The sequence below is a fragment of the Shouchella rhizosphaerae genome, assembly GCF_900142675.1.
GTDB classification, from domain to species: Bacteria; Bacillota; Bacilli; order Bacillales; family Bacillaceae_D; genus Shouchella; species Shouchella rhizosphaerae.
Genome location: NZ_FRBS01000003.1, coordinates 229612 through 460297 on the forward strand (window position 1 = coordinate 229612; position 230686 = coordinate 460297).

The 230686-nt window shown below is 45.0% G+C and carries 240 protein-coding genes, 1 tRNA gene, 1 other RNA gene, 2 pseudogenes, 3 riboswitches and 2 other annotated features (2 of these 249 running past the window's edge); of the genes and pseudogenes, 54 read left to right on the top strand and 190 right to left on the bottom strand.

The window, feature by feature from the left end:
* The 3 genes from BUC05_RS10185 to BUC05_RS10195 all read right to left on the bottom strand — a co-directional run.
* A protein-coding gene (locus BUC05_RS10185; protein WP_035201901.1) for a FadR/GntR family transcriptional regulator crosses the window boundary here: on the bottom strand, positions 1 to 623 show its 5' portion. The gene continues 43 nt to the left of window position 1, outside the view; only the first 623 of its 666 coding nucleotides appear in the window; the start codon lies at positions 621 to 623; its stop codon lies off the left edge, out of view.
* 15 nt (positions 624 to 638) lie between these two features.
* The gene (locus BUC05_RS10190; protein WP_161797028.1) at positions 639 to 1841 is read right to left on the bottom strand and encodes an NADP-dependent malic enzyme; all 1203 of its coding nucleotides are present in this window, start codon (positions 1839 to 1841) and stop codon (positions 639 to 641) included.
* Positions 1842 to 2006: 165 nt separating this feature from the next.
* A complete protein-coding gene (locus BUC05_RS10195) occupies positions 2007 to 5294 on the bottom strand; it encodes a DNA polymerase III subunit alpha (protein WP_035201903.1) in 3288 nt (1095 codons plus the stop codon).
* A gap of 166 nt (positions 5295 to 5460) precedes the next feature.
* Between BUC05_RS10195 and BUC05_RS10200 the strand changes: the two genes are divergently transcribed.
* On the top strand, positions 5461 to 5796 hold the full coding sequence (locus tag BUC05_RS10200; protein ID WP_011247568.1) for a YtrH family sporulation protein: 336 nt from the start codon (positions 5461 to 5463) through the stop codon (positions 5794 to 5796).
* Positions 5796 to 6308: a sporulation membrane protein YtrI gene (gene ytrI / locus BUC05_RS10205; RefSeq protein WP_011247569.1), complete on the top strand. Its 513-nt coding sequence runs from the start codon at positions 5796 to 5798 to the stop codon at positions 6306 to 6308. Before BUC05_RS10200 ends, ytrI begins: the two co-directional genes overlap by 1 nt.
* Positions 6309 to 6359: 51 nt before the next feature.
* Here ytrI and BUC05_RS10210 read toward each other — a convergent pair whose 3' ends face one another.
* The gene (locus tag BUC05_RS10210) at positions 6360 to 7289 is read right to left on the bottom strand and encodes a DHH family phosphoesterase (RefSeq protein WP_011247570.1); all 930 of its coding nucleotides are present in this window, start codon (positions 7287 to 7289) and stop codon (positions 6360 to 6362) included.
* Between the two features lie 99 nt (positions 7290 to 7388).
* Between BUC05_RS10210 and BUC05_RS10215 the strand changes: the two genes are divergently transcribed.
* Positions 7389 to 7673 (top strand): YtpI family protein, encoded by a 285-nt coding sequence (locus BUC05_RS10215; protein ID WP_011247571.1) that lies wholly within the window; start codon positions 7389 to 7391, stop codon positions 7671 to 7673.
* Between the two features lie 102 nt (positions 7674 to 7775).
* On the opposite strand, the gene BUC05_RS10220 is transcribed toward BUC05_RS10215, so the two are convergent.
* The 3 genes from BUC05_RS10220 to BUC05_RS10230 all read right to left on the bottom strand — a co-directional run bounded on the left by BUC05_RS10220 (position 7776) and on the right by BUC05_RS10230 (position 10182).
* Positions 7776 to 9083, bottom strand: a complete 1308-nt coding sequence (locus BUC05_RS10220) for a DRTGG domain-containing protein (RefSeq protein ID WP_011247572.1) — start codon at positions 9081 to 9083, stop codon at positions 7776 to 7778.
* 71 nt (positions 9084 to 9154) lie between these two features.
* The gene (locus BUC05_RS10225) at positions 9155 to 9394 is read right to left on the bottom strand and encodes a hypothetical protein (RefSeq protein WP_011247573.1); all 240 of its coding nucleotides are present in this window, start codon (positions 9392 to 9394) and stop codon (positions 9155 to 9157) included.
* A gap of 101 nt (positions 9395 to 9495) precedes the next feature.
* Entirely contained in the window at positions 9496 to 10182 is a 687-nt protein-coding gene (locus BUC05_RS10230; RefSeq protein ID WP_011247574.1) for a metal-dependent hydrolase, read from the bottom strand.
* A 104-nt stretch (positions 10183 to 10286) separates the two neighbouring features.
* Here BUC05_RS10230 and BUC05_RS10235 point away from each other — a divergent pair, with 104 nt between their 5' ends.
* Entirely contained in the window at positions 10287 to 11396 is a 1110-nt protein-coding gene (locus tag BUC05_RS10235) for a M24 family metallopeptidase (protein WP_011247575.1), read from the top strand.
* A 76-nt stretch (positions 11397 to 11472) separates the two neighbouring features.
* On the opposite strand, the gene BUC05_RS10240 is transcribed toward BUC05_RS10235, so the two are convergent.
* The 10 genes from BUC05_RS10240 to tpx form a co-directional block, all read right to left on the bottom strand.
* Positions 11473 to 11853 carry a hypothetical protein gene (locus tag BUC05_RS10240; RefSeq protein ID WP_011247576.1) on the bottom strand — a complete coding sequence of 127 codons (381 nt, stop codon included), beginning with the start codon at positions 11851 to 11853 and terminating at the stop codon, positions 11473 to 11475.
* Positions 11854 to 11910: 57 nt separating this feature from the next.
* Positions 11911 to 12663, bottom strand: a complete 753-nt coding sequence (locus BUC05_RS10245; protein ID WP_011247577.1) for an SDR family oxidoreductase — start codon at positions 12661 to 12663, stop codon at positions 11911 to 11913.
* A 139-nt stretch (positions 12664 to 12802) separates the two neighbouring features.
* Positions 12803 to 12925, bottom strand: a complete 123-nt coding sequence (locus tag BUC05_RS21925; RefSeq protein WP_011247578.1) for a hypothetical protein — start codon at positions 12923 to 12925, stop codon at positions 12803 to 12805.
* 157 nt (positions 12926 to 13082) lie between these two features.
* Positions 13083 to 14471, bottom strand: a complete 1389-nt coding sequence (gene argH / locus BUC05_RS10250) for an argininosuccinate lyase (protein ID WP_035201905.1) — start codon at positions 14469 to 14471, stop codon at positions 13083 to 13085.
* Positions 14468 to 15679: an argininosuccinate synthase gene (locus tag BUC05_RS10255; RefSeq protein WP_011247580.1), complete on the bottom strand. Its 1212-nt coding sequence runs from the start codon at positions 15677 to 15679 to the stop codon at positions 14468 to 14470. The genes argH and BUC05_RS10255 overlap by 4 nt, the downstream gene beginning before the upstream one ends.
* A 198-nt stretch (positions 15680 to 15877) precedes the next feature.
* Positions 15878 to 16669 (bottom strand): EcsC family protein, encoded by a 792-nt coding sequence (locus BUC05_RS10260; protein ID WP_011247581.1) that lies wholly within the window; start codon positions 16667 to 16669, stop codon positions 15878 to 15880.
* Positions 16666 to 17601, bottom strand: a complete 936-nt coding sequence (locus BUC05_RS10265) for a 3'-5' exoribonuclease YhaM family protein (RefSeq protein WP_011247582.1) — start codon at positions 17599 to 17601, stop codon at positions 16666 to 16668. Before BUC05_RS10265 ends, BUC05_RS10260 begins: the two co-directional genes overlap by 4 nt.
* A 126-nt stretch (positions 17602 to 17727) precedes the next feature.
* Positions 17728 to 18915: an acetate kinase gene (locus BUC05_RS10270; RefSeq protein ID WP_011247583.1), complete on the bottom strand. Its 1188-nt coding sequence runs from the start codon at positions 18913 to 18915 to the stop codon at positions 17728 to 17730.
* 153 nt (positions 18916 to 19068) lie between these two features.
* The gene (locus BUC05_RS10275; RefSeq protein WP_011247584.1) at positions 19069 to 20055 is read right to left on the bottom strand and encodes a class I SAM-dependent methyltransferase; all 987 of its coding nucleotides are present in this window, start codon (positions 20053 to 20055) and stop codon (positions 19069 to 19071) included.
* Between the two features lie 111 nt (positions 20056 to 20166).
* Positions 20167 to 20661: a thiol peroxidase gene (tpx, locus tag BUC05_RS10280; protein ID WP_011247585.1), complete on the bottom strand. Its 495-nt coding sequence runs from the start codon at positions 20659 to 20661 to the stop codon at positions 20167 to 20169.
* 201 nt (positions 20662 to 20862) lie between these two features.
* On the opposite strand from tpx, the gene BUC05_RS10285 reads away from it, so the two are divergent.
* On the top strand, positions 20863 to 22059 hold the full coding sequence (locus BUC05_RS10285; protein ID WP_011247586.1) for an MFS transporter: 1197 nt from the start codon (positions 20863 to 20865) through the stop codon (positions 22057 to 22059).
* 64 nt (positions 22060 to 22123) lie between these two features.
* Here BUC05_RS10285 and ytfJ read toward each other — a convergent pair whose 3' ends face one another.
* From ytfJ to ezrA, 8 genes are all read right to left on the bottom strand, one after another.
* Positions 22124 to 22546: a GerW family sporulation protein gene (ytfJ, locus tag BUC05_RS10290; protein WP_011247587.1), complete on the bottom strand. Its 423-nt coding sequence runs from the start codon at positions 22544 to 22546 to the stop codon at positions 22124 to 22126.
* Between the two features lie 17 nt (positions 22547 to 22563).
* The gene (locus BUC05_RS10295) at positions 22564 to 23247 is read right to left on the bottom strand and encodes a DUF2953 domain-containing protein (RefSeq protein WP_011247588.1); all 684 of its coding nucleotides are present in this window, start codon (positions 23245 to 23247) and stop codon (positions 22564 to 22566) included.
* Between the two features lie 229 nt (positions 23248 to 23476).
* Positions 23477 to 24025: an RDD family protein gene (locus BUC05_RS10300; protein WP_011247589.1), complete on the bottom strand. Its 549-nt coding sequence runs from the start codon at positions 24023 to 24025 to the stop codon at positions 23477 to 23479.
* A gap of 13 nt (positions 24026 to 24038) precedes the next feature.
* Complete coding sequence (sppA, locus tag BUC05_RS10305; RefSeq protein ID WP_011247590.1) at positions 24039 to 25025, bottom strand: signal peptide peptidase SppA; 987 nt, start codon at positions 25023 to 25025, stop codon at positions 24039 to 24041.
* 270 nt (positions 25026 to 25295) lie between these two features.
* On the bottom strand, positions 25296 to 25496 hold the full coding sequence (locus BUC05_RS10310; protein WP_011247591.1) for an alpha/beta-type small acid-soluble spore protein: 201 nt from the start codon (positions 25494 to 25496) through the stop codon (positions 25296 to 25298).
* A 130-nt stretch (positions 25497 to 25626) separates the two neighbouring features.
* Positions 25627 to 26829 carry a tRNA uracil 4-sulfurtransferase ThiI gene (thiI, locus tag BUC05_RS10315; RefSeq protein ID WP_011247592.1) on the bottom strand — a complete coding sequence of 401 codons (1203 nt, stop codon included), beginning with the start codon at positions 26827 to 26829 and terminating at the stop codon, positions 25627 to 25629.
* Positions 26826 to 27965 carry a cysteine desulfurase family protein gene (locus BUC05_RS10320; RefSeq protein ID WP_011247593.1) on the bottom strand — a complete coding sequence of 380 codons (1140 nt, stop codon included), beginning with the start codon at positions 27963 to 27965 and terminating at the stop codon, positions 26826 to 26828. Before BUC05_RS10320 ends, thiI begins: the two co-directional genes overlap by 4 nt.
* A gap of 272 nt (positions 27966 to 28237) precedes the next feature.
* Positions 28238 to 29935, bottom strand: coding sequence for a septation ring formation regulator EzrA (gene ezrA / locus BUC05_RS10325; RefSeq protein ID WP_011247594.1), 1698 nt, complete (start codon positions 29933 to 29935; stop codon positions 28238 to 28240).
* Positions 29936 to 30153: 218 nt separating this feature from the next.
* Between ezrA and hisJ the strand changes: the two genes are divergently transcribed.
* The gene (hisJ, locus tag BUC05_RS10330; RefSeq protein WP_011247595.1) at positions 30154 to 30930 is read left to right on the top strand and encodes a histidinol-phosphatase HisJ; all 777 of its coding nucleotides are present in this window, start codon (positions 30154 to 30156) and stop codon (positions 30928 to 30930) included.
* 3 nt (positions 30931 to 30933) lie between these two features.
* Here hisJ and refZ read toward each other — a convergent pair whose 3' ends face one another.
* Together refZ and BUC05_RS21135 are read right to left on the bottom strand one after the other, a co-directional pair.
* Positions 30934 to 31569 carry a forespore capture DNA-binding protein RefZ gene (gene refZ, locus BUC05_RS10335; RefSeq protein WP_011247596.1) on the bottom strand — a complete coding sequence of 212 codons (636 nt, stop codon included), beginning with the start codon at positions 31567 to 31569 and terminating at the stop codon, positions 30934 to 30936.
* A gap of 159 nt (positions 31570 to 31728) precedes the next feature.
* Positions 31729 to 32223 (bottom strand): annotated as a pseudogene (locus BUC05_RS21135) (RNA-guided endonuclease InsQ/TnpB family protein); the annotation flags it as partial.
* Positions 32224 to 32463: 240 nt separating this feature from the next.
* Here BUC05_RS21135 and BUC05_RS10350 point away from each other — a divergent pair.
* Positions 32464 to 32952, top strand: coding sequence for a GAF domain-containing protein (locus BUC05_RS10350; RefSeq protein ID WP_011247598.1), 489 nt, complete (start codon positions 32464 to 32466; stop codon positions 32950 to 32952).
* 218 nt (positions 32953 to 33170) lie between these two features.
* On the top strand, positions 33171 to 33773 hold the full coding sequence (rpsD, locus tag BUC05_RS10355) for a 30S ribosomal protein S4 (RefSeq protein WP_011247599.1): 603 nt from the start codon (positions 33171 to 33173) through the stop codon (positions 33771 to 33773).
* 41 nt (positions 33774 to 33814) lie between these two features.
* Here the strand turns inward: rpsD and tyrS are convergent, their stop codons facing one another.
* Entirely contained in the window at positions 33815 to 35059 is a 1245-nt protein-coding gene (gene tyrS, locus BUC05_RS10360; protein WP_011247600.1) for a tyrosine--tRNA ligase, read from the bottom strand.
* Between the two features lie 43 nt (positions 35060 to 35102).
* Positions 35103 to 35306, bottom strand: a binding site (T-box leader).
* 116 nt (positions 35307 to 35422) lie between these two features.
* On the opposite strand from tyrS, the gene BUC05_RS10365 reads away from it, so the two are divergent.
* Positions 35423 to 37744: a transglycosylase domain-containing protein gene (locus BUC05_RS10365; RefSeq protein ID WP_011247601.1), complete on the top strand. Its 2322-nt coding sequence runs from the start codon at positions 35423 to 35425 to the stop codon at positions 37742 to 37744.
* Between the two features lie 39 nt (positions 37745 to 37783).
* Here the strand turns inward: BUC05_RS10365 and acsA are convergent, their stop codons facing one another.
* A complete protein-coding gene (gene acsA, locus BUC05_RS10370; protein WP_011247602.1) occupies positions 37784 to 39493 on the bottom strand; it encodes an acetate--CoA ligase in 1710 nt (569 codons plus the stop codon).
* 185 nt (positions 39494 to 39678) lie between these two features.
* Here acsA and BUC05_RS10375 point away from each other — a divergent pair, with 185 nt between their 5' ends.
* From BUC05_RS10375 to BUC05_RS10385, 3 genes are read left to right on the top strand one after another with little or no spacing between them, the layout of a single operon-like run.
* Positions 39679 to 40311 carry a GNAT family N-acetyltransferase gene (locus BUC05_RS10375; RefSeq protein ID WP_011247603.1) on the top strand — a complete coding sequence of 211 codons (633 nt, stop codon included), beginning with the start codon at positions 39679 to 39681 and terminating at the stop codon, positions 40309 to 40311.
* Between the two features lie 15 nt (positions 40312 to 40326).
* A complete protein-coding gene (locus BUC05_RS10380) occupies positions 40327 to 40980 on the top strand; it encodes an acetoin utilization AcuB family protein (RefSeq protein WP_011247604.1) in 654 nt (217 codons plus the stop codon).
* Positions 40973 to 42163 carry an acetoin utilization protein AcuC gene (locus BUC05_RS10385; RefSeq protein WP_011247605.1) on the top strand — a complete coding sequence of 397 codons (1191 nt, stop codon included), beginning with the start codon at positions 40973 to 40975 and terminating at the stop codon, positions 42161 to 42163. The genes BUC05_RS10380 and BUC05_RS10385 overlap by 8 nt, the downstream gene beginning before the upstream one ends.
* Before the next feature lie 90 nt (positions 42164 to 42253).
* On the opposite strand, the gene ccpA is transcribed toward BUC05_RS10385, so the two are convergent.
* The 10 genes from ccpA to BUC05_RS10435 all read right to left on the bottom strand — a co-directional run bounded on the left by ccpA (position 42254) and on the right by BUC05_RS10435 (position 53259).
* Positions 42254 to 43252: a catabolite control protein A gene (gene ccpA / locus BUC05_RS10390; RefSeq protein WP_011247606.1), complete on the bottom strand. Its 999-nt coding sequence runs from the start codon at positions 43250 to 43252 to the stop codon at positions 42254 to 42256.
* 285 nt (positions 43253 to 43537) lie between these two features.
* Entirely contained in the window at positions 43538 to 44629 is a 1092-nt protein-coding gene (locus BUC05_RS10395; protein ID WP_011247607.1) for a bifunctional 3-deoxy-7-phosphoheptulonate synthase/chorismate mutase, read from the bottom strand.
* Between the two features lie 179 nt (positions 44630 to 44808).
* Positions 44809 to 45225 (bottom strand): YtxH domain-containing protein, encoded by a 417-nt coding sequence (locus BUC05_RS10400; protein WP_035201953.1) that lies wholly within the window; start codon positions 45223 to 45225, stop codon positions 44809 to 44811.
* A gap of 19 nt (positions 45226 to 45244) precedes the next feature.
* Complete coding sequence (locus BUC05_RS10405) at positions 45245 to 45670, bottom strand: DUF948 domain-containing protein (protein ID WP_011247609.1); 426 nt, start codon at positions 45668 to 45670, stop codon at positions 45245 to 45247.
* A 189-nt stretch (positions 45671 to 45859) separates the two neighbouring features.
* Positions 45860 to 47167, bottom strand: a complete 1308-nt coding sequence (gene murC, locus BUC05_RS10410) for a UDP-N-acetylmuramate--L-alanine ligase (RefSeq protein WP_011247610.1) — start codon at positions 47165 to 47167, stop codon at positions 45860 to 45862.
* A gap of 177 nt (positions 47168 to 47344) precedes the next feature.
* Positions 47345 to 50236 carry a DNA translocase FtsK gene (locus tag BUC05_RS10415; protein WP_011247611.1) on the bottom strand — a complete coding sequence of 964 codons (2892 nt, stop codon included), beginning with the start codon at positions 50234 to 50236 and terminating at the stop codon, positions 47345 to 47347.
* Between the two features lie 87 nt (positions 50237 to 50323).
* Entirely contained in the window at positions 50324 to 50929 is a 606-nt protein-coding gene (gene ytpR, locus BUC05_RS10420) for a YtpR family tRNA-binding protein (RefSeq protein ID WP_011247612.1), read from the bottom strand.
* A gap of 84 nt (positions 50930 to 51013) precedes the next feature.
* Positions 51014 to 51811, bottom strand: a complete 798-nt coding sequence (locus tag BUC05_RS10425) for a DUF1444 domain-containing protein (RefSeq protein ID WP_011247613.1) — start codon at positions 51809 to 51811, stop codon at positions 51014 to 51016.
* A 96-nt stretch (positions 51812 to 51907) separates the two neighbouring features.
* Complete coding sequence (locus BUC05_RS10430) at positions 51908 to 52234, bottom strand: thioredoxin family protein (protein ID WP_011247614.1); 327 nt, start codon at positions 52232 to 52234, stop codon at positions 51908 to 51910.
* 14 nt (positions 52235 to 52248) lie between these two features.
* Positions 52249 to 53259 (bottom strand): PTS sugar transporter subunit IIC, encoded by a 1011-nt coding sequence (locus BUC05_RS10435; protein ID WP_011247615.1) that lies wholly within the window; start codon positions 53257 to 53259, stop codon positions 52249 to 52251.
* Between the two features lie 373 nt (positions 53260 to 53632).
* Between BUC05_RS10435 and BUC05_RS10440 the strand changes: the two genes are divergently transcribed.
* Positions 53633 to 54079, top strand: coding sequence for a YtoQ family protein (locus BUC05_RS10440; RefSeq protein ID WP_011247616.1), 447 nt, complete (start codon positions 53633 to 53635; stop codon positions 54077 to 54079).
* Positions 54080 to 54159: 80 nt separating this feature from the next.
* Here the strand turns inward: BUC05_RS10440 and BUC05_RS10445 are convergent, their stop codons facing one another.
* Together BUC05_RS10445 and BUC05_RS10450 are read right to left on the bottom strand one after the other, a co-directional pair.
* Positions 54160 to 54681 carry a DUF84 family protein gene (locus BUC05_RS10445; RefSeq protein WP_035201994.1) on the bottom strand — a complete coding sequence of 174 codons (522 nt, stop codon included), beginning with the start codon at positions 54679 to 54681 and terminating at the stop codon, positions 54160 to 54162.
* A 4-nt stretch (positions 54682 to 54685) separates the two neighbouring features.
* Positions 54686 to 55759 carry a M42 family metallopeptidase gene (locus BUC05_RS10450; RefSeq protein ID WP_011247618.1) on the bottom strand — a complete coding sequence of 358 codons (1074 nt, stop codon included), beginning with the start codon at positions 55757 to 55759 and terminating at the stop codon, positions 54686 to 54688.
* Positions 55760 to 55984: 225 nt separating this feature from the next.
* On the opposite strand from BUC05_RS10450, the gene BUC05_RS10455 reads away from it, so the two are divergent.
* Complete coding sequence (locus BUC05_RS10455) at positions 55985 to 56287, top strand: hypothetical protein (RefSeq protein WP_011247619.1); 303 nt, start codon at positions 55985 to 55987, stop codon at positions 56285 to 56287.
* Between the two features lie 32 nt (positions 56288 to 56319).
* Here the strand turns inward: BUC05_RS10455 and trmB are convergent, their stop codons facing one another.
* Complete coding sequence (trmB, locus tag BUC05_RS10460; protein ID WP_011247620.1) at positions 56320 to 56961, bottom strand: tRNA (guanosine(46)-N7)-methyltransferase TrmB; 642 nt, start codon at positions 56959 to 56961, stop codon at positions 56320 to 56322.
* 95 nt (positions 56962 to 57056) lie between these two features.
* Between trmB and BUC05_RS10465 the strand changes: the two genes are divergently transcribed.
* Positions 57057 to 57305, top strand: a complete 249-nt coding sequence (locus BUC05_RS10465; protein ID WP_011247621.1) for a YtzH-like family protein — start codon at positions 57057 to 57059, stop codon at positions 57303 to 57305.
* Positions 57306 to 57363: 58 nt separating this feature from the next.
* Here the strand turns inward: BUC05_RS10465 and BUC05_RS10470 are convergent, their stop codons facing one another.
* Complete coding sequence (locus tag BUC05_RS10470; RefSeq protein WP_011247622.1) at positions 57364 to 58158, bottom strand: phosphotransferase family protein; 795 nt, start codon at positions 58156 to 58158, stop codon at positions 57364 to 57366.
* A 196-nt stretch (positions 58159 to 58354) separates the two neighbouring features.
* Positions 58355 to 58528, bottom strand: a complete 174-nt coding sequence (locus tag BUC05_RS21620; RefSeq protein ID WP_156323125.1) for a hypothetical protein — start codon at positions 58526 to 58528, stop codon at positions 58355 to 58357.
* Between the two features lie 92 nt (positions 58529 to 58620).
* Between BUC05_RS21620 and purU the strand changes: the two genes are divergently transcribed.
* Complete coding sequence (purU, locus tag BUC05_RS10475) at positions 58621 to 59484, top strand: formyltetrahydrofolate deformylase (RefSeq protein ID WP_011247623.1); 864 nt, start codon at positions 58621 to 58623, stop codon at positions 59482 to 59484.
* 40 nt (positions 59485 to 59524) lie between these two features.
* On the opposite strand, the gene BUC05_RS10480 is transcribed toward purU, so the two are convergent.
* The 10 genes from BUC05_RS10480 to thpR form a co-directional block, all read right to left on the bottom strand.
* A complete protein-coding gene (locus BUC05_RS10480) occupies positions 59525 to 60253 on the bottom strand; it encodes an SDR family NAD(P)-dependent oxidoreductase (protein ID WP_011247624.1) in 729 nt (242 codons plus the stop codon).
* 56 nt (positions 60254 to 60309) lie between these two features.
* Entirely contained in the window at positions 60310 to 60624 is a 315-nt protein-coding gene (locus BUC05_RS10485; protein ID WP_011247625.1) for a hypothetical protein, read from the bottom strand.
* Positions 60625 to 61007: 383 nt separating this feature from the next.
* Entirely contained in the window at positions 61008 to 62240 is a 1233-nt protein-coding gene (locus BUC05_RS10490) for a dihydrolipoamide acetyltransferase family protein (protein ID WP_011247626.1), read from the bottom strand.
* Positions 62241 to 62269: 29 nt separating this feature from the next.
* On the bottom strand, positions 62270 to 63313 hold the full coding sequence (locus BUC05_RS10495) for an alpha-ketoacid dehydrogenase subunit beta (protein WP_011247627.1): 1044 nt from the start codon (positions 63311 to 63313) through the stop codon (positions 62270 to 62272).
* Positions 63314 to 63330: 17 nt separating this feature from the next.
* Positions 63331 to 64278 carry a thiamine pyrophosphate-dependent dehydrogenase E1 component subunit alpha gene (locus BUC05_RS10500; protein WP_011247628.1) on the bottom strand — a complete coding sequence of 316 codons (948 nt, stop codon included), beginning with the start codon at positions 64276 to 64278 and terminating at the stop codon, positions 63331 to 63333.
* 27 nt (positions 64279 to 64305) lie between these two features.
* Complete coding sequence (gene lpdA / locus BUC05_RS10505; protein ID WP_041823927.1) at positions 64306 to 65658, bottom strand: dihydrolipoyl dehydrogenase; 1353 nt, start codon at positions 65656 to 65658, stop codon at positions 64306 to 64308.
* Between the two features lie 267 nt (positions 65659 to 65925).
* Positions 65926 to 67869, bottom strand: coding sequence for a sigma-54-dependent Fis family transcriptional regulator (locus BUC05_RS10510; RefSeq protein ID WP_011247630.1), 1944 nt, complete (start codon positions 67867 to 67869; stop codon positions 65926 to 65928).
* 222 nt (positions 67870 to 68091) lie between these two features.
* The gene (locus tag BUC05_RS10515; RefSeq protein ID WP_011247631.1) at positions 68092 to 68796 is read right to left on the bottom strand and encodes an LrgB family protein; all 705 of its coding nucleotides are present in this window, start codon (positions 68794 to 68796) and stop codon (positions 68092 to 68094) included.
* On the bottom strand, positions 68762 to 69166 hold the full coding sequence (locus BUC05_RS10520; RefSeq protein WP_011247632.1) for a CidA/LrgA family holin-like protein: 405 nt from the start codon (positions 69164 to 69166) through the stop codon (positions 68762 to 68764). The genes BUC05_RS10515 and BUC05_RS10520 overlap by 35 nt, the downstream gene beginning before the upstream one ends.
* The gene (thpR, locus tag BUC05_RS10525) at positions 69163 to 69723 is read right to left on the bottom strand and encodes an RNA 2',3'-cyclic phosphodiesterase (protein ID WP_011247633.1); all 561 of its coding nucleotides are present in this window, start codon (positions 69721 to 69723) and stop codon (positions 69163 to 69165) included. Before thpR ends, BUC05_RS10520 begins: the two co-directional genes overlap by 4 nt.
* Positions 69724 to 69806: 83 nt before the next feature.
* Between thpR and cysK the strand changes: the two genes are divergently transcribed.
* On the top strand, positions 69807 to 70739 hold the full coding sequence (gene cysK / locus BUC05_RS10530) for a cysteine synthase A (protein WP_011247634.1): 933 nt from the start codon (positions 69807 to 69809) through the stop codon (positions 70737 to 70739).
* A 167-nt stretch (positions 70740 to 70906) separates the two neighbouring features.
* Here the strand turns inward: cysK and BUC05_RS10535 are convergent, their stop codons facing one another.
* The 4 genes from BUC05_RS10535 to fosB all read right to left on the bottom strand — a co-directional run bounded on the left by BUC05_RS10535 (position 70907) and on the right by fosB (position 73863).
* On the bottom strand, positions 70907 to 71785 hold the full coding sequence (locus tag BUC05_RS10535) for an AraC family transcriptional regulator (protein WP_011247635.1): 879 nt from the start codon (positions 71783 to 71785) through the stop codon (positions 70907 to 70909).
* A gap of 153 nt (positions 71786 to 71938) precedes the next feature.
* Positions 71939 to 72295, bottom strand: a complete 357-nt coding sequence (locus BUC05_RS10540) for a MerR family transcriptional regulator (RefSeq protein WP_035201960.1) — start codon at positions 72293 to 72295, stop codon at positions 71939 to 71941.
* A 13-nt stretch (positions 72296 to 72308) separates the two neighbouring features.
* Positions 72309 to 73133: an SDR family oxidoreductase gene (locus tag BUC05_RS10545; protein WP_011247637.1), complete on the bottom strand. Its 825-nt coding sequence runs from the start codon at positions 73131 to 73133 to the stop codon at positions 72309 to 72311.
* Between the two features lie 289 nt (positions 73134 to 73422).
* A complete protein-coding gene (fosB, locus tag BUC05_RS10550) occupies positions 73423 to 73863 on the bottom strand; it encodes a metallothiol transferase FosB (protein WP_011247638.1) in 441 nt (146 codons plus the stop codon).
* Positions 73864 to 74155: 292 nt separating this feature from the next.
* Between fosB and BUC05_RS10555 the strand changes: the two genes are divergently transcribed.
* Entirely contained in the window at positions 74156 to 74374 is a 219-nt protein-coding gene (locus tag BUC05_RS10555) for a DeoR family transcriptional regulator (protein ID WP_011247639.1), read from the top strand.
* Positions 74375 to 74405: 31 nt separating this feature from the next.
* On the opposite strand, the gene BUC05_RS10560 is transcribed toward BUC05_RS10555, so the two are convergent.
* The 7 genes from BUC05_RS10560 to BUC05_RS10590 all read right to left on the bottom strand — a co-directional run bounded on the left by BUC05_RS10560 (position 74406) and on the right by BUC05_RS10590 (position 82331).
* Complete coding sequence (locus tag BUC05_RS10560) at positions 74406 to 75137, bottom strand: pseudouridine synthase (RefSeq protein ID WP_011247640.1); 732 nt, start codon at positions 75135 to 75137, stop codon at positions 74406 to 74408.
* Positions 75138 to 75182: 45 nt separating this feature from the next.
* Positions 75183 to 76343 carry a rod shape-determining protein RodA gene (gene rodA / locus BUC05_RS10565; RefSeq protein WP_011247641.1) on the bottom strand — a complete coding sequence of 387 codons (1161 nt, stop codon included), beginning with the start codon at positions 76341 to 76343 and terminating at the stop codon, positions 75183 to 75185.
* 13 nt (positions 76344 to 76356) lie between these two features.
* On the bottom strand, positions 76357 to 77499 hold the full coding sequence (gene ftsW, locus BUC05_RS10570) for a putative lipid II flippase FtsW (RefSeq protein WP_011247642.1): 1143 nt from the start codon (positions 77497 to 77499) through the stop codon (positions 76357 to 76359).
* A gap of 336 nt (positions 77500 to 77835) precedes the next feature.
* Positions 77836 to 79437, bottom strand: coding sequence for a putative polysaccharide biosynthesis protein (locus BUC05_RS10575; protein ID WP_035201967.1), 1602 nt, complete (start codon positions 79435 to 79437; stop codon positions 77836 to 77838).
* Between the two features lie 195 nt (positions 79438 to 79632).
* Positions 79633 to 80490 (bottom strand): SMP-30/gluconolactonase/LRE family protein, encoded by an 858-nt coding sequence (locus BUC05_RS10580; RefSeq protein ID WP_035201970.1) that lies wholly within the window; start codon positions 80488 to 80490, stop codon positions 79633 to 79635.
* Complete coding sequence (locus tag BUC05_RS10585; protein WP_035201973.1) at positions 80487 to 80894, bottom strand: secondary thiamine-phosphate synthase enzyme YjbQ; 408 nt, start codon at positions 80892 to 80894, stop codon at positions 80487 to 80489. The genes BUC05_RS10580 and BUC05_RS10585 overlap by 4 nt, the downstream gene beginning before the upstream one ends.
* 255 nt (positions 80895 to 81149) lie before the next feature.
* Entirely contained in the window at positions 81150 to 82331 is a 1182-nt protein-coding gene (locus BUC05_RS10590) for a M20 metallopeptidase family protein (protein ID WP_035201976.1), read from the bottom strand.
* Positions 82332 to 82466: 135 nt separating this feature from the next.
* Between BUC05_RS10590 and BUC05_RS10595 the strand changes: the two genes are divergently transcribed.
* Positions 82467 to 83735, top strand: a complete 1269-nt coding sequence (locus BUC05_RS10595; protein ID WP_073304677.1) for a BaiN/RdsA family NAD(P)/FAD-dependent oxidoreductase — start codon at positions 82467 to 82469, stop codon at positions 83733 to 83735.
* A 63-nt stretch (positions 83736 to 83798) separates the two neighbouring features.
* Here BUC05_RS10595 and BUC05_RS10600 read toward each other — a convergent pair whose 3' ends face one another.
* The 7 genes from BUC05_RS10600 to BUC05_RS10630 all read right to left on the bottom strand — a co-directional run bounded on the left by BUC05_RS10600 (position 83799) and on the right by BUC05_RS10630 (position 92687).
* Positions 83799 to 84530 (bottom strand): hypothetical protein, encoded by a 732-nt coding sequence (locus tag BUC05_RS10600; protein ID WP_035201981.1) that lies wholly within the window; start codon positions 84528 to 84530, stop codon positions 83799 to 83801.
* 251 nt (positions 84531 to 84781) lie between these two features.
* Positions 84782 to 85270: a hypothetical protein gene (locus BUC05_RS10605; protein ID WP_035201982.1), complete on the bottom strand. Its 489-nt coding sequence runs from the start codon at positions 85268 to 85270 to the stop codon at positions 84782 to 84784.
* A complete protein-coding gene (locus BUC05_RS10610) occupies positions 85270 to 86061 on the bottom strand; it encodes a DUF3100 domain-containing protein (RefSeq protein ID WP_011247711.1) in 792 nt (263 codons plus the stop codon). The genes BUC05_RS10605 and BUC05_RS10610 overlap by 1 nt, the downstream gene beginning before the upstream one ends.
* Positions 86062 to 86078: 17 nt before the next feature.
* Positions 86079 to 87350: a M20/M25/M40 family metallo-hydrolase gene (locus BUC05_RS10615; protein WP_035201985.1), complete on the bottom strand. Its 1272-nt coding sequence runs from the start codon at positions 87348 to 87350 to the stop codon at positions 86079 to 86081.
* 197 nt (positions 87351 to 87547) lie between these two features.
* Positions 87548 to 89962, bottom strand: a complete 2415-nt coding sequence (leuS, locus tag BUC05_RS10620) for a leucine--tRNA ligase (RefSeq protein ID WP_035202000.1) — start codon at positions 89960 to 89962, stop codon at positions 87548 to 87550.
* Between the two features lie 44 nt (positions 89963 to 90006).
* Positions 90007 to 90230: a binding site (T-box leader), on the bottom strand.
* Between the two features lie 97 nt (positions 90231 to 90327).
* A complete protein-coding gene (locus tag BUC05_RS10625) occupies positions 90328 to 91305 on the bottom strand; it encodes an L-lactate dehydrogenase (RefSeq protein ID WP_011247714.1) in 978 nt (325 codons plus the stop codon).
* Positions 91306 to 91490: 185 nt separating this feature from the next.
* Positions 91491 to 92687: an MDR family MFS transporter gene (locus tag BUC05_RS10630; protein ID WP_035201986.1), complete on the bottom strand. Its 1197-nt coding sequence runs from the start codon at positions 92685 to 92687 to the stop codon at positions 91491 to 91493.
* A 195-nt stretch (positions 92688 to 92882) separates the two neighbouring features.
* Here BUC05_RS10630 and BUC05_RS21480 point away from each other — a divergent pair, with 195 nt between their 5' ends.
* The 3 genes from BUC05_RS21480 (at position 92883) to BUC05_RS10640 (ending at position 94269) form a co-directional block, all read left to right on the top strand.
* Positions 92883 to 93032, top strand: coding sequence for a hypothetical protein (locus BUC05_RS21480; RefSeq protein WP_156323124.1), 150 nt, complete (start codon positions 92883 to 92885; stop codon positions 93030 to 93032).
* The gene (locus BUC05_RS10635; RefSeq protein ID WP_011247716.1) at positions 93029 to 93613 is read left to right on the top strand and encodes a tRNA 5-(aminomethyl)-2-thiouridylate-methyltransferase MnmM; all 585 of its coding nucleotides are present in this window, start codon (positions 93029 to 93031) and stop codon (positions 93611 to 93613) included. Before BUC05_RS21480 ends, BUC05_RS10635 begins: the two co-directional genes overlap by 4 nt.
* A 62-nt stretch (positions 93614 to 93675) precedes the next feature.
* Positions 93676 to 94269 (top strand): beta-class carbonic anhydrase, encoded by a 594-nt coding sequence (locus BUC05_RS10640; RefSeq protein ID WP_035201987.1) that lies wholly within the window; start codon positions 93676 to 93678, stop codon positions 94267 to 94269.
* A 72-nt stretch (positions 94270 to 94341) separates the two neighbouring features.
* On the opposite strand, the gene BUC05_RS10645 is transcribed toward BUC05_RS10640, so the two are convergent.
* On the bottom strand, positions 94342 to 95124 hold the full coding sequence (locus tag BUC05_RS10645; RefSeq protein ID WP_011247718.1) for an alpha/beta hydrolase: 783 nt from the start codon (positions 95122 to 95124) through the stop codon (positions 94342 to 94344).
* A 93-nt stretch (positions 95125 to 95217) separates the two neighbouring features.
* On the opposite strand from BUC05_RS10645, the gene BUC05_RS10650 reads away from it, so the two are divergent.
* Positions 95218 to 95760, top strand: a complete 543-nt coding sequence (locus BUC05_RS10650; RefSeq protein WP_011247719.1) for a gamma carbonic anhydrase — start codon at positions 95218 to 95220, stop codon at positions 95758 to 95760.
* A 92-nt stretch (positions 95761 to 95852) separates the two neighbouring features.
* On the opposite strand, the gene metK is transcribed toward BUC05_RS10650, so the two are convergent.
* Positions 95853 to 97070: a methionine adenosyltransferase gene (gene metK / locus BUC05_RS10655; protein ID WP_011247720.1), complete on the bottom strand. Its 1218-nt coding sequence runs from the start codon at positions 97068 to 97070 to the stop codon at positions 95853 to 95855.
* Between the two features lie 175 nt (positions 97071 to 97245).
* A riboswitch (SAM riboswitch) is annotated at positions 97246 to 97353 on the bottom strand.
* Positions 97354 to 97606: 253 nt separating this feature from the next.
* Between metK and pckA the strand changes: the two genes are divergently transcribed.
* The gene (gene pckA, locus BUC05_RS10660) at positions 97607 to 99190 is read left to right on the top strand and encodes a phosphoenolpyruvate carboxykinase (ATP) (RefSeq protein WP_011247721.1); all 1584 of its coding nucleotides are present in this window, start codon (positions 97607 to 97609) and stop codon (positions 99188 to 99190) included.
* 243 nt (positions 99191 to 99433) lie between these two features.
* On the opposite strand, the gene BUC05_RS10665 is transcribed toward pckA, so the two are convergent.
* A complete protein-coding gene (locus BUC05_RS10665; RefSeq protein ID WP_011247722.1) occupies positions 99434 to 100216 on the bottom strand; it encodes an alpha/beta hydrolase family protein in 783 nt (260 codons plus the stop codon).
* A 96-nt stretch (positions 100217 to 100312) separates the two neighbouring features.
* Between BUC05_RS10665 and BUC05_RS10670 the strand changes: the two genes are divergently transcribed.
* The 3 genes from BUC05_RS10670 to BUC05_RS10680 are packed head-to-tail and all read left to right on the top strand — an operon-like array spanning position 100313 to position 102854.
* Complete coding sequence (locus BUC05_RS10670; protein WP_011247723.1) at positions 100313 to 101299, top strand: ABC transporter substrate-binding protein; 987 nt, start codon at positions 100313 to 100315, stop codon at positions 101297 to 101299.
* Between the two features lie 12 nt (positions 101300 to 101311).
* Entirely contained in the window at positions 101312 to 102070 is a 759-nt protein-coding gene (locus tag BUC05_RS10675; RefSeq protein WP_011247724.1) for an ABC transporter ATP-binding protein, read from the top strand.
* 16 nt (positions 102071 to 102086) lie between these two features.
* Positions 102087 to 102854 (top strand): ABC transporter permease, encoded by a 768-nt coding sequence (locus BUC05_RS10680; protein WP_050749056.1) that lies wholly within the window; start codon positions 102087 to 102089, stop codon positions 102852 to 102854.
* A gap of 25 nt (positions 102855 to 102879) precedes the next feature.
* On the opposite strand, the gene ytkD is transcribed toward BUC05_RS10680, so the two are convergent.
* From ytkD to BUC05_RS10700, 5 genes are all read right to left on the bottom strand, one after another.
* The gene (gene ytkD, locus BUC05_RS10685) at positions 102880 to 103362 is read right to left on the bottom strand and encodes an RNA deprotection pyrophosphohydrolase (RefSeq protein WP_011247726.1); all 483 of its coding nucleotides are present in this window, start codon (positions 103360 to 103362) and stop codon (positions 102880 to 102882) included.
* 65 nt (positions 103363 to 103427) lie between these two features.
* Entirely contained in the window at positions 103428 to 104642 is a 1215-nt protein-coding gene (locus BUC05_RS10690; RefSeq protein ID WP_306204237.1) for an MFS transporter, read from the bottom strand.
* A 124-nt stretch (positions 104643 to 104766) separates the two neighbouring features.
* Positions 104767 to 105258 carry a YwpF-like family protein gene (locus tag BUC05_RS10695; protein WP_011247728.1) on the bottom strand — a complete coding sequence of 164 codons (492 nt, stop codon included), beginning with the start codon at positions 105256 to 105258 and terminating at the stop codon, positions 104767 to 104769.
* 39 nt (positions 105259 to 105297) lie between these two features.
* Positions 105298 to 105450, bottom strand: coding sequence for a hypothetical protein (locus BUC05_RS21485; protein ID WP_156323123.1), 153 nt, complete (start codon positions 105448 to 105450; stop codon positions 105298 to 105300).
* 86 nt (positions 105451 to 105536) lie between these two features.
* The gene (locus tag BUC05_RS10700) at positions 105537 to 106769 is read right to left on the bottom strand and encodes a MalY/PatB family protein (RefSeq protein ID WP_244153294.1); all 1233 of its coding nucleotides are present in this window, start codon (positions 106767 to 106769) and stop codon (positions 105537 to 105539) included.
* A 98-nt stretch (positions 106770 to 106867) separates the two neighbouring features.
* Between BUC05_RS10700 and BUC05_RS10705 the strand changes: the two genes are divergently transcribed.
* Both BUC05_RS10705 and BUC05_RS10710 read left to right on the top strand, forming a co-directional pair.
* A complete protein-coding gene (locus BUC05_RS10705; RefSeq protein ID WP_011247731.1) occupies positions 106868 to 107491 on the top strand; it encodes a deoxynucleoside kinase in 624 nt (207 codons plus the stop codon).
* Positions 107492 to 107502: 11 nt separating this feature from the next.
* Positions 107503 to 108132: a deoxynucleoside kinase gene (locus BUC05_RS10710; RefSeq protein ID WP_011247732.1), complete on the top strand. Its 630-nt coding sequence runs from the start codon at positions 107503 to 107505 to the stop codon at positions 108130 to 108132.
* 38 nt (positions 108133 to 108170) lie between these two features.
* On the opposite strand, the gene BUC05_RS10715 is transcribed toward BUC05_RS10710, so the two are convergent.
* The 6 genes from BUC05_RS10715 to BUC05_RS10740 form a co-directional block, all read right to left on the bottom strand.
* Positions 108171 to 108779 carry a restriction endonuclease gene (locus BUC05_RS10715; protein WP_011247733.1) on the bottom strand — a complete coding sequence of 203 codons (609 nt, stop codon included), beginning with the start codon at positions 108777 to 108779 and terminating at the stop codon, positions 108171 to 108173.
* 174 nt (positions 108780 to 108953) lie between these two features.
* The gene (locus tag BUC05_RS10720; RefSeq protein ID WP_011247734.1) at positions 108954 to 109925 is read right to left on the bottom strand and encodes a siderophore ABC transporter substrate-binding protein; all 972 of its coding nucleotides are present in this window, start codon (positions 109923 to 109925) and stop codon (positions 108954 to 108956) included.
* Between the two features lie 116 nt (positions 109926 to 110041).
* A complete protein-coding gene (locus BUC05_RS10725; RefSeq protein WP_208610215.1) occupies positions 110042 to 110863 on the bottom strand; it encodes an iron ABC transporter ATP-binding protein in 822 nt (273 codons plus the stop codon).
* Positions 110860 to 111813 carry an iron chelate uptake ABC transporter family permease subunit gene (locus BUC05_RS10730; protein ID WP_051881152.1) on the bottom strand — a complete coding sequence of 318 codons (954 nt, stop codon included), beginning with the start codon at positions 111811 to 111813 and terminating at the stop codon, positions 110860 to 110862. The genes BUC05_RS10725 and BUC05_RS10730 overlap by 4 nt, the downstream gene beginning before the upstream one ends.
* A complete protein-coding gene (locus BUC05_RS10735; protein ID WP_011247737.1) occupies positions 111803 to 112756 on the bottom strand; it encodes an ABC transporter permease in 954 nt (317 codons plus the stop codon). Before BUC05_RS10735 ends, BUC05_RS10730 begins: the two co-directional genes overlap by 11 nt.
* 149 nt (positions 112757 to 112905) lie before the next feature.
* Positions 112906 to 113532, bottom strand: a complete 627-nt coding sequence (locus BUC05_RS10740; protein WP_035202684.1) for a phosphatase PAP2 family protein — start codon at positions 113530 to 113532, stop codon at positions 112906 to 112908.
* Between the two features lie 242 nt (positions 113533 to 113774).
* Between BUC05_RS10740 and BUC05_RS10745 the strand changes: the two genes are divergently transcribed.
* The gene (locus BUC05_RS10745; protein WP_035202683.1) at positions 113775 to 115172 is read left to right on the top strand and encodes an L-cystine transporter; all 1398 of its coding nucleotides are present in this window, start codon (positions 113775 to 113777) and stop codon (positions 115170 to 115172) included.
* A 44-nt stretch (positions 115173 to 115216) separates the two neighbouring features.
* On the opposite strand, the gene BUC05_RS10750 is transcribed toward BUC05_RS10745, so the two are convergent.
* Positions 115217 to 115690, bottom strand: coding sequence for a small multi-drug export protein (locus BUC05_RS10750; protein WP_011247740.1), 474 nt, complete (start codon positions 115688 to 115690; stop codon positions 115217 to 115219).
* Positions 115691 to 115778: 88 nt separating this feature from the next.
* Here BUC05_RS10750 and BUC05_RS10755 point away from each other — a divergent pair, with 88 nt between their 5' ends.
* Complete coding sequence (locus BUC05_RS10755) at positions 115779 to 116237, top strand: DinB family protein (RefSeq protein ID WP_011247741.1); 459 nt, start codon at positions 115779 to 115781, stop codon at positions 116235 to 116237.
* 28 nt (positions 116238 to 116265) lie between these two features.
* Here BUC05_RS10755 and BUC05_RS10760 read toward each other — a convergent pair whose 3' ends face one another.
* The 3 genes from BUC05_RS10760 to cyoE form a co-directional block, all read right to left on the bottom strand.
* Positions 116266 to 116646 (bottom strand): YisL family protein, encoded by a 381-nt coding sequence (locus BUC05_RS10760; RefSeq protein ID WP_011247742.1) that lies wholly within the window; start codon positions 116644 to 116646, stop codon positions 116266 to 116268.
* Positions 116647 to 116720: 74 nt separating this feature from the next.
* Positions 116721 to 117218 (bottom strand): CcdC family protein, encoded by a 498-nt coding sequence (locus BUC05_RS10765; RefSeq protein ID WP_035202680.1) that lies wholly within the window; start codon positions 117216 to 117218, stop codon positions 116721 to 116723.
* Between the two features lie 72 nt (positions 117219 to 117290).
* Positions 117291 to 118226: a heme o synthase gene (gene cyoE / locus BUC05_RS10770; RefSeq protein WP_011247744.1), complete on the bottom strand. Its 936-nt coding sequence runs from the start codon at positions 118224 to 118226 to the stop codon at positions 117291 to 117293.
* Between the two features lie 339 nt (positions 118227 to 118565).
* On the opposite strand from cyoE, the gene BUC05_RS10775 reads away from it, so the two are divergent.
* Entirely contained in the window at positions 118566 to 119501 is a 936-nt protein-coding gene (locus tag BUC05_RS10775) for a manganese-dependent inorganic pyrophosphatase (protein ID WP_035202678.1), read from the top strand.
* A 276-nt stretch (positions 119502 to 119777) separates the two neighbouring features.
* Complete coding sequence (locus BUC05_RS21725; protein WP_244153295.1) at positions 119778 to 119948, top strand: hypothetical protein; 171 nt, start codon at positions 119778 to 119780, stop codon at positions 119946 to 119948.
* A gap of 52 nt (positions 119949 to 120000) precedes the next feature.
* On the opposite strand, the gene BUC05_RS10785 is transcribed toward BUC05_RS21725, so the two are convergent.
* From BUC05_RS10785 to BUC05_RS10805, 6 genes are all read right to left on the bottom strand, one after another.
* Positions 120001 to 120073, bottom strand: a tRNA-Ala gene (locus BUC05_RS10785).
* Positions 120074 to 120195: 122 nt separating this feature from the next.
* Positions 120196 to 120360 carry a hypothetical protein gene (locus BUC05_RS21490; protein WP_167369567.1) on the bottom strand — a complete coding sequence of 55 codons (165 nt, stop codon included), beginning with the start codon at positions 120358 to 120360 and terminating at the stop codon, positions 120196 to 120198.
* A gap of 57 nt (positions 120361 to 120417) precedes the next feature.
* Complete coding sequence (locus tag BUC05_RS10790) at positions 120418 to 120831, bottom strand: YugN-like family protein (protein WP_011247747.1); 414 nt, start codon at positions 120829 to 120831, stop codon at positions 120418 to 120420.
* Positions 120832 to 120954: 123 nt separating this feature from the next.
* Positions 120955 to 122310 (bottom strand): glucose-6-phosphate isomerase, encoded by a 1356-nt coding sequence (locus tag BUC05_RS10795; RefSeq protein WP_011247748.1) that lies wholly within the window; start codon positions 122308 to 122310, stop codon positions 120955 to 120957.
* 65 nt (positions 122311 to 122375) lie between these two features.
* A complete protein-coding gene (ddlA, locus tag BUC05_RS10800; RefSeq protein WP_011247749.1) occupies positions 122376 to 123482 on the bottom strand; it encodes a D-alanine--D-alanine ligase in 1107 nt (368 codons plus the stop codon).
* A gap of 73 nt (positions 123483 to 123555) precedes the next feature.
* Positions 123556 to 124719, bottom strand: coding sequence for an iron-containing alcohol dehydrogenase (locus tag BUC05_RS10805; protein WP_011247750.1), 1164 nt, complete (start codon positions 124717 to 124719; stop codon positions 123556 to 123558).
* A gap of 191 nt (positions 124720 to 124910) precedes the next feature.
* On the opposite strand from BUC05_RS10805, the gene BUC05_RS10810 reads away from it, so the two are divergent.
* A complete protein-coding gene (locus BUC05_RS10810) occupies positions 124911 to 125144 on the top strand; it encodes a DUF378 domain-containing protein (RefSeq protein ID WP_011247751.1) in 234 nt (77 codons plus the stop codon).
* 41 nt (positions 125145 to 125185) lie between these two features.
* Here the strand turns inward: BUC05_RS10810 and yugI are convergent, their stop codons facing one another.
* From yugI to BUC05_RS10840, 6 genes are all read right to left on the bottom strand, one after another.
* On the bottom strand, positions 125186 to 125587 hold the full coding sequence (gene yugI / locus BUC05_RS10815; protein WP_011247752.1) for a S1 domain-containing post-transcriptional regulator GSP13: 402 nt from the start codon (positions 125585 to 125587) through the stop codon (positions 125186 to 125188).
* A gap of 84 nt (positions 125588 to 125671) precedes the next feature.
* Positions 125672 to 126808, bottom strand: a complete 1137-nt coding sequence (locus BUC05_RS10820; RefSeq protein WP_011247753.1) for a DEAD/DEAH box helicase — start codon at positions 126806 to 126808, stop codon at positions 125672 to 125674.
* A gap of 79 nt (positions 126809 to 126887) precedes the next feature.
* Positions 126888 to 127670 carry a hydroxyethylthiazole kinase gene (gene thiM, locus BUC05_RS10825; RefSeq protein ID WP_011247754.1) on the bottom strand — a complete coding sequence of 261 codons (783 nt, stop codon included), beginning with the start codon at positions 127668 to 127670 and terminating at the stop codon, positions 126888 to 126890.
* Positions 127671 to 127773: 103 nt separating this feature from the next.
* Positions 127774 to 128961, bottom strand: a complete 1188-nt coding sequence (locus BUC05_RS10830) for an aminotransferase (RefSeq protein WP_372513837.1) — start codon at positions 128959 to 128961, stop codon at positions 127774 to 127776.
* Positions 128961 to 129458, bottom strand: coding sequence for an Lrp/AsnC family transcriptional regulator (locus BUC05_RS10835; RefSeq protein ID WP_011247756.1), 498 nt, complete (start codon positions 129456 to 129458; stop codon positions 128961 to 128963). Before BUC05_RS10835 ends, BUC05_RS10830 begins: the two co-directional genes overlap by 1 nt.
* Before the next feature lie 162 nt (positions 129459 to 129620).
* Positions 129621 to 130091, bottom strand: coding sequence for an S-ribosylhomocysteine lyase (locus tag BUC05_RS10840; protein WP_011247757.1), 471 nt, complete (start codon positions 130089 to 130091; stop codon positions 129621 to 129623).
* A gap of 126 nt (positions 130092 to 130217) precedes the next feature.
* Between BUC05_RS10840 and BUC05_RS10845 the strand changes: the two genes are divergently transcribed.
* Together BUC05_RS10845 and BUC05_RS10850 are read left to right on the top strand one after the other, a co-directional pair.
* Entirely contained in the window at positions 130218 to 131048 is an 831-nt protein-coding gene (locus BUC05_RS10845; protein ID WP_011247758.1) for a YihY/virulence factor BrkB family protein, read from the top strand.
* Positions 131049 to 131120: 72 nt separating this feature from the next.
* Entirely contained in the window at positions 131121 to 131393 is a 273-nt protein-coding gene (locus BUC05_RS10850) for an HU family DNA-binding protein (protein WP_011247759.1), read from the top strand.
* 54 nt (positions 131394 to 131447) lie between these two features.
* On the opposite strand, the gene BUC05_RS10855 is transcribed toward BUC05_RS10850, so the two are convergent.
* The 3 genes from BUC05_RS10855 to BUC05_RS10865 form a co-directional block, all read right to left on the bottom strand.
* Positions 131448 to 132776, bottom strand: a complete 1329-nt coding sequence (locus BUC05_RS10855; RefSeq protein ID WP_011247760.1) for a Na+/H+ antiporter family protein — start codon at positions 132774 to 132776, stop codon at positions 131448 to 131450.
* Positions 132777 to 132957: 181 nt separating this feature from the next.
* Complete coding sequence (locus tag BUC05_RS10860) at positions 132958 to 133239, bottom strand: hypothetical protein (RefSeq protein ID WP_011247761.1); 282 nt, start codon at positions 133237 to 133239, stop codon at positions 132958 to 132960.
* 110 nt (positions 133240 to 133349) lie between these two features.
* Positions 133350 to 134840 carry a leucyl aminopeptidase gene (locus BUC05_RS10865; protein WP_035202692.1) on the bottom strand — a complete coding sequence of 497 codons (1491 nt, stop codon included), beginning with the start codon at positions 134838 to 134840 and terminating at the stop codon, positions 133350 to 133352.
* A gap of 137 nt (positions 134841 to 134977) precedes the next feature.
* Here BUC05_RS10865 and BUC05_RS10870 point away from each other — a divergent pair, with 137 nt between their 5' ends.
* The gene (locus tag BUC05_RS10870) at positions 134978 to 135448 is read left to right on the top strand and encodes a divergent PAP2 family protein (RefSeq protein WP_011247763.1); all 471 of its coding nucleotides are present in this window, start codon (positions 134978 to 134980) and stop codon (positions 135446 to 135448) included.
* Positions 135449 to 135487: 39 nt separating this feature from the next.
* Here the strand turns inward: BUC05_RS10870 and BUC05_RS10875 are convergent, their stop codons facing one another.
* From BUC05_RS10875 to BUC05_RS10885, 3 genes are all read right to left on the bottom strand, one after another.
* Complete coding sequence (locus BUC05_RS10875; RefSeq protein ID WP_011247764.1) at positions 135488 to 136108, bottom strand: 3D domain-containing protein; 621 nt, start codon at positions 136106 to 136108, stop codon at positions 135488 to 135490.
* Positions 136109 to 136190: 82 nt separating this feature from the next.
* Positions 136191 to 136517, bottom strand: coding sequence for a YuiB family protein (locus tag BUC05_RS10880; RefSeq protein WP_011247765.1), 327 nt, complete (start codon positions 136515 to 136517; stop codon positions 136191 to 136193).
* A 208-nt stretch (positions 136518 to 136725) separates the two neighbouring features.
* Positions 136726 to 137934: an NAD(P)/FAD-dependent oxidoreductase gene (locus BUC05_RS10885; protein ID WP_035202694.1), complete on the bottom strand. Its 1209-nt coding sequence runs from the start codon at positions 137932 to 137934 to the stop codon at positions 136726 to 136728.
* 241 nt (positions 137935 to 138175) lie between these two features.
* On the opposite strand from BUC05_RS10885, the gene BUC05_RS10890 reads away from it, so the two are divergent.
* Complete coding sequence (locus tag BUC05_RS10890; protein ID WP_170969634.1) at positions 138176 to 139213, top strand: NAD(P)/FAD-dependent oxidoreductase; 1038 nt, start codon at positions 138176 to 138178, stop codon at positions 139211 to 139213.
* An 87-nt stretch (positions 139214 to 139300) separates the two neighbouring features.
* On the opposite strand, the gene BUC05_RS10895 is transcribed toward BUC05_RS10890, so the two are convergent.
* The 4 genes from BUC05_RS10895 to BUC05_RS10910 are packed head-to-tail and all read right to left on the bottom strand — an operon-like array spanning position 139301 to position 144686.
* A complete protein-coding gene (locus tag BUC05_RS10895) occupies positions 139301 to 140425 on the bottom strand; it encodes a mannitol-1-phosphate 5-dehydrogenase (protein WP_011247768.1) in 1125 nt (374 codons plus the stop codon).
* Positions 140425 to 140856, bottom strand: coding sequence for a PTS mannitol transporter subunit IIA (locus BUC05_RS10900; RefSeq protein WP_035202695.1), 432 nt, complete (start codon positions 140854 to 140856; stop codon positions 140425 to 140427). The genes BUC05_RS10895 and BUC05_RS10900 overlap by 1 nt, the downstream gene beginning before the upstream one ends.
* The gene (locus tag BUC05_RS10905) at positions 140853 to 142925 is read right to left on the bottom strand and encodes a BglG family transcription antiterminator (protein ID WP_082111905.1); all 2073 of its coding nucleotides are present in this window, start codon (positions 142923 to 142925) and stop codon (positions 140853 to 140855) included. The genes BUC05_RS10900 and BUC05_RS10905 overlap by 4 nt, the downstream gene beginning before the upstream one ends.
* 54 nt (positions 142926 to 142979) lie before the next feature.
* The gene (locus tag BUC05_RS10910; RefSeq protein ID WP_073304679.1) at positions 142980 to 144686 is read right to left on the bottom strand and encodes a PTS mannitol transporter subunit IIBC; all 1707 of its coding nucleotides are present in this window, start codon (positions 144684 to 144686) and stop codon (positions 142980 to 142982) included.
* 235 nt (positions 144687 to 144921) lie between these two features.
* Between BUC05_RS10910 and BUC05_RS10915 the strand changes: the two genes are divergently transcribed.
* Both BUC05_RS10915 and BUC05_RS10920 read left to right on the top strand, forming a co-directional pair.
* On the top strand, positions 144922 to 145764 hold the full coding sequence (locus tag BUC05_RS10915) for a transporter substrate-binding domain-containing protein (protein ID WP_073304681.1): 843 nt from the start codon (positions 144922 to 144924) through the stop codon (positions 145762 to 145764).
* 11 nt (positions 145765 to 145775) lie between these two features.
* Entirely contained in the window at positions 145776 to 146441 is a 666-nt protein-coding gene (locus tag BUC05_RS10920) for an amino acid ABC transporter permease (protein ID WP_073304683.1), read from the top strand.
* Between the two features lie 127 nt (positions 146442 to 146568).
* Here the strand turns inward: BUC05_RS10920 and BUC05_RS10925 are convergent, their stop codons facing one another.
* Complete coding sequence (locus BUC05_RS10925) at positions 146569 to 146922, bottom strand: HesB/IscA family protein (RefSeq protein WP_011247774.1); 354 nt, start codon at positions 146920 to 146922, stop codon at positions 146569 to 146571.
* Between the two features lie 53 nt (positions 146923 to 146975).
* Positions 146976 to 147185, bottom strand: a complete 210-nt coding sequence (locus BUC05_RS21930) for a Spo0E family sporulation regulatory protein-aspartic acid phosphatase (RefSeq protein ID WP_306344753.1) — start codon at positions 147183 to 147185, stop codon at positions 146976 to 146978.
* 208 nt (positions 147186 to 147393) lie between these two features.
* On the opposite strand from BUC05_RS21930, the gene mqnE reads away from it, so the two are divergent.
* Positions 147394 to 148488 carry an aminofutalosine synthase MqnE gene (mqnE, locus tag BUC05_RS10935; RefSeq protein WP_011247775.1) on the top strand — a complete coding sequence of 365 codons (1095 nt, stop codon included), beginning with the start codon at positions 147394 to 147396 and terminating at the stop codon, positions 148486 to 148488.
* Between the two features lie 52 nt (positions 148489 to 148540).
* Here mqnE and dapF read toward each other — a convergent pair whose 3' ends face one another.
* The 3 genes from dapF to BUC05_RS10950 all read right to left on the bottom strand — a co-directional run bounded on the left by dapF (position 148541) and on the right by BUC05_RS10950 (position 149941).
* On the bottom strand, positions 148541 to 149395 hold the full coding sequence (gene dapF, locus BUC05_RS10940; RefSeq protein WP_437183794.1) for a diaminopimelate epimerase: 855 nt from the start codon (positions 149393 to 149395) through the stop codon (positions 148541 to 148543).
* Between the two features lie 2 nt (positions 149396 to 149397).
* A complete protein-coding gene (locus BUC05_RS10945) occupies positions 149398 to 149637 on the bottom strand; it encodes a hypothetical protein (protein WP_011247777.1) in 240 nt (79 codons plus the stop codon).
* Positions 149638 to 149704: 67 nt separating this feature from the next.
* On the bottom strand, positions 149705 to 149941 hold the full coding sequence (locus BUC05_RS10950; RefSeq protein ID WP_011247778.1) for a YuzB family protein: 237 nt from the start codon (positions 149939 to 149941) through the stop codon (positions 149705 to 149707).
* A 222-nt stretch (positions 149942 to 150163) separates the two neighbouring features.
* Between BUC05_RS10950 and BUC05_RS22140 the strand changes: the two are divergent.
* Together BUC05_RS22140 and BUC05_RS10955 are read left to right on the top strand one after the other, a co-directional pair.
* A pseudogene (locus tag BUC05_RS22140) lies at positions 150164 to 150331 on the top strand (TetR/AcrR family transcriptional regulator); the annotation flags it as partial.
* A 399-nt stretch (positions 150332 to 150730) separates the two neighbouring features.
* The gene (locus BUC05_RS10955; protein WP_041824716.1) at positions 150731 to 151798 is read left to right on the top strand and encodes an NAD(P)/FAD-dependent oxidoreductase; all 1068 of its coding nucleotides are present in this window, start codon (positions 150731 to 150733) and stop codon (positions 151796 to 151798) included.
* A gap of 42 nt (positions 151799 to 151840) precedes the next feature.
* Here the strand turns inward: BUC05_RS10955 and BUC05_RS10960 are convergent, their stop codons facing one another.
* A complete protein-coding gene (locus tag BUC05_RS10960) occupies positions 151841 to 152155 on the bottom strand; it encodes a YuzD family protein (RefSeq protein ID WP_011247780.1) in 315 nt (104 codons plus the stop codon).
* A gap of 152 nt (positions 152156 to 152307) precedes the next feature.
* On the opposite strand from BUC05_RS10960, the gene BUC05_RS10965 reads away from it, so the two are divergent.
* A complete protein-coding gene (locus BUC05_RS10965) occupies positions 152308 to 152547 on the top strand; it encodes a NifU family protein (protein ID WP_011247781.1) in 240 nt (79 codons plus the stop codon).
* A gap of 128 nt (positions 152548 to 152675) precedes the next feature.
* On the opposite strand, the gene thrB is transcribed toward BUC05_RS10965, so the two are convergent.
* The 4 genes from thrB to yutH form a co-directional block, all read right to left on the bottom strand.
* Positions 152676 to 153569 carry a homoserine kinase gene (thrB, locus tag BUC05_RS10970; protein WP_073304687.1) on the bottom strand — a complete coding sequence of 298 codons (894 nt, stop codon included), beginning with the start codon at positions 153567 to 153569 and terminating at the stop codon, positions 152676 to 152678.
* Positions 153570 to 154640, bottom strand: coding sequence for a threonine synthase (gene thrC, locus BUC05_RS10975; protein WP_011247783.1), 1071 nt, complete (start codon positions 154638 to 154640; stop codon positions 153570 to 153572).
* Entirely contained in the window at positions 154640 to 155941 is a 1302-nt protein-coding gene (locus BUC05_RS10980; RefSeq protein ID WP_073304689.1) for a homoserine dehydrogenase, read from the bottom strand. Before BUC05_RS10980 ends, thrC begins: the two co-directional genes overlap by 1 nt.
* Positions 155942 to 156044: 103 nt before the next feature.
* A complete protein-coding gene (gene yutH / locus BUC05_RS10985; RefSeq protein ID WP_035202699.1) occupies positions 156045 to 157085 on the bottom strand; it encodes a spore coat putative kinase YutH in 1041 nt (346 codons plus the stop codon).
* 101 nt (positions 157086 to 157186) lie between these two features.
* Between yutH and BUC05_RS10990 the strand changes: the two genes are divergently transcribed.
* A complete protein-coding gene (locus BUC05_RS10990) occupies positions 157187 to 157675 on the top strand; it encodes a phosphatidylglycerophosphatase A family protein (protein WP_011247786.1) in 489 nt (162 codons plus the stop codon).
* A gap of 105 nt (positions 157676 to 157780) precedes the next feature.
* Here BUC05_RS10990 and BUC05_RS10995 read toward each other — a convergent pair whose 3' ends face one another.
* Together BUC05_RS10995 and BUC05_RS11000 are read right to left on the bottom strand one after the other, a co-directional pair.
* The gene (locus tag BUC05_RS10995; protein ID WP_073304691.1) at positions 157781 to 158533 is read right to left on the bottom strand and encodes a TIGR01457 family HAD-type hydrolase; all 753 of its coding nucleotides are present in this window, start codon (positions 158531 to 158533) and stop codon (positions 157781 to 157783) included.
* 16 nt (positions 158534 to 158549) lie between these two features.
* A complete protein-coding gene (locus BUC05_RS11000) occupies positions 158550 to 159002 on the bottom strand; it encodes a DUF86 domain-containing protein (RefSeq protein WP_063609003.1) in 453 nt (150 codons plus the stop codon).
* A 68-nt stretch (positions 159003 to 159070) separates the two neighbouring features.
* Between BUC05_RS11000 and BUC05_RS11005 the strand changes: the two genes are divergently transcribed.
* The gene (locus BUC05_RS11005) at positions 159071 to 159325 is read left to right on the top strand and encodes a hypothetical protein (protein WP_011247789.1); all 255 of its coding nucleotides are present in this window, start codon (positions 159071 to 159073) and stop codon (positions 159323 to 159325) included.
* Positions 159326 to 159469: 144 nt separating this feature from the next.
* On the opposite strand, the gene BUC05_RS11010 is transcribed toward BUC05_RS11005, so the two are convergent.
* On the bottom strand, positions 159470 to 159754 hold the full coding sequence (locus BUC05_RS11010; protein WP_011247790.1) for a YutD family protein: 285 nt from the start codon (positions 159752 to 159754) through the stop codon (positions 159470 to 159472).
* Between the two features lie 136 nt (positions 159755 to 159890).
* Between BUC05_RS11010 and BUC05_RS11015 the strand changes: the two genes are divergently transcribed.
* On the top strand, positions 159891 to 160433 hold the full coding sequence (locus tag BUC05_RS11015) for a YhcN/YlaJ family sporulation lipoprotein (RefSeq protein WP_073304693.1): 543 nt from the start codon (positions 159891 to 159893) through the stop codon (positions 160431 to 160433).
* Positions 160434 to 160498: 65 nt separating this feature from the next.
* On the opposite strand, the gene lipA is transcribed toward BUC05_RS11015, so the two are convergent.
* Positions 160499 to 161428, bottom strand: coding sequence for a lipoyl synthase (gene lipA / locus BUC05_RS11020; RefSeq protein ID WP_073304751.1), 930 nt, complete (start codon positions 161426 to 161428; stop codon positions 160499 to 160501).
* A 199-nt stretch (positions 161429 to 161627) separates the two neighbouring features.
* Between lipA and BUC05_RS11025 the strand changes: the two genes are divergently transcribed.
* Entirely contained in the window at positions 161628 to 162638 is a 1011-nt protein-coding gene (locus BUC05_RS11025) for a M23 family metallopeptidase (RefSeq protein ID WP_035203580.1), read from the top strand.
* A 55-nt stretch (positions 162639 to 162693) separates the two neighbouring features.
* Here BUC05_RS11025 and BUC05_RS11030 read toward each other — a convergent pair whose 3' ends face one another.
* The 18 genes from BUC05_RS11030 to BUC05_RS11120 all read right to left on the bottom strand — a co-directional run bounded on the left by BUC05_RS11030 (position 162694) and on the right by BUC05_RS11120 (position 176788).
* Positions 162694 to 164331, bottom strand: coding sequence for a Na+/H+ antiporter NhaC family protein (locus BUC05_RS11030; protein ID WP_011247794.1), 1638 nt, complete (start codon positions 164329 to 164331; stop codon positions 162694 to 162696).
* A gap of 89 nt (positions 164332 to 164420) precedes the next feature.
* Positions 164421 to 164594: riboswitch (Lysine riboswitch) on the bottom strand.
* A gap of 77 nt (positions 164595 to 164671) precedes the next feature.
* Positions 164672 to 165439: a sporulation protein YunB gene (yunB, locus tag BUC05_RS11035; RefSeq protein WP_011247795.1), complete on the bottom strand. Its 768-nt coding sequence runs from the start codon at positions 165437 to 165439 to the stop codon at positions 164672 to 164674.
* 55 nt (positions 165440 to 165494) lie between these two features.
* Positions 165495 to 165983: a dihydrofolate reductase gene (locus tag BUC05_RS11040; protein WP_011247796.1), complete on the bottom strand. Its 489-nt coding sequence runs from the start codon at positions 165981 to 165983 to the stop codon at positions 165495 to 165497.
* Complete coding sequence (locus BUC05_RS11045; RefSeq protein WP_011247797.1) at positions 165980 to 166774, bottom strand: thymidylate synthase; 795 nt, start codon at positions 166772 to 166774, stop codon at positions 165980 to 165982. The genes BUC05_RS11040 and BUC05_RS11045 overlap by 4 nt, the downstream gene beginning before the upstream one ends.
* A gap of 29 nt (positions 166775 to 166803) precedes the next feature.
* A complete protein-coding gene (locus BUC05_RS11050; protein ID WP_011247798.1) occupies positions 166804 to 167115 on the bottom strand; it encodes a YunC family protein in 312 nt (103 codons plus the stop codon).
* Between the two features lie 54 nt (positions 167116 to 167169).
* A complete protein-coding gene (locus BUC05_RS11055; protein ID WP_011247799.1) occupies positions 167170 to 168516 on the bottom strand; it encodes a bifunctional metallophosphatase/5'-nucleotidase in 1347 nt (448 codons plus the stop codon).
* Between the two features lie 44 nt (positions 168517 to 168560).
* The gene (locus BUC05_RS11060; protein WP_244153296.1) at positions 168561 to 169406 is read right to left on the bottom strand and encodes a sulfite exporter TauE/SafE family protein; all 846 of its coding nucleotides are present in this window, start codon (positions 169404 to 169406) and stop codon (positions 168561 to 168563) included.
* A gap of 77 nt (positions 169407 to 169483) precedes the next feature.
* Positions 169484 to 170335: a DUF72 domain-containing protein gene (locus tag BUC05_RS11065; RefSeq protein ID WP_035202702.1), complete on the bottom strand. Its 852-nt coding sequence runs from the start codon at positions 170333 to 170335 to the stop codon at positions 169484 to 169486.
* 442 nt (positions 170336 to 170777) lie between these two features.
* Complete coding sequence (locus tag BUC05_RS11070; protein WP_011247802.1) at positions 170778 to 171161, bottom strand: YwqH-like family protein; 384 nt, start codon at positions 171159 to 171161, stop codon at positions 170778 to 170780.
* Between the two features lie 11 nt (positions 171162 to 171172).
* A complete protein-coding gene (locus BUC05_RS11075) occupies positions 171173 to 171625 on the bottom strand; it encodes a PH domain-containing protein (RefSeq protein ID WP_035202703.1) in 453 nt (150 codons plus the stop codon).
* Between the two features lie 13 nt (positions 171626 to 171638).
* Positions 171639 to 172457: a hypothetical protein gene (locus BUC05_RS11080; protein WP_073304695.1), complete on the bottom strand. Its 819-nt coding sequence runs from the start codon at positions 172455 to 172457 to the stop codon at positions 171639 to 171641.
* A 30-nt stretch (positions 172458 to 172487) separates the two neighbouring features.
* Positions 172488 to 172811 (bottom strand): hypothetical protein, encoded by a 324-nt coding sequence (locus BUC05_RS11085; protein WP_063608995.1) that lies wholly within the window; start codon positions 172809 to 172811, stop codon positions 172488 to 172490.
* 178 nt (positions 172812 to 172989) lie between these two features.
* A complete protein-coding gene (locus BUC05_RS11090; protein ID WP_073304697.1) occupies positions 172990 to 173328 on the bottom strand; it encodes a hypothetical protein in 339 nt (112 codons plus the stop codon).
* Positions 173329 to 173347: 19 nt separating this feature from the next.
* Positions 173348 to 173662, bottom strand: a complete 315-nt coding sequence (locus tag BUC05_RS11095; RefSeq protein WP_073304699.1) for a hypothetical protein — start codon at positions 173660 to 173662, stop codon at positions 173348 to 173350.
* A 62-nt stretch (positions 173663 to 173724) separates the two neighbouring features.
* Positions 173725 to 174057: a hypothetical protein gene (locus BUC05_RS11100; protein WP_073304701.1), complete on the bottom strand. Its 333-nt coding sequence runs from the start codon at positions 174055 to 174057 to the stop codon at positions 173725 to 173727.
* Between the two features lie 77 nt (positions 174058 to 174134).
* A complete protein-coding gene (locus tag BUC05_RS11105; RefSeq protein ID WP_073304703.1) occupies positions 174135 to 174473 on the bottom strand; it encodes a hypothetical protein in 339 nt (112 codons plus the stop codon).
* A gap of 547 nt (positions 174474 to 175020) precedes the next feature.
* Positions 175021 to 176505, bottom strand: coding sequence for an LXG domain-containing protein (locus BUC05_RS11115; protein ID WP_073304707.1), 1485 nt, complete (start codon positions 176503 to 176505; stop codon positions 175021 to 175023).
* Positions 176506 to 176509: 4 nt separating this feature from the next.
* On the bottom strand, positions 176510 to 176788 hold the full coding sequence (locus BUC05_RS11120; protein WP_011247807.1) for a YwqI/YxiC family protein: 279 nt from the start codon (positions 176786 to 176788) through the stop codon (positions 176510 to 176512).
* Between the two features lie 279 nt (positions 176789 to 177067).
* Here BUC05_RS11120 and BUC05_RS22055 point away from each other — a divergent pair, with 279 nt between their 5' ends.
* Positions 177068 to 177172 carry a hypothetical protein gene (locus BUC05_RS22055; protein ID WP_350006345.1) on the top strand — a complete coding sequence of 35 codons (105 nt, stop codon included), beginning with the start codon at positions 177068 to 177070 and terminating at the stop codon, positions 177170 to 177172.
* Positions 177173 to 177362: 190 nt separating this feature from the next.
* Here the strand turns inward: BUC05_RS22055 and BUC05_RS11130 are convergent, their stop codons facing one another.
* The 9 genes from BUC05_RS11130 to licT all read right to left on the bottom strand — a co-directional run bounded on the left by BUC05_RS11130 (position 177363) and on the right by licT (position 188434).
* The gene (locus BUC05_RS11130) at positions 177363 to 178217 is read right to left on the bottom strand and encodes an aminoglycoside phosphotransferase family protein (RefSeq protein WP_011247808.1); all 855 of its coding nucleotides are present in this window, start codon (positions 178215 to 178217) and stop codon (positions 177363 to 177365) included.
* Between the two features lie 248 nt (positions 178218 to 178465).
* Positions 178466 to 179449, bottom strand: coding sequence for an ABC transporter substrate-binding protein (locus BUC05_RS11135; RefSeq protein ID WP_073304709.1), 984 nt, complete (start codon positions 179447 to 179449; stop codon positions 178466 to 178468).
* Between the two features lie 111 nt (positions 179450 to 179560).
* Positions 179561 to 180382 carry a helix-turn-helix domain-containing protein gene (locus BUC05_RS11140; protein WP_073304711.1) on the bottom strand — a complete coding sequence of 274 codons (822 nt, stop codon included), beginning with the start codon at positions 180380 to 180382 and terminating at the stop codon, positions 179561 to 179563.
* 169 nt (positions 180383 to 180551) lie between these two features.
* Entirely contained in the window at positions 180552 to 181541 is a 990-nt protein-coding gene (locus BUC05_RS11145; protein WP_073304713.1) for an aldo/keto reductase, read from the bottom strand.
* 113 nt (positions 181542 to 181654) lie between these two features.
* Entirely contained in the window at positions 181655 to 182389 is a 735-nt protein-coding gene (locus tag BUC05_RS11150; RefSeq protein WP_073304715.1) for a class I SAM-dependent methyltransferase, read from the bottom strand.
* 147 nt (positions 182390 to 182536) lie between these two features.
* Positions 182537 to 183943 (bottom strand): aryl-phospho-beta-d-glucosidase, encoded by a 1407-nt coding sequence (locus BUC05_RS11155; protein WP_073304717.1) that lies wholly within the window; start codon positions 183941 to 183943, stop codon positions 182537 to 182539.
* Between the two features lie 43 nt (positions 183944 to 183986).
* Positions 183987 to 185423, bottom strand: coding sequence for a 6-phospho-beta-glucosidase (gene ascB, locus BUC05_RS11160; RefSeq protein ID WP_073304719.1), 1437 nt, complete (start codon positions 185421 to 185423; stop codon positions 183987 to 183989).
* An 84-nt stretch (positions 185424 to 185507) separates the two neighbouring features.
* Positions 185508 to 187445 (bottom strand): beta-glucoside-specific PTS transporter subunit IIABC, encoded by a 1938-nt coding sequence (locus BUC05_RS11165; protein WP_073304721.1) that lies wholly within the window; start codon positions 187443 to 187445, stop codon positions 185508 to 185510.
* A gap of 131 nt (positions 187446 to 187576) precedes the next feature.
* Positions 187577 to 188434 (bottom strand): BglG family transcription antiterminator LicT, encoded by an 858-nt coding sequence (licT, locus tag BUC05_RS11170; RefSeq protein WP_073304723.1) that lies wholly within the window; start codon positions 188432 to 188434, stop codon positions 187577 to 187579.
* A 497-nt stretch (positions 188435 to 188931) separates the two neighbouring features.
* Between licT and yhfH the strand changes: the two genes are divergently transcribed.
* Both yhfH and aceA read left to right on the top strand, forming a co-directional pair.
* Positions 188932 to 189069, top strand: a complete 138-nt coding sequence (gene yhfH, locus BUC05_RS11175) for a protein YhfH (RefSeq protein ID WP_073304726.1) — start codon at positions 188932 to 188934, stop codon at positions 189067 to 189069.
* A gap of 203 nt (positions 189070 to 189272) precedes the next feature.
* Positions 189273 to 190544, top strand: a complete 1272-nt coding sequence (gene aceA / locus BUC05_RS11180; protein WP_073304727.1) for an isocitrate lyase — start codon at positions 189273 to 189275, stop codon at positions 190542 to 190544.
* 195 nt (positions 190545 to 190739) lie between these two features.
* Here the strand turns inward: aceA and sufB are convergent, their stop codons facing one another.
* The 18 genes from sufB to BUC05_RS11265 all read right to left on the bottom strand — a co-directional run bounded on the left by sufB (position 190740) and on the right by BUC05_RS11265 (position 209506).
* Complete coding sequence (gene sufB, locus BUC05_RS11185) at positions 190740 to 192137, bottom strand: Fe-S cluster assembly protein SufB (RefSeq protein WP_063609515.1); 1398 nt, start codon at positions 192135 to 192137, stop codon at positions 190740 to 190742.
* Between the two features lie 16 nt (positions 192138 to 192153).
* On the bottom strand, positions 192154 to 192597 hold the full coding sequence (gene sufU / locus BUC05_RS11190) for a Fe-S cluster assembly sulfur transfer protein SufU (protein WP_011247817.1): 444 nt from the start codon (positions 192595 to 192597) through the stop codon (positions 192154 to 192156).
* Positions 192584 to 193807, bottom strand: coding sequence for a cysteine desulfurase (locus tag BUC05_RS11195; protein ID WP_011247818.1), 1224 nt, complete (start codon positions 193805 to 193807; stop codon positions 192584 to 192586). Before BUC05_RS11195 ends, sufU begins: the two co-directional genes overlap by 14 nt.
* Entirely contained in the window at positions 193804 to 195114 is a 1311-nt protein-coding gene (gene sufD / locus BUC05_RS11200; protein WP_011247819.1) for a Fe-S cluster assembly protein SufD, read from the bottom strand. The genes BUC05_RS11195 and sufD overlap by 4 nt, the downstream gene beginning before the upstream one ends.
* A 50-nt stretch (positions 195115 to 195164) precedes the next feature.
* On the bottom strand, positions 195165 to 195956 hold the full coding sequence (gene sufC, locus BUC05_RS11205) for a Fe-S cluster assembly ATPase SufC (RefSeq protein WP_011247820.1): 792 nt from the start codon (positions 195954 to 195956) through the stop codon (positions 195165 to 195167).
* A gap of 198 nt (positions 195957 to 196154) precedes the next feature.
* A complete protein-coding gene (locus tag BUC05_RS21495; RefSeq protein WP_011247821.1) occupies positions 196155 to 196319 on the bottom strand; it encodes a YuzK family famiily protein in 165 nt (54 codons plus the stop codon).
* A gap of 181 nt (positions 196320 to 196500) precedes the next feature.
* Entirely contained in the window at positions 196501 to 196866 is a 366-nt protein-coding gene (locus BUC05_RS11210) for a carboxymuconolactone decarboxylase family protein (protein ID WP_011247822.1), read from the bottom strand.
* 64 nt (positions 196867 to 196930) lie between these two features.
* Positions 196931 to 197854 (bottom strand): ABC transporter substrate-binding protein, encoded by a 924-nt coding sequence (locus BUC05_RS11215; protein WP_035202716.1) that lies wholly within the window; start codon positions 197852 to 197854, stop codon positions 196931 to 196933.
* Positions 197855 to 198400, bottom strand: a complete 546-nt coding sequence (locus BUC05_RS11220) for a hypothetical protein (protein WP_011247824.1) — start codon at positions 198398 to 198400, stop codon at positions 197855 to 197857. It lies immediately after the preceding gene.
* A 69-nt stretch (positions 198401 to 198469) separates the two neighbouring features.
* Positions 198470 to 199327, bottom strand: coding sequence for a MetQ/NlpA family ABC transporter substrate-binding protein (locus BUC05_RS11225; RefSeq protein ID WP_011247825.1), 858 nt, complete (start codon positions 199325 to 199327; stop codon positions 198470 to 198472).
* A gap of 21 nt (positions 199328 to 199348) precedes the next feature.
* Positions 199349 to 200017 (bottom strand): methionine ABC transporter permease, encoded by a 669-nt coding sequence (locus BUC05_RS11230; protein WP_011247826.1) that lies wholly within the window; start codon positions 200015 to 200017, stop codon positions 199349 to 199351.
* Positions 200007 to 201035: a methionine ABC transporter ATP-binding protein gene (locus tag BUC05_RS11235; protein WP_035202719.1), complete on the bottom strand. Its 1029-nt coding sequence runs from the start codon at positions 201033 to 201035 to the stop codon at positions 200007 to 200009. The genes BUC05_RS11230 and BUC05_RS11235 overlap by 11 nt, the downstream gene beginning before the upstream one ends.
* A 63-nt stretch (positions 201036 to 201098) precedes the next feature.
* Positions 201099 to 201204: riboswitch (SAM riboswitch) on the bottom strand.
* Positions 201205 to 201646: 442 nt separating this feature from the next.
* Entirely contained in the window at positions 201647 to 202033 is a 387-nt protein-coding gene (gcvH, locus tag BUC05_RS11240; RefSeq protein ID WP_011247828.1) for a glycine cleavage system protein GcvH, read from the bottom strand.
* Positions 202034 to 202116: 83 nt separating this feature from the next.
* Positions 202117 to 202479, bottom strand: coding sequence for an arsenate reductase family protein (locus tag BUC05_RS11245; protein WP_011247829.1), 363 nt, complete (start codon positions 202477 to 202479; stop codon positions 202117 to 202119).
* A 183-nt stretch (positions 202480 to 202662) separates the two neighbouring features.
* Positions 202663 to 204447, bottom strand: coding sequence for an acyl-CoA dehydrogenase family protein (locus tag BUC05_RS11250; protein WP_035202721.1), 1785 nt, complete (start codon positions 204445 to 204447; stop codon positions 202663 to 202665).
* Positions 204448 to 204470: 23 nt separating this feature from the next.
* On the bottom strand, positions 204471 to 205649 hold the full coding sequence (locus BUC05_RS11255; protein WP_035202723.1) for an acetyl-CoA C-acetyltransferase: 1179 nt from the start codon (positions 205647 to 205649) through the stop codon (positions 204471 to 204473).
* A 23-nt stretch (positions 205650 to 205672) separates the two neighbouring features.
* The gene (locus BUC05_RS11260) at positions 205673 to 208036 is read right to left on the bottom strand and encodes a 3-hydroxyacyl-CoA dehydrogenase/enoyl-CoA hydratase family protein (protein WP_035202724.1); all 2364 of its coding nucleotides are present in this window, start codon (positions 208034 to 208036) and stop codon (positions 205673 to 205675) included.
* A 219-nt stretch (positions 208037 to 208255) separates the two neighbouring features.
* Complete coding sequence (locus BUC05_RS11265) at positions 208256 to 209506, bottom strand: MFS transporter (protein ID WP_011247833.1); 1251 nt, start codon at positions 209504 to 209506, stop codon at positions 208256 to 208258.
* A 113-nt stretch (positions 209507 to 209619) separates the two neighbouring features.
* Here BUC05_RS11265 and BUC05_RS11270 point away from each other — a divergent pair, with 113 nt between their 5' ends.
* On the top strand, positions 209620 to 211377 hold the full coding sequence (locus BUC05_RS11270; RefSeq protein WP_073304729.1) for an SgrR family transcriptional regulator: 1758 nt from the start codon (positions 209620 to 209622) through the stop codon (positions 211375 to 211377).
* A gap of 16 nt (positions 211378 to 211393) precedes the next feature.
* Here BUC05_RS11270 and BUC05_RS11275 read toward each other — a convergent pair whose 3' ends face one another.
* Positions 211394 to 212062, bottom strand: coding sequence for a glycosyltransferase family protein (locus BUC05_RS11275; protein WP_035202726.1), 669 nt, complete (start codon positions 212060 to 212062; stop codon positions 211394 to 211396).
* Positions 212063 to 212200: 138 nt separating this feature from the next.
* On the opposite strand from BUC05_RS11275, the gene BUC05_RS11280 reads away from it, so the two are divergent.
* Positions 212201 to 213061: a polysaccharide deacetylase family protein gene (locus BUC05_RS11280; RefSeq protein ID WP_244153297.1), complete on the top strand. Its 861-nt coding sequence runs from the start codon at positions 212201 to 212203 to the stop codon at positions 213059 to 213061.
* Here the strand turns inward: BUC05_RS11280 and BUC05_RS22145 are convergent.
* From BUC05_RS22145 to BUC05_RS11295, 4 genes are all read right to left on the bottom strand, one after another.
* Complete coding sequence (locus tag BUC05_RS22145) at positions 212976 to 213161, bottom strand: hypothetical protein (protein ID WP_374757916.1); 186 nt, start codon at positions 213159 to 213161, stop codon at positions 212976 to 212978. The genes BUC05_RS11280 and BUC05_RS22145 overlap by 86 nt on opposite strands.
* A gap of 368 nt (positions 213162 to 213529) precedes the next feature.
* Positions 213530 to 214144 (bottom strand): esterase/lipase family protein, encoded by a 615-nt coding sequence (locus BUC05_RS11285; protein WP_051881155.1) that lies wholly within the window; start codon positions 214142 to 214144, stop codon positions 213530 to 213532.
* A gap of 273 nt (positions 214145 to 214417) precedes the next feature.
* Complete coding sequence (locus tag BUC05_RS11290; RefSeq protein WP_035202730.1) at positions 214418 to 215698, bottom strand: aspartate aminotransferase family protein; 1281 nt, start codon at positions 215696 to 215698, stop codon at positions 214418 to 214420.
* Positions 215699 to 215711: 13 nt separating this feature from the next.
* Complete coding sequence (locus BUC05_RS11295; RefSeq protein WP_082369213.1) at positions 215712 to 217091, bottom strand: YjiH family protein; 1380 nt, start codon at positions 217089 to 217091, stop codon at positions 215712 to 215714.
* 238 nt (positions 217092 to 217329) lie between these two features.
* On the opposite strand from BUC05_RS11295, the gene BUC05_RS11300 reads away from it, so the two are divergent.
* The gene (locus tag BUC05_RS11300) at positions 217330 to 217686 is read left to right on the top strand and encodes a VOC family protein (protein ID WP_011247841.1); all 357 of its coding nucleotides are present in this window, start codon (positions 217330 to 217332) and stop codon (positions 217684 to 217686) included.
* Between the two features lie 175 nt (positions 217687 to 217861).
* Here BUC05_RS11300 and ssrA read toward each other — a convergent pair.
* From ssrA to gucD, 14 genes are all read right to left on the bottom strand, one after another.
* Positions 217862 to 218216: a transfer-messenger RNA gene (ssrA, locus tag BUC05_RS11305) on the bottom strand.
* Positions 218217 to 218304: 88 nt separating this feature from the next.
* Complete coding sequence (gene smpB / locus BUC05_RS11310) at positions 218305 to 218775, bottom strand: SsrA-binding protein SmpB (protein WP_035202732.1); 471 nt, start codon at positions 218773 to 218775, stop codon at positions 218305 to 218307.
* Positions 218776 to 218861: 86 nt separating this feature from the next.
* Complete coding sequence (locus BUC05_RS11315; protein ID WP_011247845.1) at positions 218862 to 219257, bottom strand: DoxX family protein; 396 nt, start codon at positions 219255 to 219257, stop codon at positions 218862 to 218864.
* 118 nt (positions 219258 to 219375) lie between these two features.
* Positions 219376 to 221709, bottom strand: coding sequence for a ribonuclease R (rnr, locus tag BUC05_RS11320; protein ID WP_011247846.1), 2334 nt, complete (start codon positions 221707 to 221709; stop codon positions 219376 to 219378).
* Positions 221710 to 221735: 26 nt separating this feature from the next.
* Positions 221736 to 222482: an alpha/beta hydrolase gene (locus BUC05_RS11325; protein ID WP_011247847.1), complete on the bottom strand. Its 747-nt coding sequence runs from the start codon at positions 222480 to 222482 to the stop codon at positions 221736 to 221738.
* Positions 222463 to 223197, bottom strand: coding sequence for an alpha/beta hydrolase (locus BUC05_RS11330; RefSeq protein WP_011247848.1), 735 nt, complete (start codon positions 223195 to 223197; stop codon positions 222463 to 222465). Before BUC05_RS11330 ends, BUC05_RS11325 begins: the two co-directional genes overlap by 20 nt.
* 171 nt (positions 223198 to 223368) lie before the next feature.
* On the bottom strand, positions 223369 to 224343 hold the full coding sequence (locus BUC05_RS11335; protein ID WP_011247849.1) for an LLM class flavin-dependent oxidoreductase: 975 nt from the start codon (positions 224341 to 224343) through the stop codon (positions 223369 to 223371).
* Between the two features lie 93 nt (positions 224344 to 224436).
* Positions 224437 to 224667, bottom strand: a complete 231-nt coding sequence (secG, locus tag BUC05_RS11340; RefSeq protein WP_011247850.1) for a preprotein translocase subunit SecG — start codon at positions 224665 to 224667, stop codon at positions 224437 to 224439.
* Between the two features lie 69 nt (positions 224668 to 224736).
* Complete coding sequence (locus BUC05_RS11345; RefSeq protein ID WP_011247851.1) at positions 224737 to 225189, bottom strand: hypothetical protein; 453 nt, start codon at positions 225187 to 225189, stop codon at positions 224737 to 224739.
* Between the two features lie 115 nt (positions 225190 to 225304).
* The gene (locus BUC05_RS11350; RefSeq protein ID WP_011247852.1) at positions 225305 to 226798 is read right to left on the bottom strand and encodes a tripartite tricarboxylate transporter permease; all 1494 of its coding nucleotides are present in this window, start codon (positions 226796 to 226798) and stop codon (positions 225305 to 225307) included.
* A gap of 15 nt (positions 226799 to 226813) precedes the next feature.
* A complete protein-coding gene (locus BUC05_RS11355) occupies positions 226814 to 227287 on the bottom strand; it encodes a tripartite tricarboxylate transporter TctB family protein (RefSeq protein WP_011247853.1) in 474 nt (157 codons plus the stop codon).
* An 18-nt stretch (positions 227288 to 227305) separates the two neighbouring features.
* Entirely contained in the window at positions 227306 to 228280 is a 975-nt protein-coding gene (locus BUC05_RS11360; protein ID WP_073304733.1) for a tripartite tricarboxylate transporter substrate binding protein, read from the bottom strand.
* A gap of 20 nt (positions 228281 to 228300) precedes the next feature.
* Positions 228301 to 229470 carry a mandelate racemase/muconate lactonizing enzyme family protein gene (locus BUC05_RS11365; RefSeq protein WP_011247855.1) on the bottom strand — a complete coding sequence of 390 codons (1170 nt, stop codon included), beginning with the start codon at positions 229468 to 229470 and terminating at the stop codon, positions 228301 to 228303.
* A gap of 2 nt (positions 229471 to 229472) precedes the next feature.
* Positions 229473 to 230686: the 3' portion of an alpha-ketoglutaric semialdehyde dehydrogenase GucD gene (gene gucD, locus BUC05_RS11370; RefSeq protein WP_073304735.1), read on the bottom strand. It continues 250 nt past the right edge of the window; 1214 of the gene's 1464 nt are visible here — the last part of the coding sequence; its start codon lies beyond the right edge, outside the window; its stop codon occupies positions 229473 to 229475.

Below are 230686 nucleotides of genomic sequence, written 5' to 3' on the forward strand. Positions count from 1 at the left end.
GCCTGCTCACTATCACGCTTCTTTAACGCCTCCACAATTTGCTCGTGTTCTTTTATCGATATAGGAGGACGGCCGCTCCGTTCAAGGGATTCTTTGATCGCTTCTTTATTAAAAGCAACGAGTGATTTCCAAATGTGGAATAGCAGGACGTTTTGGCATGATTTCACAATCGTTTTATGAAAACGATAGTCTTCTTCAACAGGAAAGTCTCCTTGATTCCACTCTTTTTTGGAACGTAAAATCAACGTGTCAAGCTTCCTGATTTGCTCGTCTGTTATTCGCTCACAAGCAAGTTTTAATGCTTCCAACTCTATAATTCGCCTTGTCTCAGTCAAATCCTTCCTCGCCTGCTCGTCTTTTAGGACAAAAGACAGCAAGAGGTCGACCAATTTATAGCTTGACGTCGCCTTCATAAACGTGCCTTCGCCTCTTCTTGTTTCAATAAGGTCGAGGAGCTCAAGGCCACGCAAAGCCTCGCGAATAGAGGAGCGACCGACATCAAGCCGGTCGCTGAGTTCCCGTTCAGAAGGAAGCTTATCGCCACTTTTCAAGCCATCGTTTTGAATCATCTCACTTACGGCCCGAATGATCTCTATATACCTTTTTGGCTGGTCAGCTGCCATTTTTCACTCGCCCAATCAATCAATAATCGCTAATTTCCGTGTTTTTTCAGCTACTTCTTCCGGGTCTACTTTTACGCGGGCAACGCCCGTTTCCATCGCTTTTTTAGCTACTGCCGCCGCGACTGCTGGGGCAACACGAGAGTCAAATGGTGCTGGGATCACATAATCAACAGACAATTCTTCTTCAGAAACTAAATTGGCAATTGCATAAACAGCCGCCACTTTCATCTCTTCGTTAATATGGGTAGCACGGGCATCTAGCGCTCCGCGGAAAATTCCTGGAAAAGCCAAAACATTATTCACTTGGTTCGGGAAATCAGAACGGCCAGTACCAATAACAGAAGCGCCTGCTGCTTTCGCATCTTCTGGCATAATTTCTGGAACAGGGTTAGCCATGGCAAAAATAATCGGGTTGTCATTCATGCTTTCAACCATTTCTTTTGTGACTGCCCCTTCAACGGATACACCAATAAACACGTCGGCCCCTTTAATGACATCTTCAAGCTTGCCTTCTTCTTTATTCATGTTTGTCCGTTTTGCAACCGCTTCTTTGACTGCGTTCATTCCATATGGGCGTCCTTCATAGATTGCGCCTTTCGTATCGCACATAATAATGTTGCGCACACCCATGCGGAGCATCAATTTAATGATGGCGATCCCAGCAGCTCCTGCGCCATTGGCGACTACTTTGATTTCTGACAGTTTTTTGCCGCTAATTTTTAGAGCGTTGATCAAGCCTGCAAGGGTAACAATCGCTGTGCCATGCTGGTCATCGTGGAAAATCGGAATATTTGTCTCCTTTTTTAGCCGCTCTTCAATCACAAAGCAGTCTGGTGCCGCAATATCTTCTAAGTTGACACCGCCGAACGTCGGCTCAAGCAACTTCACCGTATTGACAATTTCATCGACATCGTTTGAACGGAGGCATATTGGAAAAGCATCTACACCGGCAAACGACTTAAATAAAACCGCTTTTCCTTCCATAACAGGGAGGGAAGCTTCTGGGCCTATGTTACCGAGGCCAAGCACGGCTGTGCCATTGCTGACGACAGCAACCATATTCCCTTTCATCGTGTACTCATACACCGTTTCAACATCTTCAAAAATTTCTTTGCACGGTTCTGCTACACCTGGGGAATAGGCTAAGCTTAAGTCTCGGGCATCCTTCACTGGGACTTTCGCTTTTGATTCTAGTTTTCCTTGGTTTATCCGGTGCATGTGAAGCGCTTCTTCTCTCGTCGTTGGCACGTATCTCTCTCCTTTTCGTTTTGCTCACTGGTCAGACCACTCAATTCTACGCTCCCTATTATAAACAACTCCTGTCCATACGCCAATAGGTAGCGCAAGGTTTCCCGTAAAAATCTTGATTTAAATGGGCTCTCTTTACTCTTCGTCGCTTTTTAGCACAATATTCTCTTCGCCAAACATTTGTTTTAATAACTGAAGCGTCTTCCTTGTTGGCGCGACACTGTATTCATCTGCAAGGCGCGTTCGCGCCTGTTCTTTTTCTCTGTAAAGAATCACTTGTGTTGAACCGACATCTTGGCTTAGCACATATTTTAAGTCGCTCAGGCGTGTAGGCTGATCTTTGTCCGCCGTTAGACGAATATAGAGCGTTTGTTTTTTCTTGTTTTTGTTTAGTTGCAAAACATCAGCTGCTTTATGGATAATAAACTGCGTTTTTCCTTGCCGTTCTTCTAATACGCCTTCTAAAAACACAAGGGCGTGGGGGGCGAACAGCCCTTCATATACTTTCCACGCTTGGGGGAAGGCCACGCAACTACACTCGCCCGATTCGTCGCTCAGAGTCAAAAAGGCCATCGCTTCGCCTTTTTTCGTTACTATTTTTTTTACATCGATGACCATTCCCGCAATTCGTACTGGCTTTCTTGAAGGGATACATTCAGCTAAAGGGATACGACCGAATGGTGCTAGCCGCTCTAGTTCATTTTCAATTGGGTGGCCCGATAAATAAAAGCCAAGCACTTCACGCTCCCCTTCTAAATCTTCCATTTTCGTAGACGGCGTCACATCCAAGTAAGCTGGAACGGCAGGCTTGATTGTAAACAGCCCTCCTGAAGATGCTTTAAACGAACGGACTTGCTCAACAAAAGCTTCTGCTTTATCCAAGTTGCCGAGCAGCGTCGCTCGCGATTGGCCAAACTCATCCAATGCCCCAGCTTTAATAAGAGCTTCCATTACCCGTTTGTTGACAGCCGTTGAGGCAACATGGGCGTAAAACATAAACAAGTTGCTGTCGCTGTTTTTTCGCCGCTTGCTGATGATTTCATTGACCGCTTGGACGTTAACACCAGAAATTGGCAAAAGACCAAAGCGAATTTGGCCATTTTCAAGTTCAAATAGCAGGCCGCTTTTGCAAACAGACGGAGGCAGCACACGAATGCCTTCTTTTTTCGCCTCGTTTATATACGAATACAATTTTTCGTGATTTTGCCAAACTGAGGAAAAAAGCGCAGCAAAAAAGGCAGCTGGAAAATGGACACGCAAATAAGCAAGCCAGTAGCTAATGAAACTGTAAGCTGTGGCATGACTTTTAGGAAAGCCATAATTGGCAAACCGCTCAATTAATGAAAATATAGCCTCTGCCTCTTCAGGTAAAAACCCGTTTTCGACAGCCCGGTGAATAAATTGGTGTCTTTCTTGAATGATGACATCATGTTGCTTTTTGCTAATGGCCCTACGGAACAAATCCGCTTCAGCTAAACTATAATTGGCCGTCGCCTGCACGACTTGCATAATTTGCTCTTGGTAAACGAGAACGCCAAAAGTAGGCTCGACAATTGGACGCAGCGATTCATGGGGAACAATAGCTTGCGTGTGTCCATGTTTGCCACGGATGTATTCTGGAATAAATGCCATTGGTCCTGGCCGATAAAGAGCACTTGTAGCAACAATGTCTTCAAACTGGCTTGGCTGCAACTGTTTCAGCACTTGCCTCATGCCTGCCGACTCAAGTTGGAAAATTCCCGTTGATTTCCCTTGTTGAAGCAGCTGGAAAGTGGCTTTATCATTGAGTGGGATATGCTGCAAATTTAATGCGACACCCTCTTCTTGTTCAATTACTTTGAGCATCCGTTCAAGCAACGTCAAATTGCGCAGCCCCAAAAAGTCAAATTTCACAAGACCTAGACGCGCCAAACTATCCATATCCGCTTGCGTCACCGCATGGCCGTCGATCCCTAACTGCAACGCTGTTTTATTGTTAAGTGGCTTGTCGCTAATAATTACTCCTGCAGCATGGGTCGATGCATGCCTTGGCAACCCTTCAATTTGCTTAGCGAAAAAAAGCAACTCGTCCAGTTCAGGCGATTCAAGGCCTTTAAAGACGCCTTTTTCCTGCGCTTCATTAAGGCTGAGAGAAGCAGGGGTTAACGACTTCGCAACGCGATCGACAAAAGTATGGCGGATCGACAGCGCCTTTCCAACGTCGCGAATCGCAGCGCGTGCTGCAAATGTGCCAAACGTTAACACTTGGGCAACTCGATCATGGCCAAACCGCTCTCTAACATAAGCAATCACTTCATCACGGCGATAGTCTGGAAAATCGACATCGATATCGGGCAAACTTGCACGCTCAGGGTTTAAAAAGCGTTCAAATAAAAGATCATGGGCTAGCGGGTCAACGTCGGTAATGAACAACGTATAAGCGACGATGGAACTAGCCGACGAGCCCCTGCCTGGGCCTGTTAAAATGCCTGATTTTTTGGCATAGCCGACAAAGTCAGCGACAATTAAAAAATACGAGGAAAAACCCCGTTCTGCAATAATCGCTAACTCATGTTCCAACCGCCTTTCAGCCTCTACTGACACTGCCTTGTATCGTGCTTTCAAACCTTGCCGGCATAACGTTTCTAAGCGTTTATCTGCTTGTTCAACCGTAAGCCCATCGTAAGCAGGTATTCGCGGCTTTTCTTCAGGCAAATACGGTTCAACTTTTTCCGCAAGCGCCCTTGCCTGCAAAAGCGCTTTTTCGGGAAAACGTTCTTTCAGCGAGTTTGCGGTCGGCAAATGCCACCGTTGCCAGCCCTCTTCTAATTCAAGGTGAGTCGTCGTCGTCCCAGCCCCTATCGCACGCACAAGTTGGTAAACAGGCGCATCCTCTTTGCGCAAAAACCGGGTTGGCGGAGCAGCCACACACGGGATTTGGTGGGCATTCGCAAACTGTATGAGCTCGTGGTCGCTTTCGCCGCCTGCAAGCTCGATAAACGCCTCAAGCCCACCAGCTAGGCGCTCCCAAAAGCGCAGCCAATTGCCTTTTGCCGCAACAAAGGCTTCTTTCGGGATAAAAACAAAACACGCGGTGCTGTTTGCTTTCCATGTTTCTAGCTCAATCGCTGCCTGTTTAGTTTGAAAGCCAAGCGATGTACTATGGGCAACAAGTTGGCGATAACCTTCTTCATTTTTGGCGACCATCCGTACCGGTATTATCTCTTCATCGAGTCGGACAGTCACTTCGAGGCCAAGCAACGGTTTGAGTCCAGCTTTACGACAGCTTTGAAAAAAAGGCACAGCCCCATATAATACATGTCTATCTGTAAGGGAAAGCGCTGTGTAGCCAGCTTCCTTAGCAGCTTGTACAAGCTCATCCACCCGGTTCGTTGACTGGAGTAAGCTGTATTCGCTGTAAACATTCGTAATCAGGGCATCCACGAAACCACTTCCTCTTATTTTTCGCTACAATCCTTAATAAAAATGACTTTAATGGAAAAGGGCGCCCTATGCAACTTTCCAGACTTGTCCACAATTGACCTGCATAATTCCCCGCCCTCGGCCTTATATATGAAAGTAAAGCTTTCTTGGACGAGGTGAGCAACCTATGCTTTTGACAAAGGAAATGCTAGCGCATTTAGTCATGAACTTTTTTATTGCCTTCGGCGTGATGATCGGCGGAGCGCTAATTGGCGGCATTGGCGCTTTTTTAATCGGCAAACCGGTGTTAATTGAAATTTACAGCCTTTCCAACAGTTTGAAAATATGGGCAATTGTCGCAGCGATTGGCGGCTCTTTTGAAGCAATCACCAAAATTGAAACAGGCTTGTTCAGCGGCGTCCACGAAGACATTTACCGAACGCTAGCGATGCTGCTTGTTGCTTTTTGCGGCGCCCAATCAGGAACCATTCTACTTCGGTGGATTGTTGGAGACCCCGTCTAATGTATATACCAAACTACAGAAAACACCGAGGCTGGCTTCGCTTTTTTTCAGGTATTCTTATTGGCACATTGATTGGTTGGGGCTTTTTTCTGGCTGAGTACGGCGAACGGTATGATCACTTGTATAATGAGATGGGCAAACAGAGCATTATCATCAATGAATTACGGGCAAAAAATGACCAGCTCATTAACGACATTACGTTGCATAACGAGGAAAACTTAAAGAACCTAATTGTCCAAAGCGTGACTGTCAACTTGACGAATAGCGACAAGTACCACCTTAGCCAATTGAATGTGTATGAATTAAAACAGCAAATTTTAAAGGAACTGCGCCATTTGCAAGGAACCAACATCGAAACCATCGCAAGCATAAAAGAAGTGATCTTAAGCGCAGTCGAAAATAAAACATACACGCTCAACAACAACGAATACCGCGTCAAAACGATTAGCTTCTTTGCCATGACTGAAATGGAGCTCAATGTTGAAATTATTGAAGAAAAAAGCATTCGCTAACCGCTTATACAGCAAAAAACAGGCACGTGCCTGTTTTTTGCCACTTGCCTCTTACGTGCAAGCTTCAACAAGTTCAGTCGTAATTACGTCTGTTTCTTCCCACGAGTAGGCTGTCGCTCCAGCGGCAACTGGATGGCCTCCACCAGCATGCCGTTTAGCGATTTCATTTATCGATACTGATTTTGACCGTAAGCGGCAGCGGATTTTCGTCTCTGATTCTTCGACAAAGAAAGCCCAAGCTTCCAATCCTTCCACATCAGCAAAACAATTGACAAGCAACGAAGACTCATTGGCTGTGACGCCAAATCGGTGTAATTGTTCTGCCGTCAGCTTAATCACGCCAACCTTTTCTTGGATCACTTCAAAGTTTTGCAGTACGTATCCTTCAAGGCGAACCATGTTCAATGAACGCTTGTACAAGTTCCGATAAAATGCATTGCTGTCAAATCCTGTTTCAAGTAGCGTTGCTGTTCTCCGGAGCGTGTCGGCAGTCGTGTTGCGAAAGCGGAAACGGCCTGTATCGCCGACAATGCCGCCATAGAGCAAGAAAGCGACCTCTTCTGTAAGCTTGAATACACGTGCTACTTCTGTAAAGGCAATGACCAACTCGCTTGTGGAACTAACGGTCGTGTCAACATAAACGAGATCGCCATATGGCTCTTCATTTGGATGATGGTCAAACTTGATCACGACTTCCCCTAATTTATAGCGTTGGTCGCTAATGCGCTCTGTATTGGCCGTATCACAGACAATGACAAGCGCCCCTTTGTATACATCATCTTCAATCGTATCCATTTTTCCGAAAAAAGCCAGCGATGGCTCCTCTTCACCGACAGCATAGACCTTTTTCTCAGGAAACGCCTGTTTGATCAGAGCTTTAAACCCGAGCTGTGAGCCGAGGGCATCAGGATCGGGCCGCACATGACGGTGTATAATAATCGTCTCATATTGTTGAATGTGTTCACTGATGATCGAAAACATGGTTCCTCCTTATTTGTGCGGCTGGTCAAACCTTCCCATTCGCGATACAATAAAAGAAATCGCTTTATTTACTCATGCAAGTCGTAACAGGAGGTTTATATGGGCCGTATTTTGATCATTATTGCGATTGCCGCATTTATGTTTTATGTAATTACCCGTGTCCGTGCCTTTCGTTTGCAGGATTCCTTGGAAAAACGGATTCTCGAATCACGGGCCCGCTTGGCTCTAGGCGCCACGATGACTGCCCTTGGCGTTAACTTAGCCTTTTTTTCGTTTTATACCGCCATTCAACTCATTGTCGGAGCCGTCTTCCTTATATTCGGCCTCGCGAACGCCATTTACGGATTTCGCGCTCATAAACATTATGCAGCACAACTGGATTAGACAACATCACTCAAACTGACTGTAACGCTTGTCAGTCGAGGTGAGCCACGAAGATGCGAGCGTGTGTCTACAGTCTGGAGCTTGCCCTACTGGCAAGCTTCACTATTCAATCAACTGGGCAGTAAGCATTGCTTTTCCGACAAGTTCACCTTCGTGGTAGAGGGCGACATCAAACTTGCCATGTTTTCGGCCAATTTCCAATATAGATGGCATGATGGAAATATGGCTGTCAATTTGCACAGGTTTTAAAAAATACAACGTGACGTTTTCAAGCACCAAATCCCCGCGCTTGTGTTTCCGCATCGTTCGCCTTGCCGCCTCAACCATCAACGTCATGACAACACCGTAAGAAACGGTTCCAACATGGTCGGTCATTTGCGGTGTAATGTCACAAGTGAAAAGCAACTCATTTCCACTTCGTTTTTCTTCCATCCGGCTTGTCACGATCTCTTCGATCGTCTCTCCGACATGAGGTTGCCTTTGTGTTGTTTGTAAGGCCTTCAATACATCTTGGCGGCTAACCACACCAATCAATTTTCGCTGTTGGTCGACAACAGGGAGCAACTCAATGCCTTGCCAAACCATCAAATGGGCAACCGCGGCTATGGAAGTACGTTCATTGACCGTAATCGGGTCGCCAGTCATCACTTTTTCAATCAGCCAATGCTTCGGCTTATCAAATACATCCTTTGCTGTAATCATTCCTTGTACCCTCATTGCCTCATCGACAACGGGGTAACGGCTATGCCCAGTCCGCTCGTTGAACTCTTGCCATTTGCCAATCGTATTCGTCACTGTCAAATAGTACGTATCCTGCAATGGGATTAAAATGTCATCTACTAAGACAATTTCTTTTTTTATCAATTGGTCGTAGATGGCGCGGTTGATCATCGCTGCTACTGTGAAAGTGTCATAGGATGTAGAAATAATAGGGAGGTTAAGTTCATCAGCCAGACGGACTGCATCGGCGCTCGTGCTAAATCCGCCAGTTATGAGGACAGCTGCCCCTGTTTCTAAAGCAATCTTATGCACTTGGTAGCGGTTGCCGACAATGAGCAAGTTCCCCGCTGTCACATAGCGCATCATTGCCTCCGTTTTCATGGCACCAATCACAAAACGGTTTAGTGTTTTATGAAGGCCTGTCCGACCGCCAAGTACTTGTCCATCAACGATATTAACGACCTCTGCGAAAGTGAGCTTTTCTATATTTTCTTTTTTCTTTTTTTCGATCCGGATTGTGCCAACCCGTTCAATCGTCGAAACGAGCCCTTGCGTTTCCGCTTCCTTAATGGCGCGATATGCGGTTCCTTCACTAACACTTAAAGCTTTAGCAATAGACCGGACCGATATTTTTTCCCCTATTTGCAATTGTGTTATGTATTCAAGTATTTGTTCATGCTTTGTCGTCACCTTGGCACCACGCTTTCACCGTATCACTCTTTTATCTAGTATACGACTTGACGCGGCGCCATAGCAACTTCTTAACCAAATTCTCGTCTTTTTTCCGGTTCGGCGTTTTCCTGTTGCCTGTCTTTCTGCGCTTTTTGCCGGTATCCGCCTAGCACAGCGACCCCATTTCCAGCAATGACAAGCGCGGCGAATGCAAGCCAAGAATAGGCAAACATTTGCCCGATTCCTTCTTCATGTATCGGCAAATAATCGAATGCATAAACGACTAAAACGATGGCTGCAAGCAAACAAATGAACGAACGTTGCTTCATAGGCTCCCCCCTTGTCCTATGCCTATGCATTGCCGCTCTTAAAAAGAACAAACGTCCACATCGGTGATGTGAACGTCAAATTGTTGAAATAAGCCGTATTTTTACAGTTCTATCGTTTCGCCAACTTCCAAGACACGCCCTTCGCCGCTTTGAAGGCTGGTAACAAAAGCATGAGGATCCTGTTTAATCGGCGGAAAAGTGTTGTAATGAATTGGAACAGTTAAGCTGGCGCCAATCCATTCTGTTGCTGTTTTTGCATCTTCTGGCCCCATTGTAAAGTTGTCGCCAATTGGAAGAAAGGCCAAGTCGATAGGATGGCGCTCGCCAATAAGCTTCATGTCGCTGAACAAAGCTGTGTCGCCTGCATGGTAGATGGTCTTGCCTTCAGCAGTGAACAGAATGCCGCCTGGCATGCCTGTATAGACAATTTTTTGGCTATCTTCCTCTGTGAACGAAGAACCGTGGAAGGCTTGTGTAAACTTAACACGGCCAAAGTCAAACTGGTATGCGCCGCCAATGGACATCGGATGAACGTTTTCAACTCCTTGAAAGCCCATGTATGTTGCTAATTCGGCTACAGCGACAACCAGTGCCCCTGTGCGCTTGGCAATCGCGACTGTATCGCCGACATGGTCATTATGGCCATGTGTTAACAGAATGACATCGGCTTCCACATGGTCTGCGTTTAAATCAGTCAATTCATTTCCTGTAATAAACGGATCAATTAAAATCGTTTTTCCACCTGTTTCAATCTGGACAACGGAATGGCCATGGTAACTTACTTTCACTCGCAAGCGCTCCTTTCGAATGTTTGTCTCTTTTTGATTTATAGCCGAATTTCTTTCGACTAAAACTATTTTACCGTATACTTAAAGAAAGGAGGAGGATTCATTTGAAATTGGAACGGCTGCAAACATTGCAAAGGCAAATGGGAGAAAAGCAAGCTTGGTTTGCGTTTATAACAAGCAAAGAAAATGTCTTTTATTTAACCGGTTACCGTACGGACCCCCATGAACGCCTCATTGCCTTTTTTGTTTTTCCAAATAGCCATTTTCTTGTTGTTCCTAAAATGGAAGAAAGCATGGTCAGAAAAGCTGGATACGAAGGCGATATTCTTTCATATAGTGATAATGAAAATGTTTGGGAAAACATCTATGCCCGCATTCCCGAGCACGAGCCCCGTAACTTGCCACTTATATGTGTGGAAGAACGGCTTGTCTCTTTTGAACGGATTCGCGCTTTACAAGCCCTTGATAAACAGGTTTCGTTTACTGACTGTGAAGGACTTTTAATGGAGCAGCGCCTTCAGAAAACGAATGAAGAACTGCAAACATTGCGTGCTGCCGCTGCTTTTGCTGATAGAGGGGTAGAGTTAGGCGTAGCCGCATTAAAAACAGGCGTAACCGAAATGGAAGTCGTCGCGGCGATTGAATATGGCCTGAAACAACAAGGCATCCGGGAAATGTCATTCCAGACAACCGTCCTCTTTGGCGACCATGCGAGCGCACCACATGGAAAGCCAGGCAATCGCCAATTGCAAGAAGGCGAGTTTGTCCTTTTTGACCTTGGCGTCGTTTTAGAGGGCTACTGCTCCGACATTACTAGGACCGTTGCCTACGGAAACGTTTCCGAACAGGAGGCCACTATTTACCATACAGTCCTTAAAGCGCAAGAAGCGGCGCTCGCTGCTGCGAAGCCAGGTGCAGTCATTGGCGCTGTTGACCAAGCTGCACGCCATGTGATCACAGAAGCTGGCTATGGCGCGTTTTTTCCACACCGACTTGGACACGGGTTAGGCATTGATGTACATGAGTCTCCCTCCATGCACCAAGACAACCAAAACCATTTAAAAGAACGGATGACCTTTACAGTAGAACCTGGCATCTACATACCAGATCGTTGCGGTGTACGAATTGAAGACGATGTTGTTATTACAGCCGCTGGGTGCGAGGTAATGACAAGCTACCCGAAAACGCTGGACCCTGTGCCTGTTCGCTTATAACCGCTCTGTCCAGCTCGTAAAAACGCAAAGTGGCCTTCTCCTCGCAGGCCACTTTGCTTTACCCTTTTTTATTCGCTTACTTTGTCCATAACCATGTAAAACGTTCGCTGTCCCTATTCATCCAACGAATTTCTAAGCGTTCCATCGTGGGGAATTTAGCAGAAAGCCGATCAGCGTATTCTGCTTCTGTCGTTTCCTCATTGATTTGGAGCAAATCGACGATTTCTTCTACATGGGACCGGGCTTCCTCCCCTTTTATAACGTAATTGCCTTTTTCATACTCATAATGGTTTGGGTTATCGTATTCCCATTGATGTTCGACTCCCTCTGCAATGACCGTCACCCGTAGTGAAAAAGATTCCATAAGCTCCGTCCCCGATACAGCAGACACAGGCAATGGGCAAATCGCCGCCAATAATAGAGCAAACAGCGTCGTATACATAAGTGTGTGTTTCATTTGGACGAGCCCACCTTTTTATTACTAAGGTAGGCAAAAACATGTGTGATTATGCATTTACCGATAACGGTGAATGACGTCGACTCCACCAGTTACTTCAACGACCGTTCCTGTTACCATATCAGCATCATCTTCACATAAAAACAACACCGTTCTGGCAATATCTTCCCCTGTCCCAGAGCGGCCAATCGGCGTATCACTGTCGTTTCGCTCTCGTGCCTCTTGAATCGTCGATTCTTTCATTTCACCCATAATATTGCCAGGGCACACCATATTGGCAGTAATGCCATGCCCTGCCTCTTCGATCGAAACCGTTTTCATAAGCGAAACAAGTCCGACTTTCGCAGCTGCATAAGCGGATCGGTAAATCCATCCAGGCGCGCTATTGGCGCCTTGAAAACCGTAAAAAACAATGCGTCCAAATGATTGTTTCCGCATGACGGGGATGACTTGCTGGAGCAGGTAAAACGCTGAATTCAAGTTGCCATCGATCATATATGCCCATTCGGCTTCGCTGTAATCCATAAGCTTCTTTTTTTCAAACACGTAAGGGCCGGCATTATGGATACACAAATCGATTCTGCCAGCGAAGGAAAGGGCTTGTGCTGCTGCCGTTTGCAAGTCCTCTTTCTTCGTGACATCCGCTTGGACAAGCTGCAATTTTTTATGGGCCCACTTTTGTTGGAGCGTTTCAGCCTTTTCCTTGTCACTGAAATAAGTAACCGTTGCACTGTACCCCGCTTCCAGCAATCCTTCCACTACTTGTAAGCCCAGCCCTTTCGTCCCGGCCGTAATCAATGCATGCCTCATTGCTGTTCACCTCTTGACTAGACGCTTTTATCCCAAAGATACATGAGTCCCATTGGAAACGCAAAACAAAACCCAGTGCTAACTACTAATCAGCCTGGGTTTTGTTTTGCGTTTGTGTCATCCGATCGAGATCAGGACGTCATTTGCTGCGACGCTTTTCGTCCTCTGCTGTCCCTTGGTAATAGGAATCCATAATTTGTTCATTTACCATCTGCTCGCCAGACTCAATGTGTTCGCCATTGGTTTCTTGCTTTTTTTCCATTGTCCCACTCCTCCTTTTTCATTGCTCCTTAGTTTGCCTCCTGTATTTATTTTCTACCCCCTTTTCACAAAAAAATAAAAAAGAGGAAGCATCAATGCTCCCTCTTACATCTTTACTCGGCTTCGGATCTTGCTTAGCTGACTTTAGCCTGCACATACTATCCTTTTATAGACTGAGACAAAAGATCGTTTGCTTTTCCAAGGGCGAGCTTGACTTGCTCGAAACCGGTGCCCCCTGCGCTATTCCGTCGGCCAACAACGGTTTTGGGCTGGAGAACTTCGTAGATGTCATCGGCAAACAGGCTGCTCGCCTCTTTGTAAACTTCGATAGGCAAATCAAGCAAATACACACCTTTTTCAATTGCTGTGAGCACAAGTTTGCCTACTACTTCATGAGCTTCTCTAAAAGGCATTCCTTTTGTCGCCAAATAGTCTGCCAACTCAGTCGCATTTGAAAAGTCACTTGTGACGGCTTTTGCCATCGCATCCGTATTTACAGTCATCGTTTCAATCATTCCTGCGAAAATCCGCAAGCTGCCTTTGACTGTTTTTACAGTGTCAAACATGCCTTCTTTGTCTTCTTGCATGTCTTTGTTGTAAGCTAGCGGCAAACCTTTCAACGTTGTCAGCAAGCTGAACAGACTGCCGTACACGCGTCCGGTTTTGCCGCGGATCAATTCAGCCATATCCGGGTTTTTCTTTTGTGGCATAATGCTTGATCCAGTTGCAAAGGCATCGTCGATTTCAATAAATTGAAATTCCTGTGCAGACCATAGGATCAACTCTTCACATAACCGAGACAAATGCATCATTAGCGTCGCCGAAGCAGCGAGAAATTCAACAATAAAATCGCGGTCGCTGACGGCATCAAGGCTATTTTCGTAAATGCCCTCAAAATGAAGGAGTTCCGCAGTGTAAGCACGGTCGATCGGAAATGTCGTCCCCGCCAAAGCACCAGCCCCTAATGGAGAAATGTTCACCCGTTTTAAGCTGTCTTGCAATCGGCCGTAATCACGTTCCAGCATCCAAAAGTAGGCAAGCAAATGATGGGCAAACGAAACCGGCTGTGCCCGCTGTAAATGGGTATAGCCAGGAATCAGCGTTTCGACATGCCCTTCCGCCTGCTTAACCAATGCGGCCTGCAATGTGCGGATTGCTTCCATGATTTCTTCGGTTTGCGTCCGCAAATAGAGGTGCATATCAGTCGCAACTTGGTCGTTCCGGCTTCTTCCTGTATGCAGTTTACCGCCAACAGGGCCAATTTCATCAATGAGCAGCTTTTCTAAATTTAAATGGATATCCTCTTGAGCAGCAGAAAAGACAAGCTCTCCTGCTGCTGCTTTTTTTTGCAGCGTCTTTAGCCCATTTTTGATCTGGGCCGCTTCTTCCTCAGAAAGAATGTGTTGTTTGGCAAGCATCGTGACATGGGCAATGCTTCCTGTAATGTCTTCCTCAACAAGCTGTTGGTCAAAACCGATCGATGCGCCAAATTCATCGACCCATTGTTCTGCTGTTTTTGTAAACCTTCCACCCCACAGCTTGCTCACAGCGTGACCTCCTTTTTCTCCTTTGTCACCATGCTGTGTACTTTTGTAGGCAAGCCCCATAGGGAAATAAACCCAACTGCAGCTGAATGGTCAAATTCATCATCTGGCGTGTACGTGGCTAGTTTTTCATTGTACAAAGAGTAAGCAGATTTGCGCCCTTCGATGATCGCATGGCCTTTAAAAAGTTTGACACGGACAACACCAGTTACATGCGTTTGAGATTCTTTTAAGAAAGCAAGAAGTGCTGGTTGCAAGCTTGAAAACCAAAGCCCTTCATAAATGAGTTCAGTCAGTTTCTTTTCGATAACCGGTTTAAAGTGGGCCAATTCTTTCGGTAGCGTCAAATCTTCCAACTCTTTGTGAGCTTTGATTAGCGTCATCGCTCCTGGGCATTCATAAACTTCACGAGATTTGATGCCAACTAGGCGGTTCTCAACATGGTCAATCCGGCCTACGCCATGTTTGCCAGCGATCTCATTTAACGTCAAAATCAGCTGATCAAGAGGGTATGCCTCTCCGTTAATCGCAACGGGCACCCCTTTTTCAAAAGACAGTTCAATAATGTCTGGTGTATCAGGCGTTTTCTCAAGCGGCGCTGTCAGCGCATAGGCTCCTTCTGGCGGAGTCGCCCAAGGATCTTCAAGAACGCCACACTCATTGCTACGTCCCCACAAGTTCTGGTCAACCGAATATGGGTTGTCAAGATCAATCGGAATCGGGATATTGTGCGCTTTTGCATACTCGATTTCTTCATCACGTGACCATGCCCATTCCCTTACAGGTGCTAATACTTTTAAGTTCGGATTTAACGCTTGAATGGAAACTTCAAAGCGCACTTGATCGTTGCCTTTTCCTGTGCAGCCATGGGCTACTGCTGTTGCTCCCGTCTGTTCGGCAATCTCTACGAGCTTTTTGGAAATGAGCGGGCGTGATAACGCCGAAACAAGAGGATACTTTTGCTCATAAAGGGCATGTGCTTGCAACGCAGGCAAGACAAATGATTCAGCATACTCTTTTTTTGCGTCAATTGTATAAGATTGAATGGCCCCAACTTGAAGGGCTTTTTGTTTTACAAACTCCAAATCTTTTCCTTCGCCAACATCGAGGCCGACAGCTATAACGTCATACCCTTTGTCAGTTAGCCATTTAACGGCAACAGACGTATCCAATCCCCCAGAGTAAGCTAAAACTACTTTTTCTTTCGCCATGTGAATCCCTCCGCTATGAATAATCATTCTCTTTTCGTTATTTTTATACATAAATGTTCAAAAAACAGTCGGGAACCTCTTCCCGATTTGCAAGAAAATAAGCCTCTATTAATGAATATACATAACTTTAACAGGCTTCCTCTCTTTTGACAAGGGGTTTCGCCAAATATTCTATATAAATAACCAGGCCTGATTGAGTCATCGCCTGGTTTTTGTATAGTATATGCGCTCCCTAGAATTTAGCCACCTTTTTTGGTAAAAAACACGTGCAGCAGCGAGGGTTGTCTGTATTTGCTTGTAAAAACTATAAGCGCCGACCGCAGATGTCGCCAAGCTTTTGCCAGCAATCTGCTTATTGCTTACTGAACGAATAAGCCCCCATTTCATCGATTGCAAAGCCAAAGACACAAGCAATTCATCACTGAATAAATCTTCCCTTGATTGATAGAAAGGTTGGCCTTTTTCATGCTCAGCCAGCTCCTTTTGCAGGAGTTCCCATTCAGCGAGGCGCGCATAGCGCGGCAAAAAGGATAAGTGGAGTAGGCGAATCGCATACAGCGACTCAAGCGCTGTGTCTCCTTTATATCCATAAGCATGGCCGATTAGAGCAATCGCGCGTCCACACGCATACAGTTGCGCTGGCAAAGTCAATGCCATTCTTTTGCCTTTCGCTAAATAGGCTCCTTTGCCTGCAGACAAAAGTCGTATTTTGGCTTCCTCGCGATTTAGCTTTTGTTCATGAATAGTGATCTGTTGTTCACTTGCGCTAACGGGAAGTGGTGTAAACGTTTCCTTTGCACGCTGATTAAACCATTCATCTTTTGTGATAAAGGGATGCAATTGGAGAACAAACGGTTCTAACTGAGCTAATGTCCGCATCCCTGCCTTTTGCAAAGGGACAGGCGTCGTCATTGGGCTTTGCGCTTGTTCGTATAACTGTTTTTCATACTTACGTACTCGATCATGCATTAAGGCAATCTCCGTCTTCACTCAGCTTCCTCCTCTTGATGAAAAGCCTTTCCGACAGCCATCTTTCGCTTAAACAAATCGAGATAGGCAAAGTCGTGTTCTCCGCCCTCAGCTTGCTGCAACGCCCGTAATTCTGTATTCATCCGCTTGATATAGTAATAAAAAAGCGCCTCTTTTGTTTTTGCTTGAACGGTACTGGACAACCCTGACTCCGTTTCGCCATATTGGGCCAATATCGCGTGTTTGACTGCTACTAATTTCTGGTCGTTTACGTCCAACCCCTGTTCATTAGCCGCTTGGCTGATCATTTCTGAACTTAATGCCAAATGGCCGATTAACTCACCAGAACGGGTGTATTCAGGGGCAAACGGATCTTCCAATGCTTTTACTTTGCCAATGTCGCCGAGCAAACAAGTGGCAAGGGCTACGTCTTTGTCCAAGTCAGCGTACAAAGGAAGAAGTTGCAAACAAGCAGCGGCCAACTCTACCGTCTGCTCAAGCAAGCCTGCGTAATAAGCATGATGCAATTTTTTAGCAGCAGGGATGGTTGTAAAGCGTTCGCGAATTGATCGATCGCCATAAAGCTTTTTTATAACAAGTTGAAGAACTGGCGATTGGATTTCTTCCATGATCATCCGCAGCTCATGCCACAAATCCTCTCTGGAAATCCCTTTTTTCGATACCAATTCGGTGCGGTTGATGCCGTCTTCTTCAGTAGCCAAGCGAATCTTTTGGATCGTCACTTGTTGTTTAGAGCGAAATGTTTCTAGCTTCCCTTCAATTTTTACAATTGCTTTTGGCACAAATTTATCTTGTTGGTCGTCTGTTATATCCCATAGCCTCGCAGACAGAATCGTATGTTGTTTTAGCAGTGTGAAATTGGCGTAGAGCGAGCCATTAGCTGCCTGTTTAATTTCACGGTCACGAATTAAATAAAAGCCATTGACTGTCATTGCCAGACACCTCCGCTTCTATCTTATCTACTTCTTTCCAGAAAGGCAAAACTTCTATGGGAAACACTAGATAAAAAAAACAGCCTCCCCCCTCTGGTTTAACCGAGGGGGCAAGGCGAACTTATCTTATGATGTTAACCGAACCGTGTCACGAGCAATCATGACTTCTTCGTTGGTTGGGATGACAATGATTTTAACTGGAGCGCCCGCTTTTTCAATAAACGCTTCTTTGCCGCGGACATTATTTTTTTCCAAATCAACATCAACGCCCATAAAGCTGAGCCCTTTTAGAACACGTTCCCGAATGGTGGCGCTATTTTCGCCAATGCCAGCAGTAAAGACAATCGCATCGAGTCCGCCCATCCGTGCCGCATATGAACCGACATACTTATGAATCCGAGACGCAAACACATCAAGAGCTACCTGTGCTCGTTCGTCCCCTTCTTTCGCAGCCGCTTCAATATCACGCAAATCACTTGAAAAGCCAGTTATCCCTAACAAGCCGCTCTTTTTATTAAGCGTAGCCACGACTTCTTCTACAGATTGGCCGGTTTTTTCCATAATGTAAGGAATCAGGGCAGGGTCAATGTTTCCTGAACGGGTCCCCATTGTCACACCTGCCAGTGGCGTGAAGCCCATCGATGTATCAATCGACTTGCCGCCTTTAACCGCAGCAATGCTTGCGCCGTTGCCTAAATGACAAGAAAGAATACGCAATTCTTCAATTGGCGTCTCCATTAATTCGGCTGCACGATGTGTGACATATTTATGGGAAGTGCCGTGGAATCCATATTTACGAATGCCATATTTCTCATAGTATTCATAGGGCAAACTATATAAAAATGCGCTCTCTGGCATCGTTTGGTGGAAAGCAGTATCGAACACTGCTACAGCAGGTACATTTGGAAGGACTTCTTTAAAGGCTTTAATACCTGTAATGTTGGCAGGGTTATGGAGGGGAGCCAATTCTGATACTTCCTCAATGCCTTGAAGGACTTCATCTGTAATTACAACGGAATCATTGAATTTCTCGCCGCCATGAACAACACGGTGGCCAATGCCTTCAATTTCTTCTAGGGATGCAATGATGCCGCGGCCCGTTAAGTCCTTTAGCAAAAGCTTTACTGCTGCAGCATGGTCAGGAATATCTTCGGTCAATTCATGCTGTTGGCCGTTTGCTTCGATTGTAAAAATACTTTTTTTTAAGCCAATCCGCTCAACCAGCCCTTTTGCAATGACTGTCTCTTCTGGCATTGCCAACAGTTGAAATTTGAGAGATGAACTTCCTGCATTAATTGCAATAATTTTAGCCATGGTTCTTTCGACTCCTTTTTTCTGTCTAACACGCATGTTCCTCTACCATTTAAGCATTCACCAGCCTTGATTTCAAGCACGGTTCGACAAAAAAGCGCATACATTTGAATTAATTAAAAAGAGCGGCAATTTCAACAAAAAAAGAGCGCTCATTTAGCGCCCTAACTGTTCTGAAAACCATTTATTGATTTGCCTCATCATATCGTGCATCGCTTCAGCGTTTGAAAAAGACGGCAGCTCCGCAAGCAATGCTTGTTGAGGGGTTTTGACGTTGTCTGCCTTTTTTTGCAACAACAGTATACTTTTGCCGTGTTGACTGTTGGAAAACAGCGAACTTGGAAGCTGGAGAAGCCCTAACACAATTGCTTCTTTTTTCAAGTAAACATTTAATGCTTCTGCTTGATCGCTTGAGAATAAAAAATTTGGGACAAGCAACACTGCATACCCGCCGGGATGAAGGGAGCGAATTGCTTGTTCGATCATTAAATGATGAATATAGCTATGCCCTTCTCCTGCTTTTAACTCAAACCCTTTTGCGACATCATCTTTTGGATAATAGCCAACAGGCAAGTCGCTCGCCACGATGTCTGCGTGAGGCAATGTAACTTGGACGCTGTCTTGGTGGTATAAAGCGACTTCACGTTGCTGCAAATTGGCACTTGCGAACGCGACTTTCAGCAATGTTTCATCCGCTTCAAATCCAATTGCCTCTGGCTCATTGTTTACATGGTTGCAAATCGAAAACAACAAATTCCCTGAACCAACAGCCAAATCAAGCAGTTTAAAGCGCTCTTTTTTAGGGTCTATTAGTTTTTGAACCAGATAGCCGATAAACAAACTTACCGCGTCAGGCGTCAGCATGTGGTTTGCTTGTACGGTCCCTTTCATTCCTTTTATGATGGCAAGCTGAAATGCTTTGCGCATATCTTCCCGTTCCCATTTTTCGTCTTTCACTTCGTTTAGCTTTTTTTCGAGCATTGCCTCGGTTTCGCCACGCACTTCCTGCAAAATCTGTTGTTCAAATAAATTGTCGCCTGCTGCAGCCAAAGCGTCTAAATACGTTCCCTCGATCTGGTTAAGTAAAATGTCAGCGCTTTGGTCCAAATAATCAAACAGACGTACTACTTGAGTTGATTCCATTTTTACACCTTCTTTTTTCCGTCCATCTTGTCTGTCCTGTATTGTACAAAAGCACAAAGAAAAAGTCCACTGTCACAGCAGTGGACATAAACTGATTATGCCGTTCGGCTATTAAGCATTTTTAGCTGCTTCCAACGCAGCCTCATAATTTGGGTGCTCCGTCACTTCGTTCACGTACTCCACATAAACAATCTCATCATCCGCATTAACGACAAAGACAGAACGGGCCAACAAGCGCAATTCTTTAATTACTACACCGTATGCTTCGCCAAATGACAAGTCGCGGTGGTCGGAAAGCGTTTGGACATTATCAATGCCAGCGGAAGCGCACCAACGTTTTTGGGCAAATGGCAAATCGACGCTGATCGTAAGAACCGCCGTATTATCCAATTTTGCTGCCTCTTCATTAAAACGCCTTGTCTGCTGGTCGCATACACCTGTGTCCAAGGATGGCACAACACTGATCAAGCGAACTTTTCCTTTTGAATCTGCGAGCGTTACTTCAGATAAATCGTTGGCCAACACCGTAAAATCCGGCGCTTTTTCCCCTACTTGGACTTGTGTTCCAGCTAATGTGACTGGTTTTTGCTTGAATGTAATTTGCATGCTTCCCTTCCCCCCATCATATTGGTTCTTTCTTTATAAATTGTACAGGCTAAGCAGTCGTTAGGCAACTGCGACGTTTTAATCGTGAACATTGATTGGCACAAAAAGGATGCCTTTCCCATTGACTGTTTCTGCCATTCGCTCTACACTATAAACGTATATAATTATTTCGTGTGCCAAACAATTAAAGGATGTGACTCCATGGCTAAGCAGCGGCTTTGGTCGCCTACGTTTTTGTATTTATGCTTTAGCGCATTTACTTTATTTTCGATTTTCAACTTATTCATTCCTACATTGCCGTTATTTGCGATGGACGTGCTTCATGCGTCAGAACAACAAGTCGGCATTATCGTTGGAGTGTTCATCGCTGCCTCAGTCATTGCCCGCCTTTTCGCAGGGCTATTGCTTGATCGTTTCGGAGAGAAGAACATGTTGCTCGTTTCCTTTCTCGTCGTAGTGATCACCGCCATTTTGCACATTTGGTCATTTTCATTCGGATGGCTTCTTTTTTTGCGTTTTTTACAAGGTTTGGGCTTTGGAGTAGCGACAACAGCAGCAGGTGCGCTAGCGATCATGATTGCCCCTAAAACACGGCAAGGAGAAGCAGTCGGATACTACAGCATGTTTATGAGCCTGGCTATGGTCATCGGCCCTGTCGTTGGATTGCAAGTCGTCCAACACATTTCCTACACAGCACTTTTTCTAACGACCGTATTTTTATCCGTTATAGGGCTATTGCTTGCATTGTTTATCGTGTATAAGCCTGTAAGAAAAGCACCAGAACCTCTTTCTGTAGATCGGTTTATTGCCATAAAAGCGGTGCCTGTCAGCCTTTGCTCATCCCTTGCCTCCTTTGCTTACGGTGGGATATTAAGTTTTATTACGTTGTACGCTGTCAGCCTCGGCATGGAATCCGCAGCAAGTGCTTTTTTTCTTGTGTATGCCCTTGTCCTCCTAGGTTCCCGTATGATTACGGGCAGGATTTTTGACCGCTTTGGTGAAAATGTCGTTGTCTACCCAACACTTGTTTTATTTGCGATCGGCCTCTTTACCCTTTCGCAAGCAGGCAGCTTATCGATTTTTTTAATCGCCGCTGTCTTAATGGGTGCCGGTTTCGGCTCTGTGCTGCCAAGTTTCCAAACGCTTGCCGTTCAATCTGTTCCCCCAAAACAAGCAGTGCAAGCGACAAGCACTTTTTATATTTTTTATGACCTTGGTATCGGCCTCGGCTCTTACGTGCTTGGCCTCATTGTCACAGGCTCTACCTATTCGTTTATGTACATCATCTCAGCCTCAATTGTGATTCTGGCCATCGTAGCCTATCGCGTGTTGCATCATCGCAAATTAAACAACTTAGGGGTAAAATGCATGGCCGATGCCGAATTGGAAGCATCATAAAATCTGCACATCGCCGAAAAGCCAGTTGAGAAGATCTCAACTGGCTTAGAGCTTGTTGAACCAATTATGCAAGGGGATCGTCATAATGATAGCTAGTTTTGTCACCATGCTCGTTCTGCTTTAGCATGTGTTGTACTTTTTCAAAAGCTTGCGGCGCCAAGTCGAGCAGTCGTTCATAAAGATGAGTCGAACTGTCTAAATGAACCATATTGACACCTTTGCTATTTACGACCAAAAAGGCAATTGGCGTAATCGACACACCGCCGCCGCTTCCACCGCCAAATGGATGGCCAATTTCATCGTGAGCTTGCTCGATGTGGAATTCACTTCCCCCTGCAGCAAACCCGAAGCCTACCTTTGAAATCGGCATAATGACACTGCCATCAGGTGTTTCGACAGGGTCACCGACAATGGTATTGACGTCAGCCATGGCCTTGATGTTTTCCATTGCTGTCTTCATCAAGCCCTGAATTGGATGTTCTGACATGACTTTACTCCTTTCACTCAATCACTTGCTACAGCACCTTGTGCAGGCGCCTGTACCTTCTGTGAAGAGTTCTTCTTGTAATTGAGAACAAGCGCAAGACCTGTACGTATAGCGTGTCCCACGCGAAAGGAGACTATGCATGAAAACGAAAGGGCGAACGTTTCAGACTGGAAATGGGGAACGACGTCCAATTGTTGGGCAGCACGCCATTTCACTTTATGGGAAGCCCATCCGCAAAAAAACGACTTTAGCCCCCATACGACCCCCGCCACTTTGGCAGCGCTGGCGGCTTCTCCTGTGCCAATTTCAGTGGACCATTTGAACTCTTCAACAGTCAAGCCTTTAAAAAAACGAACAGCGATCCGTTTATAGCTGGGAAAGTGTGCAATCCACTCTTTGCTTTTCTTAATAAAGCGCTTGATTGTTTCAATCGACCATTTCTTTTTTTGTTTGTTTTCTTTTACAGGGCTTTTATTTTTTTCCCTGATCGACACCGTGCCTTCGTTTTCATTCCATTCAATTAAAGGCGCTTCCAATTGATAAAGAGTAAAGCCTAACATGCGGACATCCAGTTGCAGCAAATCTTCCTTTTGTCGATGTTTGTAAGTACACCGAATGCGAATTGTTGCCATTAAAAGGCATATGCCTAGTAGCAGCAGACTAGCTGTGGACGCTATTAACCACCATACCCAGCTTTGCACACCGTTGCCCTCCTTTCTCTTTACTATACGCAATTGCCGAAAAAATAAACAAACGGTCGTTATCTAAAAAAGACAAAGTCGATAATCGTACTCTGACAGTTAAAAAACGCTTGGCAGACGAGGGAAAATCGAATGGAACGGGGGTTGGAGCGCTGCGGTTTCCTTGTCCATAAACCTAAAGCCTGTCGTCAAAATTAGACGACAGGCTCCGTTTTCACCATTGTTCTTGCTACTCACAATGGATGACATATGTCTCGGCAAACAAATCATGGATGCCTTGTTTTTTAGGCGTGCATGCAACAACAATATAAGCAAGCAGCGGGAAACGAAGTGGTAAGGGTGCTTGCTGGATAAAGCGGCCGACGCCTTCTCGAAAGAACAATGTTCGCCATGTGAGCGGCGAGCCGTCTGCAGCAACCACTTTTAAACCAAACACCATTTTTCCAAGCGTTTGCGAGAAAGCTTTTGTCATTCCTGCAAAATAAGCGAAAAACAACAGTGCGTAAAGAATAGCTGGGGCAATCACCGTTGTAACCGCAAACCCAAAGAAATGGTCGTTTGTTTGTACAAACGGCAGCCACGAATGAACTAATGCCGCGTTTATAGCTGAAACGATCAATAAATCAAATAAAAACGCCCATAATCGCATCCAAAACCCAGCATAACGAATCGCGCTTGCCCCTTTTTCTTGAGCCGCCTCCCTTGTTGCAGGAACCATCACCGGCGGCTGTTTTCGTAAATAACGCTTGAATCCGGCAGAGGGGAATCGCCTTTCCATTTGTTCAGCCCCCTTATTCATAATCATACAGATACATGGCTCTAGGTTGGTTGTACTCGGTCAGTTCCATGAGTCCTTGTTTTTGTTCAGCTTTGCCAAATATTTTTTCAGCAGCAAGGCCAAACATACTCGTTAATCCTTGTTTCGGCTCAATCGCAATGACTTGGTAGTTGCTGCCCAAATCACGCTGCATGGCGGCAATGACATCATTGATCGACCCAAGCTCATCAATTAAGCCTGCTTCGAGCGCTTGCCTGCCTGTATAAATTCTGCCGTCCCCTAATTCACGAACGCGCTCTTCATCCATTCCCCGGCCATTGGCAATGACTTCGACAAATTCATCGTAGTATTCATCGACAATCGATTGTAAAATCTCATCTTCTTCTTCAGTAGGCGGACGAGTGCCGCTCATCATGTCTTTGTAAGGACCGCTTTTGTAAACCGTTTCCTCGACACCGATTTTATCAAGCAATTCGGTAATGTTTAACGAACTCATAATCACGCCAATTGACCCCGTTAACGTTTGCGGATATGCAAAAATTTGCTCAGCAGGAGCGGCCAAGTAATACCCACCAGAAGCAGCCATCGAACCCATTGAAATGTAAACGGGTTTCCCATAATTTTCTTGTGCTTCAATGACCGCATCATGAATTTCCGCACTTTCTAATACGCCGCCACCAGGAGAATCAACCGCAATAATAATCCCTTCCACATTTGGGGAACTCATTGTTTGGTAAAATAAATCCATAAAGTTTGAATGATTGTACCCTTCAGCAGAAAACAGAGAATCGCTTGTTGTATTAATGATCGCCCCGTTTACTTCTAAAAGGGCAATTGAACCGGAAGGATCTCCTTCCTGAATCACTACGCTTTCGTCATAAGCTCCTGCTAGCCAATTGGCTTGGGAATATGTATTCATCGCTAGTGATAGCGATGTAATGACTGAAAACACCAAAATAAAAGCCCCAATTCCTAATGCAATCCACCTTCTCGCTTTCATCCTCTCGCTCCTTTGTAATTTTGTCTTAAAATCAAATGCTCCGCCATCTCCTACAAATGTTCGTAGCTCCCCCATTGCCCATTATCATCTTTATGTATCGTTGTTTCTCCGTTCGCCACGCAGCCTAGAGTCCTTTCTTGCTTCCGTATACAACGTGCGGTTACCACAAAAGCCCCTTTCTGCCTCTTTCTAGTATATCATCTTCCCATATCGTTGAAAAACACAGAAACGGAGCAGGGGTGTCCCTGCTCCTAGCCATTTTGTATGAACTTATCTTTGAAATCCGCCTAATTGTTGTTCAGCTTGAGCAACCAAACGTTTCGTGATTTCGCCACCTACAGAACCGTTTGCACGAGAAGTCGTGTCAGCTCCAAGGTTTACGCCAAATTCAGAAGCGATTTCGTATTTCATTTGATCAAGTGCTTGTTGTACGCCAGGTACTACCAAGTTATTTGAGTTTGAGTTAGCCATATGTCTCACCTCCTCCGGTACTTCTAGATTGCTCGAAAGAGGAAAGAACATACATGCTTGATAACTGGTAAATATATGAACTTCCCCTACTTCCATTTCGCAAGAAGTAGGGGATTCCCATCATTTCCTTTTAAAATAACTGGTCCAATGTTGGCGATGTGTGCGCGCCTGTTACTTCAAGGGATTCAATTCCCGCAATCGCCTCTCTGCATTTTTCCTCCACTTGCACGTATTGTTCAAAATGAGCAGAACGATCCCGTTTTGGCTTTGTTTTAGAATCTGTCGGCAAAAAGATCGTACAACAGTCTTCATAAGGGAGAATCGATGTTTCATACGTGCCAATCCGTTTCGCATAAGCGATTGTCGTCTCTTTATCCATTGCTAAAAGCGGACGCAATACAGGTAAATTGGTCATTTCATTAATCGTATTCATGCTGGCCAGTGTTTGCGAGGCGACTTGGCCTAAACTTTCACCATTTGAAATCGCTAAGATGCCTCGTTCCCTGGCGATCCGATCCGCAATCCGCAACATCATCCGTCTCATAATCGTCATTTCATAACTGGACGGCACTTCTTTATGGATATGCGTTTGAATATCGGTGAAGGGGACAAAATGAAGCGTGATCGTACGACCAAATTTTGTCAACTCTCTTGTCAAATCAATCACTTTTTGTTTGGCCCGTTCATTTGTATAAGGAGGACTGTGGAAATGAAGCATTTCTACTTCTGCTCCTCTGCCCATTAGCATATGGGCGGCAACAGGCGAATCGATTCCGCCTGACAGCAAATGAAGAACTTTTCCACTGCTTCCTACCGGCAATCCTTTTGCTCCTGCATACACACCAGCTGTTATATACGTTCCTGACTCTCGCACATCGACTACAACGTTGACATCGGGATGATGGACATCAACAGCTAACTCGCCAGTGAATGCCTTTAGCACGTATGAGCCTATTTTGTGGTTAAGGGACTGGGAATCAATCGGAAAAAGCTTGTATGCCCGCCTAGCAGAGACTTTAAACGTTTTAGCATCTGGATGTTGAGTAAGCATAAAGAGTGCGCCTTTTTGCATGGCTTCTAACTCATTCTCCACTCTTAAGGCGAGGCTGTATGATTGAATGCCAAATACATTGGCTAGTGCTGCTGCAACGGGCTCATGGTCGGTGCTGTTTAGTTCGACGACAATCCGCCCAAACGTCCGCTTCGCTTGTACCTTTGGAAAAGGTTTTAATACATGGCGAATATTGGCGAGCAGTAGTTTTTCAAAATGGCCTCTGTTTTTTCCTTTTAAGGCCAATTCGCCATAACGAACAAGAATATGGTCCATTTTCATTTCCCTACAACCTCCTGAAGCTCTGGAATGATCTGTTTTAAGGCGTCTGCACATGCTTCCACTTCTTCATGTGTCGTTGCAAACGAGAAGCTCATGCGAATGGCGCTCTCAGCCACTGTTCTCGGTTTCATTGCCCCTAAAAGGACACGGCTCGGTTTGCCCGTTTTCGTCGAGCAGGCTGACTGTGTCGAAACGTAAATTTGGCGTTGACCGAGTGCCTGCACAAGTACTTCGGCCTTAATGCCTGGAATCGATACATTCAGTATATGAGGTGCATAGCCCGATGTTGGCGTGTTAACGACTAGCCCCTCTATTTGTTCCAGCTTGGCGCGCAACATGTCATTTAAGGCAAGCAGCCGTTGTTGCTGTTCCTGTTCCTGACTTTCCATTAACCCGAGCGCCTTGGCAAATGCAGCGACACCTGCTGTATTTTCTGTGCCAGGACGCAATCGTTGTTCTTGTCCGCCTCCGTAAAGGAGACTTTCCAGAGTAGCAGGATTGTTGACAAATAACAACCCTGTCCCTTTCAAACCATGGATTTTATGGGCGGATAAAGACAGCATATCAATGTTTGCTTCTTTCAGCGAAAATGGGACTTTTGCCAAACTTTGCACGGCATCGACATGAAATTTGATTTGTGGGTAGCGTTGAAGCAAAGCGCCAATTTCAGCGATCGGTTGGATAGTCCCTAGTTCGCCTTGGACATGCCCAAGCGTAACCAAAACGGTATTTGGACGAATGGCAGATTCAATCGCTTTGCTTGTCACACGTCCATCCTCGTCCGCTTGCACATACGTCACTTCAAACCCTTGCGCTTCAAGAGCGCGAGCATTCTCATAAATAGATGCATGTTCAACAGTGGTGGTAATTAAGTGGCCGTTTGCATGCTTTTTCGCTGTTCCTTGAATGGCCACCGCATTTGCTTCTGTGCCCCCTGAGGTAAAAATAAGCTGATTCGGCATGCAGTTAAGATAAGCAGCAAAACGTTTACGGGCATGATCAAGTACTTGCTCCGCTTCCATGCCAAGAGTATGCAACGACGAAGCATTGCCAAAATAATCTGCAGCCATCTTCGTATATAAAACAAGCACGTCGGGATGGGGCCGAGTGGTTGCGCTATTGTCCAAATAAATCATCCGGTGTAACTCCTTTCCTCTCTTCCAGGCTTTTAACTTAGCAAGCCTCGTTCGCTATTGCAAGCATATCTTTCAACAATCTGCACCGCAACTCAAAAACGCAGTTTCACAAAGGAAACTGCGTTCACATACGTCGTCGGTTCGTGGTTATCGTCGTTTTTATACGTCCAGAAACCATGCACTTATTTGACGTTCCCCATCTTCCTCGCCTAGCATCTGGTAACTCTGGATAAATAGTACGTGTTGGGCGTTCGCCTTGCACGGCAAAGGCACTATGCACTTATATGCCTTTCGACTTTTTCCAACAAGTTTGGTTCATATGGCTCAACAGCATGTTGGACTCGCTCAAGTGCTTCCTCATAATGAAAACTGCGAAACGCGTCTTCTGCTTGGTCAAGTGCTTGCCGCACTTCTTCACCACGGTTTCGATATCGGTTGCTAAACTGGATAGCCAGTTCGGCGAGTCTAGCTTTTTCAACCATTTCTTCTATTGCGTCTGAACCTTTTTCAACTTGCTCAATCGCCTCGTGTACCAATTGCTCGACTCGTTCCATTTCAAGGGGGATTTCATTTAGCGCATCGGCAGCTTGCTTTACTTTCGTTTCGGCAAAGTCAAGGGCTTCCAGTTGCTTTACTGGCACCCCTGGCAAGTTGCTTTTTTTCAACGTCCGTTTCGTTTCGTACATGACACTACGAAGCCGTGAGACGGTTTCTTGCGCTTTTAACTCGTCTTTTCGAAGGCGACGAAGCCGTTCAATGCTGTTATCAATATTGGCTTTGAACGTGTCCATCTCTTTTGACCATTTCTCAGCCATTTCGTAAATGGAAGAGTACGTTTGTTTTTGGTTTTCGGTTACATCGACAATGACATGCAATTGGTTCCGCAAGTTGGCAAGGTCTTTTTGCAACGCATTTTGCAAATGGGTTTCTTCTTCAGCAATTAAATAGCTTTTTTGTACATGAGTCGTTTCACGCAACAACGTTTGCAATCGTTCTGTTGCTGCCTGCACCTGTTCCTTTAGTGTTGGAATTTTCTCCATTAGCTTATTTTTGGTAGTCACTTCTGCTTCAAGCGTTTCGTACATTTGCTCCTTCTCGTCGTTAATCGTTTGCAACAATTCGCTTGCTTCTTTGACGTGAAGGTTGAGAAGTTGCTCGTACGCCTTATCAATGTCTTTTTTAAATTGTGTAAGGCGCACATCAAAAGCGAATGTTTTTAAATGGAAGCCGCTTTCCTCCATTTGGGCAATGCCCATCTCCAAGTTGCGTACATCAGCTGGAACGGTTGATTTTACTTGGATGAGCAACTGCGGAATCTCATTCATTGTTTCCCTTAAGTCATGCAAACGATCTTTCATCATTAAAAGCTGTTTCCGCGCTTGGAGATAGCTGCCATTTTCAGTCGCTTCATCGTAGGATGCAAGCGTCTGCTTTATATCGGCCATTGCTTCATCAAGGGCTCTCACGGCCTCGCCAAAGGATCCCCGTTTTGTTAACAGCTCATTTGACAGCTCTTGGTATTTGCCACGGACTTCGCTAATTTCTTGGCGGTTTTTCGCTTCAGCGGAAACCAAGTGATCGATTTCTTCCACCATCGTATCCAACTGCTGTTCCACTGTCGTAATTCGATTTCCTACCCAGCCAATCGCATCTTTTGCTTTTTTAAATCGGTATTTTGCGGCCCATTCTTCAATTTCAATTAATTGGTTCTCAATGCTAGGCAAAATCGATTCGACAATCTCATCCCAGTCTTTGCGCCACATTTCAAATTTCTGTTCCGTTTCACCTGACATGCGGAGCTTCTTTACTTTGGCAATTTCCTCTGGAATGTCGCGATTCAATAAATTGATTTTCCTGGCATCGAGCTCGTCCACTGCTTTATGTATATGCCGTCTGAGAAAAATCCCAGCTGCCGTCCCTGCTATAAAAAGGACGAGCACTATAATGATGACTGTTACAAAAATATCCACATGGAACTCCCCTCTACTGCGCTTTTCTTTTACCTGTTTTTTAATCGGTTTATCCAAACTAATCGTAAACGTTGCCGTTAAGTTATAAAAACATTGCTTTATCCCTATTCTGATACGTAATATAATACCATGAATGCGACAATTTGTGTGCAGATTCCCGACACTGCCGTTCGACAAATATCTTCAAACACGACCTTATTTATAAAGGAGCTGTTTCCATGATTATCCGAGACGGGCATATCCACACACCCTTTTGCCCCCATGGTTCAGCGGATACGCTGGCATCTTACTGTGAACAAGCGATTTCACTTGGCCTAAAGACGATTACATTTGCTGAACACGCCCCTCTTCCCGCCGGTTTTAGCGATCCTACACCGAACCAAGACAGCGCCATGGCAGCTTCAGACTTAAATGCCTATTTGCAGGAAACGCGTGCAATAAAAAAAGAGTACGCCCACGCACTGGACGTCCTCATTGGTTTAGAGGTTGATTATATATTCGGCTACGAAGCAGAAACAAAAGCGCTGTTAAACGAGGTTGGCCCTTCCCTTGATGACAGCATTCTATCTGTCCATTTTTTGAAAGTAGGCGGCCATTACCGCTGCATCGATTACAGCCCAGAAGAGTTTGCGGCAATCGCAGCGGATCTTGGCAGCACGAACGCCTTATATGCCCTTTATTACGACACGGTTTTAGCTTCGATTTGTGCTGATCTCGGCCCCTATAAACCAAAGCGGATCGGCCATATAACGCTATGCAAAAAATTTCAAAAGCTCTATCAGGCTGAGCAATCGTTTGGACAAGAGATCAGCGCCATCCTTGCCGCCATCCATGAAAACGGGCTTCAGCTTGATTATAACTATGCAGGTCTAACCAAGCCTTATTGTGGAGAGTCCTATCCACCAAAAGAAATTGCACTGCAAGCAAAAACGATGGGCATCCCCCTTGTTTATGGTTCAGACGCCCATTCTGCCGCAGGTCTCCGCATGTTTTAAGCTTTACGATGTCAGGCGAACCACCATTGTTTTCCTCTGCTCCAATGAGCTAAGCAAAGAGCGAATCCATTCATCGGCATGCCGTCCATACCGCTCGATGAACTGCTCATCTGCCGGAGTAAGCAAAAAGAGTTCACGCAAGTATTGCGGTGAAGAAAAAGGCAATGTCATCATATTGCGAAGCTGGACAACAATTAAATCAGCAGCTAATGGCTCCCCTTGCCTGCGTAAGCACCGGGCGACTGCTTGTTCAAGCAAATGTTGCTCCTTCCGCAAATAGGTGCTCATCACTTCCCGTACAAGGGTCGAGTCTAGCGTCATTTCCCGGTGTGCCATACGCGCTAGCCAATGACACGATTGCTGGTAAAGCAGCACTTTTTTAAACAGCTCTACTAAAGAATCGATGGGATCGCCGTTTGGTTCCCGTGCGGCTGTTTCCATCGTTTTTACATACCCTTCAAAAAAATCAATTAATAGCGATTCAAACAAAGCCTGCTTTCCGCCAAAATAATAGGAGATCAGTGCTGGATTCACACCAGCTTTTCTGGCAATGTCGCGAACGGATGTACCGTGGAAGCCTTTTGCGTAGAACAAGGAAATAGCTGCATCTTTAATCGTCGTTTTCGTCTGTTCGCTCATTCGTATCCCTCCAAGTTGGTTGTGAACTACCCACCACTTATCACCCTTGCAGGTCGCTTGAAGTGGGGGCTTCTTGGGTAATCGCCCCTTTTGGTAGCTGACGAAATGGACCAAGCTAACCCTCTTGTTCCAAGAGTTGATTGATTCATGAGGCAGTGGCTATAAGCGAATTCCTTCTTTTTTGATGTTCAGCGCAGAGTTGTAGTCTCTATCAAGAGTTAGTCCACAAGTACATTGATACGTACATGCGGATAATGGTATTTCTTTTATGGAGCCACATTGCGAACAAGTCTTTGTGGATGGAAACCATTTATCGATTTTGATCAGTTTTTTTCCTTGCTCGTTAGTTTGTACTGTAAGAAAGAAGTGACCATTCCCCATCTATTATCAGCGACACTTTTGCCAAACTTCAAGGGTTGTGCCAATTCGAAGAACCTTTTTTCTTGCGGGATAGTTTGCGTTGTTCTTTTGCTAATCGATCCAGCATTTGTCGATAAAACTTAGGTAATTGGCTTTCTTCCCGTCGCTATCAACAAACAGCCCATCCATCGCAAAGTCTAATCCTACAACGTTTTGAATGTCTTTGTCTTTAATTTCTTTTTCATACTCTGTAAGAATCGAAATAGAATATTTTCCGGATGAAGTTATTGAAACCAACCGATAGTCATCTCCCCTTACCGCCCGGCTACGCCCTACACGCTTAAAGAAGGAGACTTCTTTCGGAAATATGTTAAAGCAAGCAGCCGCAAATCGTGTTATCTTATAAACAGTATTCGTTTTTTATTACCCGCTTCCTGTCTGATTAAGCGGCTTTTACGCAAAAACTTTTTGACAAATCCCGCATGCTTTTGTTGAATCGCTGCGGTTTTTGACAAATGGAAGGAGCATGACCCGATGTTTAGTAAACTTGATTATCCTACCGAACAAGAAGCAGCCTATCGCCTTTTGGAACAGCAAGCTGTTGCCTTACTTGAAGATGAGCCGGATGCGCTAGCCAATTACGCCAATTTATGTGCATTGTTGGGCCAGTTTTTAGATGACATTAACTGGGTCGGCTTTTATTTTCTTAAAGAAAACGAACTTGTGCTCGGCCCATTCCAAGGACTGCCCGCCTGTACACGGATTGCAATTGGCAAAGGTGTCTGCGGAACCGCCGTGGCCGAAAACAAAACGATGCGCATTGATGATGTTCATGCATTCCCTGGGCATATCGCCTGCGACGCCGCTTCAAACGCCGAACTCGTTATTCCGATCCGCCACGAACAGAACGTGATAGCAGTTCTTGATATTGACAGCCCGAGCAAAGGCCGCTTCCACGAAAAAGAAGCGGAAGCGCTTGAACGTTTACTGAAGCGAGTGGAACCTTTTTTAATCAAACATTGACAAGTAGGCGCTTTTCCGCTATGATAGATCGGTGTGAGTGACAGCCAAGACAAACGAACTTTTGACCAATCCATTCCTCAAGCGGCTGCAATGATTGAGGTGCATCGCGTAACTTTTAGCTGTCGAAGCGAAGGTGCATGAAAATGGAATGGCTGGAGTTTAGAGATTGTCATTTAGGTTGTTATTTTGCAACACCAAAATAACAAGGAGGAGACACAATGTCTCGTTATACAGGTCCATCTTGGAAACTATCCCGCCGCCTTGGCGTTTCTCTAAGCGGAACAGGGAAAGAGCTTGCGAAGCGTCCTTACGCTCCAGGCCAACACGGTCCAAACCAACGTAAAAAGCTTTCAGAATACGCGCTTCAACTTCATGAAAAGCAAAAACTTCGTCACATGTATGGTGTAAACGAGCGCCAATTCTTGCGCACGTTCAACGATGCTGGCAAAATGAACGGCATCCACGGCGAAAACTTCATGATTTTGCTTGAGTCACGCTTAGACAACCTTGTCTACCGTATGGGTCTTGCCCGTACACGCCGTGCTGCGCGCCAACTAGTAAACCATGGCCACGTGCTTGTTGACGGTTCACGCGTTGACATCCCATCTTATCGCGTAAAGCCAGGGCAAACAATTGGCCTTCGTGAGCGTTCACGGAATTTGACTGTTGTTAAAGAAGCACTTGATGTAAATGATTTCACGCCAGGATACGTATCATTTGACGAAGAAAAGCTTGAAGGTACGTACACACGTTACCCAGAGCGTTCTGAGCTTCCAGCAGAAATTACTGAAGCGCTTATCGTTGAGTGGTATTCTCGTTAAGAATAAAAAAACCAGCCTTAAATGGCTGGTTTTTTTATTCCTTATGTTAAGCTCAGCTTGGCAAACTTGCGCTTTCCGACTTGAACGATCATATTATCTTCAACCGATACGACCGTATGAATATCGGTGATTTTCTGTTCGTTAATTTTCACGCCGCCACCTTGAATCATCCGGCGTGCTTCGCCTTTTGAAGACTGCATGTTTAACGTAACAAGCAAATCAATTAACGGCACTTCTTTGTCGCCTTCCCAGGAAAAGACCGGAATGTCTTCTGGCAGCGCCCGTTTTTGGAAAACCGTTTTAAAATATTGCTCTGCCTCATCAGCCGCTTCCTTGCCATGGTACATTTCTACAAATTTATGGCCAAGTCGCATTTTTGCATCGCGAGGGTGGACACTGCCATCTGCAAGCCCTTTTTCTAAAGCTTCGATTTCATCCATCGGCACATCCGTCGCCAATTTGTAGTATTTTACCATCAATTCATCAGGTATCGACATCGCCTTCCCAAAAATCTCGTTTGGTGCTTCGTCAATGCCAATGTAGTTATTAAGCGACTTTGACATTTTGCGGACGCCGTCGAGCCCTTCAATTAACGGCAGCGTCAGCATCACTTGCTTTTCTTTTCCGTACGCTTCTTGGAGTTGGCGTCCCATTAACAAATTAAACGTTTGGTCCGTCCCCCCTACTTCGATGTCGGTTTCCATTGCGACCGAATCGTAGCCTTGCATAAGCGGGTAAAAGAATTCATGAACCGAAATCGGTTGCCCGGTTTTATAGCGTTTGCTAAAGTCTTCCCGTTCAAGCATACGGGCCACTGTCATCTGACCAGCAAGCTTTAAAACATCATCAAATTTCAGCTCGCTTAGCCATCGAGAGTTGTAAAGAATTTCTGTTTTTTCAATGTCCAAAATTTTTCCGTATTGTTCTACGTATGTTTGTGCATTCTGCTTGACTTGTTCATCAGTCAACACTTTCCTCGTCTCTGACTTTCCAGTCGGATCACCGATTTTTCCAGTAAAATCACCAATTAGCAGTTGAATATGGTGGCCGTACTCTTGAAATTGACGCAGTTTTTGCAGTACAACTGTATGGCCGATATGGACATCAGGTGCTGACGGGTCCATGCCAAGCTTAATGTTTAACGGCTTTCCTGTTCGAACGCTTTTCTCAATTTTTTCCCGAAATGCCTCTTTCGGGACGACTTCTACAACTCCTCGCATAAGCGCTTCCACTTGCTCATCAACGAGCTTTTGCTGCTCAGGGGTTAACGGTTGTTTTTCATCCATCTATCGTTCCTCCTTCAATTCAACGCAAAAAAAGCCCCTCCCCATAAGGGACGAACTTGTCGCGGTACCACCCTTGTTGAAGGCATTCGTGCCTCCCACTCATTCGATAACGGCTTCTCCGTTCTTTGCCGAAACAAAGAATAGCTCCAGGCTGTAATTCTGGCTAACGTACGTGTACCGGTTCGCACCAACCACCGGCTCTCTTCGAGCAGCGTACGCCCATACTTCGGCCTTTCCTCGCTTTTTTACGTTTTCAATTCACTTTCTAGTTTTACCATACGGTGTGTACACTGTCAACATAGCGAACACACGTATGCGCATCACGCAATTTATGATATACTAAGACGACTAAGGGGGGAGTCGATGAAGCACTTTCTTTCGAAGTGGAAGAACAACTGGGATGCCTTTATAGCAAAGCTAGATGACATTCAGTTCTTCCGGAAAGTCGGCATTACATACCAAGTATTATGGAATTTATTCCTTATTGTATTCATTATTGGCTTTTTAGGATTTATGTTCGCTAGCGGAACCGCCGCAGGTTACTTTGCTTCCCTCGTAGTCGATGAAAAAACATATTCAGAAGAAGACATGCGCACATTCGTAGGCTCGCTCTCAAAAACAAGCGACATTTACCTTGCTGGCGGCGTTTACTTAGGAAAAATCCGCAGTGAAGTAGACCGGGAAATTGTCTCCCTTGATGACGTGGCCGATGAAGTAAAATGGGCGATCATTGCTACAGAAGACGAACATTTTTACGAGCATAATGGCATCGTCCCAAAAGCGTTGCTACGGGCAACGATGCAAGAGCTGACTAGTTCGTCTGTTCAGACAGGCGGCAGCACATTGACACAACAATTAATAAAGCAACAAATTTTATCCGATGAAGTATCGTTCGACCGCAAAGCAACAGAAATTATGCTCGCGCTTAGGCTCGAACAGTTTATGACAAAAGATGAAATATTGGAAGCCTACTTAAACGTCGTTCCGTTTGGCCGGAATGCCTCGGGCCGAAATGTTGCTGGCATTGAAGCGGCAGCACAAGGGGTCTTTGGTGTTTCGGCAAGCGAGTTAAACTTGCCACAAGCAGCTTACTTAGCTGGCTTGCCGCAAAGCCCGTATGGCTACACGCCTTTTACAAACGACCAACAGCTTAAAGATCAAGACGGTTTGCAGCCTGGGTTGAACCGTTACCAAACGGTTTTAAGCCGCATGTACGAAAAAGAGTACATCACAAAAGAGCAATACGAGGATGCAAAAGACTACGACCTTACTGCTGATTTTACAACAAGCGCGCCTGACCCAATGGAAGAACGGCCGCGGCTTACTGAAGAAATTATGAACCGGGCAACGGCAGTGCTCGTACAACAAAAAATCGATAACCGCGATGGTTGGGAGAAATTAAGCGACACTGCTAAACAAGTTGAACGCAATCAGTTTAAAGCGGAAGTCGAAAACGCGATTATCAATGGTGGTTACAACATCATTACGACCATTGATAAAGATTTGTATGATGCCATGAACGAGGCAGCTCAACAATCTGACGCGTATTTTGGTGCCGACAAACAAGGGCAACGGGAAGAAGTCGGCTCTGTTTTAATCGAAAATAAAACTGGAAAAATCCTTAGCTTTGTCGGTGGTCGTGAAGAAAGCTTAGATCATCTGTATAACCACGCTACACGTGCTTATCGCCAAGCAGGCTCGACGAGCAAACCTGTTCTTGCTTATGCGGGCGCGATTGAAGCAGGAGTAACCCAACCAGGGCTTGTCATTCCTGATGAACAAGCGTTTTACAAAGCTGGTGGGAGGGAAATTAGAAACTTTGACCACGCTCACAAAGGCAATCTCACTGTGCGGGAATCACTGGCACAATCACGCAACGTGCCCGCTGTAGAGGCGTGGTGGCATGTCCCTGATGACTTAAAAGTAAAACTCCGCGACGCAGCCGGCTTTAATCCAGACATGCACGGCGTGAATGAAGCAGTCGCTATCGGTGGCGGCAATGTTACCGTTGAACAAAATGTCAGCGCCTTTAGCGCTTTCGGCAACAATGGCGTCCGGATGGAACCCTATATGATCGAACGGATCGAAACGGATTCCGGCGAAGTCATTTATGAGCATCCTGCTAGTAAGCATACAATGTTTAGCCCACAAACAAACTATTTGGTCGCCGATATGATGCGTGATGTGATGTACAGCGCAAATGGCACTGGCCGCACAGCAGCCAACAAGTTGCAGTTTCAAGCCGACTGGGCTGGAAAAACAGGCACGACCAACAGAGACTATGATTCATGGTTTATTGCCGTCAACCCTGAGGTGACATTAGGCGTATGGAATGGTTATAGCGGTGACAAAACAATTAGTTTACGCAAACGCGTTGGCGGGCTCGGCACAGGGGCGCGGACACAGTCCATTTGGGCCAATCTTGCTAATGCTGCTTATGGTGTTGACCCGGATCTAATGACAGCAGAAGGCAAACGCTTTGAGCAGCCTGATGGCATTGTCGAAAAACGAGTCTGTGGCTTAACAGGCGGCCCACCAACAAAAGCATGCGAAGAACAAGGCTTAGTCACTACCGACCTATACAGAAGCGACATGATCGATCATATCGAGGGGCTAGCCCCGTTTCAAGCGAACTTTAAACCGAATGCTCAACCATCTAATGAAAAAGAAGATGATGACGATTAAAGAAGCGTGCCTCTAAAGGTAGAGGCACGCTTCTTTGCGTTAATCTTCCATTGTCGATAAGTCGCCTGTCGGCAAATCCAATTCCCACGCTTTTAATACGCGGCGCATAATTTTTCCGCTGCGCGTTTTTGGCAATGACTTGCGGAATTCCATTTCCCGCGGTGCTGCATGAGCTGCGAGTCCTGTCTTTACAAATTGGCGAATCTCTTCTTTTAATTCGTCAGTGACTTCATAGCCTTGGCGCAGTGCAATAAATGCTTTGATAATTTCTCCACGGACAGGGTCAGGTTTGCCAATGACCCCTGCTTCCGCAACGGCTGGGTGTTCAACCAGTTTGCTTTCCACCTCAAATGGACCAACACGCTCACCTGCGGTCATAATGACATCGTCAATCCGACCTTGGAACCAAAAGTAACCATCTTCATCCATATAAGCAGAATCGCCAGACACATACCAGCCGTCAAGCTCAAAATAGCTTTGGTATTTGGCTTCATTGTTCCAAATGGCACGCATCATCGCTGGCCAGCCTTTTTTAATGGCAAGATTGCCCATTCGGTTCGGTGGCAGTTCATTGCCTCTATCATCAATGATGGCGGCCTCGACGCCTGGAATCGGTTTGCCCATTGATCCTGGTCGAATTTCCATTGCCGGGTAGTTACAGATCATTTGCGCTCCTGTTTCCGTCATCCACCACGTGTCATGAATGCGTTTGTCAAAGACTTTCACTCCCCAGCGCACCACTTCAGGATTGAGCGGTTCGCCAACGCTTAAGACATGACGCAGTGACGAGAGATCATATTGTTTAACAAGTTCGTCGCCTGCGCTCATCAACATACGAAATGCGGTTGGCGCGCTGTACCAAACTGTTACTTTGTAGCGCTGAATCGTCTCATACCAATCAGTCGGTGAGAAGCGGCCGCCGCGCACCACATTGGTTACCCCTGCAAGCCAAGGCGCAAAAATACCGTAAGACGTTCCCGTTACCCAGCCAGGGTCGGCCGTGCACCAGTAAATGTCATCTGGCTGCAAGTCGAGGACGACTTTGGCCGTGTGGTAATGTTGGACCATCGCCTCATGAACATGAAGAACCCCTTTTGGCTTGCCCGTTGAGCCAGACGTATAATGGAGAATGAGCCCGTCTTCCCGATCTACCCATTCAATTGCAACATCACTTGGTGCTGCCTGAAGCCGCTTGTTTAACTGTAAAAAAGGGCCATTGTCTTCATACGTTTCATCAGCGACTAGCACCGTTTCTAAATCAGGCAAATCATCAAACGGCACCCGTTCTAGTAATGTCGGTGTTGTGATAAGCACTTTTGCGCCACTGTCTTCAAGACGGTCACGCACAGCCCCTTCCATAAAAGCTTCAAACAACGGGCCAACAATCGCCCCTATTTTTATGGCGCCAAGAAGCGTAAAATACAGCTCAGGTGTGCGTGGCATAAAAATAAAGACACGGTCGCCTTTTTTAACGTTGGCTTCTTTTAGCACATTCGCTGCTTTGTTTGAGAACGTCTTCATTTCCGCAAATGTATAGGATTCATCACGGCGCGCATCGCTATAATAAAGAGCAACCTGTTCGCCTTTGCCGTTCTCGGCATGATAATCAATCGCTTCATAGGCAAGGTTGACTTTGCCTGTTTTATGCCAGGAAAACGTTTTTCTGACATCCTCCCAGTCAAAGTTTTGTACAGCTTCTTCATAATTTTTCAGGTTATGGTTTCCTTCAATAGCAGGAAGCGCTTTCATAACAGGTTCACACCTCTCACTCTCAAATTAAGTTCATTATAGTATAAACAAGGTAACGTTTTCAAACAAAATTCACTCTTTGTTCCATTTATTTTCATAAATTCGTCGATTTTCGTTCGCAACCTTCTTGTTTTCGTTTCTACAATGTATAATGAAAGCATAGATTGTCTAACCGAGGTGAAGCAATGGAGCATCCAAAAACACTGATCCGCGAACCATATTCGATTGCAGGCAAGGAATTGGTTTTAGAGGGCCCTCTTCCAGCTAACGAACTTGCCGGTTATGATTTTCATGAAGGTTTAACTTCCTTCAGGCCAGCGACTGAACAAAAAAAAGCGCTTTTAGAAATTGCCGAATTGCCAGAAGGGCGTATTAACGTCGTCCGCGATGGCTCAATGATCGTTGGCTATGTGACATTTGTTTATCCTGACCCTCTGGAACGATGGTCAGAAGGCAATATGGAAAACTTGCTCGAACTCGGTGCGATTGAAATTGCGCCTCCATACCGGGCGCTTGGGATCGGCAAACAGCTGTTGCGCTTATCAATGAAAGATGAAGCCATGGAAAACTATATTATTATTACAACAGAGTATTACTGGCATTGGGATTTAAAAGGAAGCGGACTCGACGTCTGGGAATACCGAAAAGTGATGGAAAAAATGATGAACGCTGGTGGGCTCATTTGGTATGCAACCGACGATCCAGAAATTAGTTCCCATCCGGCAAACTGCTTAATGGCGCGAATTGGAAAGAATGTTGACCAGAACTCGATTGAAAAATTCGACCAGCTCCGCTTTGTAAACCGCTTTATGTACTAGAAAGGAGGTTTGCCAATGAAAATCAAAACAATTATGCGCACGAATGTGCCAACACTAACAAACACTGACACAATTGAAGATGCGATTGCCCTAATGGAAAGCGCTTCCATTCGTCATATTCCTATTACGAACGGTCACACAGCTGTCGTTGGCATTGTGTCTGACCGGGATATTCGTGATATACGGCCTTCTACCCTTTCCGTAACCAAAGAAGCAACTGATTTTTTGCAACCGGTTACGAAAATAATGAGTACTCCTGTGTTAACCGCTCATCCTGATGATGACGTCCAAGAAGTTGCACGCCTGTTTTTCCAGAATCGCGTCGGCTGTCTCCCAGTTGTGGACAATGATCGATTGGTAGGACTGATCACAGAGTCTGATATGCTTTATAGTTTAACCAAACTCCTCGGCGCAGATCAGCCGAGCTCCATTATCGAAGTGTGTGTACACAACCGCCCTGGGCAGTTGGCAGATGTCGCCGCCGTTTTTAAAAAAGAGCGTATTAATATTGTTAGCGCTGTCGCTTATCCGAGCAAAAAAGCAGAAAAATATATGCTCTCATTTCGTGTCCAAACGATTGATCCACGGCGTATTATTGCGGCACTGCAATTGGCAGGATATGAAGTCTATAATCCGCTGTTTCCCGCACTGGGAGGTTCCAATGAATAACAAAGAAGCTGTCCTTGTATATGGACCAAGTCAATATCCGTATAAATTTAACGAAACACACCCATTTCATCCCCTTCGTCTCGAGTTGACATACTCTCTCTTGGAAGAGTTGGGGGCGGTGCAAAACCAGCCACTCATTCAACCTAGCGCAGCTACAAAAACAGAATTGGAGCTGATTCATGATCCGCGTTTTATTGAAGCAGTCATTGCAGGCGGCGAAGGACGGTTACCAGATAGCGCAGCAGAAGCATACGGGCTAAAAACGGAAGACACGCCCCTTTTTCCCCATATGCACGAAGCGGCTGCCCATTTAGTTGGCGGAACACTCCGGGCTTGTGACGCAGTTTTAGCCGATGGCTACTTGCATGCCTTCCACTTAGGCGGTGGCCTTCACCATGGCTTTCGCGGACGAGCGTCCGGTTTTTGCATTTACAATGATTCTTCGATTGCGATCGAGTACATGCGGCGAAAATATGGTGTGCGGATCCTTTATGTCGATACGGATGCTCACCACGGGGACGGCGTCCAATGGGCCTTTTACGACGACCCAGATGTATGTACGCTAAGTTTGCACGAGACAGGGCGCTATTTGTTTCCAGGAACTGGCCACGTGACAGAAAAAGGGTCAGGCAAAGGCTATGGCTTTTCCATCAATGTCCCACTTGATGCGTTTACAGAAGATGAATCTTTTTTAGACGTCTACCAGTCGGCTTTTACAGAAGTCGCCGACTTTTTCAAACCTGACATTATCGTTACACAAAACGGGGCCGACGCCCATTATCTCGACCCTTTATCGCATTTGCATGTATCAATGAACGTGTACCGCGAAATTCCACGGCTCGCCCACCAGCTAGCTCATACGTATTGCGGCGGAAAATGGGTTGCTGTCGGCGGCGGAGGCTATGACAAATGGCGAGTTGTCCCACGGGCATGGGCATTGATTTGGTTGGAAATGAGCGGGCAAACCGCATTCGCAAACGACCATGTGCCTCAAGCTTGGATAGACAAGTGGAAGGACAAGGCGGAAGAAACACTGCCGACGACATGGACAGACGCTACTATCCCAGAAATACCGAGAAGAAAAGAAATTACCGCCAAGAACAATTTGACGTTGGAAAAAGCATTGTACCATATTCGTACAGAGAAACAAGCAGCACAGAAACAGGGGGAAAAGCATGAATAAAGCCGGATCTGTTTAAGATCCGGCTTCAGCTTGTAAACAAACGCCCGTGGCATCGTCGATCACCGAACGTTTTTTATCAGTCTTGCAAGGTTATTTCGTTGAGCCACGGCTTTCAATGCGATGTGGCAATGTTACTGTGTAGTTGTCTACTTCTTCTTTATTCATTAGTTTGGTCAGCAAACGCATGGAAACAGCGCCAATGTCATAAAGGGGCTGGACAACGGTCGTTAAGGTTGGACGTACCATTGTAGCCAAACGTGTATTGTCAAAACCAAGTACTTCAATATCACCAGGCACATCATAACCACGATCTTGGATGCCATGGATGACGCCTAACGCCATTTCATCGTTTGAAGCAAATAGCGCTGTCGGTTTTTCGTCAAGGGCAAGAAATGCATCCATTGCTTCCATACCTGAATCATACGTGTAATCGCCAATGACAATCAGGTTTTCATCAAATTCAATATTGTTTTTCTGAAGCGCTTGGCGATAACCAGCAAACTTCTGGTAGCCATTGATTGGGTCTTCCAGCGAACCGCTCAACATGCCGATTCGTTTATGGCCTTTTTCAATTAAAAATTGGATCGCGTCTTCAGCCGCTTGTGTGTAATCAATATTAACTGACGGAAATGATTTCTCATCATCTAATGTGGCAGCAAGAACAATCGGTACAGGTGCCCGTTTAAATTGCTCCGCATGCTCCTCTGTAATTTCGCCGCCCATAAACACAATACCGTCCACTTGCTTTTCCAATAACGTATTAATCAAGTGAATTTCTTTGTCTTTGTTTTGGTCAGAGTTACAAAGAATGATATTGTACTTATACATAGTGGCAATGTCTTCGATTCCCCGCGCCAGCTCTGAGAAGAAAATGCTTGAAATATCCGGGATAATGACGCCAACTGTTGTAGTACGTTTGCTAGCTAGCCCCCTGGCTACTGCATTTGGACGGTAATTTAAGCGTTCAATTGCTTCCAGAACTTTTTTCCTTGTTGTCGGTTTTACATTTGGGTTTCCGTTGACTACTCGGGAAACAGTAGCCATTGAGACGCCAGCTTCTCTAGCTACATCATAAATGGTCGTATTCATCTTATTTTGCTGCCCGCGCAGCTTATACGCAGCAGCTTCCTCCTCACTATGACGATATTCATGATTGTGTATCATATACGATAGCAATAACTGTTTTTCATTGTAATGTTTCTTCTATCATACGATACACTAAGATTTCCTGCAATGATTAAAGACTATCTTTCATACTTTTTCACCATTTGAAAAACAGTTTTCTTTTTTCATTATAACAGTATTACTAAAATGCCCCTTTTTAGATGCTTTTAAACAGAAAAGCAGCTCAAAATTTCTTTGAGCTGCTTTTGATTACGCTTGTTTAATTGGAGCTTTGTAAAGGCCTGATTCGATTAAGCCATCTAAAAATTGATTGAATTGCTCAAAATTCATTTGCTGCGCTGAATCAGACAAAGCGACAGCAGGGTCTGGATGGACTTCCGCCATCACCGCATCTGCCCCGATCGCTAGAGCTGCTTTTGCGGCTGGCAGAAGCAAATCACGGCGTCCAGTAGAATGTGTGACATCAACCATTACTGGCAAATGTGTCTCTTGTTTTAAAATCGGCACGGCGGAAATATCGAGCGTGTTGCGTGTTGCTTTCTCGTAAGTACGAATGCCACGTTCGCAAAGCATCAACTGACTGTTTCCTTTTGAGACGATGTATTCAGCAGCGTGGATAAATTCTTCAATCGTTGCGGATAAGCCACGCTTTAACAATACAGGCGTTTTAACAGAGCCAGCAGCTTTGAGCAGTTCAAAGTTTTGCATGTTACGAGCGCCAATTTGGATGACATCGACATATTCTGTTGCCACTTCAACGTCAGCTGGAGTGACAATTTCACTAATAACCGCCATATCAAGCTCATCAGCAACACGTTTCAATATTTTTAAGCCTTCTAAACCTAGGCCTTGGAAATCATAAGGAGACGTACGTGGCTTAAAAGCACCGCCTCGGAGAAGGCGCTGCCCCCTCTTTTTCATCTCTTTCGCCACAGCTAGCACTTGTTCATAACTTTCAACGGCACATGGGCCAAAAACAAACCGTTGCTGGCCATCGCCGATTTTTTCCCCTTTGACATCAACAGTCGTGTTTTCAGGCTGTTTTTTTCGGGATACTAAGAGCGCTTTGCTGTTGTCCTCTTCTTGCAACTCTAAGCTCGCTTTAAAAATTTGTTTAAATAAATGCTGAAGTGTCGCTGTTTCAAATGGCCCTTCATTGTGTTTGGCAATATGGTCTAGCATGCTCCGTTCTCGAACTGGATCAAAGCGGTTAATGCCTTGTTCTCTTTTAATATCGCCAATTTCCTTTACAAGCCTCGCACGCTCATTAATCTTTTCAAGAATAGCAAGGTTAACTTTGTCTAACTCATCTCTAAGGGAATCCAACTGTTCATTGCTCATATCGTCTCTCCGCACCTTTCTCTCTGTCAGAAATTTAACTTTTGTCTATTATAGCTGACTGGCGTTAAAAAGTCACGGACTTTTTCTTTATTACTTAGACGCTTTTACGTAATAAAGTGAGATTAAGAGGAAAAGCGCGATGAAAACTCGGTCTCATCGCGCTTTTTGTTTGCTTTCTTTTAGCTTTCCGTATTCGCATTGGCGCGAACTTCTTTTTCCGCTTCTTCAATTTCATTTTTGACTGTTTCTGAAATGGTTTCCGAAGCTTCTTTTGCATCCTGTTTTAAATCTTCAGCAAGACTCGCCGCTTCATTTACTTGGTCTTCTGCTTCTTTTTTGACAGAAGCGCTCAAATCTTTTACTTTTTCAACCACTTGCATAGACTGATCTGTTACACTTTTGGCGATATTGTTCGACTTTTCTCTAGCTATGTCCACCCATTCGTTGCCTTTTTCATAAGCGGCGCTCGCTTGATCGCTTATGTCGCTACGTAATTCTTTTCCTGATTTAGGTGCGAGAAACAATGCGGTTGTCGCGCCAACAATTCCACCGATTAACGTCCCAATCAAAAAGTCTTTTGTATTCATATCACCCATTCTAACTCCTCCTTGTTTGTCAACGATCAAGCTGTTGCTTTCGTTGTTTAAATTTTGTATAGAAATCCAAAACAGCCTGTCCCCATTGCACTGCTTGGGAGACTGTTTCAGCATTCCGACTTGTTTGGTCACTTATTTTGGTAGAAACTTGGTGAACAGATTGGTTGAGTGTTTTCATCGATTCACCCAACTCTTTAGCGGCGCCAAACACGGTATTGAGCGACTCCGATTTCTGTTGTAAGTCGTCTGCTAAAACATTGGTTTTTTTCAAAAGCAATTCGGATTCAGTCGTAATCCCTCGCAGTTGTTTTTCAAGCGCTTCCACCGTTGCCGATGTGTTTTCAAGCGTTTTGGTAGCTGATTTCAGTGTTTTGATTAAATAAATAACCAGTATCGCAAAAGCCAGTGCAACAATCAAGGCGCTTATGTATAAGATGGCTTCCACTTATCATCCCCTCCTTCCTACATACTTTACCCAAGTTTAATAAGATCAAACCTAAATTGCAATGTGCTAAAGAAACATTTTCGACAAATGCCTGCGTTTTCCCTTCAAAATAAAAAAAGCAGCTGAAAATCAGCTGCCTAATGTAACCACATGTTCATACCTGCTACTCACTTTGGCTTTTCTATTCAATTACGAACTTGATTCGATCAATGCTTCATAGGCTTTTTGGTATTTCTGGATGTCACCAGCGCCCATAAACAACAGAACAGACTCCCCGTGGCCTTTGAGCGTTTCAATTTCTGCTTCCGTCAACAGTTTTGCGCCATCAACAAGCGCTTGTAGCTGTTCGATCGAAAGAGAACCTTGTTCTTCCCTCGCCGAGCCAAAAATATCGCATAAATAAACGTGGTCGGCTTGGCTGAGCGCTTCCGCAAATTCATTTAAAAACGTTTTTGTCCGCGTAAATGTATGAGGCTGGAATATCGCTGTCACTTCTCGGTCATGGTATTTCTTTTTTGTCGCCTCAATTGTAGCTGCAATTTCTGTCGGATGGTGGGCATAGTCATCAATTAATATTTGCTTGCCTGAACGTTTTTCGCTAAAACGCCGTTTGACGCCAGCAAATGTTTTTAAGTGCTCAACAATGTCTTCATAGCCAATGCCTTCATAGTGGCATAAGGCAATGACAGACAAAGCGTTTTTGACATTGTGGTCGCCGAAGCCAGGGATTACAAACGACCCAAACAGATCGCCTCTAACCCAGGCATCAAACGCCGTCCCTTCTGGCGTGTTTTTAATCGATTTCGCTTGAAAATCATTGTGGTCGCCAAGGCCATAATAAACAATTGGCACATTCGCCTGCAATGTTTGCAAATGTTCATCGTCGCCGCAAGCAATAATCGCTTTATTGACTTGCTTCGCCATCGTTTGGAAAGCAGAAACGACATCTTCCACGCTCTTGAAATAATCAGGATGGTCAAAATCAATATTGGTCATAACGCAATAATCAGGCGAGTAATTTAAGAAATGGCGGCGGTACTCGCATGCTTCAAATACAAAATACGTTGAATTGGCCGCACCTTTCCCTGTCCCATCGCCAATCAAATAAGAGGTAGGCTCAACAGACCCTAACACATGAGCGAGCAACCCTGTTGTCGACGTTTTTCCATGTGAGCCTGAAACAGCAATGCTTGTAAACTGTTTAATAAAGGAGCCAAGAAATTCTGGATAGACATCCACTTTCAAACCGAGCTCCCGCGCCCGTTTGATTTCCTCATGTGTTTCCCCATAAGCAGCTGATACAATGACATGTTGCCCGTTTTTAATATTGTCGCGCGAAAAAGGCAATAACGTAATGCCTTTTCGTTCTAACGGCTTCTGAGTAAAAATTGTTTCTTCAATGTCCGATCCTTGTACATTCTCATTTAAATCATGCAGGATTTGCGCCAATGCGCTCATGCCTGAACCTTTGATTCCGGTAAAGTGATAGTTTGTCAATCGTGAAGCCTCCAATCAAAAAAAGCAAATCGTATTCGACGCCTTGCGAACATGGCCCTCGTTCCATTAATTATATAGTAGTATATGTCATTTTTAAGAAAAGGTCCTGCAATTTGCATACGCCTTCCTGTAGCACGATTTGTTCCTTCCATATCATATAGAAATTTTCTTTATTTCTCAAGTTCTTGCTGTTTCTGTCGTCCCAAACAGTTCTCTTACGTCTTCTTCACTTGCCAACACATGGCGTGGTTTGCTTCCCATAGCACCTGATACAATCTTTCTAGCTTCCATCATTTCCATTAAACGGGCAGCCCGGTTATAACCTACCCGAAAGCGTCGCTGTATGCTTGAAGCGGAAACGGTACCTTGTTCAACTGCATAAAAACATGCCTCTTCAAGTAGCTCATCCTCTTCTTCTTCCTGTAAGAGCGTCCGCTCAATTGTCTCCGTATCAAATAAGTATTCAGGCTTGCCGTATTGTTTTGCATAAGCGACAACATCCTCAATTTCCTCATCTGATACAAAAGTCCCTTGGACACGGATAGGCTTCGGTGATCCATTTTCATGGAATAGCATATCGCCTTTTCCAAGCAACCGTTCCGCACCGCCCATATCCAGAATCGTGCGAGAATCCGTTTGTGAAGCGACAGCAAAGGCAATCCGCGTCGGTATATTTGCTTTAATCAATCCTGTAATGACATCAACAGAAGGGCGCTGCGTTGCAAGCAGCAAATGAATCCCGCATGCCCGTGCTTTTTGAGCAATCCGGCAAATCGCATCTTCCACATCTTGTGGTGACACCATCATTAAGTCGGCGAGTTCATCAATAACGACTAATAGATACGGCAATGCTGGCTTGCCATTTTCAGAGAACCGCTGATTGTATTTACTAATATCGCGAACGCCACGCTGGCTAAACAATTCGTAGCGCCGTTCCATTTCCTGGACAACCCATTTTAAAGCAGCTGTCGCTTGCTTTGGATCAGTAATAACAGGAGCAACCAAATGAGGCACTTCTTGATAGGTAGCAAGCTCGACCATTTTGGGATCGACAAGCAACAGCTTTACTTCATCTGGGGATGCTTTATAGAGCAGACTAACTAAAATTGAGTTGATGCAAACACTTTTCCCTGAGCCTGTGGCGCCAGCAACGAGGCCATGGGGCATTTTCTTTAAATCAGTAACGATCGGCTGTCCAGAAATATCAAGCCCTAAGCCAACCGTTAAAGGCGAATCTGGCTGCCTAAATACATCACGCCGCAAAATTTCCCTGAGCATCACAGGGGCTGACGTTCGATTTGGCACTTCAATGCCGATTGCGTTTTTACCAGGAATTGGCGCTTCCATGCGGATGTCTTTAGCAGCTAGCGCCAGCTTAATATCATCTGTTAAATTTGTGACCTTATTCACTTTCACGCCGCGGGCAGGCTGAACTTCAAAACGCGTTACCGCCGGGCCTTTTGTCCGGTTAACGACCTTTGCATCAACGTGGAAACTTGATAGTGTTTCTTCAAGCAATTGCGCTTGCTCGTCAAGCCAAAGAGAATCATCTTGATCGATTTTTTCAGGAACTTTTAGCAAATGAAGCGGTGGCGCTTCGTAGCCATTTTTTGTGTGCTGCCCTTTTTTAATTGGCGCTTTTTTACGGTCCTTTGGCAACATCAGCACATTATAAGGAATGCCAGGCTGCGTATTGTCATTGCTCGTTCGGTTACTTAGCCTATCTTGCTTTTTCGTTTCACTGCTAAGGGAAACTTTTTTTTCACTAGACGGAGCTTGTGCTTCTTCGTTCTCTCTAGTTGATGTTGTCGGATCATCACTAATAGGCTGAATCGGCTTTGTCTCTATTCTTTCATTATCCGCGGCATTACGGTTGAAAGGAGCAGGAATTTCAGCAGTTGGGTCGATTTCCGTTCTATACGGTTCGTTCGCTTCTTCTTGGCCTGTTTCGCCTGGCAACGCGTCGGTTCCACTCGTTCCCTCCGCTTCTTCAATCTCTGGTTCCTCGCGTTCATACCGTTCGTTCGCTTCTTCTTGTTCCATTTCTCCCAGCAACGCCTCGGTGCCAGACATTACTTCTGCCTCTTCAATCTCCGGCTCCTCGCGTCCATACCGTTCGTTCGCTTCTTCTTGTTCCATTTCTCCCGGCAACGCCTCGGTTCCAGCGATTACTTCTGCCTCTTCAATCTCTGGTTTCCCGCGTCCATACCGTTCGTTCGCTTCTTCTTGGTCTGTTTCGCCTGGCAACGTGTCGGTTCCACTCGTTCCCTCTGCCTCTTCAATCTCTGGTTCCCCGCGTCCATACCGTTCGTTCGCTTCTTTTTGGCCTGTTTCGCCTGGCATAGCTTCGGTCGCAACGATGGCTTCTCCTTCATCCATATCTGCTTCCTCGTGTTTATATGTACGCTCGTTTTCGTCACCACTTGCCTCTTCTTGGGGACGGATTTCTTTGCTTTGTTGTTGCTGTGCTTCGGCAAGTGGAAGCGACTGTAGGGCATGTTCACGCACCCGCTTCAACACGTCCTCTTCAAGGGAGCGTGATTCTTTGCGCAAAAAAGCAGGCTTTCTATCAATTTGCGGAGGTCTTTGCCGGTGTAACAGGCGCTCTGCGTATTCAGCCTGCTTATCCTTCGTTGAAAAAATGAGCCAGTCGTAATCACTGTTTTCATGTGTTTTTTCCGGTTTCTGAATGCCGTGGACAGGAGAAGGGATTTCTGTCGACTTAAATGTCCCTTGAAACAGCTCTTTACCAGCGGCAGACCTTTTCTTTTGTACCACTTTTGGCAGCTCGTCCCGCTTCTCTTCTGGCCTTTCCTTTTTTTGAGTAGGCGGCTGTGTCGCTGCAACACGCCCTGCTTTCTTCTTGGAAATTGGCCATTCCCCATTTGAATTGGCGTATCGGTAAGTCATGCGCGCTTCTTCTAACTCAGGAAGCTCGTTGTTCTCACGTTCCAGTTTCTGTATTGACTTCTGTATGGGTTCCCCGTTTCGCCCATAATCGTTGTTTTCTTCTTCATCGTCTTCGTTCAATCCCTTAACCCAGTCAAGCCATTTTTTCCATATGTTCATTCTTTCACCACCTTATATCGCGATTATCCCTTAGCCTCATTCTACATAAAAAGCTGGCCTCATTCAGCCAGCCATTTCGTTTTTAGGCTACCGCAAAAAGGGTGTGCCGACCACTTCATCGTCACTCAAAACAAGAATGCCTTTTTCTGCCGGGGCATTTTCGAGCCCTAGTTCTTTGGCTGAACAAATCATACCGGAAGAGGCGACACCACGCAGCGTTGCTTCCTTGATGACAAGCCCGCTTGGCATAACAGCCCCAACGAGAGCAACAACTACTTTCTGTCCTTCTGCCACATTCGGGGCTCCGCAAACAATTTGCAATGTTTCCGTGCCGATGTTTACACGGCATACGGAAAGCTTGTCTGCATTAGGGTGCTTCTCTTTTTCTTCTACATAACCGACAACAAAAGAAGGTCTCTGCTCCCATTCCATTTCAAGAGCGACACCATTTTTGTCGCACGCTTCTTTTAGCAGCGCTTTTATGCCTTCATTGAGCTCAATCGCACCAACTCCGCTAATGGCTCCATAAGAAGAAGCGTGGAATACGTTTATTCCAGCAATTTCTTGATTGCTTTTATTCAAAATGACGACGACATCGCCGTTTTTCTCAACAACCTGTGCATCGCGGCTTATGTCTTGAACAGTAACCATAAGGACATCGCCAATGCCTTTTTCATTATAAAATACGTTCATGTTTTATTCTCCTTACTCGTTTTCAGCGTGTAGAAGCGAACGCCTAGACCAACTTAGTATAGCATAGGTTTTCGTTTCGCCCCATCAGCCTTTAGGCTTTTTTTGCGCCATAATAAAGACCGGTTCAAGTTGCCCATTTTCAACAATAAAAGGCAATGCAGTCACAGGAATACGCCCACCGCCAAAGAATTGCAAAGCCATTTGACCCAGTACATCATACCCAGTGTCGTTTTCGATATCAGCAAAAATGAGCGCATCTTGATGGGGAATTGCGGCTACAAGCTGCCCAACTGCCTTTTGTTCCATACGCTGCACAAGCGACTGGTCCAAAATCCGACTTGCGTCATACCCATCATTGGCCGAAAGAAAATAAAAACGATTCCCTGCAACTTCATCCTCTTTGAACGGCTGTGGCAAGGAACGCACATTGAATGTGGCCATTTCTGCTAATGCCTTTAACTCCCAGCCGCTCTCATTGAGAAGTTCATCCGTAATAAGCGTATATGTCTCCCCTAAATCAACGGCATAATAAATTCTCGTTTCTGCTGTATGTTTTTGGTAAACAAGTGTTTTTCCGTCCTTTGTCTTATCTGGGAATGAAGCTGCGCGAATGACTGGAAAAATGTTTTTTTCGTTTCCGTTAAGGTGAACGGCTTTTGCCATTGATTCAAGACCCACCGCGACGGTGCGGAGCGCCTCGTCGACAGCCGCATATTCCTCTCGCTCCCATTTGGCAAGCAAAGGCTTTAAAGCAAGTGTTGCCCCTTTTTTAGTCGCTTTGTCTTCGATACGCAATGTTGATTCTTTATGATCATAGCGGATTGTCCAACCGTCCCGCTGCAACTTTTTCTCAATTTGTTTCCGGAAAGTTTGCAAGTCCACGCTTCTTCCTCCTTTTTTCCTCCTCTAGTTTAACATGTTTGGCGATAAACGGAAAAGCGAATAAACAAAAGCTGAAGGATGCCCTCCAGCTTGTTATCAATCAATCGCTGCTTCAGCTTTTGTTAAGAAAGCGACGATTTCTTCTTCAGTTTTACGGTCTTTGGAAACGAAACGATCGACTTCTTTGCCGTTTGCATATACTAAAAAGCTCGGAATGCCAAAAATATCATGAGCTGCACAAACATCAATAAATTTATCGCGGTCCACATAATAAAATGTAAACGTTGGAAAATCAACTTCGATTCGCGGCAGAATCGGCTCAATAACCCGGCAATCAGGGCACCAGTCTGCAGAAAATAAAAAAACGGCTGTTTCGTTCGCTTTTATTTCGTTAAATTGCTGTTCAGATTGAATGTGTTCCATCGCTATTCGCTCCTTTAATTAAAAGAGATGTGCATATCATTCCATTTAATCCAGCCCTTGCGGCGCATCCATTCTGACACGATGAAAGCGCAAACCGCTGGAATAATAACATAGCACAGAATGACTTGAATGAAAAGCGATCCAGAATAGCCCATCTCCGTAAACGTCATGATCGGCCCAACAAGACCGCTTGTCCCCATGCCAGAACCGGCGGCATTGTTAATAAGCCCAAACCAAATCGTACCGATCGGGGCGCTAACGGCTCCAGCAATCGTTGGCGGAATAAGTATAAGAGGGTTTTTTAAAATATTTGGCATTTGCAACATCGATGTACCGATGCCAAGCGCAAGCAACCCGCCAAAACGGTTTTCACGGAAGCTCGCCACTGCAAAACCGACCATTTGCCCTGCACAGCCAATAGCAGCCGCACAAGCAACCGCTCCTTCCAATCCAAGCATGAGGCCGATCGCAGCACTTGAGATCGGCGCAGTCAATGCCCATCCCATTAGGATTGCCACCACTATACTCATCATCAAGGGCTGTTGGTCTGTCGCCCAGGCAATCGCCCCGCTAATCGATTCCATCACAAATGAAATAGCAGGCCCTAAAAGCCAGGCGACGGCAAAACCGCTCATGATCGTCACAATCGGCGTAACGAGAATATCTACTTTCGTCGACCCAAACACAAGCTTGCCTGTTTCGGCAGCAACAACGGCGGCTAAAAAACTACCTGCAGGACCGCCATACACCGCCCCGGCTGTACCGCAAACAATGGTCGCCAAAACGACAAACGAAGGAGCTCCTAGGGCAAGTGCGACCGCTGCTCCTATCGCTGCTCCATATAAATCCATTGCTAGTTCACCAATTTCCAAAAAAGCGGCTATGCCAAACTGTTCGCCTGCCGTTTTGATAATAAGCCCAATAATAAGAGTCGCAAACAACCCAAATGTCATTTGCCCCATTGCCTTAATGAAATATAAATGCCAAGAAGGGTTGACTCCCTTTTCACGTAAAAATTCCCGCAAGATGCCCTCTCCTTTTGTAAATGACTGTCCGCTCTTTAGCATATCCTATGACTATTCATGTGACAAGACACTTTTTTTATAGCCGAGAGAGATGGAAACAAAATCAATCATTATGTTGCTCCCTTTGCTTCTTCTTATGTTATACTAGCTAAAGAAAACGTATGTTCTAACTTCAAGTGGAACTGGATATGTACCAACAGACAGATCGAAAACGTCAGCCGAAGCACGTAACAAGCGCGAATATGCAAATTTGAACGTTGTTCATAGGTCGTTGTCGCGCACATGGAACGCTCGTTTTAAAGGATATAAACGAGACGAAACGAAGGCTGCAAGGTTTTGTTTATAGTCTGGGAAAATAAGGAGGCATTTTTGTATGGAACTTGTTGTTTATTTGGCTGGGGAAATCCACTCTGACTGGCGCGAAGAGATAAAACGCTTGGCAAGTGAAAAACAATTGCCTATCGTTTTTAAAGGCCCGATGGAAAATCACGGAAAAAGCGATGCGATCGGCGAAGACATTCTCGGCAAACAACCAAACGCTGTATTACGGGACGAAGCTGCCTCAAGCATTAATAATTTCCGTACGCGGATTTGGCTTCAGCGTGCAGACGCGGTCATTGCTCTTTTCGGCGAAGATTACAGACAATGGAATACAGCCATGGATGCCGCCACTGCCATTGAAGCGGGAAAACCGTTAATTTTGATTCGCCCTGAAAAGCTTCATCACGCTTTAAAAGAGCTGTCTAACAAAGCACAAGTAGTTGTCGAAACGCCGGCGCAAGCGATTGCCGCCCTATCTTATGTATTTGAAGAAGAGTAAAATTCCAAGCAAAAAGAAAACGCGAGCATTTGTTTACAGTCTGAATAGCCAGCCCCCTCCATCCACGGGGGCTGACTTCCTTAATGAAGTTTGTCTGTTGCGAGCCTATACTGTCCATAACAAGCACGAACCACTTCAGAAAACATCGTTTTCCGGGTAAGCAGACCGTTTGTTAAATGGCCGACGGCGCCTTGGCTAACATCAACATGAGGGACGGCTTGTTTTAGCGCCTTGCTTAGTTCGAGCCCATCGTAAAGGAGGGCGGCTATGTCAGTCGGCAAAGGCAAGCGCAAACCCGCTGCCGTATATAATTGTCCAGAACGGGTGGCAAGCGCGCCCCAGTTGCACAAGTAAAGCGTCCCTTGCCATTCTGAGACACCCCCCTCCAAACCAAAACCAAAGTCAGCTTCTGTAGCGTCAAGCGCTCCACGAGCGCGGTTTACAGCGCCCTCTTTCGTCTCATCATCCGAAAATGGCTGTGCCGCAACTTGAGACAAGGCAGCAACAGAGACAACTTCAATATATTCCTGGATCAAAACGTCTTGGACGGCATGGACTTTGGCACGGTTTTTCGAGCCGACTGCTGCTTTTTTATTCCTCATTACGCTATTCAAACGCAATCAAACTTTCATAAGTCGTTTTGTCAGTAGCAAGGACAAGCTTCGTCAACAATTCTTTTGCAGCGGCATAATCGTCAACATGAAGAATCGATCCCGATGTGTGGATATAACGTGCGCATACGCCAATGACTGCTGTAGGCACGCCGTTGCCAGAAGTGTGAATCCGGCCTCCATCCGTTCCCCCTGCCGCCACAAAGTACTGATAAGGAATGTTATGGCTTTCTGCTGTATCAAGAACAAAATCACGCATGCCTTTATGTGTAATCATCGTCCTATCAAAGATACGCAGCAATGCGCCTTTGCCAAGATGGCCAAAAGCGTCCTTCCCTCCAGTAGCGTCATTTGCAGGGCTGGCATCTAGGACATAGCTGACATCAGGCTGAATCATATTGCTTGCTGTTTGCGCTCCCCGCGTACCGACTTCCTCTTGCACAGTTGCGCCTGAATAAACAGTGTTCGGCAAAGCTTTCCCTTTTATAGCTTCAAGCAATTCGATTGACAAGCCGACTCCGTACCGATTATCCCATGCTTTCGCCAAAATTTTCTTTTCGTTCGCCATTGGTGTAAACGGGCATTCTGGCACAATCGGCTGACCAGGCTTTATACCTAACGCAAAGCAATCTTCTTTATCATCAGCGCCGACATCGATATACATTTCCGTGATCGGCATTGGCTTCTTGCGTTGTGAGTCCTTCAACAAATGCGGTGGTGTAGAGCCAACTACTCCGATAATTGGGCCTTGATCGGTTACAATTTTTACGCGTTGCGCTAGCAGGACTTGTGACCACCAGCCGCCAAGTGTTTGGAATTTGATTAAGCCATTGTCGGTAATGGATGTCACCATAAAGCCGACTTCGTCCATATGTCCACACACCATCACCTTAGGCCCTGACGCATCGCCTCGCAACACGCCAAACACACTGCCTAGTTTGTCTTGGACAATTTCATCTGTATGTTTTTGCAATTCGCTTTTTAGAAAGCGGCGTACTTCATGTTCAAACCCAGACGGTCCTGGAAGCTCCGTCAATGTTTGAAAAAGCGCTTTTGTTTTCTCGTTCATAAAAACCTCCTCCATCTGCTAAAAAAGGCATAAAATACAAGACCCCGGTAGCGGGATCTCTTATGTATTGCTGCATTTAACGGTTATCGGTAGCAACAAAAACGGCACATTCATTGTAGCTGATTTTGGTGGGTCGTGCCAGTTTCCACCATTCCCGATAGTCAATTTCACGCTCGTTCGTTATACTGGGTATAAAAGGTCTTGTACAACGAAAGGGTGTTAAAGATGAAACGATTGTCACTAGGCTTAGGTGTGGGCGTATTAATTGGTGTATTGGCAAGCAAAGCATGGAAACAAGAACAGCTTACTCCTGAAGCCGTGCTGAAACGTGTAAAAGCGATTGTCCAGCAAGAATATATGATTAGCGGTTCTTGGATTCATATGCAGCCTGAATCCATTACTCGCTTTGGCCTCCCATATGAAGCATACCGTGGAGGCATAACCAGTTCAACAACCGACGGGCCTGTCCAGTATGAATTTTTGGCTGATGTCAAAACAGGTGTTTTGCTTGATTTACAAGAGATTTAAAAAGAAGCCCAAAACCTAATTGGGCTTCTTTTTTATGGTCGGAATGTTGCTTCGAGCCGATAAATCGGCATACCTTTTGCCGAAAACTTCTCTTCGTATTCCGTCATCACATTCTCTTCCATCCCACTTTGATGAAGGTTTAAACTAACATTTTTAAAAGCCATCCCAAAAGTCGACATACTGTGCAAAGAGTATTCAAACAACCCTTGGTTATCGGTTTTAAAGTGGATTTCTCCATCTTGCTTTAACAACTGCTTATAAATTGTTAAAAACCTTTCATTCGTAAGGCGCCGTTTGGCATGCTTCTTTTTAGGCCATGGATCGGTAAAATTAATGAAAAAGCGATCCACTTCGTTTTCAGCAAAAACTTCCAGCAACTGAGCAACGTCTTTATGAAGCAACTTGACGTTCGGCAATTTTTCCGCTTCCACCCGTTCCATAGCTGTCAACAAGACGCTCTCATAGCGTTCGACGCCAATGAAATTAATGGACGGAAACTGTTTCGCCATACCCGTCAAAAACTTTCCTTTCCCTGTTCCCACTTCCACATATAATGGTTGGGCTGTACAAAAGCAGTTGTTCCAATTCCCTTTGTGCTGCTCCGGCTGTTGAATGACCAAATTCGGCCGCTTTGCCAATTCTTCACTAGCCCATGGTTTATGACGTAAACGCAAACTTCATCCCTCTTTCTCTCTTTCATCACTGCTATTGACTGTTAAATGGTATAAAAACCGCTATTGCGCAAAACATAAGGGCAGGAGGTGCCCTCATGCCAATTTCCATTCAACATAAATTAGGTTTGTTGCAAGACTTGCTGCAAAACCATGTCAGCGAAAAGTTCCTGACGACAAATGAATCTGAACAGTTGAAACAAATTTTGACGGCGCTTGCCCAAGATCCTGCTCTCGATCCAGCGCTGGCAAGCACCATTGACGAAATTTCGAGCGCTTCCCATACAGAGACAATGGATAGTGAAGCCGTCCAGCAATGGCTTAACACAATGTCATCCCTTACATAATGAGGGATGGCACACAAATAGATAGCTCATCTATGAAGATGAGCTACCAGACTTTCGATCAGTCTGAGTGATCATTTTTGGAAGCGACATACATCAGCGCTTTTTTGAGTTCCTCGACTTGGCTGAATTGGCCCCTGCTATGGTTCCATAAAATTTCTGAGATCGTATGGGCGACCACATACCAATGCATTCTCATTTTAAGGGAATGATCCAATTCAGCACCATATTGAGCCAGCCAAGTAGCCCAATGCTCCTCTGGAATGTACGTGTACAGCATCAAACCGAGATCAAGTGCGGGGTCGGCCACAGATGCACCGTCCCAATCAATTAGATAAAGGTTGTCCTGTTCGTCTCGCATCCAATTGTTATGATTAATATCGCCGTGGCAAACAGCATACTCGGCATCGCCAAGTTGATCTTTTGTTCGCTCTAAGTAGTCCATACAAGCGAGGACGAGCTCGTCCTCAATTCTGTATAGTTGGATTTGGACATACATGTTTTCAACCATATGCCGTGGATCTAACGGCTCATTGCCCATCCGCTTAAACAAATCAAGCAATTCATTCGAACGATGAATATTCGAAAGCATGGCTGCGGTACTGGCATTCATCATTTCCTTTGCCTTCAGTTCCCGCCCTTGAATCCACCGCTGTGCAGTAATCACGTCGCCGCTTTCCAACCTTTTGGTCCAGAGGAGTTTTGGCACAATCCCCTCGGCAGAAAGAACCGCAAGAAAAGGTGATGAATTTCGTTTTATGAATAATTGGTAGTCACCGTGTTTGGCTACATAGGCTTCGCCTGTTGCGCCACCAGCGGGCATGACATCCCATCCTTCTCCTAAAAACAATTCCACCCGGTTCACCCTCAATTTCCTTTTCTTTTCTTCCGCTTCCTTGCTGCATACTCGTTTTTTAGTATAACGCATGTTGTACTGGGAAAGCATTCATTAAAAGAAGCAGAGCGCAATGGACAGGCTCTGCCGTTACAATTTTGACAAATGCACTCGTTGACAGCGGCTGGCTTAATAGACACGTTGACCAATAGATGAATCAATGGTACCAAAGATGGAGATAAATCGTCAATGACATTCTTTTAAGCGGCAAAACCAGGCCAGTTCCTTGGAGTACTACGTTTTCAAGCAAATGACATGCCTCCTCTTTATCCAGCAAATGACGCAAGCGCTCCTTGAAGCGATTGACAAATTCTTTGCGATTCTGATTCAATAAATAAGTCAGCCTTTCCTTCTACTTTGCGCTTTTAAAAAACAAAGTAGACAGGAGGGGATGTGTAAGCTCAAAATTGGAGGAACAACAAAATGGCTATTGAACAACAACGAGCGCGTTTGCTCGTTTCCTGCCAAGACCGTCCAGGCGTGGTCGCCAACATATCATCTTTTCTATACAACCATGAGGCGAATATTGTCCAATCTGACCAATATTCGACTGACCCTGAGGGCGGCATGTTTTTCATGAGAATTGAATTTGCATGGCAGGAAGAAAAAACAGCGTTTTCCGAAATTAAACAAGCTTTTTCTGTCCTTGCAGACGCTGAACATTACCAATGGCGGATGGAGCAAGCTTCGCGAAAAAAGCGGATGGCGATTTTCGTCTCAAAAGAAAATCATTGCTTGTCAGAGCTGTTATGGAAGTGGCGAGCTGGCGAACTTTATGCGGAAATCCCACTTGTCATTAGCAATCATCCTGACAATAAAGAAGAAGTGGAAGCTTACGGCATTCCCTTTTTCCATATACCGTCTACAAAGGCTAATCGCCGAGAAGCAGAGGACAAAGCAATTGAACTTCTCCATGAACACAATATTGAACTTATCGTTCTTGCCCGTTACATGCAAATTTTATCGCCAACATTTGTTAGCACGTTCCCTCAACAAATCATTAACATCCATCATTCGTTTTTGCCTGCCTTTATCGGCGCCAACCCTTATGCAAAAGCATTTGAACGAGGCGTAAAACTGATTGGCGCTACCGCCCATTACGTTACAGACGATTTGGATGAGGGTCCGATTATTGAACAAGATGTGTTACGAGTGAACCACCGCCATACAACCGCCGACTTGCGAATCGCTGGCCGTCAAATCGAGCGGATTGCATTGGCCCGAGCTGTAAACTGGCATTTAAATGACCAATTGATTGTTTATAACAATAAAACAATTGTCTTTTAACGTTTATAAAAGCAGAGTGGCCATCATGCCAGCTCTGCTTTTACTGCTCATACATCATTTTTCTCGTCATACCACCATCAATAACAATCGTTTCGCCATTTATAAACCGATTGCGCTCATCCGCTAAAAACAGGCATGCGTTCGCAATGTCTTCAGGCGTTCCCACTCTTTTTGAAGGATGCTGCTCATGGTCGATCTCCCTTAAGGCGTCATTCGTTGTATGAATCCATCCAGGAGCAATGGCATTAACGGCAATGTTTTTTTCTGCAAGAGATAATGCCAATGCATGGGTCAACGCCTCAACCCCTCCTTTAGAGGCTGCATAAGCTTCAGAATTCGGCTCTGACATGCGCGCCCGTGTCGAGGAAATATTAATAATGCTAGCAGGCTTCCCTGTAGGTTGCATATGTAAAGCTGCTTCTTTTGAGGCAAGAAAAACGCTGCGCAAGTTCGTATTCAAGACATTGTCCCATTCTTCCACACTTAGTTCGAATAATGGCGTAAATGTTGAGACTCCTGCATTGTTGATTAATATGTCCACAGGTCCAGACTGGGAGGCAATGGTGGCAAAAGCAGCCTTGATATCGCGCTCTTCTTTGACATCCGTTTGAATGAACACAATGTTCTCCGCTTTTTCACTCCATTTTTGAAAAAGTGCCTCTTCCTTATCAAGGATAAAAACGAGCGCCCCTTTTTGCGCAAATGCAAGAGCAATCGCTTTCCCTATGCCGCTAGCTCCACCAGTAACGACAACTCGCTTTTCTTCCATTCGCCTGCCTCCTTTCAACTTTGACAAAAAGCACGTACATTTTTTGTACATGCCTGTTAGGATTGGTCTAATATAATCAACTCATGGTTAATGGCCGCGAATTCCTCTTCAGACATCTGCGCTTCTAATACAATAATTTGCGCACCTTGAATCGGCTCTGGCAGCGAATCCGCTCCGTGCTGGCGCACGCACAGCTTTATGCTTTCGTTTAAATTCTGTTTTGCTTCGGCAACCGTATCACCAAAGCCAATGCACTCTTCGCGGTTTAACAATTCAATCATAAACTCATGCCCACCAAGCCAATTAAATACTTTACGGACCCTTAAATGGAATTGGCTTACATCTGGCGTTTGAAAGCTGTCCTGAACCATCCAATACCTCCTTCATTTTTGAACAGCTCTAGGCAAAAGAAAGCAACCTTTTCAGTTAACTGGAAAGATTGCCCAAACGTTCTAAAAAACAACGGCTTTTTCATTATAACGGGTTCATCATCGAACTTCAATGTCTATATTGAACCTGTCATCATGGACGCTGTGAGAGTGCAATGCTTAAGGGTCGTGATAATTGGCGCTTATAATGAGATACAAAACGGATTAGGGGCATTTCCAAGCACGGACAGTGCTCATTATGAAGCAATAAAAAAGCACCTCTATTGTCAGTTGCATAGCGAACAATAAAGGTGCTGAGAAGACAGGTTTTTTTGTCAACTTTCATAGGAGCATAGGGCGTTTTCTACCCTAGCTCCTTTTCATTCTTAAAGGATAAGCAAATGTGGATTTTCGACATATTTAACAACCGCATCTAAAAATTGTGCCGCTAACACACCGTCAACAATTTGATGATCAAACGTCAAGCTGAATGGCATTTTTTGAACAGGCTCCACTTGTCCGTCTTCTGAAAGAGCGAGTTCCTGTTGCAAAGAGCCAACGCCTAAAATGCCCGTTTCTGCTGGGTTTAAAATCGGCGTAAAGTATTCGATGCTGCTCGCGCCTAGATTCGTGATTGTAAAAGTCGAGCCAGACAACTCATCTGGATTGCTTTGGCCGCTTCTGGCATTTGCAGCGATTTTCTCAATCTTCGTTGCGAGTTGGCCGATCGATAAATGGTCGGCATTTCGAATAACAGGGACGACAAGTCCATCGTCCAGCGACGTTGCAATTCCTAAATGGACATTTTCAAATTCTTTAAGCTGTCCATTCTCATAGCGGCTGTTCATGGCACCAACTTGCTGGAGAGCCAGTATCGTCGCCCGGGCAATAAGAACCGTCACGCTCAATTTCAACTGTAGCTGGTGAGACTCTGATTCTGTCTTCAATAAACGACGAAAGGCAAGCAGTGCATTTGCATGGGCCTTACGATGCAATGTAAGCTGGGCAGTATTGTGCAAGCTGGCGCGCATATTACGGGCGATCGTTTTGCGGATCGGAGACAGGCCTTCCCCTATGTCGTCTGAGTGCGCCACTTGCGCGTTTTCATTTGCTGCTTGTTTGACTGCTTGGGTTGATATTTGGTTTGATGCTTCTCGCAAGATATCACGCTTTGTAATGCGCCCGTTGCCACCTGTACCTTCAACTTCTTCGATGTTTACGTTATGTTCTTTTGCAAGCTTCCGTGCCAATGGCGTAATAAAAATACGTTCTTCGCCTTTCTTTTGCCCTTGTTTGGCAGGCGTTTTGCTTGCCGTGTCTGTTTCTGACGTGGATAATTGTGGCGCAGTGGAAGGAGTTGCAGCCGTTTCTGGTATTTCTTCTCCTTCTTGGCCAATATGCGCCAACACTTCACCGACTTTCATGACGGCATCTACATCACCGTATTTAGCTAATAATATACCGTCTTCTTGTGCTTCTAGCTCTTGTGTTAATTTTTCAGAGCTAATTTCCACAATGGCCTCGCCTTTTGTAACTGGCTCACCAACCTCTTTACACCAATTGACAATCGTCCCTTCAGACATGGTCATTCCTAACTTCGGCATTACGATTGTACCCATCCGTCATTCACCTCCTCCAAAATCCATATTTATTGTTTTAAATCGGCAATAATTTCATCTGCCACGCGTAATACTTTAGCAGCATCAGGAATATACGCCTGCTCCAAATTTGTCGCAAATGGAACAGGTGTATGCGGTGCACAGACCGTTTTAATCGGTCCATCTAAGTAATCAAATGCTTTATCGGCAACAACTGATGCGATGTCAGTCGCCGTGTTGTTATGAGGGTTGGATTCATCTATCACAATTAAACGCCCAGTTTTCTTAACCGAATCCATGACCGTCTCCTCATCCCAAGGCGCAACAGTCCGTAAGTCAATCACTTCTACTGAAATGTCGTCTTTTGCAAGCATTTGAGCCGTTTCCTCTGCTACTTGCACCATTTTCCCAATCGCTACGATCGTCATGTCCTTTCCTTCGCGAATGACGTTGGCCTTGCCTATTTCAACCGTATAATAATCCTCTGGTACGTGGCCCTTCATTCCATAAAGCAACTTATCCTCAGAAAACACAACGAGATTGTCTTCTTCAACCGCAGCCAACATCAGGCCTTTGGCATCATAAGGATTAGAAGGTACAACAACTTTTACGCCAGGAATCGCTCCAAACATGCCGTATAACGTTTGCGAATGCTGGGCAGCCGCGCCTGCGCCTGCACCGTGAACGGTTCGGACAGTAAGCGGCATTCTCGCTTTTCCGCCAAACATATAACGCATTTTCGCCCCTTGGTTTAAAATCGGGTCTAACGCAAAGCCGATAAAATCATTGAACATAAGCTCCGCAATCGGACGAAGCCCTGTCGCGGCTGCTCCCACCGCTGCACCAAAATAACCGTGTTCTGCAATCGGTGTATCAATAACCCGTTCCCTGCCAAACTCTGTAACAAGGCCTTTTGATAATCCGAAAACCCCTCCAAATGCGTCATCATACCGGCCATCATCCTGTACTAAATGGTCGACTTCCGCTCCGCCAGCAACGTCGGTACCAATTAATATGACGTTGTCGTCTTTCCGCATTGCTTGCGCCATCGCCTCATTAATGGCTGTCATAAATGTAACGATCCGTTCTGTCATTTTTGTTCCTCCCCTTCTTAAGCAAAAATATCTGTATATAACGATTCCACATCAGGAAGTGGACTTTTTTGAGCAAATTCGCTCGCTTTCTTAATCGTTTCCGCTGCCTCTTTTTCAATCTCATCCGCTTGTTTGTTCGTCATCCAGCCTTTTTCAACAGCGACCTTTCGAAATTCAGGAATGGGATCACGATCACGGTTTTGATCCGCTTCAGATTTATATTTTTGCTCGTCTCCTTCAAAATGCCCGTAATGCCGATAGGTGTCGCACTCAATTAACGTTGGGCCTTCACCTGCTTTTGCTCTCCGAATCGCTTCTTTTGTCGCGCTATAAACATCCTCTACTTTCATGCCATCTACCCGGACTCCAGGCATATTGTAAGCGGCTGCCCGTTCTGCGACCGTTTCAGAAGCACTGGCATAACGGAACGGCGTTCCCTCGCCAAATTGATTGTTCTCACAAACAAAGATGACCGGCAATTTTAAAATCGACGCTAAGTTAAGTCCTTCGTGAAATAAACCTTCGTTAGATGCTCCATCTCCAAAAAAACAAACAGCAACATGATTCTGCCGAAGTGTTTTAATCGTTAGAGCCGCACCCGCTGCAAGTCCAAAACCACCGCCGACAATGCCATTGGCGCCAAGCATTCCTTTTTCAACATCCGCCACGTGCATAGAGCCGCCCTTGCCGCCGCCAAGTCCATCTTTTTTTCCCATAATCTCGGCCATCATCCGGTTAATATCACAGCCTTTCGCAATTGCATGGCCGTGGCCGCGGTGCGTACTTGTGATATAATCCTCTTCATCCAATAGAACCGAAACACCTGTCGCCACAGCTTCTTCACCGGCGTACAAATGAACAAAACCTGGAATGATTCCTTCCCCAAACTTCCGGTGTACTTCTTCCTCAAACAAACGGATTTCATTCATTTTTTGGTAAATCCATAAGGCTTCTTTTTTCTTCATTTTTACTCCTCCTTCTAATGAAGTTTCTTACTGGTGAATGGCTCGTTTACTAAACGCCAGTGCACTTTCGCCAATGACTTCAGCAATGGTTGGGTGTGCATGAATCAGTTGCTGTAATTCTGAAATCGTCCCCTCTGATACTCGGGTGGCCAGCAACTCTCCTATTAGCTCAGTTGCATGTTTCCCAACAATCACTGCACCGAGCAGTTCACCGTATTTTTTCTCTGTAATCAGCTTTACAAAGCCAGATGTGTCCCCTTCTGCGAGCGCTTTCCCATTCGCGGCATTTGCTGAAAATGAGACTTTGACGTCGTAACCTCGTTCTTTCGCTTCTTTTTCACTCAAACCGAAGGAAGCGATTTCAGGATCGGTATAAACACAGCGGGGGATGCCAAGTTCGTCAATTGGCTGCTGCTTTATCCCTGCCATATGTTCGACGGCCGCAATGCCTTCCGCACTCGCTGCATGAGCCAATTCATATTTGCCAATCACATCACCAATCGCATAAATGCCCTTTTTACTCGTTTCATAATATGGATTTACTTCGATGAAACGATTGTTTGCGTCTTTTTGTAAATGCAGGGCATCCGCTAATTCCGTATTAGGACGCCTTCCCGCCGCCACTAGCAACCGTTCAAATGGGAAAGCAGCATTTGCCGTTCGGACAAGCCCTTGTCCCACATTTTCAATGACGACATTTGTCTCGATTTCCACGCCTCGCTGCTGCAACTGCTTTTTCACAACCGCCCGTGCCTGTTCATCTTCTGTTTGCAAAATATCCGACGCCACTTCTAAAATCGTCACTTTTGTGCCAAACGGAGAGACGGCGAATGCGAGCTCAACTGCAATCACACCCCCTCCAATGATGACGAGCGATTTTGGCAGCGATGTTTGCTGAAAAAACGTATCCGTCGTCATATAATCAATCGTTTCTAGTTGCGCAATCGGCGGAATAAACGGTTTTCCCCCTGTTGCCAGTAATAGATTTTCACTTTGAATGAGGTGACCATCGCAAACGAGCTGTTGCGATCCATCTATCGTTGCCTCTCCTTGGAAAAACGTAATGCGATTTTTCTTTAGCAATTGGGCAATGCCTGCCGATAATGATTGAATAATGGCGTTTTGTCGCCGAAACAGTTTAGAATCATCTACTTGGACTACAGATGTTTCAATCCCCCATTCTTGTGCTTGTCGAATGTCCTCAAGGCGTCCCCCGTGCTGCAGCATAATCTTGGAAGGAATACATCCGCTATGCAAACAAGTTCCTCCAGGTTTGCCCCGGTCAATGAGTGCTACAGTCATGCCTAGCTGAGCGGCTCGAATGGCCGCTACATAACCTCCGGGACCCGCACCGACAACGGTTAAATCAAATGATTTCAATCCCTTCTCCCTCCTCTTAGTTGATATTCAATCGATTGACAAGCCACACTCCTTTCCGCCCTAAAAGCAAGCGCTTACTTTTTCATCAATTAATCTTGCAATTTCCATGCCAACTATTTTGCTTATGTGGAGCCCGTGTTTACCGCATCTTCGCGGTTGCTGTCGAATATTGATATGTATCATCTGAAACAGGTTGTGTATCCATTGTCTCAGGAAACAAAAAAGCGTAGACAAAGTGTTTAACTGTCACTTTGTCTACGCTTATACTTAGTGGCGTTCAAGGCGATATTTTTTTAGTCTTCTGTAGATGGTAGCGCGGGACATATTTAAAGAAGCTGCTGCCTTTGTTACATTGCCTTCCTGCTGTTCAAGGGCACGCAACAGTTTTTGTTTTTCATATTCATCACTTTGTGTTTGTGAATAGAAGCTGTCCGGTAAATGATGGGGATGGATAACATCGCCGTCCATCACAAACATCGCTTGCTGAAGTACATTTTTCAATTCTCTTATGTTTCCCGGCCAATGATAACGTTCGAGGATGGTTAACGTTTCTCTCGTTAAGCTAATCATCTGTTTTCCAAATTCTTGACAAAGAGCAGGCAAGAAAGATTGAATGAGCACAGGTATATCTTCACTCCGCTCCCTTAATGGTGGAAGTTCCATTTGCAGGACACATAAACGATAATACAAATCTTCACGAAAGGTACCTTTTTGCACCGCTTCCTTTAAATCTTTATTCGTAGCAGATATGACTCGTACATCAACAGGTATCGGGACGCTGCCACCAATCCTCGTCACGACCCGTTCTTCTAAAATACGCAGCAAATGGACTTGTAAATCTAACGGCATATCGCCAATTTCATCTAAAAAGATGGTGCCGCCATTTGCTTGTTCAAATTTTCCTGCACTCCCCTTTGCTTTACTGCCAGTAAAAGCACCTGCTTCATAACCAGAAAGCTCACTTTCAAGCAAGCTCGGTGGGACCGCTCCGCAATTAATTGCTACAAATGGTTTTCCGCCACGGTTACTCGCCTGGTGGATCGCTTGCGCCAACACTTCCTTTCCTGTCCCCGTTTCGCCCGATATCAATATAGTAGATTGCAAGCTCGCAGCTTTTTCCGCTTGCTTTAATAGCGCCTGAAAGGTTGGGGACACACCGACCATATTGGAAAAACTGTAACGCGTTGTCGCTTTTCTAGGGGACGGCTTCTTTTTGTTCACTACTCTCTGATCTTGCTGAAGAAAAATGACAACGCCATAAATATGGTCTTGAAAACGGACAGGGTAAATGGAAACTTGATAGCGTTTATTTGTTGATCCGTCTTGAATTTGTTCATTTACGATTTGCTGGCCATTTGTCCGAACGTTAGCCACTAATGCTTTTAATTCAGGAAAGCTGGCTATGGACGTCTCGTTTTGAAACCGTTCGCTTCGATTCGCTCCCTCATTTCGAGTGAGAATTTGATCGCTTAAATCTACGGACAACACGATGTGATCCATCTTTTCCAGTGCTGTGTGTAAAAATAGGTGATGCCGTAAAGCATATTCAAAAAAATGGCGTTCAAGCGAAAGAGCCATATTTTTCGCTTCAGCCAGTGCATAACCAATTGAATGACGATGAACATCACTTGCATTACCTGCGAGATTCACAATGCCTAGTAATTCTTTCGTAAAAGGAGCTAAAACAGGAAACGCAACACAGTACCAATCGTGTACATTTTCACAAAAATGCTCAGAAAACAAGACTTGAGACGATTGCTTCGTTCTCAGAACCATCCCCACTGCATTTGTGCCTGCAGACTTCTCGGTCCAAGTGCCCCCTGCAAAAATATAGCGCTTCTCTGCTCTTTTTAAAACGTTTTTTTCCCCTACAGATTTCAGAATCGTCCCATCTTTATCAGCAATAGATAGGACCGTCTTCGAATCATCAAATAAATCGAGGAGCTGCTGAATGCGAGGGGATGCGTAAGACAACAACTGCTTATTATGTTTTAATCGAATCGCAAGCGTCTGATCGTTTATGATTTCGTTTATTTGGCTTTGAAACGGATTAACCCCTAAATCTTTAGATGTTTCCCATGAATGAGCAATCTCACTTCTCAATTCACTTTGCAAGATCTCCTCATTCCTTAAATAGCGACTCCAAGCAGCTTTAACAGAACCGTTATACCAATCGGAATTCAAAATTGCTCTGCTCATTTGTTGATTCACTGTTGTAGCCTCCTTTAATGGAAAAAATCATGTCCAGAACGTCAACTGGAGATACGGTTATCTAAAACGATCATACTAAATAGTCATACAAAGAAGGAAGCGTTTTCTTAAATTTTCTTTTCATCTACTCATCATCATTTGTTGGTTATCGTTATTTTTACTAGGCTCCCCTTTCAATATAAAAGAATCATCATCGAATATCTGCTAGTATACAAAGGTTAGTTACCACCCGATTGTCAATAAAACGGTACCTCCAACCGGGACGGCAATCGAAACGATAATCGCACAAACGATCATTGAAATGGAAGAAATGGCCCCTTCTGCTTCAGAATGCTCAAGCGCTTTTGCCGTTCCTATTGCATGGGCGCCAGCTCCAAAAGCTACACCTTTGCCAATAAAGTGTGAAATATGAGTCCATTTAAACAACGTGCCTGAAACAATCGCGCCTGTTAGCCCTGCGATTGTCACTAAAATTGCTGCTAGTGTTATATTTCCATTTAAAAGCGCCATTATATCCATCGCCACTGGGGCAGTGACGGACTTCGTCAACAACGGCTGAAGAAACGCCATTTTTAATCCAACTAATGCGCCAAGCATAAAGCCACTCGCGACGCCAAACAGCGCACCAGTTGTAATGCTAATGATCAGAGGGCGAAAATATTTCTTTATGAGCGGCAACTGCCTGTACAAAGGAATGGCTAAGGCAACTACAGCCGGTCCAAGGAAGGACGATATCCAGCTCACTGCCTCCTGATAATGTTGATACGTAATGCCGCTTAGCAATAAAAATAAAACCGATATAGCTGTTGTCACAAGCAAAGGCAAAAACAATAGCGTTTTTTTCCGTTTATAGAGAGCAACTGCAGCCAAAAAGACGATAAGCGTAGCCCCGCTAGCGGCCAAGGTGGTGGTCAGATTGTTCAGCACGGGCTGATTCCCCCTTTTCCTCTTTCGTTGCTAATAATTGACCAACATAACCAGTTACAACCATGACTGCACAAGTACTTACGATTGTCACACCAACCAACAACAAGCCTTGCATTGAAAACAAAGCAGGCTCAGCGACAACCCCGACAGTCGTCGGCACAAAGAAAAGCGGTAAAAATGCAAGCAAAGCCAACGCACCGTCTTCTAGCCACTTGCTTTTCACTACGCCAGTCACAAGGAGCACAAACAAGAGCATCATGCCTACTAGGCTTCCTGATAGTGGTAGATGGAGAACAGCAGCAAGCCAACCGCCAATGTGATTAAAGATGAATAGCCCAATAATTTGCAAAACAAAACGCAGCCACTTCACTGCTCTTCCCTACCTAAAAACGGAAACGAACAGACTTCTTCATATTTCGGAGTTTGTCCAGTAACGGTTTTGTACAAACACAAGCGCTCCACTTTTTCTGAGTAATGAAAACGAGATGGCGGCTGTACATAGGGCTTTCTATGAACCCATTTACGGGCGATCGTAACATGGGGAGAAAATGGACGGCTGTCGACTGGGTAACCAAGTTGCGCCAATAACGACACAACTTGGGCGTGTTGTTGCACTAGCGTATCTTCTATTGGGTCAGGTTTCATGTAAAAAATTCTCGGACTGTCTTCCTTGCCGAATGTCCCGTATTCGCCAAACTGCAACACAAACGGCGTGAACGTTGCAGTCAATCGGGCAAGCTCTTTTTCCGTTTCTGCCCACTTTTTTGCTTGTAAGGAACCAAAAAAATGATAGGTTAAATGATAATCAGCCGGATGGACCCACTTTTTAAATCGCTCTTCGTGGACAAAACGGCGAGTATGTGAACAAATGGCCGATTGAATATCGTCAGAAAGGGGCAAAGCTAAAAAATAGTGTAGTTCGTTCATGTTGTCCTCCTAAGCGTTCAATAAGCTGGCTTGCCTTATTTATGTTAAACTAAATAAATGGAACTTTAAAGAGGTGATTACTGATGCGAGTAGTAGACAATATCGCTGACTTAATTGGACAGACGCCTTTGGTCCGTTTAAACAAGCTGCCTGATAGTGAAGGCGCATCTGTCTATTTAAAATTAGAAATGAATAACCCGAGCGGCAGCGTGAAAGACCGTGCTGCCTTTTCCATGATTATTCAAGCAGAAAAGGATGGCCATTTGCAACCTGGTTCCACCATTATTGAGCCAACGAGTGGAAATACTGGGATTGGCTTGGCTATGAACGCTGCGGCCCGCGGCTATCGCGCTATTCTCGTCATGCCTGATACAATGAGCCAAGAACGGATTAATTTACTAAAGGCGTATGGCGCTGAAGTCGTGCTAACGGAAGGCGATAAAAAAATGCCTGGGGCCATCGAAAAAGCCAAGGAGCTTGCCGAAAGCATTCCTGGCTCTTTCATGCCAATGCAGTTTGAAAATGAAGCAAACCCTGATGCCCACCGCCGTACCACTGCCATAGAAATTAAACAAGACTTAGATGCAATTGGCGCCACACTTTCAGGGTTTGTCGCAGCCTCTGGTACGGGCGGCACGATCACCGGCACAGGAGAAGTGCTTAAAACCTATTACCCTGATGCCCTTATTCATGTGGTGGAGCCAGCTGGATCACCTGTTTTGTCAGGTGGCAAGCCTGGCCCGCATAAGCTTGTCGGTACAAGCCCTGGATTTGTACCGCCTATACTAAATACAGCTATCTATGACCAGATTAGGCGGATCGAAGATGAAGATGCATACAAGACAGCAAAAGACTTGGCACGGCTTGAAGGCATTCTTGTCGGCCCTTCTTCTGGAGCGGCTTGCTTTGCGGCACTGGAAATGGCCAAGACGCTTGACAAAGGCGATCACGTCGTTGCCATCGCCTGTGATACAGGCGAGCGCTATTTATCGACCGACCTGTATCAATCCGAATAGGTTCTTATCAACTAGAGTGTTCCCACTTTCCGGAGTTTAATCAGTTACGTACACTTCACTCATGTTGTTGCACCTGCTTAGGATAACTAAAAAGACTGCCCATAAGGTCATGTAATGGACCTTATGGGACAGCCCCTCTTCGTGAATCGCGTTTTTCACAGATTAGCTCAGACTTGTTTTTGAATGACAGGTATCCAAATTTCACTTCGAAACGTTGGCGAGGTTAACTCTTTGCTTTCATTCCATAGCATCTCTGGCCCTCTTGCCAACTCATAGCTGGAAGAAGGAAACCATTCCGAATAAATACGGCCCCAGACGTTCTGCAACGTATCTGGAAAAGGGCCGACCGCTTCGAATACAGCCCACGTACTTTTTGAAACCTCCAACTTCGTTAAGTGCTTAGGACACTCCTTGCTGGTTGCCACACCGATATAGTGATCAAGCAATCCCTTCTCCTCCATCCGCTCCTCCGAAAAATTCACCGAGGCTTGAACCAGTCCTTGCGGTTCGATATTCGAAAGGGCTTTGAGCTGCGCGATATCTTTTGATGTTAAACGGCTCCACATCGACTCGATTTCCGAATTGACGCCGTGAAATTGGATAGGTACCCTTTTCGTGATACCGACGATTCGGAATGCTTCCTTCTCTACGATACGATAATGCATGACGCTTCCTCCCTGAACGGTTAATTGGAAAGTCATACGTGGATAAGCCTTTAATAAATGACCATTGGACTTTGCCAGTGAGGGTGACATCCCATGCAATGCTTGAAAGGCTCTAGAAAAGGCGTCCGCTGAGCTGTAGCCATACTTGATCGCCACATCCATCACTCTTGAATCGCTAGTCTGAAGCTCGAATGCAGCTAGTGTCAGACGTCTACGGCGAATGTATTCAGATAACGGAATCCCAGCAAGAAATGAAAACATTCTCGAAAAATGGTAATCTGAACAACAAGCTTGCCTAGCGGCCTCCTTCAAATTCAGATCCTCAGTAAGATGATCTTCAATGTATTGCAAAGCCCTGTTCAAATTCGCTAGCCAATCCACATGAACAACCTCCCTTCAGGTAAGAATAGCAGGATTCTGAAGCGCCCTTCCGACTTCTATTGCACCGTTTTGTAGGGTTGTCCGAAAAACTTGCTGTTATATATGGTCTTTTTCTGCCGAATCCTAAAAAAAGCAAACTCTATAAGAGGTCCTTTAAAGCTTCTCCCTGTAAATTTCAAGCTTTTGCTCAATCATGGACATATTTTTCATTAGCTGCTTGACCTGATTCGCGACACGCTCCTTCTGCCGGTTCAAAAGCTTAACACGTTCCGGAATGGTTTTGTCTCCTTGAAGGGTTAATTGGGAAAATCCCTTCATTTCTTCAATGGTCATCCCCGTATCCCGCAAACAGCATGCGAACCTCAGCCATTCCATGGCTTCCTCATCAAAGACTCGTGCACCGAATTCATCTCGTTTAATAGGAGGGAGAATCCCCTCTTTTTCATAATAACGCAAAGTATGAATGGACAATCCCGTTTCTTCTGCTACCTGGCCGATTGAATACTTTATAAGAACCTCCTCCTTAGCCGAGAACTTGGTTTTTCATGTACGCCTTGAATTCCTCGTCACTCAATTGTGCCCGCTTCTTCAATATGATTTCAGCATCTTTGCCTGCAGGATATCTTAATTGATCGCTTTCGTCCATCGCAGCTTTATAAATCGTTTCGGCAACCGCTTCCGGTGTGGCCTGAAGATGGGCATTATGTTGAACGAATTTTTCAAATTGGTTATTAAACAAATCAGTAAAACGATTATAGTCTGACAATGCCTCATGATTCAAACGTACAGCTGCACTGTACCATGGAGTATTCACAATACCTGGCTCGATCAATTTAACACGGATATTCTGGGAAGCCAGCTCATAGGACAACGATTCGGAGAATCCCTCCACGGCAAATTTAGTTGCATGATATAAAGAGGTCAGAGGGAACGTGATTCTTCCGCCTTGAGAAGAAATATTTATAATCACTCCATTCCGGTTTGCCCTGAAATGCGGCAGCACCGCTTGTGTTACGCGCATAAGCCCGAAAACATTAACGTCAAACTGGTTATGAATCTGTTGTTCGGAAGCAGCCTCAAATACCCCCACAGCTCCATAGCCGGCATTGTTCATTAGTACATTCATTTGCCCAAAACGCTCTATGGCTTCATTTACCGCTCGATCGATTGTTTCAGGCTGTTGAACGTCCATACGGGTGATAAAAACATTGTTATAATTGATGAGCTCTGTTTCTTTTTCCGGGGAGCGCATCGTTGCTGCGACGTTCCACCCCCGCTCCGCAAAATACTTGGCCGTTGCTTTTCCGAGCCCTGTTGATGTCCCTGTAATCAAGATTGTTTTCATCATGTAATCCTCCCTTTCCCCTTGGATGTTTTTAGTATAGTGCCTAGAGTTTACTCTATAGCAAGGCATAAAATGTGAGAGGATAACAACCAGAATGGGAAAGCTTTTCTCGGGCTCTATCACGCTTGCAATGAATGGTTATACGTAGCTTGTTACCCCAAACGGTAAGGAGGGGACAGACATGTGTGATTTGTAGTAAGACAAAGCGGGCGGTTCATATATTGAATGGCTTCGCAAAGCTGAAACCAGTTATTTTTAGAGACATGTAAGTAACGTATGCAGTGAGAGCTCCCTACTTCTTATTTTGCTCGTCTATGTTTACGAGCATGTCAGGCGCAGTTTTTTCGTAGTGTGCCAACCGTTCGGCAAGTGTGCCCGTATGGACTTCCAACAAATGGCCATCAGGATCGCGGAAATAAATGGATTTCCCTTCAGTTTCCACTTGCCGTTTCCTTCCAGGGAGAATATCGGCTCCGGCTTCCAGCAAACGAGTATAAAAAGCGTCTAACTGCGACTCCTCAATCGAGAAAGCAATATGAGTATACGACTGCCTGATCTCCTTTCTATCAATGTCTGGTTGCAAATTAAGCGCAAGCCAAGTGCCGCCAATGGTAAAATAGGCTGTTTTTTCTCCTAAGACAAGAGGCGCTTCCATGAAGACATGTTTATAAAAAGAAACCGCTTTATCCATATTGCTTACTGAAAACGTCATATGGTTAATTCCGTTTACCATAAAATTTCCCCTTTTCACTTTGTAAATGTTCGGGTTTTACACTTTTTTCATTGTCTTTACAGTGTAAATGCCCAAGAATTTACATGATTTCTTCTTTGCGCTTTCGCTTGTTTTCGTGTACACTAGAAGTATCCCAAATTGCACCTCCATTTGCAAACGGGAAGATGCACGAAAACATAGGACCATCGCCTCACCTGACGCCCCTATGCGACGAATCTCGGTTCTGCCAGATGCGCTTATGCATAGGATAGCTATAAGGTATAGGAGACGAAGACGAAGAAGGAGTGGTTTTTTGCAAACTTCAACTGATCGTATGCTGACTCGAATTAAGTCCATCTACTTGTACATCAAACAGAAGGGAACTGTCACGACGAATGAATTAGTTGAAGAGTTCGGCATCACACAGCGCACTGTGCAGCGAGATTTAAATGTATTGGAGTACAATAATTTAGTCACAAGTTCTGCCAGGGGTAAATGGAAAGCAACTAGTAAAAAAACAAAAGTGTCCTAATATGAGGGAAAAAGCCTTTGAAACCATGGTTTCAAAGGCTTTTCTTTTTTATATACGGGGTTTTCGCCAGCTGTATTTCTGCTGGCGTTAGCTCACGATAACCACCTTTTGGCAAACTTGAGTCAAGCAACAAACTGCCAATCCGTATTCGCTCCAGTTTGATGACTTTTTTGCCAACTGCTGCAAACATGCGTTTCACTTGGTGGAATTTTCCTTCTGTCAGTTCTAACGATATCGCAGACAAAGGGCCAGATTCTTCAATTTCTAGTTGGGCTGGCTTTGTGCAGTAGCCGTCATCAAGAACGACACCGTTTTTGAATGCTTCCACGTCTGCTTGTGTCACTTTACCTTCAACTAAAGCACGGTACTCTTTAGCAATATGTTTTTTCGGAGCCATAAGCTCATGGGAAAAGGCACCGTCTGTTGTTAACAACAACAATCCGGTTGTATCTTTATCTAACCTTCCGACTGGAAACGGCTTCATATGTCCCCATTCATTTTTCATTAAATCAAGAACCGTTTTCTGCCTCGCATCTTCTGTCGCTGTCACAACGCCCGCTGGTTTGTTGAGCATTAAATAAAGTTCAGCTTTGTAACGGACAGGGGTGCCTGCATAGCAAACAGATTGTCGCTCTGGTTGCACGTGGAGCTTCCCGTCTTTCACAACAGCACCGTCGACTTCAACCACTCCTTGTTTGAGTGCTTTTTTCACTTCGTTCCTCGTGCCATACCCGGCATTGGCTAGCATTTTATCAAGCCTCATCGAAAAGGCCCCCTCACTTTAAGAAAAAGCTGAAACAACGTGGTTTCAGCTAAATGTGTCTTCACTTGTAAACATGTAATTTTTCGTACGATAATGGACATTTAGAACGATGCCAATCGCCATCATATTCGTTAGCAATGCGCTTCCGCCATAGCTAATGAATGGCAAAGCAAGTCCCGTAATCGGCATAAGGCCAATCGTCATGGCAATGTTTTGAAACACTTGAAAAACGAGCAGGCCAACAACGCCCGCTACTAAGTAAGAGCCATAGAGGTTGTTGCACGTCAGCGATATCATAATCATGCGGTAAAACAACAAAAAGTAAATAACGAGCAAAACCATTGCCCCTAAAAAGCCGAATTCCTCGCCAATTACCGTAAACACAAAGTCCGTATGAATCTCAGGGATCACATCGCTTTGCGTCTGCATGCCTTCCAGAAAACCAGCGCCAAACAATTGGCCTGAACCAATCCCGAGGATCGCCTGGTTTAATTGATAGCCAATCCCACTCGTGTCACTGTCTGGATCGAGCCAGCCATAAATCCGGTCAAGCTGGTGAGGCTCAATCAAATATTCGCTAAAAAACTCAAAATGAGCTTCATGCATGTACACGAGAAAGGCAATACCTAAAACCGCAATCCCAACAAGTGACAACAAAATCCGCCACCGTATGCCTGACATTAACAACATCGTTGCAATTACGGACCCAATTACAAGCGCTGTACCGAGGTCAGGTTGTTTTAGAATAAGGAAAAACGGCGGTAAGCTGACAAGCAATATTTTTCCAAGCACGACCATGTCTTCTTTGAAAGTCCGCTTTTGCTTATCCTTTGTCAGCTTGTATAATAAATGAGCGAGTGCCAATATGAGAAAAATCTTCATAAACTCGGATGGCTGAATACCAAAAACCCAGCGTTGGGCGCCATTCCGTTCTTCTCCAAAAAACTCGACGGCCAAAAGCAAAACCATCCCTATTGCATAAACAGGAATGGAGAAGTTTCGAAATAAGTCAAAGTCAACCAACATCACGGCGACAATAACGACCGCACCAATACCGTACCATATTAATTGTCTAACGACGAAATAAGTGGGGTCATCGGAAAAATACTGCCCCGCCCCGCTGTAAATTGCTACTAAGCTGACGCACATAAGCAAAAACAGCAGAAACAACAGCGTATAATCAATCCCCGTATGTTTTCGTTCCATTGATAGCCTCCATCTATGCTGATAGCGATTCGTCTGAAGCTTGTTTGCGTGCTTGTCTCATGTTGGTTTGATGGATGTTCGCCAAAATCGCGATCGCCACAAGAGTAATGAGCAGCGATGTCCCCCCGTATGATACAAGAGGCAATGTGATGCCTGTAATCGGAAGCATGCCGGAAACAGCTCCGACATTAAAGATGATTTGAATCGCAAGCTGAAACACAATCCCAAAGGCGAGCAAACTGCCAAACGGATTTTTGCATTTGGCGCCAATCGAAATCCCACGAAACAAGATGATCGCATAACAACCAAATATAAACACAAGGCCAAGAAGCCCCAACTCTTCAGAAATGACCGCTAAAATAAAATCGGTATGTCCTTCTGGAAGCATCCGCATTTTTTGCAGGCTTTGCCCTAGCCCAAGGCCAGCAACGCCTCCATTTGAAATAGCCAGATAGCCGTTAATAAGCTGAAAGCCGCTATCATCCGGGCTTGCAAACGGATTGACAAACGACGTAAGGCGCTCAAGACGATACGGTTCAAAAATCGCCAGTGCAGCAAATACCGTAGCGCCCACTAACCCAAGGCCAATTAAATGCTTCCATCTTGCCCCTGATACGAACACCATAAGAATGGCTGTCATCAATATCGACGTGCCTGTCCCAAGGTCAGGTTGGCGCATAATGAGGGCAAACGCAACGCCGACAATAATAAGCGGCGGCAAAATCCCCCTGACAAAGTCATTAATATAGGCTTGTTTTTGCGAATACACTTGGGCAAGATAAATCGCCATTCCGATTTTCACAAACTCCGAAGGCTGCAAATTCATCGGTCCAATGCGAATCCACCGTGTCGCACCGACTTCGCTGCCTCCGCCGATTACTAATACAAGCACAAGCAAACAGAGCGCTAGAACCACAATGGCAGGCGTTAATTTTTTATAATGTCGGTATTGAAAATGCATCACAAACAAAAACACTGCGATGGCAAGGACAAGCCAAACCGCTTGCCTCGTTACATAGTAATATGGATTCGGCGTTTCCAAAAAATAACCTTCCACATAACTAGCGCTGTATACCATTAATAAGCCAAACAATGTCAGTGCAACCGTTGCTCCAATCAATACCCAATCATTGTCTTTGCGAAAGGAATAGTTCACTTTAGTCCTCCTATGGGCCTTTTAAACGTGGCAGCGGCCCGCGCAAAAGCTTACGCTGAAGGCATGAGTCAAACCGCCCATTAAATCGGAATAAACTTGCTTCATTATATCAAAGCTTGTCCCCATGAAAAAGAGGGTTTTCTTATAAACAAATGTCGAAAATCATCTAGTTTATGGGAAAGTTGCGGAACAAGTCATTCTCCTTGCAGATAAACTAGTTTTGCCGCCGCTTTGGTCAGCCAAGACTAAATTGAAACAGGTCCATTTAATCTGTAAAAAAGCAGTCGTCTTTTCCTTGGCAACTGCTTTTTTATGATTGTGCACAAACGAGCTATGTTACAATTTAAACCGCTCTCCAAGCACTTTTCCAGCCAAATGGGAACGGATGGCCAAATAGAAGTAAACAATTAAACCAACGCCGATGCTAACAAGTAAGACAATAAACGTTGTCACACGGGACAACTCTGGAAATAAAGCTGCAAGCCCATTGGCAAATACCCATACTGCAACTCCCATAATGGCGGCAAATATAACGATCAGCACCGTTCTTCGATAAATAAACGTATAGTCAAACTTGGCAAATCGGCCGATGAAATAAACATTTAAGGCAATACCTATCCCGAAACCAATATAGGTTGTCCAAATCGCGCCATATGGCCCGAACCATTTTAAGAATACATAAGTAAGCCCTAGTTTTAATAGGAGCCCGACGACAAGGGATAAAACGGCATTCCTTTGCCGATCCATTCCTTGCAAAATCGAACCAGTTACGGCATAAATAGAAAAAAACACGGTTGCCGGCGCGTAAAAACCTAGCGTTTCCGCTCCTAGCTCCAAGTTCGTACTGCCAAATAGGGCAAAATAAGTTGGCTTTGCTAGAACAGACATACCAATTGCCGCCGGGATACCGATAAATAAAATCACTTGGTACGTTTGTGTAATATAGCTTTGCAAGAGCTTATTGTCTTGATTAACGTATGCTTTTGTAATCGTCGGCACCAACGTAATCGATAAGGCCGTTGCTAGCGCCATTGGGATAAGGACAATTTTATGGGCCACTCCTGTTAAAGCGCCGACAAACGCTTTCGCTTCGCTGGCATACGCGGTCCCAGAAAGCGCCCCCTCAATCGAATACAAATCGACAGCCTGGAAAAAAGGAATCGCCAAGCCGACAAAAGAAAGAGGCAGTGCATACGAAATCAGTTCCTTATACATGCTCGGAAGCGTTTGTCTTTCTTTGGCAGGGTGGCTTTGTACACGTGCCAAAATCGTAGGGCGCTGTTTGAAATAAAAATAAAGCAACGTAGCCATTCCGCCAATTCCGCCGACAAAAGCGCCAAACGTCGCAAAACCGACTGCACGTGGCAAATCGCCGCTGCCGATAGACATGACAGCAAACGAAGCTGCTAATATAAAGACAACGCGGACAATCTGCTCAACGACTTGCGAAACCGATGTCGGCACCATTTGTTGAAACCCTTGCAAATAGCCGCGGACAATCGCCATTATTGGAATAATAAGCAGCGCAAAACTAACCATGCGAATCACATAGACAACGTTGTCAAACGTATACTGATCTGTTTCACTCGGTTGATAACTAAGCGACGCAAGGGCAGGAGCGCCTAAAAACATGACTAAAAATGCAAGAAGGCCTGTAACGGCCATAAACCAGATCCCTGACTTGAACAGGCGGTGCGCTGTTTCATAATCGCCTAGGGCGTGGTATTTTGAAACATACTTAGACATGGCAACAGGCACGCCAAGCGTAGATAATGTAAGTAAAATCGAATACGGTGTATAGCCATTTTGGTAGAGGGCATTCCCTTGCAAACCAACAAGTGCCGTAAAAGGAATAACATAAACAAAACCAATCAATTTTGACGTTAGCGTCGCCACGGTCAATACTTTCGTTCCTTGCATGAGCTTTGAAGCAGCCATGACTTCCCCCGTTTCTAAATCCTTCACATTTCATTCATTCGTACGTTTTTTCGACACGCCTCAAGACGAGGCGACCTCTTTCGCATTTTAGCATAGATTAACAAGAATTGCTTCTCTTTATAAAAACGATCGAAAAAGTTCATATCAAGTGCATACAAAAACCAGCCACCCCAAGGGCGGCTGGTTTCTATTACGCTATTTCCGTGAGAGGTAGGCGTGTGCCGGCAAGCCTGCGCTTTCTACTCTGGCAGCAAATAGACTGCCTCCTTCATGCTCACCTTGCTTGTTCGCTGTCGTCACATACAATGTCCTGTAGTCTTCGCCACCAAATGCACAAGAAGTTACATTCGTTGCTGGCACAACGACTTCCTCAAGTACATTCCCGTTATCAGGGTCTACACAAATTACCTTACTAGCTCCATACAAAGCAATCCACAAATGCCCGTTTTCATCAATTGCCATACCGTCTGGACTCCCATTATAAGAGCGATATGGAATGTCAATTATACGTGGTTCAGACATTTCCCCTGTCTGTTCATCGAAACGGTAAGCAGTCGTGGACGCGCTCGCAGTTTCATTATGGTAGAGTAGTCCTTTCTCTTCGTCCCACGCAAGTCCGTTTGAAATGGCGAGTCCAGAAATCGCTTTGCTTATCTGGCCGTTATGGTCAAGGCAATAAAGGGCGCCAATCGGCGAATGGCAGTCAAAGGCCATCGTTCCTGCCCATAACCTTCCAGCAGGATCGCATTTTGCGTCATTAAAACGGAGCTGCTTTCCCCCTTGCGGCAAGAGGAAATAAGGTGTCAGCCGTTCTTCCTCATATAAGTATAGGCCATCCCCCATCGCAAGGACAAAACCGCCACCAGCCTTTTTGACAACCGCTGACACATGTTGAGCAAACGAAAACTGTTGATCGTCATTTGTTTTAGGGTTAAAGCGATGGAGCTTATAACCATCAATATCTACCCAGTAGAGAACTTGCTCTCCTTCATCCCATAAAGGGCCTTCCCCAAGAGCCGCCTTGCCCTTCCATACTGCTTCTGCCTGAATCATAATCCGCCCCCTATAACTTGGACAACAAACGACCGGTTTGCACGGGGGCCATCGAACTCACAAAAATAAATGCCTTGCCATGTGCCAAGCACAAGACGGCCATCGTCAATTATAACCGTTTGTGACGGCCCTACAGTCGATGTTTTCAAGTGAGCGGCCGTATTGCCTTCCATGTGGCGGTCCTGTGGGTGTTCCCACGGGAACACTTCATCAAGGCGGCGCAAAAAATCAACGACGACATCTGGATCAGCATTTTCATTGACAGTAATGCCAGCCGTTGTATGCAACGATTGGACAATAGCTATGCCTGAATGGACACCGCTTGCTTTGACAGCCGCTTCAACTTGGGCAGTAATGTCAATCATGTCACTATGTTTGCTAGTATCAATTGTATAACGTTTCATTTTACCCACCTCTCCTTTTCTCAGCTCATTCCCTTCTAGTTTGCTACTTAATCAGGAGAACTTCGATTGAAACAGAATTTTATACATCCGCTTACCCTTTAACGAGCAGCCGATCAGCGATTTGCAAACCATTTCCCAAAGGAGCACTAAAGCAAGCGAACCATAACGGTTGCGCTTGCTTAGACTGTAGCCAACAGGCTCATTCCGCTTCTTTCCTCAGCTAACGATTGTTTTCAAGAGGCTGAGTAATCTGCTTTAGTGACTACGCAAATACTGATTCGCAATGGCCAAAAACATTTCGCCAATATGGAAAAGCGCCCGTTCATCAAAATCAAAACGAGGATGGTGATGAGGAAATTGCGTGCGTTCTTCCTCCGTTCGGCCACCAACGTGGAAAAAGCACCCAGGCTTTTCTTCTAAGTAATAGGCAAAATCCTCGCCTCCAAGTGCAGCTGGCAACATTAATACATTTTCTTCCCCAAAAACCCCTTTTGCCAAGTCGCGAATGACTTCTGTTTCTTTTTCGGCATTTACAAGCGGCGGATAGCCATTTAAATAATCAATCGTGCAAGTGACATGCCCGCCATGCTCCTTCCCAGAAACAATCGCCCGAATTTCCTCTTCTATGAAAGCTCGCGTTTCTTCTTGAAAGGTGCGGACTGTTCCTTCAATTCGCGCCGTATCTGCAATTACGTTGAACGCTGTGCCTGCTTGGAAGACGCCAACTGTGACAACGGCCGTATCCATAGGGTTGATGCGGCGGCTAACAATGGTTTGCAAATCATTGACAAGCTGGCTACCAATCACAATTGAGTCAATTGTCGAATGAGGATGAGCGCCGTGCCCGCCTTTCCCTTGAATATGCACAGTAAATGCATCAACTGCAGCCATAACTGCTCCGGGGCTTGCATTTATTTGCCCAAGTGGAATTTGCGAGGATACATGGGCGCCAAATACAGCGTCCACCCCTTCTAAACAGCCGTCAGCAATCATTTCACGGGCGCCGCCAGGAGGTTTTTCCTCAGCGTGCTGGAACAAAAACACGATTGTCCCACGAAGCTCATCTACTTGGTCAAACAACGTTGCCGCAACACCTAACAAAGCAGCTGTGTGGCCATCATGCCCACAAGCGTGCATAACGCCCGGCTTCGTCGATGCATAAGAAACATCATTTTCTTCATGAATCGGCAATGCGTCAAAATCAGCACGAAAAGCGATTGTCGGTCCTGGCTTTTTGCCGTGGAGCTTTGCTACCACCCCGCGACCGCCTACATGTTCGCGTATATCTGTAAATCCAATTTCCTTTAATTTTTGTACGATAAAAGCAGGCGTTTCTACTTCCTCAAACGACAACTCTGGGTTTGCATGAAGATGCCTGCGCCATTCGATGACTTGTGCTTGTAACGTTTCTAATTTCTTCGTTGCGATTCCTTCCATTGCTTCCACTCCAATCTCCAAATCGGTCCATCTTTTATTTCGCTTTAAAAACCGTTACCTCCTGCTTGTTTTGTCCTTTTGTTTTCTATTTTTTTGTGTACAATGGTAAGAGTGAAAAAAGTGAGGATGAAATGAATGGACAACTACGATGTAATCATAGTCGGCGGCGGACCCTCTGGCCTGATGGCTTCTGTCGCCGCTGCGCAACAAGGGGCACACGTCCTCTTGCTCGATAAAGGCAACAAACTCGGCCGCAAACTTGCGATTTCAGGCGGGGGACGCTGCAATGTCACCAACCGGATGGAAAGGAAACAGTTGATTGAAAACATTCCAGGGAATGGCCGCTTTATGCATAGCCCATTCGCTGTATTTGACAATAAATCGATTATCGCTTTTTTTGAAGGCTTAGGAATTCGCTTAAAAGAAGAAGACAGAGGACGGATGTTTCCTGTTAACGATAAAGCACAAACTGTGGTCGACACATTGCTTGCGCAAATCCGTAAACTCGATGTCACCATCCGTACAAATGCCCGGGTCGCTGACATTATTGTAGAAGACGGGCAGGTAGTTGGAGTGGCACTAGAAGACGGGCAGCGCCTTGGCACAAAAGCGTTAATTATCGCTACTGGCGGCAAATCGGTGCCCCACACAGGTTCTACTGGCGACGGATACCCGTGGGCCAAAAAAGCAGGCCACACAATTACGGAGCTTTACCCGACAGAAGTGCCCATTACCCTTGCCGATCCCTTTATCGGCGATCAGTCTCTTCAAGGCCTGTCATTACGCGGAATTGAACTAGCGGTACTAAGACCAAATGGCAAAAAAATTATTCGCCATGAAGGCGACATGATTTTTACCCATTTCGGCATATCCGGTCCCGCGGCATTACGCTGTAGCCAGTTTGTTGTCAAGGCACTGAAAAAGTTCAAAACGCCTACGATTCCAATGACGATTAAGTTGTTCCCCGAACAATCGGCAGAGAGCCTTTTCCAAGCGCTCGTCAAACGGGCAAAGGCAGAGCCAAAAAAAACGTTAAAAACAGCATTAAAAGGGATGGCCCCTGAGCGATTGCTTTTGTACTTATATCAGTCATTAGAGATCGATTCCAGTGAAATGTGCGCCAATACCCCACATGATGCCTTTCGAAAATTAGCATCAGCATTAGACGCATTGCCATTGCATGCCAATGGCACATTGTCGATTGAAAAAGCATTTGTCACAGGTGGCGGCGTATCGATTAAAGAAATTGAGCCAAAAACGATGCACTCCAAAAAAACAACAGGCTTGTATTTTTGTGGGGAAGTGCTCGACATCCATGGCTATACAGGCGGTTTTAACATTACATGCGCTTTCTCGACTGGTTATACAGCCGGGCAGTCAGCAGCCCTTTTTGCAAACAAATAAGTCAGCTGTAAGCTGTAGCATCAGGCTCACATAAAGGCGAGCCTGATGTTTTATGCTAGGCAGCTATTTCCCTGACATTTCTTCAATATCACTTAACGTTTCTATTCCTTCTTCAGCAAGGAAATTAGGAAAAATGTCGAACTCTTCGACAATAGTAAGCGCTGTTTCATTCTGATATTCAGTCTTTAATATTCCATGTACGCTTCCGTCCCCTTCCTCGACTTCCAGGTTTTCAGCAAGTTGTCCTTCCATCCGTTTTGATAGAAAACGAATCGATTCGTCATTTTCAATTTCAATGATATACGCGCCAGATGCAGGGGTGTACAAACCTTCTTCAATAAACCCGCTATCTACTAAGAACAATATATAATTCTTGTTTAAATCAAGCTCTTCATAATCAAGGCTTTCAACCATTACTTCTTCAATCCTTTCTCCTTGATCATCAATGGCGGCTATTTGATCTGCGTAAGTGATCGCTGTTTTAATGGAACCCTCCACTTCTCCCTTATACGTTTTTTCAATCTGAAACGTATATATTTGCCCTTCCGTATAGAGTTCGTCTGATTCGACTGTAGGATCATTAGCTGAACGAATCATATTTGTTGGTTTTACAAATTCCGTAAACGATCCTTTTACAATAACGTCAGAGAACTCAATAATTTCATTTAAATGATTAGGAAGCTCTTCATCACTTGAATCCATTATTTGAATTTGTTCAGCTTCTTCCTTTACATGACATCCAGTTAAAATGATAAACATAGCAACAGCACTTATTAGCGTGAAGCATTTCTTCATAGCCTTAATCCTCCTTTATTTTTATCGATTATTCACATTCCTTATTCAGTACTTGTTGGCTGTTTTACAACGTTAACATAGCGAGTACGACAATTAGTTTCTTTTTGATCATAGAATTTGCCTCCTTAGTAATACTCTGATTTTAATCATATTGGAATTGAACTGGGCTAAAATCATTACGAAAAAAGAAAAAACAAAAAACCAAAAGGAAGCTGTTATGGCTTCCTTTTGGCTTTTTAAATTCTTTTCATTTATGACGCGATACGCAAACCGACCTCGGCTAGAACGGCACTTGCCAAATATGTGCCTGTAAAAACGAAGATCGCGACAATCGCAATTTTCCAGGACAGCTTCCGCAACTCGACTAGGCGGTCAGCAACAGAAATGCCTGCATATGTTAAAATCGGTGTCGTTATTGACAAGAAATCCACCGCTTGGATCGCTTGGACAAATCCATCAAACAACAAGCATAGAGTTAGAGACGTGATGCTAACCCAGCCAAGAACAGGAAAATTTGCAACAAAGCCGATTGGGAGTTTTTTAGCTAAATCGCCAATAAACAAGCCAATCAACGAAAAAAACCACAACGAGCCAAGGCCTGCTACTGTCATCAGGGAAATGCTTCCTACCGAGCCAGGATGAAATAGAAGCTTCATGCTATGGGTAAAAAGAATCAACATGATGCTGAGCAAAAGAATGAGGCTCATCTTCATATATTTATTTTTTATAATTAATTCCATCATTTAGCCTCCTTCCGTGTCAGCGTGCGATACATAAACCGTTGCAAAGGAGCCGCTAAAAACACCATCGTAAACGTGCCAATAAAGCTTGTGAGTAGTTGGCTTGCTGAAGCATAAGCAAGAATGAGGCTCTCCTTGTCTGGGTGGCTTGCTACAAGGGAGGAAGAGGCGGCTGTCATCATACTGCCTGAACCAACGCCCGCAGAAATGGCCAGCGACTCAACGCTAAATCCGAAATGCAACAAAACTGGCGGCAAAATGCTGAAAAAGATCGCACCAAATAGCGTACCGATAATGTACAGCGACAAGACCCCTCTCCCTTCATCAGAGTTTAACGTATATTTTTCAGAAATATAGGCGAGCTCGCCTTCGCGACCAATTCCAAGCGTGGCGCCAATCGCCTCACGCCGCAAACCTAGCAATAGTGCAGCAGGCAAGCCTAATAAAACTGTGCCTAAATTGCCAAATTCTTGAACAATGAAAATCCAGCCAATACTGAGGATTTCCCGGATTTGCGGGGCTACATCTGCCCCGTAGCGAGCCATAAGTGGCAGCATAATGATAATTAAATACGTGCCTGAAAAAGAAACATTGCTTTTACTGTAGACTTTTTTAAGGATTCCTTTGCGAAAAATTGAAAACGCAAACACCATTGTAATTAAAATTGCAAATAATAGCGGTAAGAGATTGATCGATAGGGGACCAATCGCGATGCTTTGAAAGCCAATCATTTCAGAGACGGCGATCACAATTAGAGAAAACAAAAGCAAATAAATAAATGTGCCTTTCATAGTGCACCCCTGTTCGTTTATAAATTGGTGTTGCTCGTCATCACTGTTTCAATTACGGCTAAATAGTCGTCATAACTCCGTTTATACAGACGGCTCCAGTCTATCGCCTCGTTTAACTCAGCAAATACTTGAGTGAGAAACCGCGGGAACACTGCAAACAGAAAATGTGGATCAACATCGACAAAATCATCGCCGTGGATGGTGCCTGCAAAACCGCTGTGGCCAATTTGAATACATGGCATCATGTACGACAAATCGCCAATATCACCTGCTGCACTAATCGCGTTGTTTTCGAGCAACTCTTCCACTTCCTCTGTTTTTGCAAACGCCTGTTTTACAAAGGTGGACAAGTAACGGTCTTGTACAAAGGGGAGGTAGCCCATTTGCGTATGAATGGCGACGTCGCCTTGAAGAGCGTGGGCACTTCCACGTGCAGCGGCGTCCATTTTTTTAGCGACTTCTCCCATATAGGCTAACGTTTTTGTGCGCAAGTCGGAGCCGATACGAATCGCGTTGGGAATCACATTGGTCGACATATCGCTAGCTGAGACAATCGGGTTCATTCGAACATTTTCACTGTCTTTTAGCTGCTGGCGTACAAGTCCTAAAGCAACATTAAACAACGTTGACATGCTGTAAGCATTTTTGGCAGCAAACGGATCGAAGCCTGCATGTGCTGCTTCGCCAATAAAGTCATAATATTTATACAAAAAACCTGCTAAATCACAATTGATTTCAACTGTCCGTTTTTCAAATGTTCCACCGATGGCATGGATGCAAATACTTGCATCGATGTTGTCAAACACTCCGAGTCTCATTGCTTCTGGCTTGCCTCCATAGTGGCCAATCGTGCCATTATTAAGCAATTCTTCCCGATAAGCAAGATCAAGGTATTCTTCTGCTGGAACAAATACAAAAGCTACATTAAAATCAAACTGAAGATGCTCGCCAGTTTGTACAAAATAATTGTACAACGCAAGGGCAATGGCTACTTGTGTATAATGGCCACAGTTATGGGCTGCGCCAGTCTTTTTGTCAGCCATATGGTGGCTAGGCGCATAAACCGCATCCAATTCGGCAATGAACGCGATTGTCTTATGCTTGTCCGTCGTTAATTGCGTTTTCAGCCCCGTTGTGCTAAAAGGTTCAATGAGAGCTGACGGGTTTTTCTGTTCAATAAATGTACGGACAGTTTCACTCGTGCGCGTTTCTTTATAGCCAAGTTCAGGATGGGCAAAAATATCACGAGCGATGGCAAGAATTTCTTCGTATTGCTGTTCAAAGATCACAGATTGTCATCCTCCCTTGTTTTACACTCGTCATCTTACACCTTTCGACATTATTCGTCAACACGAATTCTTTACATTCGCCTACTCATACGCTCTAATGTTCGGATTTCGCCTGTTTCCCACAAAAAAACCCCTATCCTCTTCTTGCTAAAGAGGATAGGGGACGAATCGCATTAATCGCCGTTTAGTCACAATGATTAACCAACAACAATATTGACAAGCTTTCCAGGAACAGCGATGACTTTGCGAATCGTTTTCTCGCCGATAGCTGCTTGCACTTTTTCATCAGCGAGTGCTGCTGCTTCCATTTCTTCTTTTGAGGCTCCTTTGTTTATAACGAGCTTTGTTTTAACTTTGCCGTTCATTTGCACGACGACCTCAACTTCGTTTTCAACGAGCAACGACTCATCATATGTCGGCCACGCTTCATACGTAATCGTATCTGTATGGCCAAGCTTTTCCCACAGCTCTTCGGCAATATGAGGAGCAACTGGCGACAAAAGCTTCACAAAGCCCTCTATTAGCGCTTTTGGCAATACCTCTTGCTTATTTCCCTCGTTTACAAACACCATTAATTGGGAAATCCCTGTATTAAAGCGCAGCTCGGCAAAGTCTTCGGTTACTTTTTTCACTGTTTGGTGGTAAGTGCGCACAAACGCTTCATTGCCTTCTACATCTTTGACGTTGCTGTTCAGCTTGCCTGTTTCTTCGTTAACAATCAGGCGCCAAACCCGTTCAAGAAAACGGCGCGAGCCATCAAGGCCGTTTGTTGACCAAGCTACAGATGCATCTAGAGGGCCCATAAACATTTCATACAGGCGCAGCGTGTCAGCCCCGTGGCTGGCAATAATCTCATCAGGGTTCACAACATTGCCTTTTGACTTGCTCATCTTTTCGTTATTTTCGCCAAGGATCATGCCTTGGTTAAACACTTTTTGGAATGGTTCTTTTGTCGGCACAACGCCAATATCATACAAAAACTTATGCCAAAAACGTGCATATAGCAAATGCAACACTGCATGTTCGGCACCGCCAATATACGTATCGACAGGCAGCCAATTTTTTAGTTTTTCAGGATCAGCCAACGCTTCGTCGTTTGTCGGGTCGATATAGCGCAAATAATACCAGCAGCTACCTGCCCATTGGGGCATCGTGTTCGTTTCACGGCGACCACGCATGCCTGTTTTAGGATCAACAACTTCCAGCCAATCTTTCGCATTAGCAAGCGGCGATTCGCCTGTACCCGAAGGTTTGATTTCCTCTAGATCAGGCAACACAAGCGGCAATTCGCTCTCATCCAGAGCTGACATAGAGCCATCTTCCCAGTGGATAATTGGAATCGGTTCGCCCCAATAACGCTGGCGGCTAAAGAGCCAATCACGCAGGCGGTATGTGACCTTTCTTTGCCCAGCGCCATTTTTCTCTAGCCAGACAATCATTTTCTCAACCGCTTCTTGCTTGTTTAACCCATTGAGAAAATCAGAATTAACATGTTCTCCGTCCCCTGTGTAAGCAGCTTTTGAGACATCTCCACCTGCGACCACTTCTTTTATTGGCAAGCCAAATGCATTAGCAAATTCGAAATCACGCTCATCATGGGCAGGAACAGCCATGACAGCTCCAGTGCCATAACTGATTAGTACATAATCAGCTATCCAAACTGGAATCTTTTCGCCATTTACAGGATTGATGGCATAAGCGCCAGTAAACGCGCCTGTTTTTTCTTTTGCCAAATCTGTCCGTTCAATGTCACTTTTGAGCGCGACTTGCTTTTGGTATGCTTCTACCGCTTCCTTTTGCTCATCGGTAGTGATCTCAGTCACGAGCTTATGCTCAGGGGCAAGCACCATATAAGTAGCGCCAAACAACGTGTCTGGCCGCGTCGTAAACACGTTAACGGAATGTTCATTGATCTTAAATGTCACTTCAGCGCCTTCCGATTTGCCGATCCAGTTCCGCTGCATATCTTTTAGGCTTTCCGGCCATTCCAGCTCTTCAAGGTCTTCGAGCAAGCGCTCAGCATAAGCCGTAATGCGCAACACCCATTGTTTCATTGGGCGCCTTTCAACTGGATGGCCTCCTCGTTCGCTGACACCGTCGACAATTTCCTCATTGGCTAGCACAGTCCCCAGTGCCGGGCACCAGTTCACGGCTACTTCGTCAATATAAGCAAGCCCTTTTTCATATAATTTCAGAAAAATCCATTGTGTCCATTTGTAATAGTGAGGATCAGTCGTACTAATTTCACGATCCCAATCGTAAGAAAAACCAAGTTCTTTAATTTGCCGTTTAAAGGTGTCAATGTTTTGTTTAGTAAATGTAGCCGGGTGTTTGCCTGTATCTAAAGCGTACTGCTCAGCTGGTAAGCCAAAAGCATCCCAACCCATAGGATGAAGAACATTGTAGCCTTGCATCCGCTTCATCCGCGCTAAAATATCCGTTGCCGTGTATCCCTCTGGATGGCCGACATGAAGACCAGCCCCTGATGGGTAGGGAAACATATCTAATGCATAAAAATGTGGCCCTTCTGCTTGTTCGTCTGTTTTAAACGTTTTGTTTTCTTCCCAAAATGCTTGCCATTTTTTTTCAATCTCCTGATGTGAAAACGACATTCCTTTTCCTCCTTCTGCTGCTTCCAACAAAAAAACTCTCTCCCAAAAGGGACGAGAGTTTGCATACATTCCCGCGGTGCCACCCACATTAACAGGCATCGCCTGTTCACTTACACATAACGGTGTGTCCCGTTAAGAGCTACTGGCAATGCGGTTCACTCTTACAACTAAAAGGCGAGTTCACATCTCTTCTCAGGCTGGCTTGCACCGTCCGCCAGCTCTCTTGCTTTCCGAAGTGACGCTACTACTCCTTTATCCTTGTATTTCCCTAGTTTACGATATGCTCATTGTATGAAAAGTCTTTTCCAAAGTCAAGCAAACATATACCTATTTTAGCTTTTCGATTCAACACGGATCCGTTTGTTCTAAAAAGAGTGCCCTGTTTGCATAATAGTCTTATAAGTGCCTTTTAGCATCTGAACGCTCTCAGTGAACTGTTGCCGCTCAATGTCGTTCAACTTCAGTTCAAGCACTTCACGAACACCATTACGGTTTACGATTGCCGGTACAGCAATGCATACTTCTTTCGCTCCGAACTCGCCATTAAGAAATGTGCTGACAGTCATGACAGCATGTTCATTTTTTAACAGTGCTTTTGTGATGCGGACTAAACTCATGGCAATCCCATAATAAGTGGCGCCTTTTTTATGAATTATTTCATAGGCGGCATCGCGGACATTGGTAAAAATGTCATCTAAATCAGCTTTTTTATACGCTCTGTTACGGAGCAAATACTGGGAAAGTGGGACATTTCCAATTGTTGCTGTGCTCCATAAAGGCAGTGCGCTATCGCCATGTTCGCCTACTACATAAGCGTGGACGTGTTTAGCAGAAATTTGGAAGTACTCGCCTAGCATAAACCGTAGCCTTGCTGTATCTAACGTTGTTCCGCTGCCGATGACTCGTTTTTTAGGCAGGCCGCTAAAAACTTGCGTCGCTTGTGTTAATAGATCAACAGGGTTTGTGGCGACTAGGAAAATACCGTTAAATCCACTTGCCATAACGGCATCCACGACTTCCTTAAAAATAATCACATTTTTTTCAAGCAGATCTAAACGCGTCTCCCCTGGCTTCTGATTTGCCCCAGCACTAATACAAACGACATCAGCCTCTTTGCAATCTTCGTAATTGCCGTGCCATATCGATGTGACGGAAGGAGCGAAAGCCTGGCCATGGTTTAAATCCATCACGTCGCCACTTGCTTTTTCTTGATCTATATCTATAATGACAAGCTCCTTTGCCACCCCTTGGTTCATCAGTGCGAATGCATAGCTGCTGCCTACATGCCCCGTTCCAATGACGACAACGCGATCCCTTTTCGCTTTACTCGGCGTTCTGACCATAAGCGCCCACATCCTTCTTAAGGATTTTGTGAAATTATTCACATTTATATTGTGCATTATTTCACAAAAATTTTCAAGTACACCACTTTGCCTATGTTTTTTTCGGTTAAAACGCGTGCGGTTGGCTAAACCCATACCGGCACTTAAACTAGTTAAAAATGCTTATCGATCACCTGAACAACGCTCTATTGAGCGTTGTTCAGGTGATCATTCTGATGCTCTTTTAATAGCGGGCGGTCATAAAGACGTACTAGCGGAATCGCCAGTAGCAGTAAAATACTAATGAGGACAAACAGCACTTGGATTGAAAACCTATCTACCACTATGCCGCCGAGCAACGGGCCAATCATGCGTCCGCCAGTGGCTACGCTATTGACAATGCCTTGATATGCCCCTTCCCGCCCAGATGGAGCAAGGGCGTTGGCAATTGTTGGCACTGCAGGCCAGACAAACATTTCGCCGATTGTCAAAATGAGCATGGCGACAAAAAAGCCACTGAACACTTGGGCTTGTGTCAATACAAGATAGGACAAAGCAAAAATGAACAACCCAAGGCCCATTTGCCCTTTAAGCGTTAGCCTCCCCTTTTGGATCACCCATCGGATCAAGGGCTGTGCAAGGACAATTAACAATCCGTTCATCGTCCATAATATACTGTAAGCATGTAATGGAATGCCGAGTGACTGAATGTAGACAGACACATTTGCCTGCCACTGCGTATAGCCAAGCCAAGAAATGAAGAAAGCTACTGACACAATCCATAGCGCTTGCAAACGGTATTTAGACGCTTTGTTGGCATGTTGAATTCCTGCTCCCGCCGTTCTTCCTTTGCTTCCTGACCAATGGCGAAAAAACACAGCAATGTAGACAAGTAGCAACACATGCATGGCTGCATTGGCGACAAAAACGTCTGTCAAACGTACGAGCGTAACAACGCCAATTAAAGCCGTTCCTAGTGATACACCTACATTTTGCGCTACATAAATCGCATTTGCTGACTTTCTCCCACCTTCTGGCCACAAACTTCCAGCAAGTGCATACATGGAAGGGGCCATCATTCCAGAACCAAACCCCATCCCCGCTAGAAAAACAGCGTACCATCCATATTCTCCATAATAGAAAGCGAGCAAAACAGCAGAGGCTGCAGAAAGAACACAACCGAGCAAAATGGTAGGATAGGCGCCAATCCGATCATACAATCTGCCGCCAATCAAGCTGCCAAGTACGCCTGCCCCTGCATTTAGCATAAGCACAGCTCCCGAAGCTGTTAAACTTTGCCCAAGCAGTTGCGTCATAATGATTGCATTGAGTGGCCATAAAAACGAAGCGCCGGTAATGTTAATGGCTGTTGCTACCATTAAAATCCAAATTGATTTCGGCAAAACACGCGCCTCCTCTTTTTTTCCTTTCTCACATTGTGCCTATGATAGTGTAGGAGAAATTTAGCAAATAAGCAACAAGCACATTCGCTGCAATTATGGTAAACTAAGAAAAAAATTCGCCAAAAGACAAGAGACGCACATGGCCTCTGTCTTGTATAACGGCGATAGCTATTAGATGAAAAGGGAGTCGTCTAAATGATGAATAACCAGCTCGGCACCGAAATCGCTCATCATCCCGTTGCCGTGTTCCCGTTCCCAGTCAGCTGCTTTTGGTATTTGCCTGACGTGTTTGCGTTAATTAAACAGCCTTTAATATGCCCCGCCTTTTGGGGGGAGGAGCCGTGAACCTTCTTGGCGTCCTGCCATTTGCCCATTCGTTGCTTACCAGCGCTGTCCAGCCAGGGGACACCGTCGTTGATGCGACAATTGGAAATGGACACGATACATTGGTTTTGGCTAAACTTGTTGGTGAAACAGGCGTTGTGATTGGCTGTGACATCCAAGCATCCGCACTAACCTCTACAGAAGCACGCCTTCAAAAGGCAGGTTTGGACAAGCAAGTATCCCTATTCCAAATCGGCCATGAAAAGTTGGCGACTTTGCCGTTGTTTGTCAACTCAACCATCGCCGCTGCCATCTTTAATTTAGGCTATTTGCCTGGCGGAGACAAAGGCGTTACAACAACAGGGAAAACGACAATTGCAGCGATTGAGCAACTATTTAACCGTTTAAAACAAGGCGGCCTGATTGTTCTCGTCGTCTACCATGGACACCCACAAGGCAAAAAGGAAAAAAACGAACTGTTGGCTTATGTCGAATCGCTTCCTCAAGAAAAGGCCCATGCAGCGACGTACCAATTTATTAACCAAAAAAATGATCCTCCTTTTGTGGTAGCCATTGAAAAACGAGCGAAATTTCATCTTTAAGCGTCCGAGCAAGAGAAAACACTGGGTTTTCTAAAGAAAAGATAGAAGGAGAAGTGATCCAAATGAGCAAACTTGAATCGATTCTAGCTTTTAATGAAGCATTTGTAGCTAATAAAGAATATGAGCGCTTTAAAGCAGACAAATTTCCGCAAAAGAAAATCGTTATTTTAACATGCATGGATACGCGGCTCGTTGAATTGCTCCATAATGCGATGAATTTAAAAAATGGCGACGCTAAAATTATCCGTAATGCTGGCGCTGTCATCTCCCATCCATTTGGCAGCATCATGCGCAGCATTCTAGTTGCCATTTATGAATTAGGCGCAGAAGAAGTGTTTGTTATTGGCCATTACGGCTGTGGAATGACAGGCCTTTCTGCAAATTCCGTTCTCCAAAAGGCTGAAGAACGGGGCATTGATATGGATGAAATCAATGCACTCCAATACGCAGGTGTAGATGTGAACAAGTTTTTAACTGGTTTTGAAAATGTAACGGAAAGCGTCAACCACAGTGTCGATATGGTTATTAACCACCCACTTTTGCCAAAGGATGTACGGGTTCACGGTCTAGTCATCGATCCTGAAACAGGAAAGCTTGATTTGCTACAACGTGATTTGCAAAAAGGGGCAAACGCCAAGGAGCCGCAAGACGCATAACAAAATGAAATAGACAGCAAAAAGATGGCCTTGGGTAACACCCGAGGCCATCTTTTTATCGATGACTGCCTGTTACGGAAACAGCATATTCACAAAGCCGATCGTAAAACGAAACACTTCTTCTTTTTCAGGTTCGTTAAAGAGCTCATGATAAAGGCCGTCCCATTCTTTGTACATTTTATGGTTGATCTGCAAATCATTAAACCAAGCCATGCCTGCTTGTTTATCGATCACATAGTCTTCTCCTGCAGCAAGCAATAATACGGGGATATTTGGCATTTTCTCCGGGTAGCGCCTCGTAAGGCGCATTGCTTTCTCCAATTCGTGGTACCAACGGGCAGATACTTTCGTTACTCGCAACGGGTCCCGCGCATATTCTTCACGGACTTGCTCGCTCCTCGTCGTTTGTTCAGGAGACAAACCAGCATTCATGCTAAACGCAGGCGCTACATGATTAAGCATTTTTGCTGCCGCCTTTTTCGGCGCAGGAATGTCCATAGCGAGTTGCAAACAAGGCGAAGAAAGCACGAGCGCTTCCACAAACGAATGGTCTTTTTCCATTAATGTACGAATAGAAATGAGGCCGCCCATGCTGTGCCCAACGAGCACAATTGGCAATTGCTTTGTCCTTGCATGCTTAAGCCAGACATCCACTGTTTTTATGTATTTCTGAAATGAGTCGATATGCCCGCGCTTTCCCCGCGACTCCCCTTGCCCGGGCAAATCCCCTAGCAGGCAATCAAACCCATGTTGATTCCATTTTTCCACAAGCCAACGGTACCGACCGCTATGCTCCCCGGCTCCATGAACAATAACAGCAACGCCTCTGGCATCTGGAACGTCAAAATAGCGCACAGCCACTCCTCCTTATACAAGCTGTTGCTTCGCTACATTATGCGTTACACTTAGTATAGCTGTTTTTTTATTAAACGAAAAGGATGTGACAACATGATCCTTCCATACAAGGGCGTTGTTCCAACTATTGACCCATCTGTATACGTAGCCGAGGGAGCGATCGTTACAGGCGATGTTACGATTGGTGCTCAATCAAGCGTATGGTTTCATACAGTCATTCGCGGTGACGTAGCGCCGACAATCATTGGAGAACGTGTTAATATTCAAGATCAATCAATGCTCCACCAAAGCCCCCATTCGCCTCTTATGATTGAAGATGATGTCACAATAGGTCATCAAGCAATGCTCCACAGCGCGATCATCCGTAAACAAGCACTGATTGGCATGGGCTCCACGATTCTAGACGGCGCCGAAATTGGCGAGGGCGCATTTATTGGCGCCGGCAGTCTTGTCCCTCCTGGTAAGGTGATCCCTCCTGGAACACTTGCTTTTGGCCGGCCTGCAAAAGTCGTCCGTCCTTTAAATGAAACAGACAAAAAAGAAATGGCACGGATTCGCCGGGAATACGTAGAAAAAGGCCAATACTACAAATCGTTGCAGCAACAGACAGCGACGAGAAACAAAGATCAACAATGAATAAAGCGTACAAAAATGATACACAAAAAGCCTGTCGGCAAAATGAACCGACAGGCTTTTACATTTTATTGTTTATTGCTTAATCCGCTTTCTTAGTTTGCTTCTAATTTTAAAACATCTTCTTTTAAAGCTGCTGCCTTGTCTGTGGCTTCCCATGGGAGTGGGACATCGGTGCGACCGAAATGGCCGTAAGCAGCGGTTTGCTTATAAATCGGGCGGCGCAAATCGAGCATGCGAATAATGCCAGCTGGACGGAGATCAAAATGCTTGCGAACCAACTCGACGAGGACATCTTCCGCTGCTTTGCCAGTCCCAAACGTATTAACAGCGATCGAAACAGGCTGGGCAACGCCAATTGCATAAGCGAGCTGTACTTCGCATTTATCAGCAAGGCCTGCTGCAACAATATTTTTGGCTACATAACGTGCGGCATAAGCGCCAGAACGGTCTACTTTCGTTGCATCCTTGCCAGAAAAAGCACCGCCGCCATGGCGAGCATACCCGCCATACGTATCAACAATAATTTTGCGCCCTGTTAAGCCCGCATCTCCCTGAGGCCCGCCAATGACAAAACGGCCAGTTGGGTTAATAAAGTATTTTGTTTCTTCATCGATTAACGCGCTTGGCACGACGGCTTCAATCACATGCTCTTTTAAGTCTGCTTGAATTTGCTCAAGTGTCACTTCAGGAGCATGCTGTGTTGAAAGAACAATCGTATCGACACGAACAGGCGTATCGTTTTCATCGTATTCAATTGTCACTTGCGTTTTCCCATCAGGACGCAAATATCCAAGTGTCCCATTTTTGCGGACTTCCGTTAGGCGACGGGAAAGTTTATGGCTAAGAGAGATAGGAAGAGGCATCAGTTCTTCCGTTTCATTGGTTGCAAATCCAAACATCAACCCTTGGTCACCAGCGCCAATTGCTTCGATTTCTGCATCGGTCATTTGACCTTCACGAGCTTCTAGCGCTTTGTCCACCCCTTGTGCAATATCCGCAGATTGTTCATCAATTGATGTCAATACAGCGCATGTTTCCGCATCAAACCCATACTTGGCCCGTGTATAGCCAATTCCCTTGATCGTTTGACGGACGACACTCGGTATATCCACATACGTATTTGTCGTAATTTCGCCTGCCACGAGCACCAAACCAGTGGTGACCGATGTTTCGCAAGCGACTCGTGCATTCGGGTCTTTCTTTAAGATTTCATCTAATATAGCGTCGGAAATTTGATCACAGATTTTATCGGGATGCCCTTCCGTAACAGATTCAGATGTAAATAAATGTCTACCTCTTTTTACAGACATTGTGCAGCTCCTCCTTTTAATACGGCCTGTTGCTTAGCCCAAATAGAACGAACAATACAGAGGGTTATTCGCCTCGTTTGTTTCTGTCTTACAAAGGCGTGTAGTTGGCGCAAAAGCCTTGGGCACAACAAAAGCCCTTTTCCATGAGGAAAAGGGCTGTCCATTTACCTTTCGCCTCTTATCTTCCAGAACGCCGAGCATTCTGCAGGTTAGCACCTTTACACGTTACGTGTTGGTTGCTGGGCTTCTTCGGGCCTGTCCCTCCGCCATCTCTGGATAAAAGCGTTATGTTAACTGCATCTCGATAACACCCAACGTTTCCTTTGTTATAGGATGCTGGCGCTTCGTTCGTTTCGCGACTAAGTTTAACATATTCCACCAGAGAAGAAAAGGCATTTCTAAAAGCTTTTCACCAGCCTACCTGCTTTGCCGCCTAATCTAAAAAAGAATGACCTATTTATTCACTTTAGTATGGACTATTAAATAAAATGTGTTATACTAAAGCCACTTAAAATTGCAAAAAGGAGCCATTAAACATGAAAATGCTTCACCGTTCAGCTTTACTAGAACAATTGCTTTCAAGCCCTAAAACGTTGCACCAATTGCCCGCTTCGACACTCGTCGAGCATGCACTCCAACGAAATGAAGGCATATTGACCGATTCTGGCGCACTTGCTGTCAAAACAGGCCTTTACACAGGCCGCTCGCCTCAAGACAAGTTTATTGTCGATGAACCAATGTCTAGAGATTCCATCCATTGGGGCGCAACGAATAAGCCCATTTCATCGGAAGTGTTCACCCGGCTAAAAGACAAAGTGCTACATTATTTGCAACAAAAAGAGGTCCGTTACGCATCCGTTGGCTTCGCTGGCGCTGATCCTTCTTTCCAACTGCCGATTACGTATTTAAATGAGTTTGCTTGGCATCACTTGTTTGCTAGACAGCTATTTATTCGTGAGCAAGCTCCTTCAAACAATGGTTTGGAACCATTTACGATCATTAGCGCACCGACGTTTAAAGCCGATCCATCCGTCGACGGCACTCGCTCAGAAGCGTTTGTCATCATCTCATTTGAGCAACGCATTATTTTAATTGGCGGTACGGAATATGCCGGTGAAATGAAAAAAGCGATCTTTTCCGTGATGAATTACTTGCTCCCTGAAGCAGGCGTGCTGCCAATGCACTGCTCAGCCAACACAACCGATGAAGGAGAAACGGCACTCTTTTTTGGCCTCTCAGGTACCGGCAAAACGACACTGTCGGCTTCCGAACATAGGCGCCTAATCGGCGATGACGAGCACGGCTGGTCAGAAAAAGGCATCTTTAACATTGAAGGAGGCTGCTACGCCAAATGCATCGGCCTTTCAAAAGAAAGCGAACCACAAATTTGGGACGCTATTGCTTTCGGGGCAGTCCTTGAAAATGTCGTCGTCGATCCAAACACGGGCAAACCTGACTTTAAAAGCGGTGAGTTGACGGAAAATACGCGGGCTGCCTACCCGCTTGAAGCGATTCCAAATGCTTTGCTGCCTAGTGTTGCCGGGCCTCCAAAAGCGATAATATTCTTGACTGCTGATGCATTTGGCGTATTGCCGCCCATTAGCAAGTTGACAAAAGAACAAGCAATGTACCATTTTCTATCTGGTTACACAAGCAAACTAGCAGGAACGGAACGAGGCATCACGCAACCTGAGGCGACATTTTCTACTTGCTTTGGCGCTCCGTTTTTGCCACGCAAACCAGAAGAGTACGCTACTATGCTTGGGGACAAATTGGAAAATGACGACGTCCAAGTGTTTCTTGTAAACACAGGCTGGACAGGGGGTAGCTATGGAACTGGCACACGCATTAAGCTTGCTTATACACGTGCCATGGTAGAAGCGGCTTTACAAGGAAAATTGGATGAGATTGAAACAGTGTGCGATCCCATTTTTGGCCTTTATGTCCCAACACACTGCCCAGGAGTCCCTGATGAGCTGTTGACCCCTCGACGTGTTTGGAAGGACGAAGCAGCTTACGAGGCAACCGCCTTACAGCTTGCTAAGCAATTCCACGAAAATTTTTCTGCCTTTCCGGCAGCAAAAGACAGCGTCCGTCTTGCTGGACCACGCCTTGCATAACCTTTAACAAGCAGGCAGCTTTTTAGCTGCCTGCTTGATGTTGTCGACAAAGTCGATAAACCGCATCATACTGATAGAAAATGCTTGTCAGACGAGGAGTGCAGTCGAGGGAAGAGGCGAAAGAACAGGGGTTCATGAGCAACGGTTTTCTTGCGGATAAAACGACAGTTTTAAAGCATATGACCGAGACAAACACTCCCATTGTCGTCGTTTCCGTGTTCGTACCGGGCTAACACGCTTGCCTCAGCCTGAGTGATGTTTTGCCTTCATCCATGACGCTGCCTTTCTCAATACTTTTTCTTGCTCGTCGGCTGGGAAGTGATGGGAAAAATCAGCGAAAAACCATGATTCGGCGTTTTGGCTACCCTTGGCTGCGCGAAGCCCTTTTTGAGCATGTACAATCGATACATGCTCATCTTTTTCGCCATGTATGAAAAGAAGCGGGGGACGAAAATCGCTTAAATGGCGAAGTGGTGTTCGTTTTTCATATAGTTCTGGTCGTTTCCACGGCGTTCCCCCAATTACGCGTTTCATCATTCTTCGCAAATCAACGCGCTCCTTATAGGTTAGCACCATATCGGTTACGCCACTCCAACAGACAACACTAGTCGCTTCAGGCCGCATAAGCCCTGTCCAAAGCGCCATGATGCCTCCTCTTGAAAATCCAACTACATGGACGCCCGCCTCTTTTTCAACAAGAGGATGGCTGCTTAGCAGATCAAAACCGCTGTATGCGTCAACACGGTCATCTCCACAAAAGTCCTCTCTGCCTTCGCCACCGCGATTGCCCCTGTAATAAGGAGCAAACACAACAAATCCCTCGTGAGCCCACTGGATGACACGCTGTGTCCTGACCATGCCGACTGATTTAATGCCTCCGCGCAAATACAACAACCCTGGTTGTTTGTCTCGACCCTTCGGTTCTGCTAATAAACCGTATACCGTTAACGCGCCACTTTTGTAAGCTGTCTCGTATAAATAAATATTCGGATGGGGTGACGGAACACGTTCTTTTGTGATGAGCATAAAAAAACTCCTTTTATTGAAATGGGCAAACACCCTTTTTTTTGTGCGTGCATAGTGTAAGCAAAGGCAAAGGCAATTGAAAGGAGTGAAAGACTCGTGAAAAAACGAAATATTGCTATTGGCACAGCGATTGCCTGCCTTCTTTTGGCGGCATGTGGTCAAAATACGGACAAAGAAACGGTGCGTGTTGCCGAAGTGACTCGGTCTGTCTTCTACGCCCCTTTTTATCTCGCAATCGCCGAAGGCTATTTTGCCGATAACGGGATTGACATCGAACTGACAACGACTTGGGGAGGCGATAAAACGATGACTTCCCTTTTATCTGACGGGGCCGATATCGCTCTAGTGGGTTCAGAAACATCCATTTATGTCGCTTCCCAGGAAGCTGCTGATCCGGCGATTAACTTTGCAGCATTGACGCAAACAGATGGAACATTCCTTGTTGCCAGAGAAGATACAGGCGATTTTCAGTGGGAAGATTTGAAGGGAAGTACGTTCTTAGGCCAACGCAAAGGCGGCATGCCGCAAATGGTTGGTGAATATGTGCTCAAACAGCATGATATCGACCCTCACGCAGACTTAACGCTTTTGCAGAATATCGAGTTCGCCAATATCTCCAGTTCTTTCGCTTCTGGCACAGGCGATTATGTCCAATTGTTTGAGCCACAAGCCTCGCTTTTTGAAGAAGAAGGAATCGGTACAGTTGTTGCCTCTTTTGGCACTGAAGCTAAACAAGTCCCCTACACTTCTTTTATGGCTAAACAAAGTGTACTGGATCAAAATGCCGACTTGTTCGTCCGATTTAGCGCAGCCCTTTATGAAGGACAAAAACAAATCCAATCACAGTCTCCTGAAGAAACGGCTAAAGCGATTGAGCCCTTTTTTGAAGACACCCCTATTGCCATTTTAGCAAGTTCAGTCGAACGCTATAAAGAGCAAGGCTCTTATGCAGAAGATCCTGTTTTAACAGAAGAAGCATGGGCACAGTTGCTTGAAATCATGGAAGAAGCAGGAGAGTTACCGGAACCGATTCCCTTTAGTGAACTTGTCAACGATGAAATTAGCAAACAAGGAATGGAATAAGGAGGCACGATCATGGCATCCTTACGCATTGACCGACTTTCTTTCACTTACGTCAACGAATCAGGTGCTTTTCAAGCATTAAAAGATGTTTCCCTTGAAGTAAAAGAAGGGGAATTTGTCTCTTTTATTGGCCCAAGTGGTTGCGGCAAAACAACGATCCTTTCGATCATTGCAGGATTGCTGGAACAGACCGAAGGATCGCTGTCTCTTGATACCGCCAATAATGGCCAAATTGGCTATATGCTGCAACACGATTATCTGTTTCCTTGGCTGACGATTGAAGACAACATTACGATTGGCCAACGGATACGAGGCAGCTATACAGAGTTGTCGGCAAAAAAAGCGCTACGTTGGCTGAACCGCTTTGGCCTTAGCGATAAACGGCATGAGCGTCCACAAGCGCTTTCAGGAGGAATGCGCCAACGTGTCGCCCTTGTCCGCATGTTGGCTACTGACCCGTCGCTACTATTGCTTGATGAACCTTTTTCCGCATTGGACCAACAAACAAAACTCAAGCTGGAGGAGCTTGTTTTTAAGACATTGAAGTCGGAACAGAAAACAGCCATTCTTGTAACGCATGATATTGGCGAAGCGATTGCAATGAGCGACCGGATCGTTTTGTTCACCCAAAAGCCCGGGCGTGTCGCACAAATTTTTTCGGTTCCACAAGCACTAAGACAACTTTCTCCTTTTGAGGCCCGAAACCATCCAGAATTTAACAACCAATTTCAGCTCATTTGGAAGGAGTTGGAACGACTTGACACCACATGATCTGCACCAACGCTACATGACTACCCGTCAAAAGGAAAAACGGTTCATTCGCCTCACACAGCTGGCGATTGTATTTGCTCTTGTCATTGGTTGGGAAACAGCCTCACGTTTAGCGTTAATCGACCCGCTGCTATTTAGCATGCCATCACGCATCGTTAGTTTGCTTTATGAGCATATCGTCGCTGGAACGCTTTGGCTCCATACCGGGGTAACCATGTTTGAAACGGTCCTTGGCTTTCTCTTAGGCACCGTGGCTGGGACGTTATTGGCAGCTTTGCTTTGGTGGTCAAAAAGGTTGGCCGAAATCCTTGATCCATTTTTAGTCATATTAAACTCAATGCCGAAAGTAGCGATCGGTCCGATTTTGATCGTTGGGCTTGGGCCAAACATGACTTCTGTCATTGCTATGGGCATGCTCGTTTCCGTCATCATTACAACAATGGTTGTTTACACAGCATTTAAAGAAGTAGATGGCAACTATTTGAAAGTGCTGCAAACATTTTCTGCATCCAAATGGCAACAATTCCGCCACGTCGTGTATCCAGCAACGATACCGGTAATTGTTTCCACGCTAAAAATGAATGTAGGGTTATCGTGGGTCGGCGTTATTGTCGGTGAATTCCTTGTTAGCAAGCAAGGGTTAGGCTACTTAATCATCTATGGATTCCAAGTATTTAACTTTAACTTAGTGTTCATGAGCTTGCTCGTCATCGCGATTTTGGCCACACTTATGTACATGGCAGTCGAGCGCTTAGAAAAACGGATAACCGAGCATCACCGTTAAGCATGCCCTTGTACTCTTTCTCACGCTACGAAAGAATCCCTTGTCCGATTGCATAGGCAGTCGCTTTGGGAACAACTTCGTCTTTCATAATAAAGCTAAAACGAGGGTCCTCTTTCAAGGCAGCCGGAAGCTCCTTTAGCAAAAGAGGCCCCTTTGTTTCCTTATAGCAATCTTTTTCTTCCATGTCAGTCACAATGCCTGCAAAAATATCTTTGCAAAAAGACGTTCCAGACTGCCCCTCTACCTGATATTGGCCAATATAAACGATGGTGCCAATATGCGCCCCTGTCTCTTCCCAAACTTCACGGATCGCCGCGTCTTTCGTCGTCTCGCCATTCTCCACTTTTCCGCCTGGGAATTCATAGCCACGGTCTCGGTGTTCAGTAAGCACCCATTGTTGTTGAAAACGGGGAAGTACAAGCACGTGCCCCGCCTCCTCTGTAAATCGCTCTTCCTTCCCGAGAACGAGTTTCACCTTTTGCCCTTGGGGATCGATAAATTGTTCCATACACAACCGCCTTTTTCGATTTCCTCTTTTGTTAAAAGTATAGCCAATTGCGGTTAATGCGTCTATTATTGCCAAGTCTGCGACACTTTTTTATGTGGCCGTACGCCCCAAAATACAAGCAAAACCGATAAAACGACAAGAAGGGCATTCCCTGCAAATGTCCAGAAATGGTTCCCTTTCATAAAAAGAGCAAACAATGGCGGGCCAATTGCCACACCAACAAAGCGCATGCTGTTATAGAATGATGTAACCGACCCTCGCTGTTCCATGGGAATCCCTTCTGTCACAAACGCATCCAGACTCGGTAGCGCCGCACCAATGCCTACCCCTGCTGCAAAAAGTGCTGTCAGCATTACATACAATTCCTTATTAAACGAAACGACAAATGTCGAAACAGCAAGCAGGCACAACCCTGCTACTGTCATCCATTTCATTTTGATTTGGTCTTGGCCAATGATTCGCCCTGTCCCATACGACGTCAAGCACAATGCCATTAACGGAAATGCTAGAATAACGCCTTTCCTAATTCCATCAATATGGTGCGCCTCTTCTAAAAACGATGACAAATAAAAAAGGACGCCGAATAAAATATACATGCACATCCCACCAACAAAAAACACCACATAAAGCCAGCGCCCTTCCCGTTTAAAGATCTTTTTCATCGACTTTAAAAAACGCGTTAAGTTTGTTGGCTTTTTTGCTAAAGGCGGGCTTTCTACTAAAAACAAGACAAGAAAAATCGAAACAAAACAAAAAATAGGAAATGAAAAAAACGGCAAATACCAAATAATAGAAGCAAGTACGGCCCCAAAAATTGGGCTCAGCACTTTGCCAAATGTATTAGCAGTTTCAATTATGCCTAATCCTTCACTGACATCTTGGTTGTTTTTAAATAAATCACCGACAAATGGCATCACGATTGGCGATGCCCCCGCCGCGCCGATTCCTTGCAACAGCCGGCCAATTAAAATAACCCAATATGCATTGTCCATTTTCCATGCGGCTAACCCGGCCATCAATCCGCCAATCCCGGCAATAATTAAACTTGGGACAATGACTGGCTTTCGCCCTACATGGTCAGAAATATAGCCCGCAATGGGAATAAATACGATTGCCACAACAGAATAAACAGTAATAAGAAGACTAACCATAAAAGAACTAATTTGCAATTGTTTTCCAATAGTCGGCAGCACTGGAATCAACATGGAGTTTCCAAGCGTCATGACTAGCGGCACGGAGGCAAGGGATAGCAACCCCCATGTTTTCTTTGTTTTTCCCACAATCACGGCGCTCCTTTTCCACTCATTTTCCTGTTATTATGGAGCAAAAGCAATAAAGCTATACAACACGCCCACCCACGAAAAAAACAACGGAAGAACGCGCCTCCCGTTGCCTTTGCCTCTGTTAAAGCAAATGGTAATTTTTATCTTTTTTCAAGTCTTGGTACACTTCTTGAATCGTTTTATCTGAATATGCCTCTAACTTTTCGACTCGCCGTTTAAACTCATCCACCACATCAGCCCGTTCAATTCCTTCAGCAAGAATGTCTTCAAACACATCCTCCAGCACGTCATCGCGGCCTGAAACAATTTTCCCTTTTAATACGACACTTTTTCCTTGATCCAATTCTGTAATGGCTTCAATGGAAGTAATCATGACCGCGGGGTGGTTGTTTTTGCTCGTAATGACGACACTAACGAGTATATGGCGCTCTGCTTCCTGTTCTCTTTCAAAAAAATGGGCATCCTCATTGGAAACAACGGCGTCAAGAAACCATGTCTTGTCTTCATTTTCCATATTGATAATGAGCCCGTCTTTAAAAGGAATGGGGTGTTGTTCCATTTTCCCCCCTTGCCCGTCAATCACTTGCAATGCATACAGTTTAAATGTCTTCAAGTACTTTCCTCCCCACGTCTTGCCTAGCCCTGGTGTCAGTTATGATGTCTTCATTTGCCCGTAAGTGAGATACAGCTGCCGCTGTTCAATCCATTTCAACAGTTCTTTTTCCGGTTTGGTTAATTCGCGGTTCAATGAGCGTGTAAATTCCTGCTCCAAAGTTTCCGACAATGATTTTAAAGGCCTGCTCATATAGGCAACGACTCCTTTAATCGGACGTATTAGGATGACAAGACACCTATATATTCTATTCGCCTTTAAAATACAACTTTCCTGCATCAAAAACCTCTATTTTCATAAGCGCGGCGGATGCGCTCCAACCCTTCCGTAAGCGTTTCTCGAGGAGTTGCCAAATTCAAACGCTCGAAATCACGGCCCTCTTCCCCGAAAATGGCACCATGGTTAAGTGCAACTTTCGCTTCTTGCAGCAACCATTTTTTCCGTTCATCAGGGTGAAGGCCAAGCTCTTGGCAATTTAGCCATAATAAGTACGTTCCTTGTGGTTGGATCGGCTTGATTTTTGGCATATAAGTGGCCAAATAGTCGGCAGCATACTGATAATTAGCTTGGATGTATGCCATTAATTCCTTTAACCAAGGCTTTCCGTGCTCGTATGCCGCTTTAGTAGCAATGTCAGAGAACATATTGCTTCCATTCATAAATGTCGCAGCCAGCTCTCTACGGAATTCCAGGCGAAGCTTCGGATCTTCAATAATTACGTAAGCTCCTTGAACGCCAGCGAGATTAAATGTTTTCGTTGGCGCAAGCGCTGTAAACGTACGGTTTGCAATTGTTTCTGTCACAGTTGCAAACGGTGTGTGTGTATAGCCTTCAAAAAGCAAATCGGCATGGATTTCATCAGAAATGACATAAAGGTTGTGACGCTCACATATCTCGGCCAGCGCTTGCAACTCTTCTTTGCTCCACACGCGTCCGCCTGGATTATGCGGGTGGCACAACAGAAGCATTTTTGTTTTGTCTGTGATCACCTGCTCTAACCCAGCTAAATCCATTTTATAGTGGTTTCCGTCAAATAGAAGCGGATTTTTCACAAGTTGCCGTTTGTTTTTTTCAATCACATCATAAAACGGGTAATATACAGGTGGTTGAATAATGATTCCGTCGCCTTCATTTGTAAAGGTTTTAATTAAATTGCTTAATGCCGGCACAACGCCTGTTACATGGACGATGGAGTCGGCTTCTATTTTCCAACCATACTGGGAGTCGACCCAATTCACAATCGCTTCGTCTGCCTCAATGGAAGGGGCCGCATAGCCATAAACGCCATGTTCCACTTTAGCCTTTAAAGCATCAATAACAGCGGTCGGCGCTTTAAAATCCATATCTGCTACCCACATTGGCAACAAATCATCTTCGCCAAACCGTGCTTTTGTTCCATCCCATTTCATTGAATTGGTTCCTCTGCGTTCGATTACTTTATCAAATTCGTTCATCGCATACTGCTTAACAGCAGTCTCCCTCCTCTTCTCATTTCCCTCATTTACTTTCATAAGTGTACCACATTTTTTGACGTTGGACTTTCACACTGCTTGACCACAAAACGTGGTACACTAGCACATGTAAACATGCAAAACGAGGAGGAAACGGATTGACGACCCCATTTATATGTGTAGAAGGAGTGATTGGCGTCGGAAAGACAACATTGGCCAAAGCGATTGCTACCCACTATGGGCGAGAGTGCTTGCTTGAAATCGTTGAAGAAAACCCTTTTCTTGAAAAATTTTATGACAATATGGAGGAATGGAGTTTTCAAACCGAAATGTTCTTTCTGTGCAACCGCGTCAAACAACTAGAAGATATCGGCCCTGTTCTTAACCACAAACTCGTCGTGTCGGATTACCATATTTGCAAAAACTTAATTTTTGCCCGCCAAACGCTGTCTGCTTTTAAATGGAGCCAATACCGACGTATTTTTCAAATTTTAAATGAACCATTGCCAAAGCCAACAGTCGTCATTTACTTAAAAGCAGGCTTGTCCACATTGACCAACCGTATTACCAAAAGGGGGCGTCCTTTTGAAAAAGAAATGGACCCCAATTATTTGCGAAAGCTTTCAGACGATTATGAGGCGACAATGGCAGAACTCGCTAAAGAGGAAAACACAACAGTTTTAACGATTGACACGGACGACCTTGACTTTGTCGCCAATCCGCATGATTTGGACTTTGTATTTGCCAAAATTGATGCATGCTTGACATCTGTTAACCAGTAAGGAGCTTACCAATGTTACATATTCCTAATAATGCGATCATAACTGTAGCTGGCACAGTCGGAGTTGGAAAAACGACTTTGACGCACGCACTTGCCGACGAGCTAAATTTTAAAACATCCTTTGAAAAAGTAGACAACAACCCATACTTAGACAAATTTTATCGCGATTTCGAACGGTGGAGCTTTCACTTGCAAATTTACTTTTTAGCGGAGCGCTTTAAAGAGCAGAAGCGAATGGTAGAAGAAGGTGGTGGCTATATTCAAGATCGTTCGATCTATGAAGACACAGGCATATTCGCGAAAATGCATGCCGATAAAGGCACGATGACGCAAACCGATTACCAAACTTATACAAGCTTATTTGAAGCAATGGTGATGACGCCTTACTTTCCCCGCCCGGATGTATTAATCTACTTGCATGGCGATTTTGACTCGATTTTAGACCGTATTCAAGCACGAGGGCGCGAAATGGAAAAACAAACGCCCCTTTCTTATTGGGAAGAAATGTACAACCGTTATGAAACATGGATTTCTTCCTTTTCCGCCTGTCCGGTTTTGCGCCTTGATATTCGCGAATACGATTTACTTGCTGACCAATCATGTATCAAACGAATTGTTCATGAGCTAAGCACTTATTTCTAACCTAAAAAAACAGCGAAGCTGCCTTCGCTGTTTTTTAATTATTTGTAGAAATAATCGCCGGCTGAAATGCGCTTTCGGCTCTGTTCGACTTCAATTAATGCTGGCTTTCCCTTGACCGGTTCAGGCACTTGCGGCGTTTTTACGACCCAACTTGCTTCTTCAAGTTTGCCTTTACGTATCAAACTAGCCAGTTCTTTGAGGTCTTCACGTAGTAAGAAATAGGTGTTTGTCGCTGCTGCCAGCCTCCAGCATGCTTCTGTCACTTTTTCGGCAGACGTGATGACCAATGACTTGTCAGCGTTATAAAAAACTTGCGCTCCATACACTTCTTGCACACAAGCTAAACCAAGATTGGCGCTATACCGTTTCGCTTGTATGACCCATTTATGCCCTTCTTCATCGACAACAACTAAATCAGCACCGAAGTCGCGCGCTTTCGCTGTTTGGTACGTTTCATAGCCAAGCGCTGCAAACACGACTGCCAGATAGTCTTCAAACTCGCCGCCTTCCATGCGGTCAATATCTTTTATTGTGATTTTGCTTATGTCTGTCCGCTTCTTTCTTCTAAGAGCGATACGGAGCGCCCAAACAGCCGCCAACAATACGGCTAAAGCGAGCAACCATAAGGGGAATGAAGTACTTTCCACATCAACCGTTCCTTTTAAAAAGCAAATTAAATTTCTACTAGTATCAGTTCCTGAGACGCTAGGAAAGTTTTAGTATACCATAGAGCATCCAATCAAAAAACTTGGTTCCATCACTAGAACCAAGTTTTTGAGTAAGGTTATCGACTTTGTTTTGATCCCTTAAGAAAGGTTGTCCTATTCTGTCTCAAACATGCTGTCAATTTCATCAACAATCAGCTTAACTGATTCAAGGCCGCTGCCGCTTAAGTACCAAACTTCGCCGTCTAATACATAAATGTCATCGTTTTGTGCTGCTTTGGTTCGGGCGACAAGCTCGTTGTCAATGACTTGTGATGCTGTGGCTTCGTTGCCAATAGAAGCGCCTCGGTCAATCATAAATATATAATCAGGGTCTACATCGGCAATGTATTCAAACGAAACCGTTTCTCCATGGTTTTCCGCTTCAATGTCATCTGCTGTTTTAATACCTAGTACATCATGGATAATGCCAAAACGTGAACCTGCGCCGAATGCGCTCGCAGACCCTTCGTCAGCAGACAGAATCAAGGCATTTTTATCTGTGTTGTCAGCCCGCTCTTTGACGTTGTCGATTGTTTCATGGATGCCTGCAAGCTGCTCTTCTACTTCGTCTTGCGCTTCAAAAATATCGCCCAACGTCCGCATATTGGTTTCAAACGATTCCATAAAGTTTTCGTTGTCAACGGCCATATAAACCGTTGGCGCAATTTCACTTAATTCTTCATAGTTGTCAGACGCACGGCCAGAAATGAAAATAACGTCTGGCTCCATGCTGTGAATCAACTCGAAGTTTGGTTCAAACAACGAACCGACATCCTCATAGTCGTCGCTTTCAAACTCAGACAAGTAGTCAGGGATGTTGTTCGCTTTTGGGATTCCAGATACTTCTCCGCCTAGGGCGCGAATCGAATCGGTAATGCCATGGTCAAACGATACGACTACTTCTGGATTAACCGGCACTTTGACAACCTCGCCGTTCATTGATTCCACTTCGATCGTTTCTTCAGTCGCTTCTGTGCTTGTTCCTTCGCCAGTACTTGTTTGCTCATTTTTATCTGAACTTGTACCGCAAGCGGCTAAACTTACTGTTGCAAAAGCGGTTAATGCCCACATAAATGGTTTTTTCATGTCTAATTGCCTCCTTTATTCTCTCTCTATAGGCCCCCTAATGCGATCGTCAATATTTCTCTATATTGAAGATTTTGCTTTTTCACCTCCATTTCAAAATGAACGACATCTACTATTTAGTTAAAATAGACGCAAATGCGGTTGCAATTCACTTCTTCAACTGCGATTTCCATGTCGTACACATTGCGGAGTGTGTCGGAGTTGATCATTTCATGGCAGCGACCTTCTTCCACAATCGCCCCGTCTTTCATCGCCACAATGTAGTCGGAGTAACAAGAGGCAAAATTAATGTCATGGACGACAATCATAATCGTTTTGCCTAGCTCATCAACAAGACGGCGCAGCGTTTTCATAATCGAGACAGAGTGCTTCATATCCAAGTTGTTTAACGGTTCATCTAAAATGATATAATCGGTATTTTGAGCAAGCACCATCGCAATATAAGCACGTTGCCGCTGCCCGCCGCTCAACTGGTCTAAGTATTTGTCTTGAATGTCGCGAAGCGCCATATAATCGATCGCCTCTTCGACATACGTCCAGTCCTTTTTCGTGAGCCGGTTTTGTGAATACGGAAAGCGGCCAAAGCTGACAAGTTCGCGAATGGTCAAACGGATGTTGATGTTGTTTGCCTGTTTTAAAATCGACACTTTTTTTGCCAGTTCCTTGCTGTGATACGATTCAAGCGAACGTCCTTCAATCAAAATAGTGCCTTCCTCTTTTTTCGACAAGCGGCTGATCATCGAGATCAACGTACTTTTTCCGGCACCATTAGGGCCAATAAACGATGTAATTGTTCCTTTTCGAACGTTAACCGATACATCGTTGACGACCCTTTTTCCGTCGTATTGTTTGCTGACATTTTTCACTTCTATGCCTATAGGCTGTGTATCAAGCTTTTGCAATGGGATGGCATTTCGGTCAATTAATGCGGTGGTCATGTCGATTTCGTCCCCCTTAAGAGCAAGTAAATGAAATAGATTCCGCCAACAAAGTTAATGATGACGCTCAGCGGAGCCGAGTAAGTGAACACGCGCTCAACGAGCAACGTCCCGCCAACCAAGGCAATGCTTGAAACTAGAACCGATGTAATCACTAAATGGGTGTGCTTATAGGTTGGCATAAGCTCTCTTGCAACGTTCGCGACAAGTAGGCCTAAAAACAACACCGGGCCGACAAGAGCTGTTGAAACAGAAACAAGCAAAGCAATGACGACTAAAAACTTTTTAATCGCTCTATCGTAAGGAACGCCTAAGTTAATCGCCTGGTCGCGTCCAAGAGAAATGGCATCCAAGTATTTCAAATACGGCCAAATGTAAAGAACAGTTGCTGCTAGAATCACGATAGAAATCCAAAGCAAATCAACATTGATGTTGCTAAAACTAGCAAACATCCGATTCTGGATCGTCAAAAATTCATTCGGGTCAATCATGACTTGCAGAAACGTCGAAAGGCTTGAAAACAATGTGCCAAATACAATGCCGACAAGCAGCAAAAAGTATAAATTTTGCCCTTCTTTTTTAAACATCAAGGCATATAACAAGACAGCGAACAACACCATAAAGACAATGGATAGACCAAAGTTCACATATTGGTTTATCAAGACAAGACCGATCGTCCCAAACAAAAATACAAGCAACGTTTGAATAAGCATGTATAAAGAATCAAGGCCGATAATGCTTGGCGTCAGGATTCGGTTGTTTGTGATTGTTTGGAAAAACAAGGTAGAGCTAGCAATTGCCCCGCCGACAATAACAATCGCCACAACGCTTCTTCCTCGTCGTGGCAACGCATAGTCCCACGCTCCAGGGGCGATGTCAATAAACAAGAAAGTACCAACCAATGCTGCTAACATAGCGCCGAGTAATAAATAGATCCATTTAGGCTGCATGAGATCGTCTCCTTAAGAGCAAGTACAAAAAGATCGCGCTCCCGACAACCCCAACGACCAGTCCAATCGGAATTTCATATGGATAAATGAGAACACGCCCTAAAATATCACAAGCGAGCAAGAAAATGGCGCCTAATAGCGCTGTATGAGGCAAACTGTTTTTTAAGTTGTCCCCTCTTATAATCGAAACGATGTTAGGAATGACTAGCCCTAAAAAAGGAATTGAGCCAATTGTGACGACAATCGTAGCCGTGATCATCGCGACAATGAAAAGGCCGATATTCATAATTTGGTTATAATTTAAGCCCAAGTTTGTCGAAAAATCCTTCCCCATTCCTGCTACCGTAAAGCGATTTGCGAATAAAAAGGCAATGACAACAAGGGGAATGCCTATGTATAAAATTTCATAGCGCCCTTTAAGAACGAGTGAAAAGCTCCCTTGCATCCAAGAAGATAAGCTTTGCACTAAATCATACCGGTAAGCTAGAAAAGTCGTGATTGAGTTGACCACACTGCCTAACATAAGCCCGACAAGCGGGACAAACACAACGTTTTTAAAGCGGATGCGCTCCAGTATTTTCATAAAAAGAAACGTTCCAAACAACGCAAAAAGAAAGGCAATAAACATCCTTTGCAACGTGGTCGCTTGTGTAAAAACAACCACGGCGACAAGAATGCCAAGCCGAGCCCAATCCATAGTTCCAGCTGTTGTCGGCGAAACAAATTTGTTTTGTGTAAGCTGCTGCATAATTAAACCGCAAACGCTTAAACTAACACCAACAATCAATACACTCAATAGACGGGGGATACGGCTAATGACAAGTGTTTGCACATCTTCATCGTCTAAACGAAATAAGTCAAGTGGCGATATATCCTGTACGCCAATAAATAAAGATGCAAACGATAAAATTAAAAGCAAAGGGAGTAAATATTTTATTTTCATAATGTTAACATGAATAAAACATGCTGCTTGCCTCCTTTGCCCTACAGCTAATGATACTCATTATCAATTACGTACTTATCTTATCATTTTTACAAAAAATATCAAGTCTAAATGAGAAAGAATCTCGCTCTCAATTAGAAATTGTCCTTTTATCCGTTCAATTTTCTTGGTTGGAACAGCCAAAACAAGAAAAACACAAGGCTGCCACTTAGGAAATATCCGCCAATGACATCGCTCAAATAATGAACACCCAGATATAGTCTAGAAAACCCCATAATGAGTATCATGAAGCTTGCAAACACCACAAACGCTATACGGTGCCTTCGTTTGTTCATTCGTTTCCAAATCAGAAAGGTAAGCACTGTGTAAAACGACATCGCTCCCATTGAATGGCCGCTTGGAAAACTGTACGAGGTCAATTCAACTAGCATATACTGTGCTGGCCGTTCTCGCTCTACCCATTCTTTTACGAGCATATTCACAAGACCTGTCGCCGCCATCGTAACAGCAGTAAATGCTAATTCTTTGTTCGAGGCACGGGCAACAAGCAAAATGATCAACACTGCTCCTGTCAAAACAAAAACCGTTTTGGTCGCCCCTAAAAAGGCAAAGCCATGCATAAGAGCCGTAACCGGTTCAGCACGAATCGACTCAGCCCATGTTAACGCCAACTGGTCGACTTTCTCTAAAAAAACGGTGTTTAAACTAAAAGCTACGATTAAAAAACAGGCTATGCAAACGATGCTTATCACAAGCGCATTTGTATTCATTTTCATTTCAAGCACCACCATTTAACATGAAATACAACAACCATGTACTGCTTTTTAACGTTCCCATTTTTCTTAGTAGAAAAACGCCAATCAGAGGCAAAAGCCTTCTTTTATCCGCGAGCGTTTTCCTTTTCCAGATGGCAAAATCTATGATACACTCACTTCACATATAATTCCCACTTGACTCATATGATTATACAGAATACTATAAAGAACGTTGTATATTTTAACCAAAGGAGTTTGAGCATATGGACTTGTTCTTAACTTTATTGATTATTGCGATCGTCCTCGCTGTAGCTGGACTGTTGTTTTACATGCAAAAAAAGCACGTCTCTTTCTCGATCCGCGTTTTGTTGGCGCTAGGAGCCGGTGTGGTATATGGCCTGTTGCTCCAGTTTTTCTTCGCCCCTGATTCATCTGTTATTCAACAATCAATGGATTGGGTCAATATTTTAGGGACCGGTTATGTCCGCTTTTTGCAAATGATTGTCATGCCGTTAATTTTCATTTCGATTCTGTCTGCATTTACACGTATGACGTTAACAAAGAATCTAGGGAAAATTAGCGCTTTGATTCTTGGCACATTGATTGCTACGACAGCCATTGCCGCTACTATTGGGATCACTGCTTCATCCGTCTTTCAACTTGAAGCGATTGACATTCCTGCAGGCGAAGCAGAACTTAGCCGCGGCGATGCCCTTGAAGAAAGTTACGCTGGCATGGAAGCAGCGACATTGCCGCAGCAAATTGTCGAGCTAATCCCTGCTAATCCATTTCTTGACCTAACTGGCGAACGACCGACTTCGGCAATTGGTGTTGTGATCTTTTCTGCCTTTCTCGGCGTAGCCTATTTAGGTGTACGCCGCAAACAGCCGGAAGCAGCCGACACGTTTAAAGGCATTGTCGATGCCCTTTACGCGATCATTATGCGCGTCGTTACATTAATTTTACGGTTGACTCCTTATGGTGTTTTGGCGATTATGACAAGAACAGTTGCAACAAGTGACCTACAGGCAATTTCGACACTTGGGACGTTTGTGCTTGCTTCTTATGCCGCACTGATTGTCATGTTTGTTATTCATTTAATCATTCTAGCTGCGACTGGCCTAAGCCCCATTACGTATGTGAAAAAGGCATTTCCGGTGCTCGCTTTTGCGTTTACGTCACGCACGAGTGCAGGGGCATTGCCAATGAACATCCAAACACAAAAGAAATTAGGCGTTCCAGAGGGCATTGCCAATTTTGCAGGTTCATTTGGCTTATCAATTGGCCAAAATGGATGTGCTGGGATTTATCCAGCCATGCTGGCCATTATGATTGCGCCAACGGTAGGCCAAAATCCTCTAGAACCAACGTTTATTTTGTTGTTAATTGTGGTCATTGCCATTAGTTCGTTTGGCGTAGCAGGCGTTGGCGGTGGGGCAACTTTCGCTGCCATTCTCGTCTTGTCCGCACTTGATTTTCCAATTGCCCTTGCCGGCCTCCTTATTTCGATTGAACCACTAATTGACATGGGCCGTACTGCTTTAAACGTTTCAGGCAGCATGGTGTCCGGCATCTTTACTTCAAAAGTGACAGGGAGCCTTGACAAAGAAGTATTTTCAGATCCGAACGAACAACTTGATACGCAAGACATGCAAGGTTAACAAGAAACGCGGCATCTGATTAGATTGCCGCGCTTTTCATATCTCTATTGGCCAAAAAATGGAAGAAGCCAATGGCTTGCATACACACAAATAATGCCAAAAATGATGGCCCAAAGGACAACACCGATAAGCGTCCACAAAATTGCATAACTGCGTGAAACGCCAAGTGCAACGGCGGTTACGGCGCCAATATGACTACTTAGCAAAATCGGTGCAAGAATCCCTACGCCTGGCATCCCATACTTTTCTAAAAAATGCTTTGTCTTCTCCTGCTGTTTGCTTGACTGTCGCCCGCTTTTCTGGCTGTTCTGTCTTTTCAGTGTCCAGTCGCGAATTTTTTCGCTAAGCAACACAAGCAGCACCACTCCGAGGCTATTGCCAAGAATCGATACCAATACGGTCAGCACAGGGGGTTGATTCACGAAAAGAATACCAACTGGTACGGCAAGCGTATACTCGATGAAGGGAATCATGCTCGCCACAAATAGCAAGCTGAGCCATAGACCGTCTGCTTCCATAATTACTCCCCCTTTCCTACTTAAAATCAATGCAATCTTCAGCTGTTTTCGTTATACTTTAACCATCCTACCGAAGGGAGCAAATACGATGACCTACGCCGCCTTTTCATATGCCCGTATGGCAAATGAACAGACCCTGCAGACCATCCCTGCAGAAAAACACGATATTATTCCCGCCGGTTTCAAAAACTCTGTCCATTGGAATTACGGGCACATCTTGGTCATCGCAGACCATGTTCTTGGGCATGCGCCAACTTTTGAAAAAACGATTCCAAAAGAGTATTACCACCCTTTTGCCAAAGGTTCGAGCCCTTTGCAATGGACCGACAAAGTTCCCTCTATTGAAACGCTTCAAGAAGCAGCAGCTAAACAACAACAAGCAGCACAGAAGTTAGCCACAGAGACGGGAGGAACCGAAAAAACGGCGCCTTTTACTTTGCGAGGCCAATCGTTTCAAACCGTAGACGAACTTCTCAGTATCGTCGCCTTCCATGAAGGCATGCATTACCGCACACTCCTCCATTACAGCAACCTATTCTCAAACTAAAACAAAGCATGCCGTGGCATGCTTTGTTTTAAAAACGGATGATCCCATACCCCATCAGCACGATGACAACAAGCACCACAAGAACAGCAAACAGCATGCCTAGGCTGTTTTCATTCCGTTTCGCCTTCCCAAGCGCTGCTTCCATAAAACCGATAAGCAATACGGCCAGGATTCCTTTGATAAAGAAAAAATAAGCAAATTGGTAGGCAATAAGCATGCTTGCGCCTGTTACGAGCATAATCACAAAGAATAGCCGGGCAATCATATGTATAATCGTACCAGCCTTGCTTTTACCTCCACGGAAAAGAAAATAAGCAACTAAGAACAATATCGCTAGAATGGCCCATGAACCTTCGTGGGAAGCTTGAAAAATGGAAAAGTTCTCTTGAATAAATCCGCCAGAATTCATTGAATATCCTCCTTTACGATTGTCTTTCTATTTCAGTATAGCGTGTCTGTTTTTCAAACGCTAACCATACACGATCACGGCTTATACGTTGCCACCTTGTCGCTATCGCGCTTGAGTTTTACATAACGGACGAGCATGGCTACCCGCCAAGGCAACAGCATTCCATAGGCAAGCAAAAAGAACATACCTGACAGTTCCTCGGGATTTAACTCCTGCCCCATGACAATTCGAAACGCCACTCTTAATACAAGCAAACCGATTAAAAGATAAGCAAACGCTTTCGAACGTTTTAAGTAAATAGCACCATCCCGCACTTCAAATTTCGATGTCCAAATGAGGACGATTGAAAAAAGCGCACCGACAATAAGCGCTTCGCCAACATGGAAGGCTGAAGGCCTTGTTGGCTCGTATAAAAACATCAAGAAGCCAGTTGACATCGCTAGCGGCGGCACCATAATCCGCTTCGCCGAAGTAGGGCGTTTCGATGCTTTCATGCGGATCACGAGCGCTGCGCTCCCCATAGCAACTGCCATGAGCGTTGGAACGGCAATTAGCAGCCAATTGTTCTCCATTGAAACATCCCCTTTCTAACCAAAAGCTAAACCCTAAAAAAAGGCGCCTTGCCTAGGCAAGACACCACTTTGTTAAAACAAGGGAGAAAGCAGTGAAAAACCGATGATCACCGTAAAAAGAATCGTAAGATAGTTAAGTGAAAAAACAAACATAAGGGTCGCCCATTTTTTAGGCTCCATTCGTTTATAGCCAGCTATGCTCAACGTCAGCCAAATCAATGACAACACAAGAGCTACAATGGTGATGAACCAACTTAACGAAACAAAGAAAAAGCTGGATGCCGCTAGGACAACCAAATAGACATTCGTTTGGATAAACGTCCGCTTGAACCCTTTGACAACCGGCAGCATTGGCACTTTAGCAGCCTTGTATTCGTCATAGCGACGAATCGCAATCGCATAAAAATGAGGCATTTGCCAAAGGACCGTAACAACAAACAAGCCAATAATTGCCGGGTGAACCAAGTCTCCAGAAATCGCAGCCCAGCCGATAAGCGGTGGGACTGCACCGCCAACACTGCCAATCTCGGTATTATAAATCGTACGCCGTTTCGACCACATTGTGTAAGGCACCACATATAAAAAGAGGCCGAGGAAACCAAACAATGCTGCACGTGGCGAAGCGACCCCGAGAAGCAACAACCCAAGCAATGATAAAGATATGCCAAGCACTAACGCATTGGCAGGCTGCATCCTGCCAGTTACCGTCGGCCGGTTTTTCGTCCGGTCCATAATGGCGTCAATGTCACGGTCGTAAATGTTGTTAAAGGCACCTGCTGCCCCAATGACAAAGGCTGAGCCAAAAATAGCAAAAAGAATTTCTGGAAGCTTTTCGCCAATCGGAATGCCCGTAACGTAAAGAGCTAGGCTCAATCCCGCCGCCATCGCAAGCAGATTGGATTTAATGATCCCTGTTTTTAATGTTTCTGAGAGGACTTGCGAAAAAGCTTGTTTAGGCGTAGCAAGAGAGGCATTGTGTATGCTCTTATCTATTTTTTCCGTTCTCATAAACCCCCTCTTCCTCCTGTCTCATTAAACTGTGTAATATAACCACTATTATTCCTATTGTATTATTTTAGCATAGACAGCTTATTGCGCAGCTACTTAAACAAACTGTCGAAGTCCTGTCAAGAAGTTGTGACCAATTTCCGAAAAAACGCTACAGCCTGTCCAGTCCGCACACACATATTCTATTATACGCTTTTTCCGGTCCAATGGAAAGTGTGAAATCGCTTACCGCTGATTTAAAGGAGGATTCACCGAATCGACCGACAAACGCTTCAAGTCTCCGGACGAAGATGATACTATAGTAATGTTGAACATACTATGTAAAAGGAGTTTTATTAGATGCCTAAAACACTTATTTTTGGCCACAAAAATCCTGACACGGATACAATTTGCTCAGCTATCGCTTACGCCGACTTAAAAGGACAGCTTGGTGTTGAAACAGAAGCCGTACGACTAGGTGAACCGAATGGGGAGACATTGTATGCACTTGAAGCATTCGGTGTAAGCACGCCACGCTTGATCGAAAAAGCAGCAAACGAAACAGACCGAGTCATTCTTGTTGATCACAATGAACGCCAACAAAGCGTCAGCGACATTGACGACGTCCAAGTTGTAGAAGTGATCGACCATCACCGCATTGCTAACTTTGAAACAGCTGACCCTGTTTATTATCGGGCCGAACCTGTCGGCTGCACGGCGACGATTATCAAAAAGCTCTACAAAGAACACGGCCTGGACATTCCTAAACCAATTGCAGGCTTGATGCTTTCCGCGATTATCTCTGATTCCCTTTTATTCAAGTCGCCAACATGCACAGAAGAGGACAAGCAAGCAGCCAAAGAATTAGCGGAAATTGCTGGCGTTAATGCCGAAGAATACGGATTAAACATGCTTAAAGCAGGCGCTGACATTTCTGATAAAACAGCTGGTGAGCTGTTGACAATGGATGCAAAAGCATTTGCAATGGGCGCTGCCACAGTGGAAATTGCTCAAGTGAATACCGTGGATATAAATGACGTACTCGCTCGCCAAAGCGAACTTGAAAAAGTGATTACAGCCAAAATCAATGACAATGGGCTTGACTTATTCGTCTTTATTATTACAGACATCCTTGAAAATGATTCAGTCGCCCTCGTTCTCGGCGACAAAACCGCTGCATTTGAACAAGCCTTCCAGACAACGTTGACAAACCATACAGCTGTTCTTAAAGGCGTTGTTTCCCGCAAAAAACAAGTTGTCCCGCCACTTACAGAAGCAATCGCCAACGTAAACTAAACATGATCCAAAACAAGCCAGTTGACATGTTCTCAACTGGCTTGTTTCTCCTTATCTTTTCAGGGCGAGAAAGTAACACCCAATGCAAGGCATCATTAATAAAAGGAGGATAGCTTTTACGGTGCTCGACCGCCCCAGTAAACAGCAGATGAACGAAGAGAACCGGATAACCATACATGTCAAACGAATTGAAGCGCCCTCTCCTCCTGAAGATGGGGGGCGAATTCTTGTCGACCGGAGCGATTTGCAACATTCGCCGCGAAATACGAGTCAGAATTGGCGCAGCACCCCATTCGCTACGAACGGGCGGTTCGAATATGTGAACTGGCGGTTCAAAAACACGTCACGCTTGTATACGCCGCAAAAGATCCCGCCCATAAACCATGCGAATGTTCTGCGGGATTGGCTTGTTCATTTTTGACCATCGTTTCTCTGTGTCCTTTGTAAAATAGTAAAACGCACATGCTCCTTTTTAGAGCATGTGCGTCCTAATTTTTAATGGAGCCTAGGGGGCTCGAACCCCTGACCTCAACGCTGCCAGCGTTGCGCTCTCCCAGCTGAGCTAAGGCCCCACACGGTTATGTATGTCCAATAACGTTACTGCAATAATATAACATAGCTCACCGCTGTTTGCAATACAAAAATAACAAAAAATCGCAGCCTTGCGCTTAAAATGGTTCAGTCTTAAACACTATCAAGTAGGCAAAAACAAACCAATAAGAAACCAGACAAACCCGCCGAGTAAACCGACGACTGCAGATTGGATGGCGGCTTCCATTGTGATTCGTTTCGCCTTTACAAAATCGAGTATTAGCCAACCGCAAAAAATAGCTAAAGCAATGATGAGCGCTTCACCCATTTTCACTCCCCCTCCCGCTATTACTTTAGCAACTTTTCCCCCATGTCGCAATGATGATCAAACAAGCGTTTGCTCAAGCTCTGCTACTAAGTTTTCCGCTAACGAGCGGTACTTGTCGGAGACTTCCCCGTCCTTGTCAACAGGCGCTTGAAACTGGTTTACAAGCCCCTCGGCCACCGCCGGCACAACGCCGCTTAACGACTCTTCATCGTTGTCTTGTTGATAAACATGGTTTAGCAAGTACAACGTTCCAACTTGGATGACAGCGTCTTTTGAGCCTAGCTCCCCTTCCACTGCTTGAACAGGAATACGCAAAAACGTATAACCATTGTCCGACGAGATTTTGTAATCGTAATAGCCATGGTCGTAGTCCCAGTTGCCACCGAGTGTGTAGCCTAATGATTCCAATACGCTTTGCAATTCTTTTGCTTTATATTGTTTGCCTTCAATTGTTGATTCAAGTGCGATCAAGCCAATCGCTCCCTTCGTTTTTCCATCGCCATTAGTGTGGGAAAGGAGCCTCGAACTTATACACCGTCAACACACAAAAAACAACGCAGCCCAATGGACTGCGTTGGCCAGTTTGCACAATGTTTAGTTGTCCGTTAAGCGACTTTCAAGTTTGTTTTTCTCTTCCTCGAAGCCTGGCTTTCCGAGCAAAGCAAACATGTTTTTCTTATAGGCTTCAACGCCTGGTTGGTCAAATGGATTCACGCCTAGCAAATAACCGCTCATAGCCACCGCTTTTTCGAAAAAGTAAACGAGATAACCAAATGAGTATTCATCCAATTTAGGAATGGAAACGACTAAGTTTGGCACATTCCCGTCAGTATGAGCAAGCATTGTTCCTTTAAACGCTTGTTTATTGACAAAATCCATTGTTTTTCCTGCTAAATAGTTTAACCCATCAAGATCGCTTTCTGCTTCTTCAATCGTAATATGTTTGTCGACCGCTTCGACATGAAGTACCGTTTCAAACAAATTACGGCGTCCATCTTGTACATATTGGCCCATTGAATGAAGATCAGTTGAAAAGTCGACGGATGCTGGGTAAATCCCTTTTTGGTCTTTCCCTTCGCTTTCGCCAAATAATTGTTTCCACCATTCAGACACATAATGAAGGTGCGGTTCATAATTCACCAACAATTCAATTGTTTTGCCTTTATTGTAAAGGATGTTGCGAATGGCCGCATATTGATAAGCTGCATTTTCGCTTAATTCACCTGTTGAAAAAGCTTCTCTTGCATCAGCCGCTCCCTTCATCATGTCTTCAATCGCTAAGCCGCTTACAGCGATTGGCAAGAGGCCTACAGCTGTCAATACAGAAAAGCGACCGCCAACATCATCTGGAATCACGAAAGATTCGTATCCCTCTTCGTTGGCCAATGTTTTCAGAGCTCCACGCTCTTTGTCAGTTGTTGCGTAAATGCGTTTGCGCGCCTCTTCCTTTCCGTATTTCTTTTCAAGGTAGTCGCGGAACACACGGAAAGCAATCGCCGGCTCTGTTGTCGTTCCTGATTTAGAGATCACATTGACCGATACATCCTTGCCATCAAGAAGATCAAGCACATCGCTTAAATACGTTGAGCTAATGTTCTGACCGACAAAAATGACTTGCGGTGCGTTGCGCTTTTCTTTCGGCAGTTGGTTAAAAAAAGAATGGTTCAACGCTTCAATCGCAGCGCGTGCCCCTAAGTACGAACCACCGATGCCGACAACAAGGAGCACATCGGAATCATGGCGGATTTTTTCTGCCGCTTTTTGAATGCGGGCAAATTCTTCTTTATCGTAATCAACAGGCAAGTCGATCCATCCTAAAAAGTCATTTCCTTGGCCCGTCTTTTCATGAAGCGCTTTATGTGCAGCGCGGACTGCCTCTCTCATATAGGCAACTTCATGCTCTCCGAAAAAGGAAAGAGCTTTGCTGTAGTCAAATTGAATATGTGCCATAAAAAAATAGCCTCCCTTAAGTTCGGTACCTTTTAAATGTACCGAACGGAGGCTAAAAACACAAGTCAATTGCGGTCAAAAACCGAGCTTTTCAGCTGTTTGTCCCGTTCATGGCGCTCAATGGCAAGCTCAATTAACGTTGTAATCAAGTCTTGATAAGACACACCGCTCGCTTCCCATAATTTCGGGTACATGCTGATTTTCGTAAAGCCAGGCAATGTATTCACTTCATTAATGATCACTTCGCCTGTTTCAGTTAAAAACACATCAACACGAGCCAAGCCTTCACAATTCAATGTTTTGTAAGCTTGAATGGCAATGTCTTGGATACGGCGATTGACGTCTTCCGGCAAATCTGCAGGGATCGCCAATTTGGCGCCGTCTTCATCAATATACTTCGCATCATACGAATAAAACCCATCTTGTGGCAAAATTTCCCCGCAAGTGCTTGCTTTCGGGTAGTCATTGCCGAGAACGGCACATTCGATTTCGCGCCCTTTAATGGCTGCTTCAATAAGCACTTTATGGTCATACGAAAATGCTTCTTCAATAGCAGCCGTAAATTCAGCTTCAGTTGTTGCTTTGTTGACACCAACAGAAGAGCCTTGGTTGGCAGGCTTTATAAATAGGGGCAGCCCTAATTGATCAGCAATGCTCTCAAAATCAATCGTTTCCTTAGCAGCACGGGTAAATGTCAACCCACTTGCAACGTGGAGGCCGGCCCCTTGAAGCAGCCGCTTCGCAATGTCTTTATCCATGCTCACTGCCGAGCCAAGCACATTTGACCCGACAAATGGCAAATTGGCAAGACGAAACATCCCTTGCAACGATCCATCTTCTCCAAGGGTACCATGTACAATTGGGAACACGACATCAAGCTGGTCAAGAACCGACTGGTTTGCCGTGCCCACCAGTTGCCTGTCTTCCTTCCCAGGAATAAGGGCTACGCCTTGATTCGATTTATTTAGCTCAATTAAAGCTGGATTATCTGCGTTAAGTAAAAAATTAGACGCTTCATTTATATGCCATTGGCCTTGTTTGTCAATGCCAATCAATGTCACGTCAAAACGATCTTTATCAATCGCCTCAACAATATTTTTTGCTGATTGCAGTGAAACTTCATGCTCAGCAGATTTTCCTCCAAAAATAATGCCTACTCGTTTCTTGGCCACTTTTTTCACTCTCCTTCCCGTACATTATACACGGAAAAAGCTTGGTGAAGAATGAAAAAATATGGCCTCCCCTTTAAAGTGCCGCTTTTAAAATTTCAAGTGTTTGAGGCTTTCCGAGTTTATGGTAATTGCCATAAATCCCGTTCTCACAAGCAATGTCAGCAATTTGCTCAAGTTTGCTTTCATCAATGCCGTAATCAGCCAAACGGCTTGGGGCCCCTAATTGTTTCCAAAAAGCAGCTAACTTGTCAATCCCTTCAAGGGCGACATCCTGTTTGTCTTTGCCTGTTGGATCAACGCCAAACACGTTTGTAGCGAGCATCGCACTTCGTTCTGGATTGACATCAATGCTGTGGCGGAGCCAATGAGGAAATAAAATCGCAAGCCCGCCAGCGTGTGGAATATCAAAAACAGCCGAAACCGCGTGTTCAAGATTATGTGTACCCCAATCGCCTCGCGCACCCATTTGCGTGATTCCGTTCAAGGCCATCGTTCCGCTATAAAGAATCGTTTCCCGCAAATCCACATTTTCGAGATCATCTAACAACGGCGGGGCTGCTTCAATGACTGTATGCAAAATGGATTCGCAAATCCGGTCTTGCAACGGCGTATTCTCCGCTGGGTGAAAATAGGCTTCAAGAACATGGCTCATCATGTCGACAATGCCATAAACGGTTTGGTCTTGTGGAACCGAAAGCGTATTTATTGGGTCGAGAATAGAAAAGTTAGGAAAACTAAAAATGCTGCCCCAACCCTTTTTTTGATGTGTTTCCCAATTGGTAATCACAGAACCAGAATTCATCTCGGATCCAGTTGCTGCAAGCGTCAAAATCGTTCCAAACGGCAATGCATCCATAGGCGTTTCTTTCTTAGTAATAATATCCCAAATGTCGCCATCATGGCGGGCACCTACAGCAATGGCTTTTGTCGCATCAATCACACTGCCGCCGCCAACTGCTAAAATAAAGCCAATTTGCTTTTCTTTGCACAAATCAATTCCTTTTTGCACAGTTGTCAGCCGTGGGTTTGGCTCTACTCCTGCCAATTCGGTGACCGTACATCCTGCTAATTCTAATTGTTTCGTGACTTTTTCATACAAGCCGTTCTTTTTGATGCTACCGCCTCCGTAAACAAGCAAGACATTGCGATCGTAAACAACAAGCTCTTCTGCCAAATGTTCGGTTTTTCCTTGGCCAAAAATTAATTTGGTCGGATTGTAAAAAGTAAAAGCATCCATTTGCTTATTTCCTCCTTTGCTTAAAAAGCATCCTTTTTTATCGTATCTTTTCTTGCACGCCGTTGCAAAACAATTGCTTATTGCAACCAACCGATTATTGCCAACTAGCATTGCGTATATTCTGGAAGGCTATTCCACACCATAAAGGTAGCCACATCACAGATGTGTGCACAGAACGGGAGGTGAAAAAGATGAGCGGTATTCAAAGAACTGCGCTGGTCCTTGCGATTATCGGCGCGATCAACTGGGGTCTAATCGGTTTTTTCCGTTTTGACCTTGTCGCTTTTATCTTTAACGGCCAGGCATCGATTATTTCCCGCCTCATTTACGCTCTTATCGGTTTATCCGGGTTGTATGCTATTTCAATCTTAATGAAGCCGAAAGAAGAACTTGGGCGTGACCACGAAGTTGAGCCACAACGATAAGAAAAAAGCAGCTAGACCGTCTAGCTGCTTTTACCTTATTCTTATTTTTTCGCGCGCTTGTTCAAATCAGCTTGAATTTCATTGGACTGTTTTAACCACTCTTTAAGCTTGTCTTCGAGGGTATTGAAGCCCTGTTGCTTTTGTTGAGCGCCTTGAGGTTTCCCTTTGCCAGCACGTGGTTTCCCTTGCGGGCGAGCAGGCGCTTCTTGGGTCGCGCGGATTGACAAAGAAATCTTTCCAGACTCCTCGTCTACAGACATAATTTTTACTTTTACCTCATCTCCTACTGCCAATACATCGGCGATGTCTTTTACATAACCGTGCGCTACTTCAGAAATGTGTACAAGCCCTTGTTTTTTTTCGTCAATTGCGACAAAAGCTCCGAACGGCTTTATACCGGTAACTTTCCCTTCAACGATGCTGCCTTCCTCATAATTCGCCATAAATCACAACTCCTAAACATGTTTTAACCTTTTGATTTTACCACAGGACCTTCCTTTTAGTAAAGGATGATCGAATTTTTCCTTCTAATCGGTTAAAACCAAGCGCCCCCGTACAAGGGAAGCCGCTTTTATGTCGATGCCGAGTTGCTTTTCGTACTTTTCTTTTTTATAGTGTTCTCGCTGTTCAAAAAGTGTTACGACTTTACCGCTGCGCTGCATTCTTCCTGTACGGCCTGCACGATGCAAATAACTGTCTGGATCGGACGGCGCTTCTAACTGGATAATATGCGTCACCCCTTCAAGGTCGAGGCCACGTGCAGCGACATCTGTCGCCACCAAAATATGAGCTTCATTTGCAGAAAACGAAGCAATCGCTTTTTCCCGCTCTTGTTTTCCACTTTCAGAAGAGAGTGCCACCGCCTTCACTTTGCGGAAGCGCAGTTTTTCCACCGTCTCATTTAGCCTCTGCAAATGGTTGACAAACACAATCCCTTTTTCAATGTTCTCAGCAGCAATTAGTTTTCTCGTTACATCAACACGATTCCTCGCTTCCACCCACAAGCATAAGTGCTCGACACTGGCAGGAACAAGGGAACCTTTCGCTTCAATCCGTTTAATCGCAGGCGCGAATAGCGCTAATTTTTCTTCGAGCTTATCTGGGACTGTCGCCGATACAAACAAATATTGGGCATCTCGGCCAATCCGTTTTCCCAGTTCTTCCGTTTCAGCCCACTGCTCATCTTCTACAAACCTGTCTACTTCATCAATCACACATGTGTGGACCATTGCCAATTTGATTTTTTTCAAGCGAACCAGTTCAAGCAGCCGCCCAGGCGTCCCTACGACTATATGGGGCTTGCCTTTTTTTAATTTCTCTATTTGCCGTTTTATATTGGCGCCTCCTATGAACGGCATGCTTGTAATCGTTGTATGGTCCGTTGTTTCTTTTAAAACTTGCACAATTTGCATCGCCAATTCTTGGGACGGAGCCACAATGACTGCTTGTGTCGCCTGCTTGGAAACATCAATTTTAGCAAGCAGTGGCATGAGATAAGCAAGTGTTTTCCCCGTTCCCGTTTGAGAACGGGCCACTATATTCCCACCAGCCAAAGCTGCCGGAATCACCGCAGCTTGAATGGCGGTTGGCTCTTTTATCCCTTTGGCAAGCAAATTGGCGCCAATAGCATCAGGCCAATTGGCCGATTGAAAATGATTAATCATTGGTTGCTCCTTTACATAAGCGATCAGGCCACACAGTCTCATTCGCTGCATGTGGCTCGATCCAAGTCTAGCTTCGTTCCTAACAAATCTGTTCTACTCGTTTCAAAGCAGCCGCTTTTTCGTCCGTCATATTGCCGAGCTCATTTAAAAATGTTTGCTGGAAAGAGCCGATTCCTTCTTTCTTAGTTTGCTCATATGCTTGTTCTGCGCAAACGCCATAAAAGGCAAGTGCTTCAACCGCAGCGTCGACAAGACTATTAGGCTGAACAGCAGCATAAGCAGCAATCACACCTCCGAGCAAACAGCCTGTACCCACGACTTTCGTGAGCCACTCGTGACCATTTGCAACGGCTACTAGTTGTTCGCCATTTGAAACAGCGTCCACCTCTCCTGTTACTACGACAACGGTCCGAAGCGCTTTAGCGGCCTGCAGGCATAGCTCTTTCACATCAGCATTGATCTTGCCATCAACACCTTTTACCGTACCTGCCTGTCCAAGGAGGGCAGCAATTTCCCCAGCATTTCCGCGAACGACGGCAACGTCGACTTCGTTTAAAATCCGCTTTGATATTTCGTTTCGAAACGGCGTAGCCCCTACTCCAACAGGGTCAAAAATAACAGGTTTGCCTGCTCTGTTTGCCGCTTTTCCCGCTAAAACCATCGAGTCGACCCCTTCGTTGGAGGGTGTGCCTATATTAAGGAGAAGCGCATCTGCCACAGAGGCCATGTCTTCCGTTTCTGCAGCGGAAAAAGCCATTACTGGCGAAGCGCCAATAGCAAGCAAGCCATTGGCGGTAAAATTCATCACCACGTCGTTTGTCATACAGTGGATTAACGGGTTGTTTTGCCTTACCAGTTCCAATTTGTCTCCCTCCAAACATACATAGCAAGCATAGCCTTATTTTGCAAAGCAACGCTAAATCTATGCGATCCTTTCGGTTTATTCAAGTGTTTCGCTCTGTTTATTAGCGCAATTCGAGCCTTCTTAAAAAGCGTCCAATCCGCTCAAGCGCTTCTTCTAAGTGGGTTAGCGAAGTTGCATAAGAGCAACGAATATGCCCTTCTCCGCCCTCACCAAACACAGAACCTGGCACAACAGCGACACGTTCTTCCTTTAATAAGGCTTCCGCAAATTCTTCTGACGTAAACCCTGTATGGGCAATCGATGGAAATGCATAAAGGGCGCCGTCTGGATGATGGCACGGCAAACCAATTTCTTTCGCTGTTTTCACAAAGAAGTTGCGTCTTTGTTGATAAGACAGCTTCATCCGTTCTACATCATCCATTCCGTGTTGCAACGCTTCAAGCGCTCCGTATTGGGCCATTGTTGGCGCACACATAAGGCTGTATTGGTGGATTTTCAACATCGCTCCTAAAAGATCAGGAGGGGCTAGGGCAAAACCGACGCGCCAGCCTGTCATCGCAAATGCTTTGGAAAACCCATTAATGACAATTGTTTGCTCTTTCATGCCAGGAAGGGTCGCAAAGCAAACATGCTCTTTGTCGTAGGCTAGTTCGGCATAAATTTCGTCAGAAAAAACAAACAGGTTGTGCTTGCGGACGATGGCGGCAATGTCCTCTAAACACTTTTTGCTAATCGAGGATCCGGTTGGGTTATTTGGGTAACAAATCATGATTGCTTTTGTTTTATCGGTAACAGCTGCTTCAATATCAGCAGGCCGCACTTCAAAATTTGTTTCAGCCGACGTCCCAACCGGCACAGGAACGCCACCTGCCATTGTGACAAGGGGCGCATAAGAAACAAAAGTCGGCTCAACGATAATCACTTCGTCTCCTTCATTTAAAATCGCCCGCATGCCAAGGTCAATCGCTTCGCTAGCTCCTACTGTGACCAAAATTTCTGTATCAGGATTGTATGAAACGGCAAATCTTGTTTCCATGTAATGCGAAATCGCCTCGCGCAACTCAATTAAACCGGCATTCGCTGAATATGCCGTATACCCTCGCTCAAGAGAGAAAATGCTTTCTTCTCTAATATTCCATGGCGTCACAAAATCCGGTTCACCGACACCTAATGAAATCACATTCTCCATTTGCGAAGCTAAATCGAAAAAGCGGCGGATGCCTGAAGGCTTGATTTCTGAAACACGGTCTGATAAGCGGGAATAGGAAGTCATCGCTACTTTCTCCATTATGGGCTCACCACGATTCGTTTGTCAGACTCTGGCTCTTTAAAAATTACGCCATCATGTTTATATGTTTTTAATTGAAAATGGGTCGTCGTTGATAAGACGGAATCAATCGTCGATAGGCGTTCTGACACAAAACGGGCTGTTTCTTGCATCGTCTTGCCTTCGATCACGACAGACAAGTCGTATGCGCCAGACATTAAATACAGTGCTTTCACTTCTGGAAAACGGTAAATTCGCTCGGCAACTTCATCAAAACCAACGCCCCTTTTTGGAGCGACTTTCACATCGATTGTCGCTGTAACGGTTTCTTTGGCAGGCAATTTCGTCCAGTCAACAACTGCCGAATAGCTAAGGATGACATTTTTATCTTCTAGCTCTTTTACATATTGATCAACTTCTTCGCTAGTCAAATCAACCATTTTTGCAATTTTGTTTGATTCCAGACGTCCATTCGCTTCAATAATCTGTAAAATTTCATAAGCTTTTTGGTCTAACATGGACGCTCTCCCCCCATCGTTTGTTCTTTCTTGCAGCATTTTTGTATTCCTAATGATACCACACAAGCAGCTAAATTGGTCTAATGAAAAATGAAGGAAAAACGCCTGCCTTCCTTGTATCTATAGAAAAAAGCCGCACATTGATATGCAGCTTTTTCTCATTTAAAATACTTGCTTTAATGAACCTTTGTCTTCAGATAGCCATTTGCGCATGACTTCTTTCGTTCCTTCCAAATCATGCAATGCCGCTTGCCCACATTCTTTTTCCGTAGCCGCAGGAACGGTTTCAATTGACAGCGAATACGTCATTGTCTTTTCAAGAACATCGATGATTTCTTCGACAGACGGGGTTCCGCTCATTATTAAGTAATAGCCGGTTTGGCACCCCATTGGCGAAATATCGATGACATCAAAATGGTCATATTCCTCTGAAAAACGGCGAATGTTAATAGCAAGCAAATGTTCTAACGTATGAATCACGCCAGGTTTTAGCGCTTCTTTATTAGGCTGGCAAAACCGAATGTCAAACTTGTTCACTTCGCCGTCACTGCCAATCTTGTGTTTCCCACAATGGCGGACATACGGGGCCTTTACAATCGTATGGTCAAGTTCAAAACTTTCTACTGAAGGCATCGTACCCACTCCTTTTGCATTTCCTTTTAGTATATAGGATAATGAGTCGTCCTGTCGAAGTGTTTGTTTATGATTTTAAAAGAGCGGGTATAAATCAATGGGTTGTTTCATGTCTGGAGGGAGAATATGGACTTGCGTTTTGCTCGTTTATTTACAAAGAAATTGATTGCCCAATTAAAAAGCGACCCTATTCCTGATTTAGCGGCTACGCTTGCTTTTTATTTTATTTTATCGATTTTTCCACTGATGATTTTTGTGCTCGCCGGTGTATCCTTTTTTGAAATTAACAATGACGAAGTGCAAAACTTAATTAATGCCTATTTTCCTGGTGAAATTGGTGACACGTTCAGCCGAATTGTCCTAAATACGATTGGCGAACCACAAGCGGGCTTGCTGTCAATTGGGATTTTAGGCACGCTCTGGTCTGCTTCAAACGGCATCAATGCTTTTATTCGTTCAGTGAATCGTGCTTACAACATTGAAGAGACGAGGCATTTTTTAAAGCTCCGCAGCATTGCAATTGGATTGACTGTTGGTATGGTGTTGCTTATTATCATCACACTCGCGCTTCCCGTATTCGGAAATCAAATTTTAAACCTTCTTGAGGCGTTTTTGCTCCTTCCGACCGAGGTTGTTGCTATGCTCGATAATTTCCGTTGGATTGCGGCATTTGCGATCATGATTGTCGCTCTTATGGCGTTATACTGGATTGCGCCTAACGCCAAGCAGCGTTTTCGCGATGGGCTAATAGGCGCTATTTTTGCCACAATTGGCTGGCAGTTAATTTCTTTTTTCTTTTCCCTATATGTCAGCAATTACGCCAATTACGAAAGCACATACGGCCCATTGGCAGGCGTCATCATTCTCATGTTTTGGTTTTTCCTGACTGGGATTATCCTCATTGTCGGCGCGGAAATAAACGCGACATTGCATCATTTGCGAAAAAAAAGCGCTTAAAACGTATAGAAACTCACTATGTGGGTATGATGGTAGCAGAACTTACCAATTAGTCATTTGAGGAGTGGTATGATGAATAAAACAGAATTGATTAATGCCCTTGCTGAACGCACCCAGCTTTCAAAAAAAGATGCATCGGCTGCCGTTAACAGCATGTTTGATTTAATTTCTGAGTCACTTGGCAAAGGTGAAAGTGTCCAGCTAATTGGCTTCGGCAACTTTGAGGTCCGCGAGCGGGCAGCAAGAAAAGGACGCAACCCGCAAACAGGCGAAGAAATCGATATTGCTGCTACAAAAACGCCTGCATTTAAAGCAGGCAAACAATTAAAAGACGCTGTAAAATAACAAAACGCAAGCGCTCCCTGCGAACGCTTGCGTTTTTTTCGTTCCGATTCTTTCCTATAAGATCATTGCTGCGATCCAACCGAAAATAAACAGCGGAACAGTAAAGTGAAGAAAAGTCGGGACACATGTATCCCAAATATGGTTGTGTTGGCCGTCGGCATTCAAGCCTGCCGTAGGGCCAAGCGTTGAATCAGATGCAGGCGCTCCTGCATCCCCAATTGCCCCTGCTGCACCAATGAGCGAAATAATCGCCATGGTCGATAAGCCTAGCTCCATTCCAAGGGGCACAAATAAAACGGCAATGATCGGGATGGTCGAAAACGATGAACCAATGCCTAAAGTAATGACTAGCCCAACAGCAAACATGGCCGCTACCGCAATTGCTTTATTGCCTCCAATCGTAGCAACGACGTCGGCCACGAGCGTTTCTACGTGTCCAGTTTCCCTGATTACATCAGCAAAACCAGCCGCGGCTAGCATGACAAAGCCGATAAAAGCCATCATTTTCATCCCATCGGTAATCATATCGTCCGCTATGCGAAATTGCACAGCTCTTGTGGCCAACAATACAAAAATGCCAGACAACGCAGCTGGTATCATCGAGTCGTTGTATGCCCACTGCACAGCAACTGTAACGACTACTGCTGCTCCAGCAGCAGTCAGTGTCCACTTTGTATAAGGTTGCTGTTCTTCAGCGTGCTCAAACCCAGCAAGTGGTTCGTTATGATACGCTCTGTTTTTGCGATAACTTACAAATACGGCAAGCACCAAACCAAGTACAGAACTTGCCGTCGGCAACAGCATCGCTTCAGGGATCATCGCCATATCAATGACAAGCCCACTTTGTGCCATATTGTCGGCAATGATCCGATGAAAAAGTTGGCCGAACCCATAAGGGAGAAGCATATACGGAGCAGTGAGGCCAAAAGTAAGAATACAAGCAATTAAACGCCTGTCTACTTGTAGCTGATTTAAGATGGTCAAAATCGGCGGAATTAAAATGGGAATAAAAGCAATGTGGATCGGTATAAGATTTTGTGACATACACGCAACAATAGTCAACATTAAAAAAAGCAACATTTTTGTCAACGTCTGCTGCCTGCTCTCTCCTTTTCGTTCCATCCATTGCTGGAGTTTGCTAATCAAAAAGTCTGGTAACCCTGTTTTAGCTAGCGCAATCGCAAATCCACCCAACAGAGCGTAACTAAAAGCAATTTCTGCATTGCCTCCTAATCCAGCCGTAAAAACTTCGATAGTTGTGTTAAAACTTAGCCCGCCGACAAGCCCGCCGACAATAGCCGAAATCGCTAAAGCCAACACGACATGCACACGTAGCAAACTCAAAAGCAGCATTAAGCCAACCGCCACGACAACAGCATTCATACATACCCATTCCTTTATCTTATTAAATCATTAAACAACGAAAACATTTACTACGTTACCACGGCTGTTTTTTTCTGTCAACCATTGCCGTGCTGCCAAAGATTAAAACGCCTCCCATTGATCAGCAAACATATAAATAGGCAAAATAAAAAACGCTAAAGGCATAACCTTTAGCGTTTCATTAAAAAGCAATAATTTTTGTAAACGATAATGATTTGTTGCGGCGCCCTTTTAATTGGTAAGAAATAGTGTCGCCTGCTTGAACAGACAATTTTACTGGTTCCGTAAAGGATGCATCATTTGTAGCAAAAAGCGTATGGGTGCCTGCTGGAACTTCAATCGTCATTTTTTGTTTTCGTTTTAATGCACCGACAAAATGGTCGTTAAGAAAAACACGGCATTTTCGCCCCATGGTGCCAAGTTCGCGCGTACGCTTTATTTCGACATAGGCCGTTTCAATCATTTTGTTCTCCTTCCTCGTCCAGAAACAATCTGCTCACACGAATCCTTACTCCGTATTATAATCTTATTTCCCCATGCGTACAAGAACAAAAAATGGGAAACGAAAGTAAGTTATGCTTCGCTTAACGACTCCACATAATGGGCTAATGTCCGCGCCATCACACCTGTGGCTCCTGCTGGACCAATGTTGGTTGCTTTGTTTAAATAACCCGTTCCAGCAATGTCGAGATGGACCCACGGCGTTTTTTCAGCAAAGGCACCGATAAACAACCCAGCTGTTATGCTTGCACCTGGGCGTCCAGGTGAATTGTTTAAGTCGGCGATATCGCTCGATTCTAACAGCTTTTTATACCCTTTTCCACTTGGAAACCGCCAAATTGGCTCTCCAGCTTTGTCGCCTGCTGCTTTCACCGCCTCCATGAGCGCATCATCGTTAGCGACTGCCCCAGTCGTTTCGTGGCCAAGAGCCACCACACAAGCGCCTGTTAACGTCGCTACATCGATAAGCCGTTTGGCGCCAAGCTGTTTCGCATACGTAATCCCATCTGCTAAAACCAAACGCCCTTCGGCGTCTGCATTGCGCATTTCGATTGTTTTGCCGCTTAGTGAACAGATGACATCACCCGGCTTCATTGCGGAGCCATTAATTAAATTTTCACTTGATGGGATGACGGCCAAGACATTGACTTTCGGTTTCATATCACCAATAATCGCCATCGCCCCAAGCACTGCTGCCGCTCCGCCCATATCGTTTTTCATTTCATGCATGCTGGCAGGAGGTTTTAACGAATAGCCACCAGAATCAAACGTAATTCCTTTTCCGACAAGCCCTGTTACATCGTCGCTTTCAGGATTGCCATCGTATCGGATAATGATCATTTTTGGCGGTTGATCGCTTCCATTAGCGACAGCTAATAGCGCCCCCATTCCAAAGCGTTCCATATCCTCTCGCTCAAGAACATTGAACGAAAAGCCGTATTTTTTAGCAAGCGCCTCAGATTCATTGGCCAAGTCGCTTGGCGTTAAGAGGTTGCCTGGCATGTTCACGAGCTTGCGCGCCAAATTTGTCCCCTTTCCATATGTATATCCTCGATCAGCATAAAAGGTGAGCCCTTCTCTGTTGCTATAAAGCGTCACTTTTGCAAGGCTTCTAATCGGTTCATTGCTCTTTTCTTTATACGTCTGTTTATCGTAGCTGCCAAGAGCAAGGCCTTCTCCAATTCCGAAGGCAGCGTCTTCCGGCGAAACAGCCTCTGTCACAAAGCCATCTAGCAACACGCCTGCAGTTTCTACACGTTCTTTTTTTAGTTGCTTTCCTACATGGCCGAGATATTCCCGCAACTCGTCTGCCCCGAATCCATCCTCTTCCCCTAAGTAGACCGCATAAATACGTTTAGCTGCAATCAAACTAAGTGTAGGAATGGTAAGAATACCGCCGCTTTGCTTTGGGAATATGGTTTGCTTTTTTAACTCTCCTAGCTGTCCTGCCAATGCCTCGTCTAGCGCCTTCACTATACCGCTAAAAGGCTTTTTCTTCCATATACCGACAACGAGCACTTCTTCAGACGAAGCCGTTGTCCATTGATCTGTTAGATAAAACATGCAATTCCCTCCTCACTGCCAGTATACCATAGCGACTAAAATCCCTTACAAAAAATCAATATCCCGTCAAGGAAATCGCTATGAACGTATGTTATACTATACGAATTAAAGAGGCTTATCAGCGAAAGGAAGAGAACATGGAAATTTTGGATAATTTCCCGCTTTGGGCGGCATTTATGGCAATTATTATTGCGCAAGCGATTAAGATTCCACTCGCCTTCTTTGCTACAAAAAAACTTGATTTTTCATTGTTCACAAGCACAGGTGGGATGCCTAGCTCTCATTCAGCGGCTGTTACCGCCTTGTCTACTGCCGTAGCGATAGAGCATGGGTTGGACTCTTCCCTTTTTGCCGTATCTGCTGTCCTCGGCATTATTGTTATGTTTGATGCTACAGGCGTTAGGCGCCACGCAGGCTACCATGCCACTGTGTTAAACCAGCTCGTGCAAGATTTCAACAAGCTTGTTGAAGAAATTAAAACGTGGCCTAAAAAAGAAAACGAACAAAAACTAAAAGAGTTACTTGGCCATCAGCCAATTGAAGTATTTTTCGGCGCGTTGCTGGGAATTATCCTCGCGTTGCTATTGCATACATGGTTCATAGGTTAAACGCAAACGGACAGGCTTTTGAACAGCCTGTCCGTGCCATTATGTGCGACTACGAAACACATGTATAGACGCATCGCTATTTAAATCATCAAGCTCTTTTTGCGTCAATTCGCCGCTTCCTTTTTTAATCATGTACACGTCAAGCTCTTGTTTCCCCCACTCGTTATAAACATCCGAAACGGTAGGATAATATAAATCAATGTGTTTCCCCTTTATAGCCGATCCTGTATCTGCCACTACCCCATACCCGTAACCTGGTACAAATAAAATAGAGCCAATCGGAAACACAGCAGGATCGGCAGCAATCGTGGAATACGTATTACGCTCCACCGGCAATCCAGAAAAAGTAATGCCATAAGCAGGATCGCCAGGCGCTTTCCCAGTTGACTCGACTCCTGCCGTATAGCCCGTGGCAGTTACTCTTGTCCGTTCATAAAGACTGGTATCCAATTCCTCTTCCACCATTTTGTAAACGGGTACTGTTACACCTGGAATTGTCTTTGCTTGGACAGCAGTGCGTTTTTCGACGTTCGGTAGAGAATGAAAATGAAAAACGGTTAAATTCGTAAAGATATGAACAGTTGTGAGCAAGGCAGCCATAAACAAAACGACCATTACCCCGCGAAACATCCATTTTCTTAAGTGGGTTGATTTAAGCATTCGTCACACTCCTCTTTCTACAGCATTGCCAGCAAAAGAGAGAATATGCACAAAAAAACAGGCTAAAATCACGCCTGTTTGCTTAAAACATTTGATAGCCCGCTTTGCGGAGCAGTTTCATAATAATCCCCGAAGCAACGGCACCTAAAAAGCCGCTAGTCAAAATAATCAAGTCTGCTAGATGAAGAGACACGACTTTTTCAAACAAAGCCGCAAATGCTTGTCCTGGAGCAGCGATATATTGGCGATAAGGTTCTTCATTAACAATCAGCAACACCACAATCGGATAAAGAAACGCCATAATCCATGTTAACCGCAGCACCATATTAAGCAAAAAACCGATACCCGCAAACAAAACAAAAAACAGCAAAATCGATACGATCAGTTGCAGTATATGGATTTCATTCATGTAAGCGCCCTCCTACAAAACTTAGTGTACTAAAAAAGCTTCCTGTTGTCGACAAAGTCGAAACGATTGAAAGCCTGTCAGACGAGCCGTAGCAAACGATCATACGAACGTCAGCCGCAAACACTATAACAAGTCGGCATCAATCTGAGCTTCTGAACATAGAAAAGGGACGAATTTTGGCTAAGCAAAATTCGTCCCGCTTCGCTTATTAAAAAGGAAATTTGCCTTTTTTCAACGTTAGGAGTGGGCCGCCAAGAATAAAGAGTGCCCGGTTATCAATCATTTTTTTCATAAAGTTTGCTGTGCCGCCGTAAATTTTGCGGGAGCCAACAACGCCAATTGCTTGCTTTCCGCCAAGAGAAGCGACAGTCCCTTTATTGTCAAACTTGAAGGTTTCAAGGTCCGTGCTCCCCTTGTTCAAGGCAATTAAGTTATTCGCGCACGTTTTCGCCATTTGCATCGCGATTTGCGCAGTTGGCGGATATGGCCTGTTAATTTCTTCATTAATGATAAGTGCACAGTCGCCAATAATGAAAACATCATCATGGCCTGGAGCACGCAAGTCAGGATTGACTTTGACACGGCCGCGCATTGCTTCAAATCCTGATTTCTCAATAACAGGGTTTCCGCGTACACCAGTCGCCCAAACAACCGTTTCCGCTTTAATTTCTTCCCCTTCGCCGACAATGACACCAGAAGCAGTGACTTCTTTAATCGGTGTGTTGATTTTAAACTCAACGCCGCGGCTTTCTAACAAGTTCATAGCGTATTCAACCAGTTCTGGATCGAAGCCAGGCAACGCAGTTGGTGCTGCTTCAACGACAAACAACCTTACTTTTTCACGAGGCACATCATATGTTTTGCAAAGCTCAGGCACACGCTCTGAAAGTTCGCCAATAAACTCGATTCCTGTAAATCCTGCACCTGCAACCACAAATGTGAGTAACCCTTCATGCTTGTCCTCTACATTGTTATAGTTAGCAAATTGGGCATCAATATGGTCTTTGACTTGGCGCGCTCCGTTAAGCGTCCATTTTGTGAAAGCATGCTCGTGTACGCCAGGAATGCCAAACGTCTCAGCTGTTGCTCCTAGCGCTAGCACTAAGTAGTCATATTCAAGCTCGCCCTCTTTTAACATGACTTTCTTTTCGTCGGTTTTTACTTCCAACACTTCATCTTGCACAAAATTGACCCGACTTGTGTTTAAAACATCGGCGATCTTGACCCGTGTCCGGTCAGGCTCAAGCGTTCCCGCAGCCGGTTCGTGGAGCCAAGTTGTTTGGTAGTGGTAATCATGTTTGTTTACAAGGGTAATGGATGCATCATTTGGCCCTAACTTCTTTGACAGCGTAACCGCTGTATTCATGCCGCCATATCCTGCCCCAGCGATTACAATTCTTGCCTTGTTCACTCTCATCACTTCCGCTTTCGTTAAATATTTTGGTGTTTGTGATTCATTTCACTTTCTCTTTCAGATAATGCCCATTTTCAATAATTCGCCACAATCTCTAACACTTTAATCATATTCGTTTTTTGTTCAAATTTCAACTCCCCTATAAAAAAAAGTAACCACTATTTCTATCATGTTTCTTTCCATCGACAAAAACGGATAGGTGCAAGGAAAAACAGACCTGTCCTTTGTATTTGCCTGAAAGTGCATGTATAATGAGAAAGGATTTCATTTTCACTTGGGGGTGGAGGTTTTGCAAGAACAGAAAGACATGTTTGATCTAACTATTATCGGTGGCGGTCCTGCTGGATTATTCGCTGCCTTTTATGCAGGAATGCGCAAAATGAAAGTAAAAGTGATCGAAAGCATGCCTCAACTTGGCGGACAGCTTTCGGCCCTTTATCCTGATAAATACATTTACGATGTTGCTGGATTTCCAAAAGTAAAAGCGCAGGACTTGGTTGATCAACTGACTGCCCAAGCGCAACAGTTTCAGCCAGAAATCGTTTTAGAAGAAGCGGTGCAAACGCTTGAAAAGCAAGAAGATGAAACGTTTGTGTTGACTACTGATGCCAATATCCATTATACAAAAGCGGTATTGATTACAGCCGGAGCTGGCGCATTCGCCCCGCGTAAACTCCAAGTCGAAAAAGCTGACTTCTACGAAGACAAAAACATCCATTATTTTATTCGCGACTTAAGTGCTTTTACAGGCAAACGTGTTGTCGTTATTGGCGGCGGCGATTCAGCTGTTGACTGGGCGCTCATGCTTGAGCCAATTGCCAAAGAAGTGACGCTCGTCCATCGCCGTGACGCCTTCCGCGCCCACGAGCACAGCGTCGATTTGCTTAAAAAATCGTCTGTACGAATTTTGACGCCCTATGAAACGGCAGAACTTCATGGCGACGAAAACGGCGTCACTGCGGTAACCTTTTCAGAAGTGAAAGGAGATCAGACAGAAACGATTGCTGTTGATGATGTGATCGTAAACTTTGGCTTCGTGTCCACGCTAGGACCAATTAAAGAGTGGGGGCTTGAAATCCGCAAAAATGCGATTCCAGTTAACACCAAAATGGAGACAAACATTCCTGGCGTTTATGCCGCTGGCGACGTCAGCACGTATGACGGCAAAATTAAATTAATTGCTACCGGTTTTGGCGAAGCGCCTACCGCTGTCAACAATGCGAAAGTATACATTGACCCGACGGCTCGCGCATTCCCGGGACATTCAACAAGCCTGTTTTAAAACATACAAGAAGCCAGTTTCAGCGGAAACGCCCAGACTGGCTTCTTTTCATTTTTACGTTTTCTGTTAGGCCCTCGCCAAAGCCATCTACTCTTTAGCGACGATTTCAACAAGCGGATGATCTTTTTCTAATTTAGAAATTTCACAGAACGCGTCCACATACCCTTTTTCATCGACAAGGGCTCGCAGCTCCTCGCTTTCTGGATCCCCTTCCGCATAAAAGTGAAGGGCATCAAAAATCGTTTCTGCCAAAGACTCAGGATGAAGCCCTTTTTCAGCTAAATACTTCGCAGGTTTAACGAGGCGATCTGCTGGTCCCAGCTTACGGATAGGGCCGCGGCCAACTCGTTCAACCAAGTCTTCAAGATGAGGGTTTTGAAAACGGAGAAGAATTTTGTCGATATAATCTTCATGGGCTTCGGCATCAAACTGGTATTCCTCTACAAGCATCGCTTTCGTTTCATTAAGAGCACCGCGGACACGGTGTTTAATATAATCATCCGCCAAAGCCTCTTTAATCGTTTTCTTTCCTTTGCGATAGCCAACATAAGCAGCAACCGCGTGCCCAGTGTTAACTGTGAATAACTTGCGCTCAATGTATGGAGCTAGATCCTCAACAAGCACTGCTTTGCCGAGCTGAACAGCATCTCCTTTCAGAGCAGGCTTTTCGACGACCCACTCAAAAAAAGGTTCTACTGTGACATGAAGAATATCATCTGATTGGACATTCGGCACAATCCGATCGACAGCAGCATCAGCGAAGCCAGCATCCTTCAACAAGGCTGTCGTTTCTTCTTCAGAAAGATGGGACAAAACGTCTTTTTTCAATTGAGAAGTCGCCCGGATTGCATTTTCACAGGCAATCATGTTGACTGGCTTACTTGCAGTCCGTTGTTTTAATCCTTGTGCAATCGTCTTAGCAATATAGGGCAAAACAGTCGGTCCTACAGCAGTTGTAACGATATCCGCTTCGGCAATTGCGTCAATCGCTTCTTTTTCATTTGTTTTGCTGTTAATTCCACGCACATTTGTAACCGTCTCAGTCTCTTTTCTTTCGCCCGCAACCGTTACTTTGTACTCATTCCGCTCGTTCAGGGCATCAATGATTTTCTCATTGACATCAACAAACGTTACTTCATAACCTGCATCGACCAGTAATGCGCCAATAAAACCACGGCCAATGTTGCCTGCGCCAAAATGAACAGCCTTCATCATTCTGTTACTCCTGAAAAAAAGTCAAGTACGTCTTCAGCTGTTTTCACTTGGAGAAGCGCTCTGACATTGTCCTCTTCCGAGCACGCAATCGCTATTTTGGAAAGGATCTCTAAATGCTCATCTCCTTTGCCAGCAATGCCGATGACAAGCTGCACAGGGTTGCCATTCCAGTCAATTTCATGGTCTAGCAATAAAATCGATAAGCCAGACTGTGTAACATCCTCTCGGGCATCCTCTGTCCCATGGGGAATAGCAAGCAAGTTCCCCATATAAGTAGACGTCAATTCTTCACGGGCAAACATTTTGTCAATGTACTGCTCATTCACATAGCCTTGGTCAGCCAGCACTTGTCCGGCAAGTTTGATCGCTTCTTCTTTCGAGCCCACGCTCGCACCAATTTTAATGTTCTCTGCTTTTAAAATGCTCATGATTGGTCCACTCCTTCATTTATATACGATATCATAAACTCGCGGCACTTTTGTTCAAGAAACTGTGTAATTTCGCGTTCTCTCCCTTGATAGAAAAGTGCCGTTTCGTCATCTGATCCAATCAGCAAAATGCTAACAAAACTCATAAACGCAAGCTCCTGTTCTGCTAAAGCTTCAGGGGCAAGCATAAGAATCGCTCGTTTAATGCGTTCATTGCCATCAGCCATTGAAGCAACTTGCGCTTCTGTTTTTAGATCCAAAAAGACAAACACAGGCCGCTTAATTTCGTTTAAACGAGTATGGAACAAGGCCAACCCTGTACCAGGAATGCCAATCCCACCTAGCCGCTCCCTCGCAAGCAGCGCATCATACACTTGTTTGGCCTCGGATAACGCCCCTTCTTCTTCAAGAATGTCGCAATAAACACGAATCCCTGCAAGAAGTTCATCCACAGCAACAAGACGAACAGACTGTAAAAAAGAGTCGATAAAGGATGCCATCCGTTTAATGTCTGCAAATGAGCGCTTTTCTTCCACGTTTGTGCGAATAGTCGGCGCCGCCGTGATCGTTTGCTCATTTAAAAGCTCATCGATATTTGCTTTAATTAAACTTGCCTCGTCAGCAGTTAACATCGGGCTGACACGGAGCGCTTGCCTGTTATTCGTCTCCACCTTGACGGTTGAAATGAACAAATCAAAGTTGGCAGGATCATATTTGTCCAAATCAAACAAAGAGGCGTTTGTAATAGAGGAAATTTCGGGAAATTCTTGTCTAATACGGCTCGCCAACATTTTGGCCGAACCAATTCCGCTTGAACATACAACCAATGCTGATAAAGACACGGATCGTTTGCGCCGCTCAAGGGCAGCCCCGAAATGCAACGTTAAAAAACCAATTTCTTCTTCAGGCAGCTTAAGGGGTGCGAACGCCTCACTTGCTTGTTTAGCTGTTACGGCAAACAGAGCAGCATAATCGGCTTTGACTTTTTCAAGCAGCGGGTTATGGATCTTCATTCCTTGCCTCACCCGGTAGAGAGCAGGTTTCAGATGAGCGAGCAACCCTTGGAATAAGGACGGTTCAGCTAAAGAGACAGACAAATCCTGTTCCATTCCGGCAATAAACTGCTTTAATCTGCCTGCCAATTCTGCATTGGACTGCTCAAACGGCTCGCCTTGTATATGCCCAATTCTCGCGCCACGCAAATGCATGACTAAATAGCCAATTTCTGCTTCAGGAATCGTTATTTGGAACGTTTGCGCAAGCGCTTCGGCTAACTCCTGTGCAACCGGCAGGCTATCTTCCTTATGCAATGCTTCAAGCTGGCCCGCGTCCATTCTAATTTGTTCGCCTTGCTTAATTCGTTCAATCGCTAAAGTGGCATGGACGACAAGAGCAATAAAAGATTGGTCAGCCATGTCATCAAAATGTTTTTCTTTCACACGTTGTATCGTCGACTGGACAAGGCGGATTGTTTCTAAGTCAACAAAATGCAAAAGACGGCTAGCGACTTCATTTTGCATTTGGCCTGAATAGACGGCTTCATAAAATGCTTCCTCCGTGAGGTTTTCCGATAAAATGGCCGACATCGCTTGGCGAATATTCGTTTCCGTGCCTTTTACAGCAATGCCGTAGCCCCGTTTACGGATCAATTTAATGCCAAACTGTTCCAGCCATTCGGCCGCCTTTGTCAAGTCACTGCCAACAGTGGCAGGCGTGACGTTCAACTCTTTAGCAAGAGCGAACAGCTTAACTGGTTCATTGGCATCTAGAAGCAGGGCCAATAGTAACCCTACACGTTCATCGCTCGTGAAATCACCGGCATTGATCGTTTGTAGCTTCTCCTTTAACGCTAGCTTATACGTAGACGCCCCTTCTAATACAAGAAAATGGCCTCTGTGTAATGAGAGCTGATGATTCGCGGCCACTTTCGCTAAACTTGGCAAATCTCGTTGTATCGTGCGTACACTAACAGAGGCCACATCAGCTAGCTCTTGCAATGTCAATCCTTGCTCGTTAGCAAGCAAAGCCTGCAGCAAGACGCGCTCTCTTGCCGTCATATGCACACTCATCCCCCCCTTCCCTATTAAATAAATAGACAACATCCCCTTAAAGGGGATGTCGTTTTATTTTAGACGCTCCACAAGCTCGTCATAGCGGGGACTGCTTAAGAAGTTCTCTACGGATAGATGTTCAGCATCAGGCTGTTTTTGTTTCGCTCGTTCTGTCAAGTCTTTATGGGTGATGACAAGATCCGCGTCTGCTGGAATGTTGCTAACGGCTGTATTCGATACATGGATACCCGTAATGCCCGCTTTTTTAAACTTGTCTTTTAAAAGTGAAGCGCCCATTGCGCTAGAACCCATACCTGCATCGCAAGCAAACACAATTTTTTCAATTGGCTTGTCTGTAGGCTGTTGTTCCTCTTGTGCGTGTGCTTCTTGCAGCTTCTCAATGATTTCTTGGTAGCGAGGGCTGTTCATAAAGTTGTCAACCGATACATGGAGCGCATTCGGTTGTTTTTGTTTGGCCCGCTCCGTTAAATCTTTGTGTGTAATGATTAGATCTGCGCTATCCGGTATGTTGCTGATGGCTGTATTGGCCACCGAGATGCCTTCAAGCCCTGCTTTTTTAACGCGGTCTTTCATAATCGAAGCGCCCATCGCACTTGATCCCATTCCTGCGTCACAAGCAAAAATAATCGATGATACCTTTCCATAGTCGACCTCAGCTGTCTTTTCCGGCTCAGCCGCAGCGGTCGTTTTCCCCTTCATTTCTTTGATTTTCCCTTGTGCTTCCTCTAAATTCTCTTCCTCGCCTTTGCGGTCAAACTTGAGGATCATGGATGCGACAACAAACGAAATCGCCGTTGCGACAAGAACGCTTAAAATGACGCCCACATAACTATCCGACGCTGTAAGCAATAAAATGGAGATAATGCTTCCAGGAGACGGAACGCTCACCAATCCAGCATTAAACAGCGACAAAGTGAAAATACCGCCTGCTCCGCCAAGAATAGCTGCTACGATCAACAATGGCTTCATCAGCACGTACGGAAAATAAATTTCGTGGATGCCGCCAAAGAAATGGATAATTCCTGCTCCATAAGACGAGGCACGGGACGCACCTTTCCCAAAAATCATATAAGCAAGAAGGATACCCATCCCTGGGCCAGGGTTAGCTTCAAGCAAGTAAAGGATCGACTTGCCGTACTCAGCGACTTGCCCAGCAGCAATTGGGCCGATGACGCCGTGGTTAATTGCATTATTTAAAAACAAAATTTTAGCTGGTTCGATAAAAATCGAAACGAGCGGCAAGACGCCCCAGCTAATCATAGCGTCAACGCCTGTTTCTAATACTTGTGTAAAGGCAGCGACCAGCGGTCCGATCGCTAAAGAGCCAAATAAAGCTAAAGCGGCACCAAGAATCCCGGCAGAAAAGTTATTGACAAGCATTTCAAAACCTTGCTTGATTTTCCCTTCCATTACTTGGTCAAACTTTTTAATGACATATCCACCAAGAGGCCCCATAATCATTGCCCCGATAAACATTGGCATATCCGCTGCAACGATGACACCCATCGCTGCGGTGGCGCCAACAACACCGCCCCTAAAATCATGGACGAGACGTCCGCCGGCAAAAGCGATTAACAGCGGCAACAAATAGGTGATCATCGGGCTAACAAAACTTTCGAACAACTCAATGCCAGACGGCACGGCAATTGCTGTGAGTAAGCCCCACGCGATGAAAGCCCCAATATTTGGCATGATCATGCTGCTTAAATTGCTGCCAAATTTTTGTACTCGAGAACGGATGCTCCCTTTTTCAGCCATTCTATTTCCTCCTTTAGAATGATAATCATAAAAATGGATGAGTGCTATCTCTCGAGCTTCATCTTAATCGCCTTTAGCATCTCCTTCAATAAAAGAAAAATGCAATTTCGTCGTTTTTGTCGCGACAAGATTATATTTGTTGGCCTTATTTATAATGGAAGAAACAAGTTTCTTGATTGTTCGTCCGTTTATCCCCATACTAACAAAGGACGTATACTTTCAGGAGGAATGATAGATGAAAAAGCAACTGTTTCCTTACATTGGGCTTGCTGCTGCTGCCTTGCTCAGCGCTTGCCAAGGAGGAGAGCCGGCTGAAGAAAACGCGAGCGACGAGAACCAAGCATGGGATGCAATCGAAGAAAAGGGAACGATCGTCGTTGCCACTGCAGGGACTTTATTCCCGACGTCCTACCATGATGACGATAATGGACTGACAGGGTTTGAAGTCGAACTTGTTAAAGAAGTAGCTGATCTCCTCGGCGTCGATGTGACATTTGAAGAAATAGGCGTCGAAACGATGACACAAGCGCTAAACAGCGGACGGGTGCACCTTGCTGCCAACAGTTTAGCCATTACCGAGGAACGGCAAAAGAACTTTGACTTCTCGTTGCCATATAAGTTTTCTTACGGAAGTGCGATTGTACGTGCCGATGATTTATCTGGCATTGAAACATTAGAAGACCTAGATGGCAAAATTGCCCTAGGAGCGCCAACAACGACGTATATGCAAAAAGCGGAATCGTATGGTGCAGAGCCTTTGTTCTTTGACAATGTCACCAATGACGTTTACTTACGTGCAGTTGAAACAGGGCAAGGGGATGTGATTTTAAATGACTTTTACTTGCAGTCTATTACAGTTGAGGCGATGCCAGACATAGACGTCGTTGTCCACCCAACGCTCTTTTACGACCCGAGTGAACAAGCATTTATGATGGCAAAAGGAGAGACCCGTCTGAAAGAGGCAGTCGACGAAGCGCTTGAACAGCTCCTTGCTGATGGCACTGCCAGTGAGTTGTCCAAACAGTTTTTTAACGGCCAGGATGTCACAACATTGCCTGATGATATTGAATTTCAATAGGATGTTGGCAGATGCGTTCATTTGATCTAAACCTTGCCATTGAATCCTTTCCGTTTATTTTAAAAGGCTTGCAATATACGCTTTTTGTGGCTGTAATTAGCATGGCCATTGCACTCGTGTTCGGGTTTATACTAGCGCTTGGACGTATGTCAAAACAAGCATATGTTCGCATACCGTGTATGCTGTTTATTTCTTTCAACCGTGGTGTGCCGATTTTGCTCTTATTGTTTTTACTATATGCCGCTTTGCCGGAATTTGGGTTTCAGCTAAGCGCAGTAGCTGCAGCTATTGTAGGCTTCAGCCTGAATACGTCGGCGTACGTCGCTGAAGTGAACCGCTCCGCCTTGGCTGCCGTTGACCGTGGACAACATGAAGCAGCCGCTTCCCTAGGGTTGTCAAAAGCAAAAGCCATGCAGCATATTATTTTGCCACAGGCGGTCCGTATTGCATTGCCGCCGCTTAGCAATATTTTTTTAAGCCTGGTTAAAATGACGTCAATCGCGTCCACGATTGCTTTGCCTGAGCTCATGTACCAAGCTCGGATCGTCGGCGGCAGGGAATTTAATTATTTTACCGTTCTAGTCGTTGCTGCCTTGATTTATTGGGGTATTTGTTCACTGTTGTCTCTGTTGCAACGCTACTTAGAAAAACGGTTTAATCGTTATATTGAAACTTAAAAAGCGGGCGGCAGAGAGATTCTGCCGCCCGTTTAGACTGTACATATCGTTCTATTCAATCTTCCCAAACGTATTTCAGTTTAAAGGAAGCCCCAGACAAACGCTCGTCTTTGCTGACAACGTTTTTTTAACAATCTTCCGGCGTTCCTGCATTGGCAGCTGTACGGAAAGATGCGCCGCAGCCGCAGTTGGCAATCGCATTTGGATTATCGAGTGTAAAGCCGCCGCCCATCATGTTTTGTTTATAGTCGATCACCAATCCTTTTACGATTGGCTCGCTTTCTTTGTCGATCAAGACGTCGATGCCATTGACATGGATTTTCGTATCTTCTTCGTCTTGCTCATTGTCGAAACCCATTGCGTAGGAAAGGCCCGAACAGCCGCCCCCTTTTACGCCAATCCGAAGCATGAGGGACGCATCGCCTTCCTCTTTTTTCATTGCTTCGATTTGGCTTGCAGCCGAATCCGTAAGAGTAATCATTCCACATGCCTCCCTTCTTTATTCTTACAGTATAGAGGGTTTTGTAAGAAGACTCAAGTTTTCGGAAACGAACGCTTCGATTCCATTTCTAACAAGTAATTATGAATTAAGTCAATTTCTTTGCTATATGTTAACACAATAGGATGTGACATGCCGTACTGCTTTGCTGCGATGAGCATTTTAGCCCTTAGGCTCTCTAGCCTTTCTAGACAAGCCTCATATGTTAAACGCAATACGACCACCCCACTATTATCACTATTCACCTTTTTGCATATTGCCTACATTTTACAGATTATCCCCTTGCCACGCAACGATAATCTTCCATTTGTTATTAGTTTGTAATGTTTTCTTTTGCGCTGGAGTTTGGTTCACGCTCCTTTCATTCTAAAAATGGTAGTAGTATAATAGGTTCGTACGGATTTGAAGGGAACACGATGTGAATGTGAATTGTTCCAAAAGGAGGAAATGAAGATGAGTGTACTACTTGCAGACACGAAGCTTCAAGAAGTGAAAGAGAAAGTGTTGCATGGCGAGCGCCTTTCGATAGAAGATGGCCTTGTTTTATATGAAACGCCTGATTTGCTCGGAGTTGCACAATTGGCTAATATCGTCAACGAGCGAAAAAACGGGCAAAACGTTTATTTCATCGAGAATCTTTATATCAACCCAACGAATGTGTGTGAAGCCAACTGCGGATTTTGTGGCTTTAAGCGCAAACCAGGCGAAGAAGGCGCTTATACAATGGATGAAGAAGCGCTATTAAAATATGTAGAAGATCGTTGGAACGACAACATCCGCGAATTTCATATCGTTGGCGGTCACAACAATGAAGTCGGTTTTGAGTATTATGTGAATACCGTAAAAACGTTGAAAAAGCACTACCCGCAAGTGACGATTAAAGCGTATACAGGGGCAGAGATTGAATTTTTCTCACGCCTTGCTGGCATTTCTATGAAAGAAGTAATCCAAACGCTCATGGATGCGGGGCTGGCCACTTTAACTGGAGGCGGTGCAGAAATTTTGACCGAGCGCTATCGTGCTATTATGAGCCCGGATAAAGCATCAACAGACCAATGGCTCGAAGCACACGAAACCGCTCACAACCTTGGCTTGCGCACTCATTCAACGATGCTTTACGGCTCAGTTGAAACGAAAGAAGAGCGCTTGATTCATATGCAACGCGTCCGCGACTTGCAAGACCGTACAAATGGTTTTATGGTTTTCATCCCTCTAGCGATGCAGCCGCGCAATGTAAAGGCAGGCTTAAACCGCCGTACGTCTGCATACGATGATATGCGTACGATTGCGGTCAGCCGCCTTATGCTCGACAATTTCCAGCATATAAAAGCGTACTGGATTAACATTGGCGTTCAATTGACGCAAATGGCGTTGACTTTTGGCTCCAGCGACATCCATGGCACATTAATAGAAGAACGAATTTCCCATTCTGTTGGCGCATTAACGTCTGCAGGCATCACGAGAAAAGAACTGATTCATATGATCAAAACAGCTGGCAAAACACCAATTGAACGCGACACTTTCTACAATGAAATAAAACGCTATTAACAGATTAAAAGCCTGTCCGCAAACGTGCGGAACAGGCTTTTTAAAGCATCCGTTAAAGAAAGACATTCCCTGTGCAAATATACTCTGCTGGCCCACGCATGAGCACATCGCCATTCTCTTGCCATACAATTGTCAGATCGCCGCCAAGCAAGTGGACCGTTACCGGTACCCCCTGTTTCGCATACCCATTTAACACACTGGCGACGACTGCGGCGCACGCCCCTGTGCCGCACGCTTGCGTAACGCCTGAACCTCGTTCCCATACACGAAAATGAAGTTCTGTTTCACTGACTACTTCTACCCACTCGGCGTTAACCCAATCTGGGAATGCAGAATGTTTTTCGATCACAGGGCCAAGCGACTCAACAGGCGCTTCTTCGATTTGCTCTACAAACATGACTGCATGAGGATTTCCCATCGAAACAGCCGTCACTTGAACTGTTTCGCCATTTGCCTCTAGCTTTTCGCCGACAACAGGCTTATCCCCTTCACCGATCATTGGAATGGCCTGCCTTGTTAAACGTGGCTGTCCCATATTGATGGCGACTGCTCCAACACGCCCTTCCTCGTCTACCTCCACAGTAGCAAAAACAGGCCCGCCCAGCGTCTCAATCGAAAAGGCCTTTTCGTGAACCAACCCATGTTCGTAGCTATATTTTGCGACGCAACGCAACCCATTCCCGCAATTTTTCGCTTCCGATCCATCATTATTAAAAATACGCATTTTTATCGCGCATGAAGTGGAAGGGCCAATCAATATCATCCCATCACTGCCAATCCCTCGGTTCGGATCAGCTAGCCAAACTGCTGTTTCAGCTAAGCGCTCTTCGGGTAAATGTTCCTTAAATAGATTGATGTAAATATAGCTGTTGCCGAGGCCGTGCATTTTTGTGAACTCCATTTTCATCCTCACTTTCTTAACGGTTCGTCTGCCCAAAAATAATCGTCATCCGCTTCAACAATGGTCATCACTTTATGGCAACATGGCATGACAAGGCGAACTTTAAATGACTCTTTTGCCTGTGCGACATCCTTTTCTTTCAGGGGAGTCAGCACGTGTTCCGTTTGGCAATAAGGGCATGTTTCAATATAAAAGTCTTTGCCTTGCTGCTCATAAGGCCATGTATGGCTAAATGGTAAAAAGGCCATTTTATCGCTCCTTTATCATCGAAAGGAGCTGCAACAAAGTAGGTGCAGCTTCCTTATCTAGCAGCACTTAAAACATAGGATTTTCTTCTAAATATTTATAAATATTGGAAACCAACTCTTCTGGGGTATCTCCAGCTATATACTCGCCGTTAACGAGAGCGAAATGGTCGAGCGCACATGTGCCGCAATGGTTGAGGCAACCGTATTCAATAATATCCAAATTCGGGTCTTTTTCTAGCTCTTCCATCGCATCATGTGATCCGCTTGCCAAGTTGCTCAAACAAAATTCGATAATCGGTCTCATGTGCGTCACCTCAACCGTTATGCTACTCTGTCTGTCCACTAAAGTCAATCATCCCTTTTTAAGACCCCCAGAACAGTGAAGCACTCATTCATTTTGTAACAAAACGTTCAAAAACGGTTGTCGGATCTCTCATCAATCGGTATAATCAAAACTGACCGAGGTCACTTTTTTCATATCCTTACAAATTGGGGGTGAACCCGCCACTGTTATTGGTGGACCATTATGGCCGTCCTCCAGAAAAAGAAAAAGACCCGTTTGGCCATTTTAAATGCGGCCGTGGCCCTTTTTCATCAAAAAGGGTTTCACTCTACAACGGTACAAGAAATTACCAATCATGCCCGTGTAGCAAAGGGGACATTTTTTAACCATTTTCCTACAAAAGAATCGATTTTGCATGCGCTTGCAGAAGAGCGGCTGCTCTTGCTGGCAAACAGTCAATCCATCGGTGCTGGCAGCCAGCCACTGCTAACAAATATTCGGGCAAGCCTGCTCTACTTATTGGAAGACTACGATATTCACCCTACATTAACGGTGCTCATTTGGAAACATGCTGCTGAGCACGAAGATAGCCTGCTCACCCATTGGAAGCAGCTGCTAGAAGAAACGAAAGAAGAGTGGGTTGCTGGCACCATTGACCACAGCTTACTCGCCCACATTATTAACAGCCATGTTGCTTATGGGTTGCATGCATTCCGCCATGAACCAACTTGCATCGGTCTTGTTGAAAAAATAATGACACTTGTAGAGACAAGTTTTGGCACCATTTCAAAAAGAAGGAGACCTTTTTCCATGAAGAAACTCGTCGTATTAGGAGCAGGATATGGTGGCATGCGCTTGTTACAGCGGTTATTGCCTAACGACTTGCCAAAGGACTGGGAAATCATCCTTGTCGATCAGCTCCCTTATCATTGTTTAAAAACCGAATACTACGCTCTTGCTGCCGGAACAGCGTCGGACCATCATTTGCGCGTCTCTTTTCCCGAAGATGAGCGCTTGCGCATCAAATACGCGACCGTTACGGCCATCCATTTGCACGATTCAACGATTGACCTTGACAATGGCGAGTCGATTCCGTTTGACAAACTCGTCATTGGTCTCGGTTGCACAGACAATTTCCACGGCGTGCCTGGAGCTGACCAGTATACGTACAGCATTCAAACAATGGGCGCCACAAGAAGAACATATGAAGCGCTCAACAACGTTCGTCCAGAGGGAGTCGTCTCCATTGTTGGCGGTGGTTTAAGCGGTGTTGAGCTTGCTAGTGAACTGCGGGAAAGTCGGCCCGATTTGACGATTCGCCTATTTGACCGGGGCGATTACATTTTGTCAATGTTTCCGAAAAAATTAAGCACGTATGTGCAAAACTGGTTTGTCGAACACGGAGTCGATGTCAGCAACAACTCCAACATTACGAAAGTCGAACCTGGGGCGATTTACAACCATGACGAGCGCATCGCAACCGATGCAGTTATTTGGACGGCTGGCGTTCAGCCTGTTGATGTTGTCCGCGCTCTTGACGTTGAAAAAGACCGCTCTGGTCGGATTGTCTTGACTCCCCAACACTTTATACCAGATCATCCTGATGTTTTTGTTGTCGGCGACTGTGCAAGCCTGCCTCATGCGCCAAGCGCCCAGCTTGCCGAATCACAAGCAGAGCAAATTGTAACGATTTTAAAACATCAATGGAAAGGCGAGGCATTGCCTGAGACGTTGCCACGCATTAAATTAAAAGGTGTACTCGGTTCACTTGGCAAAAAACATGGCTTTGGCATGATGGGTGAAAGACCCCTTACAGGCAGAGTGCCGCGGATTCTAAAAAGCGGCGTGCTGTGGATGTACAAATACCATTCCGGTTGATGACTTGTTAAGCACACTGTTTGACAACAGTGTGCTTGTTTATTAGGCGAGAATCGCTTCCACTTTTTCAGCAATCATTTTTAAATTCGGGTTGCCTTCTGCAACCACTTCCCCATTTAAAACGACGAGCGGATAAAAATACTCTTCATTTAAAATCGCTGCAGCTAAGCGCTGTTTTTCGTCCGATGACTGCGGTTCGTCAATATCGACATAATGAAACTCAAGCGGCGCCTGTGGGAATTTCCGTATTAAAGCCGCTTCAAGCCATTCCTTTGTATCTAATGCACTAGGCAAATGCACGCAAGAAGCACATTTTTGTTTAGCGCCATAAATGGTAAACATGATTGATTTAGCCATTTGTTCTCCCCCATTCTTTCCTTACAGCTTACATGAGCACCGGCAAATCTGGCAACGTCTGTATGATAAAAATCGAGAAAGATGGTAGCAATGCATGGATTTTTTTTAACGCGCCTATTATAATGGAGAATAAGCAGAAAGGAGTGGTTCGAATGGAAACAAGCACTGAGTTGATGGAGCAAGTCCAAGAAGTACTTGACAAGCTTCGTCCGTTTTTGCTTCGTGACGGCGGCGACGTTGAGCTGATTGACGTAGAAGATGGCGTCGTAAAAGTTCGCCTTCTAGGTGCATGCGGTTCATGCCCAAGTTCAACGATTACGTTGAAAGCTGGAATTGAACGTGCTCTTCTTGAAGAAGTACCAGGCATTACGGAGATTGAACAAGTTTTTTAATCGCTAAAAATCAACAGCAGCATCGTTTCCATGCTGCTGTTTTGCACACAAAAGCCGACCCAAAAGGTCGGCTTCTTTTACGTGTCCATATCGTTTGTCAAACGCTCCTGCTAGCCTTAAGTAAAAAACTATGCTTGGGCAATCGACACGGCTGATCCTTGAACAGCTGGGCGCATAACTTCTGCACGGCAGGCAGGAAATTGCTTATGAAGGCGGCTTGCAAACGCCTCGCCTTTCCCTTCTTTTACTAAGCAAAGAATAATAGGCCCTGCACCGCTAAGCGCTGCACCGTAGGCGTCCTCATCTGCCTGGGCATAAGCGCAAACGTCTGGCAAGTGAGGAATCAACTGCTGCCGGTAAGGCTGGTGGAAGCGGTCTGCTAACATCATTTTGCCTACAAGTTCCCAATCTTGCTTGACAAGTGCCGCTGCCAGTACATTGGCGACTGAACTTGCCTGAACAGCTTCCTTGTACGATAGCATATCTGGCAAAACCGCACGCGCTTTTTTCGTAGCCAATATCTTCGATGGGATAAGAGCAACAAGGTCGATGTTTGGCGCTTCAACATGAAGGATCTCCGTCGACTCTTCGCTATGTGTGCCAATCACTAAGCCTCCATAAATTGAAGCAGCAACATTATCTGGATGTCCCTCCCATAAGGAAGCAAGACGGGCCTTTTCCGCTTTTGAAGCAAACTGGCCACAAACTGAAGCAGCCAATTCAATGCCAGCGACAATTGCCGCGGCACTGCTGCCGAATCCTTTTGAAAGAGGAATATCGTTCTTCATGACGACTTGACACGGGGGCAAAACCTTGCCCCACTCTTTGCTCGCAAACGTAGCGGCTTTTGTCACTAAATTATCGGTACCTATATTCTCCAGGCCAGGCGAAGAACAAATAAACGACCACTTGCTTGCTTGTTCAACTTCCAAGTGCAAATAACGGTTTAAAGCAAGGCCAATGGAATCAAATCCTGGCCCTAAATTGGCTGTGCTGGCTGGAACAGTAATCGAAAAAGCCATTTACTTGACCGCCGGCTTTGTGGCCATTAAGTAATCGGCCAACGCTGTTTTTGAATCTTCAACCGTTGTCGTTTGCACATTGGAAAGATCTATAGCTGTTGTCGGGTCCTTCAAGCCATTGCCAGTTAGAACGGCGACAATTTTGGAGCCCTTTGCTACTTTCCCTGCTTGAATGTGTTTTTTTAAGCCAGCCAATGATGCACATGAACCTGGTTCAGCAAATATGCCTTCTTTTTTCGCTATTTCCCGGTACGCCTCGACAATTTCTTCGTCCGTCACTAAGTCGATTTCGCCTTTTGATTCATTCGCAGCTTGTACAGCCAATTTCCAACTCGCCGGATTGCCGATGCGGATGGCAGTGGCAATCGTCTCTGGGTGCTCAATGACATGTTGCTTCACAATCGCTGCCGCCCCTTCCGCTTCAAATCCATGCATACGCGGCCGGCCCGTTTGGTGCAACTCATCGTATTCTTTAAAGCCCATCCAATAAGCAGAGATGTTTCCGGCATTTCCGACAGGGATCGCCAATACATCTGGAGCAGCCCCTAGCGCATCACAAATTTCAAAAGCTGCTGTCTTTTGGCCGTGGAGCCTATATGGGTTGACCGAGTTGACAAGGGCAATTGGCTCCGTTTCACATAATTCTCTTACGAGCGCAAGAGCGCGGTCAAAGTTTCCTTCAATTTCAATGATTTCTGCTCCGTACATCGCCGCTTGGGCTACTTTCCCAAGTGCCGTTTTGCCTTTTGGAATGACGACAATTGAACGAAGCCCCGCGCGGGCCCCGTAGGCGGAAGCTGCCGCAGACGTATTGCCTGTTGAGGCGCAAATAAGTGCCTGCGCCCCTTCTTCTTTTGCTTTTGCGACAGCAACAACCATTCCTCTGTCTTTAAACGAGCCAGTCGGGTTTGCCCCTTCATACTTCACATAAAGCTCTACGCCCCACTCTTCTGATAAATGTTCGAGTTTAATTAAAGGCGTATTGCCCTCGCCAAGCGTCAATGCCGGCGTGTTTTCCGTAATCGGCAAATACGAGCCGTATTCTTTTAAAAGTCCTGCCCAGGCAGCCATTATCCTTTTCCTCCCTCAACTCGGTACGAGCTTGCTATCGTTTTAACCACATCTAGCTGCTCAAGCTCTTCCATTAATTCCTTATATACAGCACGATTGGTTACATGTGTAATGATGACAATTTCCGCCATTTGTTCCTCTTCCAGTGGAAGCTGCAAAAGCTTTTCAAAGCTGACGTCGTATCTAGCAAATAACGACGTAATGCTTGAAAACGTACCAGTTCGGTCTTCTACATGCAGGCGAATAAAAAACTGTGATTGCTTTTCCTGCTCTTCTTTAAACACTGCTTCGTACAATGGCTTCATGGCCGCGTAGCCATTGACGCGATGGCGCATATTTTTCATGACCGACACGAGGTCGCTTACGACTGCAGTTGCAGTCGGTAATGAGCCAGCTCCAGGCCCGTAAAACATTGTTTCGCCAACGGCTTCCCCGTGGACAAAGACAGCATTGTATTCATTTTGTACGCTGGCTAGTGGGTGATCAGATGGCAAAAGTGTTGGTTCAACACATACTTCCAACCGCCCCTCATCTCTTTTGGCGACGCCGATCAACTTCATCGTAAGCCCGAGTTGCTCGCAAAAATGCAAGTCTTTGCCCGATACATTGGTGATTCCTTTCACGGCGACATCACTAAGCTGGACAGGCGCTGAAAAGCCGAGCGTCGCTAAAATCGCCATTTTCCTAGCTGCATCCAGCCCTTCTACGTCAGCAGTTGGATCCGCTTCAGCAAACCCCAGCTCTTGCGCTTCCTTGAGTACATCTTCATAGGAGCGGTTTTCCTGGCTCATCTTCGTTAATATATAGTTGGTCGTGCCATTGACAATTCCCATCATTTTTGTAATCCGGTCAGCCGACAACCCTTCCGTGATCGTCCGCAAAATCGGGATGCCTCCAGCTACGCTCGCTTCATAATAAACGTCCACCCCTTGCTCGGCCGCAAGCGCGAGCAGCGAAGCACCCCATTCAGCCATGAGGTCTTTGTTGGCCGTAACAATATGCTTTTTCTGGCGAATGGCTTTTTCAAGCAGTTGCTTCGTCTCGTTTACTCCGCCCATGACTTCGATGACAACATCCAAATCTGGGTCGTCAAGAATATCTTCTGGATTTGTTGTCAATTCCACACCGTTTACTTCAGATCCTCGCACTTTATCTATTTGTTTGACGAGTGCTTTTTTTATCGCGACTGGCCTTCCGGCTTGGTGCGCCAATTCATTTTGATGCCGTTCCACAATCGACACTACGCCAGTGCCAACCGTCCCTAAGCCTAAAAGGCCAACTTGAATCGCTCGTTCCCCCACACTAACACTCCCCACTGTCCTTATATAAAATACATGTGTTTTCTTATAATGGACATTATAAAAGGAATTGCCTGCGAATTCAAGCATTACTTTAGGCAACGCTCTATAAAGTCTGGCCTTTTAACCAATCAAGCAATGGCATTTGTGGGTAACGGCTTAGTTTTGCCTCTTCTGCCAATTCTCCGAGGAAATCGGCATTGCTTGTTTCCCGATCAAGCAACTGTTGGAATTGCTTTCCATACTCACGTTGTTCATGGGGAAGCTGTGCTTGGTAATAGTTTTCAATCACTTCAAAATAATGCAGTGGGAAAATCAAGCGGGCATACATCATTTGCCACGTATAGGGAGTAAGCACTTGCCACTCTTCATACCCCCCAAAAAATGAAGCGATCCGCTCCCAGTTCTGCCTAGTTTCCCCCATTGGCCTGTTCTCACGGATCCATTCGGCTAAATCGCGTGCTGGGTGGTCATATAAAAAGGCAGTAGGCGGTTTGACAATGTGGCCCCGTTCAGACATATAAAGCCAACTTGTCTCTCCAAACCGACGATGGCAAATCGTCGGTTCATCATGTAGTTCCTTTTTAACATCTAATTGAGTATCAACAGCAAATTGAATCGCATTTTCTGTCATTCCCATAAAGTAAGGATATGTGCAGAGAAATGCTTCATCGGTTGTCGTCTGGGGCCCTTGGTTCACGAGCGCTTGGTACCAATCTTCAAGCTGTTCCAACCTGGTCGCCCATAGCTCTTGCCATGGTGGAAAACTAGCCTTTTTCCAATGTTGGCGCCCTTGTTGACCGCGCTTATGCCATGTAAAAAGCTGCTCCCCTAAATCCCACTCCGATTGAATCCGGACGCCGCGAAATTCGTTAAATTCGGGGACTTTGAACACGTAGGCCTCAACGCCATCAATTAAGGCGGAAGACTGGTTGAAGCGATTTGGTACAAGTTCAAGGACAGATTCATCGCCTGCTTGGCGCATGAAGTCGCAAAACGCCATCATCTCCACTTCCTCGGCCATGCATTCATCCTTTGGCAAAATGATATAGGCTTGGTTATTTGCTCTGAAACCTTCATACGGCCCAACAGTAAAACGCTCGTCACAGTAAAGCTTATACTGGTCATACAAATTCCGTTCCAGCAATGTAGTTCCCTCCTTGCTCCAATCCCTTTAGTCTATGAGCCCATCGCATAAAATGTGTGCTTGCACGTAGACTATAAAAAGAAGGTTAAGGGAGGAACATAATGGGAAAAGACGCGGTGGCAGAGAAGGCAAAAGAATGGTTGCAAGATCGCGGAGTCAGTTTGCATGACATCGCCGTTCTCGTGTACTTCCTGCAAGAAAAATACCATCCTGGCTTATCACTAGCGCTATGCTTAGAAAATGTTGAACGTGTTCTTTCCAAACGGGAAGTCCAAAATGCAGTGTTAACGGGGATTCAACTAGATTTGCTAACTGAAAAGAAATGCTTGGAATCACCTTTGCAAGAGATTTTAGCACGTGATGAAGGGCTTTATGGCGTAGATGAAATTATCGCATTGTCAATCGTCAACGTTTACGGCTCTATCGGGCTCACGAATTATGGTTATATTGATAAACAAAAACCAGGAATATTAAAGAAATTAAACGATAAATCGACAGGCGCTTGCCATACATTTCTCGATGATATTGTCGGCGCGATTGCTGCGGCCGCCTCAAGCAGGCTCGCCCATAGAAAAGCGAACACGGAATAAGCCAGCCACATTGATCGTGGCTGGCTTAGCTGAGAGGCAATTACCGGAAAACGGACGAAGGACACAGCACCCTTTCCAATAACGAAGGGACCGGCAAAGCTCCCTTTATATTGGCCAGTCGTCTAAAGAAGGGATGCTATATGTCGGTTGAATTTTATACGCAGATAAATCGGTTGTGATTCCTGTTTGTACATGGATCGTGTCGATGCCAGCATGAATGCCAGCAAGCAAGTCTGTATCATAATTGTCGCCGACAAAAACAGTGTGACGCGGGTCAAGCTTTAACTGTTTGATGGCAGCTTCAACAATCGCAGCTCCTGGCTTGCCAATGACAATCGGTTCTGTTTTTGTTGCGTACGCCACCGCTGCTACAAGGGCGCCGTTTCCGACAACAAGCCCTGACTCGGTTGTAATCATCGCATCTGGATTTGTCGCAATCAAGTCCGCTCCATTTGCCACAAAGCGGGCTGCCTTGCTCAGTTTTTCATGGGTAATCGCCCGATCTAGCCCAATGACAACAGCATCAGGCTTGTCTTCTGTCTGCGCAAAGGCTGCCAATGCTTCAAACAGCCCTTCTTCGCCAATAATATAAAGCGCGGAATGAGGCATTTTTGCTTGTAAATAAGAGGCTGTCGCTACGCTAGAAGTCATAATTTGCCAAGGCTCGGCTAAGATGCCCATTCCATTTAATCTTTTGGCAACTTGTTTGGGGCTTCTCGTTGAATTGTTCGTAACAAAGCCATAAGGAATATGGCTGTTGGCCAATTTAGTGATAAAATGGATTGCGCTTACGATTGGCTCATTGCCATGATATACGGTCCCATCTAAATCAAATAAGTAGCTTTTATAGGTCTTCATTGTCCACCTCTATGCGTTAACGAGTGTCTTTATCTGGAAGAAAAGCGGTAATGACGCCAAGTTCATTTTTTAAATATTGGCGGACAGCAGGCGGGAAAGCTTCCAAACTTGGCTGGCTTTCCTGGAGCCAGCTCCATACGTCGTTCGCTTCTAAGCTTGCATACTGATAGACAAGCGCTTTACGGCGGCGAATCAACTGTTTTAACCCTGCTGCCGTTTCGTCTGTAATGACTTTTTCATCGAGCAAGATGTCGATAATATCTTCATATCCCCCTGGATCACGCATAATGAAGGCATCAATCATCTGGTTGCCGACGTCAATGACTGCTTCAATGAGCACAGAAGCAGTTCGTTCTAATGCAAGGCGGTCCTTGTCGCTCGTACCAAACGCCTCCTCCTTCATCATTTTTAACAAATGTTCCATATAATTAAGCGTTTGTTCGATGCGCTTCCTGTCAACAAAATACATGGATACCTACTCCTTTTCCCAGCTATTGTTTGCCACTTTTCGGGCAGACTGAGGATGGAGGTGATCAGATGGCAAAAAGGAAAGCCCGACAAGCGTATGACGAGTTCACGAATGTCGAAGCAATGCACCTTTATATTATTCCAGAAGAATTGCCTGAAGGGCCTTACGGGGCACCAGTCGGAAAAGAGGAACCGGTCGTGAATAAAACAACCGAATGGAAAGAAGGCCAGCGCACTTATAGTGCTTTTAATTATGTAAACAAAGACCTTCATGCAGGCTTACCCCGGAAGTATCCGAATCACCATCCACCACACGACAAATAAAACGGAGCAAAGCTCCGTTTTATTTTCAGAATGGAGCCAAACGCTCGCATCCTTCGTTGTTCGCCTCGGCTGCCAAGCATTTTCTATTTAGTCTGAGTGATTTTGCCGACTTTGTCGACAACCTCAAACGGAGTGGCGCTCCGTTTACATAGCTTGTTTCCTTACTTTTCGCAAGACAAAATAAGCGCAACCAAAATTGCAATACTCGTAAAGATAGTCGGGTAACGTGCTTATTTTTTTATCGAATGTTGATTTTTTGTTTTTGTCATCAAAAAAGCCGCGCAACCGCAGTTGGTTGTAGCCCCAATCGCCGACGATGTAATCATATTTGTTCAGCACATCGCTGTACCGCGCTTTGAACGCCTCTTCATTCCAACCATTGCGCTCGTTTTCGAGGACTTCATATTCAATGCCTGAAATCGTCACCATCGTACGCACCTCAAATCGGATTGGTCTGCTGTTATTTTACCATAGGAACAAAAGACATGCTTGCCTTTAGCCATATTTTGTTACAGTTAGCTTTTCTTAAAAGTGCGCATGCTATGAATGAAAGGAGCTGGTTCTTATGAAGAATCGCTTTGTGCCTGCTGTGGCAAGCCTCCTATTGCTGTGCGCTTGCACAGGCAACAATGCTGGTCTCGATACTAATGGACAACGCATGCAAACATTGGACAATGATACACTTATGGCGGAAACAGGCAGAGATTTTGGTTATGGGTTTTCCCGCTATACCGAAAACGAAGTAGGACGGGCAAACAATACCGTTGGCGCCTTAACAGTTGATAGAGGGATGCTTGCCGATGTGGTCACCCGGTTAGTCCTTAGCCTTGAGCAAATTGAAGAAGCCGCAACGCTTGTCACTGACAAATATGCGCTCGTTGTGTATGAAGATCGAGCACAGCAAATGACAGAAGAAGAAGTGGCCGAACAAGTTAAACTGGCGGCATCGGCTTCACTGCCGCGTTTTTACGAGGTATACGTGGCAAACGACCGTGCTCGCATAAGAGATATTGAGCGTTTTGCTTCACTGCCATCTGGTAATGGCTATCAACATGTTTTACAAGATACGATCGAAACATTTAAACAATACCCACAGGGCAATCAGTAGAGAACGATTATGCATCTTGCATAATCGTTCCACACTGTTGCTTGTCTCTGCTATTAAGCATCGGTTTATACGCGCTGTTGCTCCCCTTGTGCTTTTCTTGCTTCCATGTTCACTTGCGCTTGGTTCACTTGTTCGTCTGCATGGTATGACGAACGGACAAGCGGTCCCGCCTCGCAATGGCTAAAGCCTTTTTGCATAGCGATTTCCTTTAACTCGGCAAATTCGTCTGGATGGTAATACTTAATGACTTTTAAATGTTTCTTTGTAGGTTGTAAATATTGGCCAATTGTCAAAATGTCAACATTATTAGCCCGCAAATCATCCATTGTTTCTAAAATTTCTTCCTTTGTTTCCCCTAGGCCTACCATTAGGCTCGATTTAGTCGGAATATCAGGATGCATTTCTTTGGCTCTCCGCAAAAACTCGAGTGTGCGGTCATATTTTGCTCGTGCTCTAACTTTTGGCGTCAGCCTTCTTACGGTTTCGATATTATGATTCATTATATTCGGGCGCGCATCCATTAATGTTTGCAAGCTTGATTCATTGCCAAGCATGTCAGAAGGCAAAACTTCAATTGTGCAAAATGGGTTTGCCCGGCGTACGGCTCGTACCGTTTCGGCAAACACTGCGGCGCCGCCGTCTTTTAAATCATCACGGGCAACAGCAGTAATAACGACATGTTTTAACCCCATGGTCTCCACGGATTCCGCCACGCGCTCTGGCTCTTGCAAGTCAAGCTCCGTTGGCAAGCCTGTCTTGACTGCACAAAAACGGCAACCTCGTGTACAAATATCGCCAAGGATCATAAAAGTAGCCGTTTTTCGAACCGCCCAACATTCATGGATGTTCGGGCAGCGTGCTTCTTCACATACGGTATGTAGTTTTTTCTCACGCATCATTTTTTTCAAGCCTGTATAAGACTCGTTTGTATTTAGCTTGATTTTTAGCCAGTCCGGTTTGCGCATATGCTGCTCTTTTTCATCTTTTTCTGGCATTGTCACTCCCACCCTTCTGCAAATGAACCGATCTCTTCTATTATCGTACCATGAATTCTACCTCGAACCAACAAGGGAAACGGAATTATTCCAACATTAGTACACGCTGCAACTGGTAAAGATTCTCTGTCATCATTTCGGCCAATTGGCCGAAAACTATACAAAACCCCATAGAAAGGAGCTAGCACAATTGTCTTATTTGCGACGCCGTGTATGGCTATGTTTGCTTGTTGTTCTTCTTAGTTTTTCTAGTTTTTGGCCAGACACAGCTGCAAGTGCGCAAAAGCAGACAGATCCAAACTTATATTCAGAAAGGCTTGCTTTGTATAAAAAAATGGAAGTTCTTACGAGCGTCCCTTGGCCCTATTTAGCAGCTGTCGACTCCTACGAACGGGGTTTACGGAAAGCGTTAAGGGACCGAGAACAAGCAAAAGGCCTTGTGTCTATTTACTATCCAAAAGAAGAATGGGTTGGCGCACTAAATCCAAACATAAACGACAATGATCCAACGACAATCAGCTTATTTGAAGGAATCGGCCTTGATGGAAATGGCGATGGGAAAGCGAACATTGAGGATGATGAAGACGTCCTTTATACATTTGCTCGCTATTTAGAGTCTCACGGTTACTCAGATGAGGATTTCCGTATTGCCCTCTGGCATTTTTACCAACGTGAACAAAGCGTTAACATTGTCAGTGGCCATGCCAAAGTATACGAAACGTTTCAAACGCTCGACTTACATCAACATGCTTTTGTCATGCCCCTTCACCATCATTATAGCTACCGTAGCACGTGGGGAGCCAAGCGAGGCTGGGGCGGTAGGCGCATTCATGAAGGGACCGACATTTTCGCCAATTACAATGTCCCGATCCAATCTTCTTCATACGGCATCGTTGAAACGATTGGTTGGAATCCTTACGGCGGCTGGCGTGTAGGCATACGCGACCTTGACAACATTTATCACTATTACGCCCACTTAAATGGCTATGAAAAAGGATTAGAGAAAGGGTCGATTGTAAAGGCAGGACAAGTCATCGGTTACTGTGGCAGCTCAGGCTACGGCAAACCAGGAACACAAGGTAAATTCCCGCCTCATCTTCATTACGGAATGTACAGGGATAACGGTATCAGCGAATGGTCATTTGACCCATTTCCTTCGTTAAAACAATGGGAGCGCGCGGACAAAAACGCGAAAAAAAACAATTCGTAAACAAATAAGCCTGCCAGTCGCTCGCATTAGTCGAGATCCTGGCAGGCTGTTAGGGTTATGATGATTGGGCTGCTTTCTTGCCTGAAGCTTGTTTATTAAACGCTTGAAGTGCCAACACCGTAACAGCGAGGAGGGCACCAGCAGCAATCCAAGCAAAAATCGGGCCGAAGAAGCCAAGGACGAGAAAAGCAACACCTGCGATTATGGCCGTTAACACCGCATAAGGCAACTGCGTCATCACATGATCCATGTGATGAGCGCCAGAACCAGCTGCCGACAAAACCGTTGTATCGGAAATCGGCGAGATGTGGTCGCCAAAAATCGAACCGGCTAAAACAGCTGCAAACATTGGGATCGCCATCGACGGCTCAATCAGTGCTGCCATTTGCCCGGCAATCGGCAGCAAAATACCAAATGTTCCCCACGACGTCCCTGTCGCAAGCCCAGAAAAACAAGCAATTAAGAACAGGATTACAGGCAAAAAGCCAGGATTGACAGAGTCACTCACTAATGATGCCAAAAACGCGCCTGTTCCTAAGCGATTAATCATTTCAATCGTCGTCCAGGCAAGCACTAAAATGTAAATAGCCGGCATCATTGCCGCCAAACCAGCTTTCAATGCTTTTCTGAAGTCTGGCAAATTTGGTTTAGACGCTAACGTTGTCGCAACAGCAACGATAAAACCAATGCAACTGCCGAGAAGGAGCGAAAAGCCGATATCCGTGTATTCGAGCATATTGAGCATTGTCGCCGGCAACCCTTCCGCAGCAGCTGCCGTTGCGCCAGTGTAAAACAAAAGGGAAGTGGTGGCAATGACAAGGGCAATGATCGGCAAAAATAGCTGATAAACGCGGCCATTAGTCATGACGAGTGCTTCATCTAAATCGCCAGGCACATCGCCTTTTGCCGGGTCCGTCAATTCACCAGTGGCTTTTGCCCGGTCTTCATGGCGTTTCATTAGGCCAATGTCGATGTTAAATAAAATGATAAGGACAATAAACAACAGCGCAATTAATGCGTAAAAATTAATCGGTACTGTGTATAAAAATGCTTGGAATGCGCCGAATTCTTCTAACTGGTTAGCAGTTAAAACAGTCGCCAACGTCCCGATAATGAAAGCACCCCAGCTAGATAAAGGCATGATGACACAAATGGGCGCTGACGTTGAATCAACAATGTAAGCAAGCTTCGCCCGAGACACACGGTATCGGTCTGTTAATGGTCGGCTCATATTGCCGACAGTAAGAGCGTTAAAATAATCATCAATAAAAATGACAAAGCCTAACACAAATGGCAAAAACAACGATGACTTTCTCGTCTTAATCCGTCTTGACGCCCAGCGGCTGAATGCTTGTCCCCCGCCGGAAAATGTAATTAAGCTCGCGACCATGCCAACCAGCATTAAGAATAAGACGATATACAATTCCCAATTATTTAATGCAAACCGTGCATCCGCAATGGCTTGCCCAACACCGGAAAATGTAGGCGAATCGACTGCTTCAAAGGAAAACAACAATCCGGCGATTGTTTGGAATATGCCAGCCAGTGCTTGCCCTATATGTTGGTCAAACACCATAAAGGCACCGACCAAAATTGCAATCCCGAGAGAGATTAACACTTTTCGTGTCAATATCACGAGCGTTAATGCCAGAATCGGCGGCAATAGCGACCACCATCCAAATGCATGTTCCAAAAAAACCTCTCCTTTAACGTGGCTGTTTGCTCTATTAAAAAAGACAATGATGGAGATTTCCATCATTGTCCCGTACAATAAACAGTCCCATCCATAGTAGTTCTCCACAGTTCCCTGTGACAGTCCGACACTTCTTCAATGCCAGCCCAGCTAAAAAGCAGCAGGCCCTGCTTTTTGCTTCGGCAAAAACCCCTTTCCCTTTTCTTCAAAGCGGGCCTTCGCTCAAAAAAGGTACTGATGGTGTTTGCGCCTCTACCCCATCTGGCAGATGAGGTGTTCCTATTCAATTCTGTATCAGTTTATCACATATTTTTATGCCAGACAACGACAAAATACGACTTTATTGACTGTCATTTTCTTCCTCAGGTTGTTGGTCTGTATTCGCCTCAAGAGCTGGATAATTGACGATAGGCAGTTGGCCTCCATAAAACTGCGGCACTTCCCCAGAAATAAAGGCAAAACCTGCTGGCAACTCAACCGATACTGTATCTGCCGTCTCAGAAAAGGGCAAAATCACATCCATGCCCACTTCGATCGTGACATAAAAAGACAGCCTCGTATTGTTAATGCCCAGCTGCTCGCTTTCGTCCTTCATGCCTACTTTTGCATCGCCAATCAATGCAAACCGCAGGGGAATGCCTGGCCCGACATCGTTTAATAACGAGTTGTTGAGCGCTCTTCCTAAAGGGATCGTCGCCACTGTGCCTTCGCTTGCGCCGTATGTATTGTCTTCATTGCGTTGGATTGCATTTATCGCCTCATGGACACGGTGCTGGACATTACCGAGGAGCTTGTTGTATTTTTGAGTGTCCAAAGTGACATACGTAATCTGACCGTCTCCGTTCGTTTCAGTAATGAGCATATCGTTCATGTCAGTTTGGCCTAGCTCATCAGTCAACGCTTGCTGAATCGTATACGTCGCAATCCGCTCCATTTCCCGATGGGCAATTTGCGAAATAATCGGGCGCAGCTGTTGGTCGACAAACCAAAGCCCTTGCAAGGACAAAAGCGCGAATAGCACGGACGAAATGAGCAGCACATAGCGAAAAGGAAGCGGCCCTCTTTCTTGTTTTTGGCCTTTAATCGGGCCTCCTTTAAACCGTTTCATGTGTCCCCCTCCCTTTCCTTACATCTCTATGCAAAAGAAAGGGGACACTTACCTGTTATTTTGCTTGTTTACGCACGTAAGTCCGATATTCGTGGGGATAGCGGTTTTTTTCATCAATTGGTCCAGGCACTGTCTCCACAAGCTCCCATTCTTGCTCAGAAAGAGGGGGGACAAACGTATCCGCTTCAAATTTTTCGTCAATGACCGTGACAATGTGTTTGTCACATATATCCCATAACAGCGCAAAAATCTCCGCTCCACCTATGACGTAAATCGCTTCCTGTTTGCTAAGTTGCAGGACATCGTCGAGTGAATGAATGACTTCCGCTCCTTCTGCTTGAAAGGAACGGCTTCTCGTGAGAACAACGTTTTTGCGGTTCGGCAATGGCCCACCCATTGAGTCAAATGTTTTTCGGCCCATGACAATCGTTTGACCTGTCGTTGTCCGCTTAAAATGGCGCAAATCAGCAGGCAAATGCCAAGGCAATCCGTTGTCTTTCCCGATGCCATAGTGGGCGTCTCGTGCATAAACAAACACAATCATACGGACACCTCTGCTTTAATATGCGGATAAGGATCATAATGTTTCAGTTCAAAATCATCGTAAGTAAACGCAAACAGGTCTGTTACCTCTGGATTGATATGCATCGTAGGTAGCTGTTTTGGTTTACGCGTTAATTGAAGCTTCGTCTGTTCAATATGGTTGTTGTACAAATGGGCATCGCCAAACGTATGGATAAATTCGCCAGGCTTTAATCCGCACACTTGGGCCATCATCATCGTTAACAGGGCATAAGACGATATATTAAAAGGAACGCCAAGAAAAATATCGGCACTGCGCTGGTACAATTGGCAAGAAAGTTTTCCGTCGTTTACGTAAAACTGAAACAAGCAATGGCATGGCGCAAGCGCCATTTCTTCAATCTCCGCGACATTCCACGCATTGACAATTAAGCGGCGAGAATTCGGATTCGTTTTTATTTGCTCAACCACTTCAGTAATTTGGTCGACTGTTTTGCCGTTTGCCCCTTCCCAGGAGCGCCATTGTTTTCCGTAAACAGGCCCAAGGTCGCCGTTTTCATCCGCCCATTCGTTCCAAATACGAACGCCATTTTCTTGCAAATAACGGATGTTCGTGTCGCCTTTTAGAAACCAAAGCAATTCATGGATGATCGAACGCATATGCAATTTTTTCGTTGTGACAATTGGAAAACCCTTTTCTAAATCAAAGCGCATTTGGTAACCAAATACACTAATGGTGCCAGTGCCTGTCCGATCTGATTTTGGCGAGCCGTTTTGCAAAACGTGCTCGCATAACTGCAAGTATTGTTCCATAAAAACGTCAACTCCTGTTTTCAATTCATTTACATCGATTGTTTCATTTTTATAAGCGCGTCTTTTCCTGTCATTCCTTTGTGAATGCCTAACTCCTCACACTTGAGTGTAACAGATTCCAGCGGCGCTTCAAGCAACTGTTCGATTGTGCGCACGCCAACCGCACGTCCTGCGATAATTCCTCGTTCTTTTAGCTTTTCGTTTAACAGCTTCACGTCAAGGGCCCCACACATAATGTATCCTGTGTCGCATGTCACGGCCATAAAGTTTGTTTTCGGCAATTTGACCGTAATGGCGACAAACGTTTCCTTCTCAATCGTAATTGGCTGAACATCAATCATTGGCCCCGCTCCTTTGTAAGTTGTTTCACCACAACATATGAGCAGGCAAAGAAATCAGTGCCATTTTTTCAACATGTCCAGCAGAATATCGCGCAAAAATTCAGGGAGCAAATACGTTTTCTTTTTCGCCTCGGCAATTTTCGGGAACAAAAACCCAAACGTATACATGTCCAATGTCGCCAGTCTGTAAATGTGTTCGGCAACAATCGGTTTGCCACAAACGAAGAGGCCTTCAGGCTTGACGTCAATTCCTGTATACACCATCGTCCCGAGCACTTTCCCTCGGAAACCAAATCCTTTTAACTGCAATTGTACAATATCATCGGTTTGCGCACGCTCAATCGTTTCGGTCAGTTCCCCACCGGTCAACTCAACAATGCACGGGTTAATCGGATGAGGGCAAATGCGATGAAGATCACCGTACGTGACTGGCCCTTCCGGCAAGCTTTCCAACAGCACGCCTGCATTTAGCATCCCAAGCTCAGCGCCGCACCAAGCACTCAGTTCGTCACACAGCGCTTGCGGCCCAGCCGAATGTTCGAACCATTTGACTTCCAGCTTTCGTGTAAGAACGGCCGCAGGCGCACTTAAAGCAGCTTGCGCCTTTGTTTGCAACGACTGTAGGAGCGTACGCGCACCCGGATCCTCATCAAAATTCCGGGGGTCAAGCAGTTCTTCTTCTGCGGAAAGAAATTTATGGCTTCCTTCTGCAAATTCAAGCGACAATTTCCCCAAGTATTGGCCATGTTTGCCCGCTTGAGCGATCAGTTTCCCACTAATGCGCTTTCCATATGGGAGGGCATGGTGTGTATGGGCACCGATAATGACATCAATTTCAGTAATTTCAGCAGCAATTTGTTCATCCCGTGGCAGCCCTAGATGAGAGAGAAGGACAAGTGCATCTGTCTTGGCAGCAACTTGTTGCGCCAACTGGCGAAGTCTTTCTATAGAAAAAGCGACATCCCAACCCAACTGCTCATAGAAATGGATCATGGAGGCAGTGTAGCCAATATAGCCGATCCGAATGCCACCTTCCATTTCATCGATCCAATAAGGTTTGATCCAGTGCGGATAAGTCCCTGTTTGTTGGTCAATTAAATTGGCGGCAAGCACTTGGAATGAAGCGTGCTCGTACATCTCGTAAAGCATTTGTTTGGAAAATGTCACACCTTCGTTGTTGCCAGGCACGGCAAAATCAACGCCTGCTTCATTTAATAGCTCAATGTTTCCTTTTCCGTAAGTCGCTTCTGTAAGCGGGTTTGCCCTGTCTGCATGGTCTCCTAAATCGACATAGCGCATAAGGGGATGGCGATGCCGCTTTATATATGAGACAATCCGCGGCCATGTGGCAAAACCGCTGTGGATGTCGTTTGTATGATAAATGGTAACCGTCTTGGTCACAAAGTCGCCTCCTCTTATTTCGATCTGTTCCTGATGTGTGGTGTTTATAGCAGGCCTTGGAGAATAAACTGCACCGCAAGCCCGATAAAGACAAGCTTCATCAACCACACGAGCAAGTTCGAGCGAATTCGTTGGTTGAGCCAAGCACCCGCCTTGCCACCAAACCACGCGCCAGGAATAAGCGCCAGTGCATAAAGCCAGTGGATGTGACCAGCCGCAAAATGGGCAGCTGAACCTGACACGGCCGAAAACAAAATAACAAGCATGGCAGTTGCAGCAGCTATTTTAGCAGGGAACCCAAACCAGACAATCATGACGGGAACCATTAACGCCCCTCCACCGACGCCGAAAAGGCTCGATAAAAAGCCCACGCCAATGCTGACTACAATGGCGGCAGTAGGCGAATAGCCATAAACATAACGATTTCCAGCTTCATCCGTGCTCTCACGGATCACCCCTTTAACAGGCGCATCTTTGCGTTTTAGCTTTCCCCGCAAAAATAAACTACCCGCAATAACGAGCATAAAAAGGCCAAAATAAACCATAAACGAATCCGTTGACAACACTTTGCTGGCGCTAGTCCCAAGAATCGCCCCTGGAACAATACCAATCAAAAAAAGAAGTGCGCTTTTCCAATCAATCGTTTTCTGTTTATGATAGGCCAGCACAGAAGAAATGCCAGTAAAAATCATAACAAATAAAGACGTGCCTGCAGCTGTTTGCGGAGAAATGACGTCGACAGCAGCAAACAAGCTACCGAGTCCAAGCAAAGCAGGCACGACGATTACACCGCCCCCAAGACCGAGCAAACTCCCAAACGCCGCTGCAGCAAAACCTACTAATACGAGCAGTACATATTCCATTAAAAAACCAGCTTTCTGTATAATCATATTTAAATATGGACACCCAAAAAGCTAGTGCCACCCTGAATCAGCACAACGCTTAGACGCTTGCTGTTCGTGTGCTGTTAAAATAAATCCAACTGTCTTGGCGCCAGGTCCGTATATTCGATGCCCATCATCTCGATCAACGCGCGAGCGTTTTGGGCGGCATGACCGCCAGAATTGTTGTTAAAAACCACATAAATGTGCTCACATTGTTGTCGCAGCGACTGAAGGCGCGTTTTCCATTCAGCAAGCTCCCGTTCGTTGTAATCATACAAATAACGAACATCACGCCATTCTTGCCCTTTGCTCGGCCCATTCCAACCATGGACATTGCGTCCATGCATACGAACCAATGTCTTTTGGCGGTCGGTTGGCTCGAGCACAGTTGGAATCGAGCGTGCCCCGGCTTGCGGTTCATCACAAATGCTGTGAATCCAATTTTCCTCGCGCATCAACGCGAGCGTTTTCTCACGGTAAGCAGGCAGAAACCACGATTCATGCCTGAATTCAAGCGCGACCGGAAAATCTTTCAACTGTTCGCGCACTACACGAAGCCAAGCAACGTGTTTTTTCTGAACATCAAACCAAGGGGGAAACTGGCATAAAACCATCGCTAGTTTGCCTGCTTCCGCCATCGGTTGGATTGATTCTATAAATGCAGAAAACATCTCTTGCTTCGATTGAAAAGGAGAAGGCGACTCTCCCCGCTGATGGCCTGTTATTTCCTGATACGCTTTGACAACAAATTGAAAGGACGCCGGCGTTTCGTCTACCCACTTTCGGATCGACGATTGGGGTGGAACGGCATAAAACGAGGCATCCAACTCCACAATCGGAAAATAGCCCGCATACGTTTGCAACTTCTCTGCTGGCTTTACGCCTTCGTATAAGCGATGATGGTCACCCCAGCCGCTTAAACCTATGTAAATCACTAAAAAACGCCTCCCGCACATTTCTCTCTATTTTAACATATTTCCAAAAGAAGTCTCCCCCTTCAAGCGTGTGAAGGGCGTAGCAGTGCGGTAAGGGGGAGATGAATATCGGTCGAGCGAAGAAGGGATTCGCTTATTAGCCACTGCCTAATGAATCGATAAACTCTTGGAACAAGAGGGTTAGCTTGGTCCATTTCGTCAGCTACCAAAAGTTGCGATTACCCAAGAAGCCCCCACTTCAAGCAGCCTGTAAGGGTGGTAAGTGGTGGGTAGTTCACCGCAATCTCTTGTAAAATGTTAGTTCCACATACACAAACTTACGAAACGCAGATTTGATACATTGCTGCAATCTTACCGAAAGGAAACCAAAAAACGCCCAGAGAACGATTCTCTGAGCGTTTGTATGCATAAATATGCTGGCGACCAAAAAACAGCGGCAATCCTACTCTTCCTTTTCCCTCTCGATCGCCCGTTCAAGACCGATTTGATAATTGCTTAGCAAACTACTTTGGAAGTTGATGACATCTTGTGTAGCACTGATTTCGTTCGTCGCCTTTTCAATTGTATTGCCGACTTCATTGAGGAGATCTTGATAAGGGCCCACCACTTCCGACTCACGCTCAGCATCAAATTCATCCGCATGCTTGCCATACCAATTCTCTTTCGTTAATTCCGGTTCTTTAAAAGTATGTTTTGTATCGCCCATGATAATTTCCTGTCCAATTAAGTGGGCCCTGCACGCTCTTAAGCGAGCAATTTTTTCATTGGCTGCTTGGATGGCATTTTCCGTCTCCCGTATTCGATTTCGATAAAATTCAACCGACATGTGTCTTCCTCCTATCGACTATCTGCTTTCACTTGCACATCTAAATGTGGCGCACGTTTGAGCAGCTCCTGTTTAAATTCTTCCATCCGCTCAGGCGAGATTTTCACCTCTCCCTTTGGCCCATTATGTTTGATATTAAATCCTTGAGAAGAGCCAACGATACGCTCTTTTCCAGAAAAAGGGCTGCCCATCGGTTCAAGCGCTGTCATGCTTTTATAAGAGTAAAAACGGCTAATTAAACCAGCTTGAACAAACAAACCCTCTTCTTTCAACTCATATGTAATAAACACCATCCCGCCAACAAAATAAATCATTCCAATCATAAATAAAAGGCCAAAAAACAATAAACGCCCCATGGAGTCTTCGACCATGAACACAATCGCCATAATAGCAGTCAACCCCACAACCAACGCACTGTAACCAAATACAACCTTCTTATCTCGTGATGTTTTGTATATGTTCATAAAACACCCTCCTTTATTTGGCAGCGTGGAAGATTGTCCGTTCAAGGAATTCGTTACACACTTCTTTCCATTTAGAAAAAGATGTTTTTTGAATAATGACATCTTCGTTTGAATGAACATCTTTGTATCTTACAAACCAAACTCCATCTCGTGCAGGCATATGGAACAATAGGTCATTCAAATCTGTTTCTGTCTGTTCTCCATCAAGTGAAACATGGATCACACTTGTATTAAAAAACTTCCAATCATTCGCTAAAAGCGCTTCTGCAAATTCATCAAACCACGCTTCATTTTGCCTAGTTGCTTCAAGCCAGTACATTTTTACTTCTTTTACATGCCGCTGGTCACTTAGCGCAGTAAAAGCGCCATTTGACATCGTGAATTCAATCTCGTTGCTCGGTTCTAAATCTTTATATTCAATGAACTGATGCATGTTCTTCTCTATACTCTTTGCATCAATAGGATGAAACTCTTGGATAATTTCTTGCTTTATGTAATGTTCAATCCATTGGCCGTCGCCGATACGCCTAAATAATAATGCTTCATTGGTCAGTGGGTTTGATAAACGGATCAATTGCTTTGCTTCAGCTACACTGCGAATAAAAGATTGCAGCCCATCCGCAAGCGGAACCTCATCCTTTGAAGCCTTCTCATCATCCCAAACCCCTTTAAGCATAAGTTGATGCGCCGCACATTCAAACAACGTTTCCCAGCTCTCTTCTGATTTTTCGCCAAACACTTCCTCTCCTAACGACTTGGCCAACACCTCATAGCCACACATCGTCAAAAGAAGCATCCATTCCTCCGTCGTACACCGCATAAAGGGCTTCATCTTTTTTCTCCTTTCGTAAAAATGCCATTTTTAGAACATGTGGGGGATGTTGGCTACAATAATAAAAAGAATTAAAATGACACACCCTATCCCCAGGTAAAAAAGCCTCCCTTTTAGACCTCCATGTTTTTCGATTAACTTTAGAAATGTGAGATGGGCAAAACGATGTGCATATAAATAAAACATATTTGTAAACCGGTCAAACCAACCTTTCGCGTTCTTCACATAATAATTAGACAAATAACTGCCTATTGGAGAAGCTATTCCAAATAAGAAAAACAACATACCCGTTAAAAATTGCAGGGTAATTGATAAACCTACAATAGTAAGGATAATTAAAGCAAACGTCTCCATATTTCACCTCTTTACAAAGATAGCTCCCCTTCAGAAGCATTATCTCTATCCATAAGCAGGAGTCGTAAGGGCATTGCCTGTTAAGTTTATCGATCAAGTCAACAAAGGCGTATTTTTCCTAGAATAAAAAGCAGCACAGTTCTCATTTATTTACAACCTAAACCGACCTCATCCTCTCCTAGCTCGTGAGGCGAACCTCAATAGCGTTAATAATATTACCAATGATAGCTAGAATAACTGTTGCGATAAAAACTAAGCTTGCATATCGGAGTTTCCCTTTTATTCCTCCGTGTTTTTCCATCACTTTTACATATCCTCGATGTGCTACTCCGTAATTCATAATGTAGAAAAAGTTCATAAACTTGTCATACCAATCTTTTGGCTGATGTTCATAAAATTTTTCCACAAAACGAGCATATGGGTTGTTTCTTCCGAACATGAGAAACATAAATGCTGTTACATATTGAAAGGTAAGACATATGGATAATAAAAACATAACGCTAGCGTAAAGGATCAATAAATTTCTCCTTTCGGTTTTAGAACATGTGAGGGATGTTGGCTAAAATAGCAAGTACCACAAGTATCCCTATCCCTTCTAATAGAAAAACAAACCTCCCCTTTATGCCTCCAAACTTTTCGATTGCAATCTGAAATAAAAGTACAGCAAACCCAAAGTAAGCATAATAAAATGCATTCATTATTTTGTCGTACATATCTCTTGGCGTTTCTTCATATAGCTTATTAACTAATATAACAAAAGGCGTATTTCTACCAAAAACGAGAAGCAACATAGCTGTAATCAACTGAAAAGCAAGGGCTAGACCTATTATGTAACCGATAACATTTGCCAACTTTATTCCTCCCACCTCAGTTTCTAATGGTCAAAACTGTAGGATTTATCTCTAAATAACATTTAGAAATAACTCTCCCTTATTTGTCTAGATAAAGAAAGAAGGATCAACGCTATCATGATAAATAAAAGCCATTGAAGAGCATAAAATACTTTTCCCTTCATTCCCTTATATTTTTTCATTGTTTTAATATAATGAGAATAGGCTAACCCATAATTTGCTATGTAGAAAACGTTCATACAACGATCATACCAGTCCTTAGGATGATCGACATAAAAATTACCCACAAATTTTGCATAAAATGATGAAAAGCCAAACAAGGTTAGGATAAAAGCGGTTATGACTTGAAAAGCGAAACATAACCCAATAATAGCTAAAATGATTCCGTATATCATCTTGCCACCCGCCTTAACTAGGCAAATGCTTGAATAAAAGCACATTATTTCCGACGTAAAACCGATCTTGCCCTCTCCTAGCTCGTGAGGCGAACCTCAATAGCGTTAATAATATTACCAATGATAGCTAGAATTACTGTTGCGATAAAAATAAGGCCTGCATATCGTAGTTTTCCTTTAATCCCTCCGTGCTTTTCCATCACTTTTACATATCCTCGGTGCGCCACTCCGTAATTCATAATGTAAAAAAAGTTCATAAACTTGTCATACCAATTTTTTGGCTGATGTTCATAAAAATTTTCCACAAAACGGGCATAAAAATTGTTTCTTCCAAACATGAGAAACATAAATGCTGTTACATATTGAAAGGCAATACATAAGCCTATTAAATATATAATAATCATATATATGATCATTCGTCTCTCTCCCTCTTTCAAGTCGATATGTCGGCACTTGTTCTCTAAATTATGCTTGAAGTACTTGGTTTTATATTGATTCTCAGAATCAATAGCCTTGATGTCATACAGAAACCAATTATAAAGAAGAAAAGTAACTCAAACATTTTTTATCTCCTTTTTTGGTTAACAAAACTTCACTTTTCCTAACTCATGAGTCTTATTTCAATAATGGTGAGAATATTGGCGACTATAATTAAGATTATAGTTACCAAAAAAACAAAGCCTGCATAACATAGCTTACCTTTAATTCCTCCGTGCTTTTCCATCACTTTTACATATCCTCGATGTGCTACTCCGTAATTCATAATGTAGAAAAAGTTCATAAATTTGTCATACCAATTTTTTGGCTGATGTTCATAAAAATTTCCCACAAAACGGGCATATGGATTGTTTCTTCCAAACATAAGAAACATAAATGCTGTTACATATTGAAAAGCAAGACATATGGATAATAAAAACAGAACACTAGCGTAAAGGATCAATAATTTCTCTCCGTTATCATTTTTTAACTAAACCACCCAAGCACACTATCCGCAGCCCCTTTAAATATACTGCCTACTGAATTAGTCACATCTTTTGTTACATCTACCACTTGATTAATTGTTTTCGTCCCTAACTCTTTTGCATCATCTATAATTTGGCCAGAAACTACATATTCTGCCGCATCTTTCACATCGTCCACGATTTCACTACCTGCTTTCCCACCGAGATAACCTCCAACAGCGGCACCTACAAATACTCCTCCTGGTACTAACGATAAGACAGCTCCTCCAATTACTGCACCTGCTACAGAAGTACCAATTTCGGTACCAGCACCAACAATAGCTCTAGTTCCCTTGACAAATCCTGACTTGTCTCTATTATCTGGATCGGTAAGCTCCCCCAAATGACTTATCCCAGTAAGAGCGTAGCCCACAGGTCCTAGCGCCCTTGTAAAGCCGTTATTTGTTATTGCATGAAGTTTCCCACCAGGCTTAAAAGCGTCATTTATTTTATTGCTGACATTTTGGGCTACGGGGTGCTGAGAAATGTGGGAGATAGCAGTTTCATATCCTTTTTGAACAATTGTTGTTGCTCCATTGAATGCAACAGAAAACTTTTTTATATGCTTTGAGTCTTTAATGTCTGCCATCACTGACTTTAATTTCGTTCTTCCTTCGAATAACACTGCTCCATGCCTAGCATAAAAGCCAACGCCCATAGCCAAGCCTGGAACAAACTCTGTTGTTGCCGAAAAAGCATCTTGAAATACGCCAAATGGCTTTCCTAAAAAAGAGTCTATATACCCGATGGTGTTATTGACATCTCGTTGCAACCACGCACTCTTCACATTCTTATACGCTTCTTCGTCCTTTATTTGGCCCCTTGAGAAGTTTTCAATGGAAACAGAACCATTTGAGATCATTGACCGAATTCTGTCAACGTATGTATGCATTAATGCAATGTCTTCGGCAATATACTCCATTGGCGTTTTCATTTTTGCATCCATTTCGTACAAGTAGGCGGTGGTTTCTTGGAGTTTTTCTTGCGATTTCGTCAGTCCTTGTTCGATTTTGGAGTCATCGAATGACGGCATTGCCAATACGTCGCTATACTCGTTTTTAATGTCTGCTAGCGCATCGCCAAAGTTACGAACTACGTTTTTCAATTGATCTAGTTCATCATAAAGTTGATCCATCATAAACGACTCTTTTAACACAGCTTCTCTCGTAAAAGCATCGGATATGGCGTTTTGTATTTGCTCAAGTTTGTTTGAAAAATCATCCATCACATCTCGAAGTAAATTTAAAAACGGTCCGTGTGCTTCACTCCAAAAGTTGGCTATTGCGGTTGCCGTCTTTCCTGAACTTAACCTGCCTCCTGATTGTAAATGTTGACTGATCATCCAACTACTGAATCCGGCAAACTGGCCATTTTGATCGGATGTTTCTGAAGCCATTGCTTGAAGCATGTCAATCGTCTGTGCCGCATCAAGTGATTTTTGGCCCATGCTCCTATCCTCCCTTTATTTGATTGGCTACTTGCTCTTCTGCAGCAACGAAGTCATTGATCATTTTTTCAATATGATCGGCATTATCAAGCACCAATGCCTGATAATCGGTAAGTAACTGTTGTAAATTCTCCATATTTTCTATTGCTAGTTCAATCGATTCGAGTATCGTTCCTTCATTGGTATAAGCTGACTGACTTGGTGTTACTTCATTAATATGGTCACGAAGCTTGCTCACTTGATCAAGGACAATCCTTGGATTTAACTTAATTTCACCACTCACCTGTTCACTACCTCCATTTCTCGACCTATCGCAGAATGTTAAATTTATGTATTTAAAAACCAATATCATTTTGTCAATATTGGAGATATAACCCTTGGAAAAAACATCCTTCTATTGTCGAGTTTACCATACAATAAGATCGTGTTAAAACAGTCCGATTTTCCTCCTTTTTGATTAGAATAAACGGGCAATGAATGACTTTTATCCTGTTAAATAAGGCTTATTATTTTAATCGAAAATATGGCCCTCTTTGCCAGTGCACACATTGCCCAAACCTTTATGAAACATGACTTAATTGATGAGTACCGCCTTATCGTCAATCCTGTTTTATTGGATAGGGACAACGGTTATTTAACAATACTACGAAAAGCTAACACTAGTTGAGGCAAAAGTGTTTCAATCGGGAACGTACTGTTGGTTTACCGATAAAGCGATTGGTTCGTTTCTGAGCCCGTCTATGGGCTAAAACCGTTGCCCCTAGACGCTTTAAGAAATGCAGTTGACCGCCGCCTAGCATAGCTGGAACATCCCGTAAAAAAGAGAGAGGCTATCCATCCCTCTCTCTTCCAACTCGCTAATCTTGTAAGATTTCTTTGATGGTGGAATGAGCATTTTGACGAACGTCATCGACTTCGGAATTGTACGTAATTAACGCTTTCCATAAAGCCCACCCTTTGCTGCGGTTCCACGTATCTGCGTCAAGACCGATTTTCTCTTTAAATACGTTTCGGCTATCTTTGTCAAAAAATGTCCATGCCATCACTAAATCGCATGCAGGGTCGCCTACACCTGAACTGCCGAAATCAATGACGCCAGCTAGTTTTCGGTTTTTAACTAGCAAATTCCCTGGAGCCACATCTCCATGTACCCATACTGACGGTTTGCTCCATTTTGAGCTTAATGCTTCTTTAAAAACGTGTGCACATGCATCGCCATCGATTTGCTCGCCTAACATTGCGATCGCCGTTTCTGTTTCATGTTTATAAACTGCTAAATCTCCGCCACGAAAAAAGTTATGTTTGCCGGCTATAGGGCCGCCTGTGCTATCAATCGAGTATAGCTTTTTTAAAAAGGCGGCTAAATCAACGGCTAATTGTTGTAAATCAGTGTTGCTTCTGTCCGGAGTTTGCCCTTCAATCCATCGATTGACGGACCAAGAATACGGGTACAAACGAGAAGGCTTCCCTTTCGCAATCGGTACTGTAATTGGCAAGTCAAAATGAGGGGCAAGCATAGGCAACCATTTTGCCTCTTTCTCAACTTGAGGCGCGTATGCCTCATGACTAGGCAAGCGTATACTCATCGTATCGCCAAGGCGAAAAGTCCGATTGTCATGACCGCTTTTTTGCACATGTTTAATCTCTAAGTTTGACCACTCTGGAAACTGTTCAACTATTAATTTTCTCGCTAATTCGATTGTTGGTTCCATAAGTCCTCCGTTTTTGAACAGATTTTATTTCAGACGACAAGATTACATTTGCATAACAGCTTTTATTTTTCATGCTACCACCCCTTATTTCATAAATGCATCGGCTTTTATCGTACACTGCTTTGCTAGCAATTTTACTCTCAATTCGAGTTACATCAGCGACATTCCTGCTTACCGACGTACTTGCTGTTCTACATGACAAGAAAAGCCTGCCAAGCGCTCTAAAGCGTTTAGCAGGCTCCGTACCATTATTCAAGTGCTTGCACCACTTGGTCGAGCCCGTACGATTGCCCGATTGGCCCGTAGCCAAGGGCAAGCTCGCCATTCATTTCATATACTTGGCCTTTTTCTACTGCTTGCAGGCTGTTCCACACATTCGTCACTTCCCATTCATGGATGATTGAAGAAGAAGAGTCGCTGTCTCCTTGAAAATAGCCAATGAAAAGGTGATCAGGGTTTAATTCGCTTATCCCTTCAAGAGATATTTCTGCCCCTTCTTCCATAATTGATGCATCTGGAACAGACAGCCCCAATTGGTCATAGTACAATGGCAAGTAGTTCGTACCTTGCAGCCAAGCAGTGGCTTCTCGTGCTTGTAAAAAGGCAACTTCGCCTTCTATATTCGCTACTTTTTCGCGCCCTTCCTCGACTTTTTGTTCAAAAGAACGAATAAATGATTCAGCAACATCTTCTTGGCCAAGAATGTCGCCAAACAAAGACACGAGTGCAGGCCAGTCTCCCCACACGTTGACTTCTTCCTCATCTACGACAAAAACAGGCGCAATTTGTTGCAGTTGGTCGATATCCTCATTTACTTGGTTTCCTGCAATAATTAAATCTGGTTCATAGGCAAGCAACGCTTCCAAATTCACTTGCTGGTTTTCGCCTACCACTTCTAGCTCGTCGAACGTTTCTACATAAGGCTCGTACACGTCTGTTTTTAAAACAGACTGTTCTGCTGAAAAAGGCAGCACAACCGCAGCTGAAGGCGTGTCAAAAAGCAAAAAAGAATCGACAAATCCCCAATGGGCAATTGCTACTTTTTGCGGCTCTTTTTCAAGAGTAAAGTCTCCGTTTGCATCTTCCAATGTCCGCGGAAACGCGCTTGAGACAGCGGGCTCACTGCTTTTTTCTGTATCGTCATGGGCATCGTTATCAACATTACCTGCACAAGCTCCTAGAAGCACTAGCAGCAAAAGGCTTGAAGCAAGTGATTTAAGTGAATCGTGCATAAAGTACGTTCCTTTCGTTCTTATCCATTAATAGTGATAATCATTATCATTTAAAATGATAACAAGGAATCGCCTTATGTAAAATAAACAGTTTCCTGTTTTACAGATGGATTATTTCTTCATTTCCAGGCGAACGTAGCTTGGAGCGACTCCAAACTGTTTTTTAAACAACCTGCTAAAATAATAGGGATCCTGATACCCGACGCTGCGGGCAACCGCACTGACAGTAAACGCCCCTGTCATTAGTAGTTGGCGGGCTCGCTTCATACGGCAATGGATCACATAGTCAATCGGACCAACTCCTGTGCATTTCCGAAAAGCGGCAGAAAAATATTTAGGCGCCATATCGTAACGAGCAGCCAATTGCCCTAATGTCAACGGTTCATGGTAATGGGCATGGATATAACGGATTGTCTCTTCCATCGCTTCACTATTTTTAGGTTTCTGCTGGAAGCGCGCTAATTGAAGGACATGTGCAAGCAATTGGTAGAACAGCGCTTTTTTTTGCAGTGCCGCCATCTCCCCTGGCGCCCCATCAGCTTGCAAAAGCTCATCAACCATTTGCAGCATACTCGGTTCAAATAGGTACTCCAGTTGATGGGCTTTTTGAAACAAAGTTGCCTCGGGCAGGCGCCGATCTTCTGGCAAGAAGTGAATAAGCGCGTATTCACAACCCGTTTCACCGACTTCTAACTCTAAGCGCATTTGATAGCCGCCGATGATTGCTTTCCCTTGGCTGACTTCGATTGAATGAGAACCATTAAAGGTAAAGCGCGCGCTGCCACGAAGCCCAAGAATAAGCCCGCCATAAGCCGTTGGCTGGTCAACATGGCCACGGTAAAGACGATTGGCTTCAAGGCTGCTTTTATAGACGCCATAAACATGGATAGGTGTGTACGCAAAAGCTTGTGCCAACTGGTTGTACCGTTCCATGCAAACACCTCTTTTCTTGCTTTATGCTCCTTAGCGTAATCGTTTGCTGCTGCTCTGTCCATAGCAATAACTGGATGATGGATTCCTTAAAAGTTGCCTCGATCGCTACATCCATTCAAGCCTAGCGGTCACAAAAAAAGGAGAGTACGCATCACTCTCCTCTTTTTCATCATTTATCGCTGCCTACAATTGAATCAATTGCATGTAATTCTTCGCGGCTAAAGGACAAATTGTTCAATGCAGCTACATTTTCTTCGATTTGTTCGATGGAACTCGCCCCGATTAAAGCAGACGTGACGCTGCCCTCCCTTAATACCCATGCTAAAGCAAACTGGGCCATTGTTTGCCCGCGGTTCTCGGCCATTTTATGAAGCTCTTTTACTTTCGCTACTTGCTCCTCGGTCACATTTGCTTTAAACCAATCGTTTTTAGCCGCCCTAGAGCCTTCTGGAATGGCGTGCAAGTATTTTGAAGTTAAAAGCCCCATCGCTAGCGGTGCAAAAGCGACAGTGCCAATTCCTTCTTCAGCGAGGACGTCTTGCAACCCTCCCTCAATCCAACGGTTCAACATCGAATACGAAGGCTGGTTAACGACACAAGGCGTGCCTAACTGTTTTAAAATTGTGGCCGCCTGTTTTGTTTCTTTAGGCCCGTAATTCGATAAGCCAATATAGAGCGCCTTTCCTTGGCGGACAATAGCGTCAAGTGCAGCCATTGTTTCTTCCAGCGGCGTGTTTGGATCATAGCGATGATGATAGAAAATATCGACATAATCAACTTTTAGCCGTTTTAGGCTTTGGTCAAGGCTAGCGATGAGATACTTTCTTGAACCGCCATCCCCGTATGGGCCAGGCCACATGTCGTAGCCTGCTTTCGTCGAAATAATGAGTTCATCCCGATAGCGATTTAGTTCGCCGTTTAGTATCGTGCCCATTGCTGCTTCGGCAGAACCAGGAGGAGGGCCATAATTGTTGGCCAAGTCAAAATGAGTAATCCCTAAATCAAACGCACGAAAAATTTTTTCTTTTACTTTAGCCTGGCTCGTGTCGGCGCCAAAGTTTTGCCACAATCCCAATGAAATAGCTGGAAGCTTCAAGCCGCTTTTTCCGCATTGGTTGTATATCATATCATCATAACGTGAAGGCGTTGCTGTATACATAGAGCAGGACACTCCTTTTTCTTATACTTTAGCATGGCTTGGGAACGGCGTATATGGCAATGTGACGCATTTATATCATTTTCGTAAGCGCTTTACTCATTCATCGTTTACAGTTATGGCTTTTGCGCAGAAATGATTAAAAACATTGGCCTTCTCCATTCATCTTTCATTTCCTGGCTAAGGGCAGACATGTCCTCAGAAGGAGTGGGTTCTTTTACAGCGTTGATCCGAAAACCAGCCTCTATCAAATCATTGATATAAGTCGAAAGTGTACGATGGTATTTAATCACATGCTCAGCCAAAAAAGACGTTTCCCTCATTCCTTCTGATTGGTAATGGTCAACAGGCCAATGCTGGCGATTCCCTAGGTGGTCGTAACACCAATCTTGTTGATGGCGAGAAGTAAAAATCGGGTGTTCTACTGAAAAGATGAATGTCCCCTCGGCTTTTAGACAATCGTAAACGTTCTTGCAAATTGGCCTAAAGGACTTGATATAGTGGAAAGCGAGTGAACTGATGACGACATCGAACTGTGCCCTTGGGAAATCGATGTCTTCGATCGCCATGTTTAAATAAGAAATGAACGGGTCATTTGTTGTTTCACGTGCTTTTTCCAGCATGTTTTCTGATAAATCAACGCCTACTACAGAGCGTGCCTGTTGTTCCCTGGCATAGCGGCAATGCCAGCCAAAACCGCAGCCTAAGTCAAGCACGGCTTTCCCCCGCATATCAGGTAATAGTGCCTTTAGCACATGCCATTCCCCTGCACCGGCAAGCCCTTTTACAGAGCGAGGCATTTTTTCATAAGCGGCAAAGAACGCCTTATCGTCATACTTATTCTGTTTCATTCGTCCGTCTCCTCTTTCCTTCCTAGCCAGCGCCATTGTTTGATTTCGCGCAACTGCACGCGCAACGCTTCCCTTTATTATAAAGCAACCTTTTCGTTTAGCACGGCAAAAACGACTTGAGCTTCAAACTCAAGTCGCTTGTAGTAGCTAAAGCTGTTCTCCATTAGTGGCAATAACATTTTGGTACCAGCTAAAGCTTTTCTTTTTATAACGTTTATTCGATCCCTTTCCATTGCTGTCGCGATCGACATAAATGAACCCATACCGCTTTTTTAGTTCCGCTGTTGAGGCGCTTACTAAATCAATTGGCCCCCAGGAAGTATAGCCGATCAAGTCCACGCCATCGGCAATAGCGAGCTTCATTTGTTCAATGTGTGCGCGCAAATAGTCAATCCGGTAGTCATCCTGAATTGAGCCGTCTTCCTCGATTTGATCAATGGCGCCAAGGCCGTTTTCGACAATAAATAGAGGCTTTTGGTAGCGATCATATAGTTGGTTGCACACTGTGCGCATCCCGATTGGATCAATTTGCCATCCCCATTCGGACGCTTCTAAGTATGGATTTTCCACACCGGCAAATAGGTTGCCAGCTGTTTGCAGCTTTAGATGCTCTGGATCCGTGCTTGCTACAAAGGACATATAGTAGCTAAAGCCAATATAATCGACCGTATGTTCACGGAGGAGGTCAAGATCGCCAGCTTCCATTTCAATTTCAATGCCTTTTTCCTTAAAATAGGCTTTTATATATGAAGGATAGTAGCCACGTGATTGGACATCTGAAAAGAACAACGTTTTACGATCTTGCTCTAGTGCAGCAAACATGTCTTCTGGCTTTGACGTATAGGGATACGTCACCATTGAAGCAATCATACAGCCAATTTGCAAAGATGGATCTAATGCATGGCCTGCTTTAACGGCGAGGCTGCTCGCCACAAACTGATGGTGTGCAGCTTGGTAAATCGCTTGCTCTTTGTTTTCGCCAGCTTCGAATAAAAGGCCTCCGCCTGTAAAAGGCGCATGAAGGAGCACATTGATTTCGTTGAATGTCATCCAATATTTTACTTTATGGTGGTACCGTTCTAATATCGTTTTCGCAAATCGTTCATAAAAATGGACAACTTGCCTATTTTTCCAGCCGCCATAGTCTTTCACAAGCCCGAGTGGCATTTCATAGTGTGAAATCGTTATGACAGGTTCAATATTGTACTTTAATAGCTCGTCAATGACTTGGTCGTAAAAGGCCAAGCCTTTTTCGTTCGGCGTTGTTTCATCCCCATTTGGAAAAATGCGGGTCCAAGCTATCGAGAAGCGGAACGCTTTAAATCCCATTTCCGCAAATAAAGCAATATCTTCTTTATACGTGTGATAAAAATCAATCGCTTCATGATAAAGATTAAATTCTTTCATCGAGAAATCAGGTTTGCTCATAATTCCATTTGGCGAAACATCCGCTGTAGACAACCCTTTTCCGTCTTCCTGGTAAGCACCTTCTAATTGGTTAGCTGCTACTGCGCCGCCCCATAAAAATCCTTCTGGAAATGTTGCTGCTTTCATCTGTAGTCACCTCGTATGATTAATTGATTTGGGAAAAAGGGTCTTAGTTGAGCTCTTGTCCGTTCGATTTGATGACCGTTTTATACCAATCGAAGCTTTTCTTTTTGACTCGTTTCAACGTTCCATTGCCTTCATTGTCACGATCAACATAAATATAGCCATAACGCTTTTTCATTTCTCCTGTGGAAGCACTAACGATGTCTATCGGCCCCCAGCTCGTGTAACCGATGATTTCCACTCCGTCTTCGATCGCTTCGCCCATTGCGGCAATATGCTGGCGCAAGTAATCAATCCGATAATCATCATTAATTTCTCCATCTGTGGATACTTCGTCTACGGCTCCTAAGCCATTTTCGACAACAAACAGAGGCTTTTGGTAGCGGTCATAAAGCTGATTGGCCGTTATGCGGAAGCCTTTTGGATCAATCGTCCAGCCCCACTCCGATTTTTCCAAATAAGGGTTTTCCACCGAACCGAATACGTTGCCGCTCGTTTGGTTTTTCAACACGTCAGGATCGGTGCTTGTCGCCCGGCTCGCATAATAACTAAAACCAATGTAATCGACGGTGTTTGCTTGCAGAAGTTCCAAGTCTCCTTCTTCCATTTCTACAGTAATGTTGTTTTCTTTAAAGAAACGCTTCGCATATCCCGGATAAGCCCCTCTTGATTGGACGTCGATAAAAAAGAACGATTCACGGTCTTTTTCCATCGCATCAAACACATCATCAGGATGGCATGTATAAGCGTAAGTCGCCCCTGCGGCAAGCATGCAGCCAATTTTTGCATCAGGGATCAGCTCATGGCAAGCTTTAACGGCTAGCGCGCTAGCGACGAGTTGGTGGTGGGCAGCCTGGTATTTAATTTGCGTTATATCGTCCCCTTCCTCAATCACAAGGCCAGCGCCAACATAAGGCAAATGGAGAAGCATATTGATTTCGTTAAACGTCATCCAGTATTTCACTTTATGTTGGTAGCGCTCTAAAATCGTTCTTGCATATCTTTCAAAAAAAGTGACGAGCTTGCGATTTCGCCAACTTTTGTACTTCTTGACCAAGTGGATCGGCACGTCAAAATGGGCCATTGTTACAACGGGCTCAATCCCGTGTTTACGTAATTCGTCAAATAGTCCATCGTAAAACGCTAAGCCAGCTTCATTTGGCGTTTCGTCATCCCCATTTGGAAAGATGCGCGACCAAGCGATTGACACGCGCAACGCCTTAAAACCCATCTCAGCAAACAAAGCAATATCTTCTTTATAACGATGATAAAAGTCAATTGCCTCGTGTGAAGGATAATAGAACTGTTCATCAGGTTCAAAACGGCTTAACTTTCCTAACATGATCTCCCAACGCTTTTCGCCAGTCGGCAATAAATCCACGGTTGTCAGCCCTTTTCCCCCTTCTAAAAAGGCCCCTTCTGCCTGGTTAGCGGCAATCGCGCCACCCCATAGAAACGATTCTGGAAATGGATAATTACTCATGTCAATTTTCTCCTTCCATTCTTTACGAGCTAGAAGGAAGGCAGTCTTTAAAACTCGACATCCTTCTAGCTCCCGCGCAAAATCTTATTTTTTTTCTAATGTGAGTAAATGGTCCCCTACTTGGACATTGGTCTCTTCAGTTGTTATGAGCGTGTAATGCTCGTGGTTTGTAACAACAATTGGCGTATCGAGCATAAATCCTGCTTGTTGAATGTTTTCCATATCAAATTCTATTAACAACTGGCCTTTCTCAACGTGCTCTCCTTGTTTCACATGGGATGAAAAGTACTTTCCTTGTAATTGCACCGTATCCATTCCAACATGGATTAATAGTTCAGCTCCGTTATCAGTCGTCATTCCAATCGCATGATTCGTTGGAAAGAGAGCAGTGATCGTTCCATCTGCCGGTGCAAATACTTTCCCTTCTGTCGGCAGAATGGCGATTCCTTTGCCAAGTGCAGCCGATGCGAATGCTTCATCTTTAATACGTTCTAGTGGTATAGCCTTTCCCTTTAATGGGCTAGCAAGGGTTTCCGCTTCTACTTCCTTGGCAACCGTTTTCTCTACAGTAGCATCTGGAGAGGCAGATTCAGTATTAGCGCCACGCTCAACTGGTGTTACCTCTTTATGAATGCCAGCAAATAAATACGTCAGGATAAAACCTATTCCGAATGCGACAGGCATAGAAATGATGGCTCCCCAAAAGCCAGTGTCAATCCCTTCTGGGCCAATGAAAGCGGGGATTTGGAAAATGCCTAGCCCGCCAATCATATAGCCAGCTCCGCCGAAGAAGCCAATAATCGCGCCGCCGATGCCAGCCCCTACTAAACTAAAGATAAAAGGCTTTTTCTTCGGTAGTGTGATCCCATAAATAGCAGGCTCTGTTACGCCAAAGATTCCCGAGATAAAGGCAGGAATACTTAATGATTTAAGTTTTTGGTTCTTCGTTCGAATCCAAACAGCAAGAACAGCGCCGATTTGCGCAAAAGAAGCAGCAAAGATCATCGCTAATATAGGGTCAGAGCCCGTTGATACGAGGTTATTAATCGCGATCGGAACAAGGCCCCAGTGCAATCCAAAAATGACGATCACTTGCCAGAAAGCGCCTAGCACCAATCCGGCGATGGTTGGACTTAATTCATAAACAAAAATGGTTCCTTGGCCTAATAGTTGGCTCGCCCAAGTCGCAATTGGCCCAATGATCATAAACGTCAATGGGACAACGACCAAAAGTGTAAAAAATGGAACTAAAAACGTCTTCACAACATCTGGAATCACTTTTCTAAAGAAGCGTTCTACTTTTGATGCAAAAAATGCAGCAAGGATGATCGGGACAACGGATGTCGCATAACTCATTAGAATAACAGGGATTCCTAAAAAGGTAATATAAACAGGAGACTCAAACACAGTTCCCGCAAATAATACATAAAGCGGCTCCCCTTCCATTAAGCTTTCTACGGCAGGATAAACGAGGGAAGCGCCAATCGCAATTCCGATAAAGGGGGTTCCGCCAAACTTTTTAATCGCCGTATAGCCAAGAAAAATAGGGAAGAAATGAAACAACGAATCGCCGACAATGTTTAATAGTTGATACGTACCGTCGGTTTCCTCTAACCATCCCACTGCCAGAAATAGCGCGTTAAACCCTTTGATCATCCCTGTAGCCGCTAAAACGCCAAGGATAGGTGTAAAGATGCTGGCAATAATATCTATAAAGCGATTAAACAAATTTCCTCGTTTTTCTTGCTCGTCGTCGTCTACTTGTCCGACGTTTGCGAAGCCGCCGACCTCTACGACAGCTTTATAAACATCAGGGACATGGTTGCCGATAACCACTTGGTATTGGCCGCCGCTTTTCATGACAGTCACAATGCCATCCATGTTTTTTAACGCTTCCGTTTGTGCTTTGCCCTCATCTTTTAACTTAAAGCGCAAGCGCGTAATACAATGAACGACATTGTTTACATTTTCTTTGCCGCCAACTTTTTCAATAATATCCTTTGCTAATTGCTCGTACTTCATATGAACCAGCTCTTTTCATGTTGTACTTGGTAAATAAAAAAACCTGACCTAATTTGCATCATAGTGTTTGCAAATTAGGTCAGGTTATGCCCACTGAAGGTAACATTCCATCCATTCATATTCTCATTGTTTCAATCCGCCTGGTCTTGCAAATGCCGTTTCGTCACCCTTTGTATGTGTAGGGTTAAATACATTTCTTCATCTTTAGAAATGGACCAATTATAGCTTTTAACTAAATAGATCTTGATTTTTTGACTGCATTGAAACGACTCAGGGTATTTACTCTTTAGTTGCTCGTATAAGAAATTGTCTTCACTGTCTGCCATTCTTTCTTTGCGAATAAAGCGAATCGCAAAAAAGCGAAGATGGGTTAAAAAACGCTCGTAATTAATCGACGTTTCATCTAATTCCATTTTAAAGTGATATTTCACGATGTTTAGCACATTATTGACTAATTCCGTCACTTGAACGGCTGTTGCCAAATTCCCTCCTGACAACTCGCTGTTGACAAGGTGGAGCGCAATCGAAGCCGCTTCATCCTCGGGAAACCGGACACCTGTTTGTTCTTCAATGATGTCTAGGCATTTTAGCGCAACTTGATACTCCTGTTTATAGTACTTACGAATTTCCCATACTAAAGGATTTTTCACATGCACGTTTTCTTTATGTCTTTTAATTGCAAAACTAATGTGATCCGTCAAGGCTACATACAAATAGTCATCCAGTTTATATGGCAATTGTGATTTCGCATAATCTAAAATCTTAGAGGCAATGTTTAAATATAGTTCTGACGTATCTCGTAATAATTTCGCTAACTTATCCGACACACCCCTTTTTTCCAAAACAAATGTTTTTTCGATTTTAGCTGTATCGATCGTTTCACCTGCCTTTTTTTGAAAAGCCAAGCCCCTGCCCATTACGACCATTTCTTGATCCCATTCATTCTTTGCTAGGACAACATTGTTATTAAATACTTTCTTAATTTGCATGATTCACTCGCCTTTATTTCTGACATAAAGAATTCTCTAGTAGGGAATGGTAAGATACGAAAACAAAAAAACCCAACTTTGCATATAGAATCCCCTTTAAAGGAACTCTCATACAAACTTAGGTTTTGCCTGCTAAACAGTAACAATCCATGTTATGAAATTAAATGAAATCGCTTACTATTACTTTTATCATGCTTATTTGGTTCTGTCAAGGAAAAAAAGAAAAAATCGGAGATACCATCAATTTCTTTACGTGTACCACTAATAGCTAGCTCGCTTTCGACTCTGTATTGACCCGACGTCTCCCCCCAACATCCTCGTATTCGTCGCCTGTTCCTTTTCATCGTCCTCCTCCCTTCTCTTTATGGCCCTCTTCATTGAATGGAAAACAGAAAAAATTTTTTTGAAAAAGGTGTGTACATTTTCATTTTTACATTGTATACTGTAATACAACAGAAATAAATAAAATAAACTGTTCTATAAAAAGGAGGAGACAAATGAGCTTGAAAAATCCGATTGACTTTTACAGAACGCTTCCGAGAAAAACGTGTCCTGAATGTGGTGAAGAGATGGAAGAGCAGGCTGAATCTTACTTTATGGAATGCGAACGCTGTCTTGCTAAAAAAGGTGAGTAAGTAAAACTGTTTTATAACAACATGTTTATGGAGAAGGTGAATGTGACAGAAGAGAAGGAAATTCACATGACGGTTTGATGGTAGAGGAAAAAATGCAGGAGAAGCCGGCTGGATCGTTCTAATGAACGGCTGGTTCGAAAAGGCACACAGTTAGTTGAGCAGCTGATTTTAGATGACACAAACTTATAATGGGGGAATGTGCGATGCTAAAAGAAAAACAACTCGCAGAAAGCTGGGAGCATGAAGAACGCTGGAAAGGGATCATAAGGCCGTATGAGGCTGCTGATGTTATGCGGCTAAGGGGCACGCTCGAGATTGAATACACAATTGCCAGGCGCGGTGCCGAAAAGCTGTGGAAACTTCTCCATACAGAGGATTTCGTCCCAGCGCTAGGCGCTTTAACTGGAAACCAAGCGATGCAGCAAGTAAAAGCCGGATTGAAAGCGATTTATTTAAGCGGTTGGCAAGTGGCTGCTGATGCCAATTTGGCAGGGAGTATGTATCCTGATCAAAGCCTTTATCCGGCAAACAGCGTACCCGAAGTCGTCAAAAAAATCAACCGTACGCTGCAACGCGCGGATCAAATTTCCCACATGGAAGGAAAAGAAGACATCGATTGGTATGCGCCAATTGTGGCCGATGCGGAGGCAGGCTTTGGTGGACAGCTAAATGTGTTCGAGTTAATGAAAAGCATGATTGAAGCAGGCGCCGCAGGAGTTCACTTTGAAGATCAGCTATCTTCTGAGAAAAAGTGCGGGCATTTAGGCGGAAAAGTGCTGCTTCCGACGCAAACAGCAGTACGTAATTTGATTGCCGCCCGTCTCGCAGCAGACGTGATGGGAGTCCCGACCATTCTTATTGCTCGTACAGATGCCAATGCCGCTGACCTAATCACAAGCGACGTCGATTCATATGATGCACCGTTTTTAACAGGAGAACGAACAGCGGAAGGGTTTTTCAAAACAAAGTCAGGTCTTGATCAAGCGATTGCGAGAGGATTGGCATATGCGCCATATGCCGATTTGATTTGGTGTGAAACGTCTGAGCCGAATATTGAAGAAGCACGCCGGTTCGCACAAGCGATCCATGAAAAATTCCCAGGCAAACTGCTCGCCTACAATTGCTCCCCTTCGTTTAACTGGAAAGCCAAACTGGATGATCACACCATCTTGAACTTCCAAAAACAACTTGGGGAAATGGGCTATAAATTTCAATTTGTCACACTGGCCGGCTTCCACGCTTTAAACCATGGCATGTTTGAATTATCCCGCCAATATAAGCACCGCGGAATGGCGGCGTACTCTGATCTTCAGCAGGCTGAATTTGCCAGCGAAGCCCACGGCTACACGGCAACAAGGCATCAGCGCGAAGTCGGAACGAGCTACTTTGATGAAGTCGCCCAAGTCGTAACAGGCGGGACTTCATCAACCACTGCCCTGAAGGGATCGACTGAAGCCGAACAGTTTCAATCTTAAAAACGTGAAAAAGCCACCCGTTAATGGGTGGCTTACTTGTTGTCTAGCAGAATAGCAATTGACATCTTGGCCAGGTCATCGTATTTTACCAAAGGAAATCAGCCATCAAGGACCAGCGTATACTACCGTGGAAAAATGCAAAATAACAAGTTAAACCCTTGCCACAAATGTTATGTGACAAGGGTTATTCTTGTATTATCCAATCGAACCTTCCATCTCGAACTTAATCAAGCGGTTCATTTCGACTGCGTATTCCATTGGCAGCTCTTTCGTGAATGGCTCGATGAAGCCCATGACGATCATTTCGGTTGCTTCTTCTTCAGAAACGCCGCGGCTCATCAAGTAGAAAAGCTGGTCTTCGGACACTTTGGAAACTGTCGCTTCGTGTTCAAGTGTGATGTTGTTGTTCAAAATTTCATTGTACGGGATTGTATCCGATGTGGACTGGTTATCCATGATGAGTGTGTCGCACTCAATTTTAGATTTCGAGCCGTCTGATTTGCGGCCAAAGTGGCAAATGCCGCGGTATGTGACTTTGCCGCCTTGTTTGGAAATCGATTTTGATACAATCGTTGATGAACAGTTTGGCGCAAGGTGCGTTACTTTCGCGCCTGCGTCTTGGTGCTGGCCTTTGCCGGCAATCGCAATCGAAAGAACGGTTCCTTTTGCGCCTTCGCCACGCATGATGACAGCAGGGTATTTCATTGTTAGTTTAGAGCCGATGTTGCCGTCGACCCATTCCATTGTCGCGCCCTTGTCAGCCACGGCCCGTTTTGTAACGAGGTTGTAGACGTTTGGCGCCCAGTTTTGGATCGTCGTGTAGCGGCAGTACGCATTGTCTTTAACAATGATTTCGACGACTGCGCTGTGCAACGAGTTCGTTGTATAAACGGGTGCAGTACAGCCTTCTACATAATGGACAGAGCTATCTTCATCAGCGATGATGAGTGTCCGCTCGAATTGGCCCATGTTTTCTGAGTTGATGCGGAAGTACGCTTGCAGCGGCGTGTCAACTTTGACTCCTTTAGGTACATAAATGAACGATCCGCCAGACCATACAGCTGAGTTGAGCGCTGCAAATTTGTTGTCTGCAGCAGGTATGACCGTAGCAAAGTACTCTTTAAAGATGTCTTCGTTCTCTTTTAGAGCCGAATCTGTGTCTTTAAAGACGACACCCATTGCTTCCAAGTCCTCTTTCATGTTGTGGTAAACCACTTCGGACTCGTACTGTGCGGAAACGCCGGCCAAGTATTTCTGTTCTGCTTCTGGAATGCCCAATTTGTCAAATGTGTTTTTGATCTCTTCCGGCACTTCATCCCATGAACGTTCCGTTTTGTCAGAAGCTTTCACGTAGTACGTGATGTCGTCAAAGTTTAGCTCAGAGAGGTCGCCGCCCCACTGTGGCATTGGCATTTTGTAAAATTGTTCGAGCGACTTCAAGCGGAAATCAAGCATCCACTGAGGCTCCTCTTTCATACGGGAAATTTCTTCAACAATCTCCTTCGTCAAGCCGCGGCCTGAACGGAAAATCGATACGTCACGATCTGAAAACCCGTATTTGTATTCTCCGATATCTGGCATATTTTTTGCCACGTATATCCCTCCTAAATTATGATGAATGCGTGTCGTTCAGCCCTTTTTCGAGCGCTTTCCAAGCAAGCGTCGCACATTTAATTCGTGCAGGGAATTTTGTTACACCAGTAAGCGCCTCAATGTCACCTAAGTCAAACTTGCCTTCATCATAGTCCTTTCCTTGCATCATATCTGAAAAAAGCTTAGACAGCGCCAGCGCTTCTTCGACGGTTAAGCCTTTGACAGCTTGCGTCATCATTGAAGCGGAGGCAAGGCTGATGGAACAGCCTTCCCCTGTAAATACAGCGCGGTCTACTTTTCCATCTTCTACTTTCATTTGTACTTGAACACGGTCCCCACATGTGGGATTGTTCAAATTTACCGTCAGTGTGTCCCCTTCAAGCTCACCGCGGTTGCGGGGATTCTTATAGTGGTCCATGATCACTTGCCGGTAAAGTGTATCGAGATCACGAGAAGACATCGCTAAAATACTCCTTTGCTTTGACTAATCCGTTTGCCAGAGCATCAATATCTTCTTTCGTATTGTACACATAATAGCTGGCACGAGCAGTGGCGACAACGTCAAGCCATTTCATTAACGGTTGTGCACAATGATGGCCTGCGCGAACAGCAATTCCTTCAGCATCAAGGACAGTCGCTACATCGTGGGGGTGCACGTCGCCAAGCTGGAATGTGATCACCCCTGCACGGTCTTTTGGCCCAAAGATCGTCAAATCTTTGAAATCGCCGAGACGCTCAAACGAATAGTCAACGAGTTCTTTTTCGTGCTGTTCAATTTCATTAAACCCTAAATCGGTGACAAAATCAATCGCAGCACCGAACCCGATTGCGCCAGCAATGATTGGCGTTCCCCCTTCAAACTTCCACGGGAGCTCTTTCCAAGTCGAATCTTGCAGACCGACAAAATCAATCATTTCCCCGCCAAATTCAATTGGCTCCATCGCTTCAAGCAGCGCTTTTTTGCCGTATAAGGCGCCAATGCCAGTGGGGCCACACATTTTGTGTGCCGAGAAAGCAAAAAAGTCACAGTCTAATTGTTGGACATCCACGTGGACATGGGGAGCGGCTTGGGCGCCATCGACAACCATGACCGCGCCATGTTTATGAGCGACTTTCGCCATTTCAGCAATTGGGTTAACTGTACCGAGCACATTTGAAACGTAGACAACGGAAACGATTTTTGTTCGTTCCGTTATCGTTTTTTCGACATCCGCTAATGCAATCGTCCCATCTTCTTGCAAAGGGATATACTTCAACACGGCCCCTTTCCGCTTGGCAAGCTGCTGCCATGGAATGATATTCGAATGGTGTTCCATTGGCGTAATGACAATTTCATCGCCTTCGCCGACATGGTCAGTTCCATAGCTTTGCGCCACTAAATTAATGGCCGTGGTTGTGCCGCGAGTAAAGACAATCTCCGCCGTGTCTTGCGCATTCAAGAAAGCGCGGACTTTTTCGCGTGCGCCTTCATATTCATCAGTAGCAAGCGTACCAAGCGTATGCACGCCACGATGGACATTAGAATTGTAACGGCGGTAATAGTCATCGAGCTTTTCAATGACTTGGATTGGCTTTTGCGAAGTGGCGGCGCTGTCGAGATAGACAAGAGGATTCCCGTTTACTTGTTGGTCGAGGATCGGGAACAGCTTCTTTATCTCCTTTGCGTTCATCGTTTTGCCTTTCTTTCAATGACCGTTTTCATTTGCTTGCGGACTGACGCAACTGGAAGCTGGGAAACAACAGGCTCCAAAAATCCGTGGATGACAAGGCGTTCTGCTTCAGCCCGTGAAATGCCGCGGCTCATTAAATAGAACATTTGCAGCGGGTCAATCCGGCCAACAGAAGCAGCGTGGCCAGCCGTTACGTCATCTTCGTCGATTAAAAGGATTGGATTGGCATCGCCCCGGGCACGTTCGCCGAGCATGAGAATCCGTTCGGTTTGTTCGCCGTGCGCCTTTGTTGCTGCTTTTTCGATTTTTGAAATGCCGTTAAAAATGCCAAGGGCACGTTCCGTCATAACGCCATGCTTTAAAATATAGCCTTCTGAATGTTTGCCGTAATGCTTAATGAGCGTCGTAAAGTTTTGTTTTTGTTCGCCTGTGCCGACTGATACGAGCTTTGCGTCTGCATAAGAGCCGTCGCCCACCAAGTACGTAATGTTTTCAGCGACCGTATCGCCGTCGTTCATTTGCCCAAGCGCCCAATCGATGCGGCCGTCGCGTTCAACATGGGCGCGGCGGACAACATAAGTGGTAGCATCTTCATTGAGCGTATCGACACCGCCAAAGGAAACGCGGGCACCAGCGCCGACATAGACTTCAGCGACTAAGTTGGCTACAGATGCACCAGAGCCATAGCCTGTGTAATTTTCTACATACGTGACTGAGCTGTTGTCTTCCGCTACGATCAATACGTGGTTAAACAAACCGGCTTTTTCATCGGAAACCGCATAAACAGCTTGCAATGGCACTTCAACATTGACGTTTTTCGGCACGTAAATAAAGGCGCCGCCTTCCATCAATGCGGCATGCATCGCCGTTAGCTTGTTTTCGTCGGCTGAAACAGCTTCTGTTAATAAATACTTTTTAACAAGATCGCCATGCTCTTTAACCGCAGTCGCAAAGTCACAAAACACAACGCCTTTTTCTGCTAATTCAGCAGCATTTGTTTGAAAGATCGTTTTGCCATTGTCTTGGATTAGCAAGCTGTTTCCAGTTGCTTCTTCATCAACAAATTGCTGAATGTCGCTGGAGAGCTCATCCAAGCTTGAAATTTCCTTTGGTTCTCTAAGTTCCTGAGTAAAGGACGTAAAATCCCAATTGTGGATTTTGGTTTTATCCGGCTTAGGAAGCTCGAGGCTTTCGACTTTATTCAATGCATCCAGACGCAAGTCCGTTAGCCATTTTGGTTCTTGTTTTCCTTCGGACCGTTCTTTTAACTTATCCGGACCGATCAGTGGGTTCGTCTCAACTGACATACATACCATCCTTTGCTGTTTTATCGTGAAAGCTTCCGACTGGTTCTCACTTACGCTTCTTGGTTGGCATCAACGCGTTCGTCTTCAATGCCCAATTCTTCTTTAATCCAGTCATATCCTTCTGCTTCAAGACGCTCAGCAAGTTCAGAGCCGCCGGATTTAACGATGCGGCCTTGCATCATTACATGGACTTTATCTGGTGTGATGTAGTCAAGAAGGCGTTGGTAGTGGGTAATGATCAAGCAGCCAAACTCTTCGCCGCGCATTTGGTTGACACCTTGGGCAACAACTTTTAGCGCATCGATGTCAAGCCCTGAGTCGATTTCGTCAAGAATGGCGATTTTCGGTTCAAGCATTAGCAATTGGAGAATTTCATTGCGCTTTTTCTCCCCGCCTGAAAAGCCTTCATTCAAATAACGCTGCGCAAAGGATTGGTCCATGTCGAGAACGTCCATTTTTTCGTCCATTTTGCGAATAAATTTCATTAAAGACAGCTCATTGCCTTCTTCACGGTTCGCATTAATGGCAGAGCGCAAAAAGTCGGCGTTTGTAATGCCGCTAATCTCGCTTGGGTATTGCATCGCAAGGAACATGCCTGCACGAGCACGCTCGTCTACTTCCATTTCAAGCACGTCTTCGCCGTCTAGCGTAACAGAACCGCTTGTGATTTCATATTTTGGATGACCCATGATGGCAGAAGCAAGCGTTGATTTCCCTGTTCCGTTTGGTCCCATGATCGCGTGGATTTCTCCGCCGTTGATCTCAAGGTTGAAATCTTTAAGAATTTCCTTATCGTCAATAGAGACATGTAAATTCTCAATCTTAAGGTTTGGTACAGACATGTGTATTCCCTCCATAAATTAAGCAGGTATGCTGTTTCCAGCAAACCTCGCTGACATTTTTTAATGATTATTAATCTATTCTCATTCTAATTTTATACTAAATGGACACACACTTCAAGGAGCCCGTCCCGATAAATTACCCAAAAAAAACAGAGCCTTCACTGTAGGGCAGGAGGCTCTGTTTTTGATCTACGTTGACTAGGAATGGAGTGATTCAACAAGACGGTTGCATGCATAATGCTCTTTTGTCCGCGCCTTCTCCACTTCCAGTCGTTTTTTTAAACTGTTCTCATACTCGGCATAGCTCATTCCATGCCGCTGCTGCAACCCTTTTTCCATCTCAGTGGTGTAGGATAGATCCATCTTATGAATGGTTCTTCATCCCCTCTCTCAATTTTGTTATGCCTGTTTTTGAACCACAAACGTTTACCAAAGCTACAATTTAAGCTCTAAGCAAACCGAGCAGCCTATTTGCGGTTCTGTTTTTCTCTACCCTAAACGAATAACATGCAAACAATAATGAGAGAGTGGCTGTTACCAATTGTTATTGCAGCTCTTTTGCGAATTCACCAAAGGCTTCCTGTACAAGTGTAGCTCCTTGACTAAAGGCGGCACCACTGCCAAAGGCGGTGGCAACCGCTATTGTTTCAAGCAATTCTTCTTCCGAAGCACCATGGTCAACGCATCCTTTTGTATGGTAAATGATGCAATATTCATCTTGGGCATAAACGCTCATGCCCAGCGCCATTAAATGCTTCTGTTTTTTTGACAAGGCCCCATCTTTAAAGCACTGGTCTGTAAACTCGTTGTATGTTCGGGAAAAAGCGGGCATTTTTTCTTCATAAGTACCGACGCCTTTTTTGTATCGTCCCAAGTGCTGCTCTGTTGTAGTATGACTTTCACGATTCATCAATTCTGCTCCCTTTCCGTCAAGTTACTGTTAGTATGCAGTACTTGTTCCAGGAGCATGCAATTTACTCGAATTTCTCTGGGTATGCAATTTGGGCCAAATGCTCGACCGCCTCTCCGATACGAGGACCAGGACGGTCCATGATGTCCGCTTCAAGCAAATAGATTTCCTCATTTTCGACAGCGGCAATGCCTCCCCAGCCCGCGCGGCCTTTAATCTCTCCGACTGGGTCTTCTGTATAGGTGACCGTTGTTGCGATCAAGTCGGGATTGCGGTCAATCACTTGCTCTTCGTCAATTTTAAGCCAGCCTTCTTCATCGGCAAACACATTGTTTAAGCCAGCGGCTTTAATGATTTCTTGCTGGAACGTATTGGCTCCTGTCGTATAAATGTCTGGAGATGGGCTAATTTCAAAATACACGTCCTTTTCTTCCGCTTCGGCGACTTTTGTGGCCACTTCCTCCATTTGCGCTTGGATGTTCGTTATGATTTCTTCGCCTCTTTCCGTTACGCCCATCACTTCTGCAATTTGTTCAATATCACTATAAACATCTTCAAAGTTGGCGGCTGAGTGAATCACAAACACGGGAATCCCTGCGTCTTCTAAAGGGTCGAGCGTATCAGGAGCCCCAATCGTATAGCCAATGACAACATCAGGATTCAATTCAATAATTCGTTCAGCATCAATTGTTTGTGAGTCAGATACTTTTTCGATTTCATTTGCTTCTTCAGGATAAAAATCAAATTCAGTCACACCGACCACCTTTTCTCCTACACCAAGTTCAAACAAAATTTCTGTATTGCTCGGAGCAAGAGAAACAACCGTTTCTGGGATTTTTTCAAACGTAATGTCTTCACCTCTGTCATCCGTTACTGTATACGATTGCCCCTCTGGCTGTTCTTCGTGGGCCTCTGTCTTGTCTTCGTCCGATTGGCAGCCAACCGCACAAATAAGCAATAATGATGATAACAAAAGCTTTTTTTTCATTTAATTAATCTCCTTTTTGCGTGTTTTTACGGGGTATGATTTGCTCACAAATGGGATTTCCTCGATTCCTTGCCGTTTGTTTGCATACACAGCCATGACAAACAGCACATTCGCCAACAGATGGGCGTAATCAAATAGCCTCTCTGGCACTTCTCGTTCCAAGCTGACGCGATGCAAAGCACGTACCGTTTTCTTGGCTTCACTGCGGCACACATGAAGAGCACAGGCAGCTGCCGATCCTTGCGGCAACACAAACTGCTTGATCGATTCCTCCGTCTCTTCAACATAGCGGTCATACAGATCGCTCAACTTATGTACATCAGCAGCGGATATCGCCATCTTTCCGCGTACCGATCCATTTAAATGGTACACCATTTCCACCAACTTGAGTAAATCACTATGTAATTCCTCTAACGGCACAACTAAGCTAGCCGCTTGTCCAATCCGAACTGCCAGCGCATCAGATTGTATTTCAAAATCGACAGTTGTTTGCGCCTCACGCATATAAGGATAGCAAAGATAGCGCATATCTTTCCCCTTGCCCATTGTTAGACCACTCCTGTCTTTTTACAAGCAAAAATGCCGTTAGCGCGTCGCTAACGGCAGCCTTTTTCCTTACTCGGCAGGGATGACCGCTCCGCCATAGTTTTCTTCAATAAATGTTTTGATTTCTTCAGATTGAAGCACCTCAACAAGTGTTTGAATCGCTTCATTGTTTTCATCTTCGCTGCGAACGACAATCAAATTAACGTATGGATTTTCGGCATCGCCTTCTTCAAGAATGACAGAGTCTTCTGTTGGCGATAGGCCAGCATCGATCGCATAGTTGGAATTAATCGCAATCAAGTCCGCTTCATTGTTCGTATATGCTTGCGGCAACAACTCAGCAGCAACGCCAGAATTGACAAACGTTAGATTTTTCGGGTTATCCACTATGTCTTGTTCGGTTGCATCAACTGAAACGCCCTCTTTAAGGGTAATTAAACCCGCTTCTTGAAGAAGGGAGTACACACGGCCGTGGTCAGCGACAGAATCGCTCATCATCACCGTTGCTCCGTCAGGAAGGTCGTCGACGCTGTCATATTCTTGTGAATAAAGGCCCATTGGCTCTAAATGGATGGCCCCAGCTTCAACAAAATCATAGTCCGGATTTTGCTCAAGCTGTTCTTCAAGATAAGGGCGGTGTTGAAAATAGTTGGCATCGACATCGCCATCGTTTAAAGCAATGTTTGGCAAAACATAGTCTTGGGCAATTTCGATTTCCAGCTCGACGCCTTGTTCTTTAAGCAATGGCTCTGCCTCTTCTAAAATTTCGGCATGGGGCACATTGGAGGCGCTAATTTTAATGGTCGTTGGCTCGTCTGCATTGCCTCCGTCTCCATTTGCCCCGCCTTGCTCGTTGCCGCCTTGCCCGCAAGCAACGAGTGCAATTGCTGCTGTTGTGACACCTAGTGTTTTCAAAAATGCTTTCATCTTCTCGTCCTCTCCTTTTTATTAGCGTTTATCTAATCGACTTGTGAAAAAGTCGCCAATCCACTGGAACACAAACACAATCGCTAAAATAACGACAGTCGCGACAACCATCACATCTGGATTGGTGCGCTGAAACCCTTGTTGGAACGCAAGTGTGCCAAGACCGCCAGCACCAATTGTTCCGGCCATTGCTGTATAACCGATCAAAGCAATGGTCGTTACAGTAATGCCAGAAACAAGCGCTGGCATTGATTCAGGAATAAGCACTTTAAAGATAATGTGGCGGTTTGTTGAGCCCATTGCCTGTGCAGCTTCGACGACGCCTTTATCCACTTCCCGCAAAGCAATTTCAACCATGCGGGCATAAAATGGCGCAGCTCCTATAATCAAAGCAGGCAATGCTGCACTTGGGCCAAAAATCGAACCAACGAGTGCCCGCGTAAATGGAATAAGCAATATGATTAAAATAATAAACGGAATCGAGCGAAATACATTTACAAAAGCGGCTACGATCTTATAAAAGAAGCGGTTTTGCCATGGATTGCCTTTGGCGGTCAAATATAAAAACAAGCCGAGGAGCAAGCCAATAAAAAAGGTTGCAACTGCTGAGGCGACTGTCATGTAAACCGTCTCTTGCGTAGCTGCCCACACATCTTCCCACACGACATTTGGAAACCATTTAGCGATCATGCTCAATCACCTCCACGTCTATTTCTTTGCCGCGGATGTATGCAAGCGCTGCTTCAATTTCGTTCGTTGCCCCTAATAGCCGTAAATACAGCTTTCCATAGGAGCCTTGTTGCAATTTTGAAATGTTCCCTTGCAAAATGCTAATGTCGATCGGAAAACGTCGGATTAATTCCGTTACAAGTTGTTCTTCAGCAGGGTTGCCAACAAACGTTAAAGAGACAATCGTGCCGTCGCTCTGTTCATCAAGAAGATGCCAAAGCGATTGTTCTTCTTCCCCCGTTTGCGCCAGCTGCTTAACAAACTCCTTTGTCATCTGCTCTTTCGGCTTACGGAACACATCAATGACTGGCCCTTGTTCGACAATCTTGCCGTTTTCCATCACTGCCACTTGATGGCAAATTTTTTGGATAACGTGCATTTCGTGAGTAATGAGCACGATCGTCAAGTTCAGTTTTTCATTAATGTCAAGGAGCAAATCCAAAATGGAATCCGTCGTCTTTGGGTCAAGCGCTGAAGTTGCTTCATCGCATAACAGCACTTTCGGATTGTTGGCAAGCGCCCTAGCAATTCCAACCCGTTGCTTTTGACCGCCGCTCAACTGAGACGGATAGCTGTCTCCTCGACCATGAAGCCCAACAAGTTCAATCAATTCCTCGACCCGTTTCTTCCGTTGCGCAGCTGGAACTCCTGCAACTTCCAACGGGAACGAAATGTTTTGCCTAACCGTCCGCGACCAAAGTAAATTAAAATGCTGAAAAATCATGCCAATTTCTTGGCGAGCTGCCCGCAATTTACTTGGCGTAAGCGACGACAGTGCCTTGCCATCTATTTTAACGGACCCTTCCGTTGGTTTCTCAAGCAAATTAAGCAACCGAATAAGCGTGCTCTTTCCAGCTCCGCTATAACCAATGATCCCAAAAATTTGCCCAGCTTCAATTTCAAGGTTGACGTTATCGACAGCTTGGACAGCGCCATTTTTCGTTTTAAACGTTTTGCTGATTCCTTTCAGAGAAATCATTGTCAATGTCCCTCCATAAAAAAACCTTTCTGCCGGACAGACAGAAAGGGTGCTGTTGCTTCCCTCTCATCTCCCAAAGCCCATATGCTTTGCAGGATTTAGCACCTTCAAGCGAACTTGCGGTTGCCGGGTTTCATTGGGCCAGTCCCTCCACCTCTCTCGATAAGAATGAATATGGTTGTTTTATCAAACTCTAATGTAGCCGTATCATAGCATGGCTTTATGGCGGCGTCAATTCTTTCTTAAATAAATTAAACTGCCTTGCGCGAATAAAGCAAAACCCTATCGGTATCAGAAAAAAAGACCCGCCCCTGCCAGGCAAGTCTTCGCTATTCGATCGATTCGCGTTCGATCAGCAATTATTTCCATCTCTCCAACTAGGCAACTCATATAGAAAACGTCCATCTTGCCATGAAGCCAACGCCGATGGGAGGGCCGCAGCTATTCACTACGGCACCTGAAGCGGCCAGCCTTCTCCGTTCGTTTGCGACAACCGTTTCTATACGTGCTTCTTCCTCCCGAGTCTCCTCTGGCTTAAACGCCTATATTTAGAGTGCACGCCAGGAAAATTTGTATCCGAGGGAAGATCAGCCAGAAGAAGAGCTAAAGCATTAATCTTCGCTAATCATCTCCGCATATTCTCCTGCTGACATCAGCTTGTCCACTTCACTTGCGTCAGCCGGCTCAACCACGATCATCCACGCTTTTTCGTACGGTGACTCATTGACAAGCTCTGGGGAATCATCAAGTTCTTCATTCACTTCAACGACTTTTCCGCTAATTGGCGCATACAATTCAGATACAGTCTTGACGGACTCAACGCTGCCAAATGGCTCGTCCGCTTCAATCTCATCGCCCACTTCAGGAAGTTCGACGAAGACAATATCGCCTAGTTCAGATTGGGCAAAATCAGTGATGCCGATACGGACTTTGCCGTCTTCCGTTTTTACCCACTCATGTTCTTCGGAATACTTTAGCTCTTCAGGTAAATTACTCATGTTAACCCCTCCAATGTGGTCTTTTCGAAGTTTATCATACAGGAAATCGCTCATAAGCGAAAGGAAATCTTCTTGTTACACCACTAAAAAGTTGACCACATATCTTGAAATTGATCTTCTTTAAAGCCAAGTGTCACTTTTGTGCCATCTGTTACAATCGGGCGTTTTATCAACATACCTGAACTAGCTAGTAGCTGATATTGCTCTTCATCGCTCATTTCGCCGAGTTTGTTTTTTAAATCAAGCTCCCGGTATTTTTTTCCGCTTGTGTTGAAAAACGCTTTTAATGGCAAACCGCTTTTTTGGTGAAGTTCCTTCAATGTTGTACTTGTCGGCGGTGCCTCGACAATATGGATCGCTTCATAAGAAACACCGTGTTCATCAAGCCATTTCAATGCGTTACGGCAAGTAGAACACTTTGGATATTGATAAACCGTTACACCCATTTCCAGCATCCTTTCTATCCAGTGGACTCGTGTCTATTATTACCGAAAACCATCGCATACACAACTTTTTGGCTCACATGAAAGAAGAAGCCCGTGATTAGGCTTCTTCAGTGAGAGGAGAATACCCCTTGCGAGAGGAGCATTGTATTTTTATTTGGGGCCAAAAGCCCCAAAATTGCTACCTTAAATGACGTATTTCTTTTCAGCAATAATCGCCTTGGCGATTTTCCGTTTTTTTGCCACGACATTAACAGGCTGATGACGCGTTAGCTTGCGCAACATCGAAAGCATCGTGCGCAGCGTATCTCCCTCTTCCATATAAGACAACGCCTTTTTTGCATTTGCTTCGATCCGGTTAATTGCCTCTTGTGTAAACACTTCTGTTAATAGAAGTTTTTGCTGCTCTTTCTCTGGTGATGACGCGTCAAGTGCTTTCTGCGTCCGCAAAATCGCTGACTCCATTGAATAAATATCGCTGACAATATCCGCTACCGCAGCAAGAACTTCTTGTTCTTGATCCAGTTGCGCTCCATATTTTTGCGCACCTGTTCCAGCGACCATCAAAAATACTTTTTTAGCCATCGCCAACAAATGGGTTTCCTGCGCCAACGGTGTATCATCAATTTCTTGAGGCATAAGCATCATTAATTCTTCTTGCAACGCTTGTGCTTTTTGCAAAAACGGCAAATCTCCTTTTAACGCTTTGCGCATAAGGGTGCCCGGGACAAGCAAACGATTGATTTCATTCGTGCCTTCAAAAATCCGGTTAATCCGGGAATCACGATAAATACGCTCTACTTCGTATTCAGCCATAAAGCCATAGCCGCCATGGATTTGCACGGCTTCGTCAGCTACAAAATCCAATGTTTCCGAACCAGCGAATTTGTTCAATGAACATTCAATTGCGTATTCCGCAATCGCGCTAGCAACGGCACGGCCATCATTTTTTTCTTCCTCGGTTAAGCTGGCAAAGCGGCTTTCAATCAGTCCGCCTGTTCGGTAAATGGCGCTTTCTGACGCGTAAATTTCGGTTGCCATGGAAGCGAGTTTTTCTTGAATTAAAGCGAATGAAGCGATCGTTGTTTTAAATTGCTTCCGCTCTGTCGCATACGTCGCTGCCAGTTCCAACGCCCGCTTAGCACCGCCAATACAGCCGACTCCAAGTTTATAACGGCCAATATTTAAAATATTAAAGGCAATGACATGGCCACGGCCGATCTCGCCAAGGACATTGTCCACAGGCACTACAACATCCTCTAATATTAGTGTACGCGTAGATGATCCTTTAATGCCCATTTTCTTTTCTTCTGGCCCGGTGCTGACACCATCAAACGTTCTTTCTACGATAAAAGCGGTAAACTTTTCGCCGTCTACCTTAGCGTAAACAATGAACACATCCGCAAAAGCAGAGTTGGTAATCCACTGCTTTTCACCATTCAAGACATAATGTGTACCTGCTTCGTTTAGAACTGCTGTCGTTTTGGCGCTCAGCGCATCTGAACCTGAGCCAGGCTCTGTTAAGGCATAAGCGGCAAATGTCTCGCCACTGGCCAAGCTAGGCAAGTATTTGCTCTTTTGTTCATTCGTGCCAAAAAAAACGATTGGCAACGTGCCGATGCCGACATGGGCACCGTGGCTTAGCCCAAACGCTCCGGCTTTTGAAAATTCTTCCGAAATGAGGGTAGAACTGATTTTATCAAGGCCAAGCCCGCCATATTCTTCTGGGACATCAGCGCCAAGCAGCCCCAATTCCCCAGCCTTTTTCAACAGCCTTGTCGTATGTTGAAATTGATGCTGTTCAATTTCATCGACATAAGGCAAAACTTCTTTTTCCACAAAATCCTTTGTCGTACGAGCAATCATTTGTTGTTCTTCGGTTAAGTCTTCCAATGTAAAGATGTGGGCAGGCTCCATATCTTCAAGCAAAAAGCCGCCACCTTTAAAAAGTTTTTCAGTCGTGTTGCTCATCCTCGGTTCGCCTCCCCAATTGTTTAATGTCGTTCAAACACAGCAGCAGCCCCCATGCCGCCACCAATGCACATCGTCACAACACCAAATCGTTCATCGCGCCGCCTCATTTCATGGATGAGCGACAACGTTAATTTTGTGCCTGTACAGCCAAGTGGATGCCCTAAGGCAATCGCTCCGCCATTGACATTGACTTTGTCGTAATCAAGCCCCAATTCACGTATGACGGCAAGCGCTTGGGAAGCAAAAGCCTCGTTTAACTCAAACAAACCAATCTCTTCTAGCTGTAATCCTGCCAGACGCACCGCCTTTGGAATTGCCTCAATTGGGCCAACCCCCATCACTTCAGGCGCTACCCCTGCAACAGCAAAGCTTTTAAACGTTACAAGTGGTTCTAACCCCCGAGCTTCCGCTTCTTCTTTGTCCATGAGCAGGACAGCCGCAGCGCCATCGCTCATTTGTGATGAATTCCCAGCTGTTACCGTCCCTTTAAGCTGGAATGCTGGCTTAAGCTTGCTAAGTGCAGCGATCGTAGTATCTGCGCGCACGCCTTCATCCATCTCAACAAGTCGTTCCGTTGTTTGAACCGTTCCGTCTGCCCCAAAGTGCTGTTCAACGACAGGAACAGGTACGATTTCATCGTTAAAGCGCTGATTGGCAAGTGCAGCCGCTGCTCGTTTATGGCTTTCTACCGCAAATGCGTCTTGGTCTTCCCTGCTAATGCCGTACTGGCGCGCCACTTCTTCCGCAGTATAGCCCATTGACATGTAATATTCCGGTGCTTCGTCGATCAACGTTGGGTTCGGTTTGACGACGTGACCTCCCATTGGAATCATGCTCATTGATTCTGCGCCACCTGCAATGATTGCTTTCGCATGCCCTAGCATAATCCGTTCGGCCCCATAAGCGATTGTTTGCAAGCCGGAAGCGCAATAGCGGTTAATTGTCACTGCTGGAACTGATTGGGGAATGCCCGCAAGCACGCTCACATTTCGGGCCATGTTCATCCCTTGTTCCGCTTCGGGCATGGCGCAGCCGATCAAGCAATCGTCAATTTCTTCCGGTTCGACTTGTTTGGCGCGGCGCAATGTTTCCTTCACGGCAATGGCGCCTAAGTCGTCGGAACGCACATGTTTAAAAGAGCCGCGGTTCGCTTTCCCAACTGGTGTCCTCGCACCTGCCACAATAACTGCTTCTTTCATAGATGCCGCCCTCCTTTATTAATTTAATTGCGCAACGGTTTTCCTTTCGTAAGCATATGCTGCATCCGCTGCTGCGTTTTCGGTTCTGCGATCAAACTTAAAAACGCTTCCCTTTCCAAATCAAGCAAATAAGATTCATCAACTAGCGTACCTTCTGGCACCTGGCCTCCAGAAAGGACGAATGCTAGCTTTTTGGCGATTTTCAAATCATGCTCTGATGCATAACCGCCCCATTCCATCATTTTCGCGCCAAGCATCAACGTCGCATAACCTGCTCTTCCTGTCACAGGGATCTTTGTTTTTGCAGGCGGCCGATATCCCTCTGCTAGAGACAGAACACGCTGCTTAGCATCGTTATTAACGAAAAAGTCGTTCATTGTAATGCCGTCCCGTTCAGACAAAAAGCCTTTTTCCTTCGCGTCTGCCGCTGATGTGGATACGTTGGCGGTAGCAATCGTTTCAAACGTTTTTCGCGCAGCCTTTTGCAAATCAGCAAGATTGTCGCTGCCATAACGGGCTATATTGCGCAGGTACAGTTCTTTATTGCCTCCTCCGCCTGGAATGAGGCCTACGCCTGTTTCCACTAAGCCCATATACGTTTCGTGGGCTGCTTGGATGCTTGCAGCTGGCAAGCTGATCTCAGTACCGCCGCCAAGCGTCATTCCAAAAGGAGCGGTTACAACAGGGACATTTGCATACCGGATACGCGCTGTTGCTTTTTGGAACTGCCTGATAACGAGATCAAGCTCAAAAAAGTTGTCGTCTTGCGCTTCCATTAGCATCATCATTAAGTTAGCGCCAACGCAGAAATTTTTCCCTTGATTGCCGATTACAAGGCCGCGGTAATTTGCTTCTGCCTCGTCAATTGCTTTGTGGATCATTTGGATTACATCAAGGCCAATCGTATTGTTAGGCGAAGTAAACTGCAGCAAGGCGACATCGTCGCCGATATCGATTAAAGACGCACCTGTGTTTTTTGTAATCGTCTTATCTTTTTTCAGCGCGTTTAAAGGCAGCTGCTTTTTATGGGTGCGGACAGGAAGATAGTCGCCGTCGTGGTAGAAAGCGCCATCTTTGTAGAACGACGTATGGCCTTGTTCAAGCATAGCCGTCACCCATGTCGGCACAAATTCGCCCTCAAGTTGCATTTTTTCCACTGTTTCTTTTACACCGAGTGCATCCCAAAGCTCATATGGGCCCATTTCCCAGCCAAAGCCCCAGCGCATCGCTTCATCGACCGCCAACAAATCATGGGCTATTTCCGCTGTTTTCTCGGCTGTATAAAGCAATACCGGTTTTAAAATCGACCAGAGCAGCTTGCCTGCTGGATCATCTGCCCATACAACCGCACGTAACTTGGCAGATTTCGATTTCATTAACTTTGCTTGCTCCATAGAAGGCGCTTTCATTTTTTTGCGCGGTTCATATTCAAATGTGTGGGGATTTAGTTCGTAAATCGCCCCGTTTTCTTTCAAGTAGAAACCTTGGCCGCTTTTTGCGCCAATCCACCCACGCTTCGCCATTTCCTTCATAAAAGCCGGGGGATCAAACATCGCTTTTTCAGTACCCTCTGTCTCCTCGTAGACATTTTTGGCCACATGTAAGAACGTATCCAGTCCAACTACATCCAGTGTCCGGAATGTCGCGCTTTTCGGCCTGCCGATGAGTGGCCCTGTCACAGAATCAATTTCACCAATCGATGCATTGGCTTTAAGCATTTCATCGACTGTGACAAGCAATCCATATGTGCCGATCCGGTTGGCGATAAAATTAGGCGTATCCTTCGCTTCAACGACCCCTTTGCCAAGCGCAGTTTCAGCAAACTCGCGCATAAATTCTGTAACCTCGGTTTTCGTTTCCTTAGTCGGGATCACCTCAAGCAATTTTAAATAACGCGGTGGGTTAAAAAAGTGCGTGCCGAGAAAATGGGCTTTAAAATCTAGGCTCCTTTCTTGCGACATTGCTTCCACCGATATGCCAGAAGTATTGGATGATACAATTGCACCAGGAGCGCGGACTTCGTCAATTTTAGCCAATAGCTGTTTTTTCGCTTCCAAGTTCTCAATAATGGCTTCAATAATCCAGTCAGTATCTTTTAGTTTGTCAAAGTCATCCTCTAAGTTTCCGGCTTCAATCAAATGAAGTGCTTGTTTTGAAGCCAATGGGGCCGGCTTTTGCTTTTTCAATTTTGCAATCGCCTGTTCCACAAGGTAGTTGCGGCTCCGCTTTTTCGTGAGCGTTGCCACGTTTGTGGCGCTTTTGCCATCATCTTGCGGTGCTAAGTCTAGCAATAAAACGGAAATCCCAGCATTCGCTAAGTGAGCGGCAATGCTTGCACCCATTACGCCGGCACCAATGACTGCTGCTTTGCGGATAGGACGAACCATCGTATTCCTCCTCTCAAATAATCAAACCGAATGAACACTCATTCATTTTTAACGTTAAAAAAAGGGCTTCTCAAAGAAGGCTTTCTTTTACTATAGTCAATTATGATAGCGTTTGCAATAAGAAATTTTCTTTTTTTTGGATCGTTTTTCTTTTTTTGAATAAGGAAGGCAGTTGCTGAAGAGGAGCTTCGGCAACTGCTTACCACAGGTCCTTTTTCGTCAAGTTGGCTTGCGTCGCATGTTGAGGCTATAAGCAAACCATAAAACAGACAGTGTACTTAAAAACGCGGCAGCTAGCCAATATAAAGGCGCCAATTCATAGGTGTCGACAATGAAAAACGATACAAGCGGCCCAGTCGCTGCTCCTAAATCGACTACGACTGCCTGGATCGTCATTACTTTGACTTTATTCCCTTGCGCCGCCGCCCGGGCTGCAAGTGTATCGGCAGTGGTTACAAAAAAGGTCGACAGAAGTTGAAATACAAGTACGGCCCCTAACAAAAGCCAAAATGAATCAAGCAGCGCAAATAACGAAAATAAACAACCAATCCCGAGTATAGGCAAGTAAATCCATAAATACGAAAGCGGCCTGCGGTCTAGCATTTTCCCATAAAAAGGGGCAACGAATGGATCCCAGGCCCAGCGCAAGGCTTGAAGGATTCCTGCAATTGAAGCTGCACCGATGATTAGACCAAATGCTTCCAGCTGTTGCCCACCCATTGCGCGCTCAACAAGCGGGCTGAGTGTAACCGAAAACAGTCCGAACACAACGAACCCCATCGTAAGGCCTGTCGCGAACACGAGCATCGTAAAAGGCGAAAGGGTTTTTTCTGCTCTCCTAACATGAGTAAGCGGTTTGTTATCATCTGGTTGTTGGCGTTTCGGGATCACAAAGGGGGCGATGACGAAGGCAATTGTGCCAATCGTCGCGAAAGCAGTCGTGACTGGAAATACAGATACCTGTTCGACGAAAATGCCTCCTGCCAACATACCGACCAGTCCGCCAATCCCCCATAAACCATTGTAAGTGCCCATCAGTTGGCCACGATTGTCTTTGCTGGAAAATTCCACTACAGCAAGCATGCCGCCAATACGCAACAAAGCCCAAGCGACACCCCAAACGGCCCGTGCCACGACAAGGGTAGCAAAGCTTTGGAAAAAGCCGTACGAAAAAGTCGTGGCCGTTGCCAAAATGAGGGCCAATTGCACACCAGTCCGCAGTTCAAACTTGCTATAAAACCAGCCGACAAGGGGACTTATTGGCAAACGGACGAAGCGATTGACAGATAACAATATGCCAATTTGCCAAAGAGCTGTAAGGCCAAACTCCTGCCAGTAAAGGGGCAACACAATAAACAACATTGCATCGCCAAGCACGGCAGCGGCTGTTAATAGCGCAATCGCCACCACTTTCTTTTGCGGGGATGCTTGGAGGCGTTCCCCTTTTTTCTCCTCCTGTTTTGCTTGCAATAAAACCGCCCCTTTTCTTTCATTCCATTATGGCGGTCCCAAAACGGGAAAAAAAGTGTAAACTAGATATAGTTATTTTTCCCCTTTTTTATAAAGACAGGAGGCTCGGAACAATGGAACTGTTTGAGCACTACCTCATGTTGGCCAAACGATTAAACTACTCACAAGCGCGACAGCCCCTTTCTGTCCGTACTTTAGCAAACGAGCTTTCATGTACAGAACGGAACGCAAAATTGCTTGTCCAAAAAATGCAAAAGCGTGGCTGGATTGAATGGCGGCCTGGCAAAGGCAGAGGCCATGTGTCCTATATTCGCTTGTTGGCAGACTATGACGCTGTCGTCATAGCTGAAGCAAAAAAACGCGCTTCTGAGCAATCACTTGATGCGGCGATTCAACTCGTTCAAACCTATTCACGCTCACACGCAAGCAGCCGCTCCTTTATTGATTCAATTTTAAATTCAATTAACCTGGAACAAATCGAGCAAGAGGATCATCTCCGTTTCCCTACTTACCGTGGGGTTTGCGCATTAGACCCGGCTACGATACACCGCCGGACGGAAAATCATTTGATGAGCCACTTATTCAACCAACTCGTAAAGTATGATCCTAATAACGGCTGTTATATTCCAGATTTGGCCCATTATTGGGAAACAGACACTACAAACACAAAGTGGACTTTTTATTTGCGGAAAGACATTTTCTTTCATAATGGGCAGCCTTGTACCGCTGTGGAAGTTGGCGCCAGTTTTTTACGCCACACGGAAAAGTCGCCCTATTATTGGGGAATCCAGCATTTGCATCGCCTATCTGCACTTAGTCCTTACACAGTGGAGTTTTGTTTTTCCAAGCCTACTCCGCATTTTCTGGCGTTTGCTGCTTCATTAGGCGGGGCCATTGTCTATAAAGACGAAATGACATCTTTTCCAATCGGCACAGGGCCTTTTTCCTTGTCGGACCATTCAAGTAAGCTCCTTCGCCTTCAAGCATTTCCGCGCTACTTTAGTACGAGGCCACACCTTGATGCAGTGACCATGTATATCTTTCCAGCCCTTTATGACAACGAACCAGAAACAGCATTCTTAGCCGCAAACCAATTAAATTTTTATCATTACCCATACGTCGAAAAAGAAGAGCATCACTTCCAACAGCAGCACTCAATGGACATAGGCTGCAAACTCCTTTCGTTAAACAAAAAGCACGGCCTTTGTGCCAATGACACTCGCTTGCGCGAGGCGCTGTTTCATTTTTTAGATCCACATTCAATGATTCAAGACATTGGCGGCACCCGCAGTATTCCAGCTGATCGTGTTTTCGCCCAAGGGCAAAGCGTCCTAACGACTCGTAACAGGCTAAAAGGACAGGCAAGCTTGTTAAAGAGCAACTACCATGGAGAAGAGCTTCAGCTATATAGCTACACCGGAGCGGGCAATGAGAGGGATGCTGGTTGGATTGAACAAACGCTTAAAGCAGAAGGCATTTCTGTGCGGTTGCACCTCCTTCCTTATCATGAGCTTCAACAATTAGACCTCGAACAAAAAGCAGACCTTTTGCTCGGCGAGCAGCTTGGCTACGATGACAAAGTGTATGGCTATTTTTCCTTGTTTTTTGATCGCCACCGGTTTCTTTATTCACACGTGGGGACAGACGATTTGGAAAAAGCAAAGCGTTTATGGCATCAGGAATTAAAAACAGAAACATTGCTGGCTAGCTTACAAACAATCGAAACATCGCTTTGCCAAGCACATTATCTCCTCCCCCTCTACCGGTTAAAACAATTTGCGTTGTATCCTGAATACGTCAAAAATGTGGCATTAAATGCTTACGGCTGGGTCGATTATACAACGATTTGGCTGAAACGCGGCAAATCTTAGATCTAGCAACACGTCTTTAGTCGTCATCATCACGGGAGTCCCGCCATTTTTGAAACAAGGAGACAGAGCGCGTCGAGGGGGACTCGTCAAACTGAAGGGCGGACTCATGTAATACCCACGGGTGCGGTTGATGGGGAACACCGACTTTGAATCCAGCTTGCTGGAATTTTAGAGATTGGACGGTGTCATATACATGCCAGCCATCAACCACTTCTGGCCAAGGCAAATCGTATTGGGTAGCCATTAAGGCACCATCAATCGCTTCGACTTGTTGGTATGCATACTCCGCTTCTAAAAACGATAAATAACTATACGTATGGCGATGTTCCAACATTTTACCGGCTTTCGTGGGACTGTCCCACCAATTACCTGAAGCAGGCAAGTCCTTTGCGCCAATGACGCCAAACATGCCTAAGTCAGGATGTTGTTCAAATAAAAACAACAAATCATGCAAAAACATGCGGTTTATGATCATCGTATTTTGGCGCATATACACTTTGTAGCGTGCATCGCTTTTTTCCATTGCCTCATTGTAGCCACTTGCCATGCTTTTTGCATGACGGATCGCCACTTTTTCTACCGTTACCCCTTTAGGCGGATAAAGCATGTCAATATGGCTCACAGCCCGGGCATACTGATCTTCATCATTGACACAACTAATAAAGCACACTTTTTGCCGATCCATGTGCCGACCCCTCCTGCTTGCTGATTGAATAGTATATTCCATCAAAAACAGGATGGTGATGACGTTAATTTGTTCGGATAAACGGCATTGTAAAGAGCCATAATAAATGGAACGGTGTTTAAAAAAGGAGAGAGACAAGTGTATTGGCCGACTTTCAAGACTGTGTTTCGTTATATATTGATTTGTCATGTCTTATTTTTACTGATACCGAGTCAAGTGGACGCTGCTATAGTGAGAGAAAGGCATGAGTACGAAAAGACAGGACATGTGTTCTGGGAAATTCCAACAGATGAAAAAATTGTAGCCTTAACGTTTGATGATGGCCCGGATCGTACAAACACACCCCTTATTCTAGATGTGCTTAAGAAATACGGGGCAAAAGCAACCTTTTTTGTAGTCGGCAAGAATGTGAAAGAGAATGCCGATGTTGTCCAAAGGACGATCATGGAAGGACACGAACTTGGCAATCACACGTATACCCACACTTACAATGAGTCAATTAACCAAGCAACCTTAACCACTGAAATGAACAAAACGGACATGCTTCTTTTAGAATTGTTCGCCATCAAACCAACCTTTTTTCGCCCAGTCGGAGGCTATTATAATGATCTTATTATTGAAACTGCGATTGAGGCAAAACACGACGTTTTTTTATGGTCTTGGCATCAAGATACAAGAGATTGGGCAAACCGGAATAAAAAGCAACTTTCAGCCCAAGTTTTAAACAATATACGTCCTGGCGATGTCATTCTTTTCCATGACGGAGGCGGTGACCGTACGCCAACAATAGAAGCAATTAAAGAAATTATCCCCGCCTTGCAAGATGAAGGCTACAGCTTTTTAACACTATCGGAAATGGTCGATCGCCATAAATTCTCTTCCAAACAAACAAAACACAACGCCGGTCTTTCGTTTAGCGCCGCTTCCCTTTATGAAGTGAAGCGGGTTCTGCTTCTAATGCTTCTTGATAATCTTTATAAGCAAAGTAAGCTGCAATAAATGAACCTATTAAAAACAAGGCAGAACCTCCAAGCGTAAACAAACGGCCAATATAAATACCTTGTGTATCAAAAATGTGTTCACTATCCATTTCATTCACTCCATATAATGTTTTCCTTTATATAATAATTAGGATTAAGACCACACTTTTTAAATGTACGCCTTGCCCTTTCTGAAAAAAGGCAAAGTTATGCTTATATATATATTATGCCTTAAGCAAGAATTGGTTCAAAAAACAAAACTGGATAAAAGGGTTGTCTATTTATTTAAAAGATAAATTGTCAATTCAAGTGTAAACATTTTCTTTGGCCGTCCATTAAGGTTCTGACTAATTCATACAAGCAAATTCTTACAAGTTCTCGATACGGAAAATAAAAGGAAACTGCTCCTAGCAAAATAGACAAGTTTGTACTAGCTTCTTACAAAGCGATTGAAAAAAGGCGCCTATCCGAAGAAAGGCACCTGTTTTTATTCCTTTTCTAATGCTTCGATAATCAGATCTTGAACCCTGTTATTTGTCAAAAGAAGCAAATGTGTGACGCCTGGAACGTGGATGTTATTTGCCCCGTCAATCCGCGACAAACTGTTTGCTACAATTAAATCGGAACTGCTATAAATCGATGTAAAATCGACTCCGTCTGGCACTGAACTTGCACCCAAGCGGTTGGCTCCTCCTAATGTAATAACTTTGTCTACATGTTCAACGCCTCCGAGTTGGGTAAGATACCGTAATGTATTTGCTCCCCCCATGCTGTGGGCTATAATATTTACTTCGTCGACATCATAATTGGTTAGTACATCGTTAATAAAATCTCTCAATTGTCGGGAGTTCCTGTAATTGTTTCCGGAGCGGTCGGCAAAATCTATTGCATGTAAGTCAGAACGATCATAGCCAACGCTTCTTAACTTTCTTTCAATGCTATAGAAATTGTAACCCGCTCCTCCAATCCCATGTACGAGCACAATTGGTTTATCAAAATCGATACTTGATGTTTGTTGGGCGCGGACTTCAGAAGAATAAGCACCTCCCCATGTAAGCAAACATACTAGAACAGTTAAAAATGACAAGCGAATTAATCTCACAATCATCCTCCTCTTCGAATAATAGAATCGGTTACAAAATAACATGATTAGGCTACTGACGCTATAGAAATGCGAATTTTCCCAACTAAAAAAATGATATTTTTATTGTTTTTTGTATCACGAAAAAGTTTTTAGAAGGACGTGTTGATAAACAAAAAAAAGCAGCAGCTGCTGCTTTTCATTTAATGTCATATAGGTGTTACGCCTTTTACACGCTACACGTTGTTGTAAAACGTCCAAACTTAATTAAAAGGCCGTCGCTATTTGCATCCACTAGCCTAGCCGAGTGAATGCCCGATCCAATTTCGCTAAGCCTTCATCGATTTCCGCTTTTGTAACCGTTAATGGCGGAATCATCCGCAACACTTCTCCGGCATTGCCGCAAAAATAAAAGAGAACGCCCTCTTCTAATGCAAGGTCCAAAATCTTTGCAGCAGTGTCCCCGTCTTTTTCACCTGTTTTCGGGTCGACAATTTCAATGCCAAACATCATCCCTATACCGCGGACAGCGCCAATTTGCGGCCATTTTTCTTGCATGGCGTTCAAACGTTGTTTTACATATGCGCCTACTTGTTTGGCATTGTCAAGCAACTGTTCCTCTTTTATTACTGCAATTGTGGCCCGTGCCGCCGCACACGCAATCGGATTTCCGCCAAAAGTCGTGGCATGGCTTCCTAAAGGCCACTGTTGCATGAGCTTATGATTGGCCACAGTTGCACTAAGTGGCAGCCCAGAAGCAATTCCTTTTGCAATCGCCATAATGTCAGGTACGACACCAAAAGTGTGTGCGGCAAACCACTCTCCTGTCCGGCCAAATCCTGTTTGCACTTCGTCAAAAATGAGCAACATCCCGTGCTCGTCGCAAATAGTGCGAATCCGTTGCAGCCAAGAAGCGGGCGGGACAATATACCCTCCTTCGCCAAGAACAGGTTCAATAATGACGGCTGCCACTTCGTCAGGCGATACTTGGTGGGCAAATAAGGAGGCAAATGAATCCTCAAGCTTGGCAATAGCTTGTTCTTCCGTATCGCCAGTGGCATAATACGGAATTTGATAAGCCATCCCTTGTGCAGGCTGGTACTTGCGGTATTTCGCCTTAGATGTGCTAACGCTGAGCGACCCGAGCGTCCGTCCATGGAAACAGCCATTAAAAGAAATGACGTACGGGCGTTTTGTCACATGGCGGGCAAGTTTAAGCGCCCCTTCTACAGCCTCTGTTCCGCTATTGCCAAAAAAGAAGCAATCTAAATCACCTGGCATGATTTCAGCCAGCTCATTGGCAAGCTGTAAAATTGATTCATACTGGATGACGCCAATTGGCCCATGCGTAAAACGTCCAGCTTCTTCTTGGATCGCCGCGACAATTTTTGGATGGCGGTGTCCGACATTGGTCACAGCAATCCCTGATGTAAAATCTAAATACGTTTTTCCGTCGACGCCGTAATAATAACAGCCTTCTTCTTTTTCTACAGGCAAGTTCGGATGGTCTTTCGCCATGCTTGGGGCAAGGCGGTACGGAATTGTTTGTGCTAAATCATTCCATTCTTGTGGCATTAAGGGCACTCCTTTAACGATAAATCATAAAGTGGGCAATCAGCACAACGACAGGCAAAGCAATGACTGTACGTTGGATAAAGATGATAAACAGTTGCCAGAAGTTAATCGGGATGCTTGAACGAATAAGCATTACGCCAATTTCAGACATGTAAACAAGTTGAATGAGCGAAACAGCGCCGATGACAAAACGCGTCAACTCGCTTTCAATCCCTGCTCCTAGTATAGCTGGCAAAAACATATCTGCAAAGCCGACAAGCATGGCTGGTGCAGCTGCCTCTGCGTCTGGAATCTGCATCCATTCCAATACAGGCACAAGTGGATAGGAAAGGTACGTAAATACAGGGGTGTATTCGGCGACTATTAAGGCAAGCGTTCCAATTGCCATTACAAGTGGCAACATGCCAAGCCAAATATCCAATGCGTTGAAAGCCCCTTTTTTTAATACCGTGCTTATAGGAGGCGCTTGTTTAGCCTTATCGATACCACGGGCAAAAGCGCTTTTCCATAAAGAGCCTATTTCCGCCGTTTCTTCAATCGCTCCAGGCTGATCGAGGTGATAGGTATTTTTCATTGTCGATAGCGGCGGAATGCGCGGGCAAATAAACGCAGCGAGCAAAACGCCTACAAGAACAGTTATGTAAAAAGATACAAAGCGATGTTCCAATCCTAGCATTTTAGCGATAATTAAACTGAAGCCTATAGATGTAATCGTAAAATTCGTGACGATTACCGCAGACTCTTTTTTAGTATAATAGCGATTTTCATATTGATTGATCGTAATTAAAATGCTCATCATGTTGTTGCCCATCCACGAGGCAAGAGAATCAACAGAAGCGCGCCCAGGCAATTTGAACAGTGGACGCATAATTTTTTGGGCAAGCGTACCAAGCCACTCCATTAACCCGTAGTCAAGCAAAAGCGGCATGAGCAGCCCCATTACAACCGACCACACGGCAAGAACAGGCAATAAATCGGCAAACACTGTCCCCCCTGTTGCTGGGTTGTACACCATTTCCATTCCAGTCCCCGTCATGACCATTAGCGCAAACACAGCGCCGAGGACACGAATCGCCGTCCAAGTAAAAGATGTATAAAACAACGTTTTTAAGGCTGGCTTATCCATAATAAATGCAGGTTTAAACGCCCAACACAAAAAAGAGGCAACACCGGAAAACACGAGCAAGGCCAATAAAAAGCTAGGCAAAACGCCAGAAAGGCCGTCTTCTATCAAACCGGCCAAATAGCCGATGAAAACAGTCCAATTGTCGTCTATTTTTACCGGGACTAAAAACAGGACCGCTCCAGCTAAAGAGGGGATAAGAAAAGTCGCAAGATGGCGCGATTGTATAGGACGTTGTTTGTTTGATTTTACCGATTTGTATGATTCCACATTAGACACCCATTCCGTATAATTAATCTCTGTATTTGATAATTATACATAAATAATGGCCGTTTAGGAATCTTTTATTTTGGCGATGCTGCGCAAACTTGATGATCAAGATCGATTGAAAGTCGGAAGGGATGTACAGGAGGTTGTAATACTTAATGAAGTGACGAAGTGCAAACAGGATTTTCTAAAAAACCGAGCGAATTGAACCTGATAAATGCAAAAATCCAGGAGGCTCGTTATGTTAGAACAACTATTCTATTGTCATGTTCCTATGTCACACTTAGAAAATGCGATCAAATGGTATAAGGAAATCCTACATAGTGAAGAGGAGCGACAAGCACAACTAAATTTCCCCTCTGGTCAAATGTTATTTTTAGTTGAATCCACTCATCAAACTACTGCAACGTTTAAAGTCAACAATCAAACACATCCCGTGATTGCCTTTCAATGCAAACATATAGAAGCGTTAGCCAATCACTTAAAAAGGAACGCAGTCAAAGTAGAAAACAATATGGATGATGGGCTCGGCAATTTATTTTTAGATTTCTATGATCCTGATGGGAACAAATTTAATGTACAATGTGATAAATTTTAAATCCTTATAAAGAGCGCTTATTTAATCGCAATACGATTGGTAATGAATGTAGAGAGTGGGAATTCTGTTCCACTTTTACTCAGCTATACTTACCTCATATGAACGAGTAGCTTTCATAATAAATTACACAAAAAAACCGCGGAAATGTTGACAAATCAACACTTCCGCGGCTCTTATATGGAGACGGTGGGAATTGAACCCACGTCCAGAGATAACGACACTTACGCTTCTACGAGCGTAGTCTTTGTATTCGTATTTCGCTAGCACTTCAGCCCAAAGACAGGCCTCCGTGCAGCTAGCCTGATTAGTCTCTTCCTTCTCCCTCAGGCGGGGGGAGAAAGGCGTATCCCACTAAAGTTGAGTCTCAGCCACTCCACATGGGCGATGGAGAGGAGAGACCGCTTAGCTTATGCAGCTAGAGCGAAGTTGTTGTTTTCTTTGCCAGTTATTGGCTTGTGCGTTTTTACGAGGCCGACCCCTCGGCTCGCAACGCAAGCTCGACCTATCCCTGTCGAATCCAAAACGTCCCCTTGGTTTTGAAATATCCAGGTCAATGCCTGGATATTTCATTATACTACATTCTGCTGAAATGTCAACAATTTGCAGTGTCCCACTTAATTAACCGCGCATGCGCTCTTTTATTGCCCGTTCCACTTCGCGCTTCGCGTCTTTTCGCCGTAATGTTTCCCGCTTATCGTAGTTTTTCTTCCCTTTTGCAAGGCCGATAAGCACTTTGGCAAAGCCGTTTTTAATATAGACTTTTAATGGAACGATTGAATAGCCTTTTTGCTGCGTTTGCCCAATTAATGTATTGATTTGTTTTTTATGGAGCAACAGTTTGCGCGGCCGTGTCGGTTCATGGTTGTAGCGGTTGCCTTGTTCGTATTCACTAATGTGGGCATTGTACAAAAAAGCTTCGCCATTTTTGATGCGGGCAAAGGAATCTTTTAAATTCATTTTCCCCGCCCGAATCGACTTGATTTCTGTTCCGGTTAGGACAATGCCCGCTTCAAATGTTTCTTCGATAAAATAATCATGGCGTGCTTTTTTATTTTGCGCAACAACTTTGCCTTCTGTCGTTTCTCCCATGCATTCCACCTGCATCTTTCTAACACATCTTCCTTTTATCGTACCAACGGAGCGGCGATTCGTCAATTTCTACTAGACGACAGGCGTTAAAAGCGGCGGCGCTTTTTCTTTCCAAAAAGTTGATCGATGGCAAGCAGTTTGCTGCCGTTTAACACAAGCAAAAGCGAAGTTACTAGCAAAATGAGATCAAGCTCGTAGCCGCCAAGCAAGCCTGCATTCCATTTTGCGGTTATGATGGCTACAACCATAATGGCCGCAAACATAGCCCCAACAATACGGGTGCCTAATCCTAGGATAAGGGCGAGCCCGCCAATGATCTCGACAAAGGCAACAACGCTGGCCATTGCTGCTGGGATGCCGATTGAATCAAAAAACGCGCCCGTCCCTTCAATTCCACCATTAAACTTATCCAGCCCGTGGAATAAAAAAATGATTCCTACGGTGACACGGACAAGCAATATCCCAATTTCTGTTTTTGTCACGTTTCTCCCTCCTTATTGCTTGTAGTGTAAGGGAGAAAACAAGGATTGTGCAAGCAGGTACATGTAGGAAACTGTCGGATGTCCTAGTCATACATGACAGGGCACTATCCAAAAGTTGTCATTTCCGCGTTTTACGACGGCCTTTTTTTCGTTTCGCTTTAGGGGCATTTTCATAAAACGGCTTTTTCTTCCGCTTGGACCGGCTGCCATCTTTTTTCGGATCACCTGTCAAACGATGCTTTTCACGTTTTTTTCCGTTCCGCTGCTGTCTTTTTCCGCCATCAATCACTTTTGGCCGCTCAAGCGTTTTCCGCGGCTTGCGCGGTTGCATACCGACAATTTCAAAGTCGACGGATGCTTCTTCGACATTTACTTGGATAACGCGGACTTCAAGTTCATCGCCGATGCGGAAAACGGTGCCGCTTCGTTCGCCAATCATCGCATAATGCTTTTGGTCATAATGGTAGTAGTCGTCTGTCAAATAGCTAACATGGACTAACCCTTCAACCGTATTCTCCAATTCGACAAATAGACCGAAGTTGGTAACGCCGCTAATGATTCCTGTAAACGTCTCCCCAATTTTATCTTCCATGTATTGGGCTTTTTTCACGCTGTCTGTGTCCCGTTCAGCGTCAATCGCGCGCCGCTCCATTTCTGAAGCGTGGGCTGTTAACCCAGGCAGCACTTCCTGCCATTTTGCCGTTGTTTTGCGATCCGTTTTGCCTTTAATCAAGTACGTGCGAATGAGGCGATGGACGAGCAAATCAGGATAACGGCGAATTGGCGAAGTAAAATGAGTATAAAAGTCTGCTGACAACCCAAAGTGGCCAACAGGGTGGACATCATACTTCGCTTGTTTCATTGAGCGCAGCATGACGCGGCTAATGACCATTTCTTCTGGTTCACCGGAAATTTCCTCTAAAAGTGCTTGCAAGGCACGGGGATGGACGGTATTAGCTGTGCCTCGAACCACGTAGCCAAACCCAGTAATAAACTCTAAAAATGAATTGAATTTATCTGCATCAGGGTCTTCGTGAATCCGGTATACAAACGGCAATTTCAGCCAATGGAAATGTTCAGCGACAGTCTCATTAGCGGCAAGCATAAATTCTTCAATTAGCTTTTCCGCAACTGAGCGTTCCCGCAACACAACATCTGTCGCTTTGCCTTCTTCATTGACAAGCACTTTCGCTTCTTTAAAATCAAAATCAATAGCACCACGGGCGAAGCGTTTGTCTCTTAAAATTTGTGCCAACTGTTCCATTGCTTCAAACATCGGTACTAGCGTTTCATAACGTTCTCGCAAGTCCTCGTCTTGTTCGACTAGTATTTTGTTAACGTCGCTATATGTCATCCGCTCTGTCGTTCGAATGACACTTTGGAAAATTTCGTGGTTCACAACACCACCATTTTCGTCGATTTCCATTTGGCAAGACAGCGTCAAACGGTCTACTTTTGGGTTTAAACTGCAAATGCCATTCGAAAGGCGATGTGGAATCATTGGAATCACGCGGTCAACTAAATAGACGCTCGTAGCGCGGTCAGACGCTTCCTTGTCAATCGGCGACCCTTCTTCGACATAATGGGAAACGTCGGCAATGTGTACGCCGAGCAAAAAATGGCCGTTTTCTAATTTTTTTACTTGTACAGCATCATCCAGGTCTTTGGCATCAGCCCCGTCAATGGTGACGATTTGCTCATTCCTTAAGTCGCGCCTGCCCTGCAAGTCTGCTTCTGTAATCTCATCTGGCACGTTTGCCGCTTGTGCAAGCGCTTCTTCGGAAAAACTTTGAGGGATGCCATATTTGTAAATGATCGACAGAATGTCCATGCCTGGGTCATTTTTATGGCCAAGGACTTCTTTTATTTCTGCTTCCCCGCCGAAGCGGCCTTCTGGATATTTGGTAATCGTCGCGATCACTTTATGGCCATCGGCAGCGCCTTTTTCTTGGCCGTTGACAACAAGGAAATCCGCGCTAATCCGTTTGTCGTCGGCAACCACTAACGCATACGAAGAGAACTGTTTATATTCGCCGACGACTTCTGTCACTTTCCGTTCAATAATGCGGATCACTTTTCCTTCAGCCCGAGCGCCGCTTGTCCGTTCATCCATACGGACAAGGACAATATCGCCATTCATTGCCCCTGCCAAGGAGCCTTGTGGAACATAAATGTCTTCCTCGCCGTTTTCAGGCAACACAAAAGCGAATCCTTTTGCATGGCCTTGGACACGGCCACGCACTAAATTCATTTTTTCGGGGATACCGTAACGGTTTGTCCGCGTGCGCACAATGCTCCCCTCTTCTTCCAGTTCATTCAAGCCTTGGATCAACTTTTTAAAGTCGTCGCCAGAAGCTATGCCGAACTGCTCTTCTAATTCATCTACTGTAACAGGCTTTTTCGCCTCATTTTGAAAATAGGCAAGCAGCTCTTCTTTTAATCGAGCAGCCATTCTTTCCCTCCTTCAAGCTTTTGTTTTTAGTTTGACCAATCTAAGTGATTTAAAAACTCAAGTATGTCTTCATGAAGCTGTTCTTTCTCCTCACCGAGTGTAATCACGTGGGTCGAATGTTCATACCACTTTAGCTGTTTGTCGTCTGTGCCAACATTGTCCAAAATGATCGTAGCGCTTTCGGTATCGATCATTTCGTCATAGCGCGCTTGGACAACGAACGTTGGCGCATAAATCAAGTCAAGCTGTTCCCGTACGTCATCCATCAACTGCCGCAACTGATAAAGCGGCTCAAGCGATTTTTCTGCAAGCGCGCTAATTTCGGCTTCGATCACCGCGTCTTCTTTCTTTTCAAGACGCTTGTACTCTTTCGCGTAACGGAGCATCCCAACTTTGATCGCTTCCTCCGTTTTGGGCCTGACAGGGGCACACATCGATATGATTCCCTTTACAGGCATAGAGAAACCTGCTTTTAATGAAAAAACACCGCCTAGAGATAATCCGCACACTGCGATTTCCTTATAGCCATCTTGTTGCAATTGTTCAAACGCTGCCTGTACATCAGCCCACCAATCTTCTGGGCTGTACTTTACAAGCTCTTCTGGCGGCACGCCATGACCTCTATATAAAGGGGCATGGCATGTATAGCCATGCTTTTGCAAAAAGCGGCCAAGCATGCGGACATCAGCAGTCGTTCCTGTAAAGCCATGCAATAACAGAACAGCCCGCTGTCCTCCTTCAAATGTAAAAGGTTTAGGTGGCACTAATTTCATTGTCATCTTCCCTCTCTGTTTGTCGATCTGTCAAAAATGTTTTAATTTCCTCAATCACTTTATCGGCTTCATATCCATGGCAAATCATATGGCGTGATCGTTTCATTACTTTGATTTCTTTTGTCTTTGATCCGATTACATCATAAAGATAATAAGCTGACTTTAATGGAACAAGGCCATCAAGCTCCCCTTGGATAATGAGCGTTGGCACCGTCACTTTACTTGCATAAGGCTTTGTTTTTTGGACGAGTTGCAAAAATTGGTGCACGGCGGCAAATGGCGTTGTCCGAAATTTCCTTTCATAAAGTTCAATTAGCTCATCGCCTTCTTGTTCGCCAGTCAGGTGGTAGCGAATGGCAGAGAACATATCTTTTACAAACTGTTTCGGGTTCATATAGTAGGCAGCAGCATTTAACAGTACAAGCTTGTCAACAGGAAAACGGGCTGCTATGTAACTGGCAAGCATTCCACCCATTGAAAAACCAATCAGATAAAGGCGGTCGCACCGTTTTCTCATTTCTTCAGCCGCTACTTCCACAGCAAATACCCACTGTTTGTATGTTACATGCTTTAACTCCCGCAGACTTCCTTGGCCGTGGCCAGGCAATACAGGCGTGTAAACAAGCCAGCCAGGCTGCTTTGACAGTTCGTCGGCAACGGGCTGTACTTCCCACGGATCCCCAGTAAAGCCATGTATACATAGACACCCAATCACAATAGGTTCCTCCTGTTGCTTTGTAGTCGTGATAGCAGATTGCCAGCCGCGGATACAAACTGTAGACAAACGCTCGCATACGCATTCGTTTGCCTTGCCGATATGCTTATAAGCGTCTGCTCTGTTCGCATCTCCTCTCGCCAGCACGCTGACTCGTTTAGGCTGCTGATGTTATTGACTTTTTGTCGCCTTCACCAACCGTTCATAAGAGCGACACTTCTCATCAAAATCATCGATATTCGTAAGAACTAGAAATTGGTCGCAGCCTGTTTCATTCGCGCTTTTTTCTAATTCCCGTTTTACAGTTTCAGGCCCGCCAATAATCATCCGCTTCCGATTCGTCTGGATGCGGACACGGTCTTGTTCGCTTAGCTGAGCAGATGCGGCTGTTATGCTGGTTGGCACGCGGCTATCTAAACCTTTTTCCGTCCGCAATAACCATAAATCTTGGGTCTTTGCCAACTCTTCAGCATGCTCGTCCGTTTCGCCGCAAATGATAAATACGGCCGTTAACGCATCTGGTTTCCCTTTGCCCTTAAACGCTTGTCGATATGCAGCGTGTGCCAACTTCCCTCGTTTAGGCTCAATAAAACGCCCATGGACAAAACCGAACCCCCGCCGGCCCGCTTCGATAGCGCTCCGTTCTCCAAGACCAAGGATAAACAAGTTTGGTGTACTTGCTGGTTTCGGCGAAACAGTCACTTCCTTGTGCCTGCCGCCATGTATCCACTTGGAAAGGGCATCGACTTTCTCCCAAAATGTAGCGATTCCGTCCGTATGTCCATTCGCAAGAGCCGCGCGTATTCGTTCAGGGCCCCCAGGGGAGTTGCCAATGCCACCGTCAATTCGACCTGGAAACATCGTTTCTAGCTGTCTTAGCTGAGCCGCTACTTTATAAGGGCTATACTGGGGCAACAAAATACCTCCAGAGCCTACATGAATCGTCTTTGTCCTTGCGGCAGCAGCTGCCATCCACACTTCAGGAGCACTGGAACCAAGCCCCCTTGTACCATGATGTTCAGCAAACCAATACCGTTCGTACCCCCATTGTTCGGCAAGCTCAACAAGAAGAAACGTTTGATCCGCTGTTTGTTCCGCTGATTGCCCTATGGTTATAGGCACTTGGTCTAAAATGCTTAAGCGCACTTCATCACCTCTATATCCGATTGTTCCTTTTTTAAGCTGCGATTAAACAGGAAACAGAAAAAACACCTGGCAAGTCCAGGTGTTCCGCATCGTTTATAGGAAATACGCATTTAACCCTGTCAAAATAAAAAACAAAACAGCAAGTACGATTGTTGCTCGATGCAATACCGCCTCAAGCCCACGTGCTTTTTGTTTTCCTAGCAACTGCTCTGCCCCTCCAGTAATGGCGCCTGATAACCCAGAGCTGCGACCTGGCTGCAAAAGGACAACAGCGACTAAGAGGACAGAAACAATAATTAATGCGATCATCAAAAACAGCTGCATCAACAAACACCTCCACGAAACACGTCAGTATCACTAGTTTAGCATAGCCACGCCCTTGAAAACAATAGGCTAGTTTTTTAGAAGCTCAAGTTTGTGGCGCCAATGGGCGAGTGAAGCATCTGGGTCCTTTAACGTAAAGCGCACCGCCGACTCTAATTTGGCATAAGGCGCTTGATCGGCTTTCACCCGTAAGACGCGCCCTTCGTAAAGGGTGAGGCCCTCTTGACGGCCGATCGGTTCAAGCATTAGCTGAATGTCAAAAGCCGTTTCGCACGTAACGAGTAAAAGCACAGCTTTTTTTGAACGCATCGCATTGTTATCCGTTTGTGTTCCACTCCATAACGCAATCCGTATGCGGTCTTTTGAATAGGCCAACACTTCGCCGACGCTTACCATCGCTTTATATGGAAAACCATTGTCATCAACCGTCAAAAAATGCATCGCCTCATGCTGCTTTTCTTCTAATTGTTCACCGTTTAAAAAAGTTGCTACAGCAGGGGGAAGAATTTCACTGTCAGCCATACACGCCTGCCTCCCGTTTTTTCTTTCCCTTTTACGATAGCATGGCTTTTATAAAATGCCAAACCTTAAAGAAAACTACAGTTTCAGCCGCTTCTATTGCCTGGATGTCAACTTCTTACATACTTGCTGATTTCGAGTCTTTCTTGGTTGAGCGTGTTTCATTGATAAACGTAAAGAGGACGCAGCCGATTCCAATTAAAATGAAAATCGCCGAAAATGGTTTTGTAAAAAAGTCGGCCACATTGCCAGTCGACATGAGCGCTCTCCGCAAATATGTTTCCAGAAGAGGCCCGAGAATAAAACCTAAAATGAGTGGAGCAATCGGAAACTTGGCCTTTAACAAAATATAACCGATAACGCCGAAAAAGAGCATGACGCCAATATCAAAAGCGGAAGAGTTAGTGGCAAAGGCGCCGACAAAACACAAGACAAGAATAATTGGAAATAAATATTCCTTTGGAATCATCAACACACGTGTAAAAAAGCGCATCGCGAACACTTGAAACAAAAGAACGAGAAAGATCGCAACGAAGAAAGCGATAAACACGACATTGACAATTTCGCGGTTTTCCGCAAAAAACAGCGGGCCAGGCTGAATGCCATGGATCATAAAGCCACCGAGCAAAATTGCTGTTACCGTATCGCCAGGTATACCGAGAGTCAGCATCGGAATAAGCGATCCACCAACAGCTGCTGTGTTCGCTGATTCAGACGCATAAATGCCTTCAGGTGCCCCTTTCCCAAACTTGTCGCGGTTTTTTGACGCTTGCTTCGTTTGTGCATAAGCAACAAGGTTTGATGTGCCGCTCCCTAATCCTGGCAAAATCCCAAATGCAATTCCAATGAATGACGAGCGTAGCATATTCCACTTATTTTGGAATATTTCGGCCACCTTAATGCCAATGCCTTTCACAGAGAAGTTCATTTCCTTTCGCTCATCGCCCGCCTTTATTTCCGCTAAAAGTTGAGCGATAGCGAATAAGCCCATGATAAGCGGCAACAGACTGATGCCGCCTTTTAGCTCTAACACGCCAAACGTATAGCGCTGCAGCCCATCAATTGGCGCGAACCCTACCATGCCAATAGCTAAACCAATAAAGCCAGCAGTAATTCCTTTCAACATGCTGCCTTGGGCAAGGACGGCAAGCAAGGAGAGAGCGAAAAAGATTAAAGCAAAAAACTCAAATGGCCCCATCTGTACCGCAAACCTCGAAATGAGGGGAGAAATGGTAGTCAAGGCAATAAAGCTCAGCAAGCCGCCAACAAGTGAGGCAACAATACCAATGCCAAGTGCTCTTACCGGTTCGCCGTTTTTCGCCATTGGGTACGCATCGAACGTTGTAGCGATCGATGAGGGCGTTCCCGGTATTCCTAAAAGTGTAGAAGCAACGAGCCCACCGGAAACGCCGCCTAAATGCAAACAGACAAGAAAACTAATTCCTTGTATCGGTTCTAATTGAAACGTAAATGGCACGAACAAGGCCATTGCCATCGTCGAGGTTAGGCCAGGCACTGTACCAAATATAAGGCCTATGAATACCCCTAATACCATTAATAGAACGACAAAAGGGGTGAACACGTCAGTTATGCTCGCAAGTAAAACATCCATTGCTTTCGCCCCCCTTCATCGAAAAAATCCGCCTGGCAATAAAACATCTAGATATTCGGTAAATATCCAATAGATTGAAAACGTAATAAGTAGGGATGCCACTGTTACTTGAACAACATGCTTTTTCGTTCGCTTACTCGATAAGTATAAAGTCGTGGCAGCTAAAAAAAGGAACGTGCTTAATACGTATCCGAACGCCGAGAAAGCGACAGCGTATAAAAACAAACTTCCTAACATCACATACATTTTCTTTTCCCGCGTTTTTGCCTCAGGCGAATCCTCTTTTCGCTCCGTTTTTTTCTTTGCTTTTAATCCACCTACTGTTAAAGCAACACCACAAACAACAAGCGCCATTCCGACAATTCTTGGCAACAAAACCGGCCCAGGATCATCCATAAGCCTCATATAATCCATCGTAAGCGTTTCCAAAATCATATAGGCGCCGACAAGAAACGTTCCTATTCCAATCCAACAATCGCGTTTTGACATATTGGCTCCCCCTTATCCCTAGTCTTCTTGGAATAACTCAAACGCGATGCCTTCTGCTTTTTTGAGTTCTTCTTGGTTGAATGTAAGGGTTTCATTATGATCCATTTGAATATGTCTCTGGAACGTGGTGGCGAGGTCTTGTACATACTCTTCATCTTCTGCAAGCTGCTCTGCTGCTGCGTTCCATTTGTGAATGATCTCTTCAGGCAAATTAGGCGGCCCGTATAACGTATGGATGATTGGAAACTGAACGTCATAGCCTTGCTCAAGGGCAGTTGGGATATCAGGTGCCAGCTCATCCCGTTCTTCTGATAGAACGGCTAACGCTTTAAAATCGCCTGATTCAATATAATTTAAGGCGTTGCCAATGCCAGTCGAAACAAAATCAATTTGGTTGCCGAGCAACGCCGTCATCCGGTCAGACTCTCCTCCGACATCAAGCACTTTTATGTCGACATCGGCAACTTGTCCAAGTTGCTCCCCCATAAAATGAGTAGTGCCGCCGATTTGGCCACCATACAAGATTTCGTAAGGGTGCTGCCTCGCCTCCTCAACAAGTTCTTCTAATGAATCCCACGGGGCATCAGCACGCGTGACAAAAACTTGGTTAATGCCAGCAAACGTTCCAATCGGCGTCATTTCCAACGCCGAATAATCGTATTGGCCAACGGCATAACTTGTGTGCAGTGCTTGATGATAGTAGAGAAGCTTGTAGCCATCGGCTTTGGCGCGGTAGACATTTTCAAACGCTAGTGCACCGCCTGCTGTATCTTGATTAACAATGACAATATCGCTATCTAAATATTTGCTAATATGACGCGCTAGCACCCTCGCTCCCGCATCAGACTGCCCCCCTGGCGAGGCTGGGACATAAAGTTCAATCGTTTGCTTTGGATACGTATCAATGGCCGCTTGCGTAACGGCTGTTTCGTCGTGGTTGCTGCAGGCCACTAGAAAAATAGCCTGCAGCACGAGCAAAGGGAACCACTTCACGACTTACACCTCCTCCCGTTTTAAGCGCGCGTTTGTGCGGTTCGATCTTGCAATTGATGGACGGATACATCCTCCCAATTGAGGGACTCGACCCGATACTGCTCGACTTTTTCCCAATCAAGCTCCATTCCGAGCCCTATAGTTGACCGTTCAGGCAAATGTAAGTAACCGTTTTCATAATTGACTTTGTTTTTAACAACATCGCCGACATAAAGCTCTGGGCCAGTTGGATCGGAAATGTAGTTTAAATGGTCGAGTGTTGAACCAAAATAGGCCATCGCTGTTGTGCCAATTGATAGTTCCTGCGTTGTCCCGATAAGGACGCTTTTTTCAGCTACAGCCGCTGCATCAGCCGCTTTTCTTGCCTGTGTAATGCCGCCAATAAACACAGGCGCAATGTTAAAAATATCAACTGAATCATGTTTAATCATTTCCGATTGCTGACGCAAGCTCCAGACATGTTCGCTTACCGGCAATTCACAGCGCATACGGAAATGGTGCAGTCCTGCAAAATCATTTCGGAGTGCCGGACTTTCAACAAGATCGATTGGGTATTTCGCTAAGCGCCGTGTAATCCGTAACGCTTCCTTCCAATCAAGGAGATGGCTAAAATCAAGGGACTTCACTTTTACTTTGCCGCCAAACTCGTTGTAAACCCCTGCTAAAAAGGCCTCGTCCGCATCAACGTTTTTGCCGACATAAAGGCGAAATACGTCAAAACCTTTCTCATATTGCTTTTTGACGAGCTCTAAATTCGCCTCGACTTCATCCATAAAGCGATGCCTAAAAATCGGAAAGCATACTTTGATTTTCTCACGTTGGCGGCCGCCTAATAGATCGGACACAGACACGCCTAGCGCTTTTGCACAAAGGTCATAAAGCGCTGTGTCAACGCCATTTCGAATAAAGCTGCCTTTTTCATAGTAGTACATCGCTTCAGGGAAGTTCCCATTTAGCTCTGTATTGATCGGGGCTATGTCAAATGGGTTTTTGCCAACAAGAATTTGTTTTAACGTACGCTCCAAATCAACAATGTCAACCGCATACTTCGGCAAATGAGAGAAGTCTGACATTTCGCCAATCCCCTCAATGCCTTCGTCTGTAAACAATTGCACGATCACATGTTTATTGACAAAGCCAGTCAAACGTGGCATACCGATTGCCGTTAACTGCACATCTGTAATTTTCATCCTCATCGCCCTTTCACGAATACTGTTTTGATGGATGTGTAAAATTCCTTTGCTGCTTGCCCTTGTTCCCTAGAGTGGGAGCTAGACGCTTTCATTCCTCCAAATGGCGCTTGCAATTCAACGCCTGCACTTTCAGCATTAACTCGAACGAGGCCCGCATCCATTTCGTCAATAAACAACAGCATTTTTTCAATGTTGGTTGTGAAAATAGAAGCACTTAACCCGTAGCGGCTGTCATTGGCGATCTCGATCGCTTCTTCCATGTTCTTCGCTGTGATAAGAGCAATAACTGGGCCGAATATTTCTTCTTGGGCAATTCGCATATGGCGGTTCACGTTTGTAAAAATCGTCGGCTCAACAAAATAGCCTGCCGCCCTGTTTCCGTCTGTTACTCTCTTGCCGCCGCATAAAAGTTTCGCACCTTCCTTTTTGCCAATTTCAATATAGTCTAGAACGGTTCGAAGCTGCGCTTCACTTGCACAAGGCCCCATCCATACGCCATCGTCTAGGGCTTTGCCGATTGTAATTTGTTTTGTTTTTTCCAGAAGAAGCTCCTGGAAGTCTTGAAGAATCGCTTCAGCAACAATGACGCGGCTTGTCGCCGTACATTTCTGTCCCGTAGAGCGGAAAGCGCCGCTAATCGTCGCATCAACCGCTACATGAAGATCAGCATCTTCAGCGACAATAACAGGATTTTTTCCACCCATTTCTAGCTGGTACTTCGCTCCCCTTGCGGCAGCTGCTTTTCCAATTTGTTTACCTGTTTGTTCTGAGCCTGTAAACGTTAGGCCGTGAACGTGTTCATGGGCGACTAATGCATTTCCGATCACCTTGCCAGACCCTGTCACGAAATTGAGCACACCTTTAGGAAGTCCCGCTTGCGCAAAACACTCTACTACTTTTGCTGCTGTTACGGCAGCTTCTGTTGCTGGTTTAAACACAACTGTATTGCCATAAATAAGCGCTGGAGCGATTTTCCATACAGGAATCGCAACAGGAAAATTCCATGGCGTAATCACACCAACGACACCAAGGGGAACACGTTTCGTAAACATGAGCGCTTCGCTGTCTGTGGAAGGGATCACCTCGCCATCTGCTCTTAACCCTTCTCCTGCATAATAGCGAAGGATCGCGACACCGCGAGCTGTTTCCCCTTTTGCTTCAGGCAATGTTTTTCCCATTTCACGGGCGAGTGTTTCCGCAATTTCATCGAGGC

Coding starts and splice junctions, on each gene's coding strand:
- BUC05_RS10875 (WP_011247764.1), bottom strand. CDS start 136,108: ATGCTTAAATCAACCCACTTAAGAAAATGGATGTTTCGCGGGGTAATG.
- mqnE (WP_011247775.1), top strand. CDS start 147,394: ATGAGTGTACTACTTGCAGACACGAAGCTTCAAGAAGTGAAAGAGAAA.
- BUC05_RS11300 (WP_011247841.1), top strand. CDS start 217,330: ATGTTAGAACAACTATTCTATTGTCATGTTCCTATGTCACACTTAGAA.
- ccpA (WP_011247606.1), bottom strand. CDS start 43,252: ATGAATACGACCATTTATGATGTAGCTAGAGAAGCTGGCGTCTCAATG.
- acsA (WP_011247602.1), bottom strand. CDS start 39,493: ATGAAAGCGCTTCCTGCTATTGAAGGAAACCATAACCTGAAAAATTAT.
- BUC05_RS11115 (WP_073304707.1), bottom strand. CDS start 176,505: ATGGGCCAAAAATCACTTGATGCGGCACAGACGATTGACATGCTTCAA.
- BUC05_RS11060 (WP_244153296.1), bottom strand. CDS start 169,406: ATGATTATACAGAAAGCTGGTTTTTTAATGGAATATGTACTGCTCGTA.
- BUC05_RS11255 (WP_035202723.1), bottom strand. CDS start 205,649: ATGAAAGAAGCAGTTATTGTGGCAGGTGCGAGGACACCAGTTGGGAAA.
- BUC05_RS11130 (WP_011247808.1), bottom strand. CDS start 178,217: ATGGAACCAACAATCGAATTAGCGAGAAAATTAATAGTTGAACAGTTT.
- dapF (WP_437183794.1), bottom strand. CDS start 149,395: ATGAAAATGGAGTTCACAAAAATGCACGGCCTCGGCAACAGCTATATT.
- BUC05_RS11100 (WP_073304701.1), bottom strand. CDS start 174,057: ATGATATACGGAATCATTTTAGCTATTATTGGGTTATGTTTCGCTTTT.
- BUC05_RS11050 (WP_011247798.1), bottom strand. CDS start 167,115: ATGATTGATGTTCAGCCAATTACGATTGAGAAGGAAACGTTTGTCGCC.
- BUC05_RS10640 (WP_035201987.1), top strand. CDS start 93,676: ATGAGCAAACTTGAATCGATTCTAGCTTTTAATGAAGCATTTGTAGCT.
- BUC05_RS10855 (WP_011247760.1), bottom strand. CDS start 132,776: ATGAATGCTGTTGTCGTGGCGGTTGGCTTAATGCTGCTTTTGAGTTTG.
- BUC05_RS10300 (WP_011247589.1), bottom strand. CDS start 24,025: ATGGAAAGGCGATTCCCCTCTGCCGGATTCAAGCGTTATTTACGAAAA.
- yunB (WP_011247795.1), bottom strand. CDS start 165,439: ATGAAACGGTTTAAAGGAGGCCCGATTAAAGGCCAAAAACAAGAAAGA.
- BUC05_RS10580 (WP_035201970.1), bottom strand. CDS start 80,490: ATGATTCAGGCAGAAGCAGTATGGAAGGGCAAGGCGGCTCTTGGGGAA.
- BUC05_RS10965 (WP_011247781.1), top strand. CDS start 152,308: ATGGAAACAAGCACTGAGTTGATGGAGCAAGTCCAAGAAGTACTTGAC.
- BUC05_RS21485 (WP_156323123.1), bottom strand. CDS start 105,450: ATGAGCAGGCCTTTAAAATCATTGTCGGAAACTTTGGAGCAGGAATTT.
- BUC05_RS10765 (WP_035202680.1), bottom strand. CDS start 117,218: ATGGAGAACAATTGGCTGCTAATTGCCGTTCCAACGCTCATGGCAGTT.
- BUC05_RS11350 (WP_011247852.1), bottom strand. CDS start 226,798: ATGGATGTTTTACTTGCGAGCATAACTGACGTGTTCACCCCTTTTGTC.
- BUC05_RS10190 (WP_161797028.1), bottom strand. CDS start 1,841: ATGCACCGGATAAACCAAGGAAAACTAGAATCAAAAGCGAAAGTCCCA.
- BUC05_RS21480 (WP_156323124.1), top strand. CDS start 92,883: ATGATGAATAACCAGCTCGGCACCGAAATCGCTCATCATCCCGTTGCC.
- BUC05_RS11145 (WP_073304713.1), bottom strand. CDS start 181,541: ATGTATACAGCAACGCCTTCACGTTATGATGATATGATATACAACCAA.
- ytrI (WP_011247569.1), top strand. CDS start 5,796: ATGTATATACCAAACTACAGAAAACACCGAGGCTGGCTTCGCTTTTTT.
- ytfJ (WP_011247587.1), bottom strand. CDS start 22,546: ATGTCAGAACATCCAATTCAGGGCTTGATGAAGACAGCAATGGAAAAC.
- BUC05_RS11275 (WP_035202726.1), bottom strand. CDS start 212,062: ATGGATCGGCAAAAAGTGTGCTTTATTAGTTGTGTCAATGATGAAGAT.
- BUC05_RS21490 (WP_167369567.1), bottom strand. CDS start 120,360: ATGGGTGAAGCGCTCATCATTGCTTTAGCTATTTTTTGCGGTTGGCTA.
- BUC05_RS11085 (WP_063608995.1), bottom strand. CDS start 172,811: ATGGAGACGTTTGCTTTAATTATCCTTACTATTGTAGGTTTATCAATT.
- BUC05_RS10465 (WP_011247621.1), top strand. CDS start 57,057: ATGCCAATTTCCATTCAACATAAATTAGGTTTGTTGCAAGACTTGCTG.
- BUC05_RS11235 (WP_035202719.1), bottom strand. CDS start 201,035: ATGATTTCTCTGAAAGGAATCAGCAAAACGTTTAAAACGAAAAATGGC.
- BUC05_RS10720 (WP_011247734.1), bottom strand. CDS start 109,925: ATGAAAAAACCATTTATGTGGGCATTAACCGCTTTTGCAACAGTAAGT.
- BUC05_RS10625 (WP_011247714.1), bottom strand. CDS start 91,305: ATGGTCAGAACGCCGAGTAAAGCGAAAAGGGATCGCGTTGTCGTCATT.
- BUC05_RS11010 (WP_011247790.1), bottom strand. CDS start 159,754: ATGGTGACGATTTCAGGCATTGAATATGAAGTCCTCGAAAACGAGCGC.
- ytpR (WP_011247612.1), bottom strand. CDS start 50,929: ATGAACGTATTTTATAATGAAAAAGGCATTGGCGATGTCCTTATGGTT.
- BUC05_RS10590 (WP_035201976.1), bottom strand. CDS start 82,331: ATGGAAGGAATCGCAACGAAGAAATTAGAAACGTTACAAGCACAAGTC.
- leuS (WP_035202000.1), bottom strand. CDS start 89,962: ATGTCGTTTTCACATCAGGAGATTGAAAAAAAATGGCAAGCATTTTGG.
- BUC05_RS10380 (WP_011247604.1), top strand. CDS start 40,327: ATGAAAATCAAAACAATTATGCGCACGAATGTGCCAACACTAACAAAC.
- BUC05_RS11220 (WP_011247824.1), bottom strand. CDS start 198,400: ATGGGCAAGGGGAAAGATATGCGCTATCTTTGCTATCCTTATATGCGT.
- lipA (WP_073304751.1), bottom strand. CDS start 161,428: ATGCCAGAAAAAGATGAAAAAGAGCAGCATATGCGCAAACCGGACTGG.
- BUC05_RS10900 (WP_035202695.1), bottom strand. CDS start 140,856: ATGAGCATTTTAAAAGCAGAGAACATTAAAATTGGTGCGAGCGTGGGC.
- BUC05_RS10865 (WP_035202692.1), bottom strand. CDS start 134,840: ATGTTTTATCTAACAGATCAATGGACAACGGCTTCGTCTGAAGAAGTG.
- BUC05_RS10730 (WP_051881152.1), bottom strand. CDS start 111,813: ATGCAGCCTAAATGGATCTATTTATTACTCGGCGCTATGTTAGCAGCA.
- metK (WP_011247720.1), bottom strand. CDS start 97,070: ATGTCTGTAAAAAGAGGTAGACATTTATTTACATCTGAATCTGTTACG.
- BUC05_RS21495 (WP_011247821.1), bottom strand. CDS start 196,319: ATGGATCTATCCTACACCACTGAGATGGAAAAAGGGTTGCAGCAGCGG.
- BUC05_RS10760 (WP_011247742.1), bottom strand. CDS start 116,646: ATGAATTCTGGCGGATTTATTCAAGAGAACTTTTCCATTTTTCAAGCT.
- BUC05_RS10880 (WP_011247765.1), bottom strand. CDS start 136,517: ATGAATGAAATCCATATACTGCAACTGATCGTATCGATTTTGCTGTTT.
- BUC05_RS10745 (WP_035202683.1), top strand. CDS start 113,775: ATGGACTTGTTCTTAACTTTATTGATTATTGCGATCGTCCTCGCTGTA.
- BUC05_RS10605 (WP_035201982.1), bottom strand. CDS start 85,270: ATGGAATTAATTATAAAAAATAAATATATGAAGATGAGCCTCATTCTT.
- BUC05_RS10365 (WP_011247601.1), top strand. CDS start 35,423: ATGAAGCACTTTCTTTCGAAGTGGAAGAACAACTGGGATGCCTTTATA.
- BUC05_RS11140 (WP_073304711.1), bottom strand. CDS start 180,382: ATGGAACGGTACAACCAGTTGGCACAAGCTTTTGCGTACACACCTATC.
- BUC05_RS11000 (WP_063609003.1), bottom strand. CDS start 159,002: ATGTATTTTGTTGACAGGAAGCGCATCGAACAAACGCTTAATTATATG.
- BUC05_RS10665 (WP_011247722.1), bottom strand. CDS start 100,216: ATGCTCATCACAAAAGAACGTGTTCCGTCACCCCATCCGAATATTTAT.
- BUC05_RS10495 (WP_011247627.1), bottom strand. CDS start 63,313: ATGACAGAACGGATCGTTACATTTATGACAGCCATTAATGAGGCGATG.
- BUC05_RS10995 (WP_073304691.1), bottom strand. CDS start 158,533: ATGAAGACCTATAAAAGCTACTTATTTGATTTAGATGGGACCGTATAT.
- yugI (WP_011247752.1), bottom strand. CDS start 125,587: ATGGCGAATTATGAGGAAGGCAGCATCGTTGAAGGGAAAGTTACCGGT.
- BUC05_RS10285 (WP_011247586.1), top strand. CDS start 20,863: ATGGCTAAGCAGCGGCTTTGGTCGCCTACGTTTTTGTATTTATGCTTT.
- BUC05_RS11290 (WP_035202730.1), bottom strand. CDS start 215,698: ATGCCACAAGAATGGAATGATTTAGCACAAACAATTCCGTACCGCCTT.
- BUC05_RS10680 (WP_050749056.1), top strand. CDS start 102,087: ATGACTACCCGTCAAAAGGAAAAACGGTTCATTCGCCTCACACAGCTG.
- BUC05_RS10600 (WP_035201981.1), bottom strand. CDS start 84,530: ATGAAGAAATGCTTCACGCTAATAAGTGCTGTTGCTATGTTTATCATT.
- BUC05_RS10840 (WP_011247757.1), bottom strand. CDS start 130,091: ATGCCTTCAGTAGAAAGTTTTGAACTTGACCATACGATTGTAAAGGCC.
- BUC05_RS10945 (WP_011247777.1), bottom strand. CDS start 149,637: ATGGCCTTTTTACCATTTAGCCATACATGGCCTTATGAGCAGCAAGGC.
- BUC05_RS10245 (WP_011247577.1), bottom strand. CDS start 12,663: ATGAGGCATGCATTGATTACGGCCGGGACGAAAGGGCTGGGCTTACAA.
- secG (WP_011247850.1), bottom strand. CDS start 224,667: ATGCAGCTGTTTTTGATGATCGCATTAATTATTGTTTCTGTCCTCTTA.
- BUC05_RS11250 (WP_035202721.1), bottom strand. CDS start 204,447: ATGAGCAACACGACTGAAAAACTTTTTAAAGGTGGCGGCTTTTTGCTT.
- BUC05_RS10310 (WP_011247591.1), bottom strand. CDS start 25,496: ATGGCTAACTCAAACTCAAATAACTTGGTAGTACCTGGCGTACAACAA.
- BUC05_RS11155 (WP_073304717.1), bottom strand. CDS start 183,943: ATGAAAGCAGCAACATTTCCAGAAGGATTTTTATGGGGCGGCGCAGTA.
- ascB (WP_073304719.1), bottom strand. CDS start 185,423: ATGAGTAATTATCCATTTCCAGAATCGTTTCTATGGGGTGGCGCGATT.
- BUC05_RS10490 (WP_011247626.1), bottom strand. CDS start 62,240: ATGGGTACAATCGTAATGCCGAAGTTAGGAATGACCATGTCTGAAGGG.
- hisJ (WP_011247595.1), top strand. CDS start 30,154: ATGATTATCCGAGACGGGCATATCCACACACCCTTTTGCCCCCATGGT.
- BUC05_RS10215 (WP_011247571.1), top strand. CDS start 7,389: ATGGGCCGTATTTTGATCATTATTGCGATTGCCGCATTTATGTTTTAT.
- BUC05_RS10700 (WP_244153294.1), bottom strand. CDS start 106,769: ATGAAAGTAAATGAGGGAAATGAGAAGAGGAGGGAGACTGCTGTTAAG.
- BUC05_RS21925 (WP_011247578.1), bottom strand. CDS start 12,925: ATGGAAAAAAAGCAAGAAACCAATGGCGAACACATTGAGTCTGGCGAG.
- BUC05_RS10320 (WP_011247593.1), bottom strand. CDS start 27,965: ATGATTTATTTGGACAATAGCGCAACCACTCGGCCCCATCCCGACGTG.
- thrB (WP_073304687.1), bottom strand. CDS start 153,569: ATGGCTTTTTCGATTACTGTTCCAGCCAGCACAGCCAATTTAGGGCCA.
- BUC05_RS11325 (WP_011247847.1), bottom strand. CDS start 222,482: ATGAAATTAGTGCCACCTAAACCTTTTACATTTGAAGGAGGACAGCGG.
- BUC05_RS10400 (WP_035201953.1), bottom strand. CDS start 45,225: ATGGGTGATATGAATACAAAAGACTTTTTGATTGGGACGTTAATCGGT.
- BUC05_RS11015 (WP_073304693.1), top strand. CDS start 159,891: ATGAAGAATCGCTTTGTGCCTGCTGTGGCAAGCCTCCTATTGCTGTGC.
- BUC05_RS10575 (WP_035201967.1), bottom strand. CDS start 79,437: ATGGCTGCTTCAAAGCTCATGCAAGGAACGAAAGTATTGACCGTGGCG.
- BUC05_RS10910 (WP_073304679.1), bottom strand. CDS start 144,686: ATGGCTGAAAAAGGGAGCATCCGTTCTCGAGTACAAAAATTTGGCAGC.
- BUC05_RS11105 (WP_073304703.1), bottom strand. CDS start 174,473: ATGATCATATATATGATTATTATATATTTAATAGGCTTATGTATTGCC.
- BUC05_RS10795 (WP_011247748.1), bottom strand. CDS start 122,310: ATGGCACATATTCAATTTGACTACAGCAAAGCTCTTTCCTTTTTCGGA.
- BUC05_RS11045 (WP_011247797.1), bottom strand. CDS start 166,774: ATGGAACAATACTTGCAGTTATGCGAGCACGTTTTGCAAAACGGCTCG.
- sufC (WP_011247820.1), bottom strand. CDS start 195,956: ATGTCTGTACCAAACCTTAAGATTGAGAATTTACATGTCTCTATTGAC.
- tyrS (WP_011247600.1), bottom strand. CDS start 35,059: ATGGATGAAAAACAACCGTTAACCCCTGAGCAGCAAAAGCTCGTTGAT.
- yhfH (WP_073304726.1), top strand. CDS start 188,932: ATGAGCTTGAAAAATCCGATTGACTTTTACAGAACGCTTCCGAGAAAA.
- rodA (WP_011247641.1), bottom strand. CDS start 76,343: ATGGAACGAAAACATACGGGGATTGATTATACGCTGTTGTTTCTGCTG.
- BUC05_RS10850 (WP_011247759.1), top strand. CDS start 131,121: ATGAATAAAACAGAATTGATTAATGCCCTTGCTGAACGCACCCAGCTT.
- ytkD (WP_011247726.1), bottom strand. CDS start 103,362: ATGGAACAATTTATCGATCCCCAAGGGCAAAAGGTGAAACTCGTTCTC.
- BUC05_RS10735 (WP_011247737.1), bottom strand. CDS start 112,756: ATGAAAATAAAATATTTACTCCCTTTGCTTTTAATTTTATCGTTTGCA.
- BUC05_RS10830 (WP_372513837.1), bottom strand. CDS start 128,961: ATGGAGAAAGTAGCGATGACTTCCTATTCCCGCTTATCAGACCGTGTT.
- fosB (WP_011247638.1), bottom strand. CDS start 73,863: ATGGTAAACGGAATTAACCATATGACGTTTTCAGTAAGCAATATGGAT.
- thpR (WP_011247633.1), bottom strand. CDS start 69,723: ATGAACGAACTACACTATTTTTTAGCTTTGCCCCTTTCTGACGATATT.
- BUC05_RS11005 (WP_011247789.1), top strand. CDS start 159,071: ATGGCAAAAAGGAAAGCCCGACAAGCGTATGACGAGTTCACGAATGTC.
- BUC05_RS10725 (WP_208610215.1), bottom strand. CDS start 110,863: ATGACCACCGCATTAATTGACCGAAATGCCATCCCATTGCAAAAGCTT.
- sufD (WP_011247819.1), bottom strand. CDS start 195,114: ATGTCAGTTGAGACGAACCCACTGATCGGTCCGGATAAGTTAAAAGAA.
- BUC05_RS10270 (WP_011247583.1), bottom strand. CDS start 18,915: ATGGCTAAAATTATTGCAATTAATGCAGGAAGTTCATCTCTCAAATTT.
- BUC05_RS10775 (WP_035202678.1), top strand. CDS start 118,566: ATGCCTAAAACACTTATTTTTGGCCACAAAAATCCTGACACGGATACA.
- cyoE (WP_011247744.1), bottom strand. CDS start 118,226: ATGAGAACGGAAAAAATAGATAAGAGCATACACAATGCCTCTCTTGCT.
- BUC05_RS10445 (WP_035201994.1), bottom strand. CDS start 54,681: ATGAGGAATAAAAAAGCAGCAGTCGGCTCGAAAAACCGTGCCAAAGTC.
- BUC05_RS10610 (WP_011247711.1), bottom strand. CDS start 86,061: ATGAAAGGCACATTTATTTATTTGCTTTTGTTTTCTCTAATTGTGATC.
- BUC05_RS10500 (WP_011247628.1), bottom strand. CDS start 64,278: ATGAAGAAAAAAGAAGCCTTATGGATTTACCAAAAAATGAATGAAATC.
- purU (WP_011247623.1), top strand. CDS start 58,621: ATGGCTATTGAACAACAACGAGCGCGTTTGCTCGTTTCCTGCCAAGAC.
- BUC05_RS10895 (WP_011247768.1), bottom strand. CDS start 140,425: ATGAAGGCTGTTCATTTTGGCGCAGGCAACATTGGCCGTGGTTTTATT.
- tpx (WP_011247585.1), bottom strand. CDS start 20,661: ATGCAAATTACATTCAAGCAAAAACCAGTCACATTAGCTGGAACACAA.
- BUC05_RS10200 (WP_011247568.1), top strand. CDS start 5,461: ATGCTTTTGACAAAGGAAATGCTAGCGCATTTAGTCATGAACTTTTTT.
- BUC05_RS10455 (WP_011247619.1), top strand. CDS start 55,985: ATGAAACGATTGTCACTAGGCTTAGGTGTGGGCGTATTAATTGGTGTA.
- BUC05_RS10835 (WP_011247756.1), bottom strand. CDS start 129,458: ATGTTAGACCAAAAAGCTTATGAAATTTTACAGATTATTGAAGCGAAT.
- BUC05_RS11270 (WP_073304729.1), top strand. CDS start 209,620: ATGGAACTGTTTGAGCACTACCTCATGTTGGCCAAACGATTAAACTAC.
- BUC05_RS11260 (WP_035202724.1), bottom strand. CDS start 208,036: ATGGTTCGTCCTATCCGCAAAGCAGCAGTCATTGGTGCCGGCGTAATG.
- BUC05_RS10810 (WP_011247751.1), top strand. CDS start 124,911: ATGAGCGGTATTCAAAGAACTGCGCTGGTCCTTGCGATTATCGGCGCG.
- BUC05_RS11225 (WP_011247825.1), bottom strand. CDS start 199,327: ATGAAAGCATTTTTGAAAACACTAGGTGTCACAACAGCAGCAATTGCA.
- BUC05_RS11210 (WP_011247822.1), bottom strand. CDS start 196,866: ATGAATCGTGAAAGTCATACTACAACAGAGCAGCACTTGGGACGATAC.
- BUC05_RS10950 (WP_011247778.1), bottom strand. CDS start 149,941: ATGAGACCGATTATCGAATTTTGTTTGAGCAACTTGGCAAGCGGATCA.
- BUC05_RS11075 (WP_035202703.1), bottom strand. CDS start 171,625: ATGAACATATACAAAACATCACGAGATAAGAAGGTTGTATTTGGTTAC.
- BUC05_RS11215 (WP_035202716.1), bottom strand. CDS start 197,854: ATGAAAAAAAAGCTTTTGTTATCATCATTATTGCTTATTTGTGCGGTT.
- refZ (WP_011247596.1), bottom strand. CDS start 31,569: ATGAGCGAACAGACGAAAACGACGATTAAAGATGCAGCTATTTCCTTG.
- gcvH (WP_011247828.1), bottom strand. CDS start 202,033: ATGAGTAATTTACCTGAAGAGCTAAAGTATTCCGAAGAACATGAGTGG.
- BUC05_RS10240 (WP_011247576.1), bottom strand. CDS start 11,853: ATGAAACACACACTTATGTATACGACGCTGTTTGCTCTATTATTGGCG.
- aceA (WP_073304727.1), top strand. CDS start 189,273: ATGCTAAAAGAAAAACAACTCGCAGAAAGCTGGGAGCATGAAGAACGC.
- BUC05_RS10820 (WP_011247753.1), bottom strand. CDS start 126,808: ATGATTAATCATTTTCAATCGGCCAATTGGCCTGATGCTATTGGCGCC.
- BUC05_RS10265 (WP_011247582.1), bottom strand. CDS start 17,601: ATGACAGTCAATGGCTTTTATTTAATTCGTGACCGTGAAATTAAACAG.
- BUC05_RS10960 (WP_011247780.1), bottom strand. CDS start 152,155: ATGGCTAAATCAATCATGTTTACCATTTATGGCGCTAAACAAAAATGT.
- BUC05_RS10210 (WP_011247570.1), bottom strand. CDS start 7,289: ATGTTTTCGATCATCAGTGAACACATTCAACAATATGAGACGATTATT.
- BUC05_RS10560 (WP_011247640.1), bottom strand. CDS start 75,137: ATGAGGCTTGATAAAATGCTAGCCAATGCCGGGTATGGCACGAGGAAC.
- sppA (WP_011247590.1), bottom strand. CDS start 25,025: ATGAAAGCGAGAAGGTGGATTGCATTAGGAATTGGGGCTTTTATTTTG.
- BUC05_RS10415 (WP_011247611.1), bottom strand. CDS start 50,236: ATGAACATATGGAAAAAATGGCTTGACTGGGTTAAGGGATTGAACGAA.
- BUC05_RS10750 (WP_011247740.1), bottom strand. CDS start 115,690: ATGGAAGCAGACGGTCTATGGCTCAGCTTGCTATTTGTGGCGAGCATG.
- BUC05_RS11365 (WP_011247855.1), bottom strand. CDS start 229,470: ATGAAAATTACAGATGTGCAGTTAACGGCAATCGGTATGCCACGTTTG.
- BUC05_RS10740 (WP_035202684.1), bottom strand. CDS start 113,532: ATGAAAATGAATACAAATGCGCTTGTGATAAGCATCGTTTGCATAGCC.
- BUC05_RS11245 (WP_011247829.1), bottom strand. CDS start 202,479: ATGGGTGTAACGGTTTATCAATATCCAAAGTGTTCTACTTGCCGTAAC.
- thrC (WP_011247783.1), bottom strand. CDS start 154,640: ATGGCTGCCTGGGCAGGACTTTTAAAAGAATACGGCTCGTATTTGCCG.
- BUC05_RS10675 (WP_011247724.1), top strand. CDS start 101,312: ATGGCATCCTTACGCATTGACCGACTTTCTTTCACTTACGTCAACGAA.
- BUC05_RS10915 (WP_073304681.1), top strand. CDS start 144,922: ATGAAAAAGCAACTGTTTCCTTACATTGGGCTTGCTGCTGCTGCCTTG.
- BUC05_RS10710 (WP_011247732.1), top strand. CDS start 107,503: ATGTTACATATTCCTAATAATGCGATCATAACTGTAGCTGGCACAGTC.
- BUC05_RS10430 (WP_011247614.1), bottom strand. CDS start 52,234: ATGGAACACATTCAATCTGAACAGCAATTTAACGAAATAAAAGCGAAC.
- BUC05_RS10925 (WP_011247774.1), bottom strand. CDS start 146,922: ATGATTACTCTTACGGATTCGGCTGCAAGCCAAATCGAAGCAATGAAA.
- rpsD (WP_011247599.1), top strand. CDS start 33,171: ATGTCTCGTTATACAGGTCCATCTTGGAAACTATCCCGCCGCCTTGGC.
- BUC05_RS10845 (WP_011247758.1), top strand. CDS start 130,218: ATGGACTTGCGTTTTGCTCGTTTATTTACAAAGAAATTGATTGCCCAA.
- BUC05_RS10955 (WP_041824716.1), top strand. CDS start 150,731: ATGAAGAAACTCGTCGTATTAGGAGCAGGATATGGTGGCATGCGCTTG.
- BUC05_RS10905 (WP_082111905.1), bottom strand. CDS start 142,925: ATGAGTGTGCATATGACGGCAAGAGAGCGCGTCTTGCTGCAGGCTTTG.
- BUC05_RS10885 (WP_035202694.1), bottom strand. CDS start 137,934: ATGAGAGTGAACAAGGCAAGAATTGTAATCGCTGGGGCAGGATATGGC.
- BUC05_RS10350 (WP_011247598.1), top strand. CDS start 32,464: ATGTTTAGTAAACTTGATTATCCTACCGAACAAGAAGCAGCCTATCGC.
- BUC05_RS10805 (WP_011247750.1), bottom strand. CDS start 124,719: ATGGATGCTTTTACTTTTTACAATCCGACCAAATTAATTTTTGGCCAA.
- BUC05_RS11135 (WP_073304709.1), bottom strand. CDS start 179,449: ATGCACGATTCACTTAAATCACTTGCTTCAAGCCTTTTGCTGCTAGTG.
- BUC05_RS10585 (WP_035201973.1), bottom strand. CDS start 80,894: ATGAAACGTTATACAATTGATACTAGCAAACATAGTGACATGATTGAC.
- BUC05_RS22055 (WP_350006345.1), top strand. CDS start 177,068: ATGAAACATGACTTAATTGATGAGTACCGCCTTATCGTCAATCCTGTT.
- BUC05_RS11150 (WP_073304715.1), bottom strand. CDS start 182,389: ATGAAACAGAATAAGTATGACGATAAGGCGTTCTTTGCCGCTTATGAA.
- BUC05_RS10545 (WP_011247637.1), bottom strand. CDS start 73,133: ATGATGAAAACAATCTTGATTACAGGGACATCAACAGGGCTCGGAAAA.
- BUC05_RS10225 (WP_011247573.1), bottom strand. CDS start 9,394: ATGAAGCAACGTTCGTTCATTTGTTTGCTTGCAGCCATCGTTTTAGTC.
- pckA (WP_011247721.1), top strand. CDS start 97,607: ATGAAAATGCTTCACCGTTCAGCTTTACTAGAACAATTGCTTTCAAGC.
- rnr (WP_011247846.1), bottom strand. CDS start 221,709: ATGGCTGCTCGATTAAAAGAAGAGCTGCTTGCCTATTTTCAAAATGAG.
- BUC05_RS10385 (WP_011247605.1), top strand. CDS start 40,973: ATGAATAACAAAGAAGCTGTCCTTGTATATGGACCAAGTCAATATCCG.
- BUC05_RS11355 (WP_011247853.1), bottom strand. CDS start 227,287: ATGTCAAAACGCGATTGTTGGATTGGAATAGGAACGTTTCTTGTCGGC.
- BUC05_RS10375 (WP_011247603.1), top strand. CDS start 39,679: ATGGAGCATCCAAAAACACTGATCCGCGAACCATATTCGATTGCAGGC.
- licT (WP_073304723.1), bottom strand. CDS start 188,434: ATGCAAATTAAGAAAGTATTTAATAACAATGTTGTCCTAGCAAAGAAT.
- BUC05_RS10595 (WP_073304677.1), top strand. CDS start 82,467: ATGGACAACTACGATGTAATCATAGTCGGCGGCGGACCCTCTGGCCTG.
- BUC05_RS11040 (WP_011247796.1), bottom strand. CDS start 165,983: ATGATTGTGTTTGTTTATGCACGAGACGCCCACTATGGCATCGGGAAA.
- BUC05_RS10485 (WP_011247625.1), bottom strand. CDS start 60,624: ATGGTTCAGGACAGCTTTCAAACGCCAGATGTAAGCCAATTCCATTTA.
- BUC05_RS10395 (WP_011247607.1), bottom strand. CDS start 44,629: ATGAGCAATGAACAGTTGGATTCCCTTAGAGATGAGTTAGACAAAGTT.
- BUC05_RS10255 (WP_011247580.1), bottom strand. CDS start 15,679: ATGGCGAAAGAAAAAGTAGTTTTAGCTTACTCTGGGGGATTGGATACG.
- BUC05_RS10990 (WP_011247786.1), top strand. CDS start 157,187: ATGGGAAAAGACGCGGTGGCAGAGAAGGCAAAAGAATGGTTGCAAGAT.
- smpB (WP_035202732.1), bottom strand. CDS start 218,775: ATGGGAGAAACGACAGAAGGCAAAGTTGTTGCGCAAAATAAAAAAGCA.
- BUC05_RS10440 (WP_011247616.1), top strand. CDS start 53,633: ATGGAACTTGTTGTTTATTTGGCTGGGGAAATCCACTCTGACTGGCGC.
- BUC05_RS11230 (WP_011247826.1), bottom strand. CDS start 200,017: ATGATCGCTAAATGGTTTCCAAATGTCGTGTGGGAAGATGTGTGGGCA.
- BUC05_RS11080 (WP_073304695.1), bottom strand. CDS start 172,457: ATGAAGCCCTTTATGCGGTGTACGACGGAGGAATGGATGCTTCTTTTG.
- BUC05_RS10890 (WP_170969634.1), top strand. CDS start 138,176: ATGTATAATGAGAAAGGATTTCATTTTCACTTGGGGGTGGAGGTTTTG.
- BUC05_RS11070 (WP_011247802.1), bottom strand. CDS start 171,161: ATGTCGGTTGAATTTTATCGAAATCGAATACGGGAGACGGAAAATGCC.
- thiI (WP_011247592.1), bottom strand. CDS start 26,829: ATGAAAATGGACCATATTCTTGTTCGTTATGGCGAATTGGCCTTAAAA.
- BUC05_RS11345 (WP_011247851.1), bottom strand. CDS start 225,189: ATGGCTGACAGTGAAATTCTTCCCCCTGCTGTAGCAACTTTTTTAAAC.
- BUC05_RS10755 (WP_011247741.1), top strand. CDS start 115,779: ATGACCTACGCCGCCTTTTCATATGCCCGTATGGCAAATGAACAGACC.
- BUC05_RS10920 (WP_073304683.1), top strand. CDS start 145,776: ATGCGTTCATTTGATCTAAACCTTGCCATTGAATCCTTTCCGTTTATT.
- sufU (WP_011247817.1), bottom strand. CDS start 192,597: ATGTCTTCTCGTGATCTCGATACACTTTACCGGCAAGTGATCATGGAC.
- BUC05_RS10650 (WP_011247719.1), top strand. CDS start 95,218: ATGATCCTTCCATACAAGGGCGTTGTTCCAACTATTGACCCATCTGTA.
- BUC05_RS10450 (WP_011247618.1), bottom strand. CDS start 55,759: ATGAACGAGAAAACAAAAGCGCTTTTTCAAACATTGACGGAGCTTCCA.
- cysK (WP_011247634.1), top strand. CDS start 69,807: ATGCGAGTAGTAGACAATATCGCTGACTTAATTGGACAGACGCCTTTG.
- BUC05_RS11165 (WP_073304721.1), bottom strand. CDS start 187,445: ATGAAGTACGAGCAATTAGCAAAGGATATTATTGAAAAAGTTGGCGGC.
- BUC05_RS11195 (WP_011247818.1), bottom strand. CDS start 193,807: ATGAACGCAAAGGAGATAAAGAAGCTGTTCCCGATCCTCGACCAACAA.
- BUC05_RS10860 (WP_011247761.1), bottom strand. CDS start 133,239: ATGATTGAAACGGCCTATGTCGAAATAAAGCGTACGCGCGAACTTGGC.
- BUC05_RS10480 (WP_011247624.1), bottom strand. CDS start 60,253: ATGGAAGAAAAGCGAGTTGTCGTTACTGGTGGAGCTAGCGGCATAGGG.
- BUC05_RS10275 (WP_011247584.1), bottom strand. CDS start 20,055: ATGGAATCAACTCAAGTAGTACGTCTGTTTGATTATTTGGACCAAAGC.
- BUC05_RS10870 (WP_011247763.1), top strand. CDS start 134,978: ATGGAAATTTTGGATAATTTCCCGCTTTGGGCGGCATTTATGGCAATT.